This is a genomic window from Streptomyces sp. NPDC055013 (assembly GCF_053608645.1).
In genome coordinates this window covers 1-226,790 of the sequence record NZ_JBSGVW010000001.1, presented here as the reverse complement: position 1 = coordinate 226,790, position 226,790 = coordinate 1, and the positions used below count along the sequence as shown (strand labels likewise).

The window sequence follows — 226,790 nt, the reverse complement described above, 5'->3', positions numbered from 1 at the left end:
GCCGAGGTCGCCCTACGCCCTCTCCTCCCCCACCCTCACAGACCGCGCCGCGGGCGCCTCCGCCTCGGCGCTCGACAGCGACCCGGGGCTCGCGGATGGTGCCGGATCGGTGAGCCAGCGCTGGGCGTCGGAGGCCTCGCGGACCTTGACGACGATCTCGGCGCCGTCGTCCGCCGTCGTGGCCGCGAGGGCGAGCTGCTCGTCCCAGCGGGGCAGTAACTCGCCCCGGACGGTGAGGTCGTAGCGCACGTCGTCGCCCCGCTCGGAGTCCTCGTCGGCGCACCGGCCAAGGATCACCACGCCGGCGTCCACGTGCGAGTCGAGGCACAGATCGAGGTCCGCCACGCTGCGCAGCCTGCCGTCCTTCTCGTACGACCACTGCTGGGTGTCGTCGGCCGAGCACGCGGCCAACCTGGTCCCGGCCCCCTCCTTCGGCTCGCCCCGGATGTCGAGACACAGGTCGGCGCCGGCGTTGCGCAGCCTGGTCTGCCGCGGGGCGTGGGGAAGTTGGGCCGTGCCGGGCGGCGCGGAGGACACGGCCGGGGGCAGCTGGGTCGCGGTGCCGCCGCCGGTGGCGGAGGCGGCCGGGTCGACCCCGTCGTCATCGGACAGCAAACCTGCGGCGAGCATGATCGCGATCAGCCCGGCGGAGGCCAGGCCCACCCCCGTGAGCAGCGTCCGCGAGGGACGCGGTCCACCGGGCGGCCTGCGCACCTGCGCGGGAATCCGCGACAGCAGACCACGTCGCCCGGCGCCGTGCCGGGCGGAGCCGCGTGCGCGGGGTCCGTCGGGCTTGGTACGCCCCGGTCTGGTGTCGAGATAGCGGCGTGCCCCCCAGCCGAGCACCGCCTCGGCGATGAGTACGCCCAGCCCGCCCTCGAAATGGCTCAGTTGTTCGGCGGCGTTACGGCAGTAGCGGCACTCCGACAGATGCTGCTGGACATCCGGCAGCAAGGCCCCGCCCCGGCGAATCGGGACGTCGAGGAGGCGGTTGTAGAACCGGCAATCCTTCGTCGGCGCGAGTTCCCGATGAGCATGTACACAACCTTCGCGGAATTTATCACGCGCTTGTTCGAGTGCAGCCGAGGCGGTAACGGCATCCATGCCCAACAGACCGGCGGGCACGCTTACCGACTCGGCCTCCACCTCGGTATGCCAGAGCAGACATCGGGCAAGTCCCGGAAGCGCCTGGAATGACCGATCGGCGAGCTTGCGATTTTCGGGCGTCATGGACTTCGCGGTACGCATACCGCGCCCGCCCGCGGGTTTCGCCAGCTCCGGCAGAACGCTCGCTATTCGCTCGTCGGCCGACCACTGCCGCACCGCGTCCCGGACCGCGACGAGGAGCCGGGGGCGCATAGCGGTGGCCGGCTCGCCCAGCGCCAGGCGGTCGAGGACCTGGTGGAAGGCGGCAGCGGTGACCATGTCGGCGGCGGTCCCCGGGGAGGCGAGGCAAATCACCGCGTACTCGTGGGCCGGTTGCCAGTGCCGCGCCATCAGCAGCGCGACGGAAGGAGCGGCCTCGCCGTCCGGACGGCCCCGGAGCCGGCCGGCGAGACCTTCGTCGGATTCCTCCGGAACCCCGCCGGGCGGCGGGTAAGGAGGGCGAGGGGGGTGGGGGGTGGGCACTGAACGGATTCCTTCCCACGCTCATGACTCAGAAGTTCCGATCGCCGAAAAGGACCGAGCGACTTGGTGTGTACCTCTTCGGCATGGGCGCGGGGAGCGCGAATTCACCAAAGCCCATCCGCTCCGGTTCCCCTCGGAACGCATGAGCCCCGGCCTTTTACACCCCCCACGGATGGTTCACCCTTGCACAGCGCACGGATGGCCAACAAGACACTCGGGCAACATCCGCCCCTTTGAAAGAAAGTCAGAAACGGCGGCAACTGGCCACCCCTGCGTGAGCTTTCGACATTCCATGCGCCCCGTGTGAATCCCCCGCACGCGCCGGAGCACCACGCGCGCTGCCCGGCGCGCACGCCGGCGTAGTCCACTGGGATCGGCCATCTCGGAAGGCCCCGTTCCTCCCGCCCTCGGTCGGCGGCCCCTGAGGCGGGAGGAACGGGGATGGCCGGCCGCCCTCAGATCTGCCAGGAGCGCAGCCGGTCGGCGGCGCCGTACACGTCGGCCTTGCCGGAGATCAGGTCACGCGCGAGGTCGACGAGGGCGCCGTAGGGCGGGTCGATGCCGACGCCGCTGACGAACATGTAGGCCACCGCGGACGCGCAGGCGAAGCGGGCGTTGGCCGAGGGAAGCGGCTTGAGCAGGGCAAGGGTGTGCAGCAGGGCTGCGGCCCGCCAGGCCGGGTCGGAGTCGACGCCCAGGCGGGGCGGATCCACGCGATGGCGGGCGACGGCGGCGACCAACGCGGAGAAGTCGTTGACCGTGGGCTGGTCCGGCAGGACCTCTTCGTGCCGCTGGAGCAGCCAGGGCACGTCGATATGAATGACGGGTGCCATCGGTCAGGCGGCCCGTCCCGCGCCCTTGGCGGACGGTTCGTCGTCGGGGAAGGCGGCCGCGAATTCGTCGGCGTGCGACGCGAAGAACCGGCGGAACGCCTCGGCACCCTCCTGCAGCGCCCGGTGCCGGGCTATGTCGGCCGCGGCGGCCTCCCGCACGAGCGCCTTCATCGACGTACCGCGTTCCTTGGCGATCTGCCGCAGGTCCTCTAGCTCGCGGTCGCTGAACTCCACATTGAGAGCTGGCATGCCTTCACGGTACCGCTCGGGTACTTACCCGTAAATACGTGCAGGTCAAGCGCGATCTATGCCGGTACCAGGCGGGTTCGGAACCCCCGGTTCGGCACGCGGTATCCGTCGCATGGCCGAGACCTGGGTCACATTCAGCGGTGGGATGTCACATTCCGGCCCCCGCCGGACCTCGCAGTAGTGAGCACGCACTGGGAGGCCCACGCATGTCCGACACCCCCGCACCCGTCACCGACGACGCGACCGGCGTCTTCGTCGAGCATCGCGAGCTGATGTTCGGCGTCGTCTACAACATGCTCGGCAGCGTCGCCGACACGGAGGACGTACTCCAGGAGAGCTGGCTGTCGTGGACGGCGCGGAACGAGGGCGCGCCGCTCGACGGGGTCGAGAATCCGCGGGCGTATCTCGTGCGGATCGCCGTCAACCACGCGTTGACCCGGCGGGCTGCGATCAGCCGTCGCCGGGAGACGTACGTCGGTCCGTGGCTGCCCGAACCGCTGGTCGCGGGTGGCGAGGACGACGCTGCCGACGATCCGGCCCTGCGCACCGAGTCCGTGTCCCTGGCGATGCTGGTCGTGCTGGAGTCGCTGACGCCACTGGAACGCGCGGTGTTCGTGCTGCACGAGGTGTTCGGATACCCGCACACGGAGATCGCGCAGATCATCGACCGCAGCCCGGCGGCCGTACGGCAGCTGGCGCATCGGGCGCGGGGGCATGTGCATGCGCGGCGGCCGCTGTACGAGGCGCATCCACGGGTGCGACGGGAGGCTACGGAGCGGTTCGTGCGGGCCGCGGTGGGCGGGGACATCGCCGCGCTGATGGAGATCCTCGCGCCGGACGTGACGGTGTGGACGGACGCCGGCGGCAAGCGGAAGCCGGCGGCGCTGCGTCCCGTGCACGGCAGGGACAAGGCGCTCCGGTTCTTCGGCTCGTACGCGAGGAAGGGTGGCGGCGCGGGAGGGCTGCGGCTGGGCTATCGGCGCGTCAACGGCGACGACGCCGTGATGCTGTTCCAGGGCGAGGAGCCGTACGCCGTCCTGGTCCTGGACCTCACGCCGGACGGCGACCGGGTGTCCGGTGTCTACGTGATCAGCAACCCCGACAAGCTGACCCACGTGCGCCGGGAGGAGGCGTGAGCGCCCGGGAGCTGCCCGCGGGCCGGGGCGAGCGGATCGCGGACTGGTTCGACGGGCGGCTCGGCATCCACTCGCTCGGCCGCAAGTACCTGCGCAAGGTCTTCCCGGACCACTGGTCCTTCCTGCTCGGCGAGATCTGCCTGTACAGCTTCGTCGTCCTGATCCTGACGGGCGTGTACCTCACCTTCTTCTTCCATCCGTCGATGAACGAGGTGACGTACCACGGCAGTTACCTCCCGCTGAACGGCGTCCGCATGTCCGAGGCGTACGCCTCCACCCTGGACATCAGCTTCGACGTGCGGGGCGGGCTGCTGATGCGGCAGCTGCACCACTGGGCGGCCCTGGTCTTCGTCGCCGGGATGCTCACGCACATGATGCGGCACTTCTTCACGGGGTCGTTCCGCAGGCCGCGGGAGATCAACTGGCTGTTCGGCTGGACCCTGCTGTTCCTGGGCCTGTTCGAGGGCCTGTTCGGCTACTCGCTGCCGGACGACCTGCTGTCGGGGACGGGGCTGCGGTTCGTGAACGGGGCGCTGTTGTCCGTGCCGATCGTCGGGACGTATCTGTCGATGTTCCTGTTCGGCGGGGAGTTCCCGGGCCATGACATCGTGGCCCGCTTCTATGCGCTGCACATCCTGGTGATCCCCGGCATCATGGCGGCGCTGGTCGTGGCGCACGTCCTGCTGGTCGTGTACCACAAGCACACCCAGTTCGCGGGTCCCGGGCGCACCGAACGCAACGTCGTCGGCGCCCCGTTCATGCCGATGTACCTGGCGAAGGCGGGCGGCTTCTTCTTCCTGGTCTTCGGCGCTCTCACCCTGATCGCGGCGGTGGCGTCGATCAACCCGGTCTGGTCGTACGGCCCCTACCGGGCGGACCAGGTCTCCACGGGCGCCCAGCCCGACTGGTACCTGGGCTTCGCCGAGGGGCTGGTCCGCGTCATGCCGGGCTGGGAGATCACCCTGTGGGGCCACACGCTCGTCCTCGGCGTGCTGATCCCGGTCGTGGTCTTCCCGCTGCTGCTCGTGTTCATCGGCGTGTATCCCTTCCTGGAGGCGTGGATCACCGGCGACAAGAGCGAGCACCACCTCCTCGACCGGCCCCGCAACCGCCCCGTCCGCACGGGCATCGGCGCGGCCTGGATCAGCCTCTATCTGATCCTCCTGGCCGGCGGCGGCAACGACATCGTGGCGACCCGGCTCCATCTGTCGATCAACGCGGTGACCTGGGCGATCCGGATCGCGGCGCTGACCGTCCCGGTGCTCGTGTTCGTCGTCACCCGGCGCATCTGCCTGGGGCGCCAACTCCAGGACAGGGAGTGGGTGTTGCACGGCCGGGAGACCGGCGTGATCAAGCGACTTCCGCACGGCGAGTACGTCGAGGTGCACCAGCCCCTGGACCAGGCCGCACTGCACACGCTGACCGCGCATGAGCGGCCGGGCCAACTCGTGGAGCACGAACCGCGGAGGAACCAGTAGGTGACCTGCCACCGAACTCCAGGTTCACCAGGGGTGTATATCTGAAATGCCGTACAACCTCCGGTGATGTCCCGGGTGTCACACCCATGCCGGCACGCCCCCGCATGCTCCCGGCACGACATCACGCCTCACCACAACGGAGTTCACGTGCGTATGCGTTTACTGGCCGCTCGACCGATCGCTTTGGCGGCCCTCACCCTCCTCGCGAGCGCGGTGGTCGTACCGTCCGCCCACTCGGCGGACCGGGACTACACGGTGACCCTCACCACCAGCACCGACACCACCGACTTCGCCACCGCACGGTCGACCTGACCGGGACCCTGACCGGCCCGGACGGGACACCCGCCGCGAACCTCCCGGTCCAGCTCGAGCAGTCCGTTCTGTTCAGGACCTGGAACCCGTGGGGCGACCCCATCGACCCGACGGAATGGGAGACCCGCAGCCTGGGCACCGTCCGCACGGACGCCGAGGGACGCTTCAAGCTGGAGGACGTGCCGGCGGACCGCTGGGACGGCCGTCCGAGCCCCTATCTCAACCCCCGGCACGAGGTGATGTTCCGTGCCATGTACGACACGGACAACCCCACCGACGGCCAGATGGCGTTCGCGGACGCGGAGGTGAGCGTCCAGCCCGTCGCGAGCTCCCTCACCTACCGGGTCAGCAACATCATCGTGCGCGCCGGCATGCGTCTGACCGTCACCGGCAAGGTCACGTGGCCCGCCGGGCACGGACCGGTCGAGGGCACCCGGGTGTTCCTGCGGCAGTACTTCGAGACCGAGTACAACGCACAGACCACCACGGACGCCGACGGCAACTTCACCATCAACACCACGGTCCGCGGCTACGACAACGAGTTCGTGCTCTTCTCGGCGCCCAAGGACTACTACATGTCCGGCGTGACCAAGGAACTCCCGATCAAGAACATCACCCGGTAGCGGCCGCCGGTCACTGCCGTGAGCCCGCAGCCGCATGTCGCGACGGCGGGCTCACGGCCCTCGCGCCGGGCTATCCCTGGCCGGCCACGAAGGAGGCCATCCGGGTCAGTGCGGAGTTCCAGTTGATCGTGTGCTCGTTCGTCGACCAGGACTGGATGTCGTCGATGTAGCAGAACTGACCGACGCAGCCCTGGAGTTTGCTCTGTGCGTAGGGGTCCTGGATGCTCGAGTTCGGCCCGCCGGCGAGCGTGCCGACCGGCGGGTTCGGCTGGCTCGGGTCGAGCTGATGGGCGTACCAACGGGCGTGCTGATTACGGGCGTTGACCTCGCCGTAGCCGGTCACGTACGAGATGTTCAACGCGTTGCGGCCGAGCAGATAGTCCATGCTCTGCACGGCGCCGTCGCGGTACTTCGAGGCACCCGTGATGTCGTAAGCGGTCGCGATGACGACGGCGTTGTGCAGGATCTGGTGGTTGGATCCCCAGTCGTAGAGGATCTCGGGCGGGGCGTAGGGCATTCCGTACGCCTGTGACCTCAGCGTGGCCAGATAGCTGTCCGCTCCCTTGATCACGGACTGGCGCACCTTGTCGCGCCCGGGCAGGCGGCTCGGCACGGTCGCGAGGTCCAGCCGGGCCGCTGCCGCCGTCCTGGCCCAGTCGTAGCCGAGGGGGCCGAAGATGTCGGCGGTGTGGACCGGGGAGTTGAGGACGTGGTCCGCGAACTCCTTTTCGCCGGTGCTGAGATACAGCTCGGCCGCGGCCCAGTAGAACTCGTCGGTGACGTTGTTGTCGGCGTAGGTGCCGCCGCCGATGCCGTCGCTCTCGGAGGCGTACCGGTCGGGGTGCGCGAGCGCCGCCGACCACGCCTTCCGTGCGGCGGCCAGGGTCTTCGCCGCGAACTCCTTGTCGTACGGGCGGTACAGGCGCGCCGCCTGCGCGGCCGTCGCCGCCAGGTTGAGGGTCGCCGCGGTGGACGGCGGATGCAGTTCCCGCTTCTGCGGATCGGCGCTCGGCAGCAGCGGCAGGCCCGTCCACTGCTCGTCGTGGATCTTGTGATGGGCCATACCGGCCAGCGGCTGACCCGCGGGCACCTGCATCTTCAGCAGGAACTCCAGCTCCCAGCGGACCTCGTCGAGGATGTCCGGCACCTTGTTGCCGCTCTCCGGGATGGCGAGCGTGCCGTCGCCCAGCTTCTTCGGCTGCCCGGTGCGGGCCAGCCGTTCGCGCTCGTAGGTGCTCAGCAGCTCCCAGACGGCGATGCCGCCGTTGACGACGTACTTGCCGTGGTCACCCGCGTCGTACCAGCCGCCGGTGACGTCGAGCCGGTAGTCACAGACGCCCGGCTGGCAGGGCACGTTGCCGTCGCCCTGGTTGGGTGCGACGTCGACGTGTCCGGCGGGGCGGGCGTAGCCCGGGCGCAGGTCGTCGCGGATCGCGATGCCGCTGCGCTGCGTGTAGTAGTACTTCACGGCGTCCAGGCGCAGCCGGTCGTAGGCCGCCGTCCCGATGCCGAAGGGACGGCTCGTCTCCCCGTCCGCGACGAGCGTGAAGCCCTCACCCTGCTTGCGGTAGGCGCCGAAGTCGAGGGAGTGCACGTTCTGCGCGGAGGAGGCGTCGGTGCCGCGCGGCACGGTCCAGCCGTGGGCCACTACGGCCCCGGAGGCGTTCTTGAGCTGCCAGGGCAGCTTCCCGGTCGCATCGGTGACCAGCGTGGCGTTCTTCGGCCCGGCGGGCAGATAGGCGACCTGGTTCACCCGCACCCGCGGCCCGGTGTCCGGCTCGTACACCTCGGGCGGAACTCCACCCAGCAGCGAAGCGTCGTCCATGCAGAAGCGCCACGCGTCCACGCTGCCGCCCAGTTGGAAGGCGACCTGGCCCTGCGGGGTGTCCACGGGTGAGGTGAAGGTGTACGCGTAGGAGTTGCCGGAGACGCTCAGCTGCGGCGTCACCTCGAAGTAGGTGTCGTACGGCGCCGCCGACAGACCGACGATCGCCCGCACCACATGCCCCTCGGGCGAGCCGTTCGCGGTGAAGGAGAAACGGTACGACTCCCCCTTCACCAGTGTGATGTCGTTCTGTCCGACGGCCGCGTCCCACGGGTTGGCGGTGCCGCCGGGCACGTCGGCGCAGAGCTGCCCGTCGGACAGGCTCGCGGTGACGTTGCTGCTCGTCCACCACGGCTCGGTGGTGGTGTCGAAGCTGCCGTTCTCGAGCTGCTCGACCTCATCGGCGCCGGCCGGTGCGGCCGGGAGTGCGGTGAGTCCCGCCGCCAGCAGGGCCGTCAGGGACAACAGGGTGGTTCTGCGTCGTTTCACGTCTGGGCTCCTCGGGGGAGGTACGGGTGACGCTCACGGTGGGAGCGCTCCCAGAGGCGGACACTGCCATGCTTGTTGGCGACATGACACCCCGTCAACGGTCCGGACGTAACGCTTCGCTGGAATCCGCCGGATGAGGTCGCCTTTCGAATGCGGAGCCGCTGTGGCTTGTCGCGCAGTTCCCCGCGCCCCTTACGGGGCGCTGCCGAACCGGGGGTCCGGACAGTCGCCGCACCGGGTCCGCGCCCGGCCGAAGTCCACTCCGACGGGGCGCGACGCCGAGCAGTCAAGGGGGCGCGCGGACGTTCCGGTACGGGCGAGTCGCCGACGCACTAGGCTGGAGCCGAGCTGACACGCTTGTTCACCGTGAGTGTGCACGTGGGAGTGGCGAGCATGAGCCCGGAGTACCCGTTCGACGAGGCCGCGACGGCCCGGGCGGTCATCGACGACGACGGTGTGCTCGTCGAGTGGAACGCCGGTGCCGAGCGACTGCTGGGCCACCCGGCCGCCGAGGTCGTGGGGCGTCCGGCCGCGGAGCTGCTGGCCGACGAGCAGGGCAGCGGCGCCCCTCCGGGCGAACGCTGGGACGGCATCCTCACCCTGCGCCGCCGCGAAGGCGGCACGGTCTCGGTGTGGGTGCTCGCGCACCGTGTACGGCTGAAGCGTGACGGGCCCTTTCGGTGGCTCGTGGTCACGCCGCTCGAAGGCCAGGGGCCGCGTCCGCCGGACGATCCGCTGGACCATGTCGGGCTCCTCGAGTCCCCCTGCGCCATCGCCATCTACGACGACCGGCTCCGCGTGCGCAGGATCAACGCCGTCATGGCGGAGGCCCTTCAACTCTCCGAGGAGCACGTGCAGGGACTGCGGGCGCCCGAGCTGACCGGCAGACGTCAGAGCTACGACATCGAGCGGCAGCTTCTTCGCGTGCTCACCACGGGCCGGGGCACCGACGTGCGGGCGTACATCCCGGCCGGCGGTGACAGGACGCACGCCTGGCTGGCCCGAGTGGCCCCGATCACCGATGGCAAGGGGCGGGTGCGCGGCGTGTCCGTCGCCGCGCACGACTTCACCGAGCAGTACATGGCCCAGGAGCGACTGCAGCTGGTGAACGAGGCCAGCGTCCGCATCGGCACCACCCTCGACGTCACGCGCACGGCCCAGGAGCTGGCCGACATCTGTGTCCCCGCCCTCGCCGACTTCGTCAGCGTCGATCTGCTGGACCCGCCGGAGCACGGCGAGTCGCCCGCCGGCCGCCCGACCGCCCCGGTCAACCTACGCCGGGCCGCCCACCGCTCCGTCAACACGGGCAACCCCGAGGCCGTGGTCAAGCCGGGCCACGTGGATGTCTACCCCGCCCCGTCACCGCAGGCGGACGCGCTGCTGGCGGGCCACACCATCGTGGCCTCGACGTCGACCGACGACCTCGCGCAGTGGCTCGCCTGGGACCCCGAGCGCGCGGAGCGGATCAAGGCGTACGGCATCCACACCACCATGTCCGTACCGATCCAGGCGCGGGGCACCACCCTCGGGGTCGCCGTGCTCAGCCGGTTCAAGAACCCCGAGCCGTTCACGCCCGACGACGTGCTGCTGGCCGAGGAGGTCACGGCACGCGCGGCCGTCTGCATCGACAACGCCCGCCGCTACTCCCGCGAACGCGAAACCGCCCTCGCCCTGCAGCGCAGCCTGCTGCCCCGGTCCCTGCCGCACACCGCCGCGCTCGAAGCGGCCTCACGGTATCTCCCGGCTGCGCGCTCCGGCGTGGGCGGCGACTGGTTCGACGTGATCCCGCTGTCCGGGATGCGGGTGGCGATGGTCGTCGGGGACGTGGTCGGCCACGGCGTCCAGGCCTCCGCCACCATGGGCCGGCTGCGCACCGCCGTGCGCACCCTGGCCGACATCGACCTCGCGCCCGACGAGCTGCTGACCCACCTCGACGACCTGGTCGTACGGCTGTCCGACGAGGCGGGCACCGAGGGCAGCTCCGGCGACGTCGGCGCCACCTGCCTGTATGCGGTGTACGACCCGGTCTCCCGACGCTGCACGCTGGCCCGCGCCGGGCACCCCTCGCCCGTCATGGTTCCGCCCGGCGGCGAGCCGCGGGAGATCGAGCTGCCCGCCGGGCCGCCGCTGGGCCTGGGCGGACTGCCGTTCGAGTCCGCTGAGATCGAGTTGCGCGAGGGCACGGTGCTGTCCTTCTACACCGACGGCCTGATCGAGACCCGGGTGCGTGATGTCGACGCCAGCCACGCGCTCCTGTGCGAAGCGCTGGCGTCCTCCTCCGACTCACTGGAGGAGACCTGCGACCGCGTCCTGAGCGCCCTGCTCCCGACGGGGGGCGTCGCGGACGACGTGGCCCTGCTGCTGGCCCGTACTCAGGGGCTGCCCGCCTCCCGGGTCGCGACCTGGGACATCCCGGCGGACCCGGCGCTCGTCGCGCCCATCCGCAAGCAGGTCCTGGAGCAGCTCGACATCTGGAATCTGATCGAGGCTTCGTTCACGGCCGAGCTGGTGGTGAGCGAACTGGTCACGAACGCCATCCGCTACGGCATCCACCCCATTCGGCTCCGGCTGATCCATGACGCGCGGACGCTGATCTGCGAGGTGTCCGACACCAGCCACACGGCGCCGCATCTGCGCCGCGCCAAGACCTTCGACGAGGGTGGCCGCGGACTGCTGCTGGTCGCTCAGCTGACCCAGCGCTGGGGCAGCCGGCACACGCCGGACGGCAAGACGATCTGGGCGGAGATCGGACTCCTCGGCGAGGGGTGACTCCTTGATGCCGGGTGACTACTCGGCCGGAAAACGGGGAGGCGTGACAGACATGGGACGTGCACGGACACTCCACCCCTTACACCGAGCGACTCCCCTCGTGAGCGCCGTCGCGCTGGTGAGCCTGCTGGCCGGCTGCGCCGACGGCGCCGACTCCACGGGCACCGCGCAGACACCGGCCGGCACCAGCGGCCGTACGACCGGGCCGCCCACGGCCGACACCGGGAGCCCCACGACCGGGCCCCGCACGACCGGACCTGCGACGACCGGGACGGGCCCAGCCGACACCGGCAGCCCCGTGACCCAGTCGGGCGCCGCCGCCCCGCGCTGCCACACCGCCGAGCTGCGCGCGAAGATCGGCCGGCCCAGTCCGGGCGCCGGACAGCGCAACTTCCCGATCGTGCTGACCAACACGACCGAACGCACCTGCACGGTCCGTGGCTACCCCGGTGCCGCCTTCGTGGACGCGTCCGGCAAGCAACTAGGCCCGGACCCGAAGCGCTCCCCCGACACGCCGACGGCCGTCACGCTGGCCCCCGGCCGAAGCGCCTGGGCGGGGCTGTCCTTCGCCAGCCCAGAGATCAGCGGGGCCCGTACGGCCCTGCCGACGGCGCTGCTCGTGACGCCGCCCGACGAACGGGAGTCGATCGAGGTGAAGTGGACGGCCGGCGAGGTGCCCGTGGCCGGGAACGAGTCCTCGGTGCGACTGACGGTGCTCCAGCCCGGGACCGGCGGCTGATCGGCCGGTTCCGGTTCAGTGGCGGCCGCCACCGCCGTATCCGTAGCCGCCGTATCCGCCGCCGTATCCGCCATTCCCGCCGTATCCGCCGGACCCCCCGTACCCGCCGCCGGACCAGCCGTTCTGGCCGTCCGACGGGCAGGAGTACGGGTAGTGGTAGCAGGACGCGTCGCTCGGGGTCGGGCTCGTGGCCGTCGGATGCGATGCGGTCGGGGTCGCGGACGGGGTCGGCTCCGGCGTCTTCGCCGGGCGGGGGGTGGCGGTCGGGGTCGGGTCGGCCGTCTTCACCCGCTCCTCCTCCGAGTCCCAGTTGACCACCTCCAGCTGGAGCTCCGGCTTCGACGTGTCGACCACCCAGTGCTGATCGTCGCTGTCGTCCTCGCGGGTCTTGAGGACCAGCGCGCCCGACCCGTCGGTGGCGGCCGGGCTCAGGGCGAGGTCCTGGTTGAAGCGCGGGACCAGGGTGCCCTGGAGCGTGAAGTCGTAGCGGACGTTCTTGGTCGCGGAGTCGGTGGCACCCGTGCAGGAGGCCAGTCGGACCGAGTAGCCGAGGTGGGAGTCGAGGCAGAGATCGGGGTTCGCGCCGCTGCGCACCAGGCCGTCGGTCTCGTACGACCACTGCTGACCGGCCGCCCCCGAGGAGCATGTGGTGAGTTCGGTCTCGGCGTTCTTGACGGCCTTCCCGCCGACGACGCCGACGCAGAGCCCGGACCCGATGTTGTAGAGCCGGCCTTGCAGCTCGCCCTTCGCGGCCTCGGCGGCGCCCGCCCAGGAGGGGTTGCTGGTGGCGGAGCCGGTGCCGGGGCCCGGCGTCTCGGTGGGCCGGTCGTTCGCAGCGGGAGCGGAACCGTCTCCGGATCCGTTGGTGGACCAGATGACGAGCGGGAGGACGACGAGGGCGCTGACGGTCGCGACGGCCGCGGTGAGGTTGCGGCGGCGGGCGGCGCGGCGGGCGGTCTTGAGAGCGACTCGACCGGAGCAGGTGCGGGTGGAGGTGGCGCCGGAACGCGTGGCGGTGGCTGGGTCGGTTTTCCGAGCCGTCCTGCGGGCGGCCCTGCGGGTGGTTCGAGGGCCGGCCTCCGCAGCGGAGGAGACCATGTCCGGGGCGGCGTAGGGCTCGCCCGCCGCGGTGAAGGGCTCACGGGCGGGGGCGGCGGGCCGACCCGGGGAGGCCGACGTCTCTGCGGCAGGGGCCGGCGGCTCACCACCGGGAGCGATGCCCTCCGCGGCAGGGGCACGGCGCCTACGGCCGGCGGAGGCACGGGAATTCACCGGTGAGGCGGGAGCACTTGCCGGGGCGGCAGAGGCATCTCCCGGCGGCGCGAAAGCGGCGGCGCCGTCCGCGAAGAACGACTCGCCGACGATCGGCGGTGCCGCGGCCGGCTCCGCCGCGGCCGGTGCCTCGGCCTGTCTCGCTCTCGACTCCAGATACTCCTGCGCACCCCAGCCGAGCACCGCCTCCGCGAGTGCGGCGCCGAGCCCGTCGTTGAAGAAGGTGAGCTGGCCGGCGGCGTCGCTGCAGTGCTCGCAGCGGTCCAGGTGGCCGCGCAGGTCGGGGTCGACGTCGACGCCACCGCGCCGGTACGTCACATCCAGCATCCGCAGGTACTGCCGGCACTCGTGCTCGGGGGCCAGCTCGCGGTGGACCTGGAGACACTCCTCGCGCAACCTCTCGTTGGCGCGACCCAGTTCGACGCGGGCGGACTCCGCGTCGAGGCCGAGCAGTCCGGCCGGCACGGCGAGGGGTTCGGCTTCGACCTCGGTGTGCCACAGCAGGCAGCGGGCCGACTGGGGGAGCCGTTGGAAGGCCCCGGACAGCAGTCGGCGGTTCGCGGGCGGCAGCAGGCGGGCGGCCACGCGCTCCGCGCCCTCCGCCTCGGACTGCAGCGCGGGGTGGAGCAACTCCCGTCTGCGGTCGGTGTCCCACTCCGCCGCGATACGGCGCACGGTGACGAGGAGTTGGGGACGCCACGCGGCCGTCGGTCCGGTCTGTCGCAGCGTTTCACCGAAAAGCCGGGTGAATGCCGCGGTGGTGAGCATTCCCGCGGACCGGGCGTCGGCGGTGCACAGCCGTGCGTAGGCGAATCCCGCTTCCCAGTGCCGGTCGAGGAGTTCACCGACCGGATGCAGCGCCGGTGTCACCCCCGTCCACTTCTTCAGTTCGGCGCTCAGTTGAGCGTCCGTCACATCAAAGAGGCGGGCGTCGCTGGGGGAATTCGACAGGCCTGCGTCACGCACGGCGGCATTCCTCCGGAGGGCATGCGGCATTGAAGGTCCATACCAATGAGTATGCTCCGGACGCGGCTCTTGTGAAGCGCGGGCGCGGGGGGAGCGAGACACACCTTTGCACAGGTCAGGGGCAGAGAACAACCGGTTCCAGTTTTTGCGCATTGCGTGCCCGGCGCTCACTATTTGACGAGCGGTCAATAAGCGGCCGGGACATTGCGGCGTATCGGCAAGTCAATTGGAAACGGTATTCACTCAACGCCCTTTCGGACTGCCCCGGGAACCATTGAGCAGGCGATCTCCGACTTTTTTGCCTGGTCATACGGATGTGGCGGCCTTCACCGCTCCTTCACAAGTCGGGTGCCAACCATTGGACCACTCCCCCGGTACGCTCCCGGCGGTCTCCCGTACCGATCACGGAACACGCGGTTGAAGTGAAACGGGCTGGCGAACCCCGAGGCGGCCGCGACGCGTTCCACGGACAGGTCGGTGCTCTCCAGCAACCGGGCGGCGTGCCGCAGCCGCGCTTCCCGCAACGCGCGCATGGGCGACTGCCCGAGCTGCTGCGTGAAGAGGTGGGCGAACCGGGAGGGCGAGAGGGCGACGTGCCCGGCGAGCGAGCGGACGGTGTGCGGGGCAGTCGGGTCGGCGGCGATCAGCGCGTGCGCGCGGCGCACCCGGGCATCCACGCCGGGCCGGGGCGGCTGGGTCCGCGCGCCGCCCGCGGTGCCCGCGGTGAGCAGGACGACCTCCTCCAGGGAGCAAAGAGCGAGCTCGCGGGCCGCGGTGCCGTGGGCCACGGCGACCGACTCCTCCCCCGGCTCCTGCCACGGCGCCGTCACCGGCGGCGCCTCCGTGCCCGTCCAGCGGGCATCGTCGAGCATCCGGCGAAACGCCGCCTCGATACGGCCGTGCACGGCGTCCGGCGTCGGCGTGACGACATACATCCCCGCACCCGCGTCGTACGGGCGCAGCCAGGACCGCCAGGAGGGACGGGCCTGGCAGTGCACCCACCAGAAGGCCCAGTGCGGCGCGCCCGGGGCCACCCCGTAGCCGTGCGCGACGCCGGGCGCGAGCACCACCAGGTCCCCCGCCCCGGCCCGCGCCTCGGTGCCCCCGTGCCGCAGGCGGCCCTGTCCGCCGGTCGTCCAGGTGAACAGCCAGCTGTCGGCGCCGCGCGGCCGGCTGATCCCGTAGGCCGGCGGCTGGTCGAAATGGCCGACCACCACCAGGCCCGGTGGCGGTGCGGGGGCACCGGGTGCAGCAGCCTCGGGCAATCCGTCAGCGGTCACAGTCATCCCTCTCGGGCGGGCGTCGGCCTAGCGTGGTCCATGTGAGGACACCTGACCGAGGAGCGGACGCATGACAGCCACGGACATGGGCGCCCCCGACGCCCCCATCCTGCCCGAGGCAGGGCTCCGCCGGTTCCGCGAGGACGGCTTCACGGTCGTACGCGGACTGTTCGGCCGCGACGAGATCGACCGGTTGTGCGCCCGGTTCGCGGCGCTGCACGCGGCCGGGCCGGTGCCCGGGCACTTCGAGCCGCGCCCCTCCGACAGCGACCCGCTGCGCGCGTATCCGAGGGTGATGCACCCGCACGAGATCGACGAGCTGTCCCTGCGGGTGCTCCTCGACGCGCGGCTTCGCACTGTGCTGGAGGCGCTGCTCGGGGAGGAGGTGCTCGCCGCGCAGAGCATGTTCTACTTCAAGCCGCCGGGAGCCCGGGGGCAGGCGCTGCACCAGGACAACTTCTATCTGCGGGTCGAGCCGGGCACCTGCGTGGCGGCGTGGATCGCCTGCGATGTGATCGACCGGGACAACGGCGGGCTCGAAGTCGTCCCCGGCACGCACGAGATGGATGTGTTCTGCCCGGAGAGGGCGGACGCCGAGGTGTCCTTCGCCCGGGAGTACGTCCCGCCGCCGCCCGGTCTGGCGGCCGTGCCCGTCGACATGGAGCCGGGGGACGTCCTGTTCTTCAACGGCAGCCTGGTGCACGGTTCGCAGCCCAACCGCACGCCGGACCGGTTCCGCCGTTCGTTCATCGGCCACTACGTGGGGCATTCGACCGAGCGGATCGGCGAGCACTACCGGACTTTGTCGATGAGCGGCGATCGTGTGCCGCTGGCGGAGAGCGCAGGGGCGGGCCCGTGCGGCACCGAGTTCGCGCCGTACGGGCCCCACTAGTCGCTGACCGGGTGTCAGGGGCCGGGTGGTCAGTGACCGATGACCGGATGCGGCGCGTACGGCTGCTGGAGCTCCGCCAACTCCTTCTCGGTGAGCTCCAGTTCGACCGCGGCCGCGGCGTCCTGGAGGTGCTGCGGCTTGGCGGCGCCGATGATCGGGGCCGTCACCGTGTCCTGGTGCAGCACCCAGGCGAGGGCGACCTGGGCGCGCGGTACGCCGCGTTCGTTCGCCACCCGCGTGACGGCCTCGACGACGACCCGGTCGCTGTCGACGTAGAGCCGGCTGCCGAAGTTGTCGCTCGCGCTGCGGTCGGTGACCGTGCCCCAGTCCCGGGTGAGCCGGCCGCGCGCCAACGGGCTCCACGGCAGCACGCCGACGCCCTGGTCGGCGCAGAGCGGCAGCATCTCGCGCTCCTCCTCGCGGTAGAGGAGGTTGTAGTAGTTCTGCATCGAGACGAACTTGGTCCAGCCGTGCCGCTCGGCCGTGTGCTGCATCTTGGAGAACTGCCAGGCATACATCGAACTCGCCCCGATGTACCGCACCTTGCCCGCCTTGACCAGGTCGTGCAGCGCCTCCATCGTCTCCTCGACCGGAGTGTGCGGGTCGAAGCGGTGGATCTGGTAGAGGTCGACGTAGTCGGTGCCGAGGCGGGCGAGGCTGTGGTCGATCTCGGTCAGGATGGCCTTGCGGGAGAGCCCGGCGCCGTTCGCCCCGGGCCGCATCCGGCCGTTGACCTTCGTCGCCAGCACGATCTCGTCCCGGCGGGCGAAGTCGCGCAGCGCCTTGCCGACGATCTCCTCGCTGGTGCCGTCGGAGTAGACGTTGGCGGTGTCGAAGAAGTTGATCCCTGCGTCCAGTGCCTGCCGGATCAGCGGCCGCGACGCCTCCTCGTCGAGGGTCCACTCGTGCGTGCCGCGGTCGGGGAGCCCGTAGGTCATGCAGCCCAGACAGATCCGCGAGACGTCCAGGCCCGTCGAACCGAGCTTCACGTACTGCATCGTTGCTGCTCCTGCCTTCGGGTGGGGTATCAGGGGGAGCGTACGTGGTCAGGCGCGCTCGACGCCGGTTCCGCCGGCGTCGCCCCACGGGATCTCGTCACCGGGGCGCGGCTAGCGGCGATCGAGCAGATCGAGCGCCCGTTCCCAGCCGAAATCCGGCCGCCCGCCGTCCTCTCCCGCCTCGCCGGAGTACGGATCCCCGAAGCGCACGCCCATCCCCCGCAGCCGTATCAGACTGTCCCCGTAGGCGGGATGGGCGGCGAGCGCGTCGGCGACGCAGGGGAGCACGGCGACGGGGACGCCGAGGCCGGACGCCTCGCACAGGGTGCCCAGGGCGAGGGTGTCGGCGATCCCGGCGGCCCACTTGTTGATCGTGTTGAAGGTGGCCGGGGCGACGACGACGGCGTCCGGCGGCGGGAAGGGACGCGGGTCGGCGGGTGTGCGCCAGGCCGAGCGGATCGGGCGGCCGGTCAGGGCCTCGACGGCGGCGGTGTCGAAGAAGCCGTTCATGGCGACCGGAGTCGCGATGACACCGACCTCCCAGTCCCGCTCCTGCGCGGCGCTGATCAGCTTGCTGACGTCCGCGGCGATTCCGGCGGCGCAGACGATGACGTGGAGGAAGGGTTTCCGGGCCTGTTGGGTCACCCGGGAACCCTACTCAGGATCCTCAACGGGCCTATTGCAGCGGGAAGCTGAGCCCGCGCTCGTTCTCGGGCCGAGGGCCGAGAATCCGGCGGTCCTTCTCCTCGATCGGCACGTCGTTGATGCTCGCCTCGCGCCGGGTCATCAACCCGTGCCCGTCGAACTCCCACAACTCGTTGCCGTACGACCGCCACCACCGGCCGTCGGCGTCCTGGCACTCGTACTGGAAGCGGACGGCGATGCGGTCGCCGTCGAAGGCCCACAGGTCCTTGCGCAGCGCGTACTCCTGCTCGCGCGCCCACTTGGCGGTGAGGAACTCGACGATCTCGGCGCGGCCGGTGACGAAGGTGCCGCGGTTGCGCCAGACGGAGTCCTCCGAGTAGGCGAGGGCCACCTTGTGCGGGTCGCGGGTGTTCCAGGCGTCCTCGGCGGCCTGCACCTTCTGTGCGGCGCTCTCGCGGGTGAACGGCGGCAGGGGCGGTCGGTCGGTCATGTCGTCCTCCGGGGTCGAAACGGCGGCAAGAGATGGGGAGAACGTGCGTTCTCCCCTTGACTGCTACCGTAGGAGAACGCACGTTCTCACGTCAAGGAGAGGCCATACATGGACAGCGCAACCGCCCGGGAGCAGGCACTGGACGCCGCGGAGCAGCTGTTCTACGGCCGCGGCATCCAGTCCGTCGGCATGGACGACATCCGGGGCGCGTCCGGGGTCTCGCTGAAGCGGCTCTATCAGCTCTTCCCGGCGAAGGAGCAGCTGGTCGAGGCCTATCTGGAGCGACGCGACGTGCGCTGGCGCGGGCAGCTCGCCGCGTACGTGGAGCGGCGAACGAACCCCGAGGAGCGCCTCCTGGCAGTCTTCGACTGGCTGGAGGAGTGGTTCGGCGAGGCGGACTTCCGCGGGTGCGCCTGGATCAACTCGTACGGCGAGCTGGGCGCCCGGTCGGAGCGGGTGGCGGACCAGGTCCGGGCACACAAGCGGGCGTTCCGGGACTACCTCGGCTCACTGGTCACGGCGGCCGGGCTGCCGGACGCACTGGCAGGGCAGCTGTATCTGCTGGCCGAGGGAGCCATGGTCACGGCGGGCATCACGGGCAGTACGCAACCGGCGGACGAGGCCCGGGAGGCGGCGCGGTCGCTGCTGGCGGCACGCTGGGTGTATTGACCCGCAGGGTTGTTGACGCGGGTGATGGGTGGCCCGGCGGCGACGCTCCGCCCGCCCGGCAACGTGGCGCGCGTGCGCGGCAGACGCCGTCGGACGGGCGGGATTCGACGCCAGGGCCCAGGGCCCGGCTCGGCCGGCACCGGCAGATCGGCGAGACGTCGCTGCCGGCGCCCGACATCCGCCGGGCCGGCCCCGCAGCCCTGCCGCCGAGTGCGGCGACGGAGCTACGGGCCAACCGGGCCGTACTCGATGGGCCGGGCCTCAACTCCCCTTTTCCGACAAGGTGATGGCGCTGACCGGGCAGGCCCGGGCGGCCTCCCGCACCATGGGGTCGCCGCCGCCGTCCTCGCGACCGGGGATCACCGCGCTGAAGCCGTCGTCGTCCTGGGTGAAGACGGACGGGGCGACCAGGGCGCACTGGCCGGCGCCGACGCAGAGGTCGTGGTCGATGTCGATGTGCATTTCGTCTGCTTCGCGCGTTTCGCGCGTTTCGTTGTGCATGACCGGAGCCTCTTACCAGGTCACGGGGAGTTCCAGCATCCCCTGGATCGTGTCGCCGGGTTTGAAGGGGATTTCCTCCGCGGGGGCGGCAAGCCGCAGGGTCGGCAACCGGTTCAGGAGGGTGCGCAGGGCGATCTCCATCTCGGCGCGGGCCAGGTTCTGGCCGAGGCACTGGTGGATGCCGAAGCCGAAGGCGACGTGGTGGCGGGCCGGGCGGTGCCAGTCCAGGGTGTCGGGGTCGGGGTAGAGGGCCTCGTCGCGGTTGATGACCGAGGTCGAGAAGAGCACGCCGTCGCCGGCCCGGATCGTCTCGCCGTCCGCCTCGATGTCCTCGACGGCGACCCGCAGCAGCCCGTCGGCGATCGACAGCATCCGCATGAGCTCCTCGACCGCGGCGGGCAGCAGTCCGGGGTCGGCGCGCAACTCGGCCAGACGGTCGGGGTGCTGGAGGAGCGTGAAGGTGCCCAGGGAGATCATGTTGGCGGTCGTCTCGTGGCCGGCGACCAGCAGGATGATCGCCATGGCGATGAGCTCCTCGCGGTCCAGATCGCCGTTGCGCAGCTGCTGGTGGACGAGTTCGCCCAGGACGCCGTCGGCCGCCTCCCCCTGCTTCTGCTTACGGTCGACGAGCTCCTCGAAGTAGGCCTCCATGCGGCTGCGTGCGTCCATGGAGTCGGCGGCCGTCGGCCCGCGCAGCAGCCTGCGGGACTGGCCCTCGAAGAAGTCGTGGTCCGCGTAGGGGACGCCGAGCAGGGCGCAGATCACCATCGACGGCACCGGCAGGGCGAACGCGTTCACCAGCTCGGCGGGCGGCCCCTGGGCGATCATCGCGTCGATCCGCTCGTCCACGATTCTCTGGATCCGCGGGCGCAGTTCGGCGGCGCGCTTGAGGGTGAAGCTGGGGATCATCATCCGCCGCTGGACGCGGTGTTCGGGGTCGTCGACGCCCAGCAGCGCGGTCCTGCGGCGGCGGACCTCGGCGAAGCGGGCATTGGTCGCGGGGAATTCGGGCCGGTTGGGATCGGTGGACAGTCGCCGGTCGGCCAGCAGGGTGCGGGCGAGCGTGTGGCCGGTGACCAGCCAGACGAGTCGGCCGTCGTAGAGCTTCACGCGGGCCAGCGGGCGCGCGTCGCGCAGGGGGTCGTAGGCGGTGGGCGGCTGGTACGGACAGGTGCGGCTCTGGGGGAAGGCGACGGTGTGGGATTCCGTCATGTCCGTCATGGAAGACCTCGCAGACGAAGAGTGCGTCGTGCCGATCTTCATTAGATGCCCGGGGCATCCAATGGGCGACGTCAAGTTCGGCCAGATCAGCCGCACGGGCAATCTGGCCGGGGATGGTCGCACGGAGCGGGGGGAAGATCGCACAGAGCTTCGATCTCGGGCCCGCCCGGCCGGATCCCCGCAGAAATTCGCTTGTCGGCGGGCGGCCGCCACCCACAGAATCCGGCCATGCCTACGACCATCGCCTTCCTGCCGCTGACCGACACCTTTCTCCCGGTGCCGGTCCAGCAGCAGCCCGGCCGTCCGTGGAGGCCGACGCATCCCGCGTCGTGACCGCCGCGCTCGTCGCGGGACTGCTCGCGGGCTTCGGCATCGCCATACCCGTCGGCGCGGTCGCGACCTACCTCGTCTCCCTCACCGCCCGCACGTCCCTGCGGACCGGCATCTGCGCCGCGCTGGGCGTGGCGACCGCCGACGGGCTCTACGCCCTCGTCGCCACCCTCGGCGGCACCGCCCTGGCCGCCGCGCTGCGTCCGGTGCTGGTGCCGCTGCGCTGGGCCTCCGCCCTGGTGCTGGCCGCCCTCGCGGTACGGGGCGCGGTGACCGCCGTACGTCAGTACCGCGACCACCGGCTCGCCGCCACCCGCACCACGCCCCCTCCCCCGAGTCCGGCACGCGCCTACCTGACGCTGCTCGGCATCACCCTGCTCAACCCGACCACCGTGATCTACTTCGCCGCCCTCGTCCTCGGCACCCGCGCGACGGGCCCCGTGCAACCCCTGGACCAGGGCGTCTTCGTCCTGGCCGCGTTCGCCGCGTCGGCGAGCTGGCAACTGCTGCTCGCCGGGGGCGGGGCGCTGCTGGGGCGCGTGCTGACGGGGCATCGCGGGCGGCTGGTGACGGCGCTGGTGTCGAGCGGCGTGATCCTGGCGTTGGGCATGCGGATGCTGGTGTAGTCGCCGCAGGATGAATCTTGCACGCAACGGTGTTGCAGCACGACGTCAGTCAGTACCAGGACACGACGATGGGACCGATGCCATGCCTCTTGACGGCGAGTACGAGCCCAGCCCCACCAAATGGGTCCGCGATCAGGTGGAGTTGTACGAGAGCTCCGGCGGCACCAAGGGCACGACCCTGATGAACACTGGGCGGCCCGTCATCCTGCTCACGACCCGTGGCGTCAGGAGCGGAAAGATCCGCAAGACGCCGCTGATGCGCGTGGAGCACGACGGCCGCTATGCCGCGGTGGCCTCGCTCGGCGGGGCGCCCAAGCACCCGGTCTGGTACCACAACGTCAAGGGCGACCCCCATGTGGAGCTCCAGGACGGTCCGACCAAGCAGGACATGAAAGCCCGCGAGATCACCGGTGCGGAGAAGGACGAGTGGTGGGAGCGGGCCGTCGCGGCGTATCCGCCCTATGCCGAGTACCAGCAGAAGACGGACCGGGTGATCCCGGTGTTCGTCCTGGAGCCGTTCGACCAGGACTGATCAGGCCCCGAAGAAGGCCGGACCGGGCCTCCCGCAGGGACCGGTCAGGGATCCGGAAACTTTTTCTCCCGGGGAACGCATGAACCCCCGTTCGCCGGGCACACGTGCGTCAGGCCCCGCCGCGTTCCCCCGTCGCGGCGGGGCTTTCTTGTGCCTCACGCGCGGAACGTTCGGTCACGTCGAGGAAGATCTGGTCCGCCTCGGCCACGGTCCGGGCGATGGACCGCTTGATGCGGACGGCGACCTCCTCCACCTGCTCGCTGTCGATCCCGGGCACCAGATCGACCCGGGCGGCCACCAGAGCCGTTTCCAGTCCGGTCTTCATCGTGAGCAGGGCTTCCACGCTGTCGATCTCCGGCTGGGCCTCCAGCAGCGCCCGGATCCGGGCGGCGGCTTCCGGGTCGGCGGCCTCCCCGATCAGCTGGTCGCGGGCGTCGCGGCCCAGGCGGAAGGCGACGTAGACGAGCAGTGCGCCGATCGCGAGCGACGCGGAGGCCTCCCACACGACCTGCCCGGTGACCATGTGCAACACCATGCCGGCGAAGGCGAGGGTCACCCCGACCACCGCCGTGCCGTCCTCGGCCACGACCGTGCGCAGGGCGGGGTCACGCAGGCCGCCCCCGACGCCGCCCTGCCGGCGTACCTGGTACAGCGCCCGCAGTAGCGACAGGCCCTCGGCGACGAAGGCGACACCGAGCACGACCAGGCCCACCACATAGCCGGTGAACTTCTCCTCGCCGCCGCCGCGCAGCGCCTCGAAGCCCTGGAAGAACGAGAAGCACCCGCCCATCACGAAGATGCCGACGGCCGCGAGCAGTGACCAGAAGAAGCGTTCCTTGCCGTAGCCGAAGGGATGGCGGGCGTCGGCGGGGCGGCGGCTGCGGCGCAGCGCGGCCAGCAGGAAGACCTCGTTCATGCTGTCCGCCACGGAGTGCGCCGCTTCCGACAGCAGCGCGGGTGACTGGGCGAGGAGTCCGCCGACCGCCTTGGCGACGGCGATGACGATATTGGCCGCGAGCGCCACCAGAACGGTGACGCGGGTCCTGTGGTCGGCGTTCGGTTCCTTGGAGGCGCTGCTCATTTGTCACTGACTGCCCCGGTCGTCGGGGCTCACACCGTGCCGTCGGCGGATTTCGGGGGACTCGGTGAGATCGGGGAACCCGGCAAGCGGCAGACGTGTTCGGCGGAGAGGAGCCAGGTCATGAGCGGCGGGGGCAACACCGCCTACGGGAGGAAGAGGTTCCAGCGGTCGAGGGCCCATTTCACGGACCGGATCACCGCGGACGGGCGGGACGGCTGGCCGGTGGAGGCGGGGCGCTACCGTCTGGTGGTCAGCCGTGCCTGTCCGTGGGCAAGCCGGTCACTGGTGTCCCGGAGGCTGCTCGGCCTGGAGGACGCCTTGTCGCTGGCGGTCGCCGACCCGATCCAGGACGACCGCAGCTGGCGCTTCACGCTGGACCCCGACGACCGTGACCCGGTGCTCGGCATCCGCTTCCTCAGCGAGGCCTACGACAAGCGGGAGACCGACTACCCGGGCGGCGTCAGCGTGCCCGCGATCGTGGACATGCCCAGCGGCCGCCTCGTCACCAACGACTACCAGCGGATCACCATCGACCTCGCCACCGAGTGGACGGCCCTGCACCGCGAGGGGGCACCCGATCTCTATCCGGAGGGGCTGCGGGACGAGATCGACGCCGTGATGGCGGACGTCTACGACGACGTCAACAACGGGGTGTACCGGGCGGGCTTCGCCACCGGGCAGCAGGAGTACGCGCACGCGTACGCGCGTCTGTTCCGGCGGCTGGAGCTGCTGGCCGACCGACTGGCCGGACAGCGCTATCTGGTCGGCGACACGATCACCGAGGCGGACATCCGGCTGTTCACCACACTGGTGCGTTTCGACGCCGTCTATCACGGCCACTTCAAGTGCAACCGCTGGAAGTTGACGGAGAACCAGGTGCTGTGGGCGTACGTCCGCGACCTCTACCAGACGCCGGGGTTCGGTGACACCGTCGACTTCGACCACATCAAACGGCACTACTACGAAGTCCACAGCGGCATCAACCCGACCGGAATCGTGCCCCTCGGGCCGGACCTGTCGGGCTGGCTGACGCCGCATCACCGTCAGGAGCTGGGCGGCAGTCCGTTCGGCGACGGGACACCGCCCGGGCCGGTTCCCGAGGCCGAGCGCGTACCGGCGCAAGGACGACCCTGACCGACGAAGGAGGCGCAGACGCACATGGCCAAGAAGAACAAGCAGAAGAAGATGAAGCTCCCCCTCGCCTACAAGCCCCTCGGATTCGCCCTCGGCTGGGCGAGCGGGGCGCTGGCCGGGCTCGCCTTCCGCAAGACCTGGATGGCGATCCGGCATGAAGAGGACGCCCCCGACGCCCTGGACCGGGACCGCGGCTGGGGAGAGATCGTGCTCGCGGCAGCGGTGCAGGGCGCCCTGTTCGCGGCGGCCCGCAGCCTGGCGGACCGCACGGGCGCGAAGGCGATCGAGCGCTCGACGGGAGTGTGGCCGGTCAGCGAGAAGGGCGGCCGGGACTGACGGCCCGCCCCGGCGGTCCCGCCGGCACCGAGGGAGGACCGGGGTCCTGCTTCGGTGCCGGCGGAGGAACTCAGCCCTGCTTCGGTGCCGTCGGGGCCACCGTGCGCAGCATGAAGGAGTGGCCGGCCGGGTCGGCGTAGCCGCGTTCCTCGTAGGGGCCTGCCGCGTCCTTGGCCTCCACCGGACGGCCGCCGAGTCCGACGATCTTGCGCTCCGCCTCGTCCAGGTCCTCCACCACGAAGTCCAGGTGGGCCTGGAGGGAGTTCTCCGGGCGCGGCCAGCTCGGCGGGGTGGCGTTCATGTCGCGACGGAACGCCAGCCGGGTCCCATCGGCGCCCCTGATCTCGACGCGGTTGGCGGTCGCGTCCGTCATCTCGCCTTCCAGCAGATCCCGGTAGAACTCGGCGAGCTTCTCGGGCTCGGCACAGTCGAGCACCACGAAGCCCGCTTTCACCAGTGGCATGACTCCTCCGAAGGGTCCGGGGCACGGGACGGTCCTGCCCCGTCGCCTGCACCCCAACGGGTGTCCCGGCCGGGCGGTTTCAGTCCGCCACCAGCCACTCGCCGTCCCGCATCAGTTCCCGCCCGACCAGCTCGTCCGCCTCACGCCAGGCCTGCACCCGGGTCGGCCGGACGCGGAAGTACAGGTAGGGCTTGCTGAGTCGGCGCGGGTCGAAGCCGGTTCTGGTCGCGAAGAGGTCGCCCTCCTCCTGGGACAATTCGGCCGGGGTGATCGTCTCGACCGTCCCCTCGACCATGACGACGTCGCGGGTCGGCCCGATGCCGAGGCGGATTCTGCCGGTCGCCTTCAGGTTCCGTCCGGTCGGGCTCGTGGCCGGTGTGGCGAGCAGCAGGGTCGAGCCGTCCCACAGGAAGGACAGGGGGACGAGGTACGGCACTCCCCCGGCGGCGTCCGCGGTGGCGACCCACACGTCCTCGTCGTGTTCCAGTCGGTGCAGGGTGTCCAGTTTGCGCTGCTTGGCGGGGCGTGCGGGTGGCCGGGTCATCGGCGAACGGTCTCCTCACTGAACGGCGTCGACGGGCGGGTCCAGTGTGGCCCTCGGACGTCCCGCCCGGGGATGGATTTCCGTCAGTCGGGCCGCGGCGGCGGTGAGCAGCAGGTCCAGGGCCGCCGGATAGGAGCTGTTGGGCATGTCGGCGACGAGATGGCGGGCGGTGGCGGCGATGTGCGGGTGGGAGTCGGCCGGGAGCCGCGCGTACGTCGCCCGCCAGACGGCCACCTCCGCCTCGCGTGCGGCCCTGGGCATCGCCACGCTCGCCGAGTCGAGGGCGCCGTACGCGAGGGCCTGGTCGACGAAGGCGTGGTAGATCCGCACCGCGTCCGCGTCGGGGAACCCGGCATCGCGCAGCACGCCGAGGATGGTCTCGACGGCCTGGATCTCGTACGCCCGGCCGGTCACCCGGTACGAGCTGAGCACCGCCGCCCGGGGATGGGCGAGGGCGCCCGCGTGCATGCGCAGGCCGAGATCCCGCAGGTCGGCCCGCCAGTCGCCGGTGGGACGCCAGGTGCGCAGGGTACGGCCGATGAGTTCGTCGGCGATGGCGAGCATCAGGTCGTCGGTGTGCCGGAAGTACCGGTACAGCGAGCTGGGGTCGGCGCCGAGCGCACGGCCGAGGCGGCGTACCGAGAGGGCGTCGGTGCCGTGTTCCTCGATCAGCCTGAGGGCCGTCTCCACGATCAGCTCCTCGGACAGGACGACGCCCTGCTTGGTCGGGCGCCTGCGCTGCCGGGCGGTGGGCGGGACGACGCGGTCGGTCATGGGCGCCTCCGGGGCCGGTGGATACGGGGGTCGCTGGGCGAGACCTTACGACAACACCGTTGACCTGTTAACCCCCCGGACAGTTTCATGTCCGCTCATCGGGGCCGCCCAGGCCCCCCGGTGCGAGCGGAGACCGGCCATGTCCGACAACCCCTACAGCGTCGACCCTCCCGCGCGGCCCGAGCTGCGCAAGTCCCTCGGCGTCCTGGACGGCGTCGCCATCGCGGCGTCCAGCACGGCCGCGACCACCAGCATCGGCATCGGGCTCGGCGTCACGGCCGGTGTGGTCGGGCTGCATCTGCCGGCGATCATGCTGCTGGCGTTCCTGCCGGTCCTGGGCATCGCGGGCGCCTTCTCCCGGCTGAACAAGGTCGAGCCGAACGCGGGCAACGGCTATGTGTGGGTGGGCCGTTCACTCACGCCCTGGCTGGGCTTCATGGTCGGCTGGGTGAATCTCGTGGCCGTGCTCGCGTTCCTCGCGTACACCACCGCGGTCACCGGTTCGGCCCTGCTCCAGCTGGCCGGGGACGCCGGGCTGCACCGGGTGGGCGGCCTCGCGCTGGACCCGGGTTCGACCGCGCAGACGACCGCGGTCGGCATCCTGGTCCTGGTGGCGGTCACGCTGACCGCCGTGTCCGGCATACGCACCGCCGCGCGCCTCCAGGCCGGGCTGCTGGTCTTCGAGTACGTCGTCCTGCTGGGCTTTTGCGGATACGGCATCGTCACCGGCCCGCACGACTTCAGCCTGAGCTGGTTCGACCCGTTCGCGATCCCCTCGGCGACGGCGCTCGCGCAGGGGCTGCTGCTGTCCGTGTTCTGCTACTGGGGCTTCGAGTCGGCGTTCAGCGTCAACGAGGAGGTCCGCGACCTGCGCGACGCCTCCCGGGCCGGCCTCACCACCCTGTTCACCATGCTGGGCCTGTTCCTGCTCGGCTCGATCGCCTTCCAACGCGTGCTGTCCGAGGAGGAGTTGGTCGGCCACGGCGCCGAGGGCCTGGCCTTCTTCGGCGACCGGCTGGCGTCCCAGCCATGGGCGGCGCTCCCCCTGATCGCCCTGATGTTCTCGGCGGTCGCCTCCCTGCAGGCCGGGGTGATTCCCACGGCCCGGGCGATGTTCGCGATGAGCCGGGACCGCACGCTCGGGCCGGTGTGGTCCAAGGTCAGCCCCCGGTACGGCACTCCGGCCGCCGGGACGGTGCTCATCGGCGCGCTCGCGGCGGTGGTCGCGGGACTGGCGCTGGTCATCCCCCGGCTCGCCGACATGATCATGGCGACGGTGAGCGCCGTGGGCATCGTGGTCGCCCTGTCCTACGCCCTCACGGCCATCGCGGCCGCCGTGCGCTTCCGCTCCCTTCTGCACGAGGACTGGCGCGAGGGCATACGTGCGGTCGTCCTCCCCGCAATGAGCGCGGCCGCCCTGCTCGGCCTCGGCGGCTACCTCGGCTGGTCGTTCTACACCTCCGCCGACCACTTCGAAATCAGCGCGGACAACGGCTGGTTCCTGCTGGCCACCCCCCTGGCGATGATCGCGTCCGGCTTCGTGGCCGCCGCCTGGGCCAAGTGGGTGCGCAGGTCGCCCTACTTCCGCACCGGCAGGGGCACCGACGCCGACGCGCCCCGGCTCATCGCCACCTCCTCCCGATAACCCCCTACCAGGAAGCGGACCATGCACGCAGATCTCCTCTTCACCGGCGGCCCCGTCCTCACTCCCGAGGGCCGCGCCGCGACCGCCGTGGCCGTCACCGGCGACCGCATCACTGCCGTAGGGCGGGATGAGGTGCACGATCTCGCCGGACCGCGGACGGAGGTGGTGGACCTCGCCGGGCGGCTGTTGCTGCCCGGATTCCAGGACGCGCACGTGCATCCGGTGCCTGCGGGGCTGGAGCTCACCCAGTGCGACCTCACCGGGGCGAAGACGGCGGACGAGACCCTGGCCGCGGTGCGCGCGTACGCCGACGCGCATCCCGAACGGGAGTGGATCACCGGCGGCGGCTGGTCGATGGAGGCGTTCGAGGGCGGTACGCCGACGAAGGAGCTGCTGGACGCGGTGGCGCCCGACCGGCCGGTCTATCTGCCCAACCGCGACCATCACGGCGCCTGGGTCAACAGCCGCGCCCTCGCGCTCGCGGGCATCACACGCGACACACCCGACCCTGCCGACGGGCGGATCGACCGGGACGCCTCCGGCGAGCCGAGCGGCACCCTGCAGGAGGGGGCGATGCAGCTGGTGGGGCGGCTCACCCCGCCCGCCACCGCGGCCGACCGGGTGGCGGCCCTGCTGCACGCCCAGCGGCATCTGCACGCGCTCGGCATCACGGCCTGGCAGGACGCGCTGGTCGGTGACTTCCTCGGCATGGACGACCCGTCACAGGCCTATCTGACGGCCGCGCGGGACGGCTCGCTCACCGCCCGTGTCGTCGGGGCACTGTGGTGGGACCGCGAGCGCGGCGCCGAGCAGATTCCCGAACTGGTCGAGAAGCGGGCCGCGTTGAGCCACGGCCGCTTCCGCGCCGGGACCGTCAAGCTGATGCTGGACGGCGTCGCCGAGACCGGGACGGCGGCGCTGCTGGAGCCCTACCTCGACAAGTGCGGCTGCGCGACCGCCAACCGGGGCACCAGTTTCATCGACGCGGGGCAGCTGCCCAAGTACGTCACCGAGTTGGACGCGTTGGGCTTCCAGTGCCACTTCCACGCCCTGGGCGACCGGGCCGTACGCGACGCACTGGACGCGATCGAGGCGGCGCGGACCGCGAACGGACCGAGCGACACGCGACCCCACCTGGCCCATCTCCAGGTTGTCCAGCCGGCCGACGTGCCGCGCTTCGCCCGACTCGGGGCCACGGCGAACATCCAGCCGCTGTGGGCCGCGCACGAGCCGCAGATGGACCAGCTGACGATTCCGTTCCTTGGGCCCGAACGCGCCGCGTGGCAGTACCCGTTCGGCGCGCTGCTGCGTTCGGGCGCGCGGCTCGCGGCGGGCAGCGACTGGCCGGTGAGCAGTCCCGATCCGCTGCATGGCATCCATGTGGCGGTCAACCGGGTGGCGCCGGGCGAGGGCGACACGCCGGTGTTCCTGCCCGGCGAACGGATCGGACTCGCCGAGGCGTTGACCGCCTACACGGCGGGCTCGGCGTATGTGAACCACCTCGACGACACGGGCGAGATCCGTGCGGGAGCGCTGGCGGATCTCGTGGTCCTGGACCGCGATCCGTTCGACGGGCCGCCCGGGGAGATCGCGGAGGCGCGTGTAGCTGTCACTTACGTCGGGGGCGCGCGAGTATACGCAGCTCATGAGGCTTGAGCAGTAACGGAGATCACGGTCCGGTTACGCGTAGATCATTTACCCTCCGGGCAGTCTCGTAGCGCTTTTCGTTTCAACTTGCGCATCGGGAAGGTGAGTTCGAATGGGCGGGCGGTCGTGCGGCCGCCCGCTCTCAGGGCGGGGAGAGACCTCGCCGCGTCCCCCGAAACGTGAGTCCGGCTGTACGGCGAGGCCGTCGCGGAACGTACGGAAGCTCCTCGGACGCGACCGGCCGACAACCACGGCCGATCGATTCCGCTGCCAGGACCACAGCTTGAAGGGAGACCGGTGTGAAATCTCGAGTCGTAGGCGGTGGTCCGGGGACATCCACCGGCAGCCTGCTCCCGGCGCAGCCGAGCGCCCGGCTCCAGCCGGCGGAGGCGGGGAACGCCCTGGCCCATCTCTTCGGGCAACACATCAACGCGTGCACGGATGAGTACCGAGATTGCCAGAACGCCGCTCAGCAGCGGCTGGACGCCTTCGGATCCCCTGACGCCGGGACCACGCTGCATGTGAGGGGAGCCCTCAATCCGGCGCCGCGCGCGTTCGTCCCGCCCGATGAGGAGGGTGACGCCAGGTTGAGGCGGCTCGATGCCAGCCTGCGCGTGATCGAAGAAGCCTTCCCCCAAGTCGGCACCGACATCGAGATCTGCCGACTCACTTGCACGATGCTGGAAGGAGCCTGGAGGAGCCGGGCACTCACCCCGCCGCGCGAGGAGGAGCAGGCAACCGACTGCGCCTGCTCGCTGTGCCGTCGGCTGCCCACGCCCCCCGCACGCACGCCGGCTGACTACGCCTGGCGGCAGAGCGCCGGTCGTCCCCTCACCGTCAAGACCTGGCCGTATCACCGGGAACTCGACAGCGTCCTGACCGGTGGATGGGTCCTGGCCCGGCAGATGAACGACCTCGAACGGGACCTTGGCTACCGCCATCGCTTCGAGGACGACATCCTGCTCTTCCATGAATACAAACGCGTTATCGACACCATAGACACCACGCGGCTCACCCAACTCATCGAAGGCCGCTTGGCCGAGAGTTTCAGCACCAACACCGCACGAGCCCTGGTCTGCGGACTCTACGCAGCCCACAAGCGATCCGTCGACGAGTCCTGGCTCCAACGGCACCACGCGGGCAGCGTCACACTCCCCCAGACCAACCCGCTCAGCCAGAGCACCTACTCGCTCCTGCAGATGATGGACTGCCTGTTCTGGCACGTCTCACCCGACACCGAACTCTGGCAGGAGGAACACCTCGCCGCCCTGCTGCTGTGTCGCGTCATCGACGACATGGTCGACGTACGAGCCGACGCCCTCACCGGCGAGATCAGCAACTTCTGGCTCGCCGACATGCCCACCCACACCAAGGCCCTCTACGCTGCCGGCGCGATCGCCATGGTCAAGTACGGCTGCATGCCCGAGGCGCATTCCCCGATGTGGAACACCTGGCTGATGCCCAGCACCATCGTCTGGCTGGGGCTCACGGGCCGCCACGCCTTGTGGTTCGACGGCATCACCGACGGCCTCCCCCCGGCCCAGGAGTGCCCGCTGTGCGACCTTCAGCCCAACGCATGCACCGGCATCCTCACCCACGGCACCACCCTCACCATCGCCCCGCGGCCCACCGCACCGGATCTGAGCGCCCGTACCGCCGAGCTGTCCGCACGCTGCCGAGCCCAATACCCCGAGACATGGCCCCTCTTCGACGCCGAGCTCCATGCCTTCGAAGGACTGCACGGCCCCTGGCACGGCAACACCGACAGCACATGGGAGATCCTGCGCCGCACGTACATCGCCGCCGTGGAGGCATCCAGCGGCACACCGTCCACGGCCCGCGCCCGTGAAGTCCAAGAGGACTCCGGCGCAGTGGGATCCGAGTTCTTCTACGCCCTGCACGACCCTCGGACGGGGAGGGAGGACACCGCACTGCTGGCCTACATGTTCGGCTGCGCCCACCCGCATTTCCTCTGGAACGCCACGGGATACCGTCCCACGGACCTCGCAGGCGACTGGCTCGACGGCTGACGCCTCAGCCCTGCTCCGTGTGAGACGAGGACGACGCCGTTGCCCGGCCGGGCAACGGCGTCTCAGCGCCTATACCTCGAACTCGACCGGCAGACTGTCCAGCAGGGACATCCATGTGGACGCGGTCGAGTTGAGCTCCTCCGGCGGCACGGCCAGGCGCAGGCCCGGCAGACGGTGCAGAAGGACGTCCACCGCGATCTCGATGATTGACATCCCGATGTTCTGCCCGGGGCACTCGTGCGGGCCCGCGCCGAACGCCAGGTGCGCCTGGTTGCCCTGCACCGAGACACCCAGGTCGGGCCGGATCTCCGGGTCGAGGTTGCCCGGGGCGAGACCGAGAACGAGCAGGTCGCCCTCCTCGATGCGGTGCCCGCCCAGTTCGACATCGCTGGCGGCGAAACGCCCTGGCAGGACGGCCAGCGGCGGAGAGTTCCACATGGCCTCCTCGACCAGCGCCGAGATGTTCAGCTCACCGCTGACCAGCCCGGCGAGCCGGGAGGCGTCGGTCAGGACCAGCTCCAGCACCCGCGCCAGCAGGTTGGTCGTGACGTGCGCGGCGATCAGCACCGCGCGCAGGTGGGCCACGACCTCGTCGTGGTCGAGGGCCGCGTGATGCTCCAGCAGGCCGGTGGCGAGGTCGGAGCCGGGTTCGGACCGCCTGCGCTCGGCGAGTTCACCGAAGATCTCCCTGATCACGCCGTCGTGCGTGACGGCGTCCTCGCCGCCCTTCATCACCTGGGCGCAGGACTCGACCAGGCGACGCCCCTCCGCCTCGGCGAGCCCCAGAATGCGGGCGGTCACCAGCATCGGCAGATAGTCGGCGTAGTCCGCCACCAGATCGGCGCGGCCGGAGTCCGCGAACGCGTCGATCTGCTTGTTGGCGAAGTACGTGGCGTGGCGCCGGACACCGCGGTCGGCGGCGGACTGCAGCCCGTCGCTGACGGCACCGCGCAGCCGGCGGTGAGCCTCGCCGTCCTGGGACACACAGTCGGGGCGCCAGGCGAGCATCGGAACCAGCGGAGAGTTGTCCGCGACCCGGCCCTCCCGCCAGTCCCGCCAGATCCGCGCGTCCCGGGGGAACTGGAGGGGATTGTCGAGAACTCGCCGGCTGTCCCGGTAGCCCAGCACCAGCCAGGCGGGGATGTCGCCCTCCAGCAGCACCGGCGCGACGGAGCCGTGCTCCTTGCGCAGCCGCTCGTAGATTCCGGCCGGGTCGGTCGCCGCCTCCGGGCCGAACAGCCTGGTGAGGTCGGTCCCATGGCCGAAGGGGCAACCGCGGGGCGTATCGGGATCGTTTAAGGGCTGGGCGTTCATCGGGACTCCAGGGCGACGGCGGAGCGTTCCTTCAAGTGACGTATCAGGGCGACGAGGACGTCACGGCTGGAGGCCCGGTCGCGGGCGTCGCAGGCCACCACCGGGGTGTGCGGGGAGATGTCGAGGGCGTCCCTGATCTCCTCCACCGGATAGTCCTTGGAGTCGGGGAAGACGTTCAGCGCGACGACGAACGGCACCTTCTGCCGCTCCATCTCCTCGATCGCCCGGAAGCTGGAGGCGAGCCGGCGCGTGTCGACCAGGACGACCGCGCCGAGCGCGCCCTTGAACAGGCCGTTCCACAGAAACCAGAACCGCTCCTGGCCGGGCGTGCCGAACAGGTACAGCGTCAGGCTCTCGTTGAGGCCGATCTTGCCGAAGTCCAGGCTGACGGTGGTCTCCGTCTTGTCGGCGACACCGATGAGGTGGTCGACGTCGGCACTGGCCTGGGTGAGCGTCTCCTCGGTGGTGAGCGGCTTGATGTCGCTGACCGACCGGACCATGGTGGTCTTCCCGGTGCCGAAGCCGCCGGCGATCATCACCTTCACCGAGCGGGTGCCCCCGGAACCGGGCCCGCCCGGCTGGTCAAAGCCTTTCAAGTCCACTGAGTACCTCCTCAAGGAGCGCGAGGTCGGGCCCGCGGCCGGCGTGGTGTGCCGAGATGGGGTCACGGGCTTCGACGTGGCCTGCCTCCAGCAGATCCGTCAGCAGCACCGCGAGAATGTTGAAGGGCAAACCGAGATGGGCGCCGAGTTCGGCCACCGACAGCGGATCGCGGCAACGCCGGAGGATCTCCTCGTGCTCGTGCTGCAACCCCGGTGCGGGGGCGGTACGGGAGACGATGAGGGTCGCCACGTCGAGGCTCGACGCCGAACCGCCCGGCCCGCTCCGGCCCCGGGTGAGGACGTAGTAGCGCTCGAGACCGGACGGGTTCGTGGGCCGGCGGGGAGCACTCATCCAGAGTGCTCCTCCTGGCGCGGAGTGGTGCCGAGCAGTTCGCCCATCCTGCGCGCCAGGTCCCTCATCTGATGGCCGAGCAGGCCCTGGTCGAGGCCTTCCCGGGCGAGGACGCCGAGATAGGTCTCCACCCCGGCCCGTACGACGAAGAGGTGGCCGCCGTCCACCTCGATCATCGCCAGCCTGAGCTGCCCCGCGTACTTGGGGAACTGCTCGGCGACCGGCTGGGCCAGTGCCTGCAGCCCGGCCACGACGGCCGCGAAGCGGTCCACGTCGTCGGGGTCCTCGGCGCCGTAGGAGGTGATGGCCTTGCCGTCGCTGGAGGCCACCAGGGCGAAGTTGATCTCCTGGATGCTCTCCACCAGGTCGCGGAGCGCCCAGCTCACGTCGGTTCCCTGTTGCGTCATGAGGACTAGTCGCTCTCTTCAGTGCTGTGCGGCTCGGTGGACTGGCGGCCGTCGGCCGGCCCGCCTTCCTCGCCGGGCTCGCGGCCCGCGGTGGCGAAGGCGGCCAGGCCCGCGAAGGACGCGTCGGGCGGCACGGCGACGACGGAGGTCGTGTCGTCGTCCCGCTCCGGGCGCCCGGCCCGCTCGTGGCGGGCCTCCTCGTTCCGCTTGCTGCGCCGGCGGGGCAGGCCGCCGGGCGTGGTGTCCATGGCGTCGCCGAGGCCGGCCGGGGCCGTTTCGGCGACAGCCGGCTCGCGGGCCGGTGCCACGGCGCCGGCCGGTGCCGTCGGGGCGGTCACCGCCGCGGTGGCGGAGGCGGCCGCGGGCAGCTGGCTGAAGTACTTGTGCGGGACCACGACCACCACCGAGGTGCCCAGCCACGGCGAGTCCGCGAAGGTGACGCGGATGCCGTAGCGGCGGGCGAGGATGCCGACGACGCGCAGACCGATGTTCGCGTCCTCCGAGACGCCGCCGAGACCCGCGCCCTGCGCGGTGCCCGCCAGAGCGTGCTCGGCCTCGCGCTTCTTCTCCTCGCTCAGACCCTTTCCGGAGTCCTGGATCTCGATGCCGACGCCGTTCGGGACCTCCTTGCCGGAGACGACGACCGGCTCGGTGGGCGGCGAGTAGCGGGCGGCGTTGTCCAGCAGGTGGGCGAAGATCAGCGTGAGGTGGTCCACCAGGCCGCCGTCGACGGCGAGTTCGGGCAGGTGGCGTACGTCGATCCGGTGGAAGTCCTTGATCCGGCCGATGCCTCCGCGGACCACGCTGAGCAGGCGCTGCGGCTCCTGCCACTGCCGGCCGGGCCGGTCGGAGCCGCCGAGGACGGTGACGCTGGCGGCGAGACAGTCGGCGGGGCCGATCGCCTGGTCGAGCTCCATCAGGCCCCGGGCGACGGCGGGCAGTCGGCCGTGCTCGCCCTGGAGGTCGTGCAGCCGGCCGCGGAGCTTGCTGGTCAGGACGTGGATACGGCTGCCGATGCCGACCACGGCGTGCTCGGCGGCGGTGGAGCGGTTGAACTCCTCCTCGACGCCGACCAGCGAGGTGCGCAGGACCCTGCGCAGGTGTGTCTGCAGCTCGGCGCTGACCTTCGCGCACTGGTTGACGCTCGGCAGGACGTCGTCGATGGCCTCGCCCTCGCGCAACTGGCGCAGCGCCTCGGGCAGTTGCTCGTCGGCGAGCCGGGCGACCGCGGCGAGCTGGTGGGTCAGCTGCTCCTGCCAGACCTCGGCCTGGTCGGCGAGCTGGGCCTCGTAGGACTTGGCCTGGGCGGCGATCCGCTCCTCGTAGGAGGTACTCTCCTCGGCCAGGCGTTCCTCGTAGGAGCGGGCCTGCTCGGCCAGTTGGGCCTCATAGGCGCCGGCCTGCTCGACGAGCCGGTTCTCCAGGCCGCCGCGCTCGGCGCTGTACTTCCGCTCCAGGCCGGCGACATGCTGCTGCCACTGCTGCGAGTGCTCGGCCTGCGAGGTGCGGAAGTCGCCCTCGGACCGGCGCAGTTGCGTCCGGGTGCGCAGCAGGAGGCGTACACACACGGCGCCGGCGGTGGTCGCGGCGACACCGGCGATGCCGGCGGTTATTCGCTCCGAGCTCATGAACGTGGCGGCAACGGTCCCACCTCCTAAAGCCAGTGGCATCAGCCACCAGCTGTACCAGGCGACAGGGGGCCGCGCCGCCGGGGGCGGAGTGGCGAGTTCCATCTGCATCCTTCGAGGCGACGATCAAACAAGGGGGGTGTGCTGGGCGATCGCACTCATGAGTACGCACCGCAAGGTGACCGATCGCGACCGGGTCAACTCGCAGTGCCGATCGGGAGCTTATCGGGTTTGAACACGAAAGGATCAACCACGCAGGTTCACGGAAGTGAGTATTCCGTCACTGTCAGCCAAGCGCACGAACGTCGACAAATGCCTTTACTGACCAGCACAGTTGACCAAACCGGTCACCGCGCGGGGGCGGAGAGGTTGCCGAGCGGTTACCGAGCGGCGGCCGTCTGGAACGTACGGCGATACGCCTGCGGTGACACACCGATCGCCGCGTGCAGATGCTGGCGCAAAGAGGCGCCCGTCGCGAAGCCGACCTGGCCGGCGATCCGGTCCACCGAGAGGTCGCTGGACTCCAGCAGGTGCCGGGCGCGGGCGACGCGCTGCTGGATCAGCCAGCGGCCGGGGCTCATGCCGACCTCGTCGTGGAAGCGGCGGGCGAAGGTGCGCAGGCTCATGCGGGCATGGCCGGCGAGGTCGGCCAGGGTGAGGGGTTCGGCGAGGCGCTCCAGGGCCCAGGACCGGGTGGCGGCGGTGCTCGCGGCGCCGCTCTCGGGAACGGGCTGCTCGATGTACTGGGCCTGGCCGCCGTCCCGGAAGGGGGGCACGACACAGCGCCGGGCGACCGCGTTGGCCAGTTCGCTGCCGTGGTCGGTGCGCACGATGTGCAGGCAGACGTCGACGCCGGAGGCGGCGCCCGCCGAGGTGAGGATCCGGCCGTCGTGGACGAAGAGGACGTCCGGGTCGAGGTCGACGTGCGGGAACCGGCGTCGGAACGGTTCGGTCACCTGCCAGTGCGTGGTGGCCCGGCGGCCGTCGAGGAGGCCCGCCGCGGCGAGGACGAAGGCGGCGGTGCAGATCGACACGATGCGTGCGTCCGGGCGGATCCGCGCGAGCGCGTCGGCGACCTCGGGGGGCAGCTCCACGGGGATGTACGGGACGGCCATGGAGGCGACCACCACGGTGTCGGCGGTAGCGAGGATCTCCGGGCCGTGCTGCACACCGATCGTGAAGTCGGCGTTGCTGTGCACCGGCCCGCCGTCGACGCTGCAGGTCAGCACCTCGTACCGGCCGTCGGCCGCGCCGAAGATCCGGCTGGGGATGCCCAGCTCGAAGGGGTAGACGCCGTCCAGGGCCAGCACCACGACGCGCTCTACCCGACCGTCAGCGCGTCGCTCACCATGCCGCCGCTCACCACACCGCTCATCACGCATGGCACGATCCTATCGAAGGTTGGCAATCGTGCCATTTCCCGAGGCGGCGGCTCCCGGCAGGCTGGTTCACCATGAGCACTGTGAACACGATGCGAGCCATCAGCCAGGACGTTCTCGGCGGCCCCGAGGTCCTGAAGGAAGTGGAAGTTCAGCGCCCCACCCCGCGCCCCAACGAGGTACTGGTCCGCGTACGCGCAGCAGGCCTCAATCCGACCGACTGGAAGCACCGCGACAACGGCGGGTTCCTGGGCGAGCCGCCCTTCGTCCTGGGCTGGGACGTCTCGGGCGTGGTCGAGGCGGTCGGTATCGGCGTCGTCCGGTTCCGGCCCGGCGACGAGGTCTTCGGCATGCTGTCGTACCCGTTCGGCCATGGCTCGCACGCCGAGTACGTCACCGCACCGGCGCGCGTCTTCGCGCACAAGCCGGCCTCGGTCGACCACGTCCAGGCGGGTGCGCTGCCGCTGGTCTCCCTCACCGCCTGGCAGGCCCTGGTGGAGTACGCGGACGTGCAGCCGGGGCAGCGGGTACTGATCCACGCGGCCGCCGGCGGGGTCGGGCACGTGGCCGTGCAGATCGCCAAGGCACGGGGGGCGTATGTGATCGGCACGGCGAGCGCGGGCAAGCACGATTTCCTGCGGGGCCTGGGCGCGGACGAGCTGATCGACTACCGGGAGACCGACTTCGCCGAGGCCGCGAAGGACGTGGACGTCGTCCTGGACACCCTGGGCGGTGAGACGTCGGTGCGCTCGCTGAGCGTGCTGCGCCCGGGCGGCGTGGTCGTCTCGATCCTGCCGGTCGGTTCGGACTACTTCTACCAGGAGGCCGAGCGGCTCGGTGTCCGTGCGCTGCGGATGCTCGTGGACTCCGACCGCGCCGACCTGCGGGCGATCGCGGACCTGGTCGACAAGGGCCAGTTGCGCGCCGAGATCGCCGGCACGTTCCCGTTGGCCGATGCCGCCGAGGCGCATGCGCTGGGCGACACCGGCCGGACCACGGGGAAGCTGGTCCTGACGGTCGACTGAGGCAGATCGATTGGCCCGGCCGGCCGGGTCAGAACGTCAGCACGGGCTTGATCGCCTTGCCCGCGCTCATGTCCCGCACCGCCTGATCGATGTCCGCGAACGGATAGGTGCTGATCAGGCGGTGCAGCGGGAGCCGCCCTTCCTTCACGAGCCGGACCAGGGCGGGGATGAAGGTCTGCGTCTCGGCGTCGCCGAGGGTGAGGCCGACGATCTGCTTGCCGCCGAGCAGACCGTTGACGTCCAGGGCGACTTCGGTGCCGAACGGCGGGGCGCCCACCACGACCAGGGTGCCGCGGGCGGCGAGCGCGTCGACACCCCGGCGCAGGACGCCGACGTTGCCCGTGGTCTCGACGACACCGTCGGCGCCCCGACCCCCGGTGATCTCGGCGAGCGCCTCGCCGAGGTCGGTCTCGGCGGCGTCGACGGTGTGGGTGGCGCCCAACTCCTGCGCCAGCGACAGGCGCTCGGCGACCCGGTCGACGGCGACGATGCTGGTGGCCGGGGTGAGGGCGGCGGCCATGACCGCGGAGAGGCCGACGGCTCCCGCGCCCAGGACGACGACGGTGCTGCCGGTGACCGGCTTCAGCACGTTCCATACGGCGCCGACTCCGGTCTGCACCCCGCAGCCGAGCGGGGCGATCGAGGCCGGCGGCACCTCCGGGTCGACCTTCACCAGGCTGCGTTCGTCCACCAACGCCCGCTCGGCGAAGGACGACTGACCGAAGAAGTGTCCGCCCAGCTCCTCGCCGCCCCGGCTGATCGTGCTGCTGCCGTCCGCCCGTCGGCCGCCGATGAGGTTCAGCGGCAGCCAGGTCGCGCAGTACGCCGGGTGCCCGCCACGGCAGTTGCGGCAGTCACCGCACGAGGTGAAGGACAGCACGACGTGGTCGCCCGGCGCGACGCCGGTCACCGCCGGGCCGACGGCCTCGACGACGCCCGCGCCCTCATGTCCGAGGACGCCGGGGAGCGGGAAGGGCAGTCCGCCGCTCGCCACGCCGAGGTCCGTGTGGCACAGGCCGGCCGCTGTCATGCGGACGACGGCCTCGTGCGGTCCGGGCGCGTCGAGCTCGACGTCGGAGAGGGTGAAGGGTGCTCCGCCGGACTCGACGACGGCGGCACGGGTGGGGATGGACATCGTACGAACTCCTTGGCAGGGGCGCTCAGTCGAGCGAGACGACGACGGACTTGGTCGTGGTGTAGGCGTCGAGCGCCTCGGGCCCGTACTCCCGGCCGAATCCGGAGTCCTTGACCCCGCCGAAAGGCACCGCGGGGTCGAGCATCGCCCAGTCGTTGACCCAGACGATGCCGGCCCGGAGCCGGTCGGCGACCCGGTGGGCGCGGGCCAGGTTGCCGGTCTGGACGCCGGAGGCCAGTCCGTACGGCGTGGAGTTGGCCAGCTCGACCGCCTCGTCCTCGCAGTCGAAGGGCTGGACGGTGAGGACCGGACCGAAGATCTCCTCCTGGATCACGCGGGAGTCGTTCGGCAGGTCGGCGATCACGGTGGGCTTGTAGTAGTAGCCCCCGTCGAGGTCGAGCCGCTCGCCGCCGCAGACGATACGGCCGCCTTCCTTGCGGGCCAGCTCGACGTACTCCTCGACCTTGCGCAGATGCCGCTCCCCCGCCATCGGGCCGATGACCGTCTCGGGCTTGCGGGGGTCGCCCAGCGGAACGCCGGGCACGGCGTCGGCGAGGATGCCGAGCAGCGTGCTGTGGACCTGGCGGGCCACCAGCAGGCGCGGGCCGCCCATGCAGAACTGCCCGGTATTGAAGACGAACCCCTTGATGATCGCCCCGACGGCCTTCTCCAGGTCGGCGTCCTCGAAGACGAGGTGGGCCGCGTTGCCGCCGAGCTCCATGGTCACGGGCTTGAGCGACTCACCGGCCAGGGCGGCGACCTTGCGGCCGACCGCGGTCGAGCCGGTGAAGGCGACCTTGTCCACTCCCGCGTGCCGCAGCAGCGCCTCACCGGCCGCGGGGCCACCGGTGACGACGTTGACGACGCCGTCCGGGACACCGGCGCGCTTGAAGAGTTCGGCCATGTACAGGGCGCTCAGCGGGGTCTCCTCGGCGGGCTTGTGCACCACCGTGTTACCGGCCGCGAGCGCCGGGGCCATCTTCGAACCGGCCAGGATCAGGGGGAAGTTGTACGGCGTGATCGCCGCGATCACCCCGATCGGCCGGCGACGGACGTAGGCGAGGGCGTTCATGGGCGTGTCCCGGACGGAGCCGTCCAAGGAGTGGGCGAGCGCGGCGAAGTGCTCGTAGTCGTTGGCCGCGTTGGTGACGTCGACGGCATGGGCGAGCGTGATCGGCTTGCCGACGTCGCGGCTCTCCAGCTCGGCGACGGTGTCGGCGTTCTCCCGGATCAGCTCGGCGACACGGTGCAGCACCCGGCCGCGCTCGCGGCCGCTCAGCCCGGCCCAGGCACCGTCGTCGAAGGCCTCCCGCGCGGCGCGCACGGCCGCGTCCACGTCGGCGGCACCGGCGTCCGCGACGGTGGTGACGACCGTGCCGCGGGACGGGTCGACCACCTCGGCGCGCGCTCCGTCGGCGGCCTCGCGCCACCGGCCCCCGATGAACAACCGACGGGGTTCGATCTCGAAGGTGGTCATCACCGCTCCTCAGCCTCATCGCCAAGATTTCAACCAACAGGATTCCTGTTTGTTCGCAGTCTCATTACAGACAGGATTCCTGTCAATGCTCTAGGCTGAAGTCATGCTCGACACCCAGGCAGCCAAGGCCCACCCCTCGCTTCTCTACATGGTGAAGCAGGTGGAGCTGGTCGTGCGCTCCCACCTGGACGAGCTGGTCAAGCCGTCCGGGATCACCGCGCTGCAGTACACGGCGCTCACCGTCCTGGAACGTCACGACGGACTGTCGGCCGCGCAGCTGGCCCGCGACTCCTTCGTCACGGCGCAGTCGATCGCCGATCTCGTACGGTCTCTGGAGAACCGTGGACTGGTGCGACGGGAGCGCAATCCCGACAATCGCCGGGAGCTGCTGATCCTGCTGACCGACGCCGCGCGTGAGCTGCTGGCGCGGCACGCGGGGCCCGTGCGGGAGCTGGAGGAGCAGATGGTGCGGGATCTCACGGCCCATCAGGCCGAGCAGTTCCGCCAGGCACTCTCCAAGGCCTGGCACGCACTGTCGTAGTCACACCCCGGACATCACGCGAAGCCTCTGTCGCAAATCAAAGACATATGTCAATCGAACATGCTCAGATTCGCTCAATCGAGGGTAACTTGCAGTGCGGGGAACGGATTTGCGCTCACTCAGGCTGCATCCCCGCCGCACCTGAGCAGGTTGGAGGCGATGTCGTCGTGCAGCAGGAACCTGCGCCGTTCAGCCGGCATCTGCGCGTCCATCGGCACCGCGAGCACACGGTGCTGGAGTTCCGCGGCGAGATCGACATCGCCGCCGCGGTGGAGATCGCCCCGTACCTGGACCGGGTCACGGCGCACCCCGACGCGCGGATCGTGATCGACCTCAGAATGGTCGAGTTCTTCGACTGCTCCGGACTGCGCCTGCTGTACCGGGCCCGCGGCCGGACGCTCGACCACGGCGGGCAGTTACACCTGGTCTGCACCCACCCGCTCACCCTGCGCGTCCTGAGGATCACCGGCCTGTCGCGGCTGCTGCCCCCGCATCCCACCCTGGACGCGGCCCTGAACCAGCCGGAGGCCACGTCCGGCACGTTATGAGGGCCCTGGCCCCCCTGCTATGCGGTTCCCGGCGCGTCGAACAGGGCGCTGACGGACTCCCCGTTGTGAATGCGGCGTACGGCTTCGGCGAGCGCCGGCGCGATGGACAGGATCCGCAGCTTCTCGGTGCGCTCCTCCGCCGGCACCGGCACGGTGTTGGTGCACACGATCTCCAGTACGTCGGGCTGCTCGCCGATCCGCTTCAGCGCGCCGGACGCGAACAGACCGTGCGTACAGGCGACACGGATCGAGCGCGGCCCCAGCTCCCGCAGCCGGTCGAGGAGTTCGAGGACCGTACTGCCCTTGGCGATCTCGTCGTCCAGGATGATGACGTCCCGCCCGGTCACCTCACCGATGACGGAGTTGATGCTGACCCGGTCGTCCGCGAACCGCTGTTTGGCACCGGCGGCGACCTGGGCGCCGATCAGGCGCGCGAACGCGGCGGCCTCCTTGGCGTTGCCGAGGTCGGGCGAGACGACGGTCGTGCGGGAGAGGTCGTACTGCCGGAAGTGCGAAGCGAGTTCGCGCAGCGCGTGCAGGTGGTCGACCGGCACCGTGAAGAAGCCGTGCACCTGGGGCGAGTGCAGCGTCATCGCGAGGACGCGGCCGGCGCCGGCCGACACCATCAGGTCGGCGACGAGCCGGCCGCCGAGGGAGATGCGGGGTGCGTCCTTCTTGTCGGAGCGGGCGTAGGAGTAGTGCGGCATGACGACGGTGATCCGGCGCGCGGAGGCACCGCGGGCGGCGTCGCACATCAGCAGCAGCTCGACGAGGTGTTCCTGGACGGGTCGGACCAGGGGCTGGATCAGGAAGACGTCCCGTTCCCGGCAGTTGGCCTGGAGCTGTACCTCCAGGCAGTCGTTGGCGAACCGGCTGACCCGGCTGGGGCTGAGCGGCACCCCCAGATGCGCGCAGACCTCCGCCGCCAGTTCGGGGTGGGCACTACCGCTGAACACGGCGATCTCTCGCACGATCCGCTCCTCGAATGATCATTCCGGGTGGCGGACTCATGCTACTGACCTCGGCAGAAACGTTGCAGCGCCCCCGCGGGCCTGGACATCCCTGCCCGGGTCGGAGGTGCCAATCGGCCACCGGTCCGGTCCTCCAGGGGGATTGGGGGTATCCGAAGGGCAGGGAAGGAGGAACGTCGACATGACGACTCCCATCAAGCGCATCAACAAGCGCATGCCCGGCTGGGCGAAGGTGGTGAGCGCCCTCGTACTGGTGCTCGTCGTCTTCTTCGCCGGGATCCGGTTCAGCGTGCTCCCCGGCCTCAAGGACCTGTTCGGCACCGAGACCAACGACCGCTCGGGTCCCGCACTGCTCCAGTCCATCCAGGACATGAGCCGCTACGACGCCGCCTCCGGCAACTTCCAGATCGTCGTGGATCTGGAGAAGGACGCCAAGTTCCTGCCCGACGCGATCCGCGGCTCCCGCACGCTGTACGTCGGCGCGGGCACCGTGGACGCCTACGTCGATCTCGGCAAGGTCGGCGAGGACGACGTCACGGTCAACGGCGACCGTACGTCCGCCACGCTCCGCCTGCCGCACGCCGCCCTCGGCAAACCGTCCCTCGACCCCGACCGCTCCTACGCCGTCTCCAAGCAGCGCGGTCTCCTCGACCGCCTCGGCGACGTCTTCTCGGACAACCCGAACAGCGAGCAGGCCGTGCAGAAACTGGCGGTGAAGCACATCGGCGACGCGGCCAAGGACAGCGAACTGACCGCCCGCGCCGAGACCAACACCACCGGCATGCTCGAAGGCCTCCTCCACTCCCTCGGCTTCAAGGAGGTGAAGGTGACGTACGAGGCCTGATGCGTGGCACTTCGTGATGTTCCCGAACGCCTGCACGGCGGGCGCGCTCCGGCGAAGGGCATGCCGGACGCCGCCCGGCGGGCAGGCCTTCGACGACGGGGCCCACGACAGCAACGGCCCCTTCGGAGGACTCTCGTACGCCCACAGGGAGCACGCGCCCCGCCGACTGCCGGAGCGCTGGAGCGGCGAAGCCGTGCGGGCGCTCCGGCGAGGCCGATGCCAGTCCGCGTCATCCGAACACCACCCCGGATGACGGAGGCGGCGGCACGCGCGGCCCCCGCCCGGATGCCCGACGGCGTGAAGGGAAACCGTGGGCGGCTGTGATACCGGGCGCCACCTCGCTGGGCATCTCGACGCGGTACCGGGGTAAACGGCTCACCACGACAGGACGTTGAAGACTGGAGGATCGCATGGCCGGTGGGACCTCACGTTCGCGTGCCGCGTTGCACCCCGGCACTCCCAAATCCAGAGGTGCCGCCAAGGCGGCAGGAGGAGCGAAGGCCACGGGTTCCGGCAAGTCCGCGAGGGGCTCGAAGTCCGCGGGTTCCCTCAAGTCCGCATTGGGCGCGAAGTGGCGAGAGGCAGCACATTTCGCAGGCGGCTCGAAGTCACGGGGCGCGGGCAGGACCGCGGGCCGCGCGAAATCGGGAGGCACCGCCAAGCCCGGACTCCGCGCCAGGTTCGGGCACACCGCGAAGTCGGGACGCACGGCCAGGTCCGAGCGCGCCGCCACAACCGCACGCACCACGCGACCGAGGCGAAGCCCTCTGCGCTTTCTCGCCCGTCTCCTCGCCATGCTGTGCGCCTTCGCGTTCATGGTCGCCTTCGCGGTCGTGCTGGCGAAGCTCACCCTGCAGCCCTCCCCCGCGTCCGAGGCGCTGACGCACACCAACCTGCAGCCGGGCAGTTCGCTGAGGGCCTATCTGGACCAGCCCGAACTGCGCGACGCGGTGAAGCAGATCGGCGGCAATATCCTGCTGGGCGTCCCGTTCGGCATCCTCGTTCCCGTCGTCGCCCCACGAACACGCGGAGTCCTGCGCGTCCTGCTGCTGACGGCGACGGTCATGCTCCTGGTCGAGTTCGCGCAGGGTGCCATGGTGACGGGACGCGCCTTCGACATCGACGACGTCATCCTCAACACCACCGGCGCCCTGATCGGCTATCTCCTGCTGGGCCGGCGACTGAGCCGCGTGGTGCACGCCCGGGGGTCTCGCCCCGCGAAGGCCTAACGCAGCACCAACTGGACGATGGCCACCGTGCCGACGACCACGATGAACGCGCGCAAGACCGCGGGGCGCAGCCGGCGGCCGGTCCTGGCTCCCAGGAGGCCGCCGGCTGCGGATCCGATCGCGAGGAGGCCCACGGCCGTCCAGTCGAACTCCGCGGCGACGAGGAAGAACAGTGCGGCGACGGAGTTGACCACCGCGACGAGTACGTTCTTGGCCCCGTTGAGGCGTTGCAGGCTGTCGTCGAGGAGCATGCCCATCAGGGCGACGTAGATGATGCCCTGGGCGGCCGCGAAGTAGCCGCCGTAGACGCTGGCCAGGGTCAGTCCGACGAGCAGCAGGGGGCCGCCGTCGGGACGCGGCGTCTTCCCCTTCCGTGCCCGGCGGCTGCTCAGTTTCCCGCTGATCAGCGGTTGGAGGACGACCAGCACTAGGGCGAGGCCCACGAGGACGGGCACGATCCGTTCGAACGCCGAGGCGGGCAGGGCGAGGAGCAGCGTGGCGCCGCTGAGCCCGCCGAGGGCGGCGCCGGCACCCCACTTCAGCAGGCGCCGGCGCTGACCGCGCAGTTCCTCGCGGTAGCCGATGGCTCCGCTGATCGAGCCGGGGATCAGCCCGAGCGCGTTGGAGACCGTGGCGGTGACGGGTGGCAGGCCGGTCGCGAGCAGGACCGGGAACGAGATCAGCGTCCCCGAGCCGACGACGGCGTTGACGGCACCGGCGGCCATGCCCGCGCCCAAAATGGCGAGCAGCTCACCGATGTGTGCGGCGTTCATGGCGAGAAGCCTAGGAACCCGACTCTTCGGCAGCGGACGAACCATGCCGGGTGGGGGCGATCTCTCCGCGAGATCCGGACACTCAAGCTCTGGTCCGTACCAAGGTATTGACGGCCTCTTACCTCACTCCTTAAATCAAGTGGCGACACCTTCACCCCCCCCCACCTCGGTCGGCGCACCCCGTCCCGCACGGGCCGCCGCATGGAAGGGAGCACGATGGCCTCCCCACGCCTGCTCCGCGGCGCTCTGCTCGCCGCCCTGTCGGCCGTCCTGGTCGCGTCCGCCGCGATCGGCCCCGCGCAGGCCGAACCTCCGGACGTCTCGGCCGCCGCGGTGACGTTCTCCGACAGCTTCGACGGGCCCGCGGGCGCCGCTGTCGACTCGTCGAAGTGGCAGATCGAGACCGGCGACAACGTCAACAACCACGAGCGGCAGTACTACACGTCCGGCAACAAGAACGCGGCGCTGGACGGCCAGGGCCACCTGGTGATCACCGCCCGGCGCGAGAACCCCGCGAATTACCAGTGCTGGTACGGCACCTGTCAGTACACCTCGGCCCGGCTGAACACCTCCGGCAAGTTCACCGCGCAGTACGGGCACATCGAGGCGCGCATGAAGGTGCCGCGGGGGCAGGGCATGTGGCCCGCGTTCTGGATGCTCGGCACACCGGTCAACTGGCCGGACTCGGGCGAGATCGACATCATGGAGAACGTCGGCTTCGAGCCCTCGACGGTCCACGGCACCATCCACGGTCCCGGCTACTCCGGGTCGGGCGGGATAGGCGCCGGCTACTCCCTCCCGAACGGACAGGCCTTCGCGGACGCCTTCCACACCTTCGCCGTCGACTGGGCACCCGACTCGATCACCTGGTCCGTGGACGGCAACGTCTACCAGCGGCGCACACCCGCCGACCTGGGCGGCAGGCAGTGGGTCTTCAACAAGCCGTTCTTCCTGATCCTGAATCTCGCGGTGGGCGGCTACTGGCCCGGCGACCCGGACGGCTCCACGGTGTTCCCGCAGCAACTGCTGGTGGACCACGTCTCGGTGACGACCGGCGACAGCCCGGCCGGCGGCGCGATCAGGGGGCTGGCCGGGAAGTGTGTGGACGTGGCCGGGGCGAACCCCGCGAACGGCACGCCCGTGCAGCTCTACGACTGCAACGGCAGCGCGGCCCAGCAGTGGTCGGTGGGCTCCGGCGGCACGCTCCGCGCGCTCGGCAAGTGCCTGGACGCCACCGGCAACGGCACGGCGGACGGCACGACGGTCCAGCTGTGGGACTGCACCGGCGGCCCCAACCAGAGATGGACGGCCACCGCTGCGGGCGACATCGTCAATCCTCAGGCCGACAAGTGCCTCGACGTGACCGGCAACAACTCGGCCAACGGCACCCGGCTGCAGATCTGGACCTGCAGCGGCGGCGGAAACCAGAAATGGACGGTCGGCTGACCGGGCCGTCCACCACCCCTAGCGGTGGTGCCAGGTGAACTTGTCTCCGCCGACCCAGCGGACCACGTCCGGGTCGTCCAGGTCATGGACCGTGATGCCGAACGCTGCGGCGTACTCCAGGACGTCGGTGATCGTCCTCGGCTGACCGACGACTTCACCGTCGATCTCCATGATGCGGAACGGAGGCGTGCCCGGCTGAACCCCGAGCACCATGATCCGCGGCTGTGAAATGTGCGGGCTCGCGCTTTCGGTCATGAATAGAGCGTAGAACGCAACCCGCGTCAACGAATCCTTCAGGCGGACCGCAAACACGGAACCGCGCCGCACCGTCCGCCACCGTGCGGGCGCGGCAGGGCCGGGGAACCCTGGAGGAGGAGGTGCCGATGGATCCCGTCGACGCGCTGAACAGGATCGCGTTCCTGCTGGAGCGGTCCCTGGAGCCGACGTATCGCGTACGCGCCTTCCGTACGGACGCGCGTGTGCTGGCCGGGCTGCCCGCGGACGAGGTGCGGGCGCGGGCGGAGGCCGGGACACTGGAGGCGCTCAAGGGCGTCGGCCCCAAGACGGCCCAGGTGGTGCGCGAGGCGCTGGCCGGTCAGGTGCCCGCCTATCTGACGGACCTGGAGGAGCGACCGGCGGCCGAGCCGCCCGTGAACGGCCACCGGCTGTGGGAGCTGTTGCGCGGGGACTGCCATCTGCACTCCGACTGGTCGGACGGCGGCAGCCCGATCGAGGAGATGGGCCGGACGGCGGCCGAGCTCGGCCACGACTGGGCGGTGCTGACCGACCACTCGCCGCGCCTGACCGTCGCCCGCGGGCTGTCGGCGGACCGGCTGCGCGAGCAGCTGGACGTGGTGGCGGAACTGAACTCGGCCTGGGCGCCCTTCCGGCTGCTCACCGGCATCGAGTGCGACATCCTGGACGACGGCTCGCTCGACCAGGAACCCGAGCTGCTGGAACGGCTCGACGTGGTGGTCGTGTCCGTCCACTCCAAGCTGCGGATGGACGCCCGCACGATGACCCGCCGGATGGTCACCGCCGTACGCAGTCCGCACGCGGACATCCTCGGCCACTGCACCGGACGGCTGATCACCGGGCGGGGCCGGCCCGAGTCGGAGTTCGACGCGGACGAGGTGTTCGCCGCGTGCGCCGAGTCCGGTACGGCGGTGGAGATCAACAGCCGGCCGGAGCGGCTGGACCCGCCCCGGCGGCTGCTGCGGCGGGCCGTGGCGGCGGGCGTGCTGTTCTCCGTCGACACCGACGCGCACGCGCCAGGACAGCTCGACTGGCAGCGGTACGGCTGTGCCCGGGCGGAGGAGTGCGAGGTGCCCGCCGAACGGGTGGTCACCACCTGGACGGCGGACGAGCTGCTGGCCTGGACGCGTGACAAGTCAGCGGTGAAGTGAGCGGGGCGGCAGCGAACGGTGGCGGAGCGTGACGCACATCACCGCGCTTCGGGGCGAACGCAGGAACACCCGCCGATAGTTTCCCGTTGAACCAGCCGTGGGTGCGGATGGGACAGTGTCCCCGGGCCTCACCTTTGCCCACAGGGACGATCGTTCGGCTGAAGCCCTGTGGAGCCTTTCGCCGAGAGGCGACCGCCATCCGCGCCCACACCTGAAGACCGCCCCGACCGGAACTCCCCCGTCCGGCCGGGGCTTTTTCCTGTTCGGGCGTGTCCCACAGGTCGGCTTGACTTCGAGAGCGCTCCAATTCGTAGCGTTCCGCACATGAGCACTGCACAGCACAAGATCGGCTCCGGCTTCGGGGCCACCAGCACCGCGGACGACGTCCTCCAGGGCATCGACCTGACCGGAAAGCTCGCGATCGTCACCGGCGGCTACTCCGGTCTCGGCCTGGAGACCACGCGGGCCCTCACCAAGGCGGGCGCCCGTGTCGTCGTCCCCGCCCGCCGCCGCGCCGCCGCCGAGGAGGCGCTGTCCGGCCTCACCGGCGTCGAGGTGGACAAGCTGGACCTGGGCGACCTGGAGAGCGTGCGCGGCTTCGCCGAGCGCTTCCTCGCCTCCGGCCGCACGGTCGACCTCGTGATCGACAACGCCGGGATCATGGCCTGCCCCGAGACCCGGGTGGGGCCGGGCTGGGAGGCACAGTTCGCGACCAACCACCTCGGTCACTTCGCCCTGGTCAACCGGCTGTGGCCGGCGATCGAACCCGGCGGCGCCCGCGTGGTGTCGGTCTCCTCGCGCGGCCACCACCTCTCCGGGATCCGCTGGGACGACGTCCACTGGCGCCACGGCTACGACAAGTGGGAGGCGTACGGGCAGGCGAAGACCGCGAACGTCCTGTTCGCCGTCCACCTCGACAGGCTCGGCGCCGAGCACGGGGTACGGGCCTTCTCGCTCCACCCGGGCGGCATCCTCACCCCGCTGCAGCGCCACCTCGCCAAGGAGGAGATGGTGGAGCGCGGCTGGATCGACGAGCAGGGCAACATGCTCCACCCCGAGGCCTTCAAGACCGCCGAGCAGGGCGCGGCCACGCAGGTGTGGGCCGCGACGTCACCGCAGCTGAACGGCATGGGCGGGGTCTATCTGGAGGACTGCGACATCGCGGAGCCCGCCTCCGACGACGACGAAGAGCGCAGTGGGGTCAAGGACTGGGCCACCGACCCGGAGCAGGCGGCGCGGCTGTGGACGCTGTCGGCGGAGCTGACGGGCGTGAACGCGTTCGCCGCCTAGCCACGTCCGTGCCCGCCGTGTGCAAGGGCTCCCCGACGGGGGTACTCGGGGGTTCCCGTCCCCACTCTCCGGGAGGAGCCGCAGGTGAGCAGCGAAGACGCCCGAAGGATCGTTGTCACCGGTGCCACGGGCAATGTCGGTACGAGTGTGGTGCGGCTCCTCTCGGAGGATCCGGAGGTCGGCTCCGTACTGGGGCTGGCCCGCCGGATCCCCGACTGGTCGCCGCCGAAGACGCAGTGGGCGGCGGTGGACCTGGCGTCCGACCGCTCCGACCTGGCGGACATGTTCGAGGGTGCCGCCGCCGTCATCCATCTGGCCTGGGCGTTCCAGCCGACGCACGATCCGGCGATGACGTGGCGCACGAACGTGCTGGGCGGCATGCAGGTCTTCGAGGCGGTGGCGGCGGCAAGGGTCCCGGCGCTGGTCCACGCGTCGTCGGTCGGCGCGTATTCCCCGGGGCCGAAGGACCACGCCGTGGACGAGTCATGGCCGACGCACGGCTGGCCGGACGCCGCGTACTGCCGGGAGAAGGCTTACCTGGAACGGGCGCTGGACACCTTCGACCGGGCCCACCCCAGGGTGCGGGTGGTGCGGATGCGCCCGGCGTTCCTGTTCAAGCGGGAGTCGGCGAGCGAACAGCGCCGCATCTTCGGGGGCCGCTTCCTGCCGGGACCGCTGGCGCGGCCCGAGCTGCTGCGGTTCCTGCCCGACATCCCGGGACTGCGCGTGCAGGCCCTGCACACCGACGACGCGGCCACGGCGTATCAGCTCGCCGTGAAGTCCGACGTACGCGGTGCGTTCAACCTGGCGGCCGAGCCGCCCGTCGACGCCAGGGTGCTGGGCGAGATGCTCGGGGCCCGCCCGGTCCGGCTGCCGCGCACGGCGGCCCGCAGGGCGATCGCCGCCGCATGGGGGCTGCACTTGCTCCCCGCTTCCCCGCACCTCTTCGACGCGGTCCTCGGGCTGCCCCTGATGGACTGCACGCGGGCCCGTACGGAACTGGGCTGGCGGCCGGAGCGCACGGCGACCGAGGTGCTGGAGGAGTTCGTGCAGGGCCTCCAGCGTGGTGAAGGCGCTCCGACGGAGCCCATGCGGGGCCGCAAGGTGGGCTGACCCACGCCCCGCGGCCCCGCTCGGCCCCTGCCGGAACCCGTCTTTCAGCCCGGCGACTCCTCGGGCGCCGGGTGTTCGGGGTGGACCGCACCGGACTGCCGGGCGCCTTGCCGGCCCGTGCCCGCCTCATCGGTGTCGGGCACGTCGTCCGCTTCGGTGGTCGTGTCCTTTGCCGGCCCGGCCGGCACCTCCCACGGGTCCTCCCCCGTGGTGGCCTGCTGGTCCGGCAGATCCCTCGGTATCGGCTCGCCGGTCTGTTCCGGCGCCTCGCGACGGTCGTCGGCCATGGTGCACCTCTTTCGCGTCGTCCAAGGTCGTCCGAAGGACCGCGAGTACCGCCCGGGCCGCCGGCGAAACCTCAGCGCGCCACCCGCTCCGCCAGGGTTGTGTGCCAGGCGGGCGTCGGGCCCTCGGTCGCGGGCTCGGCGCGTCGGCCACCGCGGGCGAAGAAGTCGGCGAGCGGCAGGATCGCGGCACCGACGGTGACGGCGTCCGGGCCGAGCTTGCCCAGGTCGATCGTGACTTTCCCGGCCGGATGCCGCAGGGCGTACGCGGCGGCGTGACGGCGTACGGCGGGCAGGAGGCGGGCGCCGAGCCTCAGGCCCGCCCAGCCGCCGATCAGAATGCGCTCGGGCTGGAAGAGGTTGATCAGGTCGGACAGGCCCGCGCCCAGATACTCGGCGGTTTCCTCCAGTACGGCGAGCGCCACCGGGTCGGCCATGCCGCCCTCGGACGGATATGCGCCGGCCAGCAGCGCCGCCAGCGCGGTCTCCTCGTCGGCGCCCTCCGGCAGGCTCCCGCCCTCCTCGCGCCAGCGCGCGAGCAGCGACTCGGCGCCCGCGTACGCCTCCAGGCAGCCGAGCGCACCGCAGCGGCAGCGGCGCCCCCGGACCCGCACCGTCAGATGCCCCCATTCGACGGCCCGGCCGTGCTCGACCTCGGGGGTGACCAGGCAGGCGCCGACGCCGGAGCCGAAGAGGACCACGACCGCGTTGTGGGCGCCGCGTCCGCCGCCGAACCACATCTCGGCCTGGCCGAGGGTCCGGGCACCGTTGTCGATGAAGTACGGGACGGAGTCCGGGAGTTGGGAGCCGTCGCGCAGGCGCTGCTCCAGCGGCACCGCGTCCCAGCCGATCGTCTGTCCGTGCACCACGGCGCCGAGCTCCGGCGTGCGCTCGACGATCCCGGGGACGCCGATGCCTACGCCGAGGAGCCGCTCGGGTCCGACGCCGGCGCCCGCGAGCACCTCGGTGATGCCGTCGCGCACATGACCGACGATGCCCTCGACCTCGTACCCCTGCTGCGCCAACGGCCTCTCCGCACGGGCGAGTTCGGTGAGGGTCAGGTCGAACAGCCCGATCCGCACCCGGGTCTCGCCGACGTCGACGCCGATCATGTGGCCGCTGCCGGGCGCGACGCGCAGCAGGATGCGGGGCCGGCCGCCGTCGGAGTCGACGCTGCCGGCCTCCTCGACGAGACCGTCGGCGATCAGCTCCGCGACGACGTTGCTGACGGAACCGGAGCTGAGCCCGGTCGCGGGGCCGAGTTCGAAGCGGCTGAGGGGGCCGTCGAAGTAGAGGCGCTGCAGCACGGCCGTGCGGTTGCCGCGTCTGAGGTCCCGTACCGTGCGCCCGTTCCGCCCCGTCATGCGGCTCCCCTTCCATCGGCCCTGCTCCGCGCCCTGTTCGAATCGTCCCCCATTGTGGCCTACGACGTCAGATCCTCGATCTCGGCCAGCGCCGCCACGAGCTCCGGAGCGACCGTGTCCTGGACCCAGCGGTGCTGTGCGGGGCCCACGGCGCGGGGGATCGTCTCCGTGAGCATGATCAGGTAGAGGTAGGAGCGGTAGAGGGCCAGCCGCAGCCGGGCCGGGACGTCGAAGTCGGCCCGTCCCCCGGCCTCCCGGTAGCCGGCGAGGAACGCCTGGTCCTTCTTGATGTCGCCCAGGAGCGCCAGGGAGACGAAGTCGGCCTGCGGGTCGCCCCAGAACATCCGCTCCCCGTCGATGAGGCCGCCGATCCGGGCCTCCCCCGATGTGCGGTCCACCAGGATGTTGCCCTGCCACAGATCGAAGTGGACCAGACACGGGACGGTGACGTCGTCGAGTGCGTCGTGGGCGGCCCGGAGCGTGTGCGCCACGGCGTCGGCGGGACGGGGCAGCCGGGCCCCGTAGCGGCGGGCGTCGTCGAGGATGGCGTCGAGCATCCCGGTGAACGCGGTGCGCCAGTCGGCGGCGAGCGGGCCGAGGGCACCGGAGGGATAGCCGAAGCCCGGTCCGGTCACCCGGTGCAGGCGGGCCACCTGACGGCCCAACTCCTTGCGCAGATCCGCCCGTTCGACCTCGGTGAGCTCACCGTTCCAGGGCTCGCCGGGACAGGCCGTCATCAGCAGCAGGTCACCGCCGGCCACCACACGCGGTGCGGGAACGTCCGCCTTGGCGGCCGCGCGGTAGAACTCGGCCTCGGACACCAGCAGCCGACGCTCGTGCCGCAGTCCCGGGACGGTCGGCGCGGGCGGCACCTTCAGCACGTACCGGCGGCCGTCCGCGAGGAGCAGCTCCTCGACCGTGTTGTAGGTGCCGCCCGGCAGCGGGCGCAGGTGGGTGAGGTGTTCCGGCGGTATGCCCGCCGCGTCCAGGACCTGCCGGGCCCGTTTCCAGGAGTCCGCCACCGTGCGCCCACCCCGCCCCTTCGGTCAGCCGGCCGCGTAGACGTCCTCCACGTAACGGCCGTCCGCGACCAATGCGTCGAGCCACTGCCCGGCCGCCGCGTCGTCGGCACCCGGCGTGCGCTCCCGGTACAGCGTACGGAACGCTTCCCGCACGCCCGGCGCCATCCGCGAACCGTCCCCGCAGACGTACACCCGGGCACCCGCACCGAGCAGCTCCCAGACCTCGTCGGCCTCGGCGGCGATCCGGTGCTGCACGAAGGCCACGCCGCCGCACGGGGCGGCGCTGAAGGCCGGGCGGAGCGAGACGGCTCCGTCGGCCTCGGCGGCGCGCAGTTCCTCGTCGTGCAGGTAGTCGGCGTCGGGGGCGTCGCAGCCGAAGTAGCAGACGGCCGGGGCGAGTTCGGCGCCGGCCGCGAGGGCCGCCGTACGGTCGGCGATCGCGCCGCGGAACGGGGCGAGGCCGGTGCCCGCGGCGACCATGACGACCGGCGCGTCGGCGTCGATCCGGAAGACCTCCCGGCAGGGCTGGACGCGGGCGTACACCGTGTCGCCGGGCCGGACGGTGGCGAGGTGTCCGGACCCGGTGCCGCGGTAGGTGCCCCTGCCGGACCGCGCCGGGCCCTGGAGCAGGGAGATCATCAGGTCCGCGTGGCCCGGGTCGACGGCGGGCGAGGACGAGACGGAGTAGTGGCGCGGGCGCAGCGGGGTCAGGATCTCCAGGAGCCGCGGCCAGTCCAGGGCGCCGCGCAGGGCGGGGAAGTCCTCGATCAGCTCCACCAGGGTGCGCGGATCGTCGGCGAGGTTGGCCAGCGCCATGCGCTCCGGCGGGCACGGGTTGGCGGCGGCGAGGACGGAGAGCTGCGCGGCGCCGGGTCGCTCCTGCAACTCGACTTGATGCGTGAGGAGTTGACGTACCGTCAAAGGCCGGTCCACCGCGAGGCCGTCGCGGCGCGGGCGGGTCGGCCGGATGTCCAGGACGGAGTCGAGGTCCACGCCGAGTGCGGCGGCGGCGCGGTCCACCAGGGCCGGGGCGTTGGCGGGCAGGACGGTGAGGTGGTCGGCGGTGCGGTAGGTGACGCCGTCCGGCAGGGCGACGCGGACGAAGCGCTTGCGGCGCGGGTGGCCGGGTGCGGTGAGGTCGTACGCCTCGGTGACGGTCATGGGGACGAGGCCGTGCCGTTCGGCGAGGGCGTCCAGGGGGCCGCCGGTCAGGGTGCGGACCTCGTACGCGGTCGTCGGCTCGTGGTCGGCCGGGACGGCGGCGTCCGGGTCGCCGTACTGCTCCAGGAGCGCGGTGCGGAGTTTGGTCGTGAAGTCCCGTACCGCGCCGGTCAGATCGCCGGAGGCGTCGGCGGCGGTGCGGTCGACGAGGCGGGTGGCGCCGAGTTCGGCGAGGCGCTCGTCGATGCGGGTCGGGACGTGCTGGTAGGTGGCGGCCCAGTTGCGGTCGCCGACGCCGAGGACGGCGTAGGTGACGTCCGTGGCGTCCAGCGCGTCGTCCAGCCAGGTGGCGAAGGCGGTGGCGTCGTCGGTGGGGCGGCCGTTGTAGGAGGCGGCGGTGATCACGACGGGGCGGTCGGTGGGCAGACCTCCGGCGTAGTCGTCCAGCGCCGCGACCTGCGTCTCGCAGCCGATGGCGGCGGCCTCGTCGGCGAGCTGGGCGGCGAAGTCGCGGCAGGTGCCGTAGTTGCTGCCGTGCAGGAACAGGGCGCTGGTGCCGGGGCGGACCCGGGCGGGGAGGGCGGCCGTGTCGGACACGGCTTCCGCGGCCGCGGGGGCGGCGCCGGGCAGCGGGGTGTGCACGCGGTCGGCGGGGGTGCGCGGAGTCAGGGTCAGGGTGAAGCCGTCGGGCTTGAGGGTGAGGGTCTCCTTGACCGTGAGGCGGTAGTCGGCGTGGTCCTGCAGCCGGTACCGGTGGACCAGCATCGCCAGCAGCATGGTCGCCTCGTGCAGGGCGAACTGCCGCCCGATGCAGGCACGTTCACCGGTGCCGAACGGCTTGAAGGCGTGCACCGAGCGGGCCGCCTCGGCCTCCGGCGTGAAGCGGGAGGGGTCGAACAGCTCGGGGTTGTCGCCCCAGACCGGCTGCCGGTGCAGCATCGGCGCGAGCACGGTGACGGGCTGCCCGGCACGCAGCGGGATGCGCCCGCCGAGCAGCGTGTCTTCGAGGGCGTGGCGGCTGAAGGCGGCGGCCGTGGGCCACAGCCTCAGCGCCTCGTTGAGGACCTGGCGGGTGTACGTCAGCTTGCCGACCTCGTCGTACGTCGGCTCGGGGTCGGCCTGGTCGCCCCACAGCTCGTCGACCTCGCGCTGCACGAGCCGGAGCGCGGTCGGGTGCTTGGCCAGGCAGTACAAGGCGAAGGACATCGCGCCGGAGGTCGTCTCGTGGCCGGCGATCAGGAAGGTGATGACCTGGTTGCGGATGTTGGCCGCGTCGAGGGTGCTGCCGTCCTTCGGGTGCTCGGCGGTGAGCATCAGGCCGAGGAGGTCCTCGGCGTCGCGCTGGTCGGTACCGGCGCGGGAGGCGATGACGTCGTCGACGACCTGGGCGAGATAGTCGGAGTCGTCCCGGAAGGCCGCGTCGGCGGCGGAGTGGTCCTGGCCCGGGACGCGGGCGAGCCGGTTCATGCTCCACTCCAGGCAGCGGACCATCGACTCGACGAAGGGGTGCGGCTCGGCCCGCTCGAACGACCCGAAGTCGTAGCCGAAGCCGGCCAGCCCGATGGTGTCGAGGGTCATGCGGGTCATGTCGTCGGGGACATTGACCGGCTGCCCGTCCCGAGCGTCACGGTCCCAGGACGCGAGGACCCGCTGGGCCACCTTCAGCATCACCGGGTGGTAGGTGCGCATCGAGCCGAGCGCGAACGCGGGCATCAGGATGTCGTGCGCCCTGGCCCAGTTCGGTTCGTCGTTGTAGGCCGTGAACAGCCCGTCGGCGGCGAACTCCCGCACGTTCTCCAGGGCGGGACCGACGTGCTTGGCGAACCGCTTCTCGTCCGCGAGGTCGGCGACCATTTCCAGGTCGGCGGTGAACAGTGCGTCCCGCCCGTGCAGCCGCCGCACGAGCACCGGCCCGTGCTCCCGCATCAGCTCCATGACCTGCTGGATCGGGGTACGGCCGGGTCCTACGGCGGTGATGTCGACGACGGGGACGCCGGGAAGGGCGTCGAGGGGCTGGGGGTGCAACGCGGTGGGGGGCATGGCGCGACAAGTGCCTTTCGCGGTACGGGAGTACTGCGGTCAAGCGTGAGCGAGGGGTCCTGGCCGGGCGCACCCCCGCACTACATGATTGTGCAGTCGAAACTGTCCGAGGGATCTTGCGTGAGCCCGCAGGGCCACTCCACGTCCAGGTCAGAGGCTCCGATTCCGCCGTCTCACACGCCGTGCGTGAGACATGTGTGAGACGGCGGCGGCCCCGGAAGATGACGCCATCACCAACGCGGGGCCTTGATCCAGATCCTTCCGATCAAGGAGCCGGACCCACATCCGAACGCACTGCCCACCGTGAGCGCCGCGCCCACCGTCGCGCGCTGTCTGCCGTCATCCGCCGACGTACGGCTGAGAGCCGCGCTACGCAGCGCGCCGTTCGCGCCGTCAACACCGGCCAGCCGCAGCCCGTGCGTACGCGGCTCGTCGCGGCCGGTCTGGACGGCGCCACCGCCCGCCGGTTCCCCTGGGGCGTTCTCCCGTGACGTTGACGCCGACGGCACCCGTGAGACCCGGGTGAAGCTGAAGGGGCACCTCGGCAGGAGTCGCCGGGTCGCCGGTGTGCCGCTCGCACAGGCCGCAAACTGGCTCGGCGAGCACGTCTACGAGGCGTTCTGATGGGCGCCGAGGAGGAGCGGAGCCGGGCGGCCGGGACGTGCGTGCTGGCCATCCTTGGCGGAGTCCTGGTCGCGATCGCGTTCGCCATCGACGAAGCGGCAGGCGTGCTGCTGGTGGGCATGTCGGGCATGGTCGCGCTGTGGCGCTCGGCGCGCCGTGTGACCGATTCGTCCGCCACTCCCCACCGAGAGGGGTTGCCCGCGATTCCGATGAAGCTGCACGTCAACGGCGCGCGAGGGGTGTGCGACCCGAGCGGGGTTATGTGCCTCGTCCACCCAACCCCCGAGGAGGGGATGAACGACGCGTGATCGCAAATCTTATCCGGGCCACCAAGGGCGACACCGTGCGGCGAGGGCGTTCGCTCCGCCACCCGCCCCAGGGTCACAACACGGACACATCACCCACACAGCACGCCCACGCCGAGCAGGATTCCCACATCAACACGCACGACCCTGGGGGGACGATGGGCACGCCCGCACGCAGCATTACCCGACCATCCGAAGCAACCGGTGCCGGGGGCTGCCTTCTAGGGGCCGCAGCGGCCGTCCTCGTCCCGGCCGCGCTACTCATGTGGACTGACGGAAACGGCGCAGCCGCCTTACTCCTGCTCCTGCCCCTCGTCGGCGGCGTCATCGCCCTGGGCAAGCGGCGAGCTCGCCAGGCCGCCGAACTCCAGCACATCCGCACCCTGCAATCCACCGAGGTAGCGCGCTACCACGCTATGGGCCCACGTGACTTCGAGCATGCGATCGCGTTCCTCTGCGAACGCGACGGTTGCCAAGGTGTCCGAGTCGTCGGTGGTGCGGGCGACCTCGGGGCCGATGTCATCGCCAACGCGCCAGACGGACGACGCATCGTCATCCAGTGCAAGCGGTACGGGCCCACTACCAAGGTCGGCAGCCCGGACCTCCAGCGTTTCGGCGGGACGTGCTACAGCGTTCATGGCGCCCACGTCGCCACAGTCGTCACCACGTCGGTGTTCACCAAGCCTGCCGCGCAGTACGCGGCCAGTAACGGGATCCGCCTGTTCGATGAGGCCGCCCTGGCTGCCTGGGCCACCCACACCGGCCCGGCCCCGTGGATGCTGTAGCACCAGCCCAGAGCGCGAGCGGTCCAGCCCCCTGCATCGTCCCCGCGACGAAGCAGGGGCGCTTCGTCGTGTCCGCGTTCAGCCCTTTTCGCACATGGCCGTGCGCAGCCAGTCGAGGGGAGCCTGCGCCAGCAGCTGATCAGCCAGCCGCTGCCCGGACTCTGTGACGATCCGGGCCCGGCTGTTGTCGACCCATCGATGGGCCGCCTCGTACCCCTGCGCCTTGTACTCCAGGCCCTGCAACATGCACTCCAGCTTGTCCGCGTCCCGTGCGCAGATGGCCTCGGGCGTCTCGCGCGCCTCGTACTCGGCGATTACCGCACGGACCGCGTCGCGCAGGACGTCGGGCATGCCAGCCGTCTGGTCCGCGGTCACCGCCACGGGGTCGCCCGGGGCCGCGTACTTCTTCCCCAAGTGGTTCACGTCGCCCGTGCGCGTCTCCTGCGAGTCGTGCCACACCGCCAGGTGCGCGGCCCGTGCGGCGTCAGCGCCCTCCAGGGTGGCGATGACCGAGGCGATGACGGACGTGCGCCATGCATGCTCGGCGACACTCTCGGGGTCACGAACGCCCGCCATCCACCAGCCCGTTCGCCGAGCCGTCTTCAACGTGCCTGCCTCCCACAGGAAGTGAGCCACGTCCGCCAGGTCCTGGTCACCCACGGGTGTCCCCTTTCACGCCTCGGCGAGGCGGATTGCGTACCGGATGCCCTCCAGCTCCCGCCGAGCCTGCGGCGAAAGCTGGGAGTCATCCAACATCACCGGCAGGCGTTCGCGCAGGGCCTGCCCGGCTGACGTACGCGCCCGCAGCAGGTTCGGGCGGGCAGCCAGCAGAGCCCACAAGGTGTGGACGTTCAGGTCGAAGAACCCATGCCGCGGCGTGAGGCCGCGGACCAGGTGGGTCATCAGCCGTTCGCCATGCCAGGGCCCGGGTGCCACTTCGCCAATGAAGTCGTCCGACAGCTGGACGTGCGGGGACTCCCCGACCCAGTACGCCCAGTAGTTCAGGTTCGCCGCCTCCGCCCGGTCGCTGTCGCCGAGAGTGCGGCCGATGAAGTGGGTCATACGGTCCCGGTCGCCCTGGCGCGCAGCCACTGCAGCGACGGAGCGGGAGTTGAGCCACTGCGTCAGCCAGTCGTCCGGCCGCTCGGTCCTCTGCTGGTGCGTCAGCCATTCGGAGGTGTCGGCGTCCTGGTCGAACCCGGCAAGGTAGAGGGCCTGTCGGCGCAGCAGGAAGTCCCGGCCACCTCGGGCCTGCTCAGCGGTCTCTCGCATGCGGCCGTAGAAGCGGCGTCGGTCGACCGTGGGCAGCTCGGGCGCCGTCGGCACCGGTCCGCGGCGTGGACGAGGGGGTGCCGGGAGGTCTCGCACAGGGCTGGGCGCAACGCCATTGAGAGACCAGGTCAGGACCTCTACGAGGTTGCGCTGCATGACCCAGGCGCCGAGGGGGTTGGGTCCGGAGGGCGCCTCGTCCTCAAGCGCGCTGGCCAGCAGCATGTCTGCTTCTATCGCGCGTTCGAGGGCGGCGAGCAGGGCGGGCGCCGTGCCCATCTGCATGAGCCTGTGACGATGCATCAGCATCTGGCCCACCGGAAGCGAGGTGAGCGGCCGTCGCCCCGTCTCCCACCCGGCGACCGTATCCGGGGCCACCCCGAACAGCTCGGCAAGGCTGTCTTGTGTGTGCCCTAACTGCTCACGGATGACCCGGAAGACGTAGCCCGAAATGATCCCGGCCCGGCCCCGCCCGGGCGTTCCCTGACCACCGGTCAGGGTTCCGTTCGCCTGCTGCCCCATGGCGTCCCCCTTGCCCGCCCACGACGGGGCTCTACCCGTACTCACGGTCACTACAAGCGGTAATCACCGCTACCTACTGTCATGGGTGACTACCGGGCAACTCAGCGTAGTGGGAGTGATGCCGCCATGACCGCCCCCAGCGGAGAAGGAACCGCTTTGCGCCCCGCGAAGTCGGAGCCTCGTCCACGAGCGCACGCGACAGGGGCAGGCGGAGAGCCGCTAGACATCGAGACGATGCGCTCCACCGCGGCCCGCACCCTCGGTCCGGACGACGGGCCGGAAGCTCTCCCCCCAGGCGCTGCCGAGCTGGAGACGCTCGACAGCACCCTGCGCGGCCACCTTGAGCTGCTCATCCCCGAGGTTGCGCGGGCAGCGGGGCCGCGGCCTTGCAGCGCGCAGACGTACTGCGCGCTTGCGTGTGTCGGTGTGGCGCGCAGCCAGTTGGGCCGCACGCCGGCCTCAACTTTCGAGGCCGGCGTTACTCACGCCTGGAACCTGGCCCGCTCCCTCAGTGCTCTGTGCGACCACTACGAGCGGATCGGCGGAGCACCATCATGACCGCTCCCGCGGCCGAGGCGCCGTCCCTGTCTGCCGAGTGCGGAGTGGCGAAGCAGCCCGGGTACGAAGGCCTGCACCGCGACTGCCGCCAGACCAAGGACATCCCCCTGCCCCACGGGAACGGCCTACTCCTGCAACGACGCTGCGGCTGCTCCTGCCATTCCAGCAACCGGAGCGCCCCGTGACGACGCCTTGGCCCGCCCGGCTGCTGTAACGCACCCCAGCCCCCTCCCAACCGAGGCCGCACGCCTCCAGCGGGAGGGGTCAGCAAGACCCCCGCCCCGGTGTCCACGCCCCTGGACAGGTCGAGCACCGGAGCGGGGCGGCAAGTCCCCGTCAAGAGACCGACCGGCTTTGACCGTAGTCGGTCCGAGCAAAGAAGGGAGGCAGCCATGAGCAGCACTCTGGGAACCATCGCGACCTGGCCGCCCCAGCCCAAGCCCGAAGACGACCCGCCCACCCCGCCGCCCAACGACTAGGAGCAGCAAGCCATGGCCACTAGCAACGGGTACCGCCCACCGACACAGCGCGAGCTGGAGTCGGAGGACTGGCGCTTGAACCACATCCGGGGACGGAGGTACTGCGAGGTGCACTCCGACCAGCAGATGATGCCCCTCGCGCCGGGGCTGGACCTGTGCCCGCTGCCTCACGGTGAGGGCGAGTCGCCGAGCTAGGCGTGAGAGCCCCGTCCGCCCCCATACCCAGTCAGCTGCCGGGAGTGGACGGGACCAGGCTCCGGCCGGGGCCTTTCGGCCACCAGACGTATCAGCAACCATGCAGTGGGACACCCGACGACGGGCCCGCTCAATTGGGGGTACACATGGCCGAGCCGGAACCAGAACCGTCAACACCGTTGCAGCCCCGCCGCAGGCACCCGCATAAGCCCGGGATCACGACTGCCATGGACTCATTGGGTTTCGTGGCCGCCCCGCTTTTCGCCGGCGCAGCCATCGCCACCATCGGGGTGCTGGGCGCAGACTCCGAAAAGTTCCGCTGGCCTGCGCTGTCCATGCTCATGCTGACACTGGCGGCCATCGCCCTCGCCGCTAGCATCCAACTCGCCTTGAGGGGGCGGCGGTTCCTTTACAGCGCGGATGAGGTTCGCTCCTGGGCAGTCTCCCCCAACGGCCCGGACTCAGAGACTGATGCGGCAGAGGCCGAGATCACAGCCGCGGCGCAAATGGCCGATTATGAGCAGTGGTTCGACCTGAGCGGTAGGGCCGCATTGGCGTATCAAACCGGCTTGGCCCTACTAGGGCTCGGGCTTGCAAGCATTCTGGCCCCTCTGGCAAAGGCGACCACTTCAGACGCCGTCCTGAGGTGGATCGCTGCCGGTGCAGTCGTAAGTGCACTTGGCGTGCATGCTTTCTTGATTATTAGGCGAGCGATCCGTGATATTGACGGCAACACGCTCTTCTTGGCCATGCTGCCATCAGCCATCCGGTGATGGTGAACCAGACGGTGCCAGGCGGACGGCGAAGGAATCGCCGTCCGCCCCTTCTGCTGCTGTCAGGCGGGCACTGAAGGCGCCGCACGACACAGGCGTGGCCAACCGTCCCGCGGGATGTACAGGCTGCCCCGCTTCCCTTCGCACGAGCCCTCCAGCCACACGACGGCCATGCGCAAGCGGCTGCCGTCTCGGGTGCGGCGGACGTGCAAGACGCGGGCGCGTTCGAAGGGGGCCACCGGGCTTTTGCGGGCGTTCACCACATTGCCGATGCGGGGGATGATGCCGGGCTCGATGGCTCTACGACGCACGGCACAGCTGCCTGTCGTACCTCGCCCTGAAAGCCAAGGTCCCGGATGTCGTCCTGGCGGCTCGGGCCGGGCACGCAAACGTCGGCGTCACGAAGAAGCACTACGTTCACGTCTCCCCGGAAGACCTCCAAGAGGCCGCCCACGCCCTCGGATCGGGGGCTCATGACGCGTCGCCCACAAGGGGGCGATACAAGCCCAATGTGAGAGATCGTGAGACATCAGAGCTAGCCGATCATGAAATCCAGCCTCTGACCTGGGCGTTTAATTTTGACTGCACTACATGATTGTGTAGTGCGGATACGAGCGCGGCACTTGCGCCAGGTGACAGGAGGTGCCCGTGGACTGGACCCACCCGGCGGCCGTGGTGTGGCGCAACCGTGCGCTGATGGTCTTCGACCGTGTCTCGGTGCCGGTCGCGGTGTGCGATGTGTACGGCGCGGTCCAGGTGGCCAATCCCGCGATGGCGGCCGAGTGCGGTACGACGCCGGGGCGGCTGCGGGGCCGGGACGTGCTGGAGCTGTTCCGGCCGCAGGAGGCGACGCAGGTGGAGCGGATCGCCGAGGCGCTGCGGCTGCGGCACCGGTCGCGCTACCAGGTGTCGGTGCGCTGGCAGGCGCCGGGCGGCGCGGAACGGTACGGGGAACTCACGGCGGATCCGGTGAGCGACACCGTGGAGGACACGCCGGCCCTGCTGGTGATGCTCCGTGTCCTCGCCGAGCGCGAGGTCCACGAACAGCGCCCCCCGCAGGTCGCACCGATCGAGGCCCGCATCCTGTCCCTCCTCGCCGCAGGCACCACCACCGCCCAGGCCGCCCGCGAGACCGACCTCACGGTCGACGGCGTGAACTACCACCTACGCCGCCTCTCCTCCCGCTGGAACGCGGCCAACCGCACAGAACTGGTCGCCCGTGCCTACGCGCTGGGCGTCCTCGCCCCGGGAGTGTGGCCACCGGCACCGGCTGCGGGTGGGGCGGAGTAGCCGGAAGCCGCGCCCTCGGCGGCGCCGAACAATTCACTGGCTCCCCCTCCTCAGCCTGTCTAACCTAGCCATGAACCTAGTGCCTCTAGGTTTGCAGGATCGCCCCCAGGAGGCCCCATGAAGTCGCTCACCGAGCAGGACATCCGCAGCTCTTTCGTCAACTGCTCGAAAGGGGAGGCCAAGCGCGTCTCCCTCCCCCGCGATCTCGCTGAACGCCCTTGGGACGACCTCGACTTCCTGGGGTGGCGGGATCCGGGGGCGCCCGATCGCAGCTATCTGGTGGTCGAGCGGGAGGGACGGCCGGTGGGTGTCACCTTCCGGTTCCCGGCCTCGCGGCGCGGGTTCCTGCACCGCAGCATGTGCTCGCTCTGTCTGACCACCCATCCGGGCGGCGGCGTCTCACTGATGACGGCGCGCAAGGCGGGCCCCGCCGGGCGCGAGGGCAACTCCGTCGGCGTGTACATGTGCACCGACCTCGCCTGCTCCCTCTACGTCCGGGGCAAGAAGGTCCCGGATTCCGGGGCCCGCTTCGAGGAGAGCCTGACGGTGGAGGAGCAGATCGCCCGGACCACGGGCAATCTGGCAGCCTTCATCGACAAGCTGTACGTCTGACGGACTGCTAGCGGTCCCGCAGCCGCGCCGCCTCCACCTCGTGCAGATGAATCAGGACGTCGTAGTTGCGGGCGAGCGCGATGTCGTGCGGGCCGTCCGGATAGGCGGTGCCGATGCTGCGCGTCGGACGGGCCCGCCGCAGCCAGTCGCCGGCCGATGATCCGACGGACCGCAGGTCGAGTACGTAGTCGCCGCGCCGTGCCACCCGGTCGAGGGTCCGCTCGTTGGCGCCCGGGCCCGCCGGGCCGAGCGTCCAGCGGCGGATGGTGTCGTCGTCCCAGCCGGTGGCGTTGAACGACCCGTGGCCGAAGGTCAGGCCCACGCTCACATAGCCCGCGCCGAGGCGGTCGCGCAGGAAGGCGCCCTGGACCTTGGGGTTCTCGGCGGGCTTTTCCGGGATGTAGCCGACGTGGTTGTTGTGGGCCGACAGCAGCACCTTGGTGCCGGTGTGCTCCTGCCACCACACCACGTTGGCGGCCATCGCCCCGTCGCGGTAACGCATGGCCTCGGCGATCTGCGCGGGGTCCTCGACGTCGAAGTCGTACTGCCGGGCGGTCTGGTCGATCACCGTCGCCTGCTGAACGGCCCAGTCGTACGCCACCGTGTCGGCGGCCTGCCGCCGCAGTAGCGCGAGCGCCTCGCCCGTGCGCTCCGCCCGCTCCTTGCGTTCGGCGTACGGCAGGCCCAGGTACTGCTCGATGTACGCGCCGGTCGGCACGGTGGGCCGCAACCCGCGGTAGAGCTCTGCCAGCCTGGCGCTCAGCTCGGGCCGGGCATCGGCCACGTAGTCCTCTACGGCGTCGTACGACTCGGGGCCGGTCCAGGCGACGTCGTCGCCCATGAAGCGGACGGGGTCGCCGGGGTGCCGGAGGTTGTATCCGCGCATCCACTCGACCAGCCGCAGGTAGTCGGTGTTGTTCCACCACAGGTAGTCCCGCTGGAACTCCTCCCGCATGATGCGCCGGGGATCGCCCTTGCCGTGGAGCACATAGTCGTTGAGGCGCAGTCCGGTGCTCCAGGGTGCCTCCAGGGCGAAGGTGCGGAAACCCTTCTCCTCGACGAGATGCCGGAAGACGCGGGCCTTGAGGGCGAAGAAGTCGTGCGAGCTGTGGGTGGCCTCCCCCAGGCCGACGACCCGGGCGTCGCCGATCATCCGGTCCAGGGGGCGCAGGTCTCGGTTGTCGCCGCCCGGTTCGGTGCGCAGGGGGTGGGCGGCGCGGGCGAGCGCCTCGACGACGGTGGTGGAGCTGGTGGTGGGGGCCGCCGTGGCCGGGATGCCGGTCGTCAGGGCGGCGAGGATGATGAACAGGGTCAGCGTTAATCCGGTTCGATGCCGATGCGATTGCATGATCCAAGGCTTGCGTTCCGGGCGGGCGGGGACCATCCGACGGCCCTCCGTCCCCGGGTGCGGACAACCATGGGGTGATGGCGGGGGTTTTCCCCAGTCCCGGACCCCTTCGACATCCGCCCGGCCTCGCGCGGGTGTCGACGATCACCGGCCCGGCCCCTTGCCGCCCGGCGGCCGCTGCGATCAATCTGGGGGTCCTTGCGGACCGTTACGTTCCGCAAGCAGGGTGTGGGAAGCATCTGTGGAAAGGGAACAGCCCAAGGATGCAAGAGGTACGTGAGGCGCCGGCGCTCCGAGAACGGCTCGGGAAGCTGCGCCGGGATCCCGTGGTGGTCCAGACGCTGCGATCGGCGGCCGCGGCGACGATCGCCTACGTCATCGCGCTGCGCCTGAGCCCCGAGGCCGCCCCCCTGACCGCGCCCCTGACCGCACTGCTGGTCGTCCAGGTGACGTTCTACGCCACGCTCACCAACGGCATCCGCCGGGTGAACGCGGTCGTGGCCGGCGTCCTGGTGGCCATTGCCTTCAGCCTCCTGGTCGGCCTGACCTGGTGGAGTCTCGCCCTGCTGATCGTGGCCTCACTCGGCGTCGGGCACCTGGTGCGGGTCAACGAGTACGTGCCCGAAGTGGCGATCAGCGCGATGCTGGTCCTCGGGGTCACGACCGTGGGGGACACGGCATGGGCGCGGGTCCTGGAGACGCTGATCGGCGCGGTGGTCGGGCTCGGTTTCAATCTGCTGCTCGCGCCGCCGGTGTGGGTGGACGAGGCCGGCGAGTCGATGGGAGGACTGGCCCGCCGGCTGCGGCAGTTGATGCTGCGCATCGGCGAGGAGGCGGCCGGTCGCCCCGCGTTCGAGGAGGCGGCGGCCCGGCTGCACGAGGCGCGCCGGCTCGACCACGACATCATCGAGGTGGACGCGGCGCTGCGGCAGGCCGAGGACAGCCTGCGGCTCAATCCGCGCGTGCGCGACAGCGTGCTGCACCGCGTGGTGCTGCGCACCGGACTGGACACGCTGGAGATCTGCACGGTCGTGCTGCGGGTGCTGGCCCGCTCCCTCACGGACCTCGCGAAGGATCGCGAGCCCGAGCCGCTGTTCGGGAAGGAGACGGGCGCCGTCCTGGAGCAGTTGCTGTCCGAGATCGCCGACGCGGTGGTCAGCTTCTCCGTGCTGGTCACCACGGATGTCAGCAGCAACGCCGACGCTGCGGAGTCCCGGCTGGCCGCCGAGTTGCGCACGGCGGCGGGCACCCGCGACAAGCTCGCCCTGCTGCTGCGCGAGGAGGCCGAGCGCGAGACGCAGTACTGGCAGCTGCACGGCGCCGTCCTGACCGAGGTCAACCGCATCCTCGACGAGCTCGACACCGAGCACCGCTCGCGCCGCCTGCTGGAGGAACTGGACCGCGTGTCGCAGGAGGCACGCGCCCGGATGCCGCGCCTGAACCGGCTGCGCGAGCGACTGGGCGTTCAGGAGCAGCTGTGGCGGAACCGGACGGGGTTCGGCGAACGTTCTCGGTAGGGAGCGCGGGGACGGACGGGGCCGGCGCCGGATGCGAGGGAGCGGGGCCGATGGCCGGCACGACCGTGCGGATCGACGGGCACACACTGCGGTTGCCGGGCGGGGTGGCGGTGCGGTTCATCCGTACGCTGCGGCTGCCCGAGTCGGGCACACATGCGCTGCCGCCGGGGCTCGGGGAGTTCCCGGTCCGGCGGGTCGCGGATTACCCGGACACCGTTCCGGAGGGGTGGCGGGCGCGCGGCGGTGTGATGCTCCCGGTGTATCTGCGCGAGGCGATGTGGCTGAGCTTCGGGGGCACCGCCGAGCCGGCCGCCCTCCAGGTCGGGGTGGGCAAGGTGTGCGCGGTCTCGGGGAAGCCGTGGAGCGACCGGCTGCGGCGCAAGCCCCAGAACTACGTCGTGCTGCCCCGCCAGCCCTGGCTGGACGGCATCAACTCGGGGAAGGGGACGGTCCGCCAGTTCGTGGCGGTGCCGCTCGGGCTGGGCGCGACCGTCGAGGGCCAGGTCACGGGCGAGGAGGTCTGGGGCGGCGTACAGCTGCAGTCGTTCCCGCTGAAGGAACCGCGGCTGGCGAGGTGGCGTCAGGAGGAGAAGTTGCGGGCGGAGCGGGCACGGGCGTTCATGCCCATGCCGTCCGGTGCCTACGGCGCCGCCATGCCCGTGGCGGCGGCGCCCGCCCAGGGTGCGGTACCGGCGCCCGCCTCCGCTCCGGCGGGCGGGACGCGCCGGGCCGCCGCGGCGATGGGTCTGGGCGTCGGCGGGTCGATGCGCCAGGAGGTGTACGAGGACGACCGTCCGCTCTCGGACTGGGCCAAGACGCCCGCGGGCCGGGTGTTCGTCCATCTGGTCACGCCCCCGGAGTGGCGCCGCATCACCGGCGAGGCTCCCCCGCCGTCGCCGGTGGACCGGGCGGCGTACACACGCGCGGGGCTGCCTTGGTTCGACTACTACGACCAGGACGCCGAGGATCTCGCCCCGACGGACACGCTGGGGGCGGTGAAGCCGGTCGGCGACTGGATCGGCGACGACCACGAGCCCTGGCAGGCACCGACGCCGGGCCAGGTGAAGCCGCTCAAGGACGCACCGGGGAAGCCGGTGCAGGACGGCGACTGGTAGCCGGGGGACGGCAACTCCCGGCTGGCAGAAGGCAAGCGGAAGCCTCACCTCTCATTGCATCCTGCGCAACGCACGTTGCCATTCTTGCGCTGGACGGCTGATCCACGCCAAGGTTGCTGTCGCGACCACGACGACCGACGACCTGAGGTGTGGACATGGGCAGTGGTGGGCTGAGCAGGCGACGATTCGTCGGAACCCTCGCGGGATCGGCCGCCGGCGTGACACTCCCGGCAGCCACGGGATGTGACGACGCGCCCGCCCCCGCGGACACGTCCGGCATCGCGGCTCCCGAGGCCACCGGCCCCGGGACGCGTCCGAGCGCCCAGGCCGAGAGCCGCGAGCCGTCCGGCCCCCGCCCGCTCCACCTCGGCACCTACACCTCCGTCGACGGCGGCGGGGAGGGCATCGGCCTGGCCAGGTACGACCCGGAATCGGGCCGAATCACCGGCACCGGCACCATCGCAGGAGTCGGCGACCCGTCGTATCTGGCGGTGCATCCGAACGGCAGGACGCTGTACGCGGTCAATGAGCGTGACGACGGCGCCGTGACCGCCGTCCGCCTTGCCGACCGCAAGGTTCTGGGGAGCCGCAGCACCGGCGGCGCGGCGCCCTGCCATCTGTCCGTGCATCCGGGCGGACGCTGGCTGCTCTGCGCCAACTACGGCACGGGCAGCGTAGCCGTGCACCCGATCGACGCCTCGGGCGCGCTCGGTGAGCGGAGCGACCTCGTCACGCACTCCGATCCGGCGCCCGGTCCGGGCCAGGACGGCCCGCACGCACACCAGTTCGTCACCAGCCCCGACGGCGGCCATGTGCTAGCCGTCGACCTGGGCACGGATACCGTGTACTCCTACCGCCTCGACCAGAAGGCCGGCACGCTCACCGAGGTCGCGCGGGCGCGGACCGAGCCGGGTGCGGGCCCACGGCATCTCACCTTCCACCCGGGCGGGCGGTACGCGTATCTGGCCAACGAGGTCGACAACACCGTGGCGGTCTGCGCGTACGACCGCGGCACCGGGCGGCTGAGCATCGGCGCGGCGCAGTCCACGGGCACGGGTTCGGGCACCAGCTATCCGGCGCAGCTCGTGGTGACGCGCAACGGCCGTTACGCCTATCTCGCCAACCGGGGCCACAACAGCCTCACGCGCTATGCGGTGGAGGCGGACGGCGCCCGGCTGAGGCTGCTCGACACGGTGCCGGTGTCCGGGGACTTCCCGCGGCAGATCGCCCTCTCACCGGACGGCACGCTGCTGTTCACGGCGAACCAGCGGTCGAGCACCGTGAGCGTCTTCCACGTCGACGAGGACAGCGGTGAACTGAAGCTCGCGGGCGAGCCGTTCGCGTCACCCGTCGCCGTCTGTGCGCTGCCGCTGTAGGGCACGCGGGCAGGAGGCGGCGCTGGCCTGGGCGAGCAGGATGTGCATGCGCTCGGTGAGCTGCGCGACGTCGTCGGCGGGCCGGTGGAAGGGCAGCCGTACGTCACCGTGGGAGCTGGCACGCTCGATGCGCAGCGTGAGTCCGTGCCGGTCGACGGCGAGCGGCTGGACGCGGACGGCGCCGTGCAGACTGTCGGACTCCACGAGGCGGGTGAGCCGTTCGACGGCGTCCGGGTGGCAGTCGGCGAGGTGGGTGAGCAGCCGGGCCTCGGCGGTGGCCAGCGGGTCGAGCGCGGCGTCCGCGAACTCGTCGAGGTCGACGACCACGGGGCCGGTCGGTTGCCGCAGCACCACGCGGGTCGCTTTGAACGCGAGTTTGCCGTCCTCGGGCGTGAACCAGCCGGACATCCAGAGCCGGGTGCGGATCCGCTTGCGTACGGGCACGGGGGCGACGTCGGCGAACTCCAGGACGGCGGAGGGCTCTCCGCGGGGTGCACAGATCGCCGCCGTGACGAGCACACTGTCCTCCGGCACCTCCAGCAGGACGCGCCCCTCCTCGGTCACGGTGTGCGCGCCCACGAGTTCCTCGCGGCAGCTCTCCGCGGTCACCCCGCAGGACCACGCGCCCGCCAGCACCGACCGTGCTCGTTCCGCCGCGGAAGGTGCCGCCGTCCAGGCTTGGCTGTCACCCATCCCGTACCTCCTTAGGTAAGCCTCACCTAACCTATCGAAGATCGGGCCGTGCGCCAACCAGCCACGGCGTTCCGGTGCGATCTCTTTGGACGCGCGCAAGGGCGCTCAGCTGGCGATGACACCCAGCAGGGCGCGGGCGCACAGGTCGCGCACCTGCTCCCGAGAGAGGTCGGAACCGCGCAGCCACTCCAGACAGACGGCCGTGGTGAACGCCAGCCAGCCGCGCACGGCGAGCCGGACGTCGGGCCGCTTCTCGAAGACCGGGCCGAACTCGGGGTCGGCCGACATCGCCGCCAGGATCTGCTTCTCCTGCGCGGCCAGGGCCTGTTGGTAGACCTTGCGCACGGCCCGGTCGCCGGCCGCGTCGGCACGATGGAAGGCGCGGTAGCCGTGTGCGTGCGCCTCGACGTACTCCAGATACGTGTCGAGGCTCGCGGCGAGCTGCTCGCGGACCGGGACTCCGGGCACGGCGGCCGTCATCCGCAGCATGCGCTCGCTCTCCCGCTCGACGACGGCCGCGAAGAAGTCACGTTTCGTCGGGAAGTAGTGGTAGAGCAGCCCGCGCGAGACGCCGGCGATCTCGGCGACCTGCTCGATCCACACCTCGTCGTACGGACTCTCCGAGAACAGCCGCGCCCCGACCGCGAGCAGCTGCTCACGGCGCTCCTCCGTGCTGAGCCGGCGGCGGGTGCGCTCGCCCTGGTTCGCGGCCATGCCCGCACTTTACTTGACGTGGGTTCAACAGCGGGACCAGACTGAAACGCGTTATTGAACCCACGTACAACGAGCTCAACGTGCCGCTGGATCAGGGGAGATCGAGGAGATCGCGTCATGGCGGAGACAACGACCGGGTCCGGACTTCCGAGGGGATTCCGCAGCGCCGAGCACGGCTGGCCGGAGCTGTCCCGCATCCCGCACCCCCCGTACCGGCTCCCGCTGCTCGGCGATGCGCTCGGCGCCAGTCGGCGTACGCCGCTGCAGGATTCCCTGCGGTTCGCGCGGCAGTTGGGGCCGATCTTCCGGCGCAGGGCCTTCGACAAGGAGTTCGTGTTCGTGTGGGGCGCCGGCCTCGCGGCAGACATGGCGGACGAGTCCCGGTTCGCCAAGCATGTGGGGCTCGGCATAGCCAACCTGCGGCCCGTCGTCGGGGACGGCCTGTTCACGGCGTACAACCACGAGCCGAACTGGCAGCTGGCGCACGACGTCCTCGCACCGGGCTTCAGCCGGGAGGCCATGGCGGGCTACCACCCGATGATGCTGGCCGTCGCCGACCGGCTCATGGACTCCTGGGACCGCGCCGCCGACGCGGGCCGGGCGGTGGACGTGCCCGGGGACATGACCAAGCTGACCCTGGAGACCATCGCCCGCACCGGGTTCGGGCACGACTTCGGCTCCTTCGAACGCGCCCGTCCGCATCCCTTCGTGACGGCGATGGTCGGCACGCTCAGCTATGCGCAGCGGCTCAACACCGTGCCGTCGCCGTTCCTGCTGCGGCGTGCCGCCCGGCGTAACCAGGCCGACATCGACCACCTCAACCACACGGTCGACGACCTGGTCCGGGCCCGTACGGCGGGCGGCGGCGGGGACGGGGACCTGCTGGACCGGATGCTGGAGACCACCCATCCGGAGACGGGCGAGCGGCTCTCCGCGCAGAACGTCCGCCGGCAGGTGATCACCTTCCTGGTGGCCGGCCACGAGACCACCTCGGGCGCTCTCTCCTTCGCCCTGCACTATCTGTCCCGGCACCCGGACGTAGCGGCTCGCGCCCGCGCCGAGGTGGACCGCGTCTGGGGCGACACGGCGGCGCCGGGCTACGACCAGGTGGCGCGGCTGCGTTATGTGCGCCGGATCCTCGACGAGTCGCTGCGGCTGTGGCCGACGGCGCCCGCCTTCGCCCGGGAGGCGCGCGAGGACACCGTGCTCGGCGGCGACCATCCGATGCGGCGGGGCGCCTGGGCGCTGGTGCTGACGGCGATGCTGCACCGTGATCCGCAGGTGTGGGGCCCGGACGCCGAGCGGTTCGATCCGGACCGCTTCGATCCACAAGCCGTACGGACACGTGCGTCGCACACCTTCAAACCGTTCGGGACGGGGGCGCGGGCATGCATCGGGCGCCAGTTCGCGCTGCATGAGGCCACGCTGGTGCTGGGCCTGCTGCTGCGCCGGTACGAACTGCCGGCCGACCCGGGGTATCGGCTGCGGGTGACGGAGCGGCTGACGCTGATGCCGGAAGGGTTGCGGCTGCGCGTGGAGCGACGGACACCCGGGACCACGCGGACCGAGCCAGTCCCGTCCGGGACCGTCGAGAGCGCGACGTCAGACGTCCGCTGTCCAGTGCACAGGTCGGCCGACTGACGCGGGCAGCCGTGTGCCGGCGCTGCCCCGGGCCGCGTTGAGCTGGGGCTGGGTCAGGAAGAAGGCGTCCGTCAGATCGGCGTCCGTGAGGTCGGTGTCGCGCAGGTCGGCCCCGATGAGATCCGCGCCGCGCAGATCGGCGCCGGTCAGGTCGGCGGCGATGAGGTAGGCACCGCGCAGGTTGGCACCCCGCAGGTCGGCGCCCTTGAGCCGGGCGCCCATCAGGTCCGCGCCCCGGCGGTTCTTCTTGCGGCCGCCGCCGGTGCCGGCCCTGGCCAGCTCGCTGGTCTTGAGCAGGAGCACGTTGACGTCCTGGCGGTGCGCGGCCACGTCCAGCGCCGCGAGGTCCTGTGGTGTCCCCCGGGTGAGCTCCTCGGTCCTCTCCAGGATCCGGCGCAGCTCGGCGTGAACGGGGCGGGCGGCGGACAGGGTGAGTGCCTCGGTGAGGTACCAGAGCAGTTCGTGGAGCTGGCGGACGACCGGGAAGACGTCGAACATCTGCCGGGCGTGGTCACGGGAAGCCGTCCGCCAGTCCTGTCCGCCGAAGGTGACCTGAGAGACCTTCTGACCGGCACCGAAGCAGTCGTAGACGGTGCAGCCCGTGAATCCGGTCTGCCGGAGCCGGTCGTGGATGCCGCACCGGTGGTCGTCACGCAGGTTGTGGCAGGGCTTCCCGGCCGCCTTGTCGACCGCGAAGTCGGCGGACGCGGCGAAGGGAAGGGCCACACAGCACAGCCCGAAGCAGCTGGTGCAGTCACCGCGCAGGTCGGCCCGGTCGAACATCTGATCTTGCATACCGTTCAGCATACGGAACGAGAACTACCAGTGAGCTGCTGCGTGACTCAGCCGCCGAGGCCAGGCAGATCGAGGCCGCCGAGCCGCTCGGGGTCCGCCAGGATGTACAGGTGCGTGATGCGGCCGTCGGCGATGCTGACGCCCATGACCGACTGTGGCCGCCCTTCGGGCGCGTGGACGACCCCGATCTCCCCGTTGACCAGCACGAGCTGCGCGTAGCGCGCGAACTGAGCGAACAGCATGGCCTGCTCGGCCACCGGCTTCGCCCCGCGCACCACCTTCGACGCCGCCGCACCACGGACCAGCGGCCCGGAGTCCGCGCGCAGCACGACATCCGGGTCGAGGACCGCGAGCAGCGCCTCGAAGTCCCCCGCGCGGGACGCCGCCATGAAGGCCTCGAGGACCTGCCGCTGTCTGCCGAGGTCGGGCTCGGACGACGGAGTCGCGCCCCGCACCCGGCGCCGGGCGCGACTGGCCAGCTGGCGGGTGGCGGCCGAGGTGCGCTCCACGATCGGCGCGATCTCGTCGAAGGGCACCGCGAACATGTCGTGCAGCACGAACGCGATCCGCTCGGCGGGCTCCAGCGCCTCCAGCACCACCAGCAGGGCCAGGCCCACCGCGTCGGCCTGGAGCACCTCCTGCTCCGGGTCGATCGTCGACAGCGGCCTGATCACGGGGTCCGGGACGAAGGCGTCGTCCAGGGGCTCCTCGTGGCGCCGCGTCCGCGAGCGCAGCATGTCCAGGCAGACCCGGCCGACCACGGTGGTCAGCCAGCCGCCCAGGTTCTCGATGGCGCCCGCGTCGCTGCGGCTCAGCTTCAGCCAGGCCTCCTGGACGGCGTCCTCCGCCTCGGCCAGTGAGCCGAGCATGCGGTAGGCGACCGCCTTGAGACGGCCGCGGTGCTCCTCGAAGCGGTCCGCCAGCGCTTCCGTGCCGTTCACCGTGCCCCCGTCTCCCGCATCGCTCCGGCGGAACTACCGACCGAACAGTTCGAACGCGACCGCCGGCTTTCCGCCGAACCGCTCCCCCAGTGCCTCGGCGTTCGCGGTGAGGAAGCCGCGGGCGTACGTCTCCGGGTCCTCGCTCGTCAGCACCTCGATGTAGGTGCGGTGTTCGAGCAGCGAGCGCACCGCCCGCTCCAGGCCGGCCGACGCGTCCACCGCGTGCGTGGGTGTGCTGGAGCCGGCGACGGCGACCCAGCGCACGCCGCCCCAGGGCTCCAGACCCTGCTCGATCAGCTCCGGGAAGATCCAGCGGTTGCCCGCGTCGCCGGCCGCGTCCAGCGTCGCGCGGCCGACCGCCACATGGTCCGGGGTGTTCCAGGCGACGCCGCCCCAGGTGTCCCGGTGGTTGAGCGTGATCACCAGCTCGGGCCGGTACCGGCGGATCGCGGCGGCGATGTCGCGGCGCAGTTCGATGCCGTACTCGATCACGCCGTCCTCGTGGTCGAGGAACTCCACCGCCGACACGCCCACGACGGCCGCGCTGGCCCGCTGCTCGCGCTCCCGCAGCGGTGCGCACTTCGCGGGTTCCAGGGTGTCGATGCCGGCCTCGCCGCGGGTCGCGAGGACATAGGAGACCTCGCGACCGGCGTCGGTCCAGCCGGCGATCGCCGCCGAGCAGCCGTACTCGAGGTCGTCCGGGTGGGCGACGACGGCGAGCGCACGCTGCCAGTCGTCCGGCATGGGCTTCAGCTGAGTGATCGTCGGCTCGGTCATGTCCGCACACTAACGCGTGACACCGACATCACGCTTCGTCACGGGTGAGCGCGAGCAGCCGGTCCAGGACGCGGGGGCCGCCGGCCCGTACGCCGTCGTGCTCGAACTCGTCCGTCACCCAGGTCCGCAGGCCACGGATCGTGCGGGCGGTGGCGAGGGAGTGCACGGTGTCGACGTACATGTCGTCGTGGTAGACGGCGGCCGCGACGGGCACCTCGTTGGCGGCGAGGCGCGCCGGGTCGTACAGCGGCTTCCAGTCGGTGCGGGCGGCGAGGAGTTCGGCGGTCTCGCGCAGCGGGCGCAGCGCCGGGTCACAGTCGAACATCCAGGGGTGGATCGTCTCGCCGGTGAACAGCAGCGGCCCGTCGCCGGCGAGGGTCTTGGCCGCGTCGAACTGCGGGAACTGCGCGCGGACGCGCTCGGCGGACCAGTCGGTGGGGCGTGTGTCCTGGCCGTAGATCGCCTCGTGGACGAGGGCGTACAGCGGGTGGCTCGCGTACGACAGCAGGCCCTGGACCTCCTCCTGGAAGGCGTCCGAGAGGGCGGATCCCTGCGGGGTGCGGACGAAGGCGTCCTCCAGCAGGTAGTGCAGGCGGTGGCTGCCCTCGCTGCCGCCGAGGAGGATGCCGAGGGATTGGAAGGCCTCGGCGGTGAGGCGGTAGCCGTTCGGCAGGACCACGTCGTTCGCGAGGAGGTGGTCGGCGATTCGGCGGGCGCGCTCGACGTCCTGCGGGTAGCGGGCGTAGTGCGCGGCGACCTTGCGCTCGATGCGCGGGTAGGCGGCGCGGTAGACGTCGTCGGCGTGCGCGTCGAGGGAGGGCAGGCCGCCGGTGACGACCGCGGCGGTCAGGCCCTCGGGAGCGGTGGAGAGGTAGTTGACCGTGCAGAAGCCGCCGAAGCTCTGGCCGAGGACGGTCCAGGGGGCGCCGCCGGTCACCTCGCGGCGGATCGCCTCGCAGTCGCGGACGATCGAGTCGGCACGGAAGTGCGTGAGGTAGTCGGCCTGTTCGGCGGGGGTGCCGCGCAGCGGGAGCGTCTGGCGGTTGGCGGGCGCGGAGTGGCCGGTGCCGCGCTGGTCCAGCAGCAGGACGCGGTACTCCTTGAGCGCGCGGCCGAGCCAGGCGCCCTTGCCGACGAAACGGTTCGCCCCGAAGCCGGGGCCGCCCTGGAGGTAGACCAGCCACGGCTGGTCCTGGTGCGCCTTGTCGCTGGCGACCACCTCACGGGCGTAGAGCTCGATCGTCTCGCCCGTCGGGGCGTCGTGGTCGAGGGGCACGGTGAAGTGGCGGTCGGTGAGGACGACGCCGGGCTGGCGATAGCTGACGGTCAACAGGGCTCCCGGGACGGATGGTTTTCGGGCCGCGTCCCAGTTCAACACATGTTCGTCCGCCGACCGAGCCCTGGGATCATGAAATCGTACTGAACGACCGATCAGTGGCCCCGGCTCCGGAGCGCCTCGGGATCAACGGGCCGACAGGCTGGAACGCCGCACCACCAGCTCGGGCTGGAGTACGACACGCCGGTGCTCGTGCCGGTTCGTTTCGGTCTCCTCCTCCGTCTCCTCCAGCAGCATCTCCGCCGCGAGGGTGCCCATGGTGACCGCGGGCTGCCGTACGGAGGTGAGGGGGACGGCCGCGGCGGCCGCGAACTCGATGTCGTCGTAGCCGACGATCGCGAGGTCGTCGGGGACACCGACGCCCGCGGCGTACATGGCCTGCAGGACGCCCAGGGCGAGCAGATCGTTGGCGCAGAAGACGGCGGTCGGACGATCGGCGAGACCGAGCAGGCGGGCGCCCGCGTCCCGGCCCGCGGCGACGTCGAGCCGCTCCGTGGGCAGCTCGCGCAGGTTCTCGGGGCCGAGGCCCGCCTCCGCCAGCGCGTTCAGTGCGCCGGTGCGGCGGTCGCGGACCTGGTTGAGGCCGGGCGGGCCGCTGACGTACGCGATGGAGCGATGCCCGGCGTCGACGAGATGGCGTACGGCCAGCGCGCCGCCCGCGACGTCGTCGACCGAGACCGAGCACTCGGTGGTGCCCTCGGCGACCCGGTCGACCAGGACGAAGGGGATGTTGTGGCGGCGAAACGTTTCGATGTTGCGTCCGGTGGCGTCGGCCGGGGTCAGCAGGACGCCCCGCACCCGCTGTTCGGCGAAGAGGGACAGGTAGTCGGCCTCCTCGCTCGCGCTCTGCGCGCTGTTGCAGACCATCACGCCGAGCCCGGCGTCACGCGCGGTCCGCTCCGCGCCGCGCGCCACGTCGACGAAGAACGGGTTGCCCATGTCGAGGACGAGCAGCCCCATGATCCGGCTGCGTCCCGCCCGCAGCTGGCGCGCGGACTCGCTGCGGACATAGCCCAGCCGGTCTATCGCGGACTGCACCCGCGCCCGGGTCTCCGTCGCGACCGCGTCCGGACGGTTGATGACGTTGGACACCGTGCCGACGGAGACTCCGGCGGCGCGTGCGACGTCCTTGATACCCACCGACTGGGCCATCGGGCAGGGACCTCCAGAAAGACTCGTAAGACGTGGGGCGGCGGGAAGGCCTTCACATTACCGTCATGCCGCCCACATCGGCTGCGATCAGGCAGGCAGGCGGAAGTTGAGGTTACGCAGCGCCGAGGGCGTCGTACCGCTGGACTTCTCCTGATACATGATCGACAGATAGTGGTCCTGAGCCACGCGCGTCTCGTCGATCACGACCTCGCCGAAGGCGTTCAGCCCGGCGGTGACACCGTCGTACAGCACCGTCCAGTCCGTGTATCCGGAGGCCTTGGAGGCACCGGCGATCCGGCAGAACGGGAAGATCGCGTACGCGTTGTCGTACTTGTCCAGGATCAGCTTGGTGCGCTGGCTGGAGTTCAGCGGGACGGGGATCTCGGTCTTCCGCCAGGTGCCCGAGGCGTTCTTGCGGACGTGGAAGGCGCGGCCGTTCGCGGTGCGGTCGGCGACGTAGTTCGTGGTGCACTGCCCGAAGCGGCCGGGGACGTAGCTGATGATCGCGTGCGGCAGGCCCGTGGAGTCGGTGAACTGGCTCTCCTGGTTCATCAGGGAGTGGTCGGGGTTGAGCGCGTCGATCACCAGTCCGCTGTCGGTGACGGCGACCTTGTCGGAGCCGCCGGTCGTGCCGACGACGGTGCCGGCGTCGTTGCGCCAGGTCCGGCCGCGGTCGTCGGAGTAGACGTAGCCGGTGTCGTGGTTGGTGATGCCGCCGCCGTTGCACATCACGGCGCCGTTCTGCTCGCGCCAGGTGAAGAAGGAGTGCAGGCGCCCGCCCCGGTCGTAGTCGATGCCGTGCAGGTACATGTTGCGGGCGGTCGAGGAGCCGTGCTCGCTGGTGTACGTGCCCGTGGAGCTGGACCACTCGCCGAGGTTGGTCCAGGTGGAACCGTCGTACTCGGCGAGGGCGTTGCGGCCGTTGCCGGAGACGGCGACCCGGTAGCTGAGCTGGAGTGCGCCGTCGGGGGTGGAGATGAACTGCGGGTAGGTGAACTGCGAGGTGAGCGCGAGGCCGTCCATGGTCGACTGAGGTGCGCCGAAGCGGCTCGCGGTCCAGCTCAGGCCCGCCGGGTCGTCCATCAGCCCGGCGACGGACTTGACGTAGGTGAAGCCGTCGCTGTGCGAGTCCATGTTGAGGTGAAGGCGGCCGTCGACCTTCGACATCCCCATCGAGATGACGTTGTGGGAGTCGTTGTAGCGCAGGGTGTGGCCCACCTTGACCGTGGACCAGGTGGTGGCGCCGAGTGCGCGGCGGCCGACGACGGCGCCTCGGTCGGCGGTGTACCAGACGGCGTACTGATAGCCCTTGTAGGTCAGCAGGCCGTTCTTCTGGAAGGCGTTGTTGTTGACCAGGCCGTCGTACGACACGAAGAAGATGGCCTGCGTGTCGAGCGTGGTCGTGCCGGTCAGGGTGAGGGACGGACCGGGGTCGGCGGCGCGGGCGGTGCCGGACGCGAGGGCGGGGGTCATCACGGCTCCGGCGAGGGCGGCGCCCAGCAGGGTGCGTCTCTTCATCTCGGGGACTCCGTTGTCGGCGAGGAGTGGGAGAGGTGGGTCAGGCGAGGTGGAACACTTCCGTGAGCGGCTTCATGGCCTCGTCGGGCCGGGCGCCGTCCAGTGATTCGAAGAACGGCGCCATCTCCGCCTGCCAGCGGGCGTTGACGTCGGTGGCTTCCATGCCGGCCACGGCGGCCGCGAAGTCCTCGGTCTCCAGGTAGCCGACGAGCAGGCCGTCGTCCCGCAGGAAGAGCGAGTAGTTGTGCCAGCCGGTGGCCGAGAGCGCTTCGAGCATCTCGGGCCACACGGCCGCGTGCCGCTCGCGGTACTCGTCGAGGCGGTCCGCCCTGATCTTCAGCAGGAAGCACACGCGCTGCATCAACGACCCTCCGGATGTCAGAAGTTGAACTCGTCGATGTTCTTGGCGTCGAACACGGTCGGCTTGCCGAGGCTGATCACGCCGTCCTTGCCGATGGTGTACTCGCCCATGTCGCCGGCCTGGAAGGTCTCGCCCTCCTTGCCGGTGATCTGGCCGGAGACCAGGGCGACGGCGGTACGCGCGGCCAGCTCGCCGAGCTTCGAGGGGTCCCACAGCTCGAATGCCTCGACGGTGCCGTTCTTGACGTACTTGCGCATGTCGTTCGGGGTGCCGAGGCCGGTCAGCTTGACCTTGCCCTTGTACTTGGAGCCGGAGAGGTACTGGGCGGCCGCCTTGATGCCGACCGTCGTCGGGGAGATGATCCCCTTCAGGTTCGGGTACTCCTGGAGCAGGCCCTGGGTCTGCTGGAAGGACTGCTGGGCGTCGTCGTTGCCGTAAGCGATCTTGACGAGCTTGATGTCCTTGTACTTGGGGTCCTTGAGCTCGTCCTTCATGAAGTCGATCCAGGTGTTCTGGTTCGTCGCGGTCTGCGCGGCGGACAGGATCGCGATCTCGCCCTTGTAGTCGATCTGTTCGGCGAGCAGCTGCACCTCGGTGCGGCCGAGGTCCTCGGCGGACGCCTGCGAGACGAAGGCGTTGCGGCAGTCGGCGGTGGTGTCGGAGTCGTAGGTGACGACCTTGATGTCGTTCTTCATGGCCTGCTTCAGCGCGGTGCACAGGGCGCCCGGGTCCTGCGCGGAGACGGCCATCGCGTCGACCTGCTGCTGGGTGAGCGTGTTGACGTAACTCACCTGCCCGGCGGTGTCGGTCGCGCTGGACGGCCCGACCTCCTTGTAGCTGGAGCCCAGCTCCTTCAGCGCCGCCTCGCCGCCCTTGTCGGCGGAGGTGAAATAGGGGTTGTTGACCTGCTTGGGCAGGAAGCCGACGGTCAGGCCCTTCTTCAACTCGGCGTTCGGGTCGGCCTTGCCGGCGGTGGCGGCGGAGGCGCCCTCGTTCTTGACGTCCTCTTTGGTGGTGCCGCCGCAGGCCGTGAGGGCGAGGGCGAGAGACGTGGCGGCGGCAAGGGCCGCGGACGCACGGCGGAGGGATGACTTGCGCATGGTGGGAGTCCTTTACGAAGAAGGGCTGAGTTACGAGGTCGGAGTCGAGGCGGCTCTACGGCCCGCCCTAGCTACGGAGATCTGCCGTGCGACCCGCGGGCCGAGCACGGAAAGCACGAGCAGGACGCCGGTGACGACGATCTGCGACTGGGCGGAGACGTCCTGGAGGCTCATGACGTTCTGCAACGCCCCCAGCAGGAACACCCCGGCGACGGCACCGCCGAGCGTGCCCTTGCCTCCGTCGAAGTCGATGCCGCCGAGCAGCACCGCGGCCACGACGGAGAGTTCGAGCCCCGTGGCGTTGTCGTAGCGGGCGCTGGCGTAGTGCAGCGCCCAGAAGATGCCGGTGAGGGAGGCCATCAGCCCGGTCACCGTGAACAGGATCAGCTTCTGCCGCTTGACGCGGATACCGGCGAAGCGCGCCGCCTCCTCACTCGCGCCGGTGGCGAAGACCGACCGACCGAACGGCGTGGCGTGCAGCGCGACCACGGCGATGGCGAGCAGGACCAGGAAGGGCAGGAACGCGTACGGAATGAACGTGTCGCCGATCCGCCCGGAAGCGAAGTCCAGGTACGGGGACGGGAAGTCGGTCACCGCGTCCGAACCGAGCACGATCTGGGCGATGCCCCGGTAGGCGGCGAGTGTGCCGATCGTGACGGCGAGGGACGGCAGGCCCAGCCTGGTCACCAGGAGCCCGTTGATCAGACCGCACACCACACCGAGCAGGAGGCAGATCGGAATGATCGTCTCGATCGTCATGCCCTGGTTCCACAGCGCACCCATCACCGCGCCCGAGAGACCGGCGGTCGATGCGACCGAAAGATCGATCTCGCCCGAGACGACCAGCAGTGTCATCGGCAGGGCGATCAAAGCGATCGGAAGGGTGTTTCCGATCAGGAACGACAGGTTGAGAGCGTTGCCGAAGCCATCGACCGTGGTGAAGGACAGCAGGAGCACGACGATCAGAAGGGCGCCGACAACCGTGTCCCAGCGAACGGCGCGCGCGAGCGACGAGTCAGCCATGGCGGGCGTTCCTCTTCTTCAGGGCGTTGGCCACGCGCAGCGCGACCACACGGTCCACGGCGATGGCGAGGATGAGCAGGATGCCGTTGATGGCGAGCACCCAGACGGAGCTGACTCCGAGGGCGGGCAGGACGCTGTTGATGGAGGTCAGCAGCAGCGCGCCGAGCGCGGCACCGTAGACGCTGCCGGAGCCGCCGGTGAAGACGACGCCACCGACCACGACCGCGCTGACGACGGTGAGTTCGTAGCCGTTGCCGGTACCTGAGTCGACGTTGCCGAACCGGGCCAGGTACATGGCGCCCGCGAGACCGGCGAGCGCACCGCAGAAGGTGTACGCGGCCAGGATCCGCTTGCGCACCGGGATGCCGGCGAGACGGGCGGCCTCCGGGTTGGAGCCGAGGGCGTACAGTTCGCGGCCGCTGCCGAAGTGCCTGAGGTAGTACGCGGTCGCCACCAGCACGGCGAGGGCGATCAGCGCCGGCCACGGCACCGCGGAGATGCCGCCGGAGCCGAAGTCGACGAAGCCGTCCGGGAGGTCGGCCGCGGTGATCTGGCGGGAGCCGACCCAGATGGAGTCGATGCCGCGGATGATGTAGAGCGTGCCGAGGGTGACGACGAGGGCGGGCACCTGGCCGAGGCTGACGAGCAGGCCGTTCAGCAGGCCGAAGCCGATGCCCATCACGACCGCCAGGAGCACGGCGACGACCGGGGTCCCGCCGCCCTGGAGGTACGTTCCGGCGGCGAAGGCGCTGATGCCGAGCGTCGAGCCGACCGACAGGTCGACGTTCCTCGTGATGACGACCAGGGACTGGCCCGTGGCGACCAGGACGAGGATCGTGGCGTTCAGCAGCAGGTCCTTGATGCCCTGCTCGGTGAGGAACTCGCTGTTGCCCAGCTGGGTGACGACGATCATCACCACGAAGACGACCAGGATGGCGAGTTCGCGCATCTTGAAGACGCGGTCGACGAGGCGGGTGCCGCTGGACTTCGGTACGTCGGTGACAGGGGCCTGCTTGGGAGTGATCACCGTCATGCGGCGGCCCTCCCCGTTGCTGCGGCCATCACGGTTTCCTCGCTGGCTTCGGAGCGCGGGATCTCGGCGGTGAGGCGGCCCTCGTGCATCACGAGCACGCGGTCGGCCATGCCGAGGATCTCGGGCAGGTCGGAGGAGATCATCAGTACGGCCACGCCGTCGGCGGCCAACTCACTGAGCAGCCGGTGCACTTCGGCTTTCGTACCGACGTCGATGCCCCGGGTGGGCTCGTCGACGATCAGCACCTCGGGGCCGGTGGCGAGCCACTTGGCGAGGACGACCTTCTGCTGGTTGCCGCCGGACAGGGTGTTGACCGTGTCGGCGATCCGCGCGTACTTGACCTGGAGCTTGACGGCCCAGTCGAGGGAGCGGCTGCGTTCGGCGCCGCGGTCCATCAAGCCGGCCTTCACGGTCGTACGCAGCCCGGTGAGGCCGATGTTGCGCTCGATGGACATGTCCATCACCAGGCCTTGAGCACGCCGGTCCTCGGGGACGAGGGCGAGGCCGCAGGCCATGGCGGTGGAGGGGGCACCGTTGGTGAGGGCCTTCCCGCCGACGGAGACCTCGCCCGCGTCCCAGCGGTCGATGCCGAACACGGCCCGCGCGACCTCGGTACGGCCCGCGCCGACGAGCCCCGCGAGACCGACGATCTCACCGCGCCGCACGTCGAAGGAGACATCGGTGAAGACACCCTCGCGGGTCAACCTGCGTACGCTGAGGGCCACTTTGCCCGGCTTCACGTCCTGCTTGGGATACAGCTCGTCGAGGTCGCGGCCGACCATCCGGCGTACGAGGTCGTCCTCGGTCATGCCGTCCAGCGGCTCGCTTGCGATCCAGGCGCCGTCGCGCAGGGTGGTGACCCGCCGGCAGATCTGGAAGAGCTCCTCCAGCCGGTGGGAGATGAAGAGGACGGCGGCACCCTGTTCGCGCAGGGTGCGCACGACTCCGAAGAGCCGGGCGACCTCGCTGCCGGTGAGGGCGGCGGTGGGCTCGTCCATGATCAGGACGCGGGCGTCGAAGGACAGCGCCTTGGCGATCTCGACGATCTGCTGGTCGGCGATGGACAGGCCGCGCGCGGGGCGGTCGGGGTCGAGTTCGACGCCGAGCCGCTGCATCAGCGCGAGGGTCGCGGTGTGCGTGGCCTTGTGGTCGATCCGGCCGAGTGCGCGCCGCGGCTGACGGCCCATGAAGATGTTCTCGGCGATCGACAGGTCGGGGAAGAGCGTCGGCTCCTGGTAGATCACGGCGATACCGGCGTCGCGAGCGTCGCCGGGGCCGTGGAAGACGACGGGCGCGCCGTCGAGCAGCACCTGGCCGGCGTCCGGCCGGTGCACCCCGGCGAGCGTCTTGATCAAGGTCGACTTGCCCGCGCCGTTCTCCCCGGCGAGGGCGTGCACCTCCCCGGGAAACAGCTCCAGCGAGACGTTCCGCAGGGCGCGGACCGCGCCGAAGGACTTCGAGATGTCCCTGAGCGCCAGAACCGGGGCCGGACCCGTGGTGGACGGGTGGGTCATGAGGGCTCCTCGACGACGTCGGCGGGACGGCCCTCCCGACGTCGTGAAAGGTTTCAACTTGGTTGCCGGGACGTTAGGCACGGAGCGCATGTCACGTCAATGGGTCCGTGTCGAAAAACTTTCGATGAACGAAGGTCACGGGCGAGTCACAACAAAAGGCCGTGACCGTGGGGCTTGACACCCCTTCGGGGGCCTCATACGTTCCCGTCTTGAATCGTTTCACGACGAAGCTTTTCAGATGTCCACCGTCCGACTTCCGTCCCGACGTCACAGGAGCCCTCAGTGACCGAGCTCGCCGCGGTGAAGGCCGCACTCAAGACCCAGGCAGTCGAAACGCCGTCGTGGGCGTACGGGAACTCGGGGACGCGGTTCAAGGTGTTCGCCCAGCAAGGCGTTCCCCGGACACCGCAGGAGAAGCTGGACGACGCCGCTCAGGTGCACGCGTTCACCGGTGTCGCCCCGACCGTCGCCCTGCACATCCCGTGGGACAAGGTCGACGACTATGCGGCGCTGGCCAAGCACGCCCAGGACCGCGGCGTGAAGCTGGGCGCGATCAACTCCAACACCTTCCAGGACGACGACTACAAGCTGGGCAGCATCTGTCATCCGGACGCGGTGGTGCGGCGCAAGGCCGTCGATCATCTGCTGGAGTGCGTCGACATCATGGACGCGACGGGCTCCGCCGATCTGAAGCTGTGGTTCGCGGACGGCACGAACTATCCCGGTCAGGATGACGTGCGCTCGCGGCAGGACCGCCTGGCCGAGGGGCTGGCGGAGGTGTACGAGCGGCTCGGGGACGGGCAGCGGATGCTGCTGGAGTACAAGTTCTTCGAGCCGGCCTTCTACACGACGGACGTGCCGGACTGGGGCACGGCTTACGCGCACTGCCTGAAGCTCGGACCGAAGGCGCAGGTCGTCGTCGACACCGGGCATCACGCGCCGGGCACCAACATCGAGTTCATCGTCGCGACGCTGCTGCGGGAGGGGAAGCTCGGGGGGTTCGACTTCAACTCGCGCTTCTACGCCGACGACGACCTGATGGTGGGGGCCGCGGATCCGTTCCAGTTGTTCCGGATCATGTACGAGGTGGTGCGTGGGGGCGGGTTCACGTCCGATGTGGCGTTCATGCTCGACCAGTGCCACAACATCGAGGCGAAGATCCCGGCGATCATCCGGTCCGTGATGAACGTGCAGGAGGCCACGGGGAAGGCGCTGCTGGTCGACCGGGAGGCGTTGGCTGCAGCGCAGGCCGGCGGTGACGTGCTGGGCGCGAATGCGGTGCTCATGGATGCGTACAACACGGATGTGCGGCCGTTGCTGGCCGAGGTGCGCGAGGAGATGGGGCTCGATGCGGATCCCATGGGTGCGTATCGCCATTCCGGGTGGGCCGAGAAGGTTGTGGCTGAGCGGGTTGGTGGGCAGCAGGCCGGTTGGGGGGCGTGAGCGTCTGCCGGGATCTGTTTCGTTGCGGACTGCGGGGCTCTTGTGGCTTGTCGCGCAGTTCCCCGCGCCCCTGGGTAAGTGCACTCCCCCTCTCTCATAAGGACTGAAAGTTCATGGCAACCCATCCCGAAGCCGCCTCTCTTCTCTCCCGGTCTCATCGGCTCGGCTCCGATCCCCGGAACACCAACTACGCCGGTGGAAACGCGTCCGCCAAGGGCGTCGGCACCGATCCCGTCACCGGCGGTGGCGTCGAGTTGATGTGGGTCAAGGGGTCCGGGGGTGACCTCGGCACGCTCGGCGAGAGTGGGCTGGCCGTGCTGCGGCTGGACCGTATGCGGGCGCTCGTCGACGTCTATCCGGGCGTGGAGCGGGAGGACGAGATGGTCGCCGCCTTCGACTACTGCCTGCACGGCAAGGGCGGGGCGGCGCCGTCGATCGACACCGCCATGCACGGGCTGGTGGCGGCCGCGCATGTCGATCATCTGCATCCCGACTCCGGCATCGCTCTCGCCTGTGCCGCAGACGGGGAGAAGCTGACCGCCGAGTGCTTCGGGGACAGCGTGGTGTGGGTGCCGTGGCGGCGGCCCGGGTTTCAGCTGGGGCTGGACATCGCCGCGGTCAAGGAGGCCAATCCGCAGGCCATCGGGTGCGTGCTCGGTGGGCACGGCATCACCGCCTGGGGTGACACCTCCGAGGAGTGCGAGCGGAACTCGCTGCACATCATCCGGACCGCCGAGGCGTTCCTCGCCGAGCGCGGGAGGCCGGAGCCCTTCGGTCCGGTGATCGAGGGGTACGCGGCGCTCGGCGCCGTCGAGCGGCGGGAGCGGGCCGCGGCGCTGGCGGCGGTCATCCGCGGCATCGCCTCGCAGGACCGCCCGCAGGTCGGCCATTTCACCGACTCCGAGGTCGTCCTCGACTTCCTCGCGAGCGCCGAGCACCCGCGGCTCGCCGCGCTCGGCACGTCCTGCCCCGATCACTTCCTGCGCACCAAGGTGCGGCCGCTCGTCCTCGATCTGCCGCCCACCGCTCCCCTCGACGAGGCGATCGACCGGCTCAAGGAGCTGCACGCCGCGTACCGCGAGGAGTACGCCGCCTACTACCGGCGGCACGCCCTGCCCGACTCCCCCGCCATGCGCGGCGCCGACCCGGCGATCGTGCTGGTCCCGGGCGTCGGCATGTTCAGCTTCGGCAAGGACAAGCAGACCGCCCGGGTCGCCGGCGAGTTCTATGTCAACGCCATCAATGTCATGCGCGGGGCCGAGGCGGTCTCGACGTACGCGCCCATCGAGGAGTCCGAGAAGTTCGGGATCGAGTACTGGGCGCTGGAGGAGGCCAAGCTTCAGCGGCTGCCGAAGCCCAAGGCGCTCGCGACGCGGGTCGCGTTCGTGACCGGCGCCGGCAGTGGGATCGGGAAGGCCATCGCGCACCGGCTCGTCGCCGAGGGCGCGTGTGTGGTGGTCGCCGATCTCCATGCCGAGAACGCCCAGGCCGTCGCCGAGGAGCTGGGCGGGCCCGACAAGGCCGTGGCGGTGGCGGTGGACGTGACGTCCGAGGAGCAGATCGCCGACGCGTTCAAGGCGGCCGTGCTGGCCTTCGGCGGAGTCGATCTCGTCGTCAACAACGCCGGGATCTCCATCTCCAAGCCCCTCCTCGAGACGTCGGCCAAGGACTGGGACCTCCAGCACGACATCATGGCCCGCGGCTCCTTCCTCGTGTCGAGGGAGGCGGCGCGCGTGATGATCGCTCAGGGGCTGGGCGGTGACATCGTCTACATCGCGTCCAAGAACGCCGTGTTCGCCGGGCCCAACAACATCGCCTACTCGGCCACCAAGGCCGACCAGGCCCACCAAGTACGGCTGCTGGCGGCCGAGTTGGGTGAGTACGGCATCCGCGTCAACGGCGTCAACCCGGACGGCGTGGTCCGCGGGTCCGGGATCTTCGCCGGCGGCTGGGGCGCCCAGCGGGCCGCCGTGTACGGGGTCGAGGAGGACAAGCTGGGCGAGTTCTACGCCCAGCGGACCATCCTCAAGCGGGAGGTGCTCCCGGAGCATGTCGCGAACGCCGTCCTCGCGCTCACGGGCGGGGACCTGACCCACACCACGGGACTGCACGTCCCGGTCGACGCCGGCGTCGCGGCCGCCTTCCTGCGGTGAGTGCGCCCGTGAAGTCGTACGCCGCGGTCGACCTCGGCGCGTCCAGCGGGCGTGTCATGGTCGGCCGCGTCGGCGCCGGCCGTCTGGAGCTGACCGAGGCGCACCGCTTCCCGAACCGGCCCGTGCGGGTGCCCGAGGGACTGCGCTGGGATGTGCTCGCCCTGTACGCGGGCGTCCTGGAGGGGCTGCGGGCGGCCGGCCAGGTCGACTCCGTCGGCATCGACAGCTGGGCCGTCGACCACGGCCTGCTGGACGCGGACGGGGCCCTGCTCGGCAATCCGGTGCACTACCGGGACTCCCGTACGGACGGGGTCGCGGAGAAGGTGTGGGCGACCGTCCCGGCGGCGGAGCTGTACGCGGCCACCGGGTTGCAGTACGCACCCTTCAACACGCTGTATCAGCTGACGGCGGCCCGGGCCTCGGCTCAACTGCGATACGCCGAGCGGCTGTTGCTCGTCCCGGACCTGCTGACGTACTGGCTCACCGGCGAGCAGGGCACCGAGCTCACCAACGCCTCCACCACCCAGCTGATCGATCCCCGCACGCGCGACTGGGCCCACGGCATCGCCGCCCGGCTGGGCATCGACCTGAACCTGTTCGCGCCCCTGCGGCAACCCGGCGATCCCGCCGGGGTGTTGCGCGACGAGGTGCTTCAGGAGACCGGGCTGAGCGGCCCGGTGCCGGTGACGGCGGTGGGGTCGCACGACACCGCGTCCGCCGTGGCCGCCGTTCCGGCCGGGAGCGGCGAGCGCTTCGCGTACATCTGCACCGGCACCTGGTCGCTGGCGGGGCTGGAGCTGGGCGCACCCGTGCTCACCGAGGAGAGCCGGGCCGCCAACTTCACCAATGAGCTGGGGCTGGACGGCACGGTCCGGTATCTGCGGAACATCATGGGACTGTGGTTGCTCCAGGAGTGCGTACGGGCCTGGGGGGACCCCGACCTGGGCGGGCTGCTGCTCGCCGCGTCCGAGGTGCCGGCGCTGCGGTCGGTCGTGGACGCGGGGGATGCGGCGTTTCTGGCGCCGGGACGGATGCCGGAGCGGATCGCCGATGCGTGCCGGGCGTCGGGGCAGCCGGTGCCCGTCTCGCCCGCCGAGATCACGCGCTGCATCCTCGACTCGCTCGCCCTGGCCCACCGGCGCGCGATCAGGGACGCCGAGCGGCTGGCCGGCCATCCCGTCGACGTCGTGCATGTCGTCGGGGGCGGTGCCCGCAACGCCCTGCTGTGCCGGCTGACCGCCGACGCCTGCGAGCTGCCGGTGGTGGCCGGCCCGAGTGAGGCCGCCGCCCTCGGGAACGTCCTGGTCCAGGCGCGGACCCACGGGCTGGTCGGCGACCTGGCCGACGGGCGGCGCCTGCTCACCCGCACGCAGCCGCTGACCCGGTACGAGCCGCAGGGGGACGCGGCGCGCTGGAGCGAGGCGGAGGCGCGGCTCCTCCGGGCGTGACCGGCCCGTCCGAGGGCGACCGGCTCACCCGGGACGAGCGGGGTCTCCCCTGCGCCGCGCTGCCGCATTACCCTGCACTCATCCGATGATCGATCGCAAGGAGCCGCGATGCGTGTCGCCCTGTTCCTGACCTGTGTCAACGACACGCTTTATCCGGACACCGGGCGCGCTGTGGTGAAACTGCTGACCAGGCTGGGCGTCGAGGTCGACTTCCCGATGGCCCAGACCTGCTGCGGACAGGCGCACTACAACACCGGATACCGACACGAGGCCGAGCCGCTCGCCCGGCATTTCTCCGATGTCTTCGGGGAGTACGAGGCGATCGTCACCCCGTCCGGATCGTGCGGGGCTATGGTGCGCGAGCTGTATCCGCGGATGGGTGAACGGGCCCGGGCCGAGGGCCACGGGGACACTCTCGCGGCGACCCTGGCGCCGGTGGTGCCGAAGACGTACGAGCTGACGGAGTTCCTGGTGGACGTGCTGGGGGTGACGGACGTCGGGGCGTACTACCCGCACAAGGTGACCTATCACCCGACCTGCCACGGCCTGCGCGGGCTGGGGCTGGCCGACCGGCCCCGGCGGCTGCTCCAGGCCGTCAAGGGGCTGGAGTTGGCGGAGTTGCCGGGCGCGGACGAGTGCTGCGGATTCGGCGGGACGTTCGCGCTGAAGAACTCCGACGTCTCGGCGGCGATGGGCACGGACAAGGTACGCAACGCCGAGGCGACGGGCGCCGACGTGCTGTGCGCGGCCGACAACTCCTGTCTGATGCACATCGGCGGGACCATGGCCCGGCTGCGGACGGGCATGCGGCCGGTGCACATCGCGGAGATCCTGGCGAGCACGGAGGAGGAGCCGGCGGCATGAGTGGAACGTATCTCGGGATGCCGGCGTTTCCGGAGGCCGCGCACGAGGCCGTGCACGACACGACCCTGCGCGGCAACCTGCGTCACGCCACGCACACGATCCGCGCCAAGCGGGCCAAGGCCGTCGCGGAGGTGTCCGACTGGGCGGCGCTGCGTGAGGCCGGGAAACAGATCAAGGACCACACCCTGCGTCATCTCGACCGGTATCTCGTGCAGTTGGAGGAGTCGGTCACGGCGGCGGGCGGCACGGTCCACTGGGCCGCCGACGCCGACGAGGCCAACCGGATCGTGGCCGATCTGGTCAAGGCGACCGGTGAGTCGGAGGTCGTCAAGGTCAAGTCGATGGCCACGCAGGAGATCGGGCTGAACGAGGCCCTGGAGGCGGAGGGCATCCGCGCCTACGAGACCGATCTCGCCGAGCTGATCGTGCAGTTGGGCAAGGACCGGCCCTCGCACATCCTCGTCCCGGCGATCCATCGCAACCGTGGTGAGATCCGGGACATCTTCCGGGCCGAGATGGGCGAGTGGGGCCGCCCGGCTCCGGAAGGCCTGACCGACACCCCCGCCGAACTCGCCGAGGCGGCACGGCTGCACCTGCGCGAGAAGTTCCTGCGCGCCAAGGTCGGTATTTCCGGCGCCAACTTCATGGTCGCCGAGACCGGCACCATGGTCGTCGTGGAGTCCGAGGGCAACGGACGGATGTGTCTGACCCTGCCCGAGACGCTCATCTCGGTCGTCGGCATCGAGAAGATCGTGCCCACCTGGCGGGACCTGGAGGTGTTCCTGCAGACCCTCCCCCGCTCCTCCACCGCCGAGCGCATGAACCCGTACACGTCCATGTGGACCGGGACGACGGACTCCGGGACGGCCGACGGGCCGAGGACCTTCCACCTGGTCCTCCTCGACAACGGCCGCACCGACACGCTCGCCGACGAGGTCGGCCGCCAGGCCCTGCGCTGCATCCGCTGCTCGGCGTGCCTCAACGTCTGCCCGGTCTACGAACGGGCCGGTGGTCACGCCTACGGCTCGGTCTACCCCGGGCCCATCGGTGCCATCCTCAGTCCTCAACTCCGGGGCGTGACCAGCGAGATCGACGCCTCGCTGCCGTATGCGTCGTCGCTGTGCGGTGCCTGCTACGAGGTGTGCCCGGTCGCCATCGACATCCCCGAGGTGCTGGTGCATCTGCGGGAGCGGGTGGTGGAGGGTGGCCAGGTGACCTCCAACGGCAACAAGGTGGTCCTGAAACCCGCGAAGGGGCATGCCGCCGAGCGGGCCGCGATGCGGGCGGCACGCTGGGCGTTCAGTCACCCGGGCGCCCTGCGCACCGGCCAGCGGCTCGCCGCACGCACCCGCCGCCTGCATCCGCGCTCGCTGCCGGGCCCGGGCAAGGCGTGGAGCGGGACGCGGGATCTGCCCTCGGTGCCCGCGGAGCCGTTCCGGGACTGGTGGCAGCGGACGCGGGGCGGAAAGGGCGGTGCCAAGTGAGCAGCAGGGAACGGATCCTGGGCCGGGTGCGGCGGGCGCTGGCGGACGTACCGCACGACGAGAAGCCGTACGAGGAGGCGGTTCCACGCGGCTACGTGCACGAACACGGGGAGCGGAGCATCGAGGAGACGGTCGGTCTGCTGGCCGAGAACCTGGCGGACTACCGGGCGATCGTGCACCGGACGACCACGGAGGAACTGCCCTACCTGATCATGCGGTTGCTCGCCGAGCGAGGGCCCCAGTACGTTCTCGTCCCTCCGGGTCTCCCCCCGGAGTGGATGTCGGCCGCCGACCCCACTCGCGTCCACGACCGCTCCGTGAGCACGCCTCACGAACTCGACAAGGTGGAGAGCGTGGTCACCGGCTGCGCGCTCGCCATCGCCGAGACCGGCACCATCGTCCTCGACGGCTCCCCCGACCAGGGCCGGCGCCGCATCACTCTCGTCCCCGACCACCACATCTGTGTCGTACGGGTCCCCGAGCAGGTCGTGTCGTCGGTTCCGCAGGCGCTCGAACGCCTCGATCTCACCCGCCCGTTGACGTGGATCTCCGGCCCCTCGGCCACCAGTGACATCGAGCTGGACCGGGTGGAGGGGGTGCACGGCCCGCGCACCCTGGAGGTCGTCCTGGTCGGCGAGGACGACGGCTGAAGGCACCGCCTCAGAGGTCGCGCTGCTCCAACGGCCGCACGGCGGGCCCCTGGACGACTCGGCCGTCGGGGGCGAAGCGCGAGCCGTGGCAGGGGCACTCCCAGGTCCGTTCCGCGCGGTTGAACGCGACCAGGCAGCCCAGGTGGGTGCACTTCGCGGAGACGGCGTGCACCTTTCCGTCGTCGTCGCGGTGGACGGCGCAGCGCTTGCCGGACATGTGGACGATGGCGCCTTCTCCGGGCGCGATGTCGTCCACCGAGTTCGTCGACGGGCCGGGCAGGTGGTGCACCCGGTCGCCGACGAAGTGGCGGGCGACATCGGCCTGGTGCTTGACGAAGTCCTTCCCCTCGCGGACGACGGACATCACCCGGCGTGGGTCGTAGAGGTCGCTCCACAGGTTCTCGCGACCGGTGATCAGGTCGCAGAGCAGGCGGCCCGCCATGATGCCGCCGCTGAGTCCCCAGCCGCCGAAGCCGGTGGCCACGTGGACATGGCGGCTCGCGGGGTGCAGGGGGCCGACGAGCGGGACGGAATCGGTGGAGTCGTTGTCCTGGGTGGCCCAGCAGTGGGTGAAGCCGAGCTCACCGAAGCGCTCCACCGCCCAGCCCTTCAACGCCTCGAAGCGCGCCTCGACATCGCCGCCCGCGCCCGGGGTGAAGTGCTCGCCGGTGACGATGAGCAGGCGTTTCCCGTCCCTGTAGGGGGCCGTGCGGACCGAGCGGGTGTTCTGCTCGGGGGTGATGTACATGCCGGTGGGTGCCTTGGCCGCGTCGATGGGGGCCGTGACGACCAGTTCCCGCCGGGGCGTCAGGCGAGTGAACAGCAGCGCACGGTCGAAGATCGGGTAGTGGGTGGCGACCACGACGGTCCCGGCCCTCACGTTCACACCGTCCTCGGTCGTCAGCACGCAGGGCTCGCCCTCGGAGAGACCCACCACGCGTGTGTGCTCGTACACCTTCCCGCCGAGGCGTTCGAGGTCGGCGGCCAGCGCCAGCAGGTACTTGCGTGGATGGAACTGCGCCTGCCCCTCGACGCGCACGGCGCCCGCCACCGGAAACGGCAGCTCCGTTTCGGTCACGTACTCGGCGCGCAGGCCGGCCTCCCGGGCGGCGTCGGCCTCGGCCCGCAGTTCGCCGGCGCGGTCGCCGTCCTCGGCGTAGGTGCAGGCCGCCGCCTCCTCCCACTCGCAGTCGATGCCGAGCTCGTCGACGACCTCGGCGGCGTGCCGGATCGCGTCCGTCTGCGAGGTCGCGTACAGGCGGGCGCCGTCCTTGCCACGGGTGCGGCGGAGCCGGTCGTAGATCAGGGTGTGCTGGGCGGACAGCTTGGCGGTGGTGTGCCCGGTGACGCCGGCGGCGATCCGGTCCGCCTCCAGCAGGGCGACGTGGTGGCCCCGCCGGGCCAGCTCCCAGGCCGTGGCGATCCCGGCGATCCCCGCGCCCACGACGGCGACCTCGACCGTGAGGTCGCCGTCCGGCGGGGGCGCGAGGTCGCCGGGTGGTGCCGTCTCGATCCAGTACGACGTGTGGGTGCGGGTCTGCTCTTCCATGCCGGCCGAGTTCCCCCAGCCCGACCCGCCACACGACGCGCCCTGGTCAGGCGAGGGTGGTGGTCACCTGGTAGCGGCCGGAGGGCAGCCGGTAACCGGCCGTCCCGTCCTCGAAGCCCAGGTACTCGACACCCGGCACCCGGGACAGGGGGGTCCGGCCCGCGCGCACCGAGGCCGGGTCGGACGTGGGGATGCGCAGGGTCGCCGTACTGTTCGCGGGGACCACGGCCCGGTAGGTCAGTTTCCGGCCCGCCGTCCGCCACTCGCTGACTATCTCCCCGTACGGAGAGTGGTGCGAGCCGGCGACCTGCGTGATCCGCCCGGTGGGGTCGAGGTGCGGGCGCAGGAGGAAGTGCCGGAAGCCCGGGTGGGCCGGGTCCTTCGCGATGCCCGCCATGCTCTCGTACATCCACTCCATGATCGCGCCGTAGGAGTAGTGGTTGAACGAGTTCATGTCGACCGGGCCGAAGCCGTCCTCCTTCGAGTACGAGTTCCAGCGCTCCCAGATGGTGGTCGCGCCGTTGCGGACCGAGTACAGCCAGGACGGCATGGCGTCCTGGTGGAGCAGCTTGTACGCGAGGTCGGCGCGGCCCTCGTCGGTGAGCACGGGGGCGAGGACGTTCACGCCGAGGAAGCCGACGGAGAGGGTGTTCTCGGCGTACTTCACTCGGGTGCTGTCGGGGTGGGCCTCCTTGTAGGCCTCGTCGTTTCCGATGTTCTCGGCGAGCAGCGTGACCAGTTGGCGGCGCTGGGCCTCGGTGTCGTAGAAGCCGAGTTTGAGGACCCACAGCAGGGCGGTCTGGGTGTCGTCCTCGGTCCGGCCGCCCGTGGGAGGTGCGTCTCCGAGACTGGACCGTACGGTCACCCGGCCCGTTGTCGCGTCGGTGGCCAGGTACTTGGTGGTGAAGGCGCGCTTGATGCGGGCGAAGAGGTCGTCATAGGCCCGTGCCTCGGTGGTGCGGCCGCTGCCGCGGGCCATGTCCGCCATGAGGCGCACGCTGTAGCCGTAGTAGACGTCGCTGATCAGCTGGGTGCTGGTGTCCTGGAAGGCGAGCCAGTCGCCGAAGATGGCGCCCTGCCCGGCGTACGCGTCGCCGGTGCGCCCACGGATCCAGTTCACGTACTTCGTCATCGCCGCCCAGCTGCGGTCGACGATCGTGGGGTCGCCGGACATCTGCCACACCGTCCACGGCACGACCACCCCGCAGTCCGACCAGCCACTGGCGGGAGCCGCCGCGTTGTAGCGGTTGCCGGGCGCGACCGCCGTGAACTGGGCGCCGTCCAGGCCGTAGGTGTGCTGCGAGTCGATCAGGTTGTCCTCGAAGTGGCTGAGGAAGTTGACCGCGTCGGCGTTGTAGAGCCCGGTGTTGGAGAAGAGCTGGGTGTCGCCCGTCCAGCCGAGGCGCTCGTCGCGTTGCGGGCAGTCGGTGGGCACCCAGAGGTAGTTGCCGCGCTGTCCCCAGCGCACGTTGCTGATGAGCTGGTTGACGTTCTCGTCGTCGGTCGTGATCGTGCCGATGTCGCGGAGGGCGGAGGTCGCGACCCGGCCGGTGAAGCGGGTGAGGGTGACGGTCTCGGTCGCCGTGACGGAGACGTAGCGGAAGCCGTAGAAGGTCAGCGAGTCCTCGTGGGTCTCGCCGTCGGGGTCGCCCTTGAGGATGTAGGTGCTGGTGGCCTTCGCGGAGCGGAGGTTGGCGCGGTAGACCGAGCCGACGGGGCCGTCGGCGCCCTCGCTGTCGTCGTTGAGCATCTCGCCGGGCCTGAAGGCGACTTCGGTGCCCGCCGGGCCGCGCAGGGTGTAGCGGGGCACGCCGACCAGGTTCTGGCCGAGGTCGATCACGGCCGTGTCGCCGGGGTGCAGGGTCACCGCGGCGTTGGCTGCCGCAGCAGGGTCGGTGACGGTGCGGGCGGGGTCGACGACGATGCGGCCCTTGCCGTTGGGGCTGCCGTCCTGGCCGGTGACGCCCGCGTAGACGGTGACGGACTGCGGCTTGCGGTCCCACCGGGGCATCAGGCGGGCGCTCTCGCCCGGGTAGGCGACCAGCCTGACGTCGGGGAACCTGGTGGTGAAGTCGTGCTCGGTCACACCGGCCCAGGCGGAGGTGTCGAAGTCGCCGGCCGTCCACCCAGCCAGTTCTTTACGGGCGTCGTAGGTCTGGCCGTCGTAGATGTCGTCGGCGCGGTAGGGGCCGGTGTCGGTGGCCTTCCAGTCGTCGCCGGGTGTGGTGACGACCGTCTGCTCGGAACCGTCGGCGTACCGGATCAGGAGCTTGGCCTTCAGGGCCGGGCTGTTGCCGTCGGCGGAGTAGTAGGCGCTGTTCTCGGAGACACGGCTGTTGTACCAGCCGTTGCCGAGTACGGCGGCGAGGGTGACACGACCCGCGTGCCCCTCCTGCCCCTCGCGTCGCTCCCCCGCGACCAGGTCCGTGACGTCGTAGGTGAAGTAGTTGACGGTGCTGTCGTAGTTGGTCCAGCCCGGCGTCAGCAGTTCATGGGTCGTCGCGTCGCCCTCCGGCACGGCGACGCGGTGGCCGTTGAGGTGGGCCTCGTAGACGCCGAGTGCGGAGATGTAGAGCCGGGCGTCCCGTACTTGACGTCCCGTCAGTTCTGCCTGGTGGCGGAGCAGCGGGGCACCGGCGGTGTTGGGTCGCTTGCCGGCCATGGTGATCCACCGGGCGCCGTCCCAGCCGGCGATGCCGTCGGTGCAGAGCAGGCCGGTCTCGAAGCGGGCGGTCGGGGCGGCGTGGACGGCTCGGCCGGTCTCGTCCCAGGCCGTCACCGTCCAGTGGTAGCGGGTGGAGGCGCGCAGGGCGGGGCCCTCGTAGCGCACGGCGATCGAGTCGGGTGAGGTGACCCGGCCGCTGTTCCAGACGTCCGCCCGGGTGGGGGTCAGGCGGTCGGGTGCGGTCGCGACGAGGATCCGGTAGGCGGACTGGCGGCGACCGCGCACCGAGGACGCCATGCGCCAGCCGAACCGGGGGTGAGCGGCGTCCACACCGAGGGGGTTCGTTCTGTGCTCGACCGTCAGGCCCTCGACGGCCGTGCGGTGCGAGGTGGGTGCGGCCGAAGCGGGGCCGCCTGTGGCGATCCCGCCCGCGAGGACCACCGGGGCGGCGCCCAGTGCGGTGGTGAGCACGGTCCTGCGGCGCACCCCTCTGCCCTTCGTACGGTCGACTCCGTCGTTCATGCCGTTGTCCCTTCGGCTCTTCGGGGTTGGAACGATTCAGGTCGAACGACGGTTGAAGCTAGTGGCAGAAGTGACATGAGTCCATGGTGTGAGCAGCATGAATTCTGTGCAGATTCCAACAGAAGCACTCCGCCGGCGGAGCGTGCGGTGGTGAGGGAATTGAAACCGTTCAATTGGCTGGTTCCGTGCGGGCCGGGCCCCTGACCCGGCAGGAGGTGTCGCCAAGTACACCCGGCAATACGGGTTCTGCGCCCCATGTGGTCGACTCGCCGGGTCCGTAGCTTCGTCGGCAGGGCACAGGGGGTGCCGGACGGAGAGGGATGACGATGTTCCGGAAAAGCTCGCGACGTACGCACGACGAGGGACCCGCCGCCGAGGCACTCCGGCTGGTCAAGGTCAGCAAGACCTACGGTGCGCAGGACAGCGCGGTGACGGCTCTGGACGGGGTCACCCTGGGGCTGGGGCGGGGCACTTTCACCGCGGTGATGGGGCCGTCCGGTTCCGGCAAGACCACGCTGCTGCACTGCGCGGCGGGTCTCGACCGCCCCGACAGCGGCATCGTGTGCGTGGACGGCACCGAGCTGACCGGCGGCGGCGAGGCCGAGTTGACGAGGTTCCGGCGTGGCCGGATCGGGTTCGTGTTCCAGCAGTACAACCTGCTGGAGACGCTGACCGTCGCGCAGAACACGGTGCTGCCGCTCAAGCTCGCCGGGCAGCGCGTCGACCGGAAGCGGGCCAAGGAGGTGCTGACGTCCATCGGCCTCGGCGACCGGCTCGGGCACCGTCCCGACCAGTTGTCCGGCGGTCAGCGCCAGCGAGTCGCCATCGCCCGGGCCCTGATGACCGAGCCTCGGGTGATCTTCGCGGACGAGCCGACGGGCGCGCTGGACACGCGCAGCGCGCGCGATGTGCTGCGGCTGCTCCAGGAGACGGTGCGGGTGCACGGCCGGACGGTCGTGATGGTGACCCACGATCCGGTCGCCGCCTCCTACGCGGACGCGGTGCTGTTCCTGGCGGACGGCCGGCTGGCGGGCCGCCTGGACGCGCCCACGGCGAACGCGGTGGCTGAACGCCTGGCGCACCTCGGCGACAACGTGACGACGGGGGTGTGAGCGATGTTCATGCTGGCCATGCGGTCGATACGGCACCGCCCCGGGCGGTTCCTGGCCACGCTGCTGTCCGCGTTTCTCGGCGCCGCCATCATCATGACGTTCAATTCGATGCACGACACGGCGGGACAGGACGGCGTCGACTCGACCAGCGCGGAGACACTGTCCACCGCGGCGGGCGTCGTCGGCGGCTACGGCACCCTGCTGGTCTTCTTCGCCGTCGCCTCCACGCTGACGGTAAACGTCCGCCAGCGTACGGCCGAGTTGGAGCTGCTGCGCTGCTCGGGGGCGACTCCGGCGCAGCTCAAGCGGATGGTCGTCGGCGAGGCGGTGGTCGTGGCCCTGGTGGGTGCGGCACTGGCGATCGGCCCGGCGATGCTGGGCGGCCGGGCGCTGCTGCAGGTGTTCCAGGACAGCGGTCAGGTCGCCGGGTCCGTCGACCATTCCTTCGGCCCGATCGCGCTCCTGTCGGGCATCGACATCACGCTGCTCGCGTCGGCGGGCGCTGCCTTCCTCGCCGTACGGCGGGCGACGCGCGGACCCCAGCGTCGGGGCGGTGCGCGGAAGTTCCTCGCCTGTGGCGCGCTGGCCACCGGGGCGGCCGCGGCCTCCTCCACCTTCGCTTTCTCGGCGACGGACGCCGCTCTGATGGCGGCGCCGGCCTACGGGGCGATCCTGCTGTCGGTGGGCTTCGCGCTGCTCGCGCCGCAGCTCCTGGAGGGCGTGCTGGACCGGCTCCCGCTGAACGGCGCGAGCGGCTGGCTGGCCGTACGGAATCTGCGGGAGCGGGCCGGTCATCTGGCCGGGATCCTGATGTCGCTGATCCTGTTCACGGCGGTGGCCACGGCCACGCTCACCATGCAGGCGGTGGAGAGCGACGCCCTCGCGGCCTCGGGCCTGACGAAGTCGATCGACGCCAAGAACCTGGAGACGCTCAACTTCACGGTCGTCGGCATCATCGTCGTCTTCGTCTGCGTGATGCTGGTCAACTCGCTGTATGCGGCGACGAGTTACCGCGGCCGGGAGTTCGGACAGCAGCGGCTGGCGGGGGCGACTCCGGGGCAGGTGCTCGGCACGGTCGGCGTCGAGACGCTGATCCTGACCGTCTCCGGAGTCCTCCTCGGCATGGTGGCCGCGCTGGCCGGGATCGTTCCGTTCACCATGGTCCGCACCGATGGGGTGCTGCCGGGCCAGGCCTACGGCACGGCGGTCGCCGTGGTCGCGGTCGCGGCGGCGGTGACCCTGGGCACGAGCCTGGCCACGGCCCGGCGGATGCTGCGCACTCCGGCGGTGGGGGCGGTCGCGGTGGCGTCATGACGCCGGGTACGACCCGGACGGCAGGTCTGACGAGGGGCGGTCACCACGGTGGCCGCCCTTTCCTGTGTCACTGCACGGTGGCCGCCCTGTGTCACTCCACGCCTGCCGCGTCCAGCAGGGCGCTCACGGTCGCGGTGACCAGCCCGTTCAGCGTCTCGACCTTCGCGCCCGCCCGGGCGCTCGCCCCGTCGAAGACCAGCATCAGCTGGCGGGCGAGCAGCTCAGGATCCCGCGCCCCGCCCTCCTGCGCACGCGTGCGCAGGAAGTTCCGCATCCACTCCTTCGCCCCGCGCGCGACCGCGCTCGCCGGATGCTCGGGATCCTTCAGCTCGACCAGGGCCGCGAGGTAGGGACAGCCGCGGTAGTCGGGTTCGGCGGACGCCTTCTCCAGCCGCTCGAAGACGTGCAGGATCCGCTCCCGCGGCGTACCGGCGTCCTGCGCTCCGGGCGCCAGCTGGGCCTCGTACGCCGGAAGCCGGCGGGCCAGGCTCGCCGCGAGGACCTCGTCCTTGCTCGCGAACAGCTGGTACATGGACCGCTTCGAGACTCCGGCGGTCCGGCACAGCGCCTCGACCCCGATGGAGACTCCGTCGCGGTAGAACAGCTCGGACGCCGCGTCGAGGAGCCGGTCCTTGGTGGACGCCTTGTCTGTCGTGGCCATACGGCGAGGCTACCGCGCACCCGGCCCGGACGGAAACCGATCGGTCTCCAGTGACGAAGGCCTCGGCAGGGTATCGGAAAGGGCATCGGATCACAGGTGACAGCGGAGGTGAACAAGCGCTTAGATAGGTGTCTGGACAGACATCTCCCACCCAGCCGGAGGCTCCGTTGTTCACATCCGTCGACGACGTCTCCGCACGTCTGGCCGAGACCGGCTATCTCGCCTCGCCCGCGGTCGCCACGACCGTCTTCCTCGCCGACCGCCTCGGCAAGCCGCTCCTGGTGGAGGGCCCGGCCGGGGTCGGCAAGACGGAGCTCGCCAAGGCCGTGGCCGAGGTCGCCGGGGCGCGGCTCGTGCGTCTGCAGTGCTACGAGGGCGTCGACGAGTCCCGGGCGCTGTACGAGTGGAACCACGCCAAGCAGTTGCTGCGCATCAGCGCGGGCCGCGACGAGACGTGGGACGAGACACGCACGGACATCTTCAGCGAGGAGTTCCTCCTCACCCGGCCCCTGCTGACGGCCATCCGGGGCGACGACCCGAAGGTCCTGCTGATCGACGAGACCGACAAGGCGGACGTCGAGGTGGAGGGCCTGCTCCTGGAGGTGCTCAGCGACTTCCAGGTGACCGTTCCCGAGCTCGGCACGATCACCGCGACGCGCCGCCCGTTCGTCGTCCTCACGTCCAACGCCAGCCGTGAGCTGTCCGAGGCGCTGCGCCGCCGTTGCCTGTTCCTCCACATCGGCTTCCCGGACGAGGAGCTGGAGCGCAGGATCGTACGGCTGAAGGTTCCGGGGCTCGACGAGACGCTGGCCCGCTCCGTCGTCCGGGTGGTGGGCGCGCTGCGGGCGATGGACCTGCGCAAGGTGCCGTCGGTCGCCGAGACCATCGACTGGGCGCGCACCCTGCTGGCGCTGGGCGCCGGCACCCTGGACGAGACGGTCGTGCAGGCCAGCCTCGGTGTGCTCCTCAAGCACCAGGACGACGTCCTCAAGGCGACCGCCAAACTCGATCTGGACGCCCTGTGACCACGCCCGCGGGCGTCGCGGAACGCTTGACGTCCCTCGTCTCGGCGCTGCGCGCGCACGGTATCCGCATCGGCACCGGCGAGACGGTCGACGCGGGGCGGGCGATGGAGGTCCTCGGCCTTGCGGACCGGGAGCTCCTGCGCGAGGGGCTGGCGACGACGCTGTTGCACGGAAACGGGCAACGGCCGGTGTTCGACCCGGTCTTCGACCTCTACTTTCCGCGTGGCGTCGGCGCGCCGGAGCACAAGGCGGCGGGGCGGGAGGACCTGCGCGACCGCCTGGCGGCGGCCCTGGCCGCCAACGACCAGGCCCTGATGGGCCGGCTGGCGGCCGAAGCGGTCGACGGTTTCGGTGGCTACGGCTCCTCACCGGAGTCGGACGGCTGGTCGTCGTACCAGACGCTGGAACGGCTGCGCCCGCAGACCCTGCTGGCCCGAGTCCGCGACACCGTCCGTGCGCAGGGCGGGAGTTCGGGGTTCACGGACCGGCTGCTGGAGGACGAGATCCGGCAGCGCATCGAGGCGTTCCGGGCGCTGGTGGCCGCGGAGGCGCGGCGCCGGGTCGCGGAGCGGCGTGGGCGGGACGAGATCGCCCGGCGGGCGGTGGCTCCGACCGCCGACCGGGTCGACTTCCTCTTCGCCGGGAAGGCTCAACTGGCCGAGCTGCGCAGGGCGGTTCAGCCACTCGCCCGCAAGCTCGCGACCCGGCTCGCGGCCCGCCGCCGCCGCGCCTCCAGGGGCAGCATCGATCTACGGCGGACCCTGCGCGGTTCGCTGTCGACGGGTGGCGTGCCGATGAAGCCGGTGCTGCGCCGGCGCCGGCCCGTCCGCCCCGAACTGGTGCTGCTGTGCGATGTGTCGGGGTCGGTGTCCGGCTTCTCCGACTTCACGATGCTGCTGGTACAGGCGCTGCACGACCAGTTCAGCAAGGTGCGCGTGTTCGCCTTCGTCAACCGGATCGACGAGGTGACCGGGCTGCTCCAGCGCGGGACCGCCGACCCGGAGGGGCTCAGCGCCCGCATCGAGGCGGAGGCCACGCTCACGGGCTATCACGGCAGCAGCGACTACGGCATGGCACTGGGCGAGTTCGCGGAGCGGTACGCCGACACGGTCGGCCATCGCACGACCGTGTTCGTCCTCGGTGACGCCCGCACCAACCATGGCGACCCGAACCTGCCCGCCGTACGGCAGATCTCCGTACGGGCCCGTCGCGTCTACTGGCTGAACCCGGAGCAGCGCTCCCGCTGGGGCACGGGCGACTCCGCCGCACCCGCCTACGCCGAGCTGGTCGAGATGTACGAGTGCCGCACCGCCCGGCAGCTCAGCGCGCTTGTGGCGCGTCTGCTGCCGGTGTGACCTGGGCGGAGATCAAGCGGCGATCAGGCCGCGAGTTGCGGGTACAGAGTGGCCGGGTCGGCCGCCAGGCCCGCCTTGACCTGCCGCGAGATGTCGTCGGCCAGGACCTCGAGGGCGTCCGACGCGATCCCGTCCAGGGCCTGGGCGGCGACACTCTCGGCCGTGGACTTGGGCGCGTCGATGCCGGCGGCCATATCGGTGTCGACGTATCCGACGTGCAGGCCCGTGACCTCGATGCCGCGCGGCTTCAGGTCCAGGCGCAGTGAGTTGGTCTGCGACCAGAAGGCGGCCTTCGACGCGCTGTAGGAACCGGCGAGACCGATCCACGACAGCACGGAGTGGACGTTCAGGATGTGCCCACCGCCGTTGCGTTCGAGGACGGGGACGAAGGCGCGCGTGACCAGGAGCGGTCCGTAGAAGTTGGTCTCGAACTCGCGGCGGACGTCCTCGACGGGGGAGGCGAGGAAGTTCGCGTTCACCGACGCGCCCGCGTTGTTGATCAGCAGGGTGACGTCGTGCGCCTGCTCGGCCGCCGCCGCGACGGACGCGGGGTCGGTCACCTCCAGGGCGAGCGGCACGGCGTCGGGGTGGGTGACGGTGCGCGGGTCGCGGGCGGTGGCGTACACCTTCTTCGCGCCCCGCTCGTACAGGGCTGCGACCAGGGCACGGCCGATGCCGCGGCTGCCGCCGGTGACCAGGGCGACGGAACCTTCGATGGCGGTCATGGGACTCTCCAGGCTGTATCGAACTTGGAAACCGATCGGTTTCCTACTGTGGGACCCAGCGTAAACCGATCGGTTTCATCCGGGCAAGGCGGGGGCGACCCCGAGAAAATCAGGGTTCATCCCGGATATCCGCTTCCGATGGGCGTCCGTAGGCTCGCCAAAGATGGAGGGGGCGACCATGAAGGCAGTGATTCAGGACCGGTACGGCTCGGCGGACGTGCTGGAGTTCAGGGACATCGACAGGCCGGTGCCCGCCACCGACGAGGTGCTGGTGCGGGTGCACGCGGCCTCGGTCAACGCCTACGACTGGCACTTCATGCGCGGGGATCCCTTGATCGGCCGCGGCATGATGGGGCTGCGCAGGCCCAAGGCGCGCGTGCGGGGCCGGGACTTCGCAGGCACGGTGGAGGCGGTGGGCGCCGGGGTCACGGGGCTCGAGACGGGCGACGAGGTGTACGGGGAGGCCGACGGCGCGTTCGCGGAGTACGTGTGCGCGCGGGACAGCGAGGTCGGCCCGAAGCCGGCCAACCTCACCTTCGAGCAGGCGGCGGCGATACCGCTGGCGGGGAACACCGCCCTGATCGGCCTGCGCGACGTCGCCCGGGTGCAGCCGGGCCAGACGGTCCTGGTGAACGGGGCGTCGGGCGGGGTCGGCACGTTCGCCGTGCAACTCGGCAAGGCGTACGGCGCGGAGGTGACGGCCGTGTGCAGCACGAGGAACGTGGACCTGGTCCGCTCACTCGGCGCCGACCGGGTCGTCGACTACACACTGGAGGACTTCACCCTGGGCGAGAAGCGGTACGACGTGGTGCTGGACCTCGTCGGCAATCGCTCGCTCGGGGAGTTCCGGCGCGTCCTGACGCCCACCGGGACGCTCATCCTGTCCGGCGGCGGGGTGTACGAGGGCGGCAGCGTCGTCGGCCCCATGGCGCTCTTCCTCAAGCGGCGGCTGGCGGCGCCCTTCGCGCGCCCGCAGCAGCTGCTCGAGATCTCGGCCCGGCAGAGCAGGGCCAACCTGGCGGCCCTGCGCGAACTCGCCGAGTCCGGCAGGATCGCCCCGGTCGTCGAGCGGACGTACCCGCTGAGCGAGGCTGCCGAGGCGCTCCGGTACGTGGAGGTGAAGCACGCGCGCGCGAAGATAGTCGTCACCGTCTGACGTACCGGGCGCCGAGTCGGCGGCCGGGCGCTACTTCTGCTTCGCGTACTCCCTCGCCGTCTGTCCCTGGAAGTCGTAGACCACGACCTGTTCGTCGCCCACGACCCAGGCGTCGTGTCCGGGCGTGCAGACGAAGACGTCGCCGGGGCCGACCTCGCTCTCGCCGCCGTCGTCCATGCGGATGTGCATGCGGCCCTGGACCACGTAGCAGTTGTGGTGCATCTGGCAGGTATCGGTACCCGCGATCGAGGCCACGGACTCCGTCCAGCGCCAACCGGGCTCGAAGGTCGCCACGGCGAAGTCGAGATCCGTCATGTGGACGGCTTCGAGGTGACCGCGGGGGAAATCGCGCCGCTCATCCGGCTTGTCTATGGGCTTCACTTCCAACATGGCGGGCTCCCTTCCGGCCGCTTCTCACCGCGACCGCGGCCGGTCTCCCCGGCGAACCCTGCGCAGCGCCGTCGGCGGCCGGCCCCCTACCACTCCATCGTCCGCCCGGCCATGCGGGGCCGCCATTCGGGGGAATCCCCGCTCAGGCCCGTGTCCCACAGAGCTCGGCAAAGCGCTCGGCATCGACATTGCCCCCGGAGATGATCACGCCGACCCGGCGCGGCAGCGCGCCTGCCCGGCCGGTGAGCAGGGCCGCCAGCGGGGTGGCACCGCTCGGCTCGACGACGATCTTCAGACGTTCGAAGGCGAACCGCATCGCGTCCCGGATCTCGTCGTCGCCGACCAGCGCGATCGCGTCGACGAGCCGCCGGTTGACGGAGAAGGTGAGTTCGCCGGGGGTGTGCAGGGCCTGGCCGTCGGCGATGGTGTGCGGTACCGGGATGCTGATGCGCCGCCCCGCCTCCAGGGATCGCTTGGTGTCGTCCCCGGCCTCCGGTTCCACGCCGATCATCCGGATGTCCGGGTACAGGCCCTTCGCCACCGTGGAGCTGCCGGCGATGAGCCCACCGCCGCCGACCGGCGTCAGCAGCGCTCCCAACTCCCCAACTTCTTCGAGGAGTTCGAGTGCCGCGGTGCCCTGCCCGGCCATGATGTGCGGGTGCTCGTACGGCGGGATGACGGTGAGGCCGCGCTCGGCGGCCAGGGCCTGGGCGATCGCGACCCGGTCGCCGGTGTAACGGTCGTAGGTGACGATCTCGGCGCCGTAGCCGACGGTCGCCGCACGCTTCGACGGCGGCGCGTCCTCGGGCATGACGATCACCGCGGTGGTGCCGAGCTCCCGGGCGGCGAGGGCGACGGCCTGCGCGTGGTTCCCGGAGGAGTATGCGGCGATGCCGCGCTCCAACTGCTCCGGCGTCAGACGGGAGGCCGCGTTGTAGGCGCCGCGGAACTTGAAGGCGCCGACGCGCTGGAAGTTCTCGCACTTGAGGAAGACCTCCGCGCCGACGAGTTCGTCGAGCGTGCGCGAGCGCAGCACCGGGGTGCGGTGCGCGACGCCCTTGAGCCGGGCGGCGGCGTCGCGGACGTCGTCGAGGGTGACCGGTGGGGTGGTGGTCGTCACGCGTGTCCTCCAGAGGGTGTCATGTCGGTCGCGGCCTCGTCCGTCGCCGCCCCGGCCTCGGTGCGCGCCTGCGACAGATAGCTGTAGGCGGACGCGCGGGAGATGCCGAGCCGTGCCGCGACCTGTTCGATCGCGCGCCGCACGGCGAAGACGCCCCGCTCGTCCAGGCCGCGGAACAGCTCCAGGCGCTGGGCGCGTGCGAGACCGGCCCAGCTGCCGTTCTGCCGGAGCTGGTGGGCGTCGAGGATGGCGTCGACGACGGAGTCGATGTCGTTGCCGAAGGTGGTGACCGGTACGTCGGCCGAGGTGGCGCCGATGCCGGCGAGGGCTCCCAGCAGGGCGTGGGCGTCGTTGACGGCGGTGACGTCCAGGTTGACGCAGAGGGCGCCGAACACGGCACCCGTGGAGTCCCGCAGCACCATGGTGGACGCCTTGACCAGCTTGCCGCCGCGCGCGCGGGTGACGTAGTTGAGCTCGTCGCCCGCGCTGTCACCGCCGGCGAGGACCCGCATGCCGATCTCGCTCATCGCTCCGCCCACGGCCCGCCCGGTCACCGAACCGGCCACGGCGACCACGGACTTCTCCGGCCGCCGGTAGTCGTGCAGGACCACCTCGCACATCGGCCCGAACGTCGCCGCGAGCCCGTCGACGACCGGTCTCAGCGCGGCCACGATCGCGTCCCGCTCCGCTTCGAGGGCCTGCTCGGCCGCCATCGCACACTCCTCTGCCGCAAGGGCTCGGCAGCCTGATCCCCGAGCCACCTTTCTAGACTACAGGTCCAGAGCCTGTACTGGGAGTCCAATTCACTGGTCCAAGGTCCCGAATCTTGACGGTCCTGCATTTGTTACCGGTAACATCACGCGCCATGACGGTGACGTCGGCACCCCCGCACCCACGTGTCTTCAGCCCCGTCGCCGTGGTCGCCTCCTGCGCCGGCTTCGTGCTCATCGGCGCCCTGCAAGCCCTGTACGGCCCGGCGATTCCCGCCTTCCGCGGGGAGTTCGGCCTGTCTCCGTCGGCCGCCGGCCTCGCGTTGAGCGCGCACTTCGTGGGCGGGGTGGCAGGGGTGCTTCTCTTCGACCGGCTCCACGGCCGCGGTCGGGTCGGCAACCGGCGGATCCTCAGTGCCTCGTATCTGTTGATGGCCCTCGGTGCGGCCGGCTTCGCACTCGCGCCGACCTGGCCGGCCGCGCTGGCCATGGCCCTGCTGGCGGGGCTGGGCTTCGGCGGCATCGACTACGGCCTCAACCGGTTGTTCGCCGTCGGCTTCGGCCACCGTTCGACCGCGATGCTGAACATCCTCAACGCCCACTTCGGCATCGGCGCGATCCTCGGCCCGGCCCTGATCGGCGCGGTGGGCTCCGCGCACTACCCCGCGGTCTTCCTCGGCTTCGCGCTGGCCAACCTGCCGCTTCTGCTGTGCCTGCGCGGCGTACGCGACCGGGCACCGCAGTCACCCGGGACGGCCACGCAGACGTCGATGGAGACGTCCGCCGTGACAACCTCCGGGAGTTCCATCGAAAGGTCCACCGAGAGGTCGAGCGACACCTATGGCGGCCAGGTCCTGGCCCGCAGCCTCGGCTCCGTACTCGCCATGTTCGTCGCCCTGTACGTCCTGCACGTCGGCATCGAGGCCGGCGTCGGCGGCTGGGAGCCGACCCACCTGGAGACCGTGGGCTACGGCGCCGAGGCCGCCGCCACCGCCACGTCGGGGTACTGGCTGATGATGACCGTCGGCCGCTTCCTGGTCGCCCCGATCGCGCTGCGCTTCTCCGCCCAGGCCATCATCACCGTCTCGTGCGCGGGCATGACGGTGTGTCTGCTGCTCGCCACGGTTCCGGAGCCGGCGCCGTACGCGTACGCCGGTGTCGGCCTGTTCATCGCGCCGATCTTCCCGACCGGGCTGCCGTGGCTCAACCGGGCCGCCCCGTCGGCTCACAGAGCGGGAGCGCTGGTCATCGCCGCCTCCATCGTCGGCGGGGTGGTGGCGGGACCGGCGCTGGGCAAGGCCATCGAGTGGTCCGGGATCCGCGCGGTCCCGGTCCTGCTGGCCGTCATCTCGGCGCTGTGCCTGGCCGTCACGCTCCGGCTGACCCGAGGTACCCGAACTCACTGAATCCACCCAGCACTTCATGGTGAAGGGAACTCATTGCATGTCCGCTCTGACGACGTCCGCCGACGGATTCATGCTGCACGGCGAGCCGTTCCGGATCATCTCCGGTGCGATGCACTACTTCCGGGTCCATCCCGACCTGTGGGCCGATCGGCTGCGCAAGGCCCGCCTGATGGGGCTCAACACGGTGGAGACGTACGTACCGTGGAATCTGCATCAGCCGGACCCCGACGGTCCGCTGGTCCTGGACGGCCTCCTCGATCTTCCCCGGTATCTCCGACTCGCGCGCGACGAGGGCCTGCACGTCCTGCTGCGCCCGGGCCCGTTCATCTGCGCCGAGTGGGACGACGGCGGGCTGCCCGCGTGGCTCATCGCGGACCCCGACATCCGGCCGCGCACCAGCGACCCGCGCTTCACCGGGGCGGTGGACCGCTACCTCGACGCGCTGCTGCCCCCGTTGCGGCCCTTCCTGGCCGAGGCGGGTGGCCCGGTGATCGCCGTCCAGGTGGAGAACGAGTACGGCGCCCACGGCGACGACACCGCGTACCTCAAGCATCTCGAACAGGCCTTCCGCATCAGGGGCGTCGAGGAGCTGCTCTTCACCTGCGACCAGGCCGACGCCGAGCACCTGGACGCCGGCGCTCTCCCCGGTCTCCTCGCGACGGCCACCTTCGGCAGCCGGGTCGACCGGAACCTGGCGAAGCTGCGCGGGCACCAGCCCGAAGGCCCGCTGATGTGCGCCGAGTTCTGGATCGGCTGGTTCGACCACTGGGGTGGACCCCACCATGTGCGGGACGCCGCCGACGCCGCCGCCGACCTGGACCGCCTGCTGTCCGCGGGCGCCTCGGTCAACATCTACATGTTCCACGGCGGCACCAATTTCGGCTTCACCAACGGCGCAAACCACAAGCACGCCTACGAACCCACCGTGACGTCGTACGACTACGACGCCGCGCTCACCGAGTGCGGCGACCCCGGCCCCAAGTACCACGCCTTCCGCGAGGTCATCGCCCGCCACGCGGAAGTCCCGGCCGAGCCCGTCCCCGTGCCGGCGCCCAAACTCCCGCCCACCACGGTCGAGTTGAGCCGTCGAGCCCCGCTCCTCCCCCACGCGAGCACCCTCGCCGAGCCCCTGCGCACCGAGGACCCGGCGTCGATGAACGACCTGGGCCTGCACTCCGGCTACGCCCTCTACCGCACGACTCTCGGCGCGGTGGGCGACGGGCTGCTGCACTGCTCGGGCGGTGTCGGCGACCGTGCCCAGGTCTTCGTGGACGGCTCCCCCGTCGGCGTCCTCGAACGCGAACGCCACGACGAGACGCTGCCCGTACGAGTACCGCGCCCCGGCGCCACACTGGAGGTGCTCGTCGAGAACATGGGCGGCGTCAACTACGGCCCCCGCATCGGCGCGCCCAAGGGCCTGCTCGGCCCCGTCACCTTCAACGGCACTCCCCTGCACGGCTGGGACTGCCATCCCCTGTCCCTCGACGGCCTGGACGCCGTGCCGTTCGAGGCCTCCGACGCGACCACGGCCGCCGAACCCGCCTTCCACCACGGCACGTTCGACGTCGACGCCCCGGCCGACACCTTCCTCGCCCTGCCCGGCTGGACCAAGGGCCAGGCCTGGATCAACGGCTTCCACCTCGGCCGCTACTGGAACCGCGGCCCACAGCGCACCCTCTACGTCCCCGGACCGATCCTGCGCCCCGGCACCAACGACCTCGTCCTGCTGGAGCTGCACGCCACCACCGGCACCCGCGCGCAGCTGACCGATACCGCCGACCTCGGCCCGGAGATCGACTGACGAACGGAGTCGCTGAAGACGAGACCGATGACGGGGAGTCGCCCGGGATGAAGGAGGGCAGCGCCGGCCACGGCCCTGCCTATGCTGGGGTCCTGCCAGGGCGGGACCCCACCGCCGTACCGATGTCGAGGGAACAGCGCTCATGACCCGAAGCTGCGCCGACGGCTCCGCTCCAAGAGGGCGCAGCAGACGGAACTTCGCGGGCGCGCGTCCCGTGATGGACGACGTGGCGCGGCTGGCCGGGGTCTCCAAGCAGACCGTGTCGCGCGTCCTCAACGACCATCCGTCGGTGCGGGCCGAGACCCGCGAGACGGTTCTGACGGCCATGCGGACGCTGGGCTACCGGCCGAGCCGCAGTGCCCGGTCGCTGGCCAGTGGCAGGACCCGGATGGTCGGTGTGATCACGTTCGACGCGGCCCGCTACGGGCCTGCCTCGATCCTGACCGCGATCAACACCGCGGCCCAGGAGTCCGGTTATCTGCTGAGCTCGATCGCACTGGACACGGCCGAGCCGGACACGGTCGTCGAGGCGGTGAACCGGCTGTCCGCCGAGGGCGCGGACGGGGTGATCGCCATCGCCCCGCAGCTGTGGGTGGGCAAGGCCCTCGCGGACACCCGCCTGGACACCCCGCTGGTCGTGCTGGAGAACGGCCTCGACGCCGACACCCAGCAGGTCACCGGCGACTCCCGGGCCGGAGCCCGCAAGGCCACCGAGCATCTGCTGGACCTGGGTCACGACACCGTGTGGCACATCGCGGGCCCGACCGGCTGGACCTCCGCCGACCAGCGGCTGGGCAGTTGGCAGGCCTGTCTGGAGGCGGCCGGCGCGGAGGTGCCGGCCCCGCTGGTCGGAGACTGGAGCGCCGACTCCGGCTACGAGCTGGGCCGTCGCCTGGCCCGGCGCACCGATGTCACGGCCGTGTTCGCGTCCAACGACCAGATGGCCCTCGGCGTGCTGCACGCGCTGCACGAGGCCGGCCGGTCCGTCCCCGGCGACGTCAGCGTCGTGGGCTACGACGACATCCCCGAGGCAGCGCACTTCCTGCCCCCGCTGACCACCGTGCGCACGGATTTCGCCGAGATCGGCACGCGTTCGCTGCGCCTGCTGCTGGACCGGCTCGACGGCCCTGCCGAGCCGCTTCCGGTCGACTCGCTCGTCCCGGTAGACCTGGTGGTGCGCCGCAGCAGCGGCCCTGCGCCCGAGCCCGGGCGCTGACGGGCAGCCGCGGGAGCGGCACCCTCCCCCGACTGCGGCCGGAAGTCACCTGTGGGCACACCGGCCCCGTTGATCGAACGGAACATCGCCGCTTCGATGACCCCTGGCCGGGGGCACTGTGCCCCCGGCGCCGTGAGCGAGGGGGGTCGGGAGACCGTGCGTACCGTGCGTCACCCCAGAAGAGGCACCGGAAGAGTCGGCGGCCGTGGAGGCGGTCACCGGGCACGACCGATCGGATTACCGGGTGCGGCGGCGCTGTTGAGCGTCGTCGCACTCGTCGTCTCGGCGGCGCCTGCCGACGCCGTGACGCAGGCGCCGGCACCGTCGCCGAGCCCGGCGGAGGTGATTCCGGGGCAGGAGACCGAGACCCCGGCGCTGGTACGGGGCATCCGGGAGCGGGCCCCTGCCACCGGCAGTGCCGCAGCCGCGGCCCGCGCCCATCTGGACGGCAGGCAGGGCCGGTACCGGATCCCGGAAGCGAACCGCGATCTGGTGCCCGCCGGGACCACCGCCGCCGACGGCCGCGAGACCGTACGGCTCCAGCAGCGGCACCGGGGGGTGCCCGTCCTGGGCGGCCAGTATGTCGTCCGTATGCAGCGGCAGGACGGCGAGCGGGTCGTCACGGGAACCTCGGGCAAGTACTTCACCGAGCTGAGCACCGGCACGACAGCCGAGGTCGGCGAGGCGCTCGCCGTCGAGCGTGCCGTCGAGGCCGTCCGCACCGAGCTCGGCGACAGGAACTTCGCCGCGCCGCCACCGCACGAGGGGGCAGGGGAGGCACGCCCGCTCGAAGGCACCGCGCGCGGCCTGGTCGTACTGCCCGCCGGGGCAGGCGTCCTCACCCGGCACGTCACCGTGCACGGCACCGACCCGGCGACCGGTGCGCCCGTGCGCCGCGAGGTCTACGTCGACGCGCGCGCCGGGTATCCGGTCCTTCAGTACAGCGGTATCAAGACGTTCGGCACTCCTCGCGCAACAGCCGGGCAGTCCGTGGCCGACAGGCGCCAACGGCAGCGGCTCGCCGCCGAGAAGGGCTCCGGGGTCAGGCTCGACGGCACCACCGTCGAGCTCGACATCGACCGCGACGACAACCGTGGCCTGTACGTCCTGCGCGACCGCTCCCGAATACCCGCCGGTGACTCCGGCAACGTCCTGTCGACCTGGGATGCGCGCGGCAAGTGGTTCACCGACGTGGGCGGCGTGTGGCCCGAGGGCATCCAGGAGTTCGGCTCGCCGACGCCCGCTTTCGGCTCCGAGGCCACCGACTCGGGCGCCGTGGACGCCCACTGGGCCGCCGGGCAGGTCTACGACTACTTCAAGGACAAGCACGGCCGCGACAGCCTCGACGGCCGGGGCATGACCATCAACTCCCTGGTCGGCGTGACCAGTTACGGGCAGCCGTACGTCAACGCCTTCTGGGACGGGCAGAAGATGGTGTACGGCAACGGTGACGCCGAGTACCGTCCGCTCTCCGCGGCCATGGACGTCGTCGGCCACGAGATGACGCACGGCGTGATCGAGCATTCCGCGAACCTCGTCTACGCCGGCCAGTCCGGCGCCCTGAACGAGGCCATCGCCGACTACTTCGGCAACGCCATCGAGGCGGACGTGTACGGCATCCCCGCGACGGACCCCGACTCGGGCCTCCTGGGCGAGCGGCTCTGCCGGACCAAGCCCCCGCGGGAATGCGCGCTGCGCGACCTCGGCGACGGACGCACCACGGCCAAGTCGTTCCTCGGCGTCGGCTTCGCCACCGACAGCGGCGGTGTCCACCTCAACTCGACGATCATCGGCGGCGCGCTGTGGGACGCGCGCGAGGACCTGGGCGCCGAGACGACGGACAAGATCGTCTACCGGGCGCTGACCGAGTACCTCACACCGCTCGACGGCTTCACCGAGGCCCGGGCCGCCGTGCTCGCCGCCGCCCAGGACCTCGCGATCCCGGCGGCGGGCCGGAAGACACTGCAGCGCGCCTTCACCGCCCACGGCATAGTGCCGGGCTGGGAGTCGGCTCTCGGCATGGACGCCGACGTCCTTCTCGACCGGATCAACACCAGCAACACGCACCTGGGCGGGGGCGGCGGCTGGTGGGCGGCGTCCAAGTCCAACGAGGACGGCACGGAGCCGTACTCGGTGTGGGCCGGGCGCGCCGACGGCGAGGGCCCGCCCAGGCTGATGAGCCCCAACGACGGCCGCTACCACGTCAATCCGGCCACCGACGGCAGGACCGTGGTGTGGCAGGCGTACGGCGCCGACGGCGTCGACGTCCTGGCCAGGCCGCTCGCGGGCGGACCCGTCAAGAAGCTGTGGCACGGCCGCACACCCGGCAGTTCGGTGGACGTCGACGGTGACCTCGTGGCCTTCGACTACGTCACCTACGGCGGGCGCCGGGCCGTGGCCTACCTGAGCATCAAGGATCCGGCGAACGTGGAGACGATCGGCGGGGGCACCTACCACCGGGCGTGGGCACCGTCCGTGAGCCACGGCAAGGTCGCCTACCAGGAGAGGCGGCGGGTGCGCGCCGAGTACGCAGTGAGCACACGGGTCATCGACGTCGCGACCGGCGAGAACACCGCGGTCCAATCGGCCACGGACGGCAGCAGTCTCGGCCCGACGGCCATCAACGGCACCCACGTCTTCTGGCTCCTCGACGACGACGCCACGAACGGGACGAGGGCACTGCGCCGCGCCGCGCTCGACGGTTCCGGCGTGGTGGACCTGAGCCCGGAGTCGGGGCCGAACGCCCTGAACGCCTACGACCTGACGGTGTCCGAGGACAGGGTGACGGTCGGCAGCTACCTGGCCGACGCCCCGCTCAGCAACGATTCGGCGCCCAAGCTCCACCAGTTCACCGCGGCCGGCGCGCCCGACGATCCGGCCACCCGCAAGGGCCGCGTCTCCTGCAACCGGGGCGAGCAGTCGTCCGCGGCCGCGGTCGGCGGCAGCCGGCTGGTGTGGCTGGACTCGACGACCGGCACCACCGATGTCGTGACCCGTGCCCGGCCGGCGGGCCGCTGCGACTGACCTCGACGGACAGTCCGGAAGGAGCAGCTCCCAGGGGGCCGTTGGCCCGCCCGACGTCTGACAGGGCGGCCAACGGCCCCGCGCAGGGGACCGACAGCACGTACGGCCCTTGAGCAACAGCTCCCGTCAAGCGGCCCCGTCTGCGGCCGCCCGCTGCCATGCCGCGTCCCGCAGCAGACGTAGTCCGTTCAGGCCGACGAGGACCGTGGAGCCCTCGTGGCCCGCGACGCCGAGCGGCAGCGGGAGCGTGCCGACCAGGTCCCAGGTGACCAGGCCCGCGATGAACACCCCGGCGACGACGAGGTTCTGCACGACCAGTGTCCGGGCCCGGCGGGAGAGGGCGACGGTGGTGGGGACGGCGGCCAGTTCGTCGCGGACGATCACCGCGTCGGCGGTCTCCAGGGCGAGGTCGGAGCCCGCGCGGCCCATGGCGACGCCGATGTGGGCGGCGGCCAGGGCGGGTGCGTCGTTGACGCCGTCCCCGACGACCATCACCTTGCGGCCGGCTGCCTCCATCTCCTTGACCGCGGCCATCTTGTCCTGCGGCAGCAGCCCCGCGCGCACGTCCTCGATGCCGGCCTCGGCGGCCAGGTTGGCGGCGGCGCGCGGGTTGTCGCCGGTGAGCAGGGTCGGGGCGGCGCCGGTGAGTGCGGTGAGGGACGCGACGGTGGCCGCGGCGTCCGGGCGCAGCCGGTCCGCGATGCCGAGCACCCCGGCGGGGGTGCCGTCGACGACCACGAGGACGGCGGTACAGCCGGACTGCTGGACTTCTTCGGCGAGCGCGTCGACCGGGCTCGCGTCGCCGGCGTCATCGGCTTCGTCGAGCAGGCGGGCCGGAGCGCCCACTTCGACGGTCCGGCCGTTCACGACGGCTTTCACTCCGACCCCGGGTGCGGACATGAAGTCCCGCACGCCGGGCAGTTGGAGGCGCCGCTCGCGCGCGGCGTCCAGCACGGCCCGGGCCAGCGGGTGTTCGCTGGGGTGCTCGGCGGCCGCGGCGAACGTCAGCAACTCGTCCTCGTCGAGTGCCGAGCCGGGCAGGGGCCGTACGTCGAGGACGCGCGGCGTGCCCTCGGTGAGCGTGCCGGTCTTGTCGAGCGCGACGGCGTCGACCTGGCCGAGACGTTCCATGACCACCGCCGACTTCACCAGGACCCCGTGCCGGCCTGCGTTGGCGATGGCCGACAGCAGGGGCGGCATGGTGGCCAGGACCACCGCGCACGGCGAGGCGACGATCATGAAGGTCATGGCCCGCAGCAGCGCCTCCGAGAACTCCTCGCCGAACCCGAGCGGGACCGAGAACACGGCTAGCGTCGCCACGACCATGCCCAGCGAATAGCGCTGTTCGACCTTCTCGATGAACAGCTGCGTGGGCGCCTTCGTCTCGGACGCCTCCTCCACCATCCTTACGATCCGGGCGATCACGGAGTCGGAGGCGTCCCGTTCGACCCGGACGCGCAGTGCCCCGGTGCCGTTGAGGGTGCCCGCGAACACCTCGTCTCCCGGCAGCTTCGGCGCGGGCAGCGGCTCGCCGGTGATGCTCGCCTGGTCCACCTCACTGGCGCCGTCCAGCACCCGGCCGTCGGCTCCGACGCGCTCGCCGGGCCGTACGAGCATGGTGTCGCCCACCGTCAACTCCTCGACGTCGACGCTCCGTTCGGTGCCGTCCGCGGCGATCCGGGTGGCCGTGGCAGGGGCCAGGTCGAGCAGTCCGCGCACGGAGTCGGCGGTGCGGGCGGTGGCGAGGGCCTCCAGGGCGCCCGAGATCGCGAAGATGACGATGAGCAGAGCGCCGTCCATCACCTGCCCGATCGACGCGGCGCCGAGCGCGGCGACGACCATCAGCAGATCGACGTCGAGCGTCCTGCCCTTGAGTGCCTTGAGACCCTCCCAGCCCGGCTCCCAGCCGCCCGTGGCGTACGACAGCGCATAGAGCGGACCCCACACCCAGGCGGACGCTCCGGCGAGTTGCAGGGGCAGCGCGAGCAGGAACAGTGCGGTGGCCGCGACGGCCCAGCGGACCTCCGGCAGCGCGAGGAGCCGGGTACGCCGCCGCGGCACGGCCCCGGCACGCGCGAACACGGCCCGCTCGGCCGACGGCGGGGTGAGTGTCGAAGTCATGCGCTCACGATACAGGAATAGATGAACACCCCTTCATGTCTTCATGTCGAGCGGGCTTCTTCCCGGAGGGGCGCCCCTTCTCGGACGGACTTACGACGGCGGCCCAGCAGCCTGCACCCGAGGTAGATCGCGAACGAGATCGTGGTGACGTACGGGCTGATGGGGATGCTGCCGCCCAGGGCCAGCAGGATGCCGCCCTCGATGGAGGCCACCGCGAACACCACGCTCAGGAGGGGCAGCAGCACCGGTGAGGCCGTGAGCCGGGCAGCGGCGGCAGCCGGTGTGACGACGAGCGTGAGGACCAGCAACGCGCCGACGATCTGCACGGACAGGGCGACCGCGAGGCCCAGCACGATCATGAAGGCGAACGACAGCGCCCGTACGGGCACCCCCCGCGCCTCGGCCACCTCCGGGTCGGCGCTGGCGAAGGCGAGCGGCCGCCACATCACCGCCAGGGCGACGAGCACCACGGCCGACGTGCCGAGCAGCCAGGACATCTGCGGGGTGTCGACGGCGACGATCTGCCCGGTGAGGAGGCCGAACTTGTTCGCCGCCCGGCCCTTGTAGAGGGCGAGGAAGAGCACGCCGAGCCCGAGGCCGAACGGCATGATGACGCCGATCACGGAGTTGCGGTCCCGGGCACGGGAGCCGAGCAGTCCGATCGCCCCGGCGGCGATGAGCGAGCCGACGATCGAGCCGGCCACGATGTTCACACCCAGCAGCAGGGCGGCCGAGGCACCGGCGAACGACAGCTCGCTGATCCCGTGCACCGCGAACGGCAGATCCCGCATGATCACGAACACGCCCACCAGACCGCCGACCAGACCGAGCGCGGCGCCGGCGACGAGGGAGTTGCGGACGAGAGCGAGCAGTTCGCCGTAGTGGTCGAAGGTGAAGAGCTGCTGCCAGATCCCGTCGGCGATGGTCATGGCCGTACTCCGTGCGGCAGTTCGGGGTGGTGCGGCGGCTGCCCGACCTCGTCGGGGCCGGCGACGACCGTGACGCGGTCCCGGACCCGGATGACGTCGACCGGGGTGCCGTACAGCTGCGACAGCGCCTCGGAGGTCAGCACCTCGTCGGGGGTGCCGACGCGGTGGCCGCCGCGGGCGAGGTAGAGGACGCGGTCCACCAGTCCCAGTACGGGGTTGATCTCGTGCGTCACGAACACCACGGCGGTGCCGTGGGAGCGGCGCCGGGCATCCACCAGCTCCGTGACGGCCCGTTGATGGTGCAGGTCGAGGGAGAGCAGCGGCTCGTCGCAGAGCAGGATCCGCGGGTCGGTCACGAGCGCCTGCCCGATGCGGACGCGCTGCCGTTCGCCGCCGGAGAGAAGACTGACGGGGACATCGGCGTACGCGGCGGCACCGACCGCGGCGAGGACCTCGTCCACGCGGCGGCGTACGGCGCCCGTGCGCAGCCGGGGTCCGAAGCCGTGTCCATCGATACCGAAGCGGACCAGGTCCCGGGCGCGCAGCATCGCGTGGGCGGACAGGGTCGCCTGCTGCGGTACGTAGCCGATGTGGCGGCTGCCCTTGCGGGGCGGACGACCGAGGACCGTCAACGTACCGGCGGACAAGGGCCGTTGACCCAGGAGGGCGCGTACGAAGCTGGTCTTGCCGGCCCCGTTCGGCCCGAGTACCGCCAGGAACTCGCCCGGCCGCACGTCGAGTTCGAGGTCCTGCCACAGCACGCGCTCGCCGTAGGACAGAGCCGCCCCGCGCAGGCTGATCAGCGCGGCGTCGGCGGCCGCGGTGGACCGCGTCACCGGGCCAGCGCGCTCGCGAGCGCGTCGACGTTGGCGGTCATCCAGCCGAGGGTAGTCCTTGCCGTGGGGCAGGGTCTCGGTCACGGGGACGACGGGGATTCCGGCGGCCGTGGCCGCCTGCTCGGCCTTCTCGGTCTGCGGGCCTGAGGTCTGCTCGTTGTAGACCAACGCCTTGACCTTCTTGCCGGTGAACAGCGCCAGCGTCTCCCGCAGGGTCCTCGCGGAGACGTCGCCGCCTTCCTCGATGGCCTCGCTGAACTCCTCGGGAGTCGCGTTCTCAAGTCCGGCGGCCTCGATCATGTACAGCGGCACGGGCTCGGTGATGGCCACGCGCTCGCCGCCGTGGTCGGCCTTGATCCGGGCTTCCTTCTGCTCCAGCGGCTTGAGTTTCGCCTCGAAGCTCTTGGCGTTCCTGGTGAAGGTGGCGGTGTCGGCCGGGTCGGCCTTGGCCAGGGCGGCGGCGATACGGTCGGCGAGCCCGGCGACCGTGGGGAAGTCGTACCAGACATGCTCGTTTAGCCCCCCGCCCGCCGGGGCGGTCTTCCCGGAGACCTTGACCGCGTTGACCACCTCGGCGGACGAGCCTCCGCTCTTCAGCATGCGGTCGACGAAGTCGTCGTAGCCGCCGCCGTTCTCGATCACTACCTTCGCCTTGGACAGCGCCAGCTGGTCCCGCGTGTTGGCCTCGTAGGAGTGCGGGTCCTGGTCGGGGTCGCTGATGATCGAGGTGACCTGCACTTTTCCGCCGCCTATTCGCTCCACGACGTCCCCGTAGACGTTCGTCGAGGCCACCACCGGCACGACGGATGCGGCAGCGGGACCCTGCGCGGTGTCGGTGCCGCTCGCGGAATTCTGCGAACTGCCGCAGCCCGCAAGGAGGATCAGGCATGCGCCGGTTGTCAGCGGCACAAGCGGAAGACGACGGCACGAGGACGCAGGCATGGAACCCTCCGAGGGCAAGGCGAATGATCCGCCGAGCTCCACCCGTCCCGGCTTCTGGCCCACGCTAGATGAAAACGGATGTCAAAAGCGTCTGGCAGCCGTCCGAGCGGGCAACCCTTACCCAGAACTCACCTTCGGCGTCAGGGAGCGGGGACCGCGTCCAGGAGCTGAGGGCCGTTGTTGCGGACGCTGTTGACGGCCGGGGAGACGGGACGGGCGTCCAGGTGGCCGTCCGCCGGCGGGGCGAGCAGGGCACGGAGGTCGTCGGTGTCCTGGTGGTGCGGGTCCAGCCAGGCGTCGTAGTGCTCAGGAGTGAGGGCCAGGGGCATGCGGGGGTGGATGCGGCCTGCGGCGTCGGTGGCCTCGGTGGTGATGATGGTGCAGGTCAGCAGCCAGGCGGCGGGATCGTCGGAATCCTTGATCTCCGGGTCGCGCCAGAACTCGTACAGGCCGGCGAGAGCCAGGACCTGTCCGTCCTCCGGATGGATGAAGTACGGCTGCTTGCGGACCTTGCCCGATTTCCTGTCCTCGACCTCGTCCCACTCGAAGAAGCCGTCGGCCGGCAGCAGACAGCGGCGTTTGACGAACGCGCGGCGGAAGGCGGGCTTCTCGTGCACGGTCTCCACCCGCGCGTTGATCAGCCTCGCGCCGATCTTGGTGTCCTTCGCCCACGAGGGCACCAGCCCCCACCGCAGCGGCCGCAGCCGGCGCCGTACCGGCTCGTCCTCGCCGGCGCCACGCGGTGTGCGCTCGAGGACGGCCCAGACCTCGTCGGTCGGGGCCACGTTCCAGCTGGGCGCGAGGGTTTCCTCCGGATGCCACTCGGACACCTGGAACAGCTGGGCGAGGTCCTCGGGACCGCGGCTGGAGGCATAGCGTCCGCACATACGGCCACTGTGCCACGGTGCGGTCTGCCGGTCCTCACGAGCTGGTCGGTGACCGTGGGGGCGAAGTTCTTGATCATGGCGTTCGCCGGCGCACCAGTGGCCTGGTCAGCCGGTCGGAATCGGCGTTGGCCTGCCAGGCGAAGAGGTCTTTCGGACCCAGCGGACCGCGGTTGACGCGGTCCTGCGCCCGGCCGCACACCCCCGCCGTTCGCCCGTCCAGGGCAAGACGATCATGCCACCGAAGCGCCCACACCTCCTCCGCGGGGCTAGGTCGCGAGGGGTTGCTGGATGCTGTCGCCCCGGTTGTTGATCGCGATGTGGGTGCCGATGCGCCGGAAATCGTTGATCACCCCGAACATGCTCTTGTCCGACGGCAGGAGGGCCACGAGTGCGGTGTCCTGTGCCAGCTGCGCTCGGAGCATCTCCTTGTAGGCGTTGTAGACCCTCCCCGTGTAGCCGGGCTCGGTCGCCGCGTTCATCCGGTGGTCGTTGGTGACCGCGATCGAGGCGAGGTCCATGAGGTAGCAGTCGAACAGGTCCGTGACGTCCTTGTCCTTCGCGTTGTCGTCCCCGTTCGCCGCGTCCCGCGCCAGTACCTGGCCCATCTCCATGACGATCTCGCGGTAGATCCGGTGCCTCGTGCTGCTGGGGAAGGCGGCCATGATGTGGTCGGCCTGCCCGGCGCCCTCCGTGCTCATGGTGCGCGGCGTCTTCAGATCGGACAGTCCGGGCACCGCCAGCGGCACTCCCCGGAACATCAGCTCCTCGTCGGGGATGCCCGTGTTCTGGGAGGCCAGCGGATGCAGACCGATCTCATGGGAGAGCATGCCCATCACGTAGCCGATGTCGTACTTCTCGAAGTAGTAGCTGGCGAGCTCGATGTCGACGCCGTCCGCGCCCCGGTCCCGCACATTGGCCGGCGTCTCCGTGGTCCGCACCAGCAGGGTGATACGGCACGGACGATCGTCGATGTAGCTCCGGATGGTCGCGTGCTTGCGCAGCAACTCGATGATGCGGACGGCCTTGTCGCGGTATCTGTCGTCCGTCAGCTTCAGGTTGGTGAACTCGAAGTTTCCCGACTTGAAGGGGACGAGGGTCGGCTCGGCGGCCGTGGGCATCGTGTTGGGGTCCGCCGGCATGTGGGGCGGGACTTCTGCGGTCGTGGGGTCGGCGTGGTCGGCCGGTTGGGGCAGGGAGACGGGGTCCACCCACACGGACGCGCGCGGCACCGGTGTGACGGCCGCGCGAGCGTCGTCCCAGGACCGCTCCGGGTGCGGCTCGGCCGGTGGCGTCACGTCCCCGATGAGCGCGCCGAGCAGTTCCAGGTGCCGGCCACGAAGACCGGAAGCGGCGAGGGAAGAGTCCTCAGGGCGGGCGTTGAGGTCGCCCAGCAGGCTTCCCGGGATGTGCGGGCGATGCGGGGCATCGGCGTCACGGTACTCGTCACGCAGGCCGAGCTGATGGGTCAGTTCGTGGACGAGCTGGACCGGGTCGGCGTCCGCCCACCACGTGTTCTGGTCCATCGCCCGATCCCGGCCCGCGAGATCCACGGTCAAGTGCGGGTTCTCGGACGGATCGACGTACTCGACGGTCACGTGAAGACGGTCACCGTTGGGCAGGCCGTATGCCGGGTTGTTGAGGAACTCTGTTACTCCAGCGTCCAGTTGATCACGTACATGTGCGAACTGCCCGTCCGTACCGCGCATCGCGACGCGGACGGTGACATCGGTGATCTGGTCGCCCTCGTACGAGAACCGCCGGGCATCGAAGCCCGAACGCACCACAAAACGAGGGCGGTTGTCGCGCCGCGCATTGTGCCGCGGCGGGGTCGGCCTGCTCTCCGGCGCGCTGTCCGGGCCGATCTGCGGCAGGCGCGGCCGGGCCTCGGCCGTGCTGGTGCTCTGTTCCGGCGCGGCGGTCTGGATGCTGTCGCCCCTGTTGGTGAACGTGAAACTGGCACCGAGGCCCAGGAAGTTGCCCGTGACCTTCCACCAGACCTTGTCCGGCGGCAACAGCGGCCGGACGGGGCTGTCCTCCGCGAGCTGGGCGGCGAACATCTCCTTGTACGCGTTGTAGACCTTGGCCGTGTTACGGGGCTCCCAGGCCGCGTCCTTGCGTTTGTCGTTGGTGATGGCGATCGTGGCCAGGTCCATCAGGTAGCAGTCGATCAGGTCGGTGACGTCCTGGGCCTTGGCTCCCTCTTCACCGTCCTGCGCGTCATCCACGAGGACCTGGGCCATCTTCGCCACGATGTCGCGGTACGTGCGGTGGCGGGTGCTGCTGGGGAAGGCCGCCATGATGTGGTCCGCCTGACCCGCGCCCTTGGTGCTCATCGTGCGCGGGTTCTTGAGGCCCGCCAGGCCCGGCACGGTGAGCGGCACGTCCTCGAACATCGACTCCTCGTCAGGGATGCTCGTGTCCCGCGAGGCGAGAGGGTGCAGACCGATCTCGTGGGCCAGCATGCCCATGATGTAGCCGATGCCGTACTTCTCGAAGTAGTAGCTCGCCAGGTTGATGTCGACACCGTCGTCGCCCCGGTCCGTCACATCCGCCGGGGTCTCCGTGGTGCGCAGGTGGAGGGTGATGCGGCAGGGGCGGTTGCCGATGTAGTCCCGAATCGTGTCGTGCTTCCGCAGCAGCTCAATGATCCGGATCGCCTTGTCGCGGTACTTCTCATTCGTGTGCTTCAAGTTCGTGAACTCGAAGTTCCCCGACTTGAACGGCGTGAGCGTCGCATTCGGGTCCGCCGGCGTGTGCGCCGGAACCTCGGCCGAACCATCGGTGGGACGGGGCAAAGAGACCGGGTCGACCCAGACGGACTCACGGAGGGTGGGGGTGCTCGCCGTACGAGCCTCCTCCCAGGTCTGCTCGGCGTTCTGCTGAGGTTGCGGAGCCGCGTTCCCGATGAGCGCGCCGAGCAGGGCGAGGTGACGGCCGCGCAGGCCGGAAGCAGCGAGGGAGGAGTCCTCCGGGCGGGCGTTCAGGTCGCCCAGCAAGCTGCCCGGGATGTGCGGGCGATGCGGGGCATCGGCGTCACGATACTCGTCACGCAGGCCCAGCTGATGGGTCAGTTCATGGACGAGCTGGACCGGGTCGGCATCCGCCCACCACGTGTTCTGATCCATCGCCCGATCCCGACCCGTCAGGTCCACCGTCAAGTGCGGGCTCTCGGACGGATCGACGTACTCCACCGTCACGTGCAGCCGGTCGCCGCTCGGCAGGCGATATGCCGGGTCGTTGAGGAACTGCCTTATGCCCGTGTGGAGTTGGTCGCGGACATACGCAGCCTGTCCCTCCGGCCCGCGCATCGCGACGCGGACGGTGAGGTCGGTTATCTGCTCGCCCCGGTACGAGAACCGCCGCGCGTCGAAGGCCGACCGCACCACGAAACGGGGGCGGCTGTCGCGCGGGGACGGGGAGGGAGGCGAGGCTTGCTGCGCGGGCGTCTCGGGGGGCTGCGGGAGCCGTGGCTGGGCCTCGTCCGTCGCGATGGGCTGCTGGATGCTGTCGCCGCGGTTGTTGGTCGCAAGGCTGGTGGCGAGCTGGGCGAAGTCCCGTACGACGCCGAACAGTCCCTTGTCAGTGGGCAGCAGAGGGCGGGCGGGGCTGTCTTCGGCCATGTGCTCGGCGAGCAGGGCCTTGTAGGCGTTGTAGACCTTGGCGGTGTTCCCGGGTTCCTTCGCCGCGTTCATCCGGTAGTCGCTGGTGATGGCGATCGAGGCGACGTCCATCAGGTAGCAGTCGATCAGGTCCATGACGTCCTTGGCCTTGGCTCCCTCCACGCCGTCCCGCGCGGCGTCGGCCAGCATGTCGGCCATCTTCAGGACGATGTCGCGGTAGATCCGGTGCCGGGTGCTGCTGGGGAAGGCCGCCATGATGTGGTCCGCCTGGCCCGCGCTGTCGGTGTTCATGGTGCGCGGCGTCTTGAGGTCGGCCAGCCCCGGCACCGGCAGGGGGATGCCCCGGAACATCGCCTCCTCGTCGGGGATGTCCCTGTTGCGGGAGGCGAGGGGGTGGAGGCCGATCTCGTGGGCCAGCATGCCCATGATGTGGCCGATGCCGTACTTCTCGAAGTAGTAGCTCGCCAGGTTGATCTGGACGCCCTCGTCGCCCAGGTCGCGTACGTCGGCCGGCGTCTCCGTCGTACGCAGATGCAGGGTGATGCGGCAGGGGCGGTTGCCGATGTAGTCCCGGATCGTCGGGTGCTCCCTGAGCAGTTCGATGATCCGGACGGCCTTGTCGCGGTACTTCTCCTCGGTGTGCTTCAGGTTCGTGAACTCGAAGCCGCCCGACTTGAACGGTGTGAGAGTCGCAGCCTGCGGCATGTGCGCCGGGACTGCGGTGGTTGCCGTGCCGTCGGCCGGTCGGGGCAGGGAGACCGGGTCGACCCAGACGGACTCACGGAGGGTGGGGGTGCTCGCCGTACGAGCCTCCTCCCAGGTCTGCTCGGCGTTCTGCTGAGGTTGCGGAGCCGCGTTCCCGATGAGCGCGCCGAGCAGGGCGAGGTGACGGCCGCGCAGGCCGGAAGCAGCGAGGGAGGAGTCCTCCGGGCGGGCGTTCAGGTCGCCCAGCAAGCTGCCCGGGATGTGCGGGCGATGCGGGGCATCGGCGTCACGATACTCGTCACGCAGGCCCAGCTGATGGGTCAGTTCATGGACGAGCTGGACCGGGTCGGCATCCGCCCACCACGTGTTCTGATCCATCGCCCGATCCCGACCCGCCAGATCCACGGTCAAGTGCGGGCTCTCGGACGGATCGACGTACTCCACCGTCACGTGCAGCCGGTCGCCGCTCGGCAGTCGATACGCGGGATCGTTCAAGAACTCGCTCACGCCCGCGTCGAGTTGGTCGCGGACGTGAGCGGTCTGGCCCTCCGGGCCCCGGATCGCCAGCCGTACCGTGAGGTCGGTGACCCGCTCCCCCTGGTACGAGAATCGCCGCGCGTCGAAGCCCGAACGCACGACGAAACGGGGGCGGGTGTCCCGGGGGCCTCGTGGGGTGGGGATGGTCGCCCCGAGCGGCTCGGCGGACGGGTTCTGGGGCAGCCGCGGGCCCACCACCTGCGGGCTCGGCGCCGCGTTGTCCGGCGCGGCATCCGTGTCCATCGCGGCATCCGAGTCCGTTGCCTCGCCGCCGGATTCGTACTCGGAGGAGGACGTGTCGGGGTTCTGCGGGTGGTTCCCGGTACTGGTCCGGTCGCCGTTGAGTACGCCATTGTCGTCGAGAGTCCCGCCGATGGCGCCCGCGTGGTCGCGGATGTGGTCCCACAGCTCCGTCCGCTGCTGCATCCACTGCGGCATGCGCCAGCCGGGGAAGAACGTGCCGTGGGTCCCGGACGCCTGCACGCGGTGGCCGAGGGGACGCCCGATGTGCTCGTTGACCGCCTGGTAGGCGAGGTCGCAGGAGGCGCAGGCCATCTTGAACCCGCCCAGGTCGAGCGTCCGCGGGTTGTCCGGGTCGCCGGGGTTGTTCTGCCAGTGCTCGACCCAGTGTCCGAGCAGGGTCAGCTCGCCGTGTTCGGAGCCGTACGACCCGAAGGCCGGGGTCGCGTCCCGGCCGCTGACGTTGAGGACGGTGGGGTTGGCCAACGCCCGCTTGACGAGGTCGAGTTCGGGTGACCCGGGGTGGTAGAGCCGGTACCAGCCGGTGGCCAGGGCCCGCAGCTTCGTACGGTCACGCATCTCCCTCGCCATCGCGGGCCGTCTACGGGCCAGCCACCGTTCGTCGCGCCGCCACTGCTGCTGGTCCGCCGTCAGACTCCGGCGGTCCTGCCGGAGAGTCTCCTCCTCGTTCGGGAGGTTGTCCCACTGCTGCTGCACCTCGTCGTGCCAGGCGCCCGACTCGTACTGTTCGTCCAGCCGCGTCCGGAGCTCCGCCAACTCCTGGCTCCGCTGGTCGAGTTCCTGCTGTCGTCCGTCCAGCCGCGCCCTGCTCTGCCGGTGCCGTTCCTCGTCCCGGTTCCACTGCTCCAGCTTCCGCTGCCGCGGTGTGCCTGCGGCCTCCTGGCCGGTGACGAACCAGCGCAATTCCTGCTCCACCAAGGCGGCCTCGTCGCTGGTCAGCGCCTTGGCGCCGGTGTTGCCCGCGATGCCGAGGGAGCCGTCCGGGAGCAGGGCGACGGCGATGTGCGGGGTGACCTGGGCGTCCGCCTCACGGTTCTCCTTGCGGAGGGCTTCCTTCACCAGGCGGGCCACCCGGTCCAGCATCCGCAGTGTCACCTCACGGTCGCGTGCCGAGGTGCCGGTGGGGCGTGTCTGGGTGAACGGGCCACCGGTACCGAGGCCGAGGGCCTCGCGCAGGTCGTCGTAGTCCTCGCTCTGGAGCCGGCCGTCCTGCTCCGCCTGGTCCAGGGCCTCGGGTACACCGATGCCCGTGAGTTCGGTGAAGGCGCTGTCGAACGCCACGTCCGGGAAGCCGCCGAGCGCTGTGTTGCGCTGTCGCACCAGGTCCAGCAGGGCGTCGACCCGAGGTTCGGGCTCGGCGAGGAGGTCGGCGAACCGGGTCGCGAACTCGCTTTCCGGGCCGGTGAGTACGGCCGCCTCCTCGGGCGCGGAGTCGTCGTCGGAGTCGAGGTCCATCTCGACGTCCGAGTCCGAGTCCGCTGCCGGGTCCGCGCCCGTCTGCCCCGTGTCGCTCACGTCGCCCATGTGAATGGTGGGGTTGTTTCCGGACAGCGTGCTCAGGTCGAGGGCCTCCTCCTCGGCCGGGAGGCCCGGGAGGCTCGGGATGCCGGGGAGGCTGGGAAGGTCGCTGCCTGTGGGGGACGGGGGCAGCGGGACGCTCGCCGGGTCCTGCTGGTCCTGTCGCGGCTCGGGGGCCGGGGTGCGCAGGATCAGGGGGACGAAGTCGCCGCCACGGCGGCGGAGTCGCAGGTGGGGGCCCGCTTCGCCGGACGGTCCGGCGTAGGTGTGGGCGGTGCCGTTCTCCTCGATGAGGGTGACGTTGGCGCCGGTCGCGGATGCGGCCCACTCGGCCACGGCGCGGTCGGCCTCAGGACCCCAGGGAGCGTCGGCGAGGTGGCGGCGCAGGTGGCCGTCGCGGGCGTCCTGGCTCGGGGCGGGCGCCCCGGGCAGCCGGCGGAGCGGCGGGGGTGTGAACAGCGAGTCGCGCTCGGCCGGTGCTCCGGGGAGACCGTTCAGGCGCATCAGCCGGTTGGGCGGCGCTCCGGCACGGCTGCGCACTCGGGCCGCCTCGTGGCTGTCGAGGCCCGGCTGGTCGGCCGCGTGGTGCAGGGCCGTGGAGAGCGCGGCGAAGAAGCCGTTGCCGCGGCCGGTGGGGGTGCCCTGGGTGTAGGTGGCGCCGTCGGGTGCGGTGAGGATGCCGTCGCGGTCGAGGCGGTAGCGCGGGCCACTGCTGTCGGCGGCCGGCATCCACGGCGGGGTGGCGTGGCTGCGGTGCGCGGGCGGCCTCGCGGACTGCTGCTGCGGGGTGGGTCCGGTCGTCGTAGCGGCGGCCGGGGCCGGCAGCGGGGTGGCGACGGGGGGCTGGGTGCCGGGTGGGAGGGCGGCGTGGAAGAAGCCGTCGGCGGCGAAGAGGACCGGATCGGTGGCCGGGTCGACGGCGGCCGGATCGGTGCCGTGCGGGAGGAAGAGCTGGTCGCGGCCCTCACCGGTCACCACGGTGAGCGGGGTGCCCAGGACCCGGGCGGCGAGGGCGGGCAGCAGGTCGGCGCCGCCGTGGTCGCCGGGGCGGCGCTCGGGCGGAGCCGGTTCGCCGTCGGGTTGCCCGGTGCCGTCCTGCCGGGGTTCGCTCGTGAACGGGTGGAGCATGGCCGCGGTGGCCAGCGCCACCCGTTGGGCGGGGGTCGGCCAGATGGTCTGCGGGAGCCGGCCGAGCGCATCGAACTCGGCCTGCTGGGCGGGGGTCAACTGCACGCCCGCGAAGTCGAGTTCGGCCTGCGTGAAGGTGTCTTCGGCGTCCAGGGCGAGGCCGTCGAGCAAGTCCGCGTTGCTGTCCTCGCCCAAAGCCCACGCGAGGCGGTTGCGGGCGGCGCGGACGGCCCGCTCGGTGACCGCCGGATCGCCGGGAGCGGCGGCGAACCGGCCGGCGAGGTCGGTGCCGAGGAGATGGGGCAGCCGACCGCGGTCATGGGCGGCGGCGAGCAGGGCGTGGAAGAAGGAGGCGCCGTCGTGCGGCATGTCGTGCACCTCGCGCACGGTGGTGCCGTCCGGCGAGGTGAGGGTGCGCGGGGTGGAGTCGGTGCCGTCGGTGATCGTGTACGGCTCGGGCGCCTCGGAGCGCCAGCCCGGCGCGGTGTACTCCTGCTGCCGGTCCGGCACCGGGACCGAGGCCGAACCCTGGTGGTGGGCGGTGAGGCGGGAGGCCGCGAGGTGCAGCCGGTGGTGGTCCGCGGCGGCGGCGTCGGTGCGCTGTTCCCAGCGGCGTACCTCCTCGCGGGCGGCCTGCCAGGCGGCGACGGCCGGGGACTGGGCCATGGCCCGCGGCAGGACGGTGGGCTGGTCGGGGTGGTCGTCGCCGAGCGCGGCCTGTTCCTCCGCGCTCAGGTCGAGCCACGTCTCGCGGGCCCGCGCGCGGGCGTCGTAGTAGCCCTTCTCGGCCGCGGCGAGGTCGCCCGCCGCGCCGGCCAGGTCGTCCCAGGCGCCGCTGACCTCGTCGGGGAACGTGGTGTCGTCCAGGAGGCCGTAGTCGCGGGCGATGTCCTCGCGCAGCCAGACCAGGGCGGTGGTCTCCGCCTCGGCGGCCCGGGGTCCGCGCTTGGCCTTGCCGAGGGCGTGCAGCGGGCGGCTGTCGGTGACGCGGTGGTCCACCTCGGCCACCGACAGCCAGCTCACCGGCAGCGCGAAGAGCATGGTGCGGTCGGTGACGACCTTGAGGTGGGTGCCGAGGGTGGTGTCGACGGTGCCCTTGAGGGCGGTGCCGTCGTTCGCGCCGCCGACCGGGATCGCGGCGCCCGGGTTGGTGACGCCCGCGTTGCTGTTGCCGGCCAGCGGCGATGTGCCGACCACGCCCTCCACGTTGTCGGTGATGCCGGCTTCCAGCGCGTCGGAGGTCTTCGCGCGCTGCATGGCCTCCATGCGCGGCTTGTTCTCCACGGTGAGCAGCCGGGCGCCGCGGCGGTGCATCTTCGCGTAGAGGCGGGAGTCGGCGGTGTGGGACTGGCCGAAGAGGCGGGCGGAGGCCTGGGTGGGCAGCGACGAGCCGTTCGCGCCGAGCGCCTCGCGGAAGCCTGCGGTGAGGCCGACCTGTGTGGTGGCTTCCTGCTGGGCCTGGGCGGGGGCGGTGCCGAGGCCGGTGAGGGGCGTGAGGCGGGCCATGCGGACGCGTTCGCCGAGGGTCCTGCCGGTGTGCCGTTTGCCGAGGTCGCTGTCGCCGAGGCCGTCGGCGCGGGCGGTGGCCAGGGTCAGGGCGTCCTGCACGTTGGCCGCGCCGCGGATGTCCACGGCGAGGATGCCGGAGCCGATCCGGTCGTCGACGGGCAGGACATCCGAGTCGTCGACGTCACCCTTGCGCCAGGCCGCGATGCCGTCCGGGCGGGCCTGATCGGCCGTCAGCATCCGTACCGCGCGCTCGGGGTCCGGCACGTTCTGTTCGGTGAGTGCGCCGTCGGCGCCGTCGCCGTCCGGGATGAGCAGGCTCGCGGGGAGGATCTCGTTGAGGCTGCCGACCGGGGCGACGGCGTGTGGGGAGAGCGGTTCGCCGGTCGCGTCCGTCATGGTGACCGTCAGGGTGTAGCCGGTGACGATCTCGGCGTGCGCCTGGGTGGTGGCGATGTTCGGCATCGAGGTGCTGCCGACGGTCTCGGTGCGGGCGCTCGACCGCTGTTTGGCCGCGGTGCCCTGGAGCGAGGGGTTGGCGAGGAGGACGCCGCTGTCCACCGCGCGCTGGCCGACGCCGAGCGTCACGTCGGCACCGCGGTCCTGGGAGGAACTGTCGGCGTCGTCGCGGGCGGTGGTGCGGTAGTCCTCCAACTCGAAGCCGGTGCGCAGCCGCTCCACGGTGGTGGTGACCGGTGTCAGCTTGAACCGGACCTGTCCGGGGCTGCCGCCGACCGGCAGCCGGAGCGGGCTGGACCAGGCGCGGTAGCGGACGGGCAGGGTCATCCCCTCGGTCGTCAGCTCGTGCAGGTTGGCGCGCAGGAAGTCCGGGGAGAGCCGCTGGAGGACCTGTTCGCGGTCGTGCGAGGGCACTCCGATCTTCTCCAGCCGCCCCATCAGCTGCTGCGCCGCGTGGCTCGCGTCGAGCTGACCGCTGGGGTGGGTGGGGAAGCGGCGGCCGCGCAGGAAGCCGGGCAGCCGGTAGCCGCCGCCGAGATTGCGCGGGGTGCCGGTGCCCAGGCCGTCGGGGGCGAGTCCGGCCTCGATGGCGTCCTGCATCGGCAGGTGGAACATGACCGCGTCTCGGACGCGCTGGAGCGCGGCGGCGGCCCGGCGCGGGGCCAGGCCGCGCCCGAGGCGCTCGGAGAGCCGGCCGGCGGCGGAGCTGATCCGGTCCCCGGCACGGGTGCCGATCGTCCCCATCGCGGCCGTCCACCGGTCCCGTACGGCGACGGTCTCGGCGGCGTCGGCGACCACCAGGTACATGCGCCCGGCGAAGGTGAGGGTGGTGTTGCGTCCCCGGGTGAGGGTCTGCGTGACGCTGCGGCCCTTGTCCCAGGCGTACTGGAGGGCGGTCGAGTAGGAGCCGACCACGGCGGGTTGGCCCGGGGCCTGCTGGAGCGGCATGTCGGCGCCCTGGACGCCGAGGGTGGTGCGCGAGGTGGTGCCGGCGCTGCCGGCGACGCGGTGCTCGTTGCCGATGGTGGCTTCGAGGCTGGCGGGCTTGGGGTCGCTCTTGACGCGCAGGTTGTGCAGTTCGCCGCGGACCGCGGCCTTCAGGTAGTGGGTCTGGAACGGTCCCGCGCCGTTGAGCCCGGTGATGCGGGAGCCGAACGGGCCCAGGTACTGGCCGAGTTGGCCGGCCACGTTGAGGTTCGCCATCGCGCGGCGCAGCGCGGTGCGCACCGGGGCGCCGGGCGCGCTGACGTGCCAGGAGGTGCCCGAGGCGCGGTCTGCGGTGTCCTGCATGAGCTGCTGGCGCTGCGGCCCGCCCTCGGCGCTGAGCACCACGTGCGGGGCGCTCAGCAGTCTCCGGGTGAGCTGTCGTTCGGCCGATTCCGTCCTCGGCAGCGGGCGGGTGCCGTCGAGGAGTTGGTCGGCCTCGAGGGCGGAGAGCCGCTGCGGGGCGGGGGTGGTGGGCCCAGGTGCCGTGACCGGTCCGCCGGGCGGCGGGTCGGCGGGGGCGTGCCGTTCGGAGCCGTGCGCCACGGGCACGGCCAGCTCCACGCGGCCCACGGTCTCGCTGCCCCGGTTGAACAGCGGGCGCTCCTCGACCTTGCTGACGAACACGCCGGCGCCGAGCAGGCCGACCGAGGCGAGCCGGGCCCAGCCGCGCGGGCGGCGGTGGCCCTCGAACGAGGCGCCCAGTTCCACCTGGTAGCTGTAGAGGTCGGCGCCGTTCTGGAACGTCAGATGGTCGTGGGTGACCGCGACCGTGTTCCGGGTGGCCTTCTGGTCGGTCTTGGCGTAGCGGACGCCGACGGCCACGTTGCCGGTCTGGCGCGGCACCCCCGCCTCGGGCGCCTTGTCGTGGTCACGCGGTGAGATGCCCAGCTCCACACCGCCGGAGAGAGTGGTGGACGCCTGCTGCCCCTGGCCCGAGATCTCGGTGCCGATCACGGCGTTGCGCAGCGACCGTTCGCTCATGGTGGTCTCGAACCGCCGGTCGCTGAGCCGGGCCCGCAGGATCAGGGTGTGGTGGCCGCGGCGCACCTTGCCGTCCTCGGTGAGCGTGACCGGCACACCGGTGGTGGTCAGGTCGTCCAGACTCTGCGCGAGGGTGGGCCGGTTGAGCGCCTCGCGGACCTGCCGGTCGTTGTGCAGCGCGGTCCGCATCCGCCCGTCGCCGTACCAGAACTTCGCCAGCCGCGGGTGCCGCAGCATCAGCGGCGGGACGAACAGCGAGGGGTACGAGCGGTGCAGGGTGTCCAGGACGGTGTCCGCGAAGGCCCGCATGGGGTCTTGGGGGGCGGCTTGCCCGTTCTGGTTCTGCTGTTGGGTCTCTTGTTGGTCCGGCTGCCGGTTCTGCTGCTGGTTCTGCGGCTGGTTCTGCGGCTGGGTCGGTACGGCGATCCGCGGGCGGTCGGGGCGGAAGCCCTCGGCGCGGACCTGGCCGCTCAGGTGGACCGGGTCCTCCCGGGTGAGGTACCACGGCACCGAAGGCACGGCGTCGGGGTTCGGGCCCGTCTGCCCGGGCGTACGGCTGTCCCAGCCCGCGAGTCGGCGCGCGTCCTGGGTGGAGATCCAGTCCAGGCTGACCACCCGGACCGGGCGGGCCGCGGACGCCGGCTCGCCGGCCTTGCGCACCATCAGGGTGCGCTCCACCCGGTACAGCGCGACCGGGTGGTTGCGGACACGGCCGGTGGTCTTGCGGGCGGCGTCGGTGCCCAGGTAGTGGCCGCGCCCGGTGCTGAGGTCCGCGCGGACCAGCGGGCCGCCCTGGAGACGCACGTCGGTCTCCGGTCCGACGAGGGTGTAGTTGGGGCCGGCGGTGACCTGGACGCCGAAGCGGGTGTCGCGGGCGTGGCCGCGCTCGTTCTGGTACGTGGTCTGGGTGAGGTCGCGCAGCTCCGCCTTGACCGACTCGGTGACCAGGGTCGCCCGGTGCGGGATCGACCGCTCGACGATCAGGTGCCCGAGTGGGTGCTGCCCGCTCCCCCGGGTCAGCTCGGGTCCGCTGACCGGCCCGGAGAACCGCCCGAACAGCGCGAGCAGCCGCCCAGGTCGGACGTACGAGACCAGCGTGCGGTGCGCCGAACTGCCGGGCCTCGCACCGGAGATGGCGAGCGCCAGGTCCTCCGGCGGGTCCGTCAGATGCAGGCCGGTGGTGTCGGTGATCCGCGGCTCGACCCCGTCCGGGAAGGTGAGCGTCTCCGGCGCCCGCCGGGGCCCCGCGAAAGGCACGGTGAAGTCGTCCGGCAGCCGCCAGCTGAGCCCGTCCCGCAGGGCGAACCGCGCGGTGTGCACCGTGCTGCGCTGCCAATTGGGGCTCGTGGATGGTGAACCGTCCGGACCGGCGGTCTTCGGTGACGCCTCGGTGACCCGGTCCACGCGCACCCGGTAGTGGACGTCGTCCAGGTGCAGGTGCGAGCCCTCGTGGGCGCGGTGCTCGGTCTGGTGGTACGCCTGGGTGCCCTGCGTGTAGTCCGTCCTGCGGGTCCAGCCCAGTGAGACGCCGATCTTCAGCAGCCAGTTGAGCGGTGGGCCCATGCTCAGCGCGGCGGCGATCCGGCGCCCGTAGCCGACGCTGCGCCCGCCGCCCGTACCGGCCTGGCCGCGCCGCATGGTGTCCAGCCGTACGGTGCCGCCGTTCACGTCGGAGAAGCGTTCCCAGCGGTGGTACGGGACGGCCTCGACGGTCATCTCGTGGCCGACGCCGGACTTCTCCCGGCCCACGAAACGTGCGCCGCGCGGGGCGGTGAATGCGCCGGGCTGCTCGGTCAGCAGGCGCAGCAGCTCCGCCTCGTCGAACTGGTCGCGCAGCTTCTTGGGCAGCTGCCCGAGGATCTCCCGGGCCGCCTGCTCGGGCGAGCGCAGGGTCAGGACACCGGGGCCGGTGAAGAGCCCGGTCGGGACCCTGCGCGGCGCCCCGTCCGTGCGGCCGTCCGGGCTTCCGCCGTGCGGATCGCCCTCCGGGCTGATCAGTACGGTGGGCAGCCGGCTCCCGTCCTCGAAGGTGACGGTGCGCGGGGCCGGGCCCGGCGGCCGGGCGTCCGGGCCGGTCAGCAGCCGGGCCGGGCGGTGCCGTTCGAGCTGCGTCTCCAGCGGCACCGGGTCGCCCCGGTCGGGGGTCGCGGGGTCGGGGCGGTCGAGGTCGGTGATCCCGCCCATGCTGCGCAGCCACTCGCTGAACGGGTCGGAGTCGTCCGGCTCCTCGGTGGCCGGCTCGGGGGTGGTGGTGGCGGGGTCCGGTACGGGGGTGAGCGGGGCGGTGGCCGGGACCAGGGCGTCGTAGTGGTTGCTGCCGTTGTAGGCCAGGTGCAGGGTGCCGCCCTGCCCGCCCGGGTGGAGGGTCGTGACGAGGGTGTTCCCCGGCGGCTGCGGGTCGCGCTGGACGAGCCGCAGGTCGAGGTCGAGGGTGTGCGCCAGCGCCTGCGGGAGCAGGTCGGCGAAGGGCGAGGACCACAACTCCGTGCGTTCGGCCGCCTCGGCGACGAGCCCCTCGGTGCCGAGGCGTCGCGCGTCGGCGGGAGTGGGAGCCACCTCGGCGAGGCTCGGGTAGCCGCTGTCGCGCAGGATGCGCCGCCACTGGCGGGCGTCGCCGTCGGTGACGACCGACTGCGCGATCCGGTTCCAGCGCTCGGTGATCCGGCGCCGCGCGTCCGGGTCCTGCACCCCGGCGACGGCGGTCATCCGCAGGTCGTCCACCACGGCGAGCACCGGGTCCGGCGTCGCCTCGGCCGCCGCGGTGGCCAGTTCGGACCCGGTGAACCGCTCGCGCAGCATGCTGCGCAGCCCGGCGACGTTGCGCGCCGCCCACGCGGGCGGCACGTCCTGGCTGCGCGCGCTGTCGAGCAGCGCCCGGAAGAGACAGTTCCCGTCGCCCGGCGTGTCCAGCCGCCTGAACTGCGTGCCGTCCGCGTGCACGATGTCCGCCGGGCCGGTCGTGGTGGCGCCCTTGCTGTACAGGGTCAGGTCTTCGGCGAGGCTCTCCGGGCGGCTCGGCGCGGGCGCCAGGTCGGGTCTGCGGCGGGCGAGTTCGGCGGTGTCCTCGGGGCTGAGGGCCAGCTCGGAAAGCGGGAGCGGGGTGTCCGAGAGCGACCAGGTGATCTGCGCGGAGGGCGCGTAGGCGAGACCGTGCACGTCCTCCGGCGAGACCAGGGTGGTCGGCGGGAGCGCGGGCGGCGGCGGAGGCAGCAGCGCGTCGAGGGTGGTGTCGGGTCCGGCGGTGGAGCGCAACTCGCCCGCGGCGGCGAGGAATTGGGTGTACTGCTCGACGGTGGGGCCGGCCGCCGGATCGACGTCGGTACCTCCCGTGGCGCCGACCCAGTCGGTGACCATACGGCGCAGCAGATCAGGGGTCATGCGGCCGTCGCCGTAGCGGGCCGCGGTGTCCGGGCTCAGCCAGCGCAGGCCGTCCGCATAGGCGAGACCGGCGAACAACTCCCTGTTCTCCGGCCGCTGTTCGGCGTTCGTGCCGAGGGCGTCGCGCAACGTACGGATCTGCTGGAGAGTGCGCGCCCGGGCGAAGGCGTCGGCCGGTTCCGGACCCGTGTGCAGGCCGGCGTCGCGCGCGAGCCCGTCCAGGTCGGCGCCGCTGGGTTCCGGGGTGAACAGCCGCCACCGGCCGGGCCCGTCCGGCCCCTCGGTGAGCACCGGGCGGACGTCGCCGTCGCGGTCCCGGGCCGTGCCCACCTCGGTGGTCGGCGCGTACACCGGCCGCCCGGTGCGGTTCGCCACGTGCTGGGCCACCGGCAGGCCCGCCACCTCCGGCTGCCGTCCGGTCTCGCAGGAGAACAGCACCAGCGGCCGGTCCCGATCGCCGTCCTGGCCCCAGGACTTGAGCACCTCGCCGAGCTGCACACCGCTGACCTTCACGGTGGGGCGCGCCGCGTCGTCGGTGCCGAGCGTGACGGTACGGGGGGTGCCGTGCCCCGCGAAGTAGTCGGCACCCTGCTCGGTCCCCGAGCCGGGGAGGGCGGTCGGCGGGCCGGTGAACACCGTACGGGGCGGAGGCTGGACGGCGAGGGGCCCCGGGGTGACGGGACCGGAGGTGGTGCGCACGCCACGGAAGGTGTCCTGGCCGAGCAGAGCCTGGCGCGCCGCATCGTGCGACGTTCCGTCCTCGGCGGGGCTCTGCGAAATGGTCAACGTCTGCACGGCACGTCCGGGTTGGGGCTTCACTGCCGTGTCCGGCACCCAGCGTCGGAGCTGTTCGACGGGCACCGTGTGGCCGTCCAGGGTGGTGACGAACGGCTCGCGGACGGGCGGAGTGGGGCCGTTGCCGTCGTGGACGGTGTCGCCGGCGTCGCTGCGCCGCACGACGATCCGTCCGGGTGGCGGAGGTGTGCCCGGGCCGGTGACTGGTCCGCCGGTTGCGTTGCCATGACCCGACTCGAGGTGCAGGTCGGTGGCCGGCTCGGTCCAGGGGCGGGACAGGGTGGCGAGCTTGACCGCGGGGGACTCGGTGGCGGCGGTGGTCGCGGTGGTAGTAACGGTCGTGATGACCTTGGAATCGGAGTCGACTCCAGGGTCGTGCACAGGGGTTGTGGTCTGCGTGAGCACCTTCGGGGGCGGGGCCGAGGTGGTGATCGCCGGGTCGGTGCCGGTCGTCGTGGTGCTCAGGGTGGCGGGGCGGGGTGGGGATTCGGTGCCGAGGGCGTCGGCGAGAGGCAGCAATACGTCCGCGCCCGGGAAGGCGGTCTGCGTGGTGCCGTCCGGCGTCATGGTGGGCGGAGGGCCGCTGAGCGGGCGGACGCGGACCGGGGCGCCCGGCCCCTCGCGGGTCAGCTCGACGGCGGCGCGGACGGGGCGCCCCGCCCCGTCGGGCGTGACCGCCGGCCCGAGCACCATGGCCCGGTCCGTCCCGGCCCCGTCGAGCAACGCGGCGGCCTCCGGCGATCCCTCCCCCGGCGGCGGCACCTCCGAGACCACGATGGTCAGCGGCGGTGCCGGTGTGACGCCGTTGGTGTCGCGTGCGTCGCCGGTTTCCCCGGCGGTGTCGGCGTACGAGCCGGTGGTGCTCACCTTCGGCGGAGCGGTGGTGAGGTCCGGGGCCGTGGTGGAGATGCCCTGGCTCTCGGTGGAGTCCGAACTCGCCGCGGTGGCGGGCGAGTCGACCGCCTCGGGAGAGCGGGTGGACTCGGGAGAGCGGGTGGACTCCGGAGAGTGGGTGGACTCCGGAGTGGTGGCGGCCTCGGGGGAAGAGGTGGTCTCGGGCGGTGACGTGGTCTCCGGAGAACTGGTGGTCTCGGGCGAGGGCGTCGTCTCCGAGGATGCCGAGCTCTCCGGCAAGGACGTCGTCTCCGGGGAAGCCGCGGTCTCCGGCGAGAACGTCGTTTCCGGCGACTGCGAAGTCTGCGCGGAGTCGTCCGTCGTAGTCTGCGAGCCCTCCACCTGGGCCGTGCCGTCCGGGGTGCGGGTGGCCGAGGGCGGCGCGGCGGAGGGAGCCGGGCTGCCTCCGGTGGCGGGGACGCCGCCCGGCCTGGCGCCGGTGCCCGTTCCGGGCGTGGGGGAGGTGGTGGGGCCGTTGGAGGCGACGGGCACACCGTCGGCCTGGCCCGGCGCGGGAGCCGTACGGTCGTTTTGCTCGGGTGTCACCTCCGGAGAGTTCTGGACGTTGCTCTCCGGGGCCTCCGTGGTGGTGAGCGGGTCGTCCACCGTGACCGGCGTGCCGAAGCCGTCGAGGGTGCGGCGGACCTGGTCGGCGTCGACCTGGGCGGCGGGGCCGTTCCCGGCGGGCACAACCCTGACCTCGGGCAGCTGCGACAGATTGCCGTGCACGCTGTCGCGGACGCCGATCTCCGTGCTGCCGGGCGGCTCGGCGCCGCGCAGGGCGGCGATGTCGCGCAGTGCCTGCTCGCGGACCTCGGCGGGCCCGTTGTGGACCTGCTGCCACAGCGCGTTCTCGGCGGCGGTCGCGGGCAGCGTGCCCGGGGAGTACGGGGGCGGGTCCAGGGTCGTGTACGGCGGCAGGTCTTCCGCGGAGTAGGGCGGAGGCGACTCGCTGCCGGTGAAGTCTCCCTGCCCGGTGTTCTGTCGGGTGACGGGCTGGGGTGAGGTGGACGAGGAGCCGACGCCGGCCGGGGTGTTCACGGTCGAGGGGTCGTCGGTGCGGCCGGGGCCGTCACCGTTCTGGGAGCGGGAGTCGGAGGTGTCCCGCGTGTCGGAGTCGCCGCTGTCTGCGGTGTCACCGGAGACGGTGGGCGGCTGGTTGCGCATTTTGTCGATGACGTGGCGCAGTTCGGCGCCGCTGTTCTGGGCGGTGTCGGTGAGCGTGGCCTCGACCTGGCTGCTGACGCCCGCGCCGACGAAGGTGGACCAACTGGTGGACCAGTCACCCTCGAAGGCGCCCTTGATCAGGATCTCCGCGACCGACTCACCGGCGCCGGCGGCGAGGAAGTCGGCGGTCCCCTTGATGCCGTAGTGCCCGGCCAGCGCGCCCGGCCGGTCGGCGTTGTTGCGCAGGAGCTGGTTGTTGCGCCACAGGTCGGGGTTGTTCCGGAAGGAGAGCGGGTCGTTGCGGAACGTCACCGGCGGGTTGTTGGTGAGGTTGGGGCCGTTCCCGTTCGGGTGGGGGGTGGGGTCGGGACCGTTGCTCGGATGGGGGCCGGGGTCGGGGTCCGGCTTGGGGCTGGGGCTGTTGCTCTTGAAGTCGAGGTCGGGGGTGTTGCGCAGGTTGGGGTTGGGGGTCGGCTTGAAGTCGAGGTCCGGCCCGTTCTTGAGGAAGTTGTTGTCGTAGCTCTTGACGATGTTCTTCGCGAAGCTGTCGAAGACGCTGGTGAAGAAGCCCGCGGCGGCGCCGAACGCGGCGGACTTGAGGATGTCGTTCCAGTCGAAGCCGTCGGGGCGGCGGCCGTCCGGGGCGAAATTCATCATCGCCAGCCGCACCGCGAAGGTGGTGAACGCCTCGGCGAACGCCTCGGTCAGCGAGGGAGCTATGTGCAGCCGCTGGAGCAGGTGGGTGAGCGTGGTGAGGATCAGGAACCGGCTGCGCAGCTTGGCCATCATGATCTGGCTGGCCGAGGCGCCGCCGGTGAAGAAGGACATCGCCAGATAGATGGCGATCTCGATGAGCAGCCGGATGACCTCGGCGATGACCTGCCACTTGGACTCCATGATGTCCATGGAGGTCTTGCGCCGGCCCTCGGCGATCTTGTCGAGCTGCTCGGCGAAGTCGCGCAGGTAGTTCTTGCCGCCGTCGTCGATGAGCATGCCCATCGCCTTGGCGTACGACTTGGCCAGGTCGTCCGGCATGACCTCGGCGATGTCGTGGATCGACTTGTCGATCAGAGCTGACATCCGGTCCAGCTTGCGGCCCAGTCCCGAGTAGGGCTGTCGGCTGTCGTAGGCGAGGTCCTCGTCGGCGTCGATGAGCTTCTCCCCGGTGAGGATGAAGATCATCGCGTTGACCTCGGGCGATGCCTGGATGCTCATCGGGTGCCGTCCTGGAGACCGTACGGGCAGGACGGAGCGGCCGCTCCCGGCGTGGTGCGGGAGCGGCCGGCGGTGCGGAGGTGGTCAGCGGCGGCCATGCCCGCCCGGGCCGTCACCGTTCAAGCCGTCGGTCTCGATACGGTTGTTGACCCGCTCGACGTCCTCGATGTTGCGGTCGCGGGTGTCCTTCATCATCCGGACCTGGCTGACCGTGGCGTCGGTGATGCCGACCAGCGCGTCGCGGATGGACATCATCGTTTCCTTGGTGGTCTGCCGCTCCTTCTGCTCCTGCGGCTTGGCCTTCTCGGCGAACTCGCCTTCCGTGCCGGGCCATCGGACCGTGGGCGCCAGCTCGTCGAGGAACTCCTCGGTGATGCTCGTGGCGAGGGTGCCGATCTCCTCCAGCTGTCTCGCCAGCGCCTCGATGCGGTGCGGGTCGACGTAGTACCGCTGCCCCATGGTCAGTCCTCCCCGTCCTCGCCGAGCGCGTCCCGCCAGGCGGGGGTGGCCGCCTGGCCGTCGCGCGCCGTGTCCGCGTCGTCCTCGCGCAGCACCTCGGGACCGAAGATCCGCTCCCAGTCCAGCTCGAAGCCCTTCAGTTCCGGCACGTTGCTGCTGGGCTCGGCGAAGGGCGCCATGGCCTTCATCACGTGCCGGTTCATCTTCAGGCGGGCCGCGTTGGCCGCCTCCAGGACGCTGGCGGCCAGCTCCTGGGGGGACATGTCGCGGTACTTGTTCTCCAGGAACTCGATCCCGGACAGTTCACCCTGCGGGCCCACGGTGGCGCGGACCGCGCGGTCGGAGGAGAGCACCGCGAACGACGCCTGCCGCAGCTCGCGTTCGGTGCGGGCGACCGCTTCCTGGGCCGCCTGGAGTTCGGCCATCGCCTTCTCGAGGCGCTTCTCCAGCGGTTCCGTCACGCTCGCTCCTGCCCTTCTGCGTCGACCTGTTCATCAACTGCCTTGCTGATCCTGCCTGGTGAGGCCCTCGATGCGGAAGCCGGGGCCGGGTGGGGCTCGGCTCCTCTGCGCGCGGTGGTCTCGCCGTGCCGCGCGGTGGTCACCGCCCGATGACGGCCGGGGTGCCGCCGTCCTCGGTGCCCCACACGTCCGTGTCCTCCTCCAGGTAGTCGGCGGAGCTGGTGACCCTGCGGCCCGGCTCCGTCTCCTCCTCGGGGCTCTCGCCGCCGGTGGTCGCCACCCGGGACGCCGGGGCCAGGAAGGTGTCGTTGTCCTCCTGGCGGTTCCAGGGGCTGCGTCGGCGGCGGTTGCGGCGCTCGCTCTCCTCCGCCGCGTCGACCAGGACGGCACGCACCCGCTCGCCGTTGCCCTTCTCGCCGCCCGCGCCCATGCCTCCCATGCCGCCGCCCATCGGCATCCCGGGGCTGCCGGGTGTGCCGGGCGCGCCAGGGGCGCCGGCCGTGGCGGCGGGAGCCAGCGGGGTGCCCCCGCTCGCGGCGGCACCGTCGGAGAGGGGCTCGGCACCGAGTCCGCCGGAGCCGTCCGGGGCGAAGGAGTCCGCCCCGGACAGGCCGCCGCCAACGGCCCCTGCGCCCACGCCGCCGCCGAGTCCCAGGTCGGAGAGCGACACATCCCGGCTGCTGGTTCCGTCACCGCCGCCTCCCCCGTTGAGGTCGCCGAGACTGCCGAGGTCGTCGAGTGCGCCCGAATCGCCGCGGCCGCCCTGCGAGTTGAGGTCGTGCAGGTTCACCGTCTCGGTGTTGCCCTGCGGGTCGGTGACGGTGGCGATGCCGGTGTCCGGGTCGATGACCTGGGTGCTGCCGTCCGGGAACGTGGTGGTCAGCTTGCCGTCGTCCAGTCCGGTGACGGAGCCGTCCGGGTTGGTCACCTTCGCGCCGTGGGTGAGGTCGGTGGTCGTGGTGGACCCGTCCGCGTCGGTGGTGGTGAACGTCCCGGTGTCCGGGTCGAAGACGGCTTTGCTGCCGTCCGCGAAGGTGGTGGCGAAGTCGTCGCCCTGAAGGGCGGTGTTCCCGCCCGTCGGGGTCTCCAGGCCGGCCCGGTCGGTGTTGAGGTTCCCGAGGTCGCCCAGGTCGCCGATGGACTCCGTGGGCAGATCGGGGTTGAGGTCGCCCAGGTCACCGAGCCCGTTCTGGCTGTTGAGGTTGCCCAGGCCGCCCAGGTTCTCGGTGGTGGTCTTCCCGTCCGGATCGGTGGTGGTGCTCTGCCCGGTCGTCGGGTCGACCGTCTGCGTGGTGCCGTCCGGGAACGTGGTCGTCAGCTTGCCGTCGTCGCCCAGCGAGGTGACCGAGCCGTCCGGGTTGGTCACCTCGGCACCGTTGCCCAGGTCGGTGGTGGTGGTCGAGCCGTCCGGGTGCGTGGTGGTGAGTGTCCCGCTGTCCGGGTCGAAGCTGGTACGGCTGCCGTCCGCGAAGTCGGTCGTCAGGTCGCCGCCGCTGGTCAGCTGGGTGCTGCCGCCGGTCGGGGTGTCGAGCACGCCGTCGCCGCCGCCGAGGCCGCTGTTGAGGCCGTCGAGGCTGCCCAGGTCGGTCGTGGTGGTCGTGCCGTCCGGGTTGGTCGTCGTGGTCTGCCCGGTCGTGGGATCGACGGTCTGCGTGGTGCCGTCCGGGAAGGTCGTCGTCAGCTTGCCGTCGTCGCCGAGTGCGGTGACCGAGCCGTCCGGGTTGGTCACCCGGGTGCCGTCGCCCAGGTTCTGGGTGGTGGTCGAGCCGTCCGGGTGGGTGGTCGTGAGCATCCCGCTGTCCGGGTCGAAGCTGGTGCTGCTGCCGTCCGGGAAGTCGGTGGTGAGCTTGCCGTCGTTGAGCTGGGTGTTGCCGCCGGTCGGGGTCTTGAGGGAGCCGCCGCCGGTGTTCAGGCCGCCGAGGCTGCCGAGGTTCTCGGTGATGGCGTCGTTGGCGGAGTTGTTCGTCCCGCCCGGTCCGTTGTTCAGCGCCCCGAGGTTGCCCAGGTTCGTGGTGACGGGGGGCGGAGTGCTCGTGAAAGCCTCCTGGTCACCGCCCGGGTTGTTCACGTCGCCGAGGTTGCCCAGGCTCTCCGTGACCGTGGTCGGGTTCAGCAGCTCGTCGAGGTTGCCGAGGTTCTGCTCGGCGACGGCGTTGGGGTCGTTGATGCCGCCGAGGCTCTCCTGCATGGCCTTGGCCTGCTCCTCGGCCTCGCGCTTTGCCTCCTCCTGCTCACGCCGCTGCTCCTCGCGGAGCTCGTCCTGGTACTTCTTGTCCTCATCGCGCTGCTGGTTCTGCTCGTTGCGCAGCTCCTCCTGGAGCTTCTTGTCCTCATCGCGCTGCTGGTTCTGCTCCTCGCGGAGCTCGTCCTGGTACTTCTTGTCCTCCTCCCGCTGCCGCTCCTGCTCCGCGCGCAGCTCGTCCTGGTACTTGCGGTCCTCCTCGCGCTGCCGCTCCTGCTCCGCGCGCAGCTCGTCCTGGTACTTGCGGTTCTCCTCGTTCTGCCGGTTGATCTCCTCCTGCGCCTCCTCGGCCTTGCGCTCCTCGTACTCCTCCGCTGCCGTGCCGGTCGACTTCGGCTTGGGCACGTTGTCGGAGAAGTCGTCGCCCAGGTCGAGGAAGTGGTTGTTCAGGTCCGACTGCACCTGGGCGGCCGGCTTGCCCAGGAACTCGTCGACGCCCTGGCTCCAGAGCTTCACCGCCTTGTCGCCGACCTTCGCCCAGTTCGCGATGTCGGTGAGGTCGCCGTAGTCGGGATGCACCTGGTTGAAGCCGGCCTGCGGGCTGTGGCTGACGGTCGTGACGTAGCGGGAGGTGTACGACTTGATGTCGGTCTTGGCGACGTTGTTCGCGTCCACCCACTGGGCGAGCTCGTCCAGGACATAGCGCAGCACCTGGTGCGGGTCGTAGTACGGGGACTTGGCCCAGGCCAGCCACGCCTCCAGCAGCTTGTTGGCGGAGTCCTCCAGGTACTTGCGGCCCAGTGACAGGGCGCGCGAGTACACCGTGTTGCCGGTGCCGGTCTCGTCGCCGGAGCCGGGGCTTTCGTTGAAGGTCTCGACGTAGCTGTCGTAGTTCTCGCGGATCTTCTTCAGCAGGCTGCGGAAGACCTCCGCCGCCTCGCCCTTCCAGCTCGCGTCGTCCCGGCCGAAGCGGTCCTCCCAGTCCTTCAGAACCCCCGCATGGTCCTTGAAGAACTTGGCGGCGAAGTCGAAGGACTCACCGGTGGTGTTGAAGGAGTTCAGGTCCACGATGTCGGCCCAGGGCACGCCCAGGTTGCTGAACCGGGCATTCTGGGTGTTGCCGCTCAGCAGTTCGAGGAGCGCCGCGCGCGGCCCGTTCATGTACCGGGCGAGCGGGATGGTGCTCATCTTGTCCTTGTTGTAGTCCGTGAACTCGTTGCCCTCACGGACCTGCGCGTCACGGACGTTGTCCGTGCCGGGACTGGCGAAGATGATCTCGTCGCCCGACTTCACGCGGCCCTCGAAGACGATCCGGGCCTGCATGATGGACCGCTTCTTGCCGCTGTCGAAGAACCAGATGTCGTAGTCCTCACCCTTGTTCGTCAGGAAGCCGGAGTCCTTGACGAGAAGGCTGAGGCTGCGCTCCTTGATGTCCATCCGGAAGAGCTTGCCGCCGTGTTCGGAGCGGAGCGTGTCGAAGACGGTGTTGCGGTCCGGCACCGGATAGCCGGTGATGTGGGTGACCAGGGTGGCCCAGGTGTCGCTCGACGGGTCATTGGCATCGCCGAACTTGTTGATGTTGGTGACGGAGTTGGGATCGTAGCGATCGGCCACCTGGCGCCCTTTCTGGTCGGTTGGTCAGGACTCGTCGCCCGGGTCGCCGGTGGTCCCGGCGGTGAGGGTGTCGACCTCGTCGAAGGTCTGGAGCAGCGTCTGCGCGTCGATCGCGTCGAGGTTCTTGTCCTTGGTCTTGTTCGCCTCGTCGATCGTCTCGGTGAGCGCCTCCTTCAGCTCCTTGAAGAGGTCCATCTGGTCACCGAGCAGCTTGTCGATCGCCTCGGCCGCGGTGCGGATGTCCTCGATCAGCTTCGGTCCCGAGACGAGGGGTTCGGTGACCATCCTGCCGATGCGCAGGAGTTGCTTGTCCTGGGCGAGGTTCTCCGGTGTGGTGTGGCCGTCGATGAGGTGGCCGAGCGGGCGGATGTGGGACCCGTCGCCGTCCTCCTTGTGCTTCTTCGCGGCGGTGTACACCGGCTGCACCTCGTTGTCCCGGAAGTTCTCCATCTGCTTGAGGTCGAAATGCTTGACGTCGGCCTTCTCACCGGCCATGGGACGCTCTCCTGCCGCTTGGTGCCGGACGGGGATACGGGAGCCCGGCGGACGCCCCGCACACGGGCGACGGCCGGGCCGGTGGGCCCGCGTGCCGGGTGGGCACACCGGGTCGGTCCGGAGACTCCCGCCTGCCGGCCGGCTACCGCATCGTCCGTCTCCGGGACTTTCGGGCGGCGGGTCGGGGCGCCGAACCGTCCGTGTGGGATCGGGACACGGGCGGTTCGGCGTCCTCCGGTCGCGCGCGCCGACCGCCGGGCCCGCCCCTGCGGACGGGCGAGGGGAAGCTCCGGCGAAGCCCTAACGGGCCCGCACGTTCCCCCAGTTGTCGGCGCTCCTGCGCTCGTCGCGGGAGTGGTTGTCGTGGATGGTCTGGATCAGCTCGCCGTTGTCGCCGAGGAGCATGGCCATGTTCTTGGTGGCCTGGTCCCACTCCGCCTGGACCTGGCGGTACGTCTCCTGGTCCGAGCCCTCCCAGGAGGTGACGAGCGGCTTCAGCTCGTCCTCCAGGTTGTTGAGGGTCGTGATGATCTGCTGGGTCTGGGCCATCAACTCCTCGATGGCATTGCGGACCGCGGGATACTGCACGTCGATGATGCCGTCGGCCATGACGTCTCCTCTCGGACGGCCGGGCGTGAGCGCCCGGGAAGCTCAGGGGGTCCGGTCTCGCCCGTACGGGGGCCGGTGCTGCGGGGGCGGGTCAGCGCAGCGCTTCGAAGACGCCCTGGCTGGTCTTGCTGTTGAGGACCTCGGTCAGGTCCTGGTTCTCCTGCGCCAGACGATTGGCGGAGGTCACGTTCTCCTGGAGCGCGTCGACCATCTTGCTGATCTGGATGACGACCTTCTGCGCCTCGGCGTTCCAGCTGCGGAAGAGCTTCAGCAGGGCCTGGCCCTCGTCGCCGCCGACGCCCGAACGCGCGGCGATCTCGGCGACGTTGTTCTGGATCTTCTCGACCTGGGTCCGGGCCGACTCCAGGGAGGAGACACCCCCCAAACCCTTGGCATAGTCCGCTTTCCTCGCGGCACTGTCCGCCATGTCGCGCTCCCTTCGTTCAGGCTTGTCCCGACGCATCGTTGCCCGCTGAGGCTAAAGAGAACTGAGCGTTCCGCGCAACGCGTGCAGGGAAGATTTGAGCATCGGTCAGCTCACCCCAGAATTCTTGCGTGGCAAGGGAGTTGTGCGGAGGTTTCGGCGATATGAACAGGCGCGCCCGACCAGCGGGACAGTGGTTGTGAACCCGTCCACCGGGCGATGCGATGCGGGCAGAAAGCGGGCATGCGAAGCGCGTGAACGGGCATCGGTGTGGACCGTATCCGGCGAGGAAAGCGCTTCCGAGGGATTTCAGGGGTACGGTCCGGCGAAATTTCAGAGCTTTATTTGAGGTTCTCCGCCGCGCTCGATCCGGGGATGACTCCGCGAACTCCACACCCTCGGCGCCGAGTTTGGCTGAATACTTCTGCTGCCCCCGACCTTTTCCTTTTCTTCGGCACGGTATGCGTTTCTTGCCGTGATCAGCGTGCCGTGTCCGCCTTGTCCTTCCCGGCGTTCGTCCCGCCGCGCTCCGGCTGTCCGGCGGCACCGCACGCCGGTGCCGTGACCTTGGGCTCCGCGATGCCAGACGCGGCGGCCGGGTCGAGGTCCGCGCCGGTCGGGAGCGCCGCGAGCAGCGGGGCGGGGACCGAGCCGATGTCCCCGGTCTCGTACCCGAGGGCTGCCAGCGAATTCTTCGCGGAGACGCGGTACTTCACACCGTTCTCCGCCACCAGATAGGTGGTCCCCGCATGCGCGGCGCCGCTGGCGTGCAGGGCCCTGACCAGGGCGCCGCGTCCGGGACGTACCACCGTGGCGTCGACCGGGACACAGGCCGGCTGCAGCGGCTCGGCGGTGCCCTGCGGCACCGCGACCGGGGCGAGCCGGGTCAGGGGGACCAGCACCGACCTGATCCGGGCGCCGCCGTCGTCGCCGTCCACCTGCGCACACAGAGCGGTGCCGCGCGGCGCGGACTGCGGGAGGGGCGGCGCGTCGGGCAGCTCCGCGGACGCGGCGGGGCCCGGGTCCATGGCCCGGTGCTCGCGCAGCGCGTCCGCGCCGACCGTGCGCACTTCGGGCGACTGCCCCTGGTAGGCGTCCTTCTGGGTGGCCGGGTCGCCCAGCACCAGCGCGGCGCCGAGCCGGGTCAGCGGCACCAGGCCGTCCTCGCGCAGCAGGTGGTAGGTACTGCCACCGCCGGGCACGCTGACCTTGAACAGCTGGCCGATCCGGCTGGCTTCGCCTCCGAGGACGGGCCCCTGCGCACCACGTCCCGGCACCGCGGGAGGCTTCAGGGCGGGCCCGGGTGCCAGTGCGTCGAGGAAGGCCGCCGAGACCGGCATCGGCCGCTCGGAGCCGTAGCCGAGGGCGTTGCGGGCGTCGGATGCGCGGTCCAGCGGCAGTCTGCTGCCCCGCCACACCAGGTACTCGGTGTCGTCCGGCCCGCGCACCAGCAGCGCGCGGTCGGCGCCGATGCCGCGGGTGTCCAGCGGCGCCCCGGCGACCACGGTCGTGGCGCCCGGCTCGTCCACGCCGGTGTTCGCCACGACGCCGGAGGTGTTGGGCTGCGCCCCGTCCGGCCCGGTGACGCACATGTGCCAGGCGCCGGCGTCGAGTTGGCCGGGCTCGGGCACGGTGTCGGGGGCGCCGGGGATTCCGGCCGGGGCGCCCACCGGGACGTCCCGCAGCGAGGCCGTGCCGACGTCCACGGTCTCCAGGTCGGAGCCGCCGATCAGCCGCGCCGAGGCGTAGTTGCGCACCGGGTGCAGTACGCCGTCGGTGCCGGTCCACAGGTAACGGGCGCCGGTGTCGCGGTTGACCACCAGGTGGTCGCCGTCGCGCCAGGCGTCGTTGCCGCCGGGGCGCAGCAGGCCGTAGACGGTGGCGCCGGCGCCGATCAGGACGGTGACCAGGACGCCGAAGACCACTCCGCGGGTGGTGCGCCCGAGCGGGCTCTCCGGGGCGTCCGGGTCGGCCATCAACAGGCCCGAACTGAGCCTGCCCATCATGAAACTGTGGGCGTGTACCTGGTCGCGTTTGGACTGCACGGCCTCTCCTCGACTTCGTTCTCTTGCCGGAGTGCGGTTGTGCTCAGCCGAACAGGCCGCGCAGCCAGCCGAAGAGCCCCGCCACCCACAGGCTGAGCGGCAGCAGCGCCACGGCGAAGCCGGTGTGCGCGATCTCCGCCGCCCGGCCCCAGTACGGCAGCATGCGCCGGCCGGGCACGGTCCAGGCGGCGATCACCAGTGCGGCCCCGGCGCCGAGCAGCACCGCGAAGACCACCAGGCGTCCGTCGCCGTCACTGTCCACCGCCCAGGCGCGAGCGAGCAGCAGCAGCCCCCAGACGCCGGGTACGGCCAGGGTCAGCCGCTGCCCGATGTGCACCAGGCCGCGGGAGTGCAGGAGGAGCAGCAGGCTCAGCGTGGCGGCGGTCAACACCTCGGGCAGATTGGGGCGTTGGGCGATGACGACGAGGGCGGCCGCTGCGACGGTGCCGGTGGCGGCGAAGAGCGCGGTGACCCAGCGTCCGGCCAGCTCGGTGCGCTCGGCGACCTCGTCGCCCGCGTAGGGCTCGATGCCCTCCTGGAGCTGGCTGGCGGAGGAGGGCAGGGCGGGCATCCGCATGCCGGCGAGCTTGAAGGCGAACGGTGCGACCGTCCCCGCCGCCAGCGCGACCACCGCCGCCACCAGCGACACCGCGGCCGGTGCGTCCAGGCCCGAGTACCCGATCAGGGCGCCGGTGATCGCGGTGGCCACCGAGACGACCGCGGTGGCCAGCAGGGCCGGGGCGCCGACCGCGGTGGCCGCCAGCGCGAGGACCGCGCCGCCCGCGCCCGCGGCACCCGCAGCGAGCAACCGCGCGCCCACGACCCGCGCCGCGTCCGGGCCGGTCAGCTCGCCGCCGGGCAGCACCCAGCCCGCCAGTGCCAGGCAGGGCGCGACCAGCAGGCCGAGCACGTTCGCGGAGAGGCGCTCGCCGACGGCGCGGCTGGCGGTGCCCGCGCCCGCGAGCAGCAGCACCCCCGCCACGGCCGCGCACGCGGCCCTGACCGAGCCCGAGCGGGTCACGCCTGGCCAGAACACCAGCACCAGGGCGGCCACCACGGTCGCCACCGTGGTGCCCACCAGCAGTCCGCGGGCCGCCTCGGGGTGCCAGGTGTGCAGCCTGCGGCCCGCGGTGTCGGCTATGCCGTCGACCAGGTCGTCGAGCCTCGCCTCGGGCAACGCCTCGGTGTGCGGGCGCAGATAGAGCACGTCCCCGTCGGCGAGGCCGGCGCGCGCGAGGGTGGTCTCCTCGTCGAGCGGGGCGTCACCGAGCCGCTGCAGCACCCAGCCTGCGTGGTCGAGTCCGGACTCCTCGGCCTCCTCGCCGACGTAGCGCAGCAGCGTCGGCAGCAGATCGGCGACCGGCACGTCGGCGGGCACGGCCAGATCGACGGAGACGCTCGGCGCACGTACGGTCAGGCGGCACAGTTCGGCCACCACGCTGTCGGTCATCAGCTGAACTCTCGTCTTCCGTGGGGGGCTTTGACAGAAGGACTTCCTCGGGAGAGGGGCCGTGCGCAGAGCGGGTAAGGCCCGCGCGGCCCAGAACCGGGCGGTCGGACAAGGGAATTGTGTCCGTGCGCCCGGAAACCACCTCTCCCACGTGGACAGGTCGCGTTACGTGAATGCAGACTACTGCCTACGCCCGCCGGATCGTGCTGCGGACCGGACTCCTTGTCCGGTATGCAGTTGAGTGCGGGGGGAGTTGACCGTCCCCCGCTTTCAGTTCCCAGCATTCATCCGGCGTTCACCGCGCCGCCCGGGACCCGCAGAATGGGTGCGGTGCGGTCTTTCCCGCTACCGGGTTGGCCGGTATTCGGCGCGGGCCGGAAAGCCAGTGAAACCGGAGGTTTCGTTCCTTGAGTGTGGTGCTGTTTCGCCGGCCGGCCCGCAGGCGCGGACCCGAGATGCCCGACGGGCAATTGACCCTCCAGGAGCCGCCGGTTCTCGCTGAGACGGTGCCGGACACCTCGGCGATATGGACCTATTTGCCGATGGCACTGATGTCGGTGTCCATGATGCTGATGTTCCTGCGCCCCGGCGGTGGCAACGGCGTCTTCATGTATCTGGCGATGGGCGTCATGGCGCTCTCCGCCGGTGCCATGCTGCTGGGGCAGCTGATGCGCCGCTCCAGCGAACGCAAGCAGCGCCTGAAGGGCGAACGACGCGACTACCTCCGCTATCTGGCGCAGATGCGCAAGCGGGTCCGGGGCACCATCACGGAGCAGCAGCGGGCGCTCGCCTGGCGCCACCCGGAGCCCGCCTCGCTGCGTTCGGTGGCCCGCACCTCACGGCTGTGGGAACGCCGCCCGGCCGACGAGGACTTCGGCGAGGTCCGGCTCGCGATCGGCGAACAGCAGCTCGCCCTCACCCTCACCCCGGTCTCCACCCGCCCGGTGGAGGACCTCGAACCGCTCTGCGCGCACGCCCTGCGCCGCTTCATCCGCGCCTACTCCACCATCCCCGAGCAGCCCCTCGGGCTGTACCTGCGCTCCTCGGCGCGGGTCATGCTGCGCCCCGAGGAGGCACCCGGCGAGGAGACGGCCGAGCCGGGCGCCGCGTCGTACGGGGCGAGTGGCGAGAGCCGGGCCGAGGGCGCCGATCCGGGCAGCGACGCGGTACACGCCCTGGTGCGCGCCATGCTCGGCCAGCTCGCCGTGTTCCACGCGCCCGAGGAGCTGTGGCTCGCCGTCTGCGTCAGTGACGAGCGCCGGCCCGACTGGGAGTGGGTCAAGTGGCTGCCGCACGCGCTGCACCCGCACGAGGAGGACGGCGCCGGCCAGGTCCGCCGGATCACCGCCGACCTCACCGAGCTGGATGATCTGCTCGGCGCCGAGTTCGCCGAGCGTCCCGGCTTCGACCCGGACGCCCGCCCCGGCCGCGACGAGCCCTACACGGTCGTGATCCTGGACGGCGTCACCGTCCCCGAGAGCCACCGCTGGGAGGGCCACGGCTACCGCAACGCCATGGTCCTGGACGTCTCCGGGGCGCTGCGCTGGCGGCCCGGCCGCAACACGCTGCGGCTGACCGTCGGACCGGACCGGGTGAACCTGGTGCGCACCGACCGCAGCCGCAAGGAGCGCTCCGTCGCGCTCGGTCGTCCGGACCGGCTCGGACCGCTCGGCGCGGAGTCGCTGGCCCGGCTGCTCACCGCCCGCCGGATGAGCCTGGGCACGGACATCGCGCAGCCCCTTGATGCCGACGTCGAGCTCACCACCCTGCTCGGCATCCCCGATCTGCACCGGCACGAACCGAAGGTCCTCTGCGAACGGCACACCGGCTCCGCCCGGCTGCGGGTGCCGATCGCCGTCGGCGTGGACGGCCGCCCGGTGGACCTCGACATCAAGGAGTCCGCACAGGGCGGCATGGGCCCGCACGGCATGCTGATCGGTGCCACCGGCTCCGGCAAGAGCGAACTGCTGCGCACCCTCGTCCTCGGTCTCGCGCTGACCAACTCCTCCGAGACCCTCAACTTCGTCCTGGTCGACTTCAAGGGCGGCGCGACCTTCCTCGGCCTGGAGGAACTCCCGCACACCTCCGCCGTCATCACCAACCTCGCCGACGAGGTCGCCCTGGTGGAGCGCATGCAGGACGCCCTGCACGGCGAACTCATCCGCCGCCAGGAGCTGCTGCGCTCGGCCGGCAACTACACCTCCGCCCTGGAGTACGAGCGGGCCCGCGCCGCCGGGGCCGACCTCACCCCGCTGCCCAGCCTGTTCGTGGTGGTCGACGAGTTCAGCGAACTGCTCTCCGCGCACCGGGAGTTCATGGACCTGTTCGTGATGATCGGCCGCCTCGGCCGCTCCCTCGGGGTGCATCTGCTGCTGGCCTCGCAGCGCCTGGACGAGGGCCGTATGCACCAGTTGGAGAGCCACCTGTCGTACCGCATCGGCCTGCGCACCTTCTCCGCCATGGAGAGCCGCGGTGTGCTCGGCGTGCCGGACGCCTACGAGCTCCCCGCCCAGCCCGGCAGCGGCTATCTGAAGTCCGGCGTGGAGGCCCTGACCCGGTTCCGCGCCGCCTACTCCTCCGGCACGTACCGGCGCCGCACCGGCGCGGTGGTGCAGGCCCGCGTGGCCAGCCAGGTGGTGCCGTGGACCAGCGGCTGGGTGGTGCCGCGGACGCTGGAGCCGGCGTCCGAGCCGGAACCGGAGACCGAGGAGACCGGCGACGAGGAGACCCTGCTGGACGTGGCCCTCGACCGGCTGCGGGACGCGGGTCCCGCAGCCCATCAGGTGTGGCTGCCGCCGCTGGACGAGCCCTCCCCGCTGGACGCACTGCTGCCCGGCATCGCCCCCGACCCCGAGCGCGGCCTCACCGCCGCCGGCTGGGCCGGGACCGGCAAACTGCGGGTTCCGGTGGGCCTGGTGGACAAGCCCTTCGACCAGCGCCGCGATCCGCTGGTCGTGGACCTCTCCGGGGCCGGCGGTCACGTCGCCGTCGCGGGCGGCTCCCAGAGCGGCAAGTCGACCCTGGCCCGCACGCTGATCGCCGCCCTGGCCCTCACCCACACCCCCGCCGAGATCCAGTTCTACTGCCTGGACTTCGGCGGCGGCGGTCTCTCCCAGCTCGCCTCGCTCCCGCACGTCGGCGGGGTCGCGGCGCGGCTCAATCCGGAGCGGGTGCACCGGGCCGTCGCCGAGGTGATGACGCTGCTCGCCCGCCGCGAGCAGTTCTTCGTGGACCACACCCTCGACTCCATGCAGTCCTACCGCCGTCGCCGGGCCGCCGGGGAGTTCCCCGACGAGCCGTTCGGCGACGTGTTCATGGTGGTCGACGGCTGGTCGACGGTCCGTCAGGACTACGACGAACTGGTCCCGAAGTTCAACGAACTCGCCGCCCGCGGCCTGAACTACGGCATCCACCTGCTCATCACCACCACCCGCTGGGTCGAGTTGTCCGCGCAGGTCCGCGACCAGTCCGCGACCCGGCTGGAGTTGCGGATGGGCGACCCGATGGACTCCGAGATCGACACCCGCAAGGCCCGTTCGGTGCCGCGCAGCGGCGGTCGCGGCATCACCGCCGACAGCAAGATGCACTTCCTGGCCGGCCTGCCCCGACTGGACGGCAGCGGCTCCCTCGAGGACCTCGGCGAGGGCGTCGCCCACCTGGTCGGTGAGGTCGCCAAGCACTGGTCGGGTCCGGCCGCACCGCCGGTGCGGATGCTGCCGCACCGGCTGCCGCTCGCCGAACTCCCCGCGCCGCAGCCCACCGAGGGCGGCGGCCTGCGCCTCCCGCTCGGCATCGACCAGGATGCCCTGGAGCCGGTGTGGCACGACTTCAGCCGCACCCCGCACCTGATCGTGGTCGGCGACACGGAGAGCGGCAAGACCAACCTGCTGCGCCGTATCACCGAGGGCATCACCGCCCGGTACACCCCGAGCGAGGCGAAGATCATCGCGGTGGACTACCGCCGCACCCTGGTGGATGCCATCCCGGCGGAGTACCGCATCGGGCACGTGATCTCCCTGGACAACCTGAAGGAGACCGTCGACGGCGCGGCCCGCGCGCTCAAGACCCGCGTCCCCGGCGCGGACATCGCCCCCGCCCGGATGCGCCAGTGCGACTGGTGGACCGGCCCGCGGCTGTTCATCCTGGTCGACGACTACGACATGGTCTCCGGCAACTCCTTCCAGAGCCCCTTCGAGCCGCTCTTCGAGCATCTGACCCTCGGTTTCGAGATGGGTCTGCACCTGGTCGTCGCCCGCAGCGCCATGGGCGCCGGCCGCGGCCTCAGCGACGCCCTGATCCGCCGCATGGACGAGGCGAACAACCCCGCCGTCCTCCTCTCCTGCCCACCCACCGAGGGCCGCCTCTTCGGCAACGCGAAGCCCCTCAACCTCCCACCCGGCCGGGCCCTGCACATCGCCCGCCGCAAGTCGCGGTTGATGCAGACGGCGTTGGTGGAGGAGGGGCGGGGGCAGGAGGAGGGCTGAGGGCATGTGAGGCACGTAGTGTGGGGGCCATCTGAGGTGGCCCCCACCGTCATGGGGAGCGGTTGCCCCGGGCCGGGCCCACACCCACGCGGGCCCCTCGACGCCTCGGCGTCCCTGGGCCGGCTGCACTCCCTCACTCCGTCCGCATGCCGTACGCCATCCCGGACGCGGCTGATACGGACGTCACCGGCGTGGCACAGCCGAGGAACGAACCGCACGGATGCGGGGTCACCTGACGTGGACCCGACTGGAATGGGCGGCGAATGCCCCCGCACCGAGGCTCACACCCAGCGCCCGGACCTTGCCCAGGGAACACCGCCGCTTACGGCGCCTCAGCCTCTCCGAGTCTCGGCTCGGCCCCGCTCCCGCGGCCACCCACCGGACGCCAGACCGAAGAAGGCCGCGAGGTCAACTGACCTGAGCTGCACGGTAGTTGGCGCCAATCGCTCCAAGACCACGCCCACACCTCGCGCAAGCGACCCGGCGAAGGGCGACCACCCCTACGTCACCTCGGCCTCCCCAAGCCTCGACTCGGTCCCCTCCCGCTCCGGCCGTCCCGCCGGACGCCACCCCCGGGCGCGGGCCCTGGGGAGGGTGAAGGCTGCCCAGAGGATGGCGAGTACGGCGGCGGAGCCGAGGAGGACGAAGAGGGTGGCTCGGTCGGTGGCGCGGTCGGCGGTGGCGGTGTCGCGGACGGTCACGGGGTCCACGGCCCGCTCGGCCCCGGCCGGCGCGCCCGGGTCTCCGAGGATCGTGGTCACGGCGGCGTAGGCGTCCAGTTGAGGGATGTCGGCCGGGTAGGCGGTCGCGGTCAGGCGGTGGATGACGGCGTCGGGCGCGTCGTCGGGGTGGGCGGCGCGGACCGCCGCGGCGGCACCGGCGGCGTAGGCGGCCGCCACCGAGGCACCGGCGCCGAGGTAGTGGCCGCTGCCACGCGGGCCCCCGGAGACCACCCCGGCGCCGGGGGCGGCCAGGTCGATGCCCGTGGTGGGCAGGGAGTTGTCGGGGCGGACGCCGCCGGGGAGCATGTCGGCGACCGAGAGGACGCCGGGTTCACCGGCCGGCCAGTAGACGCGGGACGGGATCTCGTCCGTGCCGCCCCGGGACGGCGGGTCCGGGGTCGCCGCGGCGACCACGACCGTGCCCGCCCGGCGCGCCGCGGCGATGGCGTCGGTCAGCGCCTTGTCGCGGCGCGGCAGGGCCACCGTGACCGCGATCACCTCGGCCCGCGCTTCGGTGGCCTCGCGTACCGCCGCCGCGACCAGTTCGGGGCTCGCCGCACCGCGCGTGTCGGTGCCGCGCAGCGCCAGGACCTTCGCGCCCGGGGCGACCCCGGCGAGGCGCGGGCTGTCCCCGCCGGTGCCGGCGATCAGCCCGGCCAGGAAGGTGCCGTGCCCGACGCAGTCCTCGGCGGCCGCGCCCCGGGCGGTGACCCGCCCGTCGAGACCGGCGGCGTCGGGGGCGACGCCGGTGTCGATCAGGGCTACGGTGACGCCCGCACCGGTGCTGTGCCCGCGCAGCCGGTCCAGGTCGAGGCGCTGACGCGACCAGTCCTGCTTCTTCGCCGTCTCACGGGAGGCGGCGGTGCACGCCGCCTCCTCGGCCTCGGGATCGAGAGCGGAGGGCATGCCGGGCAGTTCCTGCCCCTTCTTCTCGTCGGCCGTCGACGGGCGCGAGAGGGGTGTCGTATGAGCCGGGACGCCCGTGGGCAGCAGCAGCGCGGCGGCGAGGCCGGCACCGGACAGCAGGCGGGCGGCCCCGCGGGCGCGCGGCGTCATCGGGGAGCCGCCTTCGGGGCAACGGCCGGGACGTCCTCGGGGATGAGGATGCGCAGGTCGTCCAGGGTGGGCGCGGCCAGCGAGCCGAGCCGTCCCGCCTGCCGGGTGACCATCGCCTCGACCACCTGGCGGGCCAGCCGGGCGTTGCCGAACGAACGGTCCCGGGGCAGCGACTCGAAGTACTCCCTGAGCAGCGGGCCGGTGCCCGGGCCGCACTCGTAGCCCATGCTCGCGGCCTGACCGCGCACGATGGTGACCAGTTCCTCGCAGGAGTAGTCGGCGAAGCCGATCCGGCGCGGGAAGCGGGAGGACAGGCCCGGGTTGGAGGCGAGGAAGCGCTCCATCTCGTCGGTGTAGCCGGCGACGATGACGACCACCTCGTCGCGGTGGTCCTCCATCAGTTTCAGCAGCGTGTCCACCGCCTCCTGGCCGAAGTCGGCGCCACCGCCGCGCGGGGTGAGGGTGTACGCCTCGTCGATGAACAGCACGCCGCCACGGGCCCGTTCGAAGACCTCGCGGGTGAGCTGAGCGGTGTGGCCGATGTAGCGGCCGACGAGGTCGGCGCGGGCCGCCTCGATCAGCTGGCCCCGCTGCAGGATGCCGAGCTGGGTCAGGATCTCGCCGTAGAGACGGGCCACCGTGGTCTTGCCGGTACCGGGCGGGCCGGTGAAGACCAGATGGTGGCTGAGCGAGGGCACCGGCAGCCCGGCGGCGGCACGGTGGCGGGCGGTGGTGATGAGGTTGACCAGGTCCGCGACGTCACGCTTCACCTCGGCCAGGCCGATCATGTCGCCGAGACGGGTCAACGGGTCGTCCTCCGGAGCGGCGGACCCGGCGGCCGTCGCGGCGGCGGTGGAGACGTCCTCCGGCAGCAGCAGCCGCAGGTCGTGCTCGCCGACCTGCGCCTGCGAGGCGAGCCGGACCGCCTGCCGGTCCACCATCTCCTCGAACACCCCGCGCGCGGCACGGCCGTTGCCGAAGCCGGCGTCTCTCGGCATCGCCTCGAAGTGCGCGGCCAGTGCCGCCGCGGTGCCCTCGCCCAGCTCGTACTGGTGCCGGCCGCACATGTTCTCCATGATCGCGACCAGTTCGGGCACCGAGTAGTTCTCGAACTCGACGGTCCGTGAGAAACGCGACGCCAGACCCGGGTTGGAGCCGAGGAAGGACTCCATCTCACGGGAGTAGCCGGCCGCGACCACCACCACGTCGTCGCGGTGGTCCTCCATCAGCTTCAGCAGGGTGTCCACCGCCTCGCGGCCGAAGTCGGCGCCGCCGTTGCCGCTGTCCGCGGTGAGCGTGTACGCCTCGTCGACGAACAGCACGCCACCGAGGGCGCGTTGGAAGGTCTCGGTGGTCTTGATCGCCGTACCGCCGACGACCTGCGCGACCAGGTCGGCGCGGGAGACCTCCACGAGGTGTCCGCTGCGCAGCGAACCCAGTTCGGCGAGGATCGCCCCGTAGAGACGGGCGACGGTGGTCTTACCCGTGCCGGGCGGGCCGGCGAAGATCAGGTGCCGGCTCATCGGCGGGGCGGACATGCCGAGTTGCTCGCGGCGCTGGGCGAGCTGGGTCAGGTTGACCAGCGTGCCCACCTGCTGCTTGACGTTCTCCAGGCCGATCAGCGCGTTCAGGGCGCCGAGCGGGCCGTCCGCGCGGTCCGGCGCAGGCGCGTCCGCGGCGCCGGAGCCGGCCGGGTCGGTGTTCTCGGCGCTGCCGGTGCCCCAGGCGTCCCGCTTGCCGTTGCCGGTGCTGTTCAGGCCCTCCACGGCGAGCCGTTCGCCGGGCACGGTCTGCACCAGGCCGCCGCCCTCGTTCTCCCGGGCGAGGCAGTTCACGAGCGACACCGGCGCGGTCGACTCCACCCGGAAGCCGTCCTGGGCACCGCCGGAGACCTCGCAACCGCTGAGCGAGGCGAGCGCGCCCTCGCGGAGCAGGAAGCCATGGCCCTGAGCGGCGTGCACGGTGGTGCGGTTGGCGGTCAACTCGCCGCCCGCCGCGACCACCACGCCCTCCTCGCCGGATATCTCGACGCGGAAGTCGCGGACGGTGACGTTGCCGCCGTCCTCCACGATCAGGCCACTGGTGGCGGTGTCGGAGACGCCGCCACCGGCCAGGTAGAGAGTGCTGCCGGAGCCGACGCGCACACCCGCGCCCTTCGGCCGTACGATCTCGCAGTCCTCGGCGCGGCCCCGGGCATCCTTGCCGGCCACGATGCCGTCGCCGGCGGGCTCCACCAGCCGGGCCCGGCGCAGCAGCGGATTGGCGCCGCCGCGCACGGAGACCGCGGGCGCGCCGCCGATCACCTCGAGGCGGTCCAGCTCGGGCGCCGAGTCCTCCTCCAGGAGCAGCCCGGTCTGTTCGCAGTCGCGGACCGTCAGGCCTGTCAGCGCCGGGGACGCGGCCCCGGCGACGCGCACCGCGGCGCCCTGCGCGCCGTCCACCCAGCAGTCCTCGAAGGTGCCGCGGGCCCGGTCGGTGACCAGCACGCCCTGGCCGCGGGTGCGCGAGACGCGGCAGCGACGCAGCACCGGGTCGGTGCCGGCGGCCAGGGCGATCCCGTTGCCGGATGCCCCGGTGACGCGGACGTCCTCCAGCGTCGTACGGCCCGCGCTGCTCAGGTGCACGCCGGTGCTGGTGTCGTGCACCACGGTGCGGATCACCGTGAGGGAGCAGTTCTGCTCCAGGGCGAGGGAGGGCTTGTCGGTGGAGGAGATGTCGCAGTCCTCGACGGTGCCGCGGGAATCGCCGTTGGCGAGCAGGCCGTTGCCGCGGGCGTCGCGCACCGTGCAGCCGCGCATGCGGGCCTCGCCCTGCTCGGCGAGGACGAGGCCGCTGGTGCCCAGGTGCTCCAGCGTGCAGGACTCCACGGTGGTGGGCGTGGTCGAGGTGACGACGATGCCCGCGCCCTGCGGGTTGCTCACCCGGCAGTCCCGCAGCGCCAGCGAACCGGTGCCCCCGGCCAGCATCGCGGTCCAGGCGGCGCCGACCACCTCGCAGCCGTCGAGCGCGGCCTGCCCGCGCCGCACGTCCACGGCGGGCAGTTCGGCGTCGCCGCCGCGCAGGGTCAGTTCGGAGACCATCACGGCGTCGGCGCGCAGCGCGAGCACACTGCCCGAACGCGGCCGGATCTCGACCGTGCCCCGCCCGTCGGCGGCGGTGAGGGTGACCCTGGTGTTGATCACCAGGTTCTCCGCGTACGTCCCGGGCCGGACGCTGATGAGCGCACCGGTACGGGCGGCCGCGAGTGCCTCACCGATCGTCCGGTAGCGGTCCCGGTCCCCCGGACCGACCGTCAGTACCTGGCGCGACACGCACCAACCTCCTTGCTCCGGCGGCGTCTTCAGCGGGCGCCCCCTCATCGGCGGCGCGTGTCGGCGAGCCGACCGAGCCATCATGCCCCGGCTTCGGGGCGTACGGATGCCGAGAGCGGTGTTCTCGGCCTGCGGGCGTCCGGTCAGACGCTCCACTTCTGGTTGTCGGTGCCGGCGCAGGTCCACAGTTGCAGCCAGGCCCCGTTGCCCCGGTTGTTGTCCTTGATGTCGACGCACTTCCCGACGACGGTGTTGACGAGGTCGTGCCGCTCGTTCAGGACGAACTTCTGGGCGGCGTTGCCGCTGCACAAGGCGATCTGGATGGGAGTGCCGTCGTTGTAGTTCGCGTTGGCCACGTCCAGGCACAGACCGTTGATGCGGACGGTGCCGTCGGAGGCGAACTGCCACCGCTGCGCAGGGCCGTTGTTGCAATCCCACACGAACAGCTTCTTGCCGTCGCCGAACTCGGCGTTCGGTACGTCGATGCAGCGGCCGGAGAGGTGGCTGCGCAGGGAGACCGGGGCACTGAACGTGACACCCGAACCGGTGTCGGCGGGCTTGTCGTCACCGCCGGACTTGCTCCCGCCTCCGGTCTTCTCGGGCTGGTCCTTGTCGCCCGAGTCCCCCCGGGGACTGTCCTTCCGGCCGGCGTCCTGCTTCGGCGTGTCCTTGCCCGAGTTCTGCGCCGGGGCGCCCGCGGGAGCTTCCTTCACCGGCTTGTCGGGCTTGGCGGACTCCTTCTTGCCGTCGCCCGAGGCGCCGGCGTCGGGCTTGGTCACCACGAAGTCGCCCGGTGCCTCCGGCGAACCGCCGCCGAGTACGGTTCCTCCCGCCGGGGCCGTCTTGTTGTCCTTGTCGTCGCCGCCGACGAGTACCAGGAACGGCACCGACACGAGCAGCGCCCCGGCGACCGCGGCTCCGGCCAGCGCCGCCCTGCCCGGCCGCCCGACCTGGCCGGCCTCCTGCTGCGGCCGGTCGATGGCGGTCGCGGTCATGGTCCGCACGAGTGCGGGCAGCCGGCTCTTGGCCGCCGCCGCGGCACCGGGGTCGGTTTCGGCCTCGGACTCGGACCGGCTGCCGGAGCCGGCCCCGCCCTCTGGGTTGGTCCGCGCCTCGGCCCCGGCCTCGGTGGTCCTGCTCTCTGCGGTCGTCTCCTCCGCCTCGGCAGCCTTGGCTTCGGCCTCGGTCCCGGCCTTCGCCTCTGCGGGCTCGGGTCGGGGCTCGGGCTCGGTGGCTGAGGCGGCCACGGCGGTGGCGGTGGTCGCGGCCGTCTCCTCGCGGTCGGAGCCGGACTCCGACGGCGGGGAGGTGGGGGTGTGCTGGACCGGACGCGTCACGGGGTCCTCCCTGTGATGTGGGGCCAGGGTTCAGAGAAGTTGTCGGTGTGGGCTGCGGAGGCGACAGCGGTCGCGGGGCCGGAACGGTCCGCCGGGCCGGAGCGGACGCCGTAGCCCTCGTCCGCCGCTGCGTCCGCCGCGGGCGCCCCGTCGGTACCCGGCCCTCGTTCGGGGCCGAGGAGACTGTCCGCCGGGACGAGCAAGGGGGCCGCGGCCCCGGCGTTGACCATCAGCAAGGTGCCCGAACCGGTCAGCGAACGGGCCAACTCCCGGGCGGGGAGCGTGTCATGCCGAAGTGCCGTGGACATGAACTCGTGAGCCGGTGAGGTGAACAACAGCACCACCGGCGCCCCGTCCCGCCCGGCGGCCGTGAGCGGCCCGCCGTCCGGTCCGCGCACCACCGTGATGTCCGCTTCGGCGAGCGCCGCGAGGGCCTCGTCCACCGAGCCGTAGCCGGTGGCGGCCCGCTGTGCCGCTGCGTCCACCGGGTCGGTGGGCTCCGGCCAGCCGAGGACTCGGGCGGAGGGCCGGTACGCCGGGTTGGCACGGTAGCCCCCCACGCTCCCGCTCCCGTCCGACTGCCACTCCCCCAGGACCGCCCACTCGGGCGGCGTCCGCTCGTCGGTCCACTCGGGGTCCACCACGCCGATCCAGTGCCCCGGCGCCCGGCGGGCGGCGGCCTGCACGGCCTCGGGTATCGCGGGGGTGTCGGTGGCCTCGACGGGGTCGGCGCCGGGTGACTCCGAAGCGGCGGTGGCACCGGAGCCGTCGGGCACCACGGGCCGGGCGTCGCGCCCGCCCTCCTGCCGTTGTCCGGGCCGCATCTCCACCTGAACTCTTGTGTCCCTACGAATACTTGAGTGTCGAACGGCATGGACGCGCGCCGACACTGATCAACTCGGGGCGCCAACAGGATGCCACACGAGCCTCGTCCGTGGCGGTTCGGGCAAGGTCCGTATCGGGCGCCCGCGTGCCCGTTTGCTGCCCGGTCGGGGGACGTTCCGGGAGCAGCGAGGCGTGGGCGGACAAAGCGACGGGAGAGTTGGGGCGGGTGGGGCGGCTGATCGCCCCCGGTACAGGCTAAGTTGGGGCACGCCATCGGTCCGGTCGGCATACGGCGCCTTCCGGCCGGACGTCCGGGCCGGGGCCGTACGGGAAGACCGCGCGCAGCTCGGAAGGGCGTCGGACCGGCCTGCGGCCGCCACCGCGGTGGGTCTTGTGGAACTCGGCGCCCGGGACCGGGCGAACCGGTTCGTCCCGGCGCGGCACTCGACCAACACGCTCCGGGCTTCCCGGCGTTCGTCCGGCCGACCGTCGCGCGGGCCCCGCACACCACCGACGGCTCCGCCACCGAGGAGGAGTACCGCATGTCCCCCCAGCAGCAGACCCCCGGCGCGAACGCGGAGGCGGCCGCCGCCCGCGAAGGGGAGGCCGGGTTACCGCCCACGCCCTCCGCACCGGACGAGACGGCACCGAGCACGGCCGCAGCCCCCGAGGCGGAGTCCGGCACCACCCCGGCCGGGGAGACCACCGCCACCGCGCCGCCCACCGAGGAGACCGCCGAAGCCGCCGCCCCGCCCGCAGGAGCGACGGCGGCTGCAGCCGGCACGACGGAGGCACCCGAGGAGCGCGTCGCGGTCGCCGCGGCGGTCGGGACGACGCCCCCGGGCACCAGGACCGACACCGGCGTCCGCGGCGGGCGCCCCCGCAAGCCGGTCCTGGCGGGTGCCGCGATAGCCGGCGCGGTCCTCATCGCCGTACCGCTGCTGCTGGCCGGCAGCGCGAAGGACGACGGGCCCGGCGATTCCAAGGGCCCGGCCGCGGGTTCCGACACCGTCCTGAACCCGAACTCCGCCCCCGCCGCGCTCGACGACTACGTGGCCGAGAAGCCCAGTCCGTCCCCGAAGAAGGCGAAGCCGAAGAAGAGCGAGCCTGCGAAGGTCGTCGCTCCCCCGCCCGTCGCGCCCTCCCCGGAGCCCAGCAGGACCAGCGCTCCCGCCAAACCCAAGCCGAAGCCCAAGCCCAAGGCGAGCCCGCAGCCGAACTGGAGCACCGAGAGCGTCTTCGCGACCAGCGTGCTGGAGGTCAACCAGGCCTGGACCACCAACCGCATCCGGATGGTCATGCAGACCGACGGCAACCTCGTCGTCTACAACGAGCAGAGCAAGCCCATCTGGGCATCCATGACCTTCGGCCAGAACCACCGGGCGATCTTCCAGCCGGACGGCAACCTCGTCATCCACAACGCCGAGGACCGCCCCATCTGGGCCTCCCAGACCTGGGGCCGCGAGGGCGCCCAGCTGGTCCTGCGGGCCGACGCCAAGGTCGTCATCGTGCACAACGGCAGCGTGGTCTGGTCGACCTGACGCCCGCGCGCGACGGGCTTCGAGGGCCCGTCGCGCAGCCCGGCGCGGGGCCGACGTGAGGGTCGGCGCGGAGGTTGGCGTGGGGGGCAATGACCTCCGGCCTGGACTACAACGGCCCGGTCAACGGCTCCAGCGAGGTGGCCTACATCCGGGCCGCGACCGACACGGTCCGGGAACTGGGCCTGGGTTCGGTCCACTGGCCCGGCCTGCGCAACGGCGACGCCTACTCCCTCACCACCCTCCAGGGCACGGGCACCCGCCTCAGCCTGAAGCTGAACAACCGGAGCGGCCTGGACCGCCTGCACTGGACCTGGCGGAAGTAGCCGGGGTGCGCCGCCCAGGCCGGCCGTAGCCGCCTCCGGCCCCGCCCACCGTCAGTGCCCGACCAGTTGGGCGGCCAGGCGGTGGGCCTGGGTGAGGAGCGTGCCGTACATCGCCAGGGTGTCGGGGTCGTCGGGGGCCGCGCCGAGCAGCCGTTGCCGTAGGTCGTCCAGGGCGCGGTTCAGGTCCTCGACCACCTCGCGGAGTTCCTGGTCGGCCTGTTGGTCCTGCCCGCCGGGGGCGAACCGGCTGCGGGTGTAGAGCCCGATGGCGCGGGAGCTGCTGTGCAGGAAGTCCGCATACGGCTTCGCGGCGTGCGGGCCCGGTCGCCAACCCTTGCGATCGTCACCGGAGGACTCCAGCACGGCCCGGGTGACGCCCGCGGTGTGGACGGCGACGTAGTCGATGACGGTGACCGCGTCGTCGTAGTCCTGGCCCGGCTGTGCGACGAGGCGGCTGCGGCGGCGGGGATTGACGCGCAGGCTCTCCCGGCTCCAGCCGACGGCCGCGTGTGCCTGGTCCACCAGGCGCCAGAGGCGCAGCGCACGCTCGTGCAGCGAACCGGCCGTGTGGGAGTCCCACTCGTCGGCGGCCAGCCGGTCGGCCACGCTTTCCAGGATCTCCTGCGCCTCGCCGGCCGCGTCCTCCAGCGCGGCACGGGTGCTGCGCAGATACACCGGAGGCCGGATCAGCGCGTTGACGGCGATACCGACGAACGCGCCGAAGACCGCCTCCGCGATCCGTGCCGCAGACGAGGTGATCGTGATCGGCCCACCTGTCAGGACGAAGAGGGCGCCCGTGGCCGCGTACACGCCCTGGCTGCCCAGGCGCCGCCAGTTCCCCAGCAGCACGACGGCCGGCAGCACCAGCGCCATGGCCGCCATCGGGGAGTCCAGGAGCAGGGCGACGCAGGTGGCCACCACCGTTCCCGTGGCGATGGCCGCCAGCTGCTGCAGCCCGTGCGCGATCGACCGGTACACCGTCGACTCCACCAGCACGATCGCCACCCACGGCGCGATGAACGCCATCGGCGCCTGCAGCCACCAGCCCGCCACCGCCCACGCCACACACGCCGCCAGCGCAGCCTTGGCCGCCTGCATCGCCAGATCCCGCTCGCGCCCCGGTTCCGCAAACGCCCGCCGAACCGTTTCCACCGCGGCCCTGACGCGGGGCCGTACGCCCAGCGCCCTTCCTCGCATCCCGTGCATGCAGGCCAAGTGCCCTCACCGACCGGGATGAATTCACGTACGCCCCGTTGCGCGGAGCCTCTGTCACATGGCGAGGCCCCTCGAGTGGTGGGAACCTGGAAGTGGTGCTGTGCGCCGCTCCGCGCTCTCGCGAGGAGGGATGGTCATGGCCAAGCGTCTGGTCGTCTGCTGTGACGGCACATGGAACTTCGCCGACCAACCGAGCAAGACCAACGTCGCCAAGGTCGCCCTGTCCGTGCTCCCGGGGTTCACCGCCGGGAAGGAGCAGCGTGTCCACTACCACAGCGGTGTGGGCACGCGACGGCGGGAACGATTGCGCGGCGGCGCGTTCGGCATGGGCCTGTCCCGGAACGTCGTCGACGCCTACCGGTTCCTCGTGGAGACGTACGAGCCCGACGACGAACTCTTCCTCTTCGGCTTCAGCCGGGGCGCGTTCACCGCTCGTAGCCTCGCGGGACTGGTGCGCAACGGCGGCATCCTTCGCCGGGAGCACGCCGACCGGATCCCGGAGGCCTGGGCCCTGTACCGGGACCGTATCGAGCAACCGAACGGCGCGGCAGCCACGTTGTTCCGCCGTTCGTACGCCCGCGAGTCGGAGATCCGTTTCATCGGGGTGTGGGACACGGTCGGCGCCCTCGGCATCCCCGTGCCCGGCGCCTCGTGGCTCCAGCCCGCCGCGCACCGGTTCAACCGCCGCTGGGCGTTCCACAACACCGAGTTGAGCAGTTGGGTCGGGGCAGCCTTCCACGCGCTGGCCATCGACGAGCGGCGTTCCGCGTTCCAGCCGGCGCTGTGGCACCAGCAGCCGGGCGCAGCCGAGCAGGGCCAGGAGCTCAAGCAGGTCTGGTTCTCCGGGGTGCACTGCGATGTCGGCGGCGGCTACAAGGAGACGGGGCTGTCGGACATCCCCCTGCTGTGGATGGTCGACCAAGCCCGCAGATACGGGCTGCAGTTCGACACCGACGCGCTCAGCGCCGCCGGGCCCAGGGTGATGAAGCCCGAGCAGAGCATCGACTTCCGGGTACGGCCGGACGCCGTGGGCGACCTGCACAACTCACGGACGGGAATGTACCGGCTGGCCAAGCCCTGGCATCGGCCGATCGGAGAAGCGGTCGACACCGAGGGCGTGCCCGACGGCAACGAGTTCCTGTCGGTGCCCGCCAAGGAACGCTACGACCGGGACACGAGCTACCGGCCCCCGCAGTTGGAGCGCCGCCTGACCGCCCAGGACCGCATCCGCCTGGAGCCCGTCCTCCTCCCGGACCTCGCCACGGGCCTCCCGCCCCTGCCGGCCGCGCCGTCCGGCCCGGGCACGACGGCCGATACGCCGGGCGGTCTCGACCGTTCCCCGTGACCTCGCGGCCGTCTCCCGCAACAACAGGTACGGCGTCGCCGACGCTGTGTCGGAGTACGCCGCCCTGGAGCGAGAGGAGTTGCCGGCCGCGGCCCGCGAGCGGCTTCTCCCTACTTCGGGTCGTCGTTGAACTTCGAGGTCGACCAGAAGTAGCCGAGCACCGCGAGGCCCAGGCACCAGGCCACGGCCAGCCATCCGTTGTGGCCGATCTCGCTGCCGAGCAGCAGTCCCCGCAGGGTTTCGATGGCCGGGGTGAAGGGCTGGTACTCGGCGACCGGCTGGAACCAGCCCGGCATCGCGGCGACCGGGACGAAGGTGCTGGAGATGAGCGGCAGGAAGATCAGCGGCAAGGCGTTGTTGCTCGCCGCTTCGGCGTTCGGGCTGATCAGGCCCATGCCGACCGCGATCCAGGTGAGTGCCGTGGCGAAGAGCACCAGCAGTGCGAACGCCGCGAGCCATTCCAGGACGGTGGCGTCGGTGGAGCGGAAGCCGACGGCGACGGCGACGGCGCCGACGAGGACCACGCTGATGATCGACTGCAGCACGCTCCCGATGACGTGTCCGATGATCACGGAGCCGCGGTGGATGGCCATCGTGCGGAAACGGGCGATGATGCCCTCGGTCATGTCGTTGGAGACGGACACCGCGGTGCCGATCGTGGTGCTGCCGATGGTCATCAGCACCAGGCCCGGAGTGAGATACGCGATGTATGCGGAGCGGTCGGCACCGCCGCTGATGCCGGCGCTCATCACATCACCGAAGATGTAGACGAAGAGCAGCAACATCATGATCGGGGTGAGCAGCAGGTTCAGGGTGAGGGAGGGGTAGCGCCTCGCGTGCAGGAGATTGCGGCGCAGCATGGTGGTGGAGTCGCGTACGGCGAGGGAGAGGGAGCTCATCGGACGTTCTCCTTGGACTGGTTCGGCTGGGTCGGCTGGTTGGGGATGGCGGTGCCGCTGGTCAGGGCGAAGAAGACGTCGTCGAGGTCGGGGGTGTGGACGGTGAGTTCGTCGGCTTCGATGCCGGCGGCGTCGAGCCAGTCGAGGATGGAGCGCAGCTCGCGCTGGCTGCCGTCGCTGGGGATCTGCAGGGCTAGGGCCTCGTCGTTCCGGGTGGCTTCCCGCAGTGCGGTGGCGGCGTGCTGGTAGGTGGCCGGGTCGGTGAAGCGGAGCCGGATGTGTCCGCCGGGGATGAGCCGCTTGAGCTCTTCGGCGGTGCCCTCGGCGGCGATCTTCCCGTTGTTGAGCACGGCGATACGGTCGGCGAGTTCGTCGGCCTCCTCCAGGTACTGCGTGGTGAGGAAGACGGTGACGCCGCCGGAGACGAGTTCGCGGATGATCTGCCACATGTTGTGCCGGGAGCGTGGGTCGAGGCCGGTGGTCGGCTCGTCGAGGAAGATGATCCGCGGGTTGCCGACCAGGGTCATGGCGATGTCCAGGCGCCGCTTCATGCCGCCGGAGTAGGTGGAGGCGGGCTTCTTCGCGGCCTCGGTGAGGTCGAAGCGTTCCAGCAACTCGGCGGCGACGTGCCGTCCTTCGCGTTTGGACAGGTGGTGCAGGTCCGCCATGAGGAGCATGTTCTCCTCGCCGGTGATCAGGCCGTCGACGGCGGAGAACTGCCCGGTGACGCCGATCGCGGCCCGTACGGCCTGCGGGTCGGCGGCGAGGTCGTGACCCGCGACCCGGGCCTGTCCGCCGTCGGCGGTGATGAGGGTGGACAGGATCTTCACGGCGGTGGTCTTGCCGGCCCCGTTCGGACCGAGCAGCGCGAACACGGACCCGACCGGGATCCGCAGGTCGATGCCGTCGAGGACGAGCTTGTCGCCGTAGGACTTGCGCAGACCGACGGTGGAGACGGCGGCGGCCGACGCCTGACCGTCGACGGTCCTGGACGTGGGCATGACAGATGAAGGCATGGGCCCTCCGTTTGAAGGCTGATGTGATGGCTGATGTGATGGCTGACGCGTAGCCTGCGGTCCGGCTGAACCGGGCTTCAGGCGGGGCCGGTCGGACGCGGCGCTCAGACCTTCGCGCGGCGGATGTCGATGTTCCCCCAGTTGGTCCGCGCGTGGACCCTGACCGTGTCCCCGGTCTGCTCCGGCGCCTCGGACTCGGCGAGCGCGTTGCGCACCTGCCCGCGGTTGGAGCTGACGTCGAGCCAGGCGGCGGAGCCCTCCCGGATTCCGATCTCGATGACGCCGTTGGAGGTCTCCAACTGGACGTCACCGCGGGCGACTTCGGCGACGCGGAGATAGCCGTTGGTCGCGGTGCCGGTGACCGATGCCTCGGCGCGTGCGACGTCGATGCCGCCGTTGGCGCCGCTCAGCCGCAGTTCGCCGGTCACGGCGCCGACGGTCGTGGTGCCGTGCGAGTTCTTCAGGACGGCAGGGCCGTCGACGGTACCGACGCGCACGTTGCCGGTGCTGCTGGTGATCTCGGCCATGCCCTCGACCCGGTCCACGGTGATCGAGCCGTGCGACGCGGTCAGCGTCACCGGGCCGGTCGTGTCAAGGCGGATGTCGCCGACCGAGGTCTTCACACGGACCTCGCCGAGCCGGCCCGCGCCGAGCACCTGGGCCCAGGCGCCGGTCATGTCGACGCGGGAACCCGCGGGCAGTTCGACGGTCACGTCGACCACGCCGGTGCGGCCCAGGCCGAACAGATTGGCCTTGGGAGTCCTGAGGGTCAGTACGCCGCTCACGTACGTGACCTCGGTGTGGTCCGCCGTCCGCACGTCCGGCTCCCTCTTCGGGTCGCGGGGCTGCACCTCCACGACGGTGTCGAGGCGGTCGCCGGCGACGAACTGGATGGAACCGGCCTCCACACGCGCGGTGACCGAGATCGCTTCGGGAGTTTCGAAAGAAGGCATGGCTGTCCCGTCCTCATGAGTCCTTGGGCCGTCCCCGCTGGTGGGACGTGGTGTGGGTGAAGTGGTTCGGGTTGGGCAGTGCGGGTGACGCAGTGCGAGCGAATCGGTGTGGACGGGGCGCGGTCAGCGCACCCAGCCCGTGAAGCTCTGCCCGACGGTCTTGGTCTTCTCCGGCGCACGCGGCCGGGTTCCGCCGTCGACCGCCGCCGACACGGCGCGCACCAGCCAAGCGTTGACCGAGAGACCTTCGCGACCGGCGGCCTCCTCGGCGCGGGCCTTGAGGTGGGCCGGCAGACGCAGGTTCACGCGAGCGGTGCCTCCCTCGTCGACGTCGGTCGATGTCGGCGCCGCGGCCTTGAACGGTTCGACGGGCGCGGCCGGTTCCGCGGGGGCGTCGCCGTAGGTGGGCGGCGGCGTCACCACGAAGTCGGGGTCGAGCCCGCGCAGCCGTACGTCGACCGAGCCGGGGGCGAGTTCGCGGGTGATCTCGTCCATCGCGGCGGAGAGCACGTTGAGCATGGTCAGCCGGGTCGCCGACTCCAGGGGAGCGGTGAGCCTCGCGGCCAGCTCCCGGGCTTCGTCGCCGCCGGCTTCGGCAGCCACCGCGAGTTCGCGGCGGAGGGTGTCGACATACGGGGTGAGGTCCATGCCGCCACGATGGCACCACTATGGCACCACGCGCAAGTCCACGAAGGGAACGAATGCGGACCGAGCCGATTCGCCGCCCGCGACCTGCGCAAACATGCGGGCATCCAGACCGGTCCGGCACGGCACCATCTGGCGTCGCGCCTGCCTGGCGCAATCACTGGCACCACATGCCCCACGAAAGCCCATGCTCCTAGGCGCAGCAGATGGATCGCGCACACCGTGACACCGCCGACGTCACCGACGGCGCCATAAATTGACTCCTCATGGCGCCATCAATGTGCCATCATGGCGCCACAGGGGGCACCTCTCGGCATCACAGCCGAGGGATGCGCGTTTCGCGACGTGAGTCAAAGGGGTCGGACCATGGAGACAGCACAGAGCCGGCAGCAAGCGGCGCCCAGCGCCTTCACCGCCTTCGCCCGCTTCGTGTTCTGCGGCGGCGGGGTGGGGCTCGCGTCCAGCTTCGCCGTGGCGGCCCTCGCCTCCTGGCTCCCCTGGGCCTTCGCCAACGCTCTGGTCACCGTGGTCTCCACGCTCCTGGCCACCGAACTGCACGCCCGCTTCACCTTCGGCGCGGGCGGGCGCGCGACCTGGCGTCAGCATGCGCAGTCGGCCGGGTCCGCGGCGGCCGCGTACGCGGTGACCTGTGTGGCGATGCTCGTGCTGCACCAGGTGGTGGCGGCCCCCGGTGCGGTGCTCGAGCAGGTCGTCTACCTGTCCGCCTCCGCACTCGCCGGCGCCGCACGGTTCGCGGTGCTCCGTCTCGTCGTCTTCGCGCGGAACCGTTCGCAGGCCGCAGCCACCGTCAGCACCACCCGCCCGGTGCCCGCGACCGTGGCTCGCTCCTCGGCCACGACCGACCCTGAGGTGCTCTGCTGCGCCGCCTGAACTGCCCGATACTGGGGGCGGTGGGCGAAGCCGGTTCGGCCATGCTGTGACCCGGATCACCGCAACATGGTCGGCGAAGCGGACAGGCAGGGGTGTGGAGATTTCACTGCGCGCCCGTGTGCGGGCCGGGGATCCGGATGCGTACAGACAACTCTTCGACGAGCACGCTCGGCCTCACCTTCGAGGACGCCCCCGAGGGTTCCACCTGGGTCTTCGACTCCTCCAGCCTCGTCTACCTCGGAACGACCAGGATCGCGCTCCTGGACATCGGCGTCGCCGACAAGACGGGCGAAGCACCGGTCGGCTCATCCTGAGTCAGCCGTAACAGGGCGTCCGCTCCGCCCGACGCCCTGGACGCCCAGCTCGCGTGCCCCGGCTGCGGGGGAGACCCGTGTCGCTGCGGTGCGCCCGCTATGTTCGACCCGGCATTCGGCATCAGACATGCGGGGCGGGCGTGCAGAGAACAGAACAACGGACCGAGGAGACCGGGACGGAGACGGCCACCGAGACGGACGACGAGAGTCCGATACGGGAACGGCTCCGGTCCGGGATGCTCCTGCTGGTCGGGGCAGTCCTCCTTCTCGACGTGGTGCTCTTCCTGAGCGGCGGGTGGTTGCAGACACCGGCCGTACAGGCATGGCGGACCGTATGTCTCGCCGTCACCGTGCAGGCGTTGCCGTTCCTGTTGCTGGGTACGGCCCTGTCCGGCGCCATCAGCGCGTTCGTACCGGCGCGGGTGTTCAGCCGGGTTATGCCGAAGCGGCCCGCGCTCGCCGTCCCGGTCGCCGGCGCCGCCGGAGTCGTCCTGCCCGGCTGCGAATGTGCGTCGGTACCGGTGGCGAACAGTCTGATCGGCCGGGGCGTCACCCCGGCCGCCGCCTTCGCGTTCCTGCTGTCGGCCCCCGCGGTCAACCCGGTGGTACTGACCGCCACGGCCATCGCCTTCCCCGGCAACCCCGCCATGGTGCTGGCCCGGCTGCTCGCCTCGCTCGCCACCGCCACCGTGATGGGCTGGCTGTGGCTCCGGTTCGGCCGCGAGGAATGGCTGCGGCCCGCCGTGCGGCACTCCGGGCACCGGCCGGGGCACAGCCGCTGGACCGAGTTCCGGCGCGGTTTCCAGCACGACTTCCTGCACGCGGGCGGCTTCCTGGTCCTCGGCGCCATGGCGGCGGCCACCTTCAACGTGGCGGTGCCGCGTTCGGTACTCGAGGCGTTCTCCGGTTCCGTCTGGCTGTCCGTGATCTTCCTGGCCGGGCTCGCCATCCTGCTCTCGGTGTGCTCCGAGGCCGACGCGTTCGTGGCGGCCTCCCTGACCGGCTTCTCGCCTCTCGCGCGCTTGGCGTTCATGGTGGTCGGGCCGATGGTCGACCTGAAGCTGATCGCCCTTCAGTCGGGCACATTCGGCCGGGCCTTCGCGGTCCGTTTCTCCGCCGCCACGACCGTCGTTGCGATCCTGTGCAGCGTGCTGATCGGAGAAGTGCTGCTGTGAGACCACTGTTCCAGGTGTCCCTGCTCTTCCTGAGCGGCCTCGGCGTGCTGCATGCCTCGCTCTTCACCGACGTGTACCTCAGGTACGTCAAGGAGGGAATGCGGCCGCTTCTGATCGCGTCGGGAGTCATCCTGCTCCTGCTGGCAGCGGCGGAGACGGTGTCGTACTGGCGGCGCGGCAGGGGCGACGGGGCCGGCGAAGCCGATGAAGATCACGACGGCGACGGGCACGGGCACAGCCACGCCTCCGTGCCGCGCGTTGCCTGGTTGCTGCTCCTCCCGGCCCTGAGCCTGCTCTTCTACGCCCCTCCGGCCCTCGGCGCTTACACCGCTTCCCGCGAACCCTCCAAGACGGTGGAGGAGCGGGACCACTTCGATCCGCTGCCCGCCACCTCCCCGGTCCCCCTGACCCTCACCGAGTTCACCAGCCGCGTGCGGCAGGACCGCGAGCGGGACATCGAGGGTCGCAGCGTCCTGTTGACCGGTTTCGTCACGCCCGGCGCGGAGGGCGACGGCTGGTACCTGACACGGCTCATTCTCAGCTGCTGCGCGGCAGACGCCCAGTCCGTCAAGGTGCGGATCCATGGGGCCCGGGACCTGCCCGCCGACACCTGGGTGTCCGTCACGGGAACCTGGCACAGCGGCGGGACCCTGGGCACGAACTCCGCACCGGTCGCGCTCGACGCCCGTACCGTGACAAGGATCGCCCGGCCGGTGACCGCGTACACGGATGCTCTTCCGCTGCCCACCACGAGGTGAACGGCACCGGGTTGTGCCGCCCCGCAGGTCAGCGAACCCTCCCCCGCGGCTTCAGCGCCACCGGCGGCAACTCAGGAGCAGGCAGCGGATCCCCGTCGTATCCCTTCACCTCACCGAACCGGGTACCGGTCATCCAGTCCGCGCGGGCCTGTACGATCTCCTCCTGGGTCCGTCCGATCCAGTTCCAGAACATGATCAGCTCCTCCTCGAACGGCTCGCCGCCGAGGAGCATCAGGCCGGCGTCCGACTCGGCGCGCAGCGGGAGTTCGGTGCGGCCGCAGCCGAGGTAGAGCATGGAGCCGGGGAGTACGGGCACGCCGTCCACGTGAGCCTCGCCGGACATGGACAGGACGGCGTACTCGAAGTCCGGCTCCAGCGGGAGGCGTACGTCCGCGCCGCGCGACAGGGTGAGGTCGGCGCCGACGATCGGGGTGTACGTCGTGCCGGGCGAGGTCGCACCGTCGAGGCCGCCGAGGATCAGCGTGGCCCGCAGACCCGGCGCCGTGACGACCGGCAGGTCGGCGTGGTGTTCGAAGTGCGGGTCGGTGTGGCGGTGGCCGTCCGGGAGGGCGACCCAGAGCTGGGCGCCGTGCAGGAGGCGGGCGTGCGACTTGGGACTCTCCTCGGAGTGGCTGATCGCCCGGCCGGAGGTCATCAGGCCCAGCTCGCGCGGGTGGATCGTCTGCAGGCTGCCCGTGGAGTCCCGGTGCAGCACCTCGCCCTCGTGCAGCCAGCTCACCGTCTGCAGACCCATGTGCGGGTGCGGCGGCACCTGCATGCCCGGCTCGTCGGCGATGTCGTCGGGACCGTAGTGATCGACGAAGCACCAGGCGCCGACCATGCGCCGGCCCAGGTTGGGCAGCAGGCGGCGGACTTCGGTGGATTCGCCGAGCTTGACGCGGCGAGGGCTGAGGAGTTCGCGTACCGGCTCTGCCACGACGAAACCGCGGCCGCCGCAGATGGCGGGCACCGACTCGCGATCAAGATTGCTCATGGCGCCCAAACTAGCCCTGTCCGGGCCATCACGTCAGTCCGTCACCCTGCGCTGTCCGGATGCCGTTGAGAAAATAGTAGCCATGGACATAGTAGCCATGTACCGTACTAACCATGAGCAAGGGTTCCGAGAAGGCCACGCCCGGTTTCCTGGTGTGGCGCCTGTCCACGAAGTGGCGGGTCGCGGTCGACCGGGCCGTGGCCCCGCTGGGGCTCACCCACGCGCAGTACGCACTGGTGGCCTCGCTGTACGGCATGCAGCGCCACGGGGAGCGCCCGAGCCAGCGGCGCCTGGCCGACCACACCGGGCTCGAGCCGCTGTACGTGTCCAAGCTGGCGCGCGCCCTGGAGAGCGCCGGCCTCCTCGAACGCACCCGGGACCCCCGCGACCCGCGCGCGGTGCAGCTGGCGCTGACCGAACAGGGCCGGGAGCGGACCCGGCAGGCGATCGAGGTCGTGCACGGGCTCCTGCAGAAGTTGCTGGCACCCCTCGGCGGCCTGGACAGCGCGCGGGCGCGGGAGTTCACCCGTGACCTCGCGGTCCTGCTCGACGCACCTCTTGACCCGCTCGCCCCAGACAGTGAGTCCGACAAGGAGCAGTCATGACCACCACCACTCCCCTGCTCAACCCCCGAGTCATAGCTCTGGCCCACTACGCGAGCCGCGCGCTTCTCGAGCGCGTCCTGGCCCGCCATGGCGCGACGTTCCAGCAGTCCGTCACCCTCCGGCTCGTCAACGTCGCCGACGGCCCGGTCGAGCGCGACCACCTCGCCGACGACGTCGTCGGTGCACTGAAGATCGACGCCACTGAGGCCCACTCCGTGGTCGACGAGCTGATCGCCGCCCAGCTGCTGGCCCCGCAGGAGCCGTCCCAGGTGCGGATCACGGACGCCGGACGGGAGTTGTACGAGCAGACCTCCGCCGAGACCGCCCCCATCTCCGCCCGGGTCTACGCCGACATCCCCACGGAGGACCTGGCCGCCGCCGGACGAGTGCTGACCCTCATCACCGAGCGCGCCGACGCCGAGCTCGCCGCCATGAGCCGGTAGTCCCCGCACCTGGCATGAAGTAGTGGAATATTGAACCACCGCGCTAGGTTGACGGCCTCGAAGGAGGTCACGAGTGGACACGACGTACTACGACCACGGAGCACCGGCCGAGCGCTGGGAGCGTGCGCGGATGTTCTTCGACGCCAAGGACTACGCGGCCGCGGCCCGCGTCCTGGGCAAGCTGGTCGAGGAGGTGCCGGAGCAGACCGGACCCCGGCTGCTGCTGGCACGCGCCTACTACCACTCGGCCCAACTGCGGCGCGCAGAGAGCGAGTTGCGGATCGTCGTCGAGCGCGATCCGGTCGAGCACTACGCCCGGCTGATGCTGGGCCGCACCCTGCAACGGCAGGGCCGGGACGAGGAGGCGGAGCCGCACCTGCGCCTCGCCTCGGCGCTCGCGGGTGACTTCGAGCAGCTCTGAGCAGGGTCGAGCAGCAGCTCCTGCCGGCATCGACACGAGGGGCCCGGTTCATCTCGGAACCGGGCCCCTCGTCTCGTCCGTCCGCTCTCGCGGCCGGTTTCCCGCCCGCCTAGTTCACTTCCGCGGGCTCCCGCTTCGCCCGCCGATGGGCCACCTCGCCGAGGACGACGTCCACGACGACGAACGCCGCCAGCGAGATGCCGAGCAGCGGCACGAAGTAGCCGACCACGGCGACGACCGCCACCAGCGGGACCAGGATCTGCGGAGGCACCTGCTGCCAGGCGCCGCGCGGGATCGGCCGGCCGAACGCCGAGCCGCGGCCGCGCTGCCACCACATGCGGTAGCCCCACACGATCAGCAGGATCAGCGAGAGCGCGAGCGCCATGAGGGCGATCTGGTTGACCAGACCGAACAGGACCCCGGTGTGCAGGTCGATGCCCCAGCGGGTCAGCTTGGCGAGCACCGGGTATTCGGCGAACCTCAGCACGTCGACGACCTCGCCGCCGGCCGGGTCGATGGCGACCGAGTCCTGCTTCGTCGGCCAGCTGCGCTGCACCTGTCGTACCACGTACGCGGACGAGTCGTCGGCGGGCGGCACGATCTCCACGGGATCGCTCAGGCCCTCGGCGCGGGCGGACGCCAGGACCTTGTCGAGGCCGACGCCGTGCTCGCCGCTGCCGCCCGTGCCGGCGGCGCCGCCGTGGCCCCCGTGTTCGCCGCCCGCCGTCGCCGAGATGGACGGCGTGGCCTGGCCGAGGGAGGTGCGCAGCTCGTCGATGTTGGCGCCGGCGTAGGCCGACCAGGTGAGGCCGGTCGCCGAGAGGAAGAAGAACCCGATCGCGGCCCAGACTCCGACGGTGCCGTGCAGGCCGAGCGTGCGGCGGCGCCCGCTGGTGCCCCGCACCTTGCGCAGGGCGCGGCGGCGGGAGAACCACAGCACCAGGCCGCCGGCCGCGATGACCCAGAGCCAGCTGGCGGCGAGCTCGCTGTAGTAGCGGCCGGTCTCACCGAGGTGCAGGTCGCGGTGGAACTCGTCGATCCAGGTGCGCAGGGGCAGCGCACCGGTCGAGCCGTACTGTTCGAGGGCGCCGCGCACCTCGGCGGTGTACGGGTCGACGAACACGGCCATCGTGTGCTCGGCGTCGACGCCCTTGACGCCGGACAGCATGACCCTGGTCGACTCGTCGTCGGCCGGGGAGGGCCGTATCGCCGAGACGGTGCCCTCGGGGTGAGCCTTGCGCGCGGCGGCGACCTGCTCGGATATCGGCAGCTTCGCGTCGCCGACCGGGACGTACATCTCGTGGGCGTACACGAGCTTCTCGGCCTGGAACGCTCCGGCGTACAGGAAGCCGGTGGCCGCGGCGACGAGCAGGAACGGTGCGACGAGCACTCCGGCGTAGAAGTGCAGACGCAGGATCAGCGGACGCAGCGGTGCCCATCTGCGGGGCGGCGACGCCGGGGCGTCGGGCTGCGTCGCCTCCTCCGTGGTGGCGGCGGGAGCGGTGGACATCGGCGGCTTCTCCGGGGGTTGGACGGGGAGTGGGGACGTTTCCTTCGGTGCTTGTGCGGTTCAGTAGTCGGACGAAGGGGCCGTCGGGTTCCAGGTGTATGAAGTGGCATGCGTCACAAGGGAGTCGGCGTGTGCCGCGGGTGCCGTGGCATGCTGGCGCGATGGCACTTCCGAACGAGCGCGCACCCTTGGCCGAGCAGGTCGAGCAACTCCTGGCCACCGAGGGACCGTTGCCCATCGTGGCGGCCGGCGACCCGGCGCTACGGCGTCCCACCGAGCGCTTCGACGGCCAGCTGGACCCGGGGCTGCTGTCCCGCTTCGTCGAGGCGCTGCGGGTCACCATGCACGCGGCGCCGGGTGTCGGAGTCGCCGCGCCGCAGGTCGGGGTGGGGCTGCGGATCGCGGTGATCGAGGACCCGGCGCCGGTGCCGGAGGACGTGCGGCTGGTGCGCGGGCGGGTGCCGCAGCCGTTCCGGGTGCTGGTGAACCCGTCGTACGAACCCGTCGGCGACGAGCGTGCCGCGTTCTTCGAGGGCTGTCTGAGCGTGCCGGGCTATCAGGCGGTGGTGGCCCGGCCGGCCGAGGTGCGGCTGACCGGCGAGGACGAGCACGGGCACGCGGTCGACGAGGTGTTCACGGGGTGGCCCGCCCGTATCGTGCAGCACGAGACGGACCACCTCGACGGCGTGCTCTACCTGGACCGGGCCGAGCTGCGCTCACTCTCCTCGAACCAGGCGATGGCCGAGCGCTGGGCCCAGCCCGCCCCGGTCGAGGCGGCGCGGGCCCTCGGCTTCGGACTGCCCCACTGAGTACGTCAGTTGTCCCGGTACGACTCCAGCAGCCGCAGCCACACCTCGCTGATCGTCGGATACGACGGAACCGCGTGCCACAGCCTGCTGATCGGCACCTGCCCGACGACCGCGATCGTCGCCGAGTGGATGAGCTCACCGACGCCGGGGCCGACGAACGTGACACCGAGCAGGATCTCGCGCTCCAGGTCGACGACCATGCGGGCGCGGCCCCGGTAGCCCTCGGCGTACACCGACGCCCCCGCGACCGAGGCGAGGTCGTAGTCGACGGCGCGGACGCGGTGACCGGCTTGTTCCGCTTCGGCCAGGGAGAGGCCCACGGAGCCGGCCTCGGGGTCGGTGAAGACGACCTGGGGGACGGCGGCGTGGTCGGCGGTGGCGGAGTGGGCGCCCCAGGGGTCGGATTCCAGGAGCGGGACGCCGGAGGCGCGGGCGGCGATGGCCGCGCCCGCGATGCGGGCCTGGTACTTGCCCTGATGGGTGAGGAGGGCACGGTGATTGATGTCGCCGACCGCGTAGAGCCACTCGCTGCCGGTGACGCGCAGGCTGTCGTCGACCTCCAGCCAGGAACCGGGCGTCAGGCCGACGGTGTCGAGGCCGAGGTCGTCGGTGCGCGGGGCACGCCCGGTCGCGAAGAGGATCTCGTCGGCCTCGATACGGCCGCCGCGGTCGGTGACGACCACGACCGTGCCGTCCTCACGGGTCGCCGACTCGACCGACGTGCCGGTGCGGACGTCGACGCCCGCCTCGGTGAGCGCCTCGGCGACCATCTCGCCGGCGAAGGGCTCCATGCGGTTGAGCAGGCCCTTGCCGCGCACGAGGAGCGTGACGCTTGAGCCGAGGGCCTGATAGGCGGTGGCCATCTCGGTGGCGACCACTCCCCCGCCGACCACGACCAGGCGGCCGGGTACGGACTGGGCGCTGGTGGCCTCGCGGCTGGTCCACGGCTTGACCTCGGCGAGTCCGGGCAGGTTCGGGAGCATGGCGCGGGTGCCGGTGCACAGGGCGACGGCGTGCCGGGCGGTCAGCACGTGGCGCGCGCCGTCGGGCCCGGTCACCTCGACCGTGCGGGGTCCGGTGAGGCGGCCGTGGCCGCGGTGGAAGTCAACGCCGATGCCGGCCAACCACTGCACCTGGCCGTCGTCGTTCCAGTTCGAGGTGAATTCGTTGCGCCGGGCGAGGACGGCGGCCGCGTCGAGGGGGCCCTGCACCGAGTCACTGAGGCCCGGCAGGCGACGGGCGTCCGCCTGGGCGATGACCGGGCGCAGCAGCGTCTTGCTGGGCATGCACGCCCAGAACGAGCACTCCCCGCCCACCAGCTCGCTCTCCACCACCGCGGTGGTCAGACCGGCCGCACGGGTGCGGTCGGCCACGTTCTCCCCCACCGGTCCGGCTCCGACCACCACGACGTCGTACACGTTGGAATCCGTTTCCGTCATGTGGTCAGTCTTACGGGTGGTGTGCGGAGTGGCCACACGGGTACGCGCGCGGAATACGCGGCCGTACGGTCATGTTGACGCCGACGGCACCGCCCCGACACCAGGAAGAGGGAAAACGCGATGAGCAGCACCGTGGAGCTCACCAAGGAGAACTTCGATGAGACGGTCACGGACAACGAGTTCGTCCTGATCGACTTCTGGGCGTCCTGGTGCGGGCCGTGTCGTCAGTTCGCCCCCGTTTACGAGAAGGCCGCCGAGGAGAACCCGGACCTTGTGTTCGGCAAGGTCGACACCGAGGCGCAGCCGGAGCTTGCCGCCGCCTTCGGTATCCAGTCGATCCCGACTCTGATGATCGTCCGTGACCGTGTCGCCGTGTTCGCGCAGCCGGGTGCCCTGCCCGAGGCCGCCCTGGCGGACGTCATCGGGCAGGCCCGCAAGCTCGACATGGACGAGGTCCACAAGGCCGTCGCCTCCCAGCAGGAGCAGGCCGGCCAGAACGGCCAGTGAGGCCCTGCTCCAGCCCGTGAGGCCCTGCTCTAGAAGGGGTACGCCGCCACGTCACCACGCACCGTCGTCCAGCGCACGTCGGTGAACGCGTCCAGGTTGGCCTCGCCGCCGAACCGGGCGCCGGTGCCGGAGGCGGCGATGCCGCCGAAGGGCGCGACGGCCTCGTCGTTCACGGTCTGGTCGTTGATGTGCACGATGCCGGTCGGGATGCGCTCGGCCAGGTCGAGGCCCCGGGCGGCGTCCCTGGTGACAATGCCCAGGGAGAGGCCGTAGGAGCTCGCCGCGGCGAGGGTGGCGGCCTCGTCGGCGGTGGTGAAGGGGCGCACCGGCGCGACGGGTCCGAAGACCTCCTCGGTGTACGCGGGGGTCGCGTCGTCGACGTCGGCGAGCACCGTCGGCCGGTAGAACAGCCGCTCGTGGCTGCCGCCCGCGGCGAGCTTGGCCCCCCGGGACGTGCTGGCCTCGACCAGACCGTGCACCTTCCCCAGCTGGCCCGAGTCGATGAGCGGGCCGAGGTGCACCTCGGCCCGGTGCGGGTCACCCACGGCGAGGGCGTCGGCCTTGGCCGCCAGGCGCTCGACGTACTCCTCGTACAACGACTGGTGGACCAGGTGGCGGCCGGTCGTCATGCAGATCTGGCCCTGGTGGAAGAAGGAACCCCAGGCGGCGGTGGAGATCACCGCGTCGAGGTCGGCGTCCTCCAGCACGATCAGGGCGGAGTTGCCGCCCAGCTCCAGGTGGACGCGCTTGAGATGGCGGCCGGCGGCCTCGCCGACAGCCCGGCCCGCGGCCGTGGATCCGGTGAAGGAGATGACGGGCACCCGCGGGTCGGCGACCAGCGCCTGGCCCACCTCCGCGGCGCCCGGCAGGATGTGCAGCAGCCCCTCGGGCAGACCGGCCTCCGCGAAGATCGCGGCAAGGGAGAGCCCGCCGCAGACCGCCGTGCGCGGGTCCGGCTTCAGCACGACCGCGTTGCCGAGCGCGAGGGCCGGGGCGACGGAGCGGATGGACAGGATCAGCGGGGCGTTGAACGGCGCGATCACGCCGACGACACCCGCGGGAACCCGGCGCGTGTACGACAGGCGGGGCGCCTCGCTGGGCAGGACGTGCCCGGCCGGGCGGGAGGCGAGTGCGGCGGCCTCGTAGCACTCCTGGGCGGCGACGTGCAGCTCGAAGTCGGCCTTGCCGGCTATCGACCCGGACTCGCGGACCAGCCATTCGCGCAGCTCGTCGGCGTGCGCGGCGAACAGGTCACCGGCCTTGCGCAGCACGCCGGCGCGCACGAAGTGCGGGACGCCGGCCCACTGGGCCTGCGCGGCGCGGGCGGCCTCGGCGGCCGTGGCGACGTCCTCGGCGGTGGCCGGGGTGACGGTGCCGAGCGTGTCGCCGGTGGCGGGCTCGGTGACGGTGTACTCGTCTCCCGACAGGGGGCGGGACTGCCAGGCCTTGGGGTCGAGCAACGGCATGTGCGACTCTCCGTTCGATCACCGGCGGGACTCACAGGGGGAGCGGAAGTCCCGAGTAGTTCGCCGCCAGTTCGGCGGCAGCGTGACGGGATGCGGTGATCCGGCGCAGACGTGCGAGCTGCATCCGGTGGTCGAAGGCATCCCCGTCTGGTTGAGCGTGCAACATCCTAGTCATGTCGTCGGAGAAACGGGTCGCCTGCCACACCCGTTGAAGACACAACTCGGAGTAGCTGTCGAGGAGTTGTGTGTTCCCCGTGCGGCGCAGGTCGACGAGGGCGCGGGCCAGCACCCGTACGTCCGACACGGCGAGGTTGAGCCCCTTGGCGCCCGTCGGCGGGACGATGTGGGCGGCGTCCCCGGCGAGCAGGAGCCGCCCGTGGCGCATCGGTTCGTGGACGTAACTGCGCATCGGGGTCACGGACTTGGCGGTGATGGGCCCGCGGTTCAGGGTCCAGTCGGCGTCGATCGCGAGGCGGGCGGCGAGTTCGTCCCAGATGCGGTCGTCGGGCCAGTCGTCGGGATCGGCGCCGACCGGGACCTGGAGGTAGAGCCGGGAGACGGACGAGGAGCGCATGCTGTGCAGCGCGAAACCGCGTTCGCCCCGCGCATAGATCAACTCGTCGCCGGACGGCGGCACTTCGGCCATGATGCCGAGCCAGGAGTACGGGTAGTCGTGCGCGAACGAGCTGCTGATCCCGGCCGGGAAGGCGCCCCGGGAGATGCCGTGGAAGCCGTCGCAGCCGGCGACCCAGTCGCAGGTCAGCAGTTGTTCGCGACCCTCGTGCAGAAACCGCACGACGGGCGTGTCGCTCTCCGGCTTCTCGACGGCGAGCGCCTCGGCCTCGAACAACAGCGGTGGCCCGTCGGCGAGTTGGAGCGCGACGAGGTCCTTCACGATCTCGGTCTGGGCGTAGATCGTCACCGTACGCCCGCCGGTGAGGGCCGGGAAGTCGAGGTGATGGCGTTCCCGGTCGAAGCGCAGCTCGATGCCCTGGTGCACCAGGCCCTCCGCGTCCAGCCGCTCGGCGGCGCCGGCCTCGTGCAGCGCGTGGACCGTGCCCTGCTCCAGCATTCCGGCCCGCTGGCGCTGCTCGACGTACTCGCGCGTCCTGCTCTCCAGGACCACGCAGTCGATTCCCGCCCGGTGCAGCAGGCGGGCGAGGAGGAGCCCGGCGGGGCCGCCGCCGATGATGCCGACCGTCGTGCGCATTCCACGCCTCCCTGGCTTCGACGGTACGACGGCCGGGCGCCGGCTGCCTCAGCTGGACTCGCGGTGCACCACCGTCGCTCCCAGCACCTTGTGCGTCTGGGGTGCGGCGCCGGGGTTGCGCACCGCGTGGTCGACCAGCTCCGCAAGGTCGCGGCCGGACGGCAGTTCGATGTGGACGGTGCTCAGCCTGGGCCGCAGCAGCCGTCCGAGCATCAGGTCGTCGGCGCCGATGACGGCCGTGTCGGCGGGGATGCGCACGCCCTCGTCCTGCAGGGCACGCATCAGCAGCATCGCGTACTCGTCGTTGTAGGCGAACACGGCATCGAGACCGCGGTCGCGCCAGCTACGGGCGAGCCGCGCGGCGGACTCCTCGTCGTAGGTGAGGGGCAGCTCGGTCACGGTGGCGTCCGTGCCGTGCAGGGCGCGGCGCACCCCTTCGAGACGCGGCGCGGAGAAGGACTCCAGGCCGTCCTCCTCGGGGACGACGACACCGACTCGGCGCCTGCCGCGGTCGTGGAGGTGGCGGCCCGCGCGGTATCCCACGGCCTCGTAGTCCATCAGCAGGGCGTGGGCGCCCTCGACGGACTCGGGGCCGAGCGAGACCACGGCCCGGGCACCGGAGCGCTTGAGCACCGTCACGCCCTTCGGGCCGAGGCCGGAGCCGGAGAACAGGACGGCGACGGGGCGCAGCTCGGCCCAGGCGCGGGCGGCCTCATCGCCGTGCAGGCCGGCGCTGCCGTGCTGCACGACGGTGTAGTCGAGGCGGCCGAGCGCCAGCTGGAGGTCGCTGAGGAACCGGCCGTACAGGGAGCCGACGGGGAAGCTCGGGGCGGGCATCAGGACCATCCGGCTATGCCCGGCGCGCAGGCTGCGGGCGGCAGCGTGCGGGACGTACCCGAGCTCCTTGGCGGCCTCGTGGACGCGGCGGCGGGTGGGTTCGCTGATCCGGACGGCGCTGGTGTTGTTGAGGACGTAGGAGACGGTCGCGCGCGAGACGCCGGCCAGGCGGGCCACGTCGGCGCTCGTGGGTACCGAGCGCTGTGCGGGCAGAGCGGGCGCGGGCGTTTTCGGTATCTGCACCATGACGTACCGCATCTTTGCAGAACCTGTACGTAGCGGTCGGGTCAGGGTCCCCGCCCGGTCACACCTCGGTGCGCGTCACGCGGGTGACCAGGTCGGACCAGCCGTTCTCCAGCCGCTCCATGGGCATGCCGCACTGCTTGGTCAGATGGTGGATGAGGCCGGGGTCCAAGTACGCCATGAGCGTCTGGGCGAGGAGATCGCAGTCGGCGTCCGGCACGATCTGCCGCAGCAGCATGGCGACATGGGTGTGCAGCGCGCGGTACGAGGGGTGGGCGAAGCGACGCGTCGGCTCCGGCTGCGCGGCCAGTTGCAGGTCCAGCTGCTCGGCCGCGCGGTACAGCACCGCGACACCGAAGGCCCGCAGCCGCTCCACCGGCGGCGCGCCCGGACCCAGCGGCGGCGGCCCGCCGATGAAGTCGGCCTGCAGCTTCCGCGCGGAGTGATCCAGCAGCGCCGTCAGCAGGCCGGTGCGGTCGCCGAAGCGGCGGAAGACCGTCCCCTTGCCCACGCCGGCCGCCGCGGCCACCGCCTCCATGGTGACTCCGGCCGCCCCGTGCTCCGCGATCAGCTCGGTGGCCGCCTCCAGCAGCCGGGCGCGGTTGCGTGCCGCGTCGGCGCGCAGGCAGGGCTCATCGGGGGCGGAGCCGACCTCCAGCAACTGGGGCTTGCCCTCGGGCTCCTGAGACTGCGGGAACGGCGGCAGTACGGCGGACATGAAGCCAGGGTAAAGCATCGGGAATGAAACTGGACCGCGGTCCGGTTACGGTGCTAGAAATTAAACGGACCCCGGTCCGGATCGTAACGGCAATGTTTCAGCATCCTTGGAGTTCGCATGTCTGTTCGCATCCTCGCGCTCGTCGGCAGCCTTCGCGCCGGTTCGCACAACCGTCAGCTCGCCGAGGCGGCCGTCAAGCTCGCCCCCGAGGGCGCCGAGGTCGTGCTCTTCGAGGGCCTGGCCGACATTCCCTTCTACAACGAGGACATCGACGTCGAGGGCACCGCCCCCGCCACCGCGGCCAAGCTGCGTGAGGCCGCGCAGGCCGCGGACGCGTTCCTGCTCTTCTCCCCCGAGTACAACGGCACCATCCCGGCCGTACTGAAGAACGCCATCGACTGGCTGTCCCGCCCGTACGGCTCCGGCGCCTTCGGCGGCAAGCCGGTCGCCGTGGTGGGCACCGCGTTCGGCCAGTACGGCGGCGTGTGGGCGCAGGACGAGACCCGCAAGGCCGTGGGCATCGCCGGCGGCAAGGTGCTGGAGGACGTCAAGCTCTCCATCCCCGGCTCCGTGACCCGCTTCGCCGAGACCCACCCGGTCGACGACGCCGAGGTCGCCGCGCAGCTGACCGAGGTCATCGCGCGCGTCCACGGGCACGCGGGCGAGGTCGTCGCGGCCTGACCTGCCCCGAGGTCCTCCAGGAGGGGCCGGAGCCGAGCGCTCCGGCCCCTCCGCGCATGCCCGGCGCCTCCTCCCGTGTCACGCCACCAGCGTCGGCGCGAGCTCCCGCAGCTCCGCCAGCGCCGCCGCCACCGCAGGCCGCTCCCGGCAGCCCCGGCGCGTACAGGTCAGCACCTTGCGGTGCGGGTCGCCGACGCAGCGGACCCGGGTGATCGGGAGCTGCGGGGTCAGCTGGGCCAGCCGTGGGATCAGGGCGACGCCGAGCCGGTTGGCGACCAGGTGGGCGGTGACGTTCCAGTCCAGCGCGTGATGGATCACGTCCGGGGTGAACCCGGCCGCCCCGCACGCCGACATCACATGCGGGAGGCAGGGGCTCTGCGGCACCGGCGCGATCCAGTCCTCGTGCGCCGCCCGGGCGAGGTCGACGCGTTCGAGTCCGGCCAGCGGATGGTCGTCGGGGACGACGAGGTCGTACGGGTCGTCCAGCAGCGGCTGCTGGTCGAAGCGCGCGTCGCTCAGCGGCGGGTTGAGCGGGGTCACGTCCACCACCGCCAGGTCGACCTCCCCCTCGAAGAGCAGGTCGAAGCTCTCCGCCACCGTCGTCTCGCGGATCCGTACGGTCAGCTGCGGATGCCGCTCCCGCATCCGTACCGACATCGGCGCCAGCAACACCGACACGGCCGTCGTGAAGCCGCTGACGCGCAGTTGCCCGGCGGGGGCGCTGTACTCGGCACGCAGGTCGAGCTCAGCCGCCTCCCAGCGCTCCGCGATCGCGTCCGCGTGCGCGAGCAGGCTCTCGGCCGCCGCGGTGAGCCGCACCCCGCGGCCCTGGGGTTCGAGGAGGCCGACCCCCAGGTCGCGGGCCAGCTGGCGGATCTGCTGCGAGGCGGCGGACGGGGTGAAGTGCAGGGCGCGGGCGGCCGCGGTGACCGTGCCGTAGTGCGCCACGGCCCTCAGTACGTGCAGTCGGCGCAGATCAATCATGAAGCCCACGCTTCAAGGTGACGTCCGGAAAGTCAACCTGGACGTACACGAAAGCGCATCGCACGCTTGGTTGTGTCGCGACGGTCAACCAGCCACGAGGTACGAGGAGTCGCCATGACCAGCACGACCGGCACCGTATGCCCGCACTGCGGGTGGCCCGACGGAGCCGAGCCCTACCAGGTGGTGTCCCGGCACACCACGGCGGCGGGCAGCACGGTGTGGACGCGGTGCGCCTGCGGTTCCCTGCAGGTGCGCATGGTGGACGCCCGCGGCATGCGCGTCGTCTCCCGCAGCAGGCCCACGGGGACTCCGGCGCGCTCGGCCGGCCGGTGACGTCGGTTCAGTCGAGCCCGCCGCGTGACCGCCGTCAGGCCGCGCCGGCAAGTTGGTCGCCGAGCGCGGTACGCCGGTACAGCACACGCCGCCCGTCACGGGCCCGGGTGACGAGTCCCGTCGCGTGCAGCACCTTCAGGTGCTGGGAGACCGCGCTGGGCGTCACACCGAGGCGCCGGGCGAGCTCGACCGTGGGGAGCGGTTCGGCGAGCAGCCGCAGGACCGTGGTGCGGGGTGCGCCGAGCAGCGCGGTGAGGGCGGAGGCCTCGGGCTCGGGCCGCGGTTCCCACAGGGTGGCGGCGCCCCTGCTGGGATACGCCAGCATCGGGGCTTCGTCGGCGCTGAGCGGCGGGGCCGGTTTGTGTGAGAACAGCGACGGGACCAGGCGCAGTCCCCGCCCGGAGCCGTCCACCTCGTGCCGGCCGATCATCCGGTCGACGCGCAGGACGCCGTCGCGCCAGCGGACGTTGCGGTGCAGGTCGGAGAAGAGGAGTTGGGCTCCGCCCGTGGCCAGTTGCCGGGCGCGGTGCGTGATGTCGGCCTCCAGGACCAGCCGCATCCGTGGCCAGTCGGGAAGTATCGCCAACTCCCAGTACCGCTGCAGGAGTTCGCACAGCTCCTCCAACAGCTCCGTCACAGGCGCGTCGCCGGGCGCGGTGATCTGCCGCAGGGCGTCCGGGAGGGGGTGCGGGGCATGGGTCGCGAGCAGGTCGCGCCGTACGAGATCCGAAGGCGTCGACCCTACGACGGTGAGCTGGTCGGCCAGCGTGGGCGCGAAGGTCGTCGGGCGCGGGGTCAGGAAGTCGGGCAGGGTCAGGGTCCGGCCGACCAGGGCCCGCAGCAGCCCGGCGTCGGCGGGGGCGAGGCGTTCGAGGACCGAGCGGCGCCACGGGGTGTGCAGGGGGTAGACGCCCGGGGCGCGCAGAGCCCGCAGGCTGCCCATGACCTCCCGCAACGGCGAGATCGCGAACCGGGTGTCCGCGAGGTCGTCGACGTCGAGCAGGAAGCTGATCATTAAGCCTCCGGCTACATCCTTTGGCAACCGTCCGTCGCTGCCGTGGACTTCGGCGTATGACGGATCACAACTCCCGGCAGGCTACCCCGGCGATCGCGCTGCTCGCCTTCGCCTGCGGAGTCGCGGTGGGCAATGTCTACTTCCCGCAGGCGATCGGCCCGTTGGTGGCCTCGGGCCTCGGCGTCTCCCCCGGCGCGGCCGCCACGGTGGTGACCGCGACCCAGTTCGGCTACGCGGCCGGTATCTACCTGCTCGTGCCGCTCGGTGACCGGCTGCGCCCCCGCCGGCTGCTGGTCACCCTGCTCGCGCTGACCGGCTTCGGTCTGCTCGTGGCGAGTTCGGCGCGGGCGCTGCTGCCGCTGGTCGTCGCGAGCGCGCTCGTCGGTGCGGTGACGGTGATCGCGCCGCTCGCCGGTGTGCTGGCGGCCGGCCTGGTGCCGGCCGAACGGCGCGGAGTGGTGAGCGGCACCCTGCTGAGCGGCTCCCTGGCCGGCATGCTGCTGTCCCGTGCCGTCGGCGGCGCCCTCGGCGACTGGCTGGGCTGGCGGGCGCCGTACGTCCTCGCCGCCGCGCTCTCCTTCACGGTCGCCGCCCTGCTGGCCCGCATGCTGCCGACGCTGCCCCCGTCGGCCCGGGTGCCCTACCCGGCGCTGCTCGCCGCGCCGCTGCGCCTGCTGCGCACCGAGCCCGAGCTGCGCCGCTCCTGTCTGTACCAGGCCACGGTGTTCGCCGGGTTCTGCGCGGTGTGGACGGGCGTGGCGCTGCTGCTCACGGGGCCGGTGTACGGCATGAGCGCGAAGGCCGCCGGGCTGCTGGCGCTCGTCAACGCGGCGACGATGCTGTGCACGCCGGTCGCCGGGCGGCTGGTGGACCGCCGGGGTCCGGACCGGGTCAACCTCGTGTGCTTCCTCGTGGTCGGTACCTCGGCGGTGGTGCTGGCGTTCGGCGGCCTGGGCGGCGTGCCCGGGCTGACCGCGCTGGTCGTCGGCACGCTGCTGCTCGACGTCGGCATGCAGTCCGGGATGGTCGCCAACACGGTGCGGATCTACGGCCTCGGCGCGGACGTCCGCGGCCGCCTCAACACCGCGTACATGACCTGCGTCTACCTGGGTGGCACGGCCGGCTCGTGGCTGGGTGTCCGGGCCTACGGCCGCTTCGGCTGGACCGGTGTGTACGCACTCGTCGCGACGCTGACCGCGGTGGCGGTCGCCCGCCATGCGAGCCGTCGCAACGCCGTCACTGTGCCCTGCGCTCCGACTTCGCCGGCTCCTGCTCCTGCTCCTGCTTCTTCGAAGCCCGCAGGCTGGTCACCGTCGTGATGGCCAGGACGAGCACGATGAAGCCGAGCGAGAAGGGGATGCCGATCTCCGGTACGTGGACGCCGGACTCGTGCAGCGCGTGCAGGAAGAGCTTGACGCCGATGAAGCCGAGGATGATCGACAGGCCGTAGCTGAGGTGGACCAGCTTCTTCAGCAGGCCGCCGATGAGAAAGTACAGCTGCCTGAGCCCCATCAGCGCGAAAGCGTTGGCGGTGAAGACGATGTACGGGTCCTGGGTCAGCCCGTAGATCGCGGGGATGGAGTCGAGGGCGAACAGGACGTCGGTGGAGCCGATCGCCAGCATCACGACCAGCATCGGGGTCATGACCCGCTTGCCGTTCTCGGTGATGAACAGCTTGGTGCCGTGGTACCGGTCGGCCACGCCGAAGCGCTTCTCCACGGCCTTGAGCAGCTTGCTCTCCTGGTACTCCTCCTCGTGCTCCTCCTTGCGGGCGTCCTGGATCAGCTTCCAGGCGGTCCAGATCAGGAAGGCGCCGAAGAGGTAGAACACCCAGGAGAACGCGGAGATGATCGCCGCGCCGGCCGCGATGAAGCCGGCGCGCAGCACGAGGGCCATGATCACGCCGACCATCAGGACGCGCTGCTGGTACTGCGAGGGCACCGCGAACTTGCCCATGATCAGGACGAAGACGAAGAGGTTGTCGACGCTGAGCGACTTCTCCGTGATGTACCCGGCGAAGAACTCGCCGGTGGGACCGCCACCGCCGTAGAAGAACAGGCCGAGGCCGAACAGACAGGCAAGGACGACCCAGACGATCGTCCACGTGCCCGCTTCACGGATGGACACGTCGTGGGGTTTGCGGCCGATGAAGAAGTCCACGGCGACGAGCGCGCACAGGACGACGACGGTCAGCAGCCAGCCGGAGAGGGAGACGTTCACGGGGTGTACTCCTGGTGCAGGTGGGACCTTGACAGCGTTGTCGCCACCCGGTTTCCCTGCCACCTACGGCAGGTGAACAACGGGTCATGTCCTGGCAAGCTCCGTGGTCACGCGGGTGCCACCCGCCGGACGGCGGGGAGGTCCCGCCGAACGGCGGCCCGCTGAGCGGGGACCGGTGCGCGGATCATGGCCGCAGCGCCGCGGAGCCGTCCGGCACCCGCGTACTGCCGTGTGAGGAGACCCCATGACCCAGGCCCCGCCCCCGCCACCGTTCGACCCCGAGCTCGCCGCCGCACTGGAGCTCATCAAGGACATGATCTCGCCCGGCCTCACGGTGGACGAGATAGCCGACGTCCGCCAGGGTCCGGGGATCGAGATGCTGGCCCAACTGGACCTGACCGTGGACGGCTTCTTCGAGGTGGAGGACCGGGTGGTGCCGGGGCCCGAGGGCGCGCCCGAGATCTCCCTGCTGATCTGCCGGCCGGCCGCTCCGGCGGGCGCGGGACCGCGGCCCGTGATCTATCACGTCCACGGCGGCGGCCTGATCATCGGCACCAACCGCGTCGGCGTCGACGTTCCACTGGCCTGGGCGAAGGAACTGGACGCGGTCGTGGTGTCCGTGGAGTACCGGCTCGCGCCCGAACACCCGTATCCGGCCCAGATCGAGGACGTGTACGCCGGCCTTGAATGGACGGCGAAGCATGCGGTCGAGCTGGGAGGCGACCCGCAGCGGATCGTCGTCGCCGGTGCCAGTGCGGGTGGCGGACTGTCCGCGGCGCTTGCCCTGCTCACCCGGGATCGCCGGGGGCCCGAGCTGATCGGGCAGATGCTGATGTGCCCGATGCTGGACGACCGCAACGACAGCCCGTCCGCCCGCCAGATGGCCGGGCTCGGCGTCTGGGACCGTACGGCGAACGAGACCGGCTGGACGGCGCTGCTCGGCGAGCGGCGGGGCGGTCCCGACGTCTCCGCGTACGCTGCGCCGGCCCGTGCGGAGGTGCTGTCCGGGCTGCCGCCGGCCTTCGTGGACGTCGGTTCCGCGGAGACGTTCCGCGACGAGGTCGTCGCCTATGCGTCCCGGATCTGGCAGGCCGGAGGGGTGGCCGAGCTGCACGTGTGGCCCGGCGGTTTCCACGGGTTCGACGGCTTCGCACCGCAGGCGGCGGTTTCGCAGGCGTGTCGGGGGGCTCAGCTGGCTTGGCTGAAGAGGTTGTTGAGCGGGTGAGACGCAGGGGCCGGAGGGCGAGGGTTGCGCCTGCTCGTCTGCCGGGTTCTGGTGTTGCGCGGGTGCGGGTCGTCCGTGGCTGGGCGCGCAGTTCCCCGCGCCCCCGGGGTGGGTTGCCGTCCCCGGGGTCCTACGCGAAAGGGGGCCGGTCCTTGGCCCCTTCCGGGTCCTGGAGCTGTGCGGGTGCGGGTCGTCCGTGGCTCTGGCGCGCAGTCCCCGCGCCCCCGGGCTTCCGTGCGAGGGGGGCCGGTCCTTGACCCCGTGCCGCACCATGGGCCTATGAAAGAGCTGGCCGGACGTCTGACCGCGTTGGATCCGGATGCCGGGGCGGCCGTGCGGGTCATCGCCTACTTCGATCGGCTCGCCGAGTCGCGGGCCGGGCTGGAGGCACTGGTGCGTGGTGCCGCCGTGCTGGCCGGGGTGCCGGCTCGGCTGGTCGACGTGGACCGGCGGGTTCAGGTCCGGGTCGAGGTCGACGGGACGCGGCGGGACAGCGACGTACCGCCGGATCCCGCGTGGCCGTCCGCCGCGCTGATGCCGGGCGGCGTTCCGGCGCTGTGGCTGGAGCGGGCCCAGGAGGCGGAGCCGAGTGTCGTGGACGCGGTGATCCTGGAGCGGGCCGCCGGGGCCGTACGGCTCGTGCTCGACCGGACCCGGGGGCGGGCGCCGGCCGACGACCCGGCGCTGATCGAGACCGTCCTCGACGCCACGGCACCGAAGGCGGCGCGGCTGCACGCGGCCCGCCGCCTGGGGCTCGACCCCGCCGCGACGGCACGCGTCCTGGCCCCGCTGGACGGCCAACCCCGCATCGTCTCCGCGCACTTGAACGCAGACCCGCCCGTCGGCCGCATGGGCGTGGGGCCCGCCGTCCCGGTGCTCGACCTGCCGCGCTCCTGGTCGCAGGCCCGCATCGCGCTACGGTTCACGGCCGAGGGCACCGCCCACGACCCCGGTCCCTGCGTCGTCCACGCCGACGAGCTGGGCGGCATCGCCCTGCTCTCCGACCTCGTACTGCCGGGCGCCGAACCGCCGCCCGACGTACAGGCGCTGGAGGCTGCCGCGGCGGCCGCGCCCTGGCTGCTCGCCACGCTGCACGCGGTCGCCTCGACGGTGAGCCTGCGCGCGGCGGCGGCCGAGATCAACGTCCACCACTCCACACTCCAGGAGCGCCTGGCCCATGCCGAGCACCTTCTGGGCTGGCCCCTGCGCACCCCGCAGGGCAGGTTCCGGCTGGGTCTGGCACTGGCCATGCGGCATCTGGTGCGGAACTAGGGGATTTTCCGGATCACGCCGGCGAAGGCGCACTCCCCGGCGGCCGTGCACACCGTCACCGGAATTCGTGGACGATCTCGATCGTGCCGACGATGTGGGCGTTGAACTCGTCCAATTCCTCGGCCGGCACCCACAGTTCGAGGATCGTCTCGCCGCCCGCCCGTTGGACCGGGTAGCGGCTCAGGAACTCCGACTCGACCTCGAACCGGGTCACGAAGCCGGCGCCGTCGTGCTTGACGTTCCAGTCCCGGGCGATCTTCACGGCGTAGTCCTCGTTGAGCACCGGGTAGAAGATCGGCTGCTCGGGCAGCCTCGGTGGCCAGGCTCGCCAGTTCAGCTCGCGGACGAGGTCCAGCTCCTCGGGGCCGGTGGGTCGCCACAGGGTGGTGGTCGGGGTCGGGCTGCTCATGGGCGGTGACGATATCCACGCCCCGAGCTCAGGGGCCACGGAGTTTCGGGCGCCGGCATCCCACTGCTTGCATGCGCGCTATACGCGCACTCGCCGGAAATTTCACGGATGGCCTATCCTGGAGGCCATTCATCTCGGGACGGAGGACTCCGGCGCCATGACTGCCACGGACCCCGCGCTCACCGCGCTCGCACAGGGCTGGTGCGCTCTCTCCCTGCTGCACGGGAGGATCGAGGCGCACATCGAGCGCGCCCTGCAGACCGGGCACGACCTGAGCGTGCGGGAGTACTCCCTGCTCGACGTGCTCAGCCGCCAGCACAGCGGCGAAGGCGGCCACCTGCAGATGAAGCAGGTCGCCGACGCCGTCGTCCTCAGCCAGAGCGCCACCACCCGGCTCGTCACCCGGCTCGAGGACCGCGGCCTGCTCTCCCGCTACCTCTGCCCCACCGACCGCCGCGGCATCTACACCGACGTCACCGAAGCAGGCCTCAAGCTTTTGGACGAGGCACGGCCCACCAACGACAAGGCCCTGCGCCAGGCCCTCGACGAAGCCGCGACCAATCCCGAACTGGCCCCCCTCGTCCGGGCCGTCGAGACGCTTCGCATCCCCGTCTGAGCCCGCCCCCGCCTCGCGCTACCCCTGGTCCCCGACCGACAGCACCAGCTTTCCGCGCACCCGCCCCGCACTGCTGATCCGCCAGGCCTCCGCGGCCTCGGCGAGCGGCAGCACCCGGTCGATGTGGACGGCGAGCCGGCCCGCGTCGGCCAGTTCACCGAGGGCCGTCAGATCGGCCGGGTCGGGGCGCACCCACAGGACGTGACCGCCCTTCGCCAGGACGTCGGGGTCGGCGATGGACACCACCCGGTCACGGCGCTCGAGGACCTGCTGGGACACGTCCACGGCGTCGCCCCCGACGAAGTCGAGAGCCGCGTCGACGCCCTCCGGGGCCAGCTCGCGCAGCCGGTCGGCCAGGCCGTCGCCGTAGGTCACGGGCTCGGCGCCGAGCTCCCGGACGAAGTCGTGGTTGCGCTCGCTCGCGGTGCCGATGACCCGGGCCCCGAGCGCGACGGCGATCTGCACGCCGAACATGCCGACCCCGCCGGCCGCGGCATGCACCAGGACCGTCTCGCCCGCACGCACCCCCACGCGCTTGATCGACTGGTAGGCGGTCAGTCCCGCCAGCGGCACGCCCGCCGCCTGCTCCCAGCTGAGCGAGGCCGGCTTGCGCGCCACCAGCCGCACGTTCGCGGCCACCAGCTCGGCATAGGTGCCGAGCTGCACGGAATCCTTGCGGAGATAGCCGTACACCTCGTCACCGGGCGCGAACTCCTCGACGTCCAGGCCGACCTGTTCGACGACTCCGGAGACGTCCCAGCCGGGAATCACGGGGAAGCGGGTCTCCATGAGCGGGTCGAGGTACCCCGCCCCGACCTTCCAGTCCACCGGGTTGACCCCGGCGGCCTTCACGCGGATGAGGACCTCGCCCGGAGCCACCTTGGGGTCGGGGTGCTCCACCAGCTTCAGATCCTCGGGCTGACCGTAGTGCTGCAGTGTGATGGCCTTCATGGTTCCCATGTAAGCACACGACTGTTACCAGCATGTGCAATATATGCAGCTACATTCAGCGTGGCGGCTCACATTGACGCGATCTCCGATGTGGCCGTACACATGGCCCCATGAGCGCGCCACACCTTCCCCTGTCCGGCATCACCGTGGTCAGCCTGGAGCAGGCCGTGGCCGCCCCGTACGCCACCCGGCAGCTCGCCGATCTCGGCGCGCGTGTGATCAAGGTCGAGCGGCCCGGGGAGGGGGACTTCGCCCGCCGGTACGACACCACGGTGCACGGTCACTCCAGCTATTTCGTGTGGCTCAACCGGTCCAAGGAGTCCCTGACGCTGGATCTCAAGGATCCGCGTGGCCGCGAGATCCTGCACCGGCTCCTCGACGACGCCGACGTGTTCGTGCAGAACCTGGCACCGGGCGCCGCCGACCGCCTCGGCCTGGGTGTGGAGGCGCTCGGCGCGCGGTGGCCGCGGCTGATCCCGTGCACGATCTCCGGGTACGGCACGTCCGGGCCGTGGGCCGACCGGAAGTCGTACGACCTGCTGGTGCAGTGCCAGACCGGGTTGGTGTCGCTGACCGGAACCCCCGACGAGACCGCGCGCGTCGGCATCTCCGTCGCCGACATCGCGGCCGGGATGTACGCGTACAGCGGCGTCCTCACCGCCCTCTTCACGCGCGCCACCACGGGCACGGCCCATCCGGTGGAGGTCTCCCTGTTCGAGGCGCTGGCCGAATGGATGGGCCAGCCGGCCAACTACACCCGGTACGGCGGCACCCAGCCCCCGCGGCTGGGCACCCAGCACCCCACCCTCGCTCCCTACGGCGCCTACCCGGCCGCCGACGGCCGGGAGGTGCTGTTCTCCATCCAGAACGAGCGCGAGTGGGCCGTCCTGTGCGATCGGTTCCTGGGCCGGCCCGAGCTGACCGACGACCCGCGCTTCGCCACGAGCTCCGCGCGGGTGGCGCACCGGGACGAGGTCAACGCCGTCGTCGCCGACCGCTGCGTCCGCTCCGACGCCGAGGAGATCCTCAAGGAGCTGGAGTCCATCGGCATCGCCTGCGCCGGGGTCAACGACGTCACCGCGTTCCTGGAGCACCCGATCCTCGCCGCCCGCGAGCGCTGGCGCGACGTGCCGGTGCCCGGCGGCGCGACGGTGCAGGCCCTGCTCCCGCCGGCCGACCTCGCGGGACTGCCCGCGCGCATGGACCCGGTGCCTGCGGTGGGCGAGCACACGGAGGCGATCCTCACCGAACTCGGCCGTACCGGCGAGGAGATCGAGGCCCTGCGCGCCGACGCCGTGATCTGACAACCGGCCCCCTGCGTGACCGAACGCGGCCCACCCTCCGTGCGTCACAGTGTCGGGCGGCTGCGGCACCGCCCTTCCTGTGCCTGCCGCTGACCGTTCAGGGGGATCCATGCGTACGACCGCTTCACGCACCGCCTCGCTGCTCACCGCCCTCGGCCTCCTCGCCGCCGGCTGCGGCACGGTCACGGCCGGGTCCGACGACGCGGCCCCGGCCCCGGAGACAAAGGCCCGCGCCCACGAGGTCGCCGAGGCCTGGGACGGTTCACCGGCCGCCGACGCCTGGCGCAAGGGCTACTACCCGATGGCGGACGCGGTGCAGCCGCCCGAGGACGCCTTCCACGACGAGGACGACAAGCAGGCCTACGACCGCCAGAACTTCGAGCTGCGCGGCGACCTCCCCGACTCCGAGCAGAGGGAAGGGGAGGTGACGTGGCGGAACGGCGGTTCCCTCACGCTGCCGCTCATGGGGGCGCGGGAGGCGTACAGGACGGTGGACCGTACGGACGCGCCCGCGCCGCGTCTCGTCGTCACCGGGGCGAAGCTGGGCGAGACGACGCTGGTCACGAGCCGCGGCCCGGCCACCGTCCCGGCCTGGCTGTTCACCGTCGAGGGCTACGACACCCCGCTCAAGCGGGTCGCCGTCAACCCGTCGAAGCTTCCCAAGCCGCCCATCGGGCCGGCCCGGGACACCCCGACCGAGAGTCTGTGGGAGCTCAACCGGCTGGTCGAGGTGGCCGCGGACGGCCGCTCCGTCACCGTGCTGGCCCACCACGGGTCCTGCGACGACGGACCCGCCGTGGACGTGTTGGAGACGAACGGCAGCGTGGTCCTGTCCGGCTACGTCGTCGGCATGAAGGACGGCCCGTGCACGTCCGACCTGCGGGCGAAGAAGGTGACCGTCGAGCTGGACCGCCAGCTCGCCGACCGGCTCCTGCTGGACGCGTTCACGGGCCGCCCGGTGCCGCAGGGGAACCCCAACGGACCCTCCGGCAGCTGGAGCTGACTGACGGTCACAGGTCCCTCGTGGTCGGTCCGTGCGCCATCAACTGCGCAGGGCTCCCTCGGCCGCCGCCACGGCCTGCTCGGCGTAGCCGCGGCCGAAGAGGACGGCGTGCACCAGAAGCGGGAAGAGCTGGTGGAGGGCGATCCGGTCGGACCAGCCGGCGGCGAGGGGTGCCGCGTCCCGGTAGCCGTCCAGGATCCGGTCCAGGTGGGGGCAGCCGAAGAGGTGGAGCATGGCGAGGTCGGTCTCGCGGTGGCCGCCGTGCGCGGCCGGGTCGATCAGCCAGGCGTGCCCGTCGGCGCCCCACAGGACGTTGCCGTTCCACAGGTCGCCGTGCAGCCGGGCGGGCGGCTCGGCGGGGCCCGCCAGCTCGGGGAGCCGCTCGCAGACCCGCTCGATCACGGACGCCTCCGCGCCGCGGACCGTGCCTTGGTCGACAGCGCTGCGCAGATACGGCAGCACCCGGTGCTCGGCGTACCAGCGCGCCCAGTCCGGGCCGGTGACGTTACGCATCGGAGCGAGCCCGATGTACGCGTCCTCGGGGCCGCCGGGCGGTGCGGCGCCGAACGCCGGTGCGCCGGTGGCGTGCAGTGCGGCCAGGTCTCGGCCGAACCGCTCGGCCGCCTCGGCGGTGGGAGAGCCGGTCGACACCCGGTCCGTGACCAGCCACTGCCCGTCCCCGCCGTGCACGGCGGGGATACGGACCGTGCCGGCGTCGGCGAGCCAGCGCAGCCCGGCCGCCTCGGCCTGTGCGGCGCCGTCGCCTTCGCCGCGTTTGACCATCACGACCTGCCCGCCGGCGAGGGTGACTTCGGCGAGCGATCCGGAGAGCCGGCGTTCACCGGTGACCGGCATCCCGGTGAAGTGCGCGGCCGTGGCGCCGGGGCCGTCGAAGGAGTCGTACACGGGCCACAGGGTACGGCGGCTCCCCGCCCTGCCGAAGGCACCTGCTCGGTCAGCTGTTGGCGGCGGCCTTCTTGATCGCCTCACGGATCCTGGCGTACGTGCCGCAGCGGCAGACGTTCTCGATCCGGTCGATGTCCGCGTCCGTCGGCCGGGGTGTCTTCTTCAGCAGCGCGGCCGTGGCCATGATCTGGCCCGGCTGGCAGAAGCCGCACTGGGCGACGTCGCAGTCGAGCCAGGCCTGTTGGACGGGGTGGAGACGGTCGCCGTCGGCCAGGCCCTCGATGGTGGTGACCGCACGGCCGGCGCAGTCGGCGACCGGGACGACACAGGGCTGGATCTCGTCGCCGTCGAGATGGCTGGTGCAGGCACGGCAGGCGCCCACGCCACAGCCGTACTTGGGGCCGGTGACGTTCAGCAGGTCGCGCAGCACCCACAGCAGGGGCATGTCGGCGGGCGCCTCGACGGTGACCCGCTTGCCGTTGAGGGTGAAGGAGTAGGACGGCATCGGTACCTTCTCGGGTGGCTCAGAAGTTGAGGGGGAAACGGCGCGGCTGGGTGCCGGTCGCCCGTGCGTAGGCGTTGGCGACGGCGCCGGACGCGGCCGGGACGCCGAGTTCACCGGCGCCGCCCGGAGCGCGGCGGGAGGGCATGATGTGCGCCTCGAAGTGCTGCGGGGCGTGCTGCTGGCGGGCGTAGTGGAAGTCGGCGAAACTGCTCTCCCGGACGGCGCCCCGGTCGATGTGCAGGCCGGCTCGGAGGATGGTGGAGATGCCGTCGACGGCCGTGCCCATGAGCTGGGCCTCCAGGCCACGAGGGTTGACCGCCGTTCCTACGTCGGCCGCCATCACCACCTTGGTCACCCGTGGGTTCTTCGGGTCGACGGCGTCGATCTCGACCAGACAGGCCACGCAGGAGTCGTACTCCTCGTGGACCGCGACACCCTGGGCGTGCCCCCTCGGCATGGTCCGGCCCCACTTCCCGGCGGTCGCGACCTTGTCCAGTACGGCCCTGACGGTCTTGCTCCGCAGTGTCGTACGGCGGAAGGCGACGGGGTCCTGGCCGAGGCTGCGGGCGACCTCGTCGACGACGATCTCCTCGGCGGTGCGCACCGTGCCGGAGTCCACCGAGCGCCATGCGCCGAGGGGCATGACCAGGTCGACCGAGCCCGACTTCCCGGAGAGACGGCCGAAGTTGTAGAGGCCGCTGTCGCTGGGCAGCGGGGCGGCGCGTACGGCCGAGTTCGCGCCGACTTGGGCGGGGCCCAGGCCGCCCTGCGTGGACAGCCCCTGTTCCTCGAAGGACTCGCTGACCGAGGCCGTCGCGTGGGCGAAGGCGACCACCCTGCCGCGCGCATGGCTGGCCCGGATCCGGTGATGGGAGGCCGGGCGCATCCTGCCGTGCCGGATGTCGTCGGCCCGGCTCCACATGAGCTTGACCGGCCGGCGTGCCTGCTTGGAGATCAGTGCCGCCTCGACCGCGGCGTCATGGTTCAGCCGCCGCCCGAACGAGCCGCCGCCGCGCAGTACGTGGACCTGCACCTTCGACACCGGCAGGTCGAGCCGCGCCGCGATGTCCTCCCGCGCGGATGTCGGGGTCTGGGCGGAGAACCAGATCTCGGCCCGCCCGGGGCGTACGTCCGCCACGGCGGTGAGGACCTCCATCGGCGCATGGCTGACGAAGGCGAACTCGAACTCGGCCTCGGTCTGCGCCGATCCGCGCGGCGGAGTCTCCAGCTTCGGGACCGCGGCTCGCAGCCGGGAGCGGATGCCGGAGTCGGAGAGGTTCGCCAGCGGGCCGGGCGCCCACTTGATCCGGAGCGCGTCCCTGGCCTGGAAGGCGTGGTGGAAGGTCTCCGCGACCACGGCCACCCCGCCGTCGATCTGGACGACCGCGTGGACACCGGGCATGGCGCGGGCCGCCCCGGAGTCGACCGAGAGGACCTTCCCGCCGATCGTCGGCGGCCGGGCCACGACTGTCGGCCTGGCTCCCGCCACCGTGAGGTCTCCGGTGTACTTCGCCTTGCCGGTGATGAGGTCGCGGGCGTCGATCCGGGTCGTCGGCCGCCCGATCAACCGGTGTTTCGACGCCGGCTTGGGATCGGTCGGCACGGCAGGCCGTGTGATCCGGGCAGCGCTCCTGGTCAGTGAGCCGAAGGTGGCCGAGCGCCCGTCCGGTGCGAAGACTCTCGTGCCGCGGGTGCGCAGGGTCCGCGCGGGGACGTGCCAGCGGCGCGCGGCCGCGGTCACCAGCTTGGCACGTGCGGTGGCGGCCAGGTGCCGAGCCGGTCCGTACAGCGAACTGACCGAACTGGAGCCGCCGGTGAACTGGTTGCCCTCGTCGCGGGCATCCGCGAGCGGGATGTCGACGTCGGCGAGCCGGGCGTCCAGTTCCTCGGCGATCATCATCGCGACGGCGGTGGTGACCCCTTGGCCGACCTCGACGCGGGGCAGCCGTACGACGACCTTGTTGGCCGGAGTGACCTCCAGGACCAGCATCTCCGCGTCGGTGCCGGTGACCAGGACGTCGGAGGGCCGACGGTCGCCGTCCACGGTTCGCTCGGCGCCCTTGGCGGTGGCGGAGTCGCAGCCGAGCGGTGCCGCGACGGTCAGGGTGGTCGCCACGAGTGAATGGACCACGAACTGTCGACGGGACAACTGACGGGCCAACAGGCGCTCCTCTCCGCGAACCGGACTGGTTCGACATGTATGAGGGGTCGGTGCACCGCGGGGTTGCGCCGCTTGGTCGTTCCTTCGGACTACGGCGCGAGTTGTGAGAGGTCGGTGCTCCACTCGAGGTGCCGTATGAGCTCGTCGTCGCCCGACCGTTCCGCACTCGCGCCCCGGGGGCCGGGGCCCGACGGGGCGTGGGTGCCACGGGAGATGTTTCCGCTGACGGTGATGTTCTGTTCCACGCGGGGGCGGCGGAGTGTCTCGTACAGGGAGAGGGCGGCGTCGGTGTCCGGCGCGTCCCGCAGGGACTTGGCGAGGACGACGGCGTCCTCCAGGGCCATCGAGGCGCCCTGCCCGGTGGCGGGGGACGCCGCGTGCGCCGCGTCGCCGATGATCAGGGTGCGGCCCGAACGCCAGGGTGTTCCGGTGGGCAGTTCGGTGGCGTTGGTGACCATGAGGTGGTCGGGGGTGGCTGCCACCAGGTCAGCGGCCAAGGTGGCGTCCTTGCGCAGCAGCGGCAGGAGCAGGTCGCGCCATTGGTCGGGGGTGCCCTGCGCGATGGTGTCGGCGGCCAGGGGCTCGTCGGTGACGCGGGCGAACCAGTACGTCTCCCCGTCCGGCGACACCGCGTACCCGAAGGCGACGGAGCTGCCGCGCACCATGGTGATGGTCTCGGGCCGGGCCGGTCCGGGTGCGCCGCCGGTGTAGCCGTAGAAGACGTACTGCCCGGCGTAAGCAGGCCGCGCGTCCGGGGAGATGAGCCGGCGGACGGTGGAGTTGAGGCCGTCGGCCCCGATGAGTAGATCGCCGGCCGCCGCGGTGCCGTCGGCGAAGTGGGCGGTGACGCCGCCCGGACCCTCGACCACCGACATCAGGCGCGCGCCGTGCCGGATGTCGATGCCTCTGCGCCTGACCTCGGCCTGCAAGGCGGAGTTGAGATCCCCACGCCGCAGACAGCGGTACTGCAGGTGCGGGGTGCCGGCCTCGCCGAGCGGCACTTGGGCCAGTTCGGTGCCCGTGTCGTCCAGGACCCGCATCGAGGTCAGCGGGAAGCCGATCGCGGTGACCGCGGCCGAGGCGTCCACCTGGGCCAGGGCGCGCATGCCGTTGCTCGCGAGCGTGAGGAACGCGCCGATGTCCTCGGCGGAGTCGGGGTGCGCCTCGTGCACGACGACGTCGAATCCGGCCTTGTCCAGTGCCAGAGCCGCTCCCGCGCCCGCGATTCCGCCCCCGATGACCAGCACCTGTGCCACGCCGCTCCCCCCACTCGTCCACACCCGACCCCCGTGAGTCGCCCGGGTACTTCATGGAACGTCCGGGCCCCGACGTCGGTTCCCGCACCTCGGTGGCGGTCGCGCCGCGCCCACGGTGGCGGCATTCCCCATCCTGCTGTGGGCGCTGGTCATCTGCGCTCTCGCCGTATTCCGGATGATTCCCGCCATCTCTCGCGAGGAGTGCAACCATTGACGCGAGCCGGGTGTCTCACCAGATATCAGACAGTTAGCCTCCCCGGGGGACGCAATGGTACAAAAACGAACGGCATGGGCGACAGCCGCGCTCATGGGCATCACCTTGGGAGTGGCGGCGGTCCCTGCCGACGCAGCCCCCGCCCGCACCACCCAGGCCACCACGGCCTGCCCCACCGGCTGGGGCAGCCAGGCCGAGACCCGCTCCGCCGCCACGACGGAGTCGGTGACGAACGTCCGGACCGGCCGGCACGCCTGCTTCGACCGCATGGTCGTCGACGTCCCCGGCGCGCGCAGCGGCGACCTCGGCTATTCCGTCAGGTACGTCAGCCGCCTCTACCAGGACGGTTCGGGCGACCACATCGCCGTCGGCGGCGGAGCCGTCCTCGAGGTGCGCGTGGCCGCGCCGGCGTACGACCCCGAAACCGGCAAGCCCACCTATCCCGTGCGGGCCGGTCAGCGCCTGAAGGGCGTGGACCTCACGGGGTACCGCACCTTCAGGGACGGCCGCTTCGTCGGCAGCTTCGAAGGGGACACGCAGATCGGGCTCGGAGTCCGGGCGCGGCTGCCGTTCAAGGTGTGGGTGGCCGACAACCGGATCGTGGTCGACGTGGCGCACAACTGGACCGGGGCACGCTGAGGGCGGTCAGGGGCGGGGAGCGATCAGAGCGCCTCGCCCCTGATGGCGGCGTCCCGCCCCTGATACTCCCGCAGCTTCCGGTAGAGGGTCGCCCGGGCGATGCCCAACGCCGCCGCGGCGCGCGCCTTGTTGCCGCCGTAGCGGCGCAGCGCCTCCAGGATCGCGGCGCGTTCGGCGAGCTCCATCGGGCTGAGGTTCCGTCCCGCGGGTCCTTCCCGGACGGGATCGGGCAGTTCACTCAGCCGCACCGGTCCGCCGATCCGCCGTTGTCGCGCCAACGCCCGCACGAGGTGGGCGAGTTCGGTGACATTGCCGGGCCAGGGGTGCCGTTCCAGCGCCCGCAGCGCGTCCAGCGACCAGGTCAGCGGCGGGCTGCCGGGGGCGGGCCCGGGGGCGAGGGCGGGCAGCAACTCCCGAATGTCATCGGGGCGTTCCCGTAGCGCTGGCAGGGTCACCGAGCGGGCCGCGAGGGTGTCGAGGAGGCGCTGGAGGCAGGGGCCCGGTGAGGTTCCTGGCGTGTAGGTGACGACCAGGCCGGCGTCGGGACGCTCGTCCAGGAGCGAGTTGAGGGCGGCGACATCGGACTGGGCGAGCCGTTCGGCGTGCCGCAGCAGCACAGGCCCGTCACCGGCTCTCCCCCAGCCGTCGGCCGGGGCGACCTCCATCTCGTCCCGCTCGTCATCCTTGAGGCCCGGTTCGGGTGATTCCGCGGCATCCACGACCAACGGGGCCGTGCCGCCGAGCAGTTCGAGGGCCAGCGTGGTCTTGCCGGTTCCCCGTTCGCCCACGACGAGCAGGGGCCCCGCAGTCCGGGCCAGGGCCGCCGCCCGCGCGACAGCGTGCCGCCACGGCACCGAGTTCCCGACCAACTCGCTCTCCGGGCGCGGCACAGACGCCGGCGCCGGCTCCACGGAACGGGGCGCCAGCACGGCGATCAGGCCGGAAACGCGCCCCTCATGCCGTACCGGAGTGATCTCGACGCTGCATCCGGCGTCCTCGGGAAGCGAGACCTCGTACGGCTCGCCGGTCCCCCTCCCCCATGCCCCGGCGCCCCGCTCCAGCGCCTCCAGCACCTGCGGCGAGGCAAGGCGTGCCGCCGCCTCGCTGATCAGGCGGTTTCGGCCGTCCAGCGCGACGACGGCCCGTTCGCGGCCCCGCGCGGCCCGCTCGTATGCGTCGAGCAGCACCCGTTCCGCGGTACGCGCGCGCGCCCGCAGTTCGGCCTCCATCGCAGCGGCGGCCGCCTCGGCGAGGGCGGCGCCGGGGTGCGGTCGGCAGCCCGCGCACAGACCGGAGGCGACCGTGACCGTGCCGAGCACCTGATCCGAATCCGGGGACAACAGCGGCACGCTGACCGCGGACACGTCCTGCCACACGTCGAGGAAGTGCTCGGGGCCGTGCACCTCGGCCCGGCTCCGGGTGCGCAGGGCGAGGGCGGCGCTGTTGTGGCCGACCGCGCGTTCGGACAGGTCGCTGCACGTGTCGTCGCCGGGGGCGCTGCCGGTCGACCACAGCACCCTCAGCCGTTCGTCCGTGAGCACGAGCGCCGAGCGTCCGGCGTCGAGGGCCGGGGCGATCCGGGCGAGCACCGGGCGCGCCGCCTCCAGCAGGGGCGAGTCGACGGGGTGGGCCGACTCCCGTACCGGGCCGTCGAGATCGGGTCGTACGCCGAAGAAACGGGCGCGCCGCCAGGCGGCGACGACGTCGTCCGGCACGCCTGCCGGGAGCGGGCGCCCTGTCAGGAACCGTTCGCGGGCATGGCGCAGAGGGGCGAGGGCAGGAGGATGTTCCGCGGTGGTCATGGCGCTTCTCACCGTATCGGGGGCCGTGCGCACGCGGCGACGGCGGGCTGTGCGGGCGGCGGTTGTCTCGTATTGAGACACCCATGAACGACCGCGGCGCTCCATGATCTTGAAAGGCATGGGTCCGTTCTCGTTTCTCGGCTTCTGCCCGGATCCGGACTCGTGCCCTGGCTCGTCTGTTTGCTCACCCCTGACTCGCCTCCTGGAGCGTTCTGTCGTGCACACCGTTGTCGAGACCGACGTACTGATCGTGGGCAGCGGCCCGGCGGGCGCGTCGGCCGCGCTCGCCCTGAGCACCTACGGCGTGCGCAACATGGTCGTCACCCGGTACGCGAGCCTCGCCGACACGCCCCGGGCGCACATCACCAACCAGCGGACCATGGAGGTGCTGCGCGATCTGGGCGTCGAGCAGGAAGTCATCGCGAAGGCGACGCCCCAGCACCTGATGGGCAACACCACGTTCTGCACCAGCCTGGCCGGCGAGGAGCTCGGCCGGGTGCGCTCCTGGGGCAACGACCCGCTCGTGCAGGCGGCGCACGAGCTGGCCGGCCCGACGCGGATGTGCGACGTGCCGCAGCACCTGATGGAGCCGGTGCTGGTGAACGCGGCGATCGCGCGCGGCACCGACCTCCGGTTCAGCACCGTCTACCGGTCCTTCGTCCAGGACGAGGCAGGCGTCACGGTCACCGTCGAGGACCGGCTGCGCGGCGACGAGTACACGATTCGCGCCAAGTACCTGATCGGCGCCGACGGCGGCCGTTCCAAGGTCGCCGAGGACGCCGGGCTGCCGATGGGCGGTCAGATGGGTGTCGCGGGCAGCATCAACATCGTCTTCGACGCGGACCTGAGCAAGTACACCGCCCACCGCCCCTCCACCCTGTACTGGGTCCTCGCGCCCGGCGCCACGGTCGGCGGCATCGGCGCGGGCCTGGTGCGCTGCGTACGGCCCTGGAACGAGTGGCTGATCGTGTGGGGCTACGACGTCACCGCCGGCGCCCCGGACCTCACCGAGGAGTACGCCCTGTCCGTCGTACGCCAGCTGGTCGGCGACGACGAGATCCCGGTGACCATCAAGTCGTCCTCGGCCTGGACGGTCAACGAGATGTACGCGGAGACGTACGCCAACGGCCGGGTCTTCTGCGCCGGTGACGCCGTGCACCGCCACCCGCCGTCCAACGGGCTCGGCTCCAACACGTCCATCCAGGACTCCTACAACCTGGCCTGGAAGCTGAAGCTCGTCCTCGACGGCGTCGCCTCGCCGCGGCTCCTCGACAGCTACGACGCCGAGCGCGCTCCGGTCGGCCGGCAGATCGTGACCCGCGCCAACAAGTCCATCGCCGAGACCGCCCCGGTCTTCGAGGCGCTCGACGGGCTGTCGCCGCAGACGCCGGAGCAGTTGTGGGCCAACATCGCCGCCCGCAGGGACGCCACCGAGGCGGCGGCCGAGCAGCGGGCCGCGCTGCGCGAGGCGATCGCCTTCAAGGTGTACGAGTTCAACGCGCACGGCGTCGACCTCAACCAGCGCTACACCTCCGCCGCGGTCGTCCCCGACGGCACGCCCGACCCCGGCTTCACCCGCGATCCGGAACTGCACCACCAGCCCACCTCCCGCCCCGGCGCCAAGCTTCCGCACGCCTGGATCACCTCCGGCACCCGGACCGTGTCCACCCTCGACACCGTCGGCCAGGGCCGCTTCACCCTGCTCACCGGAATCGGCGGTGAGGCGTGGCTGCGGGCGGCCGAGGCGCAGCCCCTCGACATCGCCACGGTCGTCATCGGACCGGGCCGGGAGTTCGAGGACCCCTACGGCGACTGGGCCGGTCTGAGCGAGATCTCGGACGCGGGTGCCCTCCTCGTACGTCCCGACGGGTATGTGGCGTTCCGGCACGCCGACGCGGCCGTGGACGCCGAGCGGTCGCTGACGGACGCGCTGCGGCGGATTCTCGGGCACGGTTGAGATGGACGCCCAGGAAGCCGATGAAGGACAGGAAGCCGCAGGACGGGAAGCCGCGGGACAAGAAGCCTGGGAAGGAGCCGACATGACCGGTGACGCGCCGGACACGGTCACCGACGAGGTCGTCGCGAGTCTGCAGGGCACGGACGATCCGCGTCTGCGGGAGCTGCTGACCGGTCTGGTCCGGCATCTGCACGCCTTCGCGCGGGAGTCGCGGCTGACGCAGGAGGAGTGGGAGCGGGCGGTCGGGTTCCTCACCGCGACCGGGCAGGCATGTACGCAGACCCGGCAGGAGTTCATCATGCTGTCGGACGTGCTCGGCCTGTCGATGCTCCTCGAGACGATCAACGACCGGCACGGTCCCGGCGCCACCGAGTCGACGGTCCTCGGCCCGTTCCACATGACCGAGTCGCCGGTGCGTGCGCTCGGCGCGAACATCGACCTGGTCGGCGGCGGCGAGCCGTGCGTGGTCAGCGGGCGCGTGCTGTCCCGGGACGGCGGCCCGCTGCCCGGCGCGGTCGTCGACGTCTGGCAGGCCGACGGCAACGGCTTCTACGACGTGCAGCAGCCGGACGTACAGCCGCCGGGCAACGGCCGCGGCCTGTTCACCGCGGACGGCGAGGGACGGTTCTGGTTCCGTACGTGCGTGCCGAGCCCGTACCCGATCCCGACGGACGGACCGGTCGGCGCGCTGCTGCGGGCCACCGGACGGCACCCCTACCGGCCCGCGCACATCCACTTCATCGCCGCGGCCGACGGACACACCCCGGTGACCACGCACATCTTCGTGGCGGGCAGCGACTACCTGGACTCGGACGCGGTGTTCGCCGTCAAGCCGGGCCTCGTCAACGACTTCGCCCCGGTCGACGACCCGTCCGCGGCACGGGAGTTCGGCATGCCGAACCCGTTCCGGCACGCCCGCTTCGACCTCGTACTGGAGCGGTCGTGAACGACGTCCTCGACTTCTCCTACGACGCCCTGCCCGTCCGGGTCGTCTTCCGGCCCGGCGCCGCCGTGTCCGCGACGCCGGGCGAGGCCGGGCGGCTGGGGCTGCGGCGGGTGCTGGTGGTGTGCGGGACGCGGGGCGCGGACACCGCGCGGGCGGTCGCCGACGCGCTCGGCCCGGCCTGCGTCGGTGTGCACGACCGGGCGCGGATGCACGTCCCGGTCGAGGTTGCCGACGTGGCCGTCCAGGCGGCGCGCGCGGCCGGTGCCGACGGGTGCGTCGCGGTGGGCGGCGGCTCGTCGATCGGGCTGGGCAAGGCGATCGCCCTGCGCACCGGACTGCCGCTGATCGCGGTGCCGTCGACGTACTCGGGCTCGGAGATGACCCCGGTCTGGGGCCTGACCGAGCACGGCGCCAAACGGACCGGCCGCGACCCGAAGGTGCTGCCCCGCAGTGTGGTCTACGACCCCGAGCTCACCCTCTCGCTGCCCGTACCCCTCTCCGTGACCAGCGGCATCAACGCGCTCGCGCACGCCGTGGAGGCCCTGTACGCCCCGGACACCTCGCCCCTCGTCGCGCTGATGGCCGAGGAGGGCGTACGGGCGATGGCGCGGGCACTCCCGGCGGTGGCCGAGGAGCCGACGTCGCCGGCCGCCCGCGCTCGCGCGCTGTACGGGGCCTGGCTGTGCGGGTCCTGTCTGGGCGCCACCACCATGGGCCTGCACCACAAGCTGTGCCATGTCCTGGGCGGCGGCTTCGGCCTCCCGCACGCCGAGACGCACACGGTCGTGCTGCCGTACGTCCTGGCCCACAACGCGCCCGCCGCCCCGGACGCCGCCGCCGCCGTGGCCCGCGCCCTGGGCGCGGCCGACGCACCGACGGCCCTGTGGGAACTGGCGGGACGCCTCGGCGCACCCCGCTCGCTCGCCGAACTGGGCCTCGCCGAAACCGACTTGGCGGGGGCCGCCGCGCAGACCGCCGGCTCGGCGTACGCCAACCCCCGCCCGGTCACCGCCGACGGCGTACTCGCCGTGCTGCGGGCGGCGTACGAGGGCGTGACACCGGCCCCGAACGCCCCCTGACCCACCCCTCCCCCACGCTCAAAGATCCCCCCACGACGGAAGAAAAGGTGATCAGCATGCCCCTCGGTCCACTCAGGAGCCGAAACTCCCGAGGGAGTCGACGCTCACGAGGAGCACCGGGCGTCCCGATGCCCGTGCCGGCCGGTGCGGGTGTCGTGGGCCGTGAGGTCGTGGATCCGGTCGGGCTGCCGATGCGCGGCGCCGACGTGACCGTGACCGCGATGGACTCGCACGAGGTCGTGGCATCCGGTACGACGGACCCCTACGGCCTCTTCTTCGCGGCGCTCCCGCCGGGCCGCTACAGCCTCATGATCACGGCCGAGGGCCTGACTCCGCACCGCGAGTCGCTGGACGTCGCCGCCGGTGCGCCGGAGCCCGCCGCGCGGGTCCGGCTGACGTCGGGCCGGCAGCTGGAACTGCCGACTGCGGGCACCTGGCTCTTCGACCCGCCGCACACCGCGATCCGGTTCATCGCCAGGCATGTCGGGATGGCCCATGTCCACGGCCGCTTCGAGCGGTTCACCGGCGGCATCCGGGTGGCGCCCGACATGGCCGATTCCCAGGTGTCGGTGCGCATCGAGGCGGCCAGCATCGCCACGGGCAACAACACCCGGGACAACCATCTGCGTTCGGCCGACTTCCTGAACGTCGAGCGCTACCCGTACATCGATTTCACGAGCACGCGATTCGCCTTCCGCGGCGGCGCCAAATGGACGCTGCAGGGGTCGCTCACCATGCACGGTGTGAGCCGCTCGGTGGAGCTGGACACCACCTACCTGGGGTCGGTCAACGGCGGCTACGGCGAGGAGCTGCGGTGTGCGGCGCTGGCCAGGGCCGAGCTGCACAGGGAGGACTTCACCCTGAACTGGCGCAGCATGCTGGCCCGCGGGATCGCGGTGGTCGGGCCCACGGTCCAGCTGGAGCTGGACGTCCAGGCGATGTACCGCACGCACGACACGCCGACCCCTCCCGACTAGGCCGGGGTGGCCGAGAGGTACCTCACGCCACGGTTACGAATTGCTCAACCTCTGGTTGCGACGCGGTGATCGGGTGACTATGGGGGCATGACACTGGCCCAGCGCGCCATGAAGCAACTTGAAGTCTGGCCCGATCTGAGCCCGGGCCCGGCCAGTTGCGGTGCAGGGCGGGCACTGCGCTCCGTCCACAGCGAGATCGTGCACTTCCACTCCGACCATGACGTGGACCTGCACCTGACGGTGTCGGCCATCCGACGTTTCCACGACGACCTCCAGGAGTCCACCGCGATCAGGCTGGTCCCCGGCTCGGGCTGGGTGACCGTGCATCTCGACTGCGACACGGACGTCGATCTGCTGATGAGCCTGGTCAGCGCGGCGCTCAAGGCCCACCAGAGCGTGCCGTCCCCTGCCGGGAAGCGACCGGCAGGGGCGGAGTGCAACTTCCGCCGGGTCACGGTCCTGCCCCGCCGCTAGGGCGGCCCAGGACCTAGGAGTCGTCCTCCCCTGCCTCCAGCAGGCCCGCGGCCGCGCCGACGATCCGGGGGTCGGCGCTACCGACGACTTCCTCGTCCTTGTCGTGGTAGTCGAAGCGGGCCAGCACGCTGCGCATCGCCTCGACGCGCGCACGCTTCTTGTCGTTGCTCTTCACCACGGTCCAGGGCGTGTGCTCGGTGTCCGTCTCACGGAACATGGCGACCTTGGCGGCGGTGTAGTCGTCCCAGCGGTCCAGCGACGCCAGGTCCATCGGGCTGAGCTTCCACTGCCGTACGGGATCGACCTGGCGAATGGTGAACCGGGTGCGCTGCTCGCCCTGGGACACCGAGAACCAGAACTTGATCAGGTCGACGCCGTCGTCGACGAGCATGCGCTCGAAGGCCGGCGCCTGCCGCATGAAGCGCCGGTACTCGTCATCCGTGCAGAAGCCCATCACCCGTTCCACGCCGGCCCGGTTGTACCAGGACCGGTCGAACAGCACGATCTCGCCCGCGGTGGGCAGATGCTCGACGTACCGCTGGAAGTACCACTGCCCGCGCTCGCGCTCGGTCGGCTTCTCCAGCGCCACGACCCGGGCACCGCGCGGGTTGAGGTGCTCCGTGAACCGCTTGATCGTGCCGCCCTTGCCGGCCGCGTCGCGCCCCTCGAAGACGATGACGAGCCGGCGGCCGGTCTCCTTGATCCAGCTCTGCAGCTTCAGCAGTTCTATCTGCTGCAGCCGCTTGTGCCACTCGTACTCCGGGCGCTCCATGCGCTTGTCGTACGGGTAGTTCTCGCGCCACGTGTCCACCGGACTTCCGTCCGGCCGGATCAGCACGGGGTCGTCCTGGTCGGTGTAGTCGACGCGTAACCCTGACAGCAGTTCGGTGTCCATACACACCCATGAAAGCGAGCGCCTTCATACGGGCGGCGAACCCCAGGCAAAGATCAGGTGACTCCCGGAAGGGATCACCCTGAGCCAACCTCGACCAGCCGGGCGAGGTTGGCCAGTGCCATCCGCGTGCCGGTCTCGTTGTCCGCGGCGGGCACCACGTCGGGGATCCCCTCGTGCACGACGAGGACGTCCGTGCCGCCGCCGGCGTCCGTGAGGGTGGTGGTCATCGTCATCGTGCCGCGCAGGGCGGGGTCGTCGGTCTCGAACTCGACCTCCTCGACGACCTGCTCGTCCGGCACTAGACGCACGAAGTGGCCGTGGTAGGTGTCGGTGTGCGCGTCCGACTTCCCGCCGCCGGTCGGCAGGTCATAGGTGAGCGAGACCCGGAACGCCCCGCCTTCGCGGCCTTCGAACTCGTGCACATGCCCGCTCATGCCGTCCGGAACCCGCCACTTCTCGACGGCGTCCGCGTCCAGCAGCGCCCGATAGACGGCCGCGCGCGAGGCGTTCACGTGCCGGGAGACCCGCGTCGAGTACATGGCCTCACGATAGCGGCGGGCACACGGGTCAGGGGGACTCCCAATGGGCCAGTGCGCGCATCGCCGCCGCCGTCCGCGTGAACCCGTCCTCGCCCAGCAACGCCCGCGCCTCGGCGTTGAACCGGTCGACCTCCGGCTGCGCGGCGTCGAGTGCGGCGGCCCCGTCGTCGGTCAACTCCAGTACCACGGCGCGGTGTTCCCGCGGATGCGCCCGCTTGACGACCAGACCGGCCGCGGTGAGCCGGCCGACCAGCCCGGTGATCGCGGACTCGCGCAGCCCGAGGGTGCGGGCCAGCGCCTGCTGGGTGACGCCCGGCTCGTCACGGACCGCGAACAGTGCGCCGAGCTGGGCCGTGGTGATCCCGGCGGTGGCCAGCAGGCGCCGGTCGGTGGCGGTGCGCAGCTGATGCGCCGCCCGCTGGAGCAGGAAGAACAGACGCTGATCGGGCTCGGGCATGGACCGATGTTGACAGACGGGACGGGACGACGCCATCCTCACTTCACTACTGAAGTGACCTGTTGAAGTGACCTACGACGACGGTGGACGGTGTCTCGTGGACAACACCCTCGATCTGCCCCTGGCCCGCAAGGTGCTGGCCGCCCAGCCCTTCAGCGTGCTGCTGGGTGCCAGGCTGACGGCCTTCGGCGACGGCGAGGCGACACTCGAGCTGGACCTCCGTGAGGATCTGCTGCAGCAGCACGGCTTCGCCCACGGCGGTCTGCTCGGCTACGCGGCGGACAACGCGCTGTCGTTCGCCGCGGGCGCCGCGGTCGGCTTCGGTGTGATGACCGCCGGTTTCACCATCGACTTCCTGCGCCCCGCCAAGGGCGAGACCCTGCGCGCCCATGCCCGGGTGATCCGGGCCGGCCGTACGCGTGCGGTGTGCCGCTGCGAGCTGACGACGGTCGCCGCCGACGGCACCACGACCCTGTGCGCGGTGGCCCAGGGCAGCATCGCGGTCACCGATCCGACCCGGGACAGCGAGCGCGACGCGTGACGGCACCCTGAGGTTCAGCGCACGAGACAGGGCCGCTTCGCGTCGAAGGTCCAGCCGTCGATCAGGTAGCGCATGCCGACGGCGTCGTCCCGGCCCGACAGCGCCTTCTCCTCGTGGAGCTCGTGTGCTGCCAGGAGTCGGTCCCTGTCCAGGCGGATGCCGAGTCCGGGCGTGTCCGGCACGGCGACCTCGCCGCCGGCGATCCTCGGCGGCTCCACGGTGAGACGCTCCAGCCCCTCCTGCCAGATCCAGTGCGTGTCCAGGGCGTTGTACTCGCCGGGTGCGGCCGCTCCGCAGTGGGCCATCATCGCCAGCGAGATGTCGAAGTGGTTGTTGGAGTGGCAGCCCCAGGTCAGCCCCATCGCGTTGCACAGCTGGGCGACGCGCACCGATCCCTGCATGGTCCAGAAGTGCGGGTCGGCGAGCGGGATGGACACCGACTGCAGGGCCAGCGCGTGGGTGAGCTGTCGCCAGTCCGTGGCGATCATGTTGGTCGCCGTGGGCAGCCCGGTGGCCCGGCGGAACTCCGCGAGGATCTCGCGCCCCGAGTAGCCGCCCTCCGCCCCGCAGGGGTCCTCGGCATAGGCGAGGGTGCCGAGGAGGGGACGGCACAGCTCGACCGCCTCGCACAGTGACCAGGCGCCGTTGGGGTCGAGGGTGATCCGCGCCTCGGGAAAGCGGGCCTTGAGCGCGGTGATGGCCTTGACCTCTTCCGCGCCGGGCAGGACACCGCCCTTGAGCTTGAAGTCGCGGAAGCCGTAGTGGTCGTAGGTGGCCTCGGCCTGCCGGACGATCGCCTCGGGGGTCAGCGCCTCCTCGTGCCGGATGCGGTACCAGTCGACGTCGGCGCCGGGTGCGCGGACGTGGTCCAGGTCGGTCCGGTCCGGGTCGCCGACGTAGAAGAGGTAGCCGAGTACCCGTACGGAGTCGCGCTGTTGCCCGTCGCCGAGGAGGGCGGCGACCGGGACTTCGAGGTGCTGGCCGAGCAGGTCGAGAAGGGCCGACTCGACGGCGGTGACCGCGTGGACGGTGGTGCGCAGGTCGTAGGTCTGGGCGCCGCGGCCTCCCGTGTCGCGGTCGGCGAAGGTGGACCCGATGGCGCTCAGGACGCGCTTGTAGTCGCCCACGCGCGCTCCGACTACGAGGGGTTCGGCGTCGCGCAGGGTCCGGGTGATCTTCTCGCCGCCGGGCACCTCACCGAGGCCCGTGCGTCCTTCGGAGTCCTCGATGACGACGACGTTGCGGGTGAAGTACGGGGCGTGCGCGCCGGAGAGGTTGAGGAGCATCGAGTCGTGGCCGGCGACCGGGTAGACGGAGAAGCTGGTGACGACGGGCTGGGTCATGACTGGCGGATGCCGTTCTCGTGAGGGTGGTGGTGGGTCAGATGCCGAGGGCGTCGAGGACCGGCTCCAGGACCAGTACGCCACCCAGGCCGAGGAGTGCGAGCACCGTCGTGTACGTGGTGCGCGCCTTGATCGCGTCGAGGACGGACAGGTTGAAGTACTCCTTGAACATCCAGAATCCCGGGTCGTTGACGTGGGAGAAGGCGATCGACCCGCAGGAGACGGCGAGCACCATCACCTCGGGGTGGACACCGCTGCCCGCGAGCAGGGGCAGGGCCACACCGGAGGCGGTGACGACGGCGACGGTCGCGGAGCCGAGGGCGATGCGGAGGATGGCCGCGATCAGCCAGGCCAGGAGGATCGGGGAGATCGACCAGCCGTCGGTGGCGTCCTTGATGTAGTCGGATATGCCGCCCTCGACGAGGACGTTCTTGAAGGCGCCGCCCGCGCCGATGACGAGCAGGATCATCGCCATCGCCTGGGCGGCCTCCTTGCAGGAGGCGCTGACCTCGCCCAGACTGCGGCCGATGCGGGGGCCGAACGCCCAGATCGCCACGAGCAGGGTGAGCAGCAGGGCGATCGGCGCGGACCCGATGAAGGCGATGAAGTGCAGCAGGCCGTTGTCGCCGGAGGTGGCGAGGTCGGTCACGGCGGCGCCGGCGATCAGGACCACGGGCAGCAGGGCGACGGACAGCGACCAGGCCATGCCGGGCATCTCGTCGTCCTCGAAGACCCGGTCGCTGACCAGGCCCTTGGGGATGGCGGGGTTCATCGCCCGGACGAAGGGGAGGCGCGGCCACAGCAGGGCGATGAACGCGCCGACCGGGACGGCGATGAACAGGCCGTAGAACAGGGTGAGTCCGACGGACGCGTGGAAGGTGGCGGCCACCGCGGTGGGGCCCGGGTGCGGCGGCAGGAAGCTGTGCATGGTGGACAGGGCGATCGACATGGGCAGCCCCACCCACAGCAGGTTGGCCCGAGTGACCCGTACGAGGGTGAAGGCGATCGGCACGATGATGACGAAGGCCACCTCGTAGAACATCGTGACGCCAATGAGCATGGCCGTCAGCACCATGGCCACCTGCACCCAGCGCGGCCCGCACACGTCGAGGAGCCGGCCGGCTATGCGCTGGGCGGCACCGGAGTCCCCCATCACCCGGCCGACCATGGCACCGAGCCCGATGGTGAGCATCGTGTCGCCGATCTGGTCGCCGATGCCCTCGGCGAGGACGTCCGGGATCTTCTCCAGTCCGATCCCCTGCACCAGGCCGACGCCCACCGCCACCAGGAGCAGGGCGGCGAAGCCGTTGAGCCTGAGTTTGGTCATCAGGACGAGCAGGACCAGGACGCTGATCCCGACCACCACGAGCGGCATATGTCAGTTCTCCTTTGAACGCCGGCCGCCTACGTTCACCCCGCTGAACGGGGTCCCCACATGAAGACGTGGTCTACATATGAAGACGGAGATTATGTTCATGGATGGTCAAGGTCAATGGGTCTGCGCCTGTTGATTCAGTCGGGGGCCGGTGCCGCCCGCCAGCCGCTCCAGTGCAGGACGGTGATCACCGTCACCGGCCCTTCCGGCGGCCGCCCCCGGTAGTGGCGCGGGTACTTCCGCCGCAGCGACTCGACGGCGGCGGCGTACTCCTGACGCGCTGCCCGGTCGGCGGCGTCGGGCGGCACGATCCGCGCCTCGCCGTCCGCCCGGACCCACCACAGGCGGTCCCAGTCGTCGTCGTACACGTCCGCCAGCAGGCAGACCGCCGGGTGCGCGGCAATGTTGTGCAGCCGCCTGAGCCGCTGGGACCGCTTCGGTTTGTGGTCGACGGCGGTGACGATCTCGTCGCCGCGCAGCGCGAACACGACCGGCACCAGGTGCGGCCGGCCTTCGGGGTCGACCGTCGCCAGCCGCGCCACGGGCGCCCCCGCGAAACGGCTGCGCGCCTCGTCCCGCTCCATGTCCGGCATGTCGGCTCCCTCCGCCCCTGCGGTACGCCGCACCCTGTGGCGGGTACCCCTATCCGTGTGGACCTGAGCGGCCCGAACGGCATGAGCGGATCAGGTGGTGCCGATGGTCGGCGACACGGACGACGACATCCAGACCCGGCGGCGCGGCGGAAGCGGGCATCGGGCGGTGCCGCACCCGGGCGATGTACGGATCGAGGCCTGGGGCGTGAGCCGGGAACGTTGCCTGGTGGAGGCGGCGCTCGGCCTGGTGGAGTGCTTCGCCGATGTGACGGCGGTACGCCCCACCTCGATGGAACGGGTACGTCTCGACGAGGAGGACGACGAAGAGCTGCTGGCCGCCCTGCTCGACGAGGTCGTCCTCCGGCTCGACGTGGACGGCCGGGTCCCCGTCGACCTGGAGGCCGACACCGCGGACGGCGACCTCGACGTACGGCTCGCGCTCGCCGAGCTGGCGGACGTGCAGGCAACCGGCGCCTCCCCGAAGGGCGTCTCCTGGCACGGGCTGCACATCGGGCCGGATCCGTACGGATGGTCGTGCGCGGTGACCGTGGACGTATGAGTGGCGCTCCCAGGAAGTGCAGGTCCCACGGCGCCGCCCCACCCCCGTACCGTTGAGGCATGAGCGGCGGCACGGTGACGCTGTTCGTCTGTGGTGACGTGATGCTCGGACGCGGCGTCGACCAGATCCTGGCCCGGCCCGGCGACCCGGCGCTGCGGGAGGGGTACGTCACGGACGCCCGCTCCTACGTGCGCATGGCGGAGGCGGTGAACGGCCCGATCCCGGTGCCCGCCGCTCCGTCGTGGCCGTGGGGCGAGGCGCTGCGGCTGCTGGAGTCGAGCGGTCCGGACGTGCGGATCGTCAATCTGGAGACGTCGGTCACGCGCAGCGACGCGTTCGAGCCCGGCAAGGCGGTCCACTACCGCATGCATCCCGCCAACCTGCCCGCCCTCACCGTCGCCCGGCCCGACGTGTGCGTGCTGGCCAACAACCACGTGCTGGACTTCGGCCGCGCGGGCCTGGAGGAGACCCTCGACGTGCTCCACGGAGCGGGGCTGCGCACGGCGGGCGCGGGACGGAGCGCCGAGGAGGCGTACGCGCCCGTGGCGCTCCCGCTCCCCCACGGCGGCCGCGTGCTCGTCCTCGCCCTCGGCGTCAGCACCAGCGGCGTCCCCGCGGCCTGGGCGGCGACGGCGGACCGGCCCGGCGTCGCTCATGTGCCCGAGCTGTCGGAGGCCGCGGCCGCCGAAGCCGTACGGCACATCCGGCAGGTGAAGCAGGTCGGCGACATCGTGGTCGTCTCCGTCCACTGGGGATCCAACTGGGGCTACTCCGTGCCCCGCAACCAGCGCCGTTTCGCGCACGCCCTGGTGGACGGCGGCGCCGATGTCGTCCACGGTCACTCCTCGCACCACCCCCGCCCCGTCGAGGTACACCGCGACCGGCTGATCCTGCACGGCTGCGGCGACTTCATCGACGACTACGAAGGCATCCCCGGCTACGAGCAGTACCGCGACGACCTGCGCCTCGCCTGCTTCGTCACGCTCGCGGCGGACACGGGCGAACTCACCGGCCTGCGCATGGTGCCCCTGCTCGCCCGCCGTATGCGTCTGGAACCCGCCCCGCCCGAGGACCGCACCTGGCTGCACGCCACCCTCGACCGCATCAGTCACGGCGTCCGCCTCGCCCTCGATACGGACGGCGCGCTCACTCTTCCCGAAGTGCCTCCAGCACATCGGCGTCGGTCAGCTGGCCGAAATCCTCGTACCACTCGCCGACCGAGCTGAACAGCTTCGGCTGCTGCAGACAGACGAAGTCGTCGACCAACCGGCGCAGTTCCTCGGCCGCCTCGGGTGGGCAGACCGGTACGGCGAGCACCAGATGCCCGGGATGCCGGTGGCGCAGCGCGCGCAGGGCGACGCGTGCGGTCGAGCCGGTCGCGACGCCGTCGTCGACGACCACAGCCGTACGGCCACGCAGCTCGGGGGCCGGCCGGCCCTGCCGATAGCGCTCCTCGCGCCGCCGCAGCTCGTTCTGCTCCCGCTCCACCACCGGCGCCAAGTCGGCCTCGTTCAGCCCGAGCCGGAACAGCGTCTGCTCGTCGAAGAGCGGAGGCCCGTCGCCCGCGAGCGCGCCGACCCCGAACTCCTCGTGGAACGGGGCCCCGATCTTGCGTACGACGAGCACGTCCAGCGGGGCCTGCAGCACCCGGGAGATCTCTCGGGCGACCGCGACACCGCCACGCGGCAGTGCGAGGACCACGGGATGCGGAAGGGTGCCCTTGTCCTGCCGGACCCGCAGCTGCTCGGCCAGCTCACGCCCGGCCTCGGTGCGGTCACGGAACTGCATGGGCTTCCCCTTCCGTCGGCCTCAGACCTCCGAGGGCGGGGCCGGCCCGGCGTTCACCCGTTTGCCGTGTCGGACGTGTCGGACGTGTCGGTGCCGTTCCAGTCGTACGGTCCGCCGCCGCGCCACTCGATCAGGTCGGGGTCGTCGACGGCCCGGTCCTCGCCGGGCAGGCCGGCGCGGTGCACCAGGTCCATGACGTCGAACAGGCTGTATGCCGTGCCCGTCGGCTCGCCGCGGATCGTCACCTGACGCCCGCCGTCCGACGCCGGCGGCTGCACCACCACAAGAGGATGCGTGCTCATGCCACCACCATGCGCTCTGCGCGCCGGAAACGCAGCCCGGCCGTCACCGTTTGTAGAGCCCGATGAGTGTTCCGCTGGCCAGCTGCTGCTCGTCGAACACCCGGTGGGCCTCCACGGCCGAGGCCGCCTCCGGTATGGAAACGGGGCCCGGGAGGGCGTACAGGCGGAAGAAGTACCGGTGCGCGTCGTCGCCGACCGGGGGCAGGGGCCCGCCCCACCCCGATTCGCCGTAGCCGTTCGTGTGCGGGTGACTGCCGGGGGTCGTCCCGCCCGCCGGCAGCCCGTCCGCGTGCGGATCGATGCCGGTCACCAGCCAGTGGACGAAGGTGCCCGACGGCGCGTCCGGGTCCTCGCACAGCAGTGCCAGCTCCACCGCCTCGTCGGGCACTCCGGACCAGGCCAGTGGCGGGGAGAGGTTCTCCCCTTCCAGGGCGTGCCGCCGCGGGATCATCGCGTGGTCGTCGAACGCGGAGCTCTTGAGTTCGATGTCGGTCATGTGCGCCGCAGTACCCGTCGGCACGCGGACCACACGCGGCGCATCCGTTCGGGTGTCCCGGGCGGACGCCTGCCGGGTTCCGCGCCGGTCAGGTCGTGGGGACGGCGGGCTCGGAACTCCCCGTCACCTCGTGCCAGGGGCGGGCCGCGCGATGGCGCCACAGTCCGCCGAGACGGTGGCAGACGGCGGCGGGCGGAATGAGGACGCTGGTCACGAGCATCGTGTCCACCTCGTACCGGGTGCGGGGTCCGGGAGCGATCCGCTTCCAGGCGAAACGGGCGGTACCGACGGTCCAGACACCTGCCGCGAGGCCCGCGGCCGCGGGCCTGCGGACCGCGAGGAGGGCGCAGGCGGCGACGCCCGCCGAGGTGACCGCCGCATGGGCGCGGATACGGCCCCGCGGCGACGCCGTCTTGTACCACCAGTCGGGGCCGTGCAGCCGGACCATGAGCGCGTCGTCGGCGTTGCCGCGCTCGTCGTGCAGGGAGTCCCACCGGTCGGCGGGGCGCACGGGGTGCCGGGTGGTGCGCCGGCCCCGCCGAATGCCCCAGCCGGCGTCCAGGACGCGCAGTGCGAGGTCGGTGTCCTCGTGCTGGGCATGCCGGAACCGTTCGTCGAAGCCGCCGACCTCCCGGAGGACATCGGTGCGATAGGCCATGTCGGAGGTGATCCACCGGGCCGTGGCGAGGCCCACGGTGCGGCGCTCGCAGTCCGTGGGGCGGCGCCCGCCGGGCAGCGGCACCGTGATCACGCCCTGGACGCCCGCCGTGGTCGGCGGCGCCTCGGCCAGGTCCCGCACCGCCTGCTCGCACCAGTGCGGTCCCACCTGCACGTCGTCGTCGAGGAAGACGACCCAGTCCGCGCTGCGCACGCCCCGCAGGCCGGCGTTGCGCGCGACCGCGGGACCATGGCCGCGGCTGCGCACCACGGTGGTGCGGGCCCGCAGGTCGCCGAGCACGTCGAGCGGATGGCCCAGGTCGCCGTGGTCCGGCACGGGACGGTCGTCGACGAGGACGATCTCGTCCGGCGGCGGTCCGGTCGCGGCGGCGAGCGCGCCCAGGCAGTCCGCGAGGGTGGCGCGCAACAGCGTCGGCACGACCACGGCGTAGGAGAGCGGTGGCGCTGTGGTGTCCCTGCCGTCCACCACCCGGCTCGGCCTCGTCATACGAGGGTCCTCCTCTGTCGGCATCGGCCACGTCCCCCGGCTACGGCAGTGGTGTTCCGCCCGTCGCGTCGAGGATCTCGGCGGTGACGAAGCCGGCCTCCCGCGAGGCGAGATGGACGTACGCCGGGGCCAGTTCGGCGGGTTGTGCCGGGCGGCTCAGCGGGCTCTGCTTTCCGCACTCGACCGTGTCGGGCATCGTCGTGGGGATCGGCGGCCTCCACACCGGCCCCGGCGGGACCGCCCGCCCGATGCCGGAGACGCCGCCTGTGACGACGGCCTTGCGGTCGTCCAGCCGGCCGCTGCCGCGGTGGCCGGCCTCACCGTGATCGGGCGGCGGGTCCATCGGCCCGGTCCACCCGGGGTGGGACCGGGCCTGCGCGGGGAATTCGGGCTGCGGGTGCCAGGTGGCCGGGTGCTGCCGGCTGTGCTGCGGATCGGTCACGACGGCCTCCTGGCCGCTGGCGGGCTCGGACGACTGACCGGGTTCCCGCCGCGCAGCCGCCGAAAAGCGAGGTCAGCCGATCAGCCCTCGTCCCGGTCCAGCAGTGCCTTGACGCCGTGAGCCGTCAGCGCGAGCTGCTCGGGGGTGCCGGCGTCGATGACGAGGGACAGGTTGTCGGAGGGCCAGCCGTGGGCGAGGGCACCGAGTTGCACGCTGCGGTGCCGGTGCATCCGGGGCAGGGCCTGCTCCATGCGTTCCTGGGTGGTGAAGACCGGCACCAGTTCGGTCCCGTCCTCCTGCTCGAACACCGGAAGCGTCAGCGCCTTGGGGGCCGGCCCCTCCGCGTCCGCAGCCGCCGGTACGAGTACCTCGCTGTGGGCCAGTGTGCTCAGCGCCGCCTCGTCCGCGCCGTTCTCGACGACCGTGCGCAGAGCCTGCTGTGCCGCGAAGGCGCCGCTCTCGAAGTGGGGGTCAGTCATGGTCCATCCCCTTGCCGTGTCGTGCCCGTCCGTCCGGTACGCGCCGCATGCTGCGGGTACCCGCTCCACCATCCCTCATGTGTTCGCACGCCTCATGTGCGCACCGTCGTCCCTGCACTCCCTGCACTCCCTGCACTCCCCGGACGCTCACGTCGCGGACCGTGCTTCGTTTCACGGCCGGGTCGCCGGGAACCCGGCGACCGCGCCGAGCGCGAGGGAGGTGCGCCGTGCCATTCCGCGACCGTACCCACGCCGGACAAGCACTCGCCCTGCGACTGGTCGAGTGGGCCGACTCCGGTGATCTGATCAATCCGCTCGTGCTGGCCCTGCCGGGCGGCGGTGTGCCCGTCGCCGCCGAAGTGGCCCGTGCCCTGCACGCCCCGCTGGACATGCTGGTCGCCCGCGAGATCAGCACGCCCATCCAGCCGGAGACGCCGATCGGGGCGGTCGTCGCCGACGATCCGCCGCTGTACGACCGGCAGAGCCTGGCCATGATGCATCTGTCCGAGGACCGGCTCGGCGACGTCGTCGCCCGCGAACGCAACGAGCTGCACCGCCTCGAACACGTCTACCGCGGCCGGCGCCCGCTCCCGTCCGTCGACGGCCGCACGATCGTCCTCGTCGACGACGGCCTGGCCACCGGCCTCACCGCCACGGCGGCACTGCGCTTCCTGCACCGCCACGGCCCGGCGCGCCTGATCCTGGCGGTCCCCGTCGGCAATCCACGCACCCTGACCGCCCTGCGCGCCCGGTGCGACGACCTCGTGTGCCTGGAACAGCCGGCGTCCCTCCACGCGGTCGGCGAGTGGTACGAGGACTTCGGGCGGCTCCCCGAGGCGGAGATCGCGGACCTGCTGCACAGGTTCCGCGCCACGGCCTGACGCGTCCTGGCCCGACGTCATTCCGGGTCGATCAGCGCAAGCCCCAGCTCGGGCCGGTGGATCTTCGCCAAGGCCGCCGGGCTGTCGCGGACGATCACCTCCAGGGTCGGCCACACCCGGCCCTCCAGCAGGTGGCCGCCCCGCGTCGTACCGTCCGACAGGCCCAGCACGGCGTGCAGGTGCGCGGTGGGTCCGTCCTCTCCGACCGCGATGTCTCCGAGGAGGGACAGGACCTCGCACTGCTCCTCGACGCCGATGCGGCGATAGTCCTTCACCTCGCGGTCGAACCACCCCACGACGGCCTCCGAGAAGGCCCCCACGGCCGTCACCTGCGACGCCCCGAGCCCCTGCTCCCGGGCGAAGCCGGTGATCTCGGCGAGGGCGTCCTCGCCGGGAGCCAGCACCAGGACGTACACCGACGCCGGAGAAGCCTCCACCTGTTGCCACTTCATGCGCCTCGGGTACCCGCATTGCGCGGTGCCACCACGCGACGCACGCACGCGCTCCGTGAAAGGGTGGTGACATGACCATGGACGTCCGCCCGGCTTCGGACTTCGAGGCCGTCCGCGCGGTGCTGGGCCCGAAGTCACCCGCGGCAAACGTGTGTTGGTGCCTGAGCTACCGGATCCCGTCCAAACTGAACAACGAGCTGCGGGGGCCGGCCCGCGGTGAGTACGTCGCCGAGTTGTGCCGCGCCGATCCTCCTCCCGGCGTGATCGCCTACGACGGTGACGAGCCGGTCGGCTGGGCCGCGGTGGCGCCACGCTCGGCCACGTCCTTCGCACGCAACCGCAAGATCCCGCACGTCGACGACCTGCCGGTCTGGTCGCTGTGGTGCATCCGGGTCCGCCCCGGCCACCGCAAGCAGGGGATCACGCACGCCCTGATCGCCGGGGCGGTCGAGTTCGCCCGCGACCGGGGCGCCCCGGTGATCGAGGCGTACCCCCTCGACAACGGTGACGCGAGGGTCGACCTGACGATGGCGTACGCCGGGATCCGGAAGAACTTCGAGCGCGCCGGCTTCGTCCACGCCGCCGACACGACCTCCGTCCTGGCCGGTCACCCCCGCATCCTGATGCGGCTCGACCTGCGCTGACGCGACCGCCCGGCGGGGCTCAGTGCACGGAGAACCCGCCGTCGACGAAGATCGCCTGCCCGGTGACGTAGGCGGAGGCGCTGCTCGCGAGGAACACCGCCGCACCGGCGAAGTCCTCCGCCAGGCCGTTGCGTCCGACCATCGTGCGCGCAGCGAGCGCCGCCACCTTCTCCGGGTCGGACGACAGGCGTGCGTTGAGCGGCGTCATCACGAACCCCGGCACGAGCGTGTTGCAGGTGACGCCGTACGGCGACCAGGCCTCGGCCTGGGACCGGGCCAGCGACTCCAGCGCCCCCTTGGACACGCCGTAGGCGCCGCTCTGGACGAACGCCCGATGGGCCTGCTGGGAGGTGATGTGGATGATCCGGCCGAAGCTCCGCTCGGCCATGCCGGGCCCGAAGCGCTGCCCCAGCAGATGGGGCGCCTCCAGGTTCACGGCCATCGTGGTGTCCCAGACGTCCTCGCCCAGCTCGCCCATCGGCGGCCGCAGATTGATCCCGGCGCTGTTCACGAGGATGTCGGGCTCACCGAATGCCCTGACCGCTTCCTCGGCCGCCGCCCGCACGCCGTCGCGCGTGCCGAGGTCGGCGCCGACCCAGGCCGCCCGGCAGCCGTGTGCCTCCAACTCGCGGACCGTCGCGGCCAGTTCCGCCTCCCTGCGGGCCACGACCACGACACTCGCGCCCGCGCGGGCGAGGGCCTCGGTGATGGCCCGGCCGATGCCGGAGCTGCCGCCGGTCACCACGGCGACCCGGCCTTCCAGCGAGAACAGTTCGGAGAGGTATGCCTGCGACGTCATGTCCGCACCCTAGGCGGCTCGTTCGGGAGGACAGCGCTCGGGGGCGTCGTCGTCGGGGCTTCTGCGGCACGGGTGTTCGCGGGGACCGCGGCCGTGCCGGACGGACAGTGCGACGCTGACACCGCCCGGCCGGTCGCGTCGCGACGGGCATGACGAGGCGGGACGACCGGGCCCCGTGCGAGCCGGAGATACAACGTCCGCCGACGAACGGGCGCTCGGTGTACCTGGGCGGCGGCAGCGCGGCTGGATGTCCCGGAAGCGGCAGCCGGTCCTTGCCGCCGACCTCCGTGTGAGCCCGCCGGGGGCGGGCACTCGGAGTCCGCGGCGCGTCCGACCGGAGCGCCGCCCGACTCTGGAGGTGGAGAGCAATGGGTCATGGTGGGAACGTCATCGACGAGCTGGTGACCGATCACCGCGAGGTCGAGGAGTTCTTCGGCCGGATCGAGGCGCTTCCGTCCGGTGACAAGGACCGCAAGCTGTACGCCGACCGGGCCACGATGGAACTGGTGCGGCACTCGGTGGCCGAGGAGGCCTATCTGTACCCGGCCGTGCGCGAGCATGTGGCGGGCGGGAACGTCATCGCCGACCGGGAGATCGACGACCACTCCCGGGCCGAGCGGCTCATGAAGGACCTGGAGGGGTGCGACGCCGACGACCCCGACTTCGACCGGCTCATCGGGATGCTGATGACCGAGGTCCGCTCGCATCTGGCCGACGAGGAGCAGAACCTCTTCCCGAGGCTGCGCGCGGCGTGTCCCCCGGAGACGCTGGACGAACTGGGCGACAAGGTGCGTCAGGCGAAGAAGCTGGCGCCGACCCGCCCGCACCCGTCCGTCCCGGACACCCCGCCGGCGAACAAGCTGCTGGCTCCGGGAGCCGGGCTGGTCGACCGGCTGCGCGACGCACTGTCGGGACGCGGCAAGAAGGACTGACCCGGCGTATTTCCCACGGGCGGCGCCCGGCGGAGGCTCGGCGACCGCTCCGGTGAGAAAAACCCGGCGAGAGCGCACTCAGGGCGAGTGCGCTCAGCCGCGTGTTCAGGCGATGAGCGCCCGGCCCGGGTCGAGGCGCGCGTGCAGGGCGGGGCGGTGCAGGGCCGCCACCGGGTCGAGGAGGTCCGGGTGGCGCAGCAGTGCCGCTGCCTGGCGGTCCTGGGTGTCGGGGGCCACCAGGCGGCGGAACTCGACCGGCAGGCCGGTCGCGTGGCTGCCCTCGGCGATCTCGGTGACCGCCAGCCGGGCCAGGTCGGTGTCGGTGAGCAGGCAGGCCGCCCAGCTCGCCACGACCTCGTCCACCCAGGTGCGCCAGGCGAAGTCGTCCGCGTGGTCGGGCACGGCGGTGTCCGCGCCGGTGATCCAGTCCAGGCCGGCCGATCCGCCCGGCCCGGCCATCGCGACGAGCGCTGCGTCGGTCGGCGTCGGGTAGCGCAGCCAGGCCGCCACCGTGACGGCCTGGCGGGCCTGCACCTCGCCGAGGGCCGCGGCGAGCGCGCCACCGCACGCGGGGTAGGAACACGTCAGCCATTGGGTGGTCGCCGCGATGAGCGGGGAGAGGTCTGCGAGCACTGCAGGGCCGTCCGAGGTACTGGCGGGAACGGGGATCCCTCACACGGTAGCCCGGCGATCCGGGCGTCCGACATGCCCTTCACCTCGTGACCGACGTGGCCTCGCCCACACCGGGACGCTGCGCCGAGGCACCGAAAGGGCGCTCAGCTCGCCCGGCCGCCCGCCGCGTCGGCCGCCGTCCGGTCGGGCCGCGCGAGGTGGTAGACGTGGAACGCCCGGCCGATGACCGGCTGGGCGACGTTGCGCACCTTCACGCCCCCGCTGGTCATGCCGTGCTCGGTGCCGAGGTGGGCGTGCCCGTGCACGGCGAGGTCGGCGCCCGCCGTGTCGATGGCCTCGGCCAGCAGATAGCTGCCGAGGAACGGATAGATCTCGGGAGGCTCCCCGGCCAGCGTGTCCGGCACCGGCGAGAAGTGGGTCAGGGCGATGCGTACGTCGCAGTCCTGACCCTGAAGCTCCTGCAGACAGGCCCGCAGGCTGTCGGCGCGGCGACGCGAGTAGCGGACGAACTCCTTCATGATCGGCTCCCCGAACTCGCCCGCGCAGCGGCCCACGAACCCGCCGCCGAACCCCTTGGTACCGGCCACGCCGATGCGGGTGGAGCCGTTCTCCACCACGGTGGCCTGGCCCTCCAGGACCCGCGCGCCCGCGTCCTGGAGCACGGCGGTGACCTCCTCCGGGCAGTCGGCATGGTGGTCGTGGTTGCCCAGGACCGCGACCACGGGGACCGCCAGGTCCTTGATCTCCCGTGCGACGACCTGGGCCTCCTCGAGGGTGCCGTGCCTGGTCAGGTCCCCGGCGAGCAGCAGGACGTCGGCGCTCTCGTGCAGCGTCTCGAACGAGGGCCGCAGCACGCCCTGGCTCTCGGGGCCCATGTGGATGTCCCCGACGGCCGCGATCCGGATCATTCGACCTCCTCGGCGTGGTCGGGCGCGGCACTGTCCGCGACCACGAGGTCGCAGTGCACCGGGTGTCCCACCAGTTCCGCGCGGGCGGTGCGCAGGACGTCGTCGCGGTACCGGGCGGACGGCACGGTGCCGGTCAGCAGGATCGCCTCGCCACGGATCTCGATGCGCACCCCCAGCTCACCGAGGGGCCCGGCGGCCAGGTGGTCCGTCAGATGGGCCACGAGGTAGTCCAGGCTCTGCGCGCCGCCCGGGCCCTGGGCCGGCTCAGCGCCGGGGCGGCTCATCGGGGCTGCTCCCTGGGGGCGATCACGTCGAGCCGCTCCAGGAGGAAGAGGAACGCGGCAGGCATCGGCTCGTCGCCGCAGGATCCGCGTACGTCCTCCCAGTCGACCTTCTCGCGCAGCGCCCGGGCGGCGGCGAGCACCGGTCCGAAGTCGCAGTAGTGCTCCGAGAAGGCCTCGATCAGCCCGCGCATGAGATCGGTCGGCGCGAGGACGGGCATGTGCACCGAGTCGACCGGGATGTCCTGCGCGCGGGCCAGCACGTCCGTGCCGACCGGGCGGTGGGCCATCTCGAAGAGGAAGTCGACCTCCTGTCCCAGGCACGTCGTCTTCATCAGCCAGTCCTCGGGCGGCGTACGGACCGTGAGGCCCGCCTCGGCGAGTGTCCGAGCCACCGCGTCGGCGTCCGAGCGCAGCACGCAGAAGTCGGCGTCGTGCTGCAGATGACCGCTCCCGCCGTGGGCGTACACCGCCACGCTGCCCGCCAGGGCGAACCTGTGCCCGTTGCGCTTCAGCACCGCGCCCACCTGCTTCGCCGCCTCCAGGATCGCCTGGCTGCGGTCATGGGGCAGTGTCTGGCTGTTCAGTGCGCGCGATCCGCCCGGCGACGGCTCGAACGGGCTGTTCCCGACCGGCTCGTCAGGCTCGAGCGGTCCGTCCCCGACCGGGTGCAGCTCGGTCGGTCCGGGTCGCCGGGCCGGCGTTGCCGCGCTCTGCTGGTTCTGCGTCATGCCCGCTCCGTTCGCCGCACGGAGGTCCGATACGAGCCCGCGGCGGGCTCGGTGAGGGCACCGAGTACCCGGCACGGGGGTTTCGATACGGCAGGGTCACGCCGCGGTGTAGCCGAGCTGGCGTCTCATGTAGGGCGTCATGAGGGTCTTGGACTTGGCCAGCGTGGTGGTGCGGCCGCCGAGGACCGCCGTCTCGCCGCCCGGCACCGGCAGCATCGTCACTCCGTCGGCCGGGCCGAACGGGACGATGAGCGGGGTGCGGTGGACCGCCCGGTAGAAGCGGGGCTCCTTGCGGTGCTTGCCGGCGCTGTTCAGATAGGCACGGATGTTGTGTGCGGCCAGGTCGGCCTGGGCGAGCGCGGCCGGGGTGATCTTGACCTCGGTGGCGTCGTTCACGTCGCCGACCGCGAACACGTCCAGCCACCCCTGCACCCGGAGCGCCTGGTCGACCTTCACATGGCCCGTGCCCGTCAGCCAGTTCCCGAGCCCGGCCAGCCGCAGCCAGAGCGTGTTGGGCGTGGTTCCGGTCGCCCAGAAGGAGCGGTCGGCCTCGATGACGTTGCCGCGGGCGTCGCGGTAGGTGTCGAAGTCGGTGCCGGGGGACATGAAGGAGTCCAGCCGCACGTCCACGCCACGGGACTCCAGCCAGGCCCGCGCCTTGCGTCCGGCCCGCGCGCTGCCCGTCGCGTGCAGCAGCTCCGGCCCGGAGTGGGCGAGTGTGACGCGGGCGTCCGGCCGGGCGAGGCGGATCTCGGCGCTGAGTTCGACCCCGGAGGGTCCGCCGCCGACGACCAGGACGTGCTCGGCCGCGGCGATGTGCTGCTGATGGGCGACGAGGGACTTCACCGCCTCCTCGGTGGTGGTGCCGGTGAAGCGGGCCGGTTCGGGGTAGTCGGCGCCGGTGGCGATCACCAGCACGTCGTACGGGAGCCGCTCTCCCGTCGCGAGCGTCACCTGCCGCTCGGCGGTGTCGATGCGGACCGCCTTGCCCACGGCCACCCGGCCGTTGCGCAGAAGCCGGTCGTACGGGATGAAGGGGCTGTGCGACCAGTCCGGACGCACCCCGGCGCGCAGGGCGGCGATGCGGTGGAAGAAGACCTCCTTGCGGTCCACCAGCGTGACCCGCGCCGTCGCGTCCAGTCGCTTGGCCAGACGGACTCCGGCATAGCCGCCGCCGATCACCACTACGTCGCCATCAAGCACGCCCGGTCTCCTTCCTCTGGCGGCGAGCCTAGCGATTGAAACTTAAATAATTGATGGGGATGGGTGCGCGTTCTGTGAAAGGTGCGGCCGCTGCAGCGGTACGCAAACGACGGCGTCCGGGCCGGCCCCTGCGGGCCC

At 71.5% G+C, this 226,790-nt stretch carries 194 protein-coding genes and 3 pseudogenes; 85 read left to right on the top strand and 112 right to left on the bottom strand.

The window, feature by feature from the left end:
* Positions 1-12: 12 nt before the first annotated feature.
* The 3 genes from ACWGDB_RS00985 to ACWGDB_RS00975 all read right to left on the bottom strand — a co-directional run bounded on the left by ACWGDB_RS00985 (position 13) and on the right by ACWGDB_RS00975 (position 2,711).
* Positions 13-1,629 (bottom strand): RICIN domain-containing protein, encoded by a 1,617-nt coding sequence (locus tag ACWGDB_RS00985; RefSeq protein ID WP_453820427.1) that lies wholly within the window; start codon positions 1,627-1,629, stop codon positions 13-15.
* A gap of 455 nt (positions 1,630-2,084) precedes the next feature.
* The gene (locus ACWGDB_RS00980) at positions 2,085-2,462 is read right to left on the bottom strand and encodes a toxin Doc (protein WP_369275183.1); all 378 of its coding nucleotides are present in this window, start codon (positions 2,460-2,462) and stop codon (positions 2,085-2,087) included.
* Positions 2,463-2,465: 3 nt separating this feature from the next.
* Positions 2,466-2,711 (bottom strand): hypothetical protein, encoded by a 246-nt coding sequence (locus ACWGDB_RS00975; RefSeq protein ID WP_093909931.1) that lies wholly within the window; start codon positions 2,709-2,711, stop codon positions 2,466-2,468.
* A 206-nt stretch (positions 2,712-2,917) separates the two neighbouring features.
* Here ACWGDB_RS00975 and sigJ (ACWGDB_RS00970) point away from each other — a divergent pair, with 206 nt between their 5' ends.
* The 4 genes from sigJ (ACWGDB_RS00970) (at position 2,918) to ACWGDB_RS00955 (ending at position 6,260) form a co-directional block, all read left to right on the top strand.
* Positions 2,918-3,847 carry an RNA polymerase sigma factor SigJ gene (sigJ, locus tag ACWGDB_RS00970; protein ID WP_453820426.1) on the top strand — a complete coding sequence of 310 codons (930 nt, stop codon included), beginning with the start codon at positions 2,918-2,920 and terminating at the stop codon, positions 3,845-3,847.
* Positions 3,844-5,325, top strand: coding sequence for a cytochrome bc1 complex cytochrome b subunit (gene qcrB, locus ACWGDB_RS00965; RefSeq protein ID WP_453820425.1), 1,482 nt, complete (start codon positions 3,844-3,846; stop codon positions 5,323-5,325). Before sigJ (ACWGDB_RS00970) ends, qcrB begins: the two co-directional genes overlap by 4 nt.
* A 147-nt stretch (positions 5,326-5,472) precedes the next feature.
* A complete protein-coding gene (locus tag ACWGDB_RS00960; protein WP_453820424.1) occupies positions 5,473-5,637 on the top strand; it encodes a hypothetical protein in 165 nt (54 codons plus the stop codon).
* A gap of 179 nt (positions 5,638-5,816) precedes the next feature.
* The gene (locus tag ACWGDB_RS00955; RefSeq protein ID WP_453820423.1) at positions 5,817-6,260 is read left to right on the top strand and encodes a hypothetical protein; all 444 of its coding nucleotides are present in this window, start codon (positions 5,817-5,819) and stop codon (positions 6,258-6,260) included.
* 70 nt (positions 6,261-6,330) lie between these two features.
* On the opposite strand, the gene ACWGDB_RS00950 is transcribed toward ACWGDB_RS00955, so the two are convergent.
* Complete coding sequence (locus tag ACWGDB_RS00950) at positions 6,331-8,574, bottom strand: glycoside hydrolase family 9 protein (protein ID WP_453820422.1); 2,244 nt, start codon at positions 8,572-8,574, stop codon at positions 6,331-6,333.
* Positions 8,575-8,967: 393 nt separating this feature from the next.
* Between ACWGDB_RS00950 and ACWGDB_RS00945 the strand changes: the two genes are divergently transcribed.
* Positions 8,968-11,343 carry a SpoIIE family protein phosphatase gene (locus tag ACWGDB_RS00945; RefSeq protein WP_453820736.1) on the top strand — a complete coding sequence of 792 codons (2,376 nt, stop codon included), beginning with the start codon at positions 8,968-8,970 and terminating at the stop codon, positions 11,341-11,343.
* A 52-nt stretch (positions 11,344-11,395) separates the two neighbouring features.
* Entirely contained in the window at positions 11,396-12,082 is a 687-nt protein-coding gene (locus tag ACWGDB_RS00940) for a DUF4232 domain-containing protein (RefSeq protein ID WP_453820421.1), read from the top strand.
* 15 nt (positions 12,083-12,097) lie between these two features.
* On the opposite strand, the gene ACWGDB_RS00935 is transcribed toward ACWGDB_RS00940, so the two are convergent.
* Positions 12,098-14,320, bottom strand: coding sequence for a ricin-type beta-trefoil lectin domain protein (locus ACWGDB_RS00935; protein WP_453820420.1), 2,223 nt, complete (start codon positions 14,318-14,320; stop codon positions 12,098-12,100).
* A 326-nt stretch (positions 14,321-14,646) separates the two neighbouring features.
* On the bottom strand, positions 14,647-15,606 hold the full coding sequence (locus ACWGDB_RS00930; protein WP_453820419.1) for a helix-turn-helix domain-containing protein: 960 nt from the start codon (positions 15,604-15,606) through the stop codon (positions 14,647-14,649).
* 64 nt (positions 15,607-15,670) lie between these two features.
* Between ACWGDB_RS00930 and ACWGDB_RS00925 the strand changes: the two genes are divergently transcribed.
* Positions 15,671-16,492: a phytanoyl-CoA dioxygenase family protein gene (locus ACWGDB_RS00925; protein WP_453820418.1), complete on the top strand. Its 822-nt coding sequence runs from the start codon at positions 15,671-15,673 to the stop codon at positions 16,490-16,492.
* Positions 16,493-16,521: 29 nt separating this feature from the next.
* On the opposite strand, the gene ACWGDB_RS00920 is transcribed toward ACWGDB_RS00925, so the two are convergent.
* The 3 genes from ACWGDB_RS00920 to ACWGDB_RS00910 form a co-directional block, all read right to left on the bottom strand.
* Positions 16,522-17,490 (bottom strand): aldo/keto reductase, encoded by a 969-nt coding sequence (locus ACWGDB_RS00920; protein WP_453820417.1) that lies wholly within the window; start codon positions 17,488-17,490, stop codon positions 16,522-16,524.
* 111 nt (positions 17,491-17,601) lie between these two features.
* Entirely contained in the window at positions 17,602-18,135 is a 534-nt protein-coding gene (locus tag ACWGDB_RS00915; protein WP_453820416.1) for a flavoprotein, read from the bottom strand.
* Between the two features lie 31 nt (positions 18,136-18,166).
* Positions 18,167-18,625 (bottom strand): nuclear transport factor 2 family protein, encoded by a 459-nt coding sequence (locus tag ACWGDB_RS00910; protein ID WP_453820415.1) that lies wholly within the window; start codon positions 18,623-18,625, stop codon positions 18,167-18,169.
* A 108-nt stretch (positions 18,626-18,733) separates the two neighbouring features.
* On the opposite strand from ACWGDB_RS00910, the gene ACWGDB_RS00905 reads away from it, so the two are divergent.
* Entirely contained in the window at positions 18,734-19,294 is a 561-nt protein-coding gene (locus tag ACWGDB_RS00905; RefSeq protein WP_453820414.1) for a TetR/AcrR family transcriptional regulator, read from the top strand.
* A gap of 261 nt (positions 19,295-19,555) precedes the next feature.
* On the opposite strand, the gene ACWGDB_RS00900 is transcribed toward ACWGDB_RS00905, so the two are convergent.
* Positions 19,556-19,756 (bottom strand): ferredoxin, encoded by a 201-nt coding sequence (locus ACWGDB_RS00900; RefSeq protein ID WP_453820735.1) that lies wholly within the window; start codon positions 19,754-19,756, stop codon positions 19,556-19,558.
* Between the two features lie 51 nt (positions 19,757-19,807).
* On the bottom strand, positions 19,808-21,016 hold the full coding sequence (locus tag ACWGDB_RS00895) for a cytochrome P450 (protein ID WP_453820413.1): 1,209 nt from the start codon (positions 21,014-21,016) through the stop codon (positions 19,808-19,810).
* A gap of 305 nt (positions 21,017-21,321) precedes the next feature.
* Between ACWGDB_RS00895 and ACWGDB_RS00890 the strand changes: the two genes are divergently transcribed.
* Entirely contained in the window at positions 21,322-21,972 is a 651-nt protein-coding gene (locus ACWGDB_RS00890; RefSeq protein ID WP_453820412.1) for a LysE family transporter, read from the top strand.
* 82 nt (positions 21,973-22,054) lie between these two features.
* The gene (locus ACWGDB_RS00885) at positions 22,055-22,504 is read left to right on the top strand and encodes a nitroreductase family deazaflavin-dependent oxidoreductase (protein ID WP_383631394.1); all 450 of its coding nucleotides are present in this window, start codon (positions 22,055-22,057) and stop codon (positions 22,502-22,504) included.
* Between the two features lie 109 nt (positions 22,505-22,613).
* On the opposite strand, the gene ACWGDB_RS00880 is transcribed toward ACWGDB_RS00885, so the two are convergent.
* Positions 22,614-23,585, bottom strand: coding sequence for a cation diffusion facilitator family transporter (locus tag ACWGDB_RS00880; RefSeq protein ID WP_453820411.1), 972 nt, complete (start codon positions 23,583-23,585; stop codon positions 22,614-22,616).
* A gap of 120 nt (positions 23,586-23,705) precedes the next feature.
* Between ACWGDB_RS00880 and ACWGDB_RS00875 the strand changes: the two genes are divergently transcribed.
* Entirely contained in the window at positions 23,706-24,719 is a 1,014-nt protein-coding gene (locus ACWGDB_RS00875) for a glutathione S-transferase family protein (protein WP_453820410.1), read from the top strand.
* 24 nt (positions 24,720-24,743) lie between these two features.
* Positions 24,744-25,055: a DUF4235 domain-containing protein gene (locus ACWGDB_RS00870; protein ID WP_383601483.1), complete on the top strand. Its 312-nt coding sequence runs from the start codon at positions 24,744-24,746 to the stop codon at positions 25,053-25,055.
* 70 nt (positions 25,056-25,125) lie between these two features.
* On the opposite strand, the gene ACWGDB_RS00865 is transcribed toward ACWGDB_RS00870, so the two are convergent.
* The 3 genes from ACWGDB_RS00865 to ACWGDB_RS00855 all read right to left on the bottom strand — a co-directional run bounded on the left by ACWGDB_RS00865 (position 25,126) and on the right by ACWGDB_RS00855 (position 26,836).
* Complete coding sequence (locus ACWGDB_RS00865) at positions 25,126-25,518, bottom strand: VOC family protein (protein WP_363036273.1); 393 nt, start codon at positions 25,516-25,518, stop codon at positions 25,126-25,128.
* A gap of 79 nt (positions 25,519-25,597) precedes the next feature.
* On the bottom strand, positions 25,598-26,062 hold the full coding sequence (locus tag ACWGDB_RS00860; protein WP_453820409.1) for a pyridoxamine 5'-phosphate oxidase family protein: 465 nt from the start codon (positions 26,060-26,062) through the stop codon (positions 25,598-25,600).
* A 15-nt stretch (positions 26,063-26,077) separates the two neighbouring features.
* Positions 26,078-26,836: a TetR/AcrR family transcriptional regulator gene (locus ACWGDB_RS00855; RefSeq protein ID WP_453820408.1), complete on the bottom strand. Its 759-nt coding sequence runs from the start codon at positions 26,834-26,836 to the stop codon at positions 26,078-26,080.
* A gap of 139 nt (positions 26,837-26,975) precedes the next feature.
* Between ACWGDB_RS00855 and ACWGDB_RS00850 the strand changes: the two genes are divergently transcribed.
* From ACWGDB_RS00850 to ACWGDB_RS00840, 3 genes are all read left to right on the top strand, one after another.
* Entirely contained in the window at positions 26,976-28,481 is a 1,506-nt protein-coding gene (locus tag ACWGDB_RS00850) for an APC family permease (protein ID WP_453820407.1), read from the top strand.
* Positions 28,482-28,502: 21 nt separating this feature from the next.
* Positions 28,503-30,137 (top strand): amidohydrolase, encoded by a 1,635-nt coding sequence (locus ACWGDB_RS00845; protein WP_453820406.1) that lies wholly within the window; start codon positions 28,503-28,505, stop codon positions 30,135-30,137.
* Between the two features lie 290 nt (positions 30,138-30,427).
* Positions 30,428-32,158: a hypothetical protein gene (locus tag ACWGDB_RS00840; RefSeq protein ID WP_453820405.1), complete on the top strand. Its 1,731-nt coding sequence runs from the start codon at positions 30,428-30,430 to the stop codon at positions 32,156-32,158.
* Between the two features lie 69 nt (positions 32,159-32,227).
* Here the strand turns inward: ACWGDB_RS00840 and ACWGDB_RS00835 are convergent, their stop codons facing one another.
* The 6 genes from ACWGDB_RS00835 to ACWGDB_RS00810 all read right to left on the bottom strand — a co-directional run bounded on the left by ACWGDB_RS00835 (position 32,228) and on the right by ACWGDB_RS00810 (position 37,843).
* On the bottom strand, positions 32,228-33,472 hold the full coding sequence (locus ACWGDB_RS00835) for a cytochrome P450 (protein ID WP_453820404.1): 1,245 nt from the start codon (positions 33,470-33,472) through the stop codon (positions 32,228-32,230).
* Complete coding sequence (locus ACWGDB_RS00830; RefSeq protein ID WP_453820403.1) at positions 33,469-34,074, bottom strand: GTP-binding protein; 606 nt, start codon at positions 34,072-34,074, stop codon at positions 33,469-33,471. Before ACWGDB_RS00830 ends, ACWGDB_RS00835 begins: the two co-directional genes overlap by 4 nt.
* A complete protein-coding gene (locus ACWGDB_RS00825; protein WP_362385710.1) occupies positions 34,055-34,426 on the bottom strand; it encodes a DUF742 domain-containing protein in 372 nt (123 codons plus the stop codon). Before ACWGDB_RS00825 ends, ACWGDB_RS00830 begins: the two co-directional genes overlap by 20 nt.
* Positions 34,423-34,833 (bottom strand): roadblock/LC7 domain-containing protein, encoded by a 411-nt coding sequence (locus ACWGDB_RS00820; RefSeq protein ID WP_328420191.1) that lies wholly within the window; start codon positions 34,831-34,833, stop codon positions 34,423-34,425. The genes ACWGDB_RS00825 and ACWGDB_RS00820 overlap by 4 nt, the downstream gene beginning before the upstream one ends.
* A gap of 5 nt (positions 34,834-34,838) precedes the next feature.
* Positions 34,839-36,566, bottom strand: a complete 1,728-nt coding sequence (locus tag ACWGDB_RS00815) for an ATP-binding protein (RefSeq protein ID WP_453820734.1) — start codon at positions 36,564-36,566, stop codon at positions 34,839-34,841.
* Between the two features lie 275 nt (positions 36,567-36,841).
* Positions 36,842-37,843, bottom strand: coding sequence for a GlxA family transcriptional regulator (locus ACWGDB_RS00810; protein WP_453820402.1), 1,002 nt, complete (start codon positions 37,841-37,843; stop codon positions 36,842-36,844).
* Positions 37,844-37,914: 71 nt separating this feature from the next.
* On the opposite strand from ACWGDB_RS00810, the gene ACWGDB_RS00805 reads away from it, so the two are divergent.
* Positions 37,915-38,865 carry an NADP-dependent oxidoreductase gene (locus ACWGDB_RS00805; protein WP_453820401.1) on the top strand — a complete coding sequence of 317 codons (951 nt, stop codon included), beginning with the start codon at positions 37,915-37,917 and terminating at the stop codon, positions 38,863-38,865.
* Between the two features lie 28 nt (positions 38,866-38,893).
* Here the strand turns inward: ACWGDB_RS00805 and ACWGDB_RS00800 are convergent, their stop codons facing one another.
* Both ACWGDB_RS00800 and ACWGDB_RS00795 read right to left on the bottom strand, forming a co-directional pair.
* A complete protein-coding gene (locus tag ACWGDB_RS00800) occupies positions 38,894-40,000 on the bottom strand; it encodes an NAD(P)-dependent alcohol dehydrogenase (protein WP_453820400.1) in 1,107 nt (368 codons plus the stop codon).
* 25 nt (positions 40,001-40,025) lie between these two features.
* Complete coding sequence (locus ACWGDB_RS00795) at positions 40,026-41,477, bottom strand: aldehyde dehydrogenase family protein (RefSeq protein WP_453820399.1); 1,452 nt, start codon at positions 41,475-41,477, stop codon at positions 40,026-40,028.
* 103 nt (positions 41,478-41,580) lie between these two features.
* Between ACWGDB_RS00795 and ACWGDB_RS00790 the strand changes: the two genes are divergently transcribed.
* Positions 41,581-42,018: a MarR family winged helix-turn-helix transcriptional regulator gene (locus ACWGDB_RS00790; RefSeq protein ID WP_383601446.1), complete on the top strand. Its 438-nt coding sequence runs from the start codon at positions 41,581-41,583 to the stop codon at positions 42,016-42,018.
* A 167-nt stretch (positions 42,019-42,185) separates the two neighbouring features.
* Positions 42,186-42,566 carry an anti-sigma factor antagonist gene (locus tag ACWGDB_RS00785; protein ID WP_363036249.1) on the top strand — a complete coding sequence of 127 codons (381 nt, stop codon included), beginning with the start codon at positions 42,186-42,188 and terminating at the stop codon, positions 42,564-42,566.
* Positions 42,567-42,583: 17 nt separating this feature from the next.
* Here ACWGDB_RS00785 and ACWGDB_RS00780 read toward each other — a convergent pair whose 3' ends face one another.
* Entirely contained in the window at positions 42,584-43,537 is a 954-nt protein-coding gene (locus ACWGDB_RS00780) for a ribose-phosphate diphosphokinase (RefSeq protein WP_453820398.1), read from the bottom strand.
* 181 nt (positions 43,538-43,718) lie between these two features.
* Between ACWGDB_RS00780 and ACWGDB_RS00775 the strand changes: the two genes are divergently transcribed.
* Both ACWGDB_RS00775 and ACWGDB_RS00770 read left to right on the top strand, forming a co-directional pair.
* Positions 43,719-44,381 (top strand): DUF4230 domain-containing protein, encoded by a 663-nt coding sequence (locus ACWGDB_RS00775; protein WP_453820397.1) that lies wholly within the window; start codon positions 43,719-43,721, stop codon positions 44,379-44,381.
* Positions 44,382-45,148: 767 nt separating this feature from the next.
* On the top strand, positions 45,149-45,610 hold the full coding sequence (locus ACWGDB_RS00770) for a VanZ family protein (RefSeq protein WP_453820733.1): 462 nt from the start codon (positions 45,149-45,151) through the stop codon (positions 45,608-45,610).
* On the opposite strand, the gene ACWGDB_RS00765 is transcribed toward ACWGDB_RS00770, so the two are convergent.
* A complete protein-coding gene (locus ACWGDB_RS00765) occupies positions 45,607-46,383 on the bottom strand; it encodes a sulfite exporter TauE/SafE family protein (protein WP_453820396.1) in 777 nt (258 codons plus the stop codon). The two genes, ACWGDB_RS00770 and ACWGDB_RS00765, sit on opposite strands and share 4 nt — an antisense overlap.
* Before the next feature lie 216 nt (positions 46,384-46,599).
* Between ACWGDB_RS00765 and ACWGDB_RS00760 the strand changes: the two genes are divergently transcribed.
* Positions 46,600-47,829 carry a ricin-type beta-trefoil lectin domain protein gene (locus ACWGDB_RS00760; RefSeq protein ID WP_453820395.1) on the top strand — a complete coding sequence of 410 codons (1,230 nt, stop codon included), beginning with the start codon at positions 46,600-46,602 and terminating at the stop codon, positions 47,827-47,829.
* Between the two features lie 18 nt (positions 47,830-47,847).
* Here ACWGDB_RS00760 and ACWGDB_RS00755 read toward each other — a convergent pair whose 3' ends face one another.
* Positions 47,848-48,084 carry a hypothetical protein gene (locus tag ACWGDB_RS00755; protein WP_453820394.1) on the bottom strand — a complete coding sequence of 79 codons (237 nt, stop codon included), beginning with the start codon at positions 48,082-48,084 and terminating at the stop codon, positions 47,848-47,850.
* Positions 48,085-48,212: 128 nt separating this feature from the next.
* On the opposite strand from ACWGDB_RS00755, the gene ACWGDB_RS00750 reads away from it, so the two are divergent.
* The 3 genes from ACWGDB_RS00750 to ACWGDB_RS00740 all read left to right on the top strand — a co-directional run bounded on the left by ACWGDB_RS00750 (position 48,213) and on the right by ACWGDB_RS00740 (position 51,638).
* Positions 48,213-49,235, top strand: a complete 1,023-nt coding sequence (locus tag ACWGDB_RS00750) for a PHP domain-containing protein (RefSeq protein WP_453820393.1) — start codon at positions 48,213-48,215, stop codon at positions 49,233-49,235.
* A 324-nt stretch (positions 49,236-49,559) separates the two neighbouring features.
* Positions 49,560-50,525, top strand: a complete 966-nt coding sequence (locus ACWGDB_RS00745) for an SDR family NAD(P)-dependent oxidoreductase (protein WP_453820392.1) — start codon at positions 49,560-49,562, stop codon at positions 50,523-50,525.
* Positions 50,526-50,609: 84 nt separating this feature from the next.
* Complete coding sequence (locus ACWGDB_RS00740) at positions 50,610-51,638, top strand: SDR family oxidoreductase (protein WP_453820391.1); 1,029 nt, start codon at positions 50,610-50,612, stop codon at positions 51,636-51,638.
* A gap of 44 nt (positions 51,639-51,682) precedes the next feature.
* Here the strand turns inward: ACWGDB_RS00740 and ACWGDB_RS00735 are convergent, their stop codons facing one another.
* The 4 genes from ACWGDB_RS00735 to ACWGDB_RS00720 form a co-directional block, all read right to left on the bottom strand.
* Positions 51,683-51,925, bottom strand: coding sequence for a hypothetical protein (locus tag ACWGDB_RS00735; protein ID WP_453820390.1), 243 nt, complete (start codon positions 51,923-51,925; stop codon positions 51,683-51,685).
* Positions 51,926-51,996: 71 nt separating this feature from the next.
* A complete protein-coding gene (locus tag ACWGDB_RS00730) occupies positions 51,997-53,286 on the bottom strand; it encodes an ROK family protein (RefSeq protein WP_453820389.1) in 1,290 nt (429 codons plus the stop codon).
* A gap of 59 nt (positions 53,287-53,345) precedes the next feature.
* On the bottom strand, positions 53,346-54,308 hold the full coding sequence (locus ACWGDB_RS00725) for a phosphotransferase family protein (protein ID WP_453820388.1): 963 nt from the start codon (positions 54,306-54,308) through the stop codon (positions 53,346-53,348).
* A 24-nt stretch (positions 54,309-54,332) separates the two neighbouring features.
* Positions 54,333-57,509, bottom strand: a complete 3,177-nt coding sequence (locus ACWGDB_RS00720; protein WP_453820387.1) for a cytochrome P450 — start codon at positions 57,507-57,509, stop codon at positions 54,333-54,335.
* Between the two features lie 246 nt (positions 57,510-57,755).
* Here ACWGDB_RS00720 and ACWGDB_RS00715 point away from each other — a divergent pair, with 246 nt between their 5' ends.
* From ACWGDB_RS00715 to ACWGDB_RS00705, 3 genes are all read left to right on the top strand, one after another.
* The gene (locus tag ACWGDB_RS00715; protein ID WP_453820386.1) at positions 57,756-58,133 is read left to right on the top strand and encodes a hypothetical protein; all 378 of its coding nucleotides are present in this window, start codon (positions 57,756-57,758) and stop codon (positions 58,131-58,133) included.
* Positions 58,133-58,441: a hypothetical protein gene (locus tag ACWGDB_RS00710; RefSeq protein ID WP_453820385.1), complete on the top strand. Its 309-nt coding sequence runs from the start codon at positions 58,133-58,135 to the stop codon at positions 58,439-58,441. Before ACWGDB_RS00715 ends, ACWGDB_RS00710 begins: the two co-directional genes overlap by 1 nt.
* A 155-nt stretch (positions 58,442-58,596) precedes the next feature.
* Entirely contained in the window at positions 58,597-59,223 is a 627-nt protein-coding gene (locus tag ACWGDB_RS00705; protein WP_453820384.1) for a restriction endonuclease, read from the top strand.
* 78 nt (positions 59,224-59,301) lie between these two features.
* Here the strand turns inward: ACWGDB_RS00705 and ACWGDB_RS00700 are convergent, their stop codons facing one another.
* Together ACWGDB_RS00700 and ACWGDB_RS00695 are read right to left on the bottom strand one after the other, a co-directional pair.
* Complete coding sequence (locus ACWGDB_RS00700) at positions 59,302-59,883, bottom strand: HD domain-containing protein (protein ID WP_453820383.1); 582 nt, start codon at positions 59,881-59,883, stop codon at positions 59,302-59,304.
* A 12-nt stretch (positions 59,884-59,895) separates the two neighbouring features.
* Positions 59,896-61,014 (bottom strand): helix-turn-helix domain-containing protein, encoded by a 1,119-nt coding sequence (locus ACWGDB_RS00695; protein WP_453820382.1) that lies wholly within the window; start codon positions 61,012-61,014, stop codon positions 59,896-59,898.
* A gap of 81 nt (positions 61,015-61,095) precedes the next feature.
* On the opposite strand from ACWGDB_RS00695, the gene ACWGDB_RS00690 reads away from it, so the two are divergent.
* The 6 genes from ACWGDB_RS00690 to ACWGDB_RS00665 all read left to right on the top strand — a co-directional run bounded on the left by ACWGDB_RS00690 (position 61,096) and on the right by ACWGDB_RS00665 (position 64,921).
* The gene (locus ACWGDB_RS00690) at positions 61,096-61,572 is read left to right on the top strand and encodes a DUF6415 family natural product biosynthesis protein (RefSeq protein WP_453820381.1); all 477 of its coding nucleotides are present in this window, start codon (positions 61,096-61,098) and stop codon (positions 61,570-61,572) included.
* Positions 61,569-61,757 carry a hypothetical protein gene (locus ACWGDB_RS00685; protein ID WP_453820380.1) on the top strand — a complete coding sequence of 63 codons (189 nt, stop codon included), beginning with the start codon at positions 61,569-61,571 and terminating at the stop codon, positions 61,755-61,757. The genes ACWGDB_RS00690 and ACWGDB_RS00685 overlap by 4 nt, the downstream gene beginning before the upstream one ends.
* Positions 61,758-62,063: 306 nt before the next feature.
* Positions 62,064-62,246 (top strand): hypothetical protein, encoded by a 183-nt coding sequence (locus ACWGDB_RS00680; protein ID WP_453820379.1) that lies wholly within the window; start codon positions 62,064-62,066, stop codon positions 62,244-62,246.
* A 227-nt stretch (positions 62,247-62,473) separates the two neighbouring features.
* On the top strand, positions 62,474-63,019 hold the full coding sequence (locus tag ACWGDB_RS00675; RefSeq protein WP_453820378.1) for a hypothetical protein: 546 nt from the start codon (positions 62,474-62,476) through the stop codon (positions 63,017-63,019).
* A 696-nt stretch (positions 63,020-63,715) separates the two neighbouring features.
* On the top strand, positions 63,716-64,309 hold the full coding sequence (locus ACWGDB_RS00670; protein WP_453820732.1) for a PAS domain-containing protein: 594 nt from the start codon (positions 63,716-63,718) through the stop codon (positions 64,307-64,309).
* A 117-nt stretch (positions 64,310-64,426) separates the two neighbouring features.
* Entirely contained in the window at positions 64,427-64,921 is a 495-nt protein-coding gene (locus ACWGDB_RS00665; protein ID WP_453820377.1) for an FBP domain-containing protein, read from the top strand.
* 7 nt (positions 64,922-64,928) lie between these two features.
* On the opposite strand, the gene ACWGDB_RS00660 is transcribed toward ACWGDB_RS00665, so the two are convergent.
* Positions 64,929-66,269, bottom strand: a complete 1,341-nt coding sequence (locus ACWGDB_RS00660; protein ID WP_453820376.1) for an erythromycin esterase family protein — start codon at positions 66,267-66,269, stop codon at positions 64,929-64,931.
* 263 nt (positions 66,270-66,532) lie between these two features.
* On the opposite strand from ACWGDB_RS00660, the gene ACWGDB_RS00655 reads away from it, so the two are divergent.
* The 3 genes from ACWGDB_RS00655 (at position 66,533) to ACWGDB_RS00645 (ending at position 70,277) form a co-directional block, all read left to right on the top strand.
* A complete protein-coding gene (locus ACWGDB_RS00655) occupies positions 66,533-67,786 on the top strand; it encodes an aromatic acid exporter family protein (RefSeq protein WP_453820375.1) in 1,254 nt (417 codons plus the stop codon).
* 50 nt (positions 67,787-67,836) lie between these two features.
* A complete protein-coding gene (locus tag ACWGDB_RS00650) occupies positions 67,837-68,901 on the top strand; it encodes a hypothetical protein (protein ID WP_453820374.1) in 1,065 nt (354 codons plus the stop codon).
* Between the two features lie 155 nt (positions 68,902-69,056).
* Complete coding sequence (locus ACWGDB_RS00645) at positions 69,057-70,277, top strand: lactonase family protein (RefSeq protein ID WP_453820373.1); 1,221 nt, start codon at positions 69,057-69,059, stop codon at positions 70,275-70,277.
* Here the strand turns inward: ACWGDB_RS00645 and ACWGDB_RS00640 are convergent.
* Both ACWGDB_RS00640 and ACWGDB_RS00635 read right to left on the bottom strand, forming a co-directional pair.
* Positions 70,245-70,970: a DUF2470 domain-containing protein gene (locus tag ACWGDB_RS00640; RefSeq protein WP_453820372.1), complete on the bottom strand. Its 726-nt coding sequence runs from the start codon at positions 70,968-70,970 to the stop codon at positions 70,245-70,247. The genes ACWGDB_RS00645 and ACWGDB_RS00640 overlap by 33 nt on opposite strands.
* 105 nt (positions 70,971-71,075) lie before the next feature.
* Complete coding sequence (locus ACWGDB_RS00635) at positions 71,076-71,684, bottom strand: TetR/AcrR family transcriptional regulator (RefSeq protein ID WP_453820371.1); 609 nt, start codon at positions 71,682-71,684, stop codon at positions 71,076-71,078.
* 117 nt (positions 71,685-71,801) lie between these two features.
* On the opposite strand from ACWGDB_RS00635, the gene ACWGDB_RS00630 reads away from it, so the two are divergent.
* Positions 71,802-73,325, top strand: coding sequence for a cytochrome P450 (locus ACWGDB_RS00630; protein ID WP_453820370.1), 1,524 nt, complete (start codon positions 71,802-71,804; stop codon positions 73,323-73,325).
* Here ACWGDB_RS00630 and ACWGDB_RS00625 read toward each other — a convergent pair.
* From ACWGDB_RS00625 to ACWGDB_RS00575, 11 genes are all read right to left on the bottom strand, one after another.
* A complete protein-coding gene (locus ACWGDB_RS00625) occupies positions 73,287-74,120 on the bottom strand; it encodes a pentapeptide repeat-containing protein (RefSeq protein ID WP_453820369.1) in 834 nt (277 codons plus the stop codon). The genes ACWGDB_RS00630 and ACWGDB_RS00625 overlap by 39 nt on opposite strands.
* 47 nt (positions 74,121-74,167) lie before the next feature.
* Positions 74,168-75,061: an RNA polymerase sigma factor SigJ gene (gene sigJ / locus ACWGDB_RS00620; RefSeq protein ID WP_453820368.1), complete on the bottom strand. Its 894-nt coding sequence runs from the start codon at positions 75,059-75,061 to the stop codon at positions 74,168-74,170.
* A gap of 33 nt (positions 75,062-75,094) precedes the next feature.
* Positions 75,095-75,838, bottom strand: coding sequence for a PIG-L deacetylase family protein (locus ACWGDB_RS00615; protein WP_453820367.1), 744 nt, complete (start codon positions 75,836-75,838; stop codon positions 75,095-75,097).
* 28 nt (positions 75,839-75,866) lie between these two features.
* Positions 75,867-77,168, bottom strand: coding sequence for an alpha/beta fold hydrolase (locus ACWGDB_RS00610; protein WP_453820366.1), 1,302 nt, complete (start codon positions 77,166-77,168; stop codon positions 75,867-75,869).
* 132 nt (positions 77,169-77,300) lie between these two features.
* Positions 77,301-78,326 carry a LacI family DNA-binding transcriptional regulator gene (locus tag ACWGDB_RS00605; protein WP_453820365.1) on the bottom strand — a complete coding sequence of 342 codons (1,026 nt, stop codon included), beginning with the start codon at positions 78,324-78,326 and terminating at the stop codon, positions 77,301-77,303.
* 87 nt (positions 78,327-78,413) lie between these two features.
* Entirely contained in the window at positions 78,414-79,844 is a 1,431-nt protein-coding gene (locus ACWGDB_RS00600) for a BNR repeat-containing protein (protein WP_453820364.1), read from the bottom strand.
* A 40-nt stretch (positions 79,845-79,884) separates the two neighbouring features.
* Entirely contained in the window at positions 79,885-80,205 is a 321-nt protein-coding gene (locus ACWGDB_RS00595; protein ID WP_453820731.1) for an L-rhamnose mutarotase, read from the bottom strand.
* Positions 80,206-80,222: 17 nt separating this feature from the next.
* Complete coding sequence (gene rhaS / locus ACWGDB_RS00590) at positions 80,223-81,305, bottom strand: rhamnose ABC transporter substrate-binding protein (protein WP_453820363.1); 1,083 nt, start codon at positions 81,303-81,305, stop codon at positions 80,223-80,225.
* A gap of 30 nt (positions 81,306-81,335) precedes the next feature.
* Positions 81,336-82,328 carry an ABC transporter permease gene (locus ACWGDB_RS00585; protein ID WP_453820362.1) on the bottom strand — a complete coding sequence of 331 codons (993 nt, stop codon included), beginning with the start codon at positions 82,326-82,328 and terminating at the stop codon, positions 81,336-81,338.
* Entirely contained in the window at positions 82,321-83,361 is a 1,041-nt protein-coding gene (locus ACWGDB_RS00580) for an ABC transporter permease (RefSeq protein ID WP_453820361.1), read from the bottom strand. Before ACWGDB_RS00580 ends, ACWGDB_RS00585 begins: the two co-directional genes overlap by 8 nt.
* Positions 83,358-84,875: a sugar ABC transporter ATP-binding protein gene (locus ACWGDB_RS00575; protein WP_453820360.1), complete on the bottom strand. Its 1,518-nt coding sequence runs from the start codon at positions 84,873-84,875 to the stop codon at positions 83,358-83,360. Before ACWGDB_RS00575 ends, ACWGDB_RS00580 begins: the two co-directional genes overlap by 4 nt.
* Before the next feature lie 282 nt (positions 84,876-85,157).
* Between ACWGDB_RS00575 and rhaI the strand changes: the two genes are divergently transcribed.
* From rhaI to ACWGDB_RS00545, 6 genes are all read left to right on the top strand, one after another.
* On the top strand, positions 85,158-86,318 hold the full coding sequence (gene rhaI / locus ACWGDB_RS00570) for an L-rhamnose isomerase (RefSeq protein WP_453820359.1): 1,161 nt from the start codon (positions 85,158-85,160) through the stop codon (positions 86,316-86,318).
* A 113-nt stretch (positions 86,319-86,431) separates the two neighbouring features.
* Positions 86,432-88,471, top strand: a complete 2,040-nt coding sequence (locus tag ACWGDB_RS00565) for a bifunctional aldolase/short-chain dehydrogenase (protein WP_453820358.1) — start codon at positions 86,432-86,434, stop codon at positions 88,469-88,471.
* A 56-nt stretch (positions 88,472-88,527) separates the two neighbouring features.
* Positions 88,528-89,919 (top strand): rhamnulokinase, encoded by a 1,392-nt coding sequence (locus ACWGDB_RS00560; protein ID WP_453820730.1) that lies wholly within the window; start codon positions 88,528-88,530, stop codon positions 89,917-89,919.
* 108 nt (positions 89,920-90,027) lie between these two features.
* A complete protein-coding gene (locus ACWGDB_RS00555; RefSeq protein WP_453820357.1) occupies positions 90,028-90,783 on the top strand; it encodes a (Fe-S)-binding protein in 756 nt (251 codons plus the stop codon).
* Positions 90,780-92,267 (top strand): LutB/LldF family L-lactate oxidation iron-sulfur protein, encoded by a 1,488-nt coding sequence (locus tag ACWGDB_RS00550; RefSeq protein ID WP_453820356.1) that lies wholly within the window; start codon positions 90,780-90,782, stop codon positions 92,265-92,267. The genes ACWGDB_RS00555 and ACWGDB_RS00550 overlap by 4 nt, the downstream gene beginning before the upstream one ends.
* Entirely contained in the window at positions 92,264-92,917 is a 654-nt protein-coding gene (locus ACWGDB_RS00545; RefSeq protein ID WP_453820355.1) for a LutC/YkgG family protein, read from the top strand. The genes ACWGDB_RS00550 and ACWGDB_RS00545 overlap by 4 nt, the downstream gene beginning before the upstream one ends.
* 10 nt (positions 92,918-92,927) lie before the next feature.
* Here the strand turns inward: ACWGDB_RS00545 and ACWGDB_RS00540 are convergent, their stop codons facing one another.
* Together ACWGDB_RS00540 and ACWGDB_RS00535 are read right to left on the bottom strand one after the other, a co-directional pair.
* Complete coding sequence (locus ACWGDB_RS00540) at positions 92,928-94,466, bottom strand: FAD-dependent oxidoreductase (protein ID WP_453820354.1); 1,539 nt, start codon at positions 94,464-94,466, stop codon at positions 92,928-92,930.
* A 46-nt stretch (positions 94,467-94,512) separates the two neighbouring features.
* Positions 94,513-97,653 (bottom strand): family 78 glycoside hydrolase catalytic domain, encoded by a 3,141-nt coding sequence (locus ACWGDB_RS00535; RefSeq protein ID WP_453820353.1) that lies wholly within the window; start codon positions 97,651-97,653, stop codon positions 94,513-94,515.
* A gap of 320 nt (positions 97,654-97,973) precedes the next feature.
* Between ACWGDB_RS00535 and ACWGDB_RS00530 the strand changes: the two genes are divergently transcribed.
* Both ACWGDB_RS00530 and ACWGDB_RS00525 read left to right on the top strand, forming a co-directional pair.
* Positions 97,974-98,765, top strand: coding sequence for an ABC transporter ATP-binding protein (locus tag ACWGDB_RS00530; protein WP_453820352.1), 792 nt, complete (start codon positions 97,974-97,976; stop codon positions 98,763-98,765).
* A gap of 3 nt (positions 98,766-98,768) precedes the next feature.
* Positions 98,769-100,079, top strand: coding sequence for an FtsX-like permease family protein (locus ACWGDB_RS00525; protein ID WP_453820351.1), 1,311 nt, complete (start codon positions 98,769-98,771; stop codon positions 100,077-100,079).
* 91 nt (positions 100,080-100,170) lie between these two features.
* On the opposite strand, the gene ACWGDB_RS00520 is transcribed toward ACWGDB_RS00525, so the two are convergent.
* Positions 100,171-100,740: a TetR/AcrR family transcriptional regulator gene (locus ACWGDB_RS00520; RefSeq protein WP_453820350.1), complete on the bottom strand. Its 570-nt coding sequence runs from the start codon at positions 100,738-100,740 to the stop codon at positions 100,171-100,173.
* A gap of 167 nt (positions 100,741-100,907) precedes the next feature.
* Between ACWGDB_RS00520 and ACWGDB_RS00515 the strand changes: the two genes are divergently transcribed.
* Complete coding sequence (locus tag ACWGDB_RS00515; RefSeq protein WP_453820349.1) at positions 100,908-101,765, top strand: AAA family ATPase; 858 nt, start codon at positions 100,908-100,910, stop codon at positions 101,763-101,765.
* Positions 101,762-103,120 (top strand): vWA domain-containing protein, encoded by a 1,359-nt coding sequence (locus ACWGDB_RS00510; RefSeq protein ID WP_453820348.1) that lies wholly within the window; start codon positions 101,762-101,764, stop codon positions 103,118-103,120. The genes ACWGDB_RS00515 and ACWGDB_RS00510 overlap by 4 nt, the downstream gene beginning before the upstream one ends.
* Positions 103,121-103,143: 23 nt before the next feature.
* Here ACWGDB_RS00510 and ACWGDB_RS00505 read toward each other — a convergent pair whose 3' ends face one another.
* Positions 103,144-103,845: an SDR family oxidoreductase gene (locus ACWGDB_RS00505; RefSeq protein ID WP_453820347.1), complete on the bottom strand. Its 702-nt coding sequence runs from the start codon at positions 103,843-103,845 to the stop codon at positions 103,144-103,146.
* Between the two features lie 178 nt (positions 103,846-104,023).
* On the opposite strand from ACWGDB_RS00505, the gene ACWGDB_RS00500 reads away from it, so the two are divergent.
* On the top strand, positions 104,024-105,001 hold the full coding sequence (locus tag ACWGDB_RS00500) for an NAD(P)-dependent alcohol dehydrogenase (RefSeq protein WP_453820346.1): 978 nt from the start codon (positions 104,024-104,026) through the stop codon (positions 104,999-105,001).
* A gap of 30 nt (positions 105,002-105,031) precedes the next feature.
* Here the strand turns inward: ACWGDB_RS00500 and ACWGDB_RS00495 are convergent, their stop codons facing one another.
* The 3 genes from ACWGDB_RS00495 to ACWGDB_RS00485 form a co-directional block, all read right to left on the bottom strand.
* A complete protein-coding gene (locus ACWGDB_RS00495; protein WP_453820345.1) occupies positions 105,032-105,391 on the bottom strand; it encodes a cupin domain-containing protein in 360 nt (119 codons plus the stop codon).
* A gap of 142 nt (positions 105,392-105,533) precedes the next feature.
* On the bottom strand, positions 105,534-106,511 hold the full coding sequence (locus ACWGDB_RS00490) for a pyridoxal-phosphate dependent enzyme (RefSeq protein ID WP_453820344.1): 978 nt from the start codon (positions 106,509-106,511) through the stop codon (positions 105,534-105,536).
* The gene (locus ACWGDB_RS00485; protein ID WP_453820343.1) at positions 106,508-107,224 is read right to left on the bottom strand and encodes a helix-turn-helix transcriptional regulator; all 717 of its coding nucleotides are present in this window, start codon (positions 107,222-107,224) and stop codon (positions 106,508-106,510) included. Before ACWGDB_RS00485 ends, ACWGDB_RS00490 begins: the two co-directional genes overlap by 4 nt.
* Positions 107,225-107,376: 152 nt before the next feature.
* Here ACWGDB_RS00485 and ACWGDB_RS00480 point away from each other — a divergent pair, with 152 nt between their 5' ends.
* The 4 genes from ACWGDB_RS00480 to ACWGDB_RS00465 all read left to right on the top strand — a co-directional run bounded on the left by ACWGDB_RS00480 (position 107,377) and on the right by ACWGDB_RS00465 (position 114,668).
* Entirely contained in the window at positions 107,377-108,627 is a 1,251-nt protein-coding gene (locus tag ACWGDB_RS00480) for an MFS transporter (protein ID WP_453820342.1), read from the top strand.
* A 37-nt stretch (positions 108,628-108,664) separates the two neighbouring features.
* Positions 108,665-110,428 (top strand): glycoside hydrolase family 35 protein, encoded by a 1,764-nt coding sequence (locus ACWGDB_RS00475; RefSeq protein WP_453820341.1) that lies wholly within the window; start codon positions 108,665-108,667, stop codon positions 110,426-110,428.
* Between the two features lie 142 nt (positions 110,429-110,570).
* Positions 110,571-111,644, top strand: a complete 1,074-nt coding sequence (locus tag ACWGDB_RS00470; RefSeq protein ID WP_453820340.1) for a LacI family DNA-binding transcriptional regulator — start codon at positions 110,571-110,573, stop codon at positions 111,642-111,644.
* 258 nt (positions 111,645-111,902) lie between these two features.
* On the top strand, positions 111,903-114,668 hold the full coding sequence (locus ACWGDB_RS00465) for a M4 family metallopeptidase (RefSeq protein WP_453820339.1): 2,766 nt from the start codon (positions 111,903-111,905) through the stop codon (positions 114,666-114,668).
* Between the two features lie 126 nt (positions 114,669-114,794).
* Here ACWGDB_RS00465 and ACWGDB_RS00460 read toward each other — a convergent pair whose 3' ends face one another.
* The 14 genes and pseudogenes from ACWGDB_RS00460 to eccD all read right to left on the bottom strand — a co-directional run bounded on the left by ACWGDB_RS00460 (position 114,795) and on the right by eccD (position 149,273).
* A complete protein-coding gene (locus ACWGDB_RS00460) occupies positions 114,795-116,789 on the bottom strand; it encodes a heavy metal translocating P-type ATPase (RefSeq protein WP_453820338.1) in 1,995 nt (664 codons plus the stop codon).
* A 41-nt stretch (positions 116,790-116,830) separates the two neighbouring features.
* Complete coding sequence (locus ACWGDB_RS00455; protein ID WP_453820337.1) at positions 116,831-117,718, bottom strand: metal ABC transporter permease; 888 nt, start codon at positions 117,716-117,718, stop codon at positions 116,831-116,833.
* On the bottom strand, positions 117,715-118,521 hold the full coding sequence (locus tag ACWGDB_RS00450) for a metal ABC transporter ATP-binding protein (RefSeq protein ID WP_453820729.1): 807 nt from the start codon (positions 118,519-118,521) through the stop codon (positions 117,715-117,717). The genes ACWGDB_RS00455 and ACWGDB_RS00450 overlap by 4 nt, the downstream gene beginning before the upstream one ends.
* A gap of 29 nt (positions 118,522-118,550) precedes the next feature.
* Positions 118,551-119,496 (bottom strand): annotated as a pseudogene (locus tag ACWGDB_RS00445) (metal ABC transporter solute-binding protein, Zn/Mn family).
* 140 nt (positions 119,497-119,636) lie between these two features.
* Positions 119,637-120,383: an SOS response-associated peptidase gene (locus ACWGDB_RS00440; protein WP_453820336.1), complete on the bottom strand. Its 747-nt coding sequence runs from the start codon at positions 120,381-120,383 to the stop codon at positions 119,637-119,639.
* Between the two features lie 266 nt (positions 120,384-120,649).
* Positions 120,650-139,534, bottom strand: a complete 18,885-nt coding sequence (locus tag ACWGDB_RS00435; protein ID WP_453820335.1) for a WXG100-like domain-containing protein — start codon at positions 139,532-139,534, stop codon at positions 120,650-120,652.
* An 84-nt stretch (positions 139,535-139,618) separates the two neighbouring features.
* Positions 139,619-139,993, bottom strand: a complete 375-nt coding sequence (locus tag ACWGDB_RS00430; protein WP_383601286.1) for a hypothetical protein — start codon at positions 139,991-139,993, stop codon at positions 139,619-139,621.
* A 2-nt stretch (positions 139,994-139,995) separates the two neighbouring features.
* Positions 139,996-140,454 (bottom strand): YbaB/EbfC family nucleoid-associated protein, encoded by a 459-nt coding sequence (locus tag ACWGDB_RS00425; protein WP_453820334.1) that lies wholly within the window; start codon positions 140,452-140,454, stop codon positions 139,996-139,998.
* 139 nt (positions 140,455-140,593) lie between these two features.
* Entirely contained in the window at positions 140,594-144,250 is a 3,657-nt protein-coding gene (locus ACWGDB_RS00420) for an AAWKG family protein (RefSeq protein WP_453820333.1), read from the bottom strand.
* A gap of 24 nt (positions 144,251-144,274) precedes the next feature.
* The gene (locus ACWGDB_RS00415) at positions 144,275-144,745 is read right to left on the bottom strand and encodes a type VII secretion system-associated protein (RefSeq protein ID WP_453820332.1); all 471 of its coding nucleotides are present in this window, start codon (positions 144,743-144,745) and stop codon (positions 144,275-144,277) included.
* A 300-nt stretch (positions 144,746-145,045) separates the two neighbouring features.
* Positions 145,046-145,354, bottom strand: a complete 309-nt coding sequence (locus ACWGDB_RS00410; RefSeq protein WP_328420337.1) for a WXG100 family type VII secretion target — start codon at positions 145,352-145,354, stop codon at positions 145,046-145,048.
* 91 nt (positions 145,355-145,445) lie between these two features.
* Positions 145,446-145,781, bottom strand: a complete 336-nt coding sequence (locus ACWGDB_RS00405; RefSeq protein ID WP_369275084.1) for a hypothetical protein — start codon at positions 145,779-145,781, stop codon at positions 145,446-145,448.
* Positions 145,782-146,257: 476 nt separating this feature from the next.
* Positions 146,258-147,823, bottom strand: a complete 1,566-nt coding sequence (eccB, locus tag ACWGDB_RS00400; protein ID WP_453820331.1) for a type VII secretion protein EccB — start codon at positions 147,821-147,823, stop codon at positions 146,258-146,260.
* Positions 147,824-147,866: 43 nt separating this feature from the next.
* Positions 147,867-149,273: a type VII secretion integral membrane protein EccD gene (gene eccD / locus ACWGDB_RS00395; protein WP_453820330.1), complete on the bottom strand. Its 1,407-nt coding sequence runs from the start codon at positions 149,271-149,273 to the stop codon at positions 147,867-147,869.
* A 455-nt stretch (positions 149,274-149,728) separates the two neighbouring features.
* Between eccD and eccCa the strand changes: the two genes are divergently transcribed.
* Positions 149,729-153,757: a type VII secretion protein EccCa gene (gene eccCa / locus ACWGDB_RS00390; RefSeq protein ID WP_453820329.1), complete on the top strand. Its 4,029-nt coding sequence runs from the start codon at positions 149,729-149,731 to the stop codon at positions 153,755-153,757.
* Positions 153,758-154,257: 500 nt separating this feature from the next.
* Here the strand turns inward: eccCa and ACWGDB_RS00385 are convergent, their stop codons facing one another.
* From ACWGDB_RS00385 to ACWGDB_RS00370, 4 genes are all read right to left on the bottom strand, one after another.
* Positions 154,258-155,535, bottom strand: a complete 1,278-nt coding sequence (locus ACWGDB_RS00385; protein WP_453820328.1) for a S8 family serine peptidase — start codon at positions 155,533-155,535, stop codon at positions 154,258-154,260.
* Entirely contained in the window at positions 155,532-158,846 is a 3,315-nt protein-coding gene (locus ACWGDB_RS00380; protein ID WP_453820327.1) for a right-handed parallel beta-helix repeat-containing protein, read from the bottom strand. The genes ACWGDB_RS00385 and ACWGDB_RS00380 overlap by 4 nt, the downstream gene beginning before the upstream one ends.
* A gap of 143 nt (positions 158,847-158,989) precedes the next feature.
* Positions 158,990-160,183, bottom strand: a complete 1,194-nt coding sequence (locus ACWGDB_RS00375; protein WP_453820326.1) for a ricin-type beta-trefoil lectin domain protein — start codon at positions 160,181-160,183, stop codon at positions 158,990-158,992.
* Entirely contained in the window at positions 160,180-161,007 is an 828-nt protein-coding gene (locus ACWGDB_RS00370) for a type VII secretion system-associated protein (protein WP_453820325.1), read from the bottom strand. Before ACWGDB_RS00370 ends, ACWGDB_RS00375 begins: the two co-directional genes overlap by 4 nt.
* A gap of 543 nt (positions 161,008-161,550) precedes the next feature.
* Between ACWGDB_RS00370 and ACWGDB_RS00365 the strand changes: the two genes are divergently transcribed.
* Together ACWGDB_RS00365 and ACWGDB_RS00360 are read left to right on the top strand one after the other, a co-directional pair.
* Entirely contained in the window at positions 161,551-162,549 is a 999-nt protein-coding gene (locus tag ACWGDB_RS00365; protein WP_453820324.1) for a mannose-binding protein, read from the top strand.
* Positions 162,550-162,638: 89 nt separating this feature from the next.
* Entirely contained in the window at positions 162,639-162,872 is a 234-nt protein-coding gene (locus ACWGDB_RS00360) for a hypothetical protein (RefSeq protein WP_453820323.1), read from the top strand.
* A 51-nt stretch (positions 162,873-162,923) separates the two neighbouring features.
* Here the strand turns inward: ACWGDB_RS00360 and ACWGDB_RS00355 are convergent, their stop codons facing one another.
* The gene (locus ACWGDB_RS00355; RefSeq protein ID WP_453820322.1) at positions 162,924-163,970 is read right to left on the bottom strand and encodes an FUSC family protein; all 1,047 of its coding nucleotides are present in this window, start codon (positions 163,968-163,970) and stop codon (positions 162,924-162,926) included.
* A 253-nt stretch (positions 163,971-164,223) separates the two neighbouring features.
* Between ACWGDB_RS00355 and ACWGDB_RS00350 the strand changes: the two genes are divergently transcribed.
* Positions 164,224-165,432, top strand: coding sequence for a DUF2235 domain-containing protein (locus ACWGDB_RS00350; RefSeq protein ID WP_453820321.1), 1,209 nt, complete (start codon positions 164,224-164,226; stop codon positions 165,430-165,432).
* A gap of 110 nt (positions 165,433-165,542) precedes the next feature.
* Here the strand turns inward: ACWGDB_RS00350 and ACWGDB_RS00345 are convergent, their stop codons facing one another.
* From ACWGDB_RS00345 to ACWGDB_RS00330, 4 genes are all read right to left on the bottom strand, one after another.
* Complete coding sequence (locus ACWGDB_RS00345) at positions 165,543-166,331, bottom strand: ABC transporter permease (RefSeq protein ID WP_453820320.1); 789 nt, start codon at positions 166,329-166,331, stop codon at positions 165,543-165,545.
* Positions 166,328-167,347 carry an ATP-binding cassette domain-containing protein gene (locus ACWGDB_RS00340; protein WP_453820319.1) on the bottom strand — a complete coding sequence of 340 codons (1,020 nt, stop codon included), beginning with the start codon at positions 167,345-167,347 and terminating at the stop codon, positions 166,328-166,330. Before ACWGDB_RS00340 ends, ACWGDB_RS00345 begins: the two co-directional genes overlap by 4 nt.
* Before the next feature lie 104 nt (positions 167,348-167,451).
* Positions 167,452-168,300, bottom strand: coding sequence for a DUF4097 family beta strand repeat-containing protein (locus ACWGDB_RS00335; protein ID WP_453820318.1), 849 nt, complete (start codon positions 168,298-168,300; stop codon positions 167,452-167,454).
* Positions 168,301-168,423: 123 nt separating this feature from the next.
* The gene (locus ACWGDB_RS00330; protein WP_453820317.1) at positions 168,424-168,948 is read right to left on the bottom strand and encodes a hypothetical protein; all 525 of its coding nucleotides are present in this window, start codon (positions 168,946-168,948) and stop codon (positions 168,424-168,426) included.
* A 363-nt stretch (positions 168,949-169,311) separates the two neighbouring features.
* Between ACWGDB_RS00330 and ACWGDB_RS00325 the strand changes: the two genes are divergently transcribed.
* The 4 genes from ACWGDB_RS00325 (at position 169,312) to ACWGDB_RS00310 (ending at position 172,083) form a co-directional block, all read left to right on the top strand.
* Positions 169,312-169,836, top strand: a complete 525-nt coding sequence (locus ACWGDB_RS00325; protein WP_453820316.1) for a hypothetical protein — start codon at positions 169,312-169,314, stop codon at positions 169,834-169,836.
* 137 nt (positions 169,837-169,973) lie between these two features.
* Complete coding sequence (locus ACWGDB_RS00320; RefSeq protein WP_453820315.1) at positions 169,974-170,150, top strand: hypothetical protein; 177 nt, start codon at positions 169,974-169,976, stop codon at positions 170,148-170,150.
* 236 nt (positions 170,151-170,386) lie between these two features.
* Positions 170,387-171,325, top strand: coding sequence for a permease (locus ACWGDB_RS00315; protein WP_453820728.1), 939 nt, complete (start codon positions 170,387-170,389; stop codon positions 171,323-171,325).
* Entirely contained in the window at positions 171,322-172,083 is a 762-nt protein-coding gene (locus ACWGDB_RS00310; protein WP_453820314.1) for a TIGR03943 family putative permease subunit, read from the top strand. Before ACWGDB_RS00315 ends, ACWGDB_RS00310 begins: the two co-directional genes overlap by 4 nt.
* 28 nt (positions 172,084-172,111) lie before the next feature.
* Here ACWGDB_RS00310 and ACWGDB_RS00305 read toward each other — a convergent pair whose 3' ends face one another.
* A complete protein-coding gene (locus ACWGDB_RS00305; protein WP_453820313.1) occupies positions 172,112-173,077 on the bottom strand; it encodes a pirin family protein in 966 nt (321 codons plus the stop codon).
* Between the two features lie 113 nt (positions 173,078-173,190).
* Here ACWGDB_RS00305 and ACWGDB_RS00300 point away from each other — a divergent pair, with 113 nt between their 5' ends.
* The 3 genes from ACWGDB_RS00300 to ACWGDB_RS00290 all read left to right on the top strand — a co-directional run bounded on the left by ACWGDB_RS00300 (position 173,191) and on the right by ACWGDB_RS00290 (position 174,546).
* Positions 173,191-173,682 carry a MarR family winged helix-turn-helix transcriptional regulator gene (locus ACWGDB_RS00300; protein ID WP_453820312.1) on the top strand — a complete coding sequence of 164 codons (492 nt, stop codon included), beginning with the start codon at positions 173,191-173,193 and terminating at the stop codon, positions 173,680-173,682.
* Entirely contained in the window at positions 173,679-174,125 is a 447-nt protein-coding gene (locus ACWGDB_RS00295) for a MarR family transcriptional regulator (protein ID WP_453820311.1), read from the top strand. The genes ACWGDB_RS00300 and ACWGDB_RS00295 overlap by 4 nt, the downstream gene beginning before the upstream one ends.
* A gap of 73 nt (positions 174,126-174,198) precedes the next feature.
* Positions 174,199-174,546, top strand: a complete 348-nt coding sequence (locus ACWGDB_RS00290) for a tetratricopeptide repeat protein (protein ID WP_427845002.1) — start codon at positions 174,199-174,201, stop codon at positions 174,544-174,546.
* Positions 174,547-174,655: 109 nt separating this feature from the next.
* Here the strand turns inward: ACWGDB_RS00290 and ACWGDB_RS00285 are convergent, their stop codons facing one another.
* Positions 174,656-176,056, bottom strand: coding sequence for a PepSY-associated TM helix domain-containing protein (locus tag ACWGDB_RS00285; RefSeq protein ID WP_453820310.1), 1,401 nt, complete (start codon positions 176,054-176,056; stop codon positions 174,656-174,658).
* 161 nt (positions 176,057-176,217) lie between these two features.
* Here ACWGDB_RS00285 and ACWGDB_RS00280 point away from each other — a divergent pair, with 161 nt between their 5' ends.
* Complete coding sequence (locus ACWGDB_RS00280) at positions 176,218-176,865, top strand: peptide deformylase (protein ID WP_453820309.1); 648 nt, start codon at positions 176,218-176,220, stop codon at positions 176,863-176,865.
* 5 nt (positions 176,866-176,870) lie between these two features.
* Here ACWGDB_RS00280 and ACWGDB_RS00275 read toward each other — a convergent pair whose 3' ends face one another.
* Entirely contained in the window at positions 176,871-178,304 is a 1,434-nt protein-coding gene (locus ACWGDB_RS00275) for a dihydrolipoyl dehydrogenase family protein (protein WP_453820308.1), read from the bottom strand.
* A gap of 114 nt (positions 178,305-178,418) precedes the next feature.
* Here ACWGDB_RS00275 and trxA point away from each other — a divergent pair.
* A pseudogene (trxA, locus tag ACWGDB_RS00270) lies at positions 178,419-178,811 on the top strand (thioredoxin); the annotation flags it as partial.
* Positions 178,812-178,840: 29 nt separating this feature from the next.
* Here the strand turns inward: trxA and ACWGDB_RS00265 are convergent.
* From ACWGDB_RS00265 to ACWGDB_RS00250, 4 genes are read right to left on the bottom strand one after another with little or no spacing between them, the layout of a single operon-like run.
* Entirely contained in the window at positions 178,841-180,277 is a 1,437-nt protein-coding gene (locus ACWGDB_RS00265; RefSeq protein WP_453820307.1) for a benzaldehyde dehydrogenase, read from the bottom strand.
* A gap of 31 nt (positions 180,278-180,308) precedes the next feature.
* Complete coding sequence (locus ACWGDB_RS00260; RefSeq protein ID WP_453820306.1) at positions 180,309-181,487, bottom strand: 4-hydroxybenzoate 3-monooxygenase; 1,179 nt, start codon at positions 181,485-181,487, stop codon at positions 180,309-180,311.
* Positions 181,488-181,535: 48 nt separating this feature from the next.
* On the bottom strand, positions 181,536-182,570 hold the full coding sequence (locus tag ACWGDB_RS00255; protein WP_453820305.1) for a LacI family DNA-binding transcriptional regulator: 1,035 nt from the start codon (positions 182,568-182,570) through the stop codon (positions 181,536-181,538).
* A 58-nt stretch (positions 182,571-182,628) separates the two neighbouring features.
* Positions 182,629-183,303 carry a TetR/AcrR family transcriptional regulator gene (locus tag ACWGDB_RS00250; RefSeq protein WP_383612792.1) on the bottom strand — a complete coding sequence of 225 codons (675 nt, stop codon included), beginning with the start codon at positions 183,301-183,303 and terminating at the stop codon, positions 182,629-182,631.
* A 99-nt stretch (positions 183,304-183,402) separates the two neighbouring features.
* Between ACWGDB_RS00250 and ACWGDB_RS00245 the strand changes: the two genes are divergently transcribed.
* A complete protein-coding gene (locus ACWGDB_RS00245) occupies positions 183,403-183,966 on the top strand; it encodes an NADPH-dependent FMN reductase (RefSeq protein ID WP_453820304.1) in 564 nt (187 codons plus the stop codon).
* 78 nt (positions 183,967-184,044) lie between these two features.
* Here the strand turns inward: ACWGDB_RS00245 and ACWGDB_RS00240 are convergent, their stop codons facing one another.
* Positions 184,045-184,950: a LysR family transcriptional regulator gene (locus ACWGDB_RS00240; protein ID WP_453820303.1), complete on the bottom strand. Its 906-nt coding sequence runs from the start codon at positions 184,948-184,950 to the stop codon at positions 184,045-184,047.
* 114 nt (positions 184,951-185,064) lie between these two features.
* Between ACWGDB_RS00240 and ACWGDB_RS00235 the strand changes: the two genes are divergently transcribed.
* Positions 185,065-185,283, top strand: coding sequence for a hypothetical protein (locus tag ACWGDB_RS00235; RefSeq protein WP_453820302.1), 219 nt, complete (start codon positions 185,065-185,067; stop codon positions 185,281-185,283).
* Between the two features lie 34 nt (positions 185,284-185,317).
* Here ACWGDB_RS00235 and ACWGDB_RS00230 read toward each other — a convergent pair whose 3' ends face one another.
* On the bottom strand, positions 185,318-186,298 hold the full coding sequence (locus ACWGDB_RS00230) for an ArsR/SmtB family transcription factor (RefSeq protein ID WP_453820301.1): 981 nt from the start codon (positions 186,296-186,298) through the stop codon (positions 185,318-185,320).
* A 56-nt stretch (positions 186,299-186,354) separates the two neighbouring features.
* Here ACWGDB_RS00230 and ACWGDB_RS00225 point away from each other — a divergent pair, with 56 nt between their 5' ends.
* Positions 186,355-187,617, top strand: coding sequence for an MFS transporter (locus ACWGDB_RS00225; protein WP_453820300.1), 1,263 nt, complete (start codon positions 186,355-186,357; stop codon positions 187,615-187,617).
* On the opposite strand, the gene ACWGDB_RS00220 is transcribed toward ACWGDB_RS00225, so the two are convergent.
* Positions 187,535-188,518 carry a TerC/Alx family metal homeostasis membrane protein gene (locus ACWGDB_RS00220; protein WP_453820299.1) on the bottom strand — a complete coding sequence of 328 codons (984 nt, stop codon included), beginning with the start codon at positions 188,516-188,518 and terminating at the stop codon, positions 187,535-187,537. The two genes, ACWGDB_RS00225 and ACWGDB_RS00220, sit on opposite strands and share 83 nt — an antisense overlap.
* 244 nt (positions 188,519-188,762) lie before the next feature.
* Between ACWGDB_RS00220 and ACWGDB_RS00215 the strand changes: the two genes are divergently transcribed.
* Together ACWGDB_RS00215 and ACWGDB_RS00210 are read left to right on the top strand one after the other, a co-directional pair.
* On the top strand, positions 188,763-189,743 hold the full coding sequence (locus ACWGDB_RS00215) for an alpha/beta hydrolase (RefSeq protein ID WP_453820298.1): 981 nt from the start codon (positions 188,763-188,765) through the stop codon (positions 189,741-189,743).
* A 279-nt stretch (positions 189,744-190,022) separates the two neighbouring features.
* Positions 190,023-191,015 (top strand): helix-turn-helix domain-containing protein, encoded by a 993-nt coding sequence (locus ACWGDB_RS00210; RefSeq protein WP_453820297.1) that lies wholly within the window; start codon positions 190,023-190,025, stop codon positions 191,013-191,015.
* 55 nt (positions 191,016-191,070) lie between these two features.
* Here ACWGDB_RS00210 and ACWGDB_RS00205 read toward each other — a convergent pair whose 3' ends face one another.
* Positions 191,071-191,424: a hypothetical protein gene (locus ACWGDB_RS00205; RefSeq protein ID WP_453820296.1), complete on the bottom strand. Its 354-nt coding sequence runs from the start codon at positions 191,422-191,424 to the stop codon at positions 191,071-191,073.
* A 157-nt stretch (positions 191,425-191,581) separates the two neighbouring features.
* On the opposite strand from ACWGDB_RS00205, the gene ACWGDB_RS00200 reads away from it, so the two are divergent.
* Complete coding sequence (locus tag ACWGDB_RS00200) at positions 191,582-192,040, top strand: MarR family winged helix-turn-helix transcriptional regulator (RefSeq protein ID WP_453820295.1); 459 nt, start codon at positions 191,582-191,584, stop codon at positions 192,038-192,040.
* Between the two features lie 18 nt (positions 192,041-192,058).
* On the opposite strand, the gene ACWGDB_RS00195 is transcribed toward ACWGDB_RS00200, so the two are convergent.
* A complete protein-coding gene (locus ACWGDB_RS00195; RefSeq protein WP_453820294.1) occupies positions 192,059-192,991 on the bottom strand; it encodes an NADP-dependent oxidoreductase in 933 nt (310 codons plus the stop codon).
* Between the two features lie 110 nt (positions 192,992-193,101).
* On the opposite strand from ACWGDB_RS00195, the gene ACWGDB_RS00190 reads away from it, so the two are divergent.
* Positions 193,102-194,295, top strand: coding sequence for a CaiB/BaiF CoA transferase family protein (locus tag ACWGDB_RS00190; RefSeq protein ID WP_453820293.1), 1,194 nt, complete (start codon positions 193,102-193,104; stop codon positions 194,293-194,295).
* 109 nt (positions 194,296-194,404) lie between these two features.
* Positions 194,405-195,298: a hypothetical protein gene (locus tag ACWGDB_RS00185; RefSeq protein WP_453820292.1), complete on the top strand. Its 894-nt coding sequence runs from the start codon at positions 194,405-194,407 to the stop codon at positions 195,296-195,298.
* A gap of 39 nt (positions 195,299-195,337) precedes the next feature.
* Here ACWGDB_RS00185 and ACWGDB_RS00180 read toward each other — a convergent pair whose 3' ends face one another.
* The 4 genes from ACWGDB_RS00180 to ACWGDB_RS00165 all read right to left on the bottom strand — a co-directional run bounded on the left by ACWGDB_RS00180 (position 195,338) and on the right by ACWGDB_RS00165 (position 200,126).
* Positions 195,338-196,153 (bottom strand): fructosamine kinase family protein, encoded by an 816-nt coding sequence (locus tag ACWGDB_RS00180; RefSeq protein WP_453820727.1) that lies wholly within the window; start codon positions 196,151-196,153, stop codon positions 195,338-195,340.
* Positions 196,154-196,253: 100 nt separating this feature from the next.
* Complete coding sequence (locus ACWGDB_RS00175) at positions 196,254-196,709, bottom strand: (2Fe-2S)-binding protein (protein WP_328877629.1); 456 nt, start codon at positions 196,707-196,709, stop codon at positions 196,254-196,256.
* A 19-nt stretch (positions 196,710-196,728) separates the two neighbouring features.
* Positions 196,729-198,840, bottom strand: a complete 2,112-nt coding sequence (locus ACWGDB_RS00170) for a molybdopterin cofactor-binding domain-containing protein (protein WP_453820291.1) — start codon at positions 198,838-198,840, stop codon at positions 196,729-196,731.
* A gap of 119 nt (positions 198,841-198,959) precedes the next feature.
* Positions 198,960-200,126, bottom strand: a complete 1,167-nt coding sequence (locus ACWGDB_RS00165; RefSeq protein WP_453820290.1) for an FAD-dependent oxidoreductase — start codon at positions 200,124-200,126, stop codon at positions 198,960-198,962.
* Positions 200,127-200,394: 268 nt separating this feature from the next.
* Between ACWGDB_RS00165 and ACWGDB_RS00160 the strand changes: the two genes are divergently transcribed.
* Positions 200,395-200,979: an AMIN-like domain-containing (lipo)protein gene (locus tag ACWGDB_RS00160; RefSeq protein ID WP_453820289.1), complete on the top strand. Its 585-nt coding sequence runs from the start codon at positions 200,395-200,397 to the stop codon at positions 200,977-200,979.
* A gap of 23 nt (positions 200,980-201,002) precedes the next feature.
* Here the strand turns inward: ACWGDB_RS00160 and ACWGDB_RS00155 are convergent, their stop codons facing one another.
* On the bottom strand, positions 201,003-202,781 hold the full coding sequence (locus ACWGDB_RS00155; RefSeq protein WP_453820288.1) for a helix-turn-helix domain-containing protein: 1,779 nt from the start codon (positions 202,779-202,781) through the stop codon (positions 201,003-201,005).
* A 217-nt stretch (positions 202,782-202,998) separates the two neighbouring features.
* On the opposite strand from ACWGDB_RS00155, the gene ACWGDB_RS00150 reads away from it, so the two are divergent.
* The 5 genes from ACWGDB_RS00150 to ACWGDB_RS00130 all read left to right on the top strand — a co-directional run bounded on the left by ACWGDB_RS00150 (position 202,999) and on the right by ACWGDB_RS00130 (position 208,214).
* Positions 202,999-204,738 carry an FAD-dependent oxidoreductase gene (locus tag ACWGDB_RS00150; protein ID WP_453820287.1) on the top strand — a complete coding sequence of 580 codons (1,740 nt, stop codon included), beginning with the start codon at positions 202,999-203,001 and terminating at the stop codon, positions 204,736-204,738.
* Between the two features lie 82 nt (positions 204,739-204,820).
* The gene (locus tag ACWGDB_RS00145) at positions 204,821-205,684 is read left to right on the top strand and encodes an intradiol ring-cleavage dioxygenase (RefSeq protein ID WP_453820286.1); all 864 of its coding nucleotides are present in this window, start codon (positions 204,821-204,823) and stop codon (positions 205,682-205,684) included.
* Entirely contained in the window at positions 205,681-206,763 is a 1,083-nt protein-coding gene (locus tag ACWGDB_RS00140) for a maleylacetate reductase (RefSeq protein ID WP_453820285.1), read from the top strand. The genes ACWGDB_RS00145 and ACWGDB_RS00140 overlap by 4 nt, the downstream gene beginning before the upstream one ends.
* A gap of 56 nt (positions 206,764-206,819) precedes the next feature.
* Complete coding sequence (locus ACWGDB_RS00135; RefSeq protein WP_453820284.1) at positions 206,820-207,740, top strand: YceI family protein; 921 nt, start codon at positions 206,820-206,822, stop codon at positions 207,738-207,740.
* Between the two features lie 87 nt (positions 207,741-207,827).
* A complete protein-coding gene (locus ACWGDB_RS00130; protein ID WP_453820283.1) occupies positions 207,828-208,214 on the top strand; it encodes a luciferase domain-containing protein in 387 nt (128 codons plus the stop codon).
* A gap of 13 nt (positions 208,215-208,227) precedes the next feature.
* On the opposite strand, the gene ppk2 is transcribed toward ACWGDB_RS00130, so the two are convergent.
* From ppk2 to ACWGDB_RS00115, 3 genes are all read right to left on the bottom strand, one after another.
* Positions 208,228-209,109 carry a polyphosphate kinase 2 gene (ppk2, locus tag ACWGDB_RS00125; RefSeq protein ID WP_453820282.1) on the bottom strand — a complete coding sequence of 294 codons (882 nt, stop codon included), beginning with the start codon at positions 209,107-209,109 and terminating at the stop codon, positions 208,228-208,230.
* Between the two features lie 74 nt (positions 209,110-209,183).
* On the bottom strand, positions 209,184-209,648 hold the full coding sequence (locus ACWGDB_RS00120; RefSeq protein ID WP_453820281.1) for an SRPBCC domain-containing protein: 465 nt from the start codon (positions 209,646-209,648) through the stop codon (positions 209,184-209,186).
* 28 nt (positions 209,649-209,676) lie between these two features.
* Positions 209,677-210,105: a MarR family winged helix-turn-helix transcriptional regulator gene (locus ACWGDB_RS00115; protein WP_453820280.1), complete on the bottom strand. Its 429-nt coding sequence runs from the start codon at positions 210,103-210,105 to the stop codon at positions 209,677-209,679.
* A 97-nt stretch (positions 210,106-210,202) separates the two neighbouring features.
* Between ACWGDB_RS00115 and ACWGDB_RS00110 the strand changes: the two genes are divergently transcribed.
* Positions 210,203-210,646 carry a PaaI family thioesterase gene (locus ACWGDB_RS00110; protein ID WP_453820726.1) on the top strand — a complete coding sequence of 148 codons (444 nt, stop codon included), beginning with the start codon at positions 210,203-210,205 and terminating at the stop codon, positions 210,644-210,646.
* A 14-nt stretch (positions 210,647-210,660) separates the two neighbouring features.
* Here ACWGDB_RS00110 and ACWGDB_RS00105 read toward each other — a convergent pair whose 3' ends face one another.
* From ACWGDB_RS00105 to ACWGDB_RS00095, 3 genes are all read right to left on the bottom strand, one after another.
* Entirely contained in the window at positions 210,661-211,989 is a 1,329-nt protein-coding gene (locus ACWGDB_RS00105; RefSeq protein ID WP_453820279.1) for an enolase C-terminal domain-like protein, read from the bottom strand.
* Between the two features lie 37 nt (positions 211,990-212,026).
* Complete coding sequence (locus tag ACWGDB_RS00100; protein WP_453820278.1) at positions 212,027-213,364, bottom strand: gluconate:H+ symporter; 1,338 nt, start codon at positions 213,362-213,364, stop codon at positions 212,027-212,029.
* Between the two features lie 137 nt (positions 213,365-213,501).
* Positions 213,502-213,957, bottom strand: a complete 456-nt coding sequence (locus ACWGDB_RS00095; protein WP_453820277.1) for a TIGR03668 family PPOX class F420-dependent oxidoreductase — start codon at positions 213,955-213,957, stop codon at positions 213,502-213,504.
* A 103-nt stretch (positions 213,958-214,060) separates the two neighbouring features.
* Between ACWGDB_RS00095 and ACWGDB_RS00090 the strand changes: the two genes are divergently transcribed.
* Positions 214,061-214,516, top strand: coding sequence for an archease (locus ACWGDB_RS00090; protein WP_453820276.1), 456 nt, complete (start codon positions 214,061-214,063; stop codon positions 214,514-214,516).
* Between the two features lie 59 nt (positions 214,517-214,575).
* Entirely contained in the window at positions 214,576-215,742 is a 1,167-nt protein-coding gene (locus ACWGDB_RS00085; RefSeq protein ID WP_453820275.1) for a CapA family protein, read from the top strand.
* Here the strand turns inward: ACWGDB_RS00085 and ACWGDB_RS00080 are convergent.
* The 6 genes and pseudogenes from ACWGDB_RS00080 to ACWGDB_RS00055 form a co-directional block, all read right to left on the bottom strand.
* Positions 215,663-216,304 carry a phosphoribosyltransferase gene (locus ACWGDB_RS00080; protein WP_453820274.1) on the bottom strand — a complete coding sequence of 214 codons (642 nt, stop codon included), beginning with the start codon at positions 216,302-216,304 and terminating at the stop codon, positions 215,663-215,665. The two genes, ACWGDB_RS00085 and ACWGDB_RS00080, sit on opposite strands and share 80 nt — an antisense overlap.
* A 53-nt stretch (positions 216,305-216,357) precedes the next feature.
* Complete coding sequence (locus ACWGDB_RS00075; RefSeq protein ID WP_453820273.1) at positions 216,358-216,606, bottom strand: hypothetical protein; 249 nt, start codon at positions 216,604-216,606, stop codon at positions 216,358-216,360.
* Positions 216,607-216,649: 43 nt separating this feature from the next.
* The gene (locus tag ACWGDB_RS00070; RefSeq protein ID WP_389439093.1) at positions 216,650-217,102 is read right to left on the bottom strand and encodes a YbhB/YbcL family Raf kinase inhibitor-like protein; all 453 of its coding nucleotides are present in this window, start codon (positions 217,100-217,102) and stop codon (positions 216,650-216,652) included.
* Between the two features lie 88 nt (positions 217,103-217,190).
* Positions 217,191-218,267: a glycosyltransferase family 2 protein gene (locus ACWGDB_RS00065; RefSeq protein ID WP_453820272.1), complete on the bottom strand. Its 1,077-nt coding sequence runs from the start codon at positions 218,265-218,267 to the stop codon at positions 217,191-217,193.
* Between the two features lie 40 nt (positions 218,268-218,307).
* Positions 218,308-218,508, bottom strand: a pseudogene (locus ACWGDB_RS00060) (NAD(P)-dependent dehydrogenase); the annotation flags it as partial.
* Between the two features lie 281 nt (positions 218,509-218,789).
* On the bottom strand, positions 218,790-219,188 hold the full coding sequence (locus ACWGDB_RS00055; protein ID WP_383612687.1) for an SseB family protein: 399 nt from the start codon (positions 219,186-219,188) through the stop codon (positions 218,790-218,792).
* 227 nt (positions 219,189-219,415) lie between these two features.
* Between ACWGDB_RS00055 and ACWGDB_RS00050 the strand changes: the two genes are divergently transcribed.
* Positions 219,416-220,069, top strand: coding sequence for a phosphoribosyltransferase (locus ACWGDB_RS00050; protein WP_453820271.1), 654 nt, complete (start codon positions 219,416-219,418; stop codon positions 220,067-220,069).
* 17 nt (positions 220,070-220,086) lie between these two features.
* Here the strand turns inward: ACWGDB_RS00050 and ACWGDB_RS00045 are convergent, their stop codons facing one another.
* Positions 220,087-220,521, bottom strand: coding sequence for a PPC domain-containing DNA-binding protein (locus ACWGDB_RS00045; RefSeq protein ID WP_453820270.1), 435 nt, complete (start codon positions 220,519-220,521; stop codon positions 220,087-220,089).
* A gap of 71 nt (positions 220,522-220,592) precedes the next feature.
* Between ACWGDB_RS00045 and ACWGDB_RS00040 the strand changes: the two genes are divergently transcribed.
* Positions 220,593-221,165: a GNAT family N-acetyltransferase gene (locus tag ACWGDB_RS00040; protein ID WP_328877657.1), complete on the top strand. Its 573-nt coding sequence runs from the start codon at positions 220,593-220,595 to the stop codon at positions 221,163-221,165.
* A 19-nt stretch (positions 221,166-221,184) separates the two neighbouring features.
* Here the strand turns inward: ACWGDB_RS00040 and ACWGDB_RS00035 are convergent, their stop codons facing one another.
* On the bottom strand, positions 221,185-221,964 hold the full coding sequence (locus tag ACWGDB_RS00035) for an SDR family NAD(P)-dependent oxidoreductase (RefSeq protein ID WP_453820269.1): 780 nt from the start codon (positions 221,962-221,964) through the stop codon (positions 221,185-221,187).
* Positions 221,965-222,332: 368 nt separating this feature from the next.
* Here ACWGDB_RS00035 and ACWGDB_RS00030 point away from each other — a divergent pair, with 368 nt between their 5' ends.
* On the top strand, positions 222,333-222,896 hold the full coding sequence (locus tag ACWGDB_RS00030; protein ID WP_453820268.1) for a hemerythrin domain-containing protein: 564 nt from the start codon (positions 222,333-222,335) through the stop codon (positions 222,894-222,896).
* Positions 222,897-223,001: 105 nt separating this feature from the next.
* Here ACWGDB_RS00030 and ACWGDB_RS00025 read toward each other — a convergent pair whose 3' ends face one another.
* From ACWGDB_RS00025 to ACWGDB_RS00005, 5 genes are all read right to left on the bottom strand, one after another.
* Complete coding sequence (locus ACWGDB_RS00025) at positions 223,002-223,529, bottom strand: hypothetical protein (protein WP_383612665.1); 528 nt, start codon at positions 223,527-223,529, stop codon at positions 223,002-223,004.
* A 143-nt stretch (positions 223,530-223,672) separates the two neighbouring features.
* Positions 223,673-224,437, bottom strand: coding sequence for a metallophosphoesterase family protein (locus ACWGDB_RS00020; protein WP_453820267.1), 765 nt, complete (start codon positions 224,435-224,437; stop codon positions 223,673-223,675).
* Complete coding sequence (locus ACWGDB_RS00015; protein ID WP_451168786.1) at positions 224,434-224,721, bottom strand: hypothetical protein; 288 nt, start codon at positions 224,719-224,721, stop codon at positions 224,434-224,436. Before ACWGDB_RS00015 ends, ACWGDB_RS00020 begins: the two co-directional genes overlap by 4 nt.
* Positions 224,718-225,449 carry a hypothetical protein gene (locus ACWGDB_RS00010; RefSeq protein ID WP_453820266.1) on the bottom strand — a complete coding sequence of 244 codons (732 nt, stop codon included), beginning with the start codon at positions 225,447-225,449 and terminating at the stop codon, positions 224,718-224,720. The genes ACWGDB_RS00015 and ACWGDB_RS00010 overlap by 4 nt, the downstream gene beginning before the upstream one ends.
* 96 nt (positions 225,450-225,545) lie before the next feature.
* Positions 225,546-226,652: an NAD(P)/FAD-dependent oxidoreductase gene (locus tag ACWGDB_RS00005; RefSeq protein WP_453820265.1), complete on the bottom strand. Its 1,107-nt coding sequence runs from the start codon at positions 226,650-226,652 to the stop codon at positions 225,546-225,548.
* Between the last annotated feature and the right edge of the window lie 138 nt (positions 226,653-226,790).

Coding starts and splice junctions, on each gene's coding strand:
- ACWGDB_RS00980 (WP_369275183.1), bottom strand. CDS start 2,462: ATGGCACCCGTCATTCATATCGACGTGCCCTGGCTGCTCCAGCGGCAC.
- ACWGDB_RS00975 (WP_093909931.1), bottom strand. CDS start 2,711: ATGCCAGCTCTCAATGTGGAGTTCAGCGACCGCGAGCTAGAGGACCTG.
- sigJ (WP_453820426.1), top strand. CDS start 2,918: ATGTCCGACACCCCCGCACCCGTCACCGACGACGCGACCGGCGTCTTC.
- ACWGDB_RS00945 (WP_453820736.1), top strand. CDS start 8,968: ATGAGCCCGGAGTACCCGTTCGACGAGGCCGCGACGGCCCGGGCGGTC.
- ACWGDB_RS00940 (WP_453820421.1), top strand. CDS start 11,396: ATGGGACGTGCACGGACACTCCACCCCTTACACCGAGCGACTCCCCTC.
- ACWGDB_RS00930 (WP_453820419.1), bottom strand. CDS start 15,606: ATGACTGTGACCGCTGACGGATTGCCCGAGGCTGCTGCACCCGGTGCC.
- ACWGDB_RS00925 (WP_453820418.1), top strand. CDS start 15,671: ATGACAGCCACGGACATGGGCGCCCCCGACGCCCCCATCCTGCCCGAG.
- ACWGDB_RS00920 (WP_453820417.1), bottom strand. CDS start 17,490: ATGCAGTACGTGAAGCTCGGTTCGACGGGCCTGGACGTCTCGCGGATC.
- ACWGDB_RS00910 (WP_453820415.1), bottom strand. CDS start 18,625: ATGACCGACCGACCGCCCCTGCCGCCGTTCACCCGCGAGAGCGCCGCA.
- ACWGDB_RS00905 (WP_453820414.1), top strand. CDS start 18,734: ATGGACAGCGCAACCGCCCGGGAGCAGGCACTGGACGCCGCGGAGCAG.
- ACWGDB_RS00900 (WP_453820735.1), bottom strand. CDS start 19,756: ATGCACATCGACATCGACCACGACCTCTGCGTCGGCGCCGGCCAGTGC.
- ACWGDB_RS00895 (WP_453820413.1), bottom strand. CDS start 21,016: ATGACGGACATGACGGAATCCCACACCGTCGCCTTCCCCCAGAGCCGC.
- ACWGDB_RS00885 (WP_383631394.1), top strand. CDS start 22,055: ATGCCTCTTGACGGCGAGTACGAGCCCAGCCCCACCAAATGGGTCCGC.
- ACWGDB_RS00880 (WP_453820411.1), bottom strand. CDS start 23,585: ATGAGCAGCGCCTCCAAGGAACCGAACGCCGACCACAGGACCCGCGTC.
- ACWGDB_RS00875 (WP_453820410.1), top strand. CDS start 23,706: ATGAGCGGCGGGGGCAACACCGCCTACGGGAGGAAGAGGTTCCAGCGG.
- ACWGDB_RS00870 (WP_383601483.1), top strand. CDS start 24,744: ATGGCCAAGAAGAACAAGCAGAAGAAGATGAAGCTCCCCCTCGCCTAC.
- ACWGDB_RS00865 (WP_363036273.1), bottom strand. CDS start 25,518: ATGCCACTGGTGAAAGCGGGCTTCGTGGTGCTCGACTGTGCCGAGCCC.
- ACWGDB_RS00860 (WP_453820409.1), bottom strand. CDS start 26,062: ATGACCCGGCCACCCGCACGCCCCGCCAAGCAGCGCAAACTGGACACC.
- ACWGDB_RS00855 (WP_453820408.1), bottom strand. CDS start 26,836: ATGACCGACCGCGTCGTCCCGCCCACCGCCCGGCAGCGCAGGCGCCCG.
- ACWGDB_RS00850 (WP_453820407.1), top strand. CDS start 26,976: ATGTCCGACAACCCCTACAGCGTCGACCCTCCCGCGCGGCCCGAGCTG.
- ACWGDB_RS00845 (WP_453820406.1), top strand. CDS start 28,503: ATGCACGCAGATCTCCTCTTCACCGGCGGCCCCGTCCTCACTCCCGAG.
- ACWGDB_RS00835 (WP_453820404.1), bottom strand. CDS start 33,472: ATGAACGCCCAGCCCTTAAACGATCCCGATACGCCCCGCGGTTGCCCC.
- ACWGDB_RS00825 (WP_362385710.1), bottom strand. CDS start 34,426: ATGAGTGCTCCCCGCCGGCCCACGAACCCGTCCGGTCTCGAGCGCTAC.
- ACWGDB_RS00820 (WP_328420191.1), bottom strand. CDS start 34,833: ATGACGCAACAGGGAACCGACGTGAGCTGGGCGCTCCGCGACCTGGTG.
- ACWGDB_RS00815 (WP_453820734.1), bottom strand. CDS start 36,566: ATGGAACTCGCCACTCCGCCCCCGGCGGCGCGGCCCCCTGTCGCCTGG.
- ACWGDB_RS00810 (WP_453820402.1), bottom strand. CDS start 37,843: ATGCGTGATGAGCGGTGTGGTGAGCGGCGGCATGGTGAGCGACGCGCT.
- ACWGDB_RS00805 (WP_453820401.1), top strand. CDS start 37,915: ATGAGCACTGTGAACACGATGCGAGCCATCAGCCAGGACGTTCTCGGC.
- ACWGDB_RS00800 (WP_453820400.1), bottom strand. CDS start 40,000: ATGTCCATCCCCACCCGTGCCGCCGTCGTCGAGTCCGGCGGAGCACCC.
- ACWGDB_RS00795 (WP_453820399.1), bottom strand. CDS start 41,477: ATGACCACCTTCGAGATCGAACCCCGTCGGTTGTTCATCGGGGGCCGG.
- ACWGDB_RS00790 (WP_383601446.1), top strand. CDS start 41,581: ATGCTCGACACCCAGGCAGCCAAGGCCCACCCCTCGCTTCTCTACATG.
- ACWGDB_RS00775 (WP_453820397.1), top strand. CDS start 43,719: ATGACGACTCCCATCAAGCGCATCAACAAGCGCATGCCCGGCTGGGCG.
- ACWGDB_RS00765 (WP_453820396.1), bottom strand. CDS start 46,383: ATGAACGCCGCACACATCGGTGAGCTGCTCGCCATTTTGGGCGCGGGC.
- ACWGDB_RS00760 (WP_453820395.1), top strand. CDS start 46,600: ATGGCCTCCCCACGCCTGCTCCGCGGCGCTCTGCTCGCCGCCCTGTCG.
- ACWGDB_RS00755 (WP_453820394.1), bottom strand. CDS start 48,084: ATGACCGAAAGCGCGAGCCCGCACATTTCACAGCCGCGGATCATGGTG.
- ACWGDB_RS00750 (WP_453820393.1), top strand. CDS start 48,213: ATGGATCCCGTCGACGCGCTGAACAGGATCGCGTTCCTGCTGGAGCGG.
- ACWGDB_RS00745 (WP_453820392.1), top strand. CDS start 49,560: ATGAGCACTGCACAGCACAAGATCGGCTCCGGCTTCGGGGCCACCAGC.
- ACWGDB_RS00735 (WP_453820390.1), bottom strand. CDS start 51,925: ATGGCCGACGACCGTCGCGAGGCGCCGGAACAGACCGGCGAGCCGATA.
- ACWGDB_RS00730 (WP_453820389.1), bottom strand. CDS start 53,286: ATGACGGGGCGGAACGGGCGCACGGTACGGGACCTCAGACGCGGCAAC.
- ACWGDB_RS00720 (WP_453820387.1), bottom strand. CDS start 57,509: ATGCCCCCCACCGCGTTGCACCCCCAGCCCCTCGACGCCCTTCCCGGC.
- ACWGDB_RS00710 (WP_453820385.1), top strand. CDS start 58,133: ATGGGCGCCGAGGAGGAGCGGAGCCGGGCGGCCGGGACGTGCGTGCTG.
- ACWGDB_RS00705 (WP_453820384.1), top strand. CDS start 58,597: ATGGGCACGCCCGCACGCAGCATTACCCGACCATCCGAAGCAACCGGT.
- ACWGDB_RS00695 (WP_453820382.1), bottom strand. CDS start 61,014: ATGGGGCAGCAGGCGAACGGAACCCTGACCGGTGGTCAGGGAACGCCC.
- ACWGDB_RS00690 (WP_453820381.1), top strand. CDS start 61,096: ATGGGTGACTACCGGGCAACTCAGCGTAGTGGGAGTGATGCCGCCATG.
- ACWGDB_RS00685 (WP_453820380.1), top strand. CDS start 61,569: ATGACCGCTCCCGCGGCCGAGGCGCCGTCCCTGTCTGCCGAGTGCGGA.
- ACWGDB_RS00680 (WP_453820379.1), top strand. CDS start 62,064: ATGGCCACTAGCAACGGGTACCGCCCACCGACACAGCGCGAGCTGGAG.
- ACWGDB_RS00675 (WP_453820378.1), top strand. CDS start 62,474: ATGGACTCATTGGGTTTCGTGGCCGCCCCGCTTTTCGCCGGCGCAGCC.
- ACWGDB_RS00670 (WP_453820732.1), top strand. CDS start 63,716: ATGGTCTTCGACCGTGTCTCGGTGCCGGTCGCGGTGTGCGATGTGTAC.
- ACWGDB_RS00665 (WP_453820377.1), top strand. CDS start 64,427: ATGAAGTCGCTCACCGAGCAGGACATCCGCAGCTCTTTCGTCAACTGC.
- ACWGDB_RS00660 (WP_453820376.1), bottom strand. CDS start 66,269: ATGCAATCGCATCGGCATCGAACCGGATTAACGCTGACCCTGTTCATC.
- ACWGDB_RS00655 (WP_453820375.1), top strand. CDS start 66,533: ATGCAAGAGGTACGTGAGGCGCCGGCGCTCCGAGAACGGCTCGGGAAG.
- ACWGDB_RS00650 (WP_453820374.1), top strand. CDS start 67,837: ATGGCCGGCACGACCGTGCGGATCGACGGGCACACACTGCGGTTGCCG.
- ACWGDB_RS00645 (WP_453820373.1), top strand. CDS start 69,057: ATGGGCAGTGGTGGGCTGAGCAGGCGACGATTCGTCGGAACCCTCGCG.
- ACWGDB_RS00640 (WP_453820372.1), bottom strand. CDS start 70,970: ATGGGTGACAGCCAAGCCTGGACGGCGGCACCTTCCGCGGCGGAACGA.
- ACWGDB_RS00635 (WP_453820371.1), bottom strand. CDS start 71,684: ATGGCCGCGAACCAGGGCGAGCGCACCCGCCGCCGGCTCAGCACGGAG.
- ACWGDB_RS00630 (WP_453820370.1), top strand. CDS start 71,802: ATGGCGGAGACAACGACCGGGTCCGGACTTCCGAGGGGATTCCGCAGC.
- ACWGDB_RS00625 (WP_453820369.1), bottom strand. CDS start 74,120: ATGCAAGATCAGATGTTCGACCGGGCCGACCTGCGCGGTGACTGCACC.
- ACWGDB_RS00615 (WP_453820367.1), bottom strand. CDS start 75,838: ATGACCGAGCCGACGATCACTCAGCTGAAGCCCATGCCGGACGACTGG.
- ACWGDB_RS00605 (WP_453820365.1), bottom strand. CDS start 78,326: ATGGCCCAGTCGGTGGGTATCAAGGACGTCGCACGCGCCGCCGGAGTC.
- ACWGDB_RS00600 (WP_453820364.1), bottom strand. CDS start 79,844: ATGAAGAGACGCACCCTGCTGGGCGCCGCCCTCGCCGGAGCCGTGATG.
- ACWGDB_RS00595 (WP_453820731.1), bottom strand. CDS start 80,205: ATGCAGCGCGTGTGCTTCCTGCTGAAGATCAGGGCGGACCGCCTCGAC.
- rhaS (WP_453820363.1), bottom strand. CDS start 81,305: ATGCGCAAGTCATCCCTCCGCCGTGCGTCCGCGGCCCTTGCCGCCGCC.
- ACWGDB_RS00585 (WP_453820362.1), bottom strand. CDS start 82,328: ATGGCTGACTCGTCGCTCGCGCGCGCCGTTCGCTGGGACACGGTTGTC.
- ACWGDB_RS00580 (WP_453820361.1), bottom strand. CDS start 83,361: ATGACGGTGATCACTCCCAAGCAGGCCCCTGTCACCGACGTACCGAAG.
- ACWGDB_RS00575 (WP_453820360.1), bottom strand. CDS start 84,875: ATGACCCACCCGTCCACCACGGGTCCGGCCCCGGTTCTGGCGCTCAGG.
- ACWGDB_RS00565 (WP_453820358.1), top strand. CDS start 86,432: ATGGCAACCCATCCCGAAGCCGCCTCTCTTCTCTCCCGGTCTCATCGG.
- ACWGDB_RS00560 (WP_453820730.1), top strand. CDS start 88,528: ATGGTCGGCCGCGTCGGCGCCGGCCGTCTGGAGCTGACCGAGGCGCAC.
- ACWGDB_RS00555 (WP_453820357.1), top strand. CDS start 90,028: ATGCGTGTCGCCCTGTTCCTGACCTGTGTCAACGACACGCTTTATCCG.
- ACWGDB_RS00550 (WP_453820356.1), top strand. CDS start 90,780: ATGAGTGGAACGTATCTCGGGATGCCGGCGTTTCCGGAGGCCGCGCAC.
- ACWGDB_RS00540 (WP_453820354.1), bottom strand. CDS start 94,466: ATGGAAGAGCAGACCCGCACCCACACGTCGTACTGGATCGAGACGGCA.
- ACWGDB_RS00535 (WP_453820353.1), bottom strand. CDS start 97,653: ATGAACGACGGAGTCGACCGTACGAAGGGCAGAGGGGTGCGCCGCAGG.
- ACWGDB_RS00530 (WP_453820352.1), top strand. CDS start 97,974: ATGACGATGTTCCGGAAAAGCTCGCGACGTACGCACGACGAGGGACCC.
- ACWGDB_RS00525 (WP_453820351.1), top strand. CDS start 98,769: ATGTTCATGCTGGCCATGCGGTCGATACGGCACCGCCCCGGGCGGTTC.
- ACWGDB_RS00520 (WP_453820350.1), bottom strand. CDS start 100,740: ATGGCCACGACAGACAAGGCGTCCACCAAGGACCGGCTCCTCGACGCG.
- ACWGDB_RS00505 (WP_453820347.1), bottom strand. CDS start 103,845: ATGACCGCCATCGAAGGTTCCGTCGCCCTGGTCACCGGCGGCAGCCGC.
- ACWGDB_RS00500 (WP_453820346.1), top strand. CDS start 104,024: ATGAAGGCAGTGATTCAGGACCGGTACGGCTCGGCGGACGTGCTGGAG.
- ACWGDB_RS00495 (WP_453820345.1), bottom strand. CDS start 105,391: ATGTTGGAAGTGAAGCCCATAGACAAGCCGGATGAGCGGCGCGATTTC.
- ACWGDB_RS00485 (WP_453820343.1), bottom strand. CDS start 107,224: ATGGCGGCCGAGCAGGCCCTCGAAGCGGAGCGGGACGCGATCGTGGCC.
- ACWGDB_RS00480 (WP_453820342.1), top strand. CDS start 107,377: ATGACGGTGACGTCGGCACCCCCGCACCCACGTGTCTTCAGCCCCGTC.
- ACWGDB_RS00475 (WP_453820341.1), top strand. CDS start 108,665: ATGTCCGCTCTGACGACGTCCGCCGACGGATTCATGCTGCACGGCGAG.
- ACWGDB_RS00470 (WP_453820340.1), top strand. CDS start 110,571: ATGACCCGAAGCTGCGCCGACGGCTCCGCTCCAAGAGGGCGCAGCAGA.
- ACWGDB_RS00460 (WP_453820338.1), bottom strand. CDS start 116,789: ATGACTTCGACACTCACCCCGCCGTCGGCCGAGCGGGCCGTGTTCGCG.
- ACWGDB_RS00455 (WP_453820337.1), bottom strand. CDS start 117,718: ATGACCATCGCCGACGGGATCTGGCAGCAGCTCTTCACCTTCGACCAC.
- ACWGDB_RS00440 (WP_453820336.1), bottom strand. CDS start 120,383: ATGTGCGGACGCTATGCCTCCAGCCGCGGTCCCGAGGACCTCGCCCAG.
- ACWGDB_RS00435 (WP_453820335.1), bottom strand. CDS start 139,534: ATGAGCATCCAGGCATCGCCCGAGGTCAACGCGATGATCTTCATCCTC.
- ACWGDB_RS00430 (WP_383601286.1), bottom strand. CDS start 139,993: ATGGGGCAGCGGTACTACGTCGACCCGCACCGCATCGAGGCGCTGGCG.
- ACWGDB_RS00415 (WP_453820332.1), bottom strand. CDS start 144,745: ATGGCCGGTGAGAAGGCCGACGTCAAGCATTTCGACCTCAAGCAGATG.
- ACWGDB_RS00410 (WP_328420337.1), bottom strand. CDS start 145,354: ATGGCCGACGGCATCATCGACGTGCAGTATCCCGCGGTCCGCAATGCC.
- ACWGDB_RS00405 (WP_369275084.1), bottom strand. CDS start 145,781: ATGGCGGACAGTGCCGCGAGGAAAGCGGACTATGCCAAGGGTTTGGGG.
- eccD (WP_453820330.1), bottom strand. CDS start 149,273: ATGACCGACAGCGTGGTGGCCGAACTGTGCCGCCTGACCGTACGTGCG.
- eccCa (WP_453820329.1), top strand. CDS start 149,729: ATGCCCGACGGGCAATTGACCCTCCAGGAGCCGCCGGTTCTCGCTGAG.
- ACWGDB_RS00385 (WP_453820328.1), bottom strand. CDS start 155,535: ATGACGCCGCGCGCCCGCGGGGCCGCCCGCCTGCTGTCCGGTGCCGGC.
- ACWGDB_RS00370 (WP_453820325.1), bottom strand. CDS start 161,007: ATGCGGCCCGGACAACGGCAGGAGGGCGGGCGCGACGCCCGGCCCGTG.
- ACWGDB_RS00365 (WP_453820324.1), top strand. CDS start 161,551: ATGTCCCCCCAGCAGCAGACCCCCGGCGCGAACGCGGAGGCGGCCGCC.
- ACWGDB_RS00360 (WP_453820323.1), top strand. CDS start 162,639: ATGACCTCCGGCCTGGACTACAACGGCCCGGTCAACGGCTCCAGCGAG.
- ACWGDB_RS00355 (WP_453820322.1), bottom strand. CDS start 163,970: ATGCAGGCGGCCAAGGCTGCGCTGGCGGCGTGTGTGGCGTGGGCGGTG.
- ACWGDB_RS00350 (WP_453820321.1), top strand. CDS start 164,224: ATGGCCAAGCGTCTGGTCGTCTGCTGTGACGGCACATGGAACTTCGCC.
- ACWGDB_RS00345 (WP_453820320.1), bottom strand. CDS start 166,331: ATGAGCTCCCTCTCCCTCGCCGTACGCGACTCCACCACCATGCTGCGC.
- ACWGDB_RS00340 (WP_453820319.1), bottom strand. CDS start 167,347: ATGCCTTCATCTGTCATGCCCACGTCCAGGACCGTCGACGGTCAGGCG.
- ACWGDB_RS00335 (WP_453820318.1), bottom strand. CDS start 168,300: ATGCCTTCTTTCGAAACTCCCGAAGCGATCTCGGTCACCGCGCGTGTG.
- ACWGDB_RS00330 (WP_453820317.1), bottom strand. CDS start 168,948: ATGGACCTCACCCCGTATGTCGACACCCTCCGCCGCGAACTCGCGGTG.
- ACWGDB_RS00325 (WP_453820316.1), top strand. CDS start 169,312: ATGGAGACAGCACAGAGCCGGCAGCAAGCGGCGCCCAGCGCCTTCACC.
- ACWGDB_RS00320 (WP_453820315.1), top strand. CDS start 169,974: ATGCGTACAGACAACTCTTCGACGAGCACGCTCGGCCTCACCTTCGAG.
- ACWGDB_RS00315 (WP_453820728.1), top strand. CDS start 170,387: ATGCTCCTGCTGGTCGGGGCAGTCCTCCTTCTCGACGTGGTGCTCTTC.
- ACWGDB_RS00305 (WP_453820313.1), bottom strand. CDS start 173,077: ATGAGCAATCTTGATCGCGAGTCGGTGCCCGCCATCTGCGGCGGCCGC.
- ACWGDB_RS00300 (WP_453820312.1), top strand. CDS start 173,191: ATGAGCAAGGGTTCCGAGAAGGCCACGCCCGGTTTCCTGGTGTGGCGC.
- ACWGDB_RS00295 (WP_453820311.1), top strand. CDS start 173,679: ATGACCACCACCACTCCCCTGCTCAACCCCCGAGTCATAGCTCTGGCC.
- ACWGDB_RS00285 (WP_453820310.1), bottom strand. CDS start 176,056: ATGTCCACCGCTCCCGCCGCCACCACGGAGGAGGCGACGCAGCCCGAC.
- ACWGDB_RS00280 (WP_453820309.1), top strand. CDS start 176,218: ATGGCACTTCCGAACGAGCGCGCACCCTTGGCCGAGCAGGTCGAGCAA.
- ACWGDB_RS00275 (WP_453820308.1), bottom strand. CDS start 178,304: ATGACGGAAACGGATTCCAACGTGTACGACGTCGTGGTGGTCGGAGCC.
- ACWGDB_RS00265 (WP_453820307.1), bottom strand. CDS start 180,277: ATGCCGTTGCTCGACCCCAAGGCCTGGCAGTCCCGCCCCCTGTCGGGA.
- ACWGDB_RS00260 (WP_453820306.1), bottom strand. CDS start 181,487: ATGCGCACGACGGTCGGCATCATCGGCGGCGGCCCCGCCGGGCTCCTC.
- ACWGDB_RS00255 (WP_453820305.1), bottom strand. CDS start 182,570: ATGGTGCAGATACCGAAAACGCCCGCGCCCGCTCTGCCCGCACAGCGC.
- ACWGDB_RS00250 (WP_383612792.1), bottom strand. CDS start 183,303: ATGCTTTACCCTGGCTTCATGTCCGCCGTACTGCCGCCGTTCCCGCAG.
- ACWGDB_RS00245 (WP_453820304.1), top strand. CDS start 183,403: ATGTCTGTTCGCATCCTCGCGCTCGTCGGCAGCCTTCGCGCCGGTTCG.
- ACWGDB_RS00240 (WP_453820303.1), bottom strand. CDS start 184,950: ATGATTGATCTGCGCCGACTGCACGTACTGAGGGCCGTGGCGCACTAC.
- ACWGDB_RS00235 (WP_453820302.1), top strand. CDS start 185,065: ATGACCAGCACGACCGGCACCGTATGCCCGCACTGCGGGTGGCCCGAC.
- ACWGDB_RS00230 (WP_453820301.1), bottom strand. CDS start 186,298: ATGATCAGCTTCCTGCTCGACGTCGACGACCTCGCGGACACCCGGTTC.
- ACWGDB_RS00225 (WP_453820300.1), top strand. CDS start 186,355: ATGACGGATCACAACTCCCGGCAGGCTACCCCGGCGATCGCGCTGCTC.
- ACWGDB_RS00215 (WP_453820298.1), top strand. CDS start 188,763: ATGACCCAGGCCCCGCCCCCGCCACCGTTCGACCCCGAGCTCGCCGCC.
- ACWGDB_RS00210 (WP_453820297.1), top strand. CDS start 190,023: ATGAAAGAGCTGGCCGGACGTCTGACCGCGTTGGATCCGGATGCCGGG.
- ACWGDB_RS00205 (WP_453820296.1), bottom strand. CDS start 191,424: ATGAGCAGCCCGACCCCGACCACCACCCTGTGGCGACCCACCGGCCCC.
- ACWGDB_RS00200 (WP_453820295.1), top strand. CDS start 191,582: ATGACTGCCACGGACCCCGCGCTCACCGCGCTCGCACAGGGCTGGTGC.
- ACWGDB_RS00195 (WP_453820294.1), bottom strand. CDS start 192,991: ATGAAGGCCATCACACTGCAGCACTACGGTCAGCCCGAGGATCTGAAG.
- ACWGDB_RS00190 (WP_453820293.1), top strand. CDS start 193,102: ATGAGCGCGCCACACCTTCCCCTGTCCGGCATCACCGTGGTCAGCCTG.
- ACWGDB_RS00185 (WP_453820292.1), top strand. CDS start 194,405: ATGCGTACGACCGCTTCACGCACCGCCTCGCTGCTCACCGCCCTCGGC.
- ACWGDB_RS00180 (WP_453820727.1), bottom strand. CDS start 196,153: ATGCCGGTCACCGGTGAACGCCGGCTCTCCGGATCGCTCGCCGAAGTC.
- ACWGDB_RS00175 (WP_328877629.1), bottom strand. CDS start 196,709: ATGCCGTCCTACTCCTTCACCCTCAACGGCAAGCGGGTCACCGTCGAG.
- ACWGDB_RS00160 (WP_453820289.1), top strand. CDS start 200,395: ATGGTACAAAAACGAACGGCATGGGCGACAGCCGCGCTCATGGGCATC.
- ACWGDB_RS00155 (WP_453820288.1), bottom strand. CDS start 202,781: ATGACCACCGCGGAACATCCTCCTGCCCTCGCCCCTCTGCGCCATGCC.
- ACWGDB_RS00145 (WP_453820286.1), top strand. CDS start 204,821: ATGACCGGTGACGCGCCGGACACGGTCACCGACGAGGTCGTCGCGAGT.
- ACWGDB_RS00135 (WP_453820284.1), top strand. CDS start 206,820: ATGCCCCTCGGTCCACTCAGGAGCCGAAACTCCCGAGGGAGTCGACGC.
- ACWGDB_RS00130 (WP_453820283.1), top strand. CDS start 207,828: ATGACACTGGCCCAGCGCGCCATGAAGCAACTTGAAGTCTGGCCCGAT.
- ppk2 (WP_453820282.1), bottom strand. CDS start 209,109: ATGGACACCGAACTGCTGTCAGGGTTACGCGTCGACTACACCGACCAG.
- ACWGDB_RS00120 (WP_453820281.1), bottom strand. CDS start 209,648: ATGTACTCGACGCGGGTCTCCCGGCACGTGAACGCCTCGCGCGCGGCC.
- ACWGDB_RS00115 (WP_453820280.1), bottom strand. CDS start 210,105: ATGCCCGAGCCCGATCAGCGTCTGTTCTTCCTGCTCCAGCGGGCGGCG.
- ACWGDB_RS00105 (WP_453820279.1), bottom strand. CDS start 211,989: ATGACCCAGCCCGTCGTCACCAGCTTCTCCGTCTACCCGGTCGCCGGC.
- ACWGDB_RS00100 (WP_453820278.1), bottom strand. CDS start 213,364: ATGCCGCTCGTGGTGGTCGGGATCAGCGTCCTGGTCCTGCTCGTCCTG.
- ACWGDB_RS00095 (WP_453820277.1), bottom strand. CDS start 213,957: ATGCCGGACATGGAGCGGGACGAGGCGCGCAGCCGTTTCGCGGGGGCG.
- ACWGDB_RS00090 (WP_453820276.1), top strand. CDS start 214,061: ATGGTCGGCGACACGGACGACGACATCCAGACCCGGCGGCGCGGCGGA.
- ACWGDB_RS00085 (WP_453820275.1), top strand. CDS start 214,576: ATGAGCGGCGGCACGGTGACGCTGTTCGTCTGTGGTGACGTGATGCTC.
- ACWGDB_RS00080 (WP_453820274.1), bottom strand. CDS start 216,304: ATGCAGTTCCGTGACCGCACCGAGGCCGGGCGTGAGCTGGCCGAGCAG.
- ACWGDB_RS00075 (WP_453820273.1), bottom strand. CDS start 216,606: ATGAGCACGCATCCTCTTGTGGTGGTGCAGCCGCCGGCGTCGGACGGC.
- ACWGDB_RS00070 (WP_389439093.1), bottom strand. CDS start 217,102: ATGACCGACATCGAACTCAAGAGCTCCGCGTTCGACGACCACGCGATG.
- ACWGDB_RS00065 (WP_453820272.1), bottom strand. CDS start 218,267: ATGACGAGGCCGAGCCGGGTGGTGGACGGCAGGGACACCACAGCGCCA.
- ACWGDB_RS00055 (WP_383612687.1), bottom strand. CDS start 219,188: ATGACTGACCCCCACTTCGAGAGCGGCGCCTTCGCGGCACAGCAGGCT.
- ACWGDB_RS00045 (WP_453820270.1), bottom strand. CDS start 220,521: ATGAAGTGGCAACAGGTGGAGGCTTCTCCGGCGTCGGTGTACGTCCTG.
- ACWGDB_RS00040 (WP_328877657.1), top strand. CDS start 220,593: ATGACCATGGACGTCCGCCCGGCTTCGGACTTCGAGGCCGTCCGCGCG.
- ACWGDB_RS00035 (WP_453820269.1), bottom strand. CDS start 221,964: ATGACGTCGCAGGCATACCTCTCCGAACTGTTCTCGCTGGAAGGCCGG.
- ACWGDB_RS00030 (WP_453820268.1), top strand. CDS start 222,333: ATGGGTCATGGTGGGAACGTCATCGACGAGCTGGTGACCGATCACCGC.
- ACWGDB_RS00020 (WP_453820267.1), bottom strand. CDS start 224,437: ATGATCCGGATCGCGGCCGTCGGGGACATCCACATGGGCCCCGAGAGC.
- ACWGDB_RS00015 (WP_451168786.1), bottom strand. CDS start 224,721: ATGAGCCGCCCCGGCGCTGAGCCGGCCCAGGGCCCGGGCGGCGCGCAG.
- ACWGDB_RS00010 (WP_453820266.1), bottom strand. CDS start 225,449: ATGACGCAGAACCAGCAGAGCGCGGCAACGCCGGCCCGGCGACCCGGA.